The following is a 230,686-nucleotide window of genomic DNA, read 5'->3' on the forward strand; positions in this document are numbered from 1 at the left end:
TCCAGCTGGGCTATGTCCGCCGGGATCAACAGCTGTGAGTCATAGCCCTGTACGCTGCTCCAGTCGGCGGCCAGTTGGGCTGCCGCGGACATCCCCCGCGAGCAGTCTTCACGCAAGACCGCTGCGCCGTAACTGCGGGCCAACTGAGCGATGGTGTCGCACGCCGTGACTACCAACACATCCTGCTCCGGCATCCGCTCACGGAAAAACGTCAGGGTGCGTTCACATAACCACCGGGCCAGGGTTGCCCGCCGGCTGGCGCCAAGCAAGGGCTCCAGGCGGGACTTGGCATCCGCGAAATCCCTTACCGGGATCACCACCAGCGTTTTCATCAGCATGCCAGCCTCTCCTCAGTAAGCTGACCCTGGGCGAACTGCAGCAGCTCGCGGGCCAGACGTGTCTTGTCGGCATCATTCAGCATCAGGGTATTGGTCGTCATGACGTGGAGCCCGCGCTCTTGCAGGGCTCTGGCGTCGGGCTGGTCTCGCTGGTCGATGATCAGGCCGTCAATCAGGTCGCTATAGCAATCAGCGATGCCGAGGTTGTTGCAGCGGTAGCCCGATGCGCTCAGCATGCGGTCGGCCGGACCCTTGACGGTGGCGCCACCGATCAGGGGTGAAACGGCGACTTTCACGACATTGGCCAGGGCAAACGCCTGACCCAGCCCAGGCACAGCCAGGATCGGACCGATACTGACAATCGGATTGCTCGGCGCGATGACCAGCAGGTCCGCTTCGCGAATCGCCGCCAGTGCCTCCGGCGTGGCTGTTGCGCGCTCGACACCGTCAAGCTGTATGTCGAGGATCTCGGGCCGGCACTGCTCGCGGACAAAATATTCCTGGAATGACAGCCAGCCCTCGGGCGTTCTGATCCGGGTCTGCAGGCGGTCATCGGTAGGCAGGATGATGTTGCTCTGCACACCAAGGGACTCGGCAATCCGCTGGGCGATAACGCTGGGTCGAATACCCTGGCCGCGCAGCTGGGTCCGCAGGATATGGGTAGCCAGATCCTGGTCGCCCAGATACATCCAGCTGTCGCAACCCAGGCGCTTCAAACTGTCGAGCACGCGGTTGCTTTCATCGGCCAGCCCCCAGCCTTTTGCGCTGTCGATCCGGCCGGCCAGGGTATAGGTCAGGGTGTCGATATCCGGGGAGACCCACAGGCCGTGAAACTCCTGATCATCCGCGACGTTACCGATGATGCTGAGCTGCCCGGGTTCACAAATGGCCGCCAGGCCAACCGCGAGCTTGGCGCCGCCGACCCCGCCGGCAAGCAAGGTGATACGAGGGTGTCGGTTCATTATAGCCCTCCGGCGACCTGGGACAGCTGCGCGACGGGCACGATCTGGGGGCTGTCATACACGGTCACATGCTGATACAGCGTATTGCGTCTGACCGGCTGCCGGCCCATGTTGCGCATGATGTGCAGGAACGTGTCCGGATGCATTTCCTGGCCATGCTCAGCCCCTGCCGCGCGGGAAATGCTCTCGTTCATCAGCGTGCCGCCCAGATCATTCACGCCGGCGGTAAGCATCTGTTGGGCCAGTTCGGGCCCCAGCTTGACCCAGGACGCCTGGATGTTATCGATCCAGCCGTTGAGCATGAGCCGGGCGACAGCATGCATGCGGATATGCTCCAGCCGCGTGGGGCCCGGCCTGACGCCCGCCTGCTCCAGATACAGCGGGGTTTTATGGTGGATGAAGCCCAGGGGCACGAACTCGGTGAAGCCACCGGTTTCCTTCTGGATGTCACGCAGCAAGGCCAGGTGCGCCGCCCAGTGCTCCGGGCCGTCAATGTGGCCATACATGATGGTGGAGGTGGTGGGCAGGCCCAACTGGTGCGCGGTCTTGACGATCTCCACCCATTCCTCGGTGGTCAGCTTGTCGCGTGTCAGCTGCTTGCGGATGGTGGTATCGAGGATTTCTGCCGCGGTGCCCGGCATCGAGCCCAGGCCGTGATCAATCAGATCCTGGATAAACTCGGCATAGGACATCTTGCTTTTGCGCGCGCCGAACCAGATTTCAAAGGGCGAAAACGCATGGATATGCATGTCCGGCAGCTTGGCCTTGATCGCCTTGAGCATGTCCCGGTAGAAGTGGCCGGGAATATCCGGGTGCAAACCGCCCTGAATACACACTTCGGTTGCGCCGCGTGCCCAGGCTTCTTCCGCGCGGAGACAATTTCATCGAGATCGAAGAACTCGGCATCCGCATCGCCCTTGCGTTTGGCGAAACTGCAGAAGCGACACCCCATGTAGCAAACATTGGTGTAGTTGATATTGCGGTTGATGACGAAGGTAACGGTATCGCCGACGCTGGCGCGCCGTAGTTGGTCAGCGCAGGCAGCTAGGGCATCCAGCTCGGCACCCTCAGTGCCAAATAAACTAATGGCATCCGCTTCATTAAGTTCCTGGCCTGCTAATACACTTTCCAGAATATCCCGTACGACTGTGCTCACGCCCGGTTGGTAAAGTTCTTTTACGGGTTCATGCAAGGCAATCTTTCCTGACACTTGTACATTCATTGCGGAACTCCTCATGACAGGCACTGGTGTAACGCCAGACCATCGGCGCGGGCGATAGCGGATAACCGGGGGGCAATGTCGCCGGCGAAGAAGTGCTGCGGGCGCTCAAGATAATGGGGGTAGACCGCGAGGCGTTCTTGCAGTCCGTACCCGCAGTCTGCCGTGGCGCGGCGCAGTGATTCTATTTGTGGCCAGGCGCGTTCCGGGTTGATGTGGTCGATGGTCAGTGGCGAAACGCCGCCCCAGTCATTGATGCCGGCCGCAATATAGGATGCAAAGCGGGACTCCAGATTCGGTGGCGCTTGCAGGCTGATGGACGGCGCGAGCAGCAGGCGGGCCAGCACCAGCGTGCGGACCATATCGTCGAGGTCGGGCTCAGGGTGGCCGGCCATGGCGGTGCCTGCCTTGGCCCGGAAATTCTGCACGATGACTTCCTGAATATGGCCATGCTCGAGATGCAGATTGTTGATCGTCATCAGGCTGTCGACGCGCTCGGCCCAGGTTTCCCCTATGCCGATCAGGATGCCGGTGGTGAAGGGCACGCCCAGTCGGCCAGCCCGGTCGAGGGTGCGGATGCGCTGCACCGGCACTTTATCCGGGCAGGCATAATGGGCGCCGCCCTTGGCGATCAGGCGGCGACTGACGTTCTCCAACATCATGCCCATGCTCACGCTGTAAGGCTTGAGGAGTCTGATATCCGCTTCCGACAGCGTGCCGGCATTGACGTGGGGCAGCATGCTGCTTTCGCTCAGCACCATGGCGCAGACCTCGGCCAGGTAGCTGATCATGCTGGTATGACCTTGGCGGGCCAGGGCCGCCCGAGCTTCGGGGTAACGCAGCTCGGGCTTTTCGCCGAGGCTGAACAACACTTCCTTGCAGCCCATACGTTCACCGTCATGGACGATCTGCATGACCTCAGCAGGAGTCATCAAGCGCGCATTGGGAGAGTCTGGTTTCTGAACGAAGGTGCAATAACCGCAGTCGTCACGGCACATGTTGGTAAGGGGAACAAAAACGGCGCGCGAGTAACTGAGACTCTTGCCCCAGTAAGTATCTCGAATACCTGCCGCTTGGCGGGCCAGTTCCGTGAATTCACTCTTGGGCGCTTTCTCAAGCGCTAATGCCTGTGAACGGGTCAACATAATGACCGCTGCCTCCGTTATTTTTTTTGTGGAGTCTTATGCATGACCGGACATGCTTGTTTTACCAGTCGGTAAAAGAAGAGTAGGCCATATTTTCCCAAGTGGTCAAACTTTTATTGGCATCGCGGCTTATTTATATTTGGCAGAAAGTTGGGAGGCGTCTGGAATGCAGTTTTGCGCAGCAGTGTTGATTATTCGGCAACCGCGAAAGTGCCATAAACGTAACGGCAATGGTTTCCCGGTAAAGCGCGGTCAACTATTTTTCGGCGTTAATAGCTAGCCTGTCGGCCCCGCGATATGGGGTTCGAGCATCTCGAGAATGACACTGGTCGGCTGGACCCCTGAGAATCCATCCACCGGCTGGCCGTGCCGGAACAGGACGACCGTCGGCAGGGTGCGAATGCCGAAACGCTCGACCAGTGCGGGCTGTTCATCACAGTTGACCTTGGCCAGTTGCAGGTGGCCGGCGTGGCTGTCAGTGATGGATATCAGCATGGGCAGGAGCGCCTTGCATGGCGCGCACGCAGGTGCCCAGAAGTCCACCAGCACTGCCTTGTCATGAGAGCTATCGAGCACCAGGCGATCAAAGGTCTCGGTGGTGACATCGAACATGCGGGGCTGGCTCATGGCGTTTCCGGATCGGGCTGGCATGGGTCTTATATGGGGCGGGGCAGGCGCGTTATCAAGGTGTCGAACGGTACAGCGCGACCCGGCGAAAATCGACCGGTTCGCCCAGGTCGGGCCAGGTCTGACCGCTGAAGGTGTCTATTCGTTGATAGCCGGGGTGCTGCAGGTCGCGCACCCTCGAGTCGGCCACCAGCACCTGATCGGCACGATCGAGGAACAGGTCGAGAAAGCCGTGGTTGTCGCGGTCATAGAGCACATCGGCGGCGAGTATCAGGTCCAGTTCGCCGGTGACGGCAAAGTAGTCGGCAGCCAGCTCGACATGCTGCCCATTGAGCTCGGCATTCAGGCCGCTGGCCAGCCGTGCCGGCTGGTCCAGGTCACAGGCGATGCTCTGTTTGGCACCGGCAGCGCTGCACGCCAGGGCGACGATGCCCGAGCCTGCGCCGAAATCCAGTACCCGCTTGCCCCGTACCTGCTCCGGGTGGTCGAGAATCCAGCGTGCCAATGCCAATCCGCTGCCCCAGCAGAACCCCCAATAGGGCGGCTCTTCGAGCAGGCGGCGGGTTTCTTCGCTGGAAAAGGCGCGCTGCAGGTTGGCAGGGTCGAGTAGCCACAGTTGCAGCTCGGGTAGACCGGGCAGGGCACTGGCCAGCAAGCGTGCTTCCGGCAGGGTGTCCTGCAGGAGGTGATGCAGATCGTCAAGCGGGCCGGGTGCAGACATGATGGGTACCGTGGCAGAGGGCGGCCGCATTCTAGCCGTATCCGTGGCAATGATGGAACCACATGCCCGGCGTTACATGGGCTTACTTTAATAACATTGTGCCAGCGAGTATGCTATGGGGCTTTTGAACAATCTACCCAGCGAGCCTGCGCACGGCCGCTGTTCAGACCTGCTACGGATCCGAACATGTATTGTCCTTTTTGCGGCGCTAATGACACCAAGGTAATCGATTCCAGGCTGGTCGCCGATGGCGGTCAGGTGCGTCGTCGGCGCGAATGCCTGGCCTGCCAGGAGCGTTTCACTACCTTCGAAACGGCTGAGCTGGTGTTGCCGCGCATCATCAAGCAGGACGGTCGTCGCCAGCCTTTCGATGAGGACAAACTGCGCGCCGGCCTGCTGCGTGCGCTGGAAAAACGTCCGGTCAGCGTCGAGCAGATCGAAGCCGCCCTGGGCCGCATCAAGCATCGGTTACGCGCTACCGGTGAGCGCGAGATCAAGGCGATGGTGGTCGGTGAAATGGTGATGGCCGAGCTCAAGCAACTGGACGAGGTGGCTTACATCCGCTTTGCTTCGGTATACCGGCGTTTCCAGGATCTCAACCAGTTCCGCGAGGAGATTGATCGCCTGTCCCGTGGCGAGCCGGTTGAACCCGATGCCTGAGGATGCAATCGATCATCGGCTGATGGCCCGGGCCATTCAATTGGCGGCCCGAGGTCTGTACACCACCGAACCGAATCCCCGGGTGGGCTGTGTAGTGGCGCGCGACGGCGAGATTGTCGGTGAGGGCTGGCACGTGCGTGCCGGCGAGGGCCATGCCGAGGTCAACGCTCTGGCCCAGGCCGGCGAACGCGCTCGCGGCGCTACGGCCTATGTCACCCTGGAGCCCTGCAGCCACTTCGGCAAGACCCCGCCCTGCGCCAATGCCCTGATCGATGCGGGCGTCAGCCGCGTGGTGGCGGCCATGCAGGACCCGAATCCCCAAGTGGCAGGCCAGGGGCTGGCGCGGCTGCGCGCCGCCGGCATCGAGGTCGACTGCGGCCTGCTGGAAAGCGAAGCGCGGGATCTCAACCCCGGTTTCATCAAGCGCATGCAGCAGGAATTACCCTGGGTGCGGTTGAAACTGGCCATGAGTCTGGATGGTCGCACCGCCATGGCCAGTGGTGAAAGCCAGTGGATCACCGGGCCGCAGGCTCGCGCCGATGTACAGCGCCTGCGGGCGCGCAGTGGTGCGGTGATCAGCGGGGCGGATAGCGTGCTGCTGGATGATTCGGCGCTGACGGTGCGCGCCGCCGAGCTCGGCCTGGATGCCGACCTGGCAACCGCAGCCGCCGCCATCCAGCCCCTGCGAGTGTTGATCGATGGGCGCCTGCGAGTACCGCTGCAGCAGCGGCTGTTCCGCGAAGCCGGTCCGGTGCTGGTGGCCTGTGCCGACACGCAGCAGCGCGAGGCGGAGTACCGGCATCACGGAGCCGAGTTGCTGGCGCTGCCCGGCGAGCAGGGCAGGGTCGATCTCGCCGGCCTGCTGCAGGAGCTCGGCCGGCGTGGCTGCAACGAGGTGCTGGTAGAGTCCGGTGCCGATCTGGCGGGTGCCTTCTGGCGCGCGGCCTTGGTAGATGAGTTGATTGTTTATATGGCGCCAAGGCTGCTGGGTAGCCGGGCGCGACCGCTGTTGGAACTGCCCTTCGACAGGATGGCCGAGGCCATGGATCTCGATGTGACCGACATGCGGGTTATCGGCCGTGATTGGCGGATTACGGCGCGACCGGTGTCTTCCTTCCGAGAGTAACCACCCCATGAGCGTAGTAGAAGTAGCCCTGCTGCTGATGGCCATTCTGGCCATCCTCGGCGTCATATTTGAAGAAGTGACCCACATCAGCAAGTCCATCGTCGTGCTGTTCTTCGGTACGCTGGCCTGGATGCTGTTGTTCATCAGCGCGCCGGACGAGGCATTCCGGCTGCGGGTGCAGGAAGCCTTCAACCATAATATTCTCGATATCGCCGGGCTGTGGCTGTTCCTGATGGCGACCATGACCTTCGTCGCCTATCTGAACAAGAAGGGCTTGATCGACAGTGTCATCTTCAAGATCCTGCCCCGGCAGATCAGCGAGCGTAAACTGCTGTTTCTGACGGCGCTGTTCTGCTTCGCCTTTTCATCCTTCGCTGACAATATCACCGCAACCCTGGTGTCCATGGCGCTGGTGCTGAGCCTCAAGCTGGAGCTGCGCAAGGCCCTGCGCTTCGCCACGCTGGTGGTGTTCTCGGTCAACTCCGGTGGGGTGGCAATGATCACCGGCGACGTCACCACGCTGATGATCTTCCTTGCCGGCAAGGTGGAGATCACCCAGCTGCTGTTGCTCAGCCTGCCGGCACTGGCGGCAGTCATGCTGCTGGCCGGGATGCTGTCGATCGGCATGAACGGTGTGGTGACCATTGACCGCAGCAATCGGGTGCACTCGCAGCGCACCGGGCGGATGGTCGCATGGGTCTTCTTCCTGACCATCTTCGCCACCATCCTGCTCAGCCTGCTGTTCGATATTCCCCCGACCCTGACGTTCCTGGCGGGCCTGTCGGTCATGTTCCTGCTGGCGCACCAGATGGAGGAGAAGGTCATCAATGACCCTATCCTCGAATACATCCGCGCCATCGAATTCGAGACCCTGCTGTTCTTCCTCGGTATTCTGCTGGTGGTCGGCATGCTGCAGTTCATTGGTGTACTTGGCAGCCTGACCGCGTTATACGACATGATGCCGACGCTGCTGGCCAACTTCCTGATGGGCTTGCTGTCGGCCTTGATCGACAACGTACCGCTGACCGCCGCGCTGCTCAAATCCGATCTGGAAATGAGTGTCGCTGAATGGATGGGGCTGACTTATGCTGTCGGTGTGGGGGGTTCCCTGCTTATAATTGGCTCCGCCGCCGGGATCGTGGCCATGAGCAAGTTGCCGGGGTTGACCTTCATGTCCTACTTCCGCAGCTTCGGGTTGTTGTTCTTCGCCTTCGTTGTCGGCTTCCTGGCGGTTTACGGCGTGGGCGTGTTGATCACGCCCTGACCATGCATCTGTAACCGAGGCAATCATGTTTACCGGGATAATCGAAGCAGTTGGACAGATCCACAGCCTGCAGCCACGCAGCGGCGATGTGCGGGCTTATGTGAAGACCGGCAAGCTGGACCTGGCCGACGTCAAGTTGGGTGACAGCATCGCCGTCAACGGCGTGTGTCTGACGGTCGTGGAACTGCCCGGCGATGGTTTCTGGGCGGATGTCAGCCAGGAAACCATGCGCCGCAGCGCCTTTACCGAACTGAAGGTGGGCAGCCGGGTGAATCTGGAGAAGGCGTTAACCGCCTCCACCCGGCTGGGCGGACATCTGGTCAGCGGCCACGTCGATGGCGTCGGCAAGGTCCTGTCACGGGAAGAGGAGGCGCGCTCGGTGCGCTTTCGCATCGAAGCGCCGGCGGCGCTGGCCCGCTATATCGCCGAGAAGGGTTCGATTACCGTGGATGGCACCAGCCTCACGGTCAACGGGGTTGATGGTGCGATCTTCGACCTGAACATCGTCCCGCACACCCTGCAGGAAACCGTGATGGGCGATTACCAGCCCGGCCGTCCGGTGAACCTGGAGGTAGATGTGATCGCCCGTTATCTGGAACGTCTGCTGCTGGGTGACAAGGCTGCCGAAGCGGGCGCCGCCCCCGGTATCAACATGGCGTTTCTTGCCGAGAACGGCTTTCTGAAGTCCTGACAACGTGCCCGGGAGGGCCGTATGAAACTGAATACTATTGAAGAACTGATTGAAGATATCCGCGCCGGCAAGATGGTCATCCTGATGGATGATGAGGACCGCGAGAATGAAGGCGACCTGATCATGGCCGCCGAAGCCTGCAAGGCCGAAGACATCAACTTCATGGCGCGTTATGGTCGTGGCCTGATCTGCATGCCCATGAGCCTGGAGCGCTGCGAACGGCTCAAGCTGCCGCTGATGGTGCAGCGCAATGGCTCGGGGTTCGGCACCAAGTTCACCGTTTCCATTGAAGCAGCCGAAGGTGTCACCACCGGCATTTCCGCTGCCGACCGGGCGCGCACCGTGGAAGCGGCCGCCGCTCCCGATGCTGTCGCCGAAGATATCGTCAGCCCCGGTCATATCTTCCCGTTGATGGCCCAGCCCGGCGGTGTACTGGCGCGGGCCGGCCATACCGAAGCCGCCTGTGATCTGGCGCGCATGGGTGGTTTCGGTGAGTCCGGCGTCATCTGCGAGATCATGAACGAGGATGGCAGCATGGCGCGGCGTCCCGAACTGGAAGCCTTTGCCGAAGAGCACGACCTGAAGATCGGTACCATTGCCGACCTGATCCACTACCGCCTGCTCAATGAGCGCACCGTGCAGCGGGTTTCCGAGCAGCCGCTGGATACCGAGCTGGGCACCTTCAACCTGGTGACCTACAAGGACAGCCTGGAAAACGCCGTACACCTGGCCTTGACCCTGGGCGAGATCGAACCGGAACAGCCGACCCTGGTGCGGGTGCACAACATGGACCCGCTGCGCGACCTGTTCATGGTCAAGCAGCCGGGCCGCTGGAGCCTGCGCGCGGCCATGGCCAAGCTGGCCGAGCAGGGCAATGGCGTGGTGTTGTTGCTGGGCAACCAGATGGAAGGCGACGAATTGCTGCACCATGTGCAACAGCTGAGCGGCGATGAGCCGGCAGTGCGCCGTCCCACCACCTACAATACCGTAGGGGCCGGCTCGCAGATCCTGCGCGATCTGGGTGTACGCAAGATGCGGCTGCTATCGTTGCCGATGCGCTTCAACGCCATATCCGGGTTCGACCTGGAAGTAGTAGAATACCTGCCCTGCGAATAAACGCATTTGGATTCACGGCGGCGCCTGGCGCGCCGCCGGTTCTTTAAGAGAGATTGACATGACTGCTATCCGTACCATCGAAGGCGACTTCGTCGCTGCACAGGGTCGTTACGCCCTGGTTGTCGGCCGCTTCAACAGCTTTGTGGTTGAAAGCCTGGTCGACGGCGCCGTTGACACCCTCAAGCGCCATGGGGTCAAGGAAGCCGACATCACCATCGTTCGCGTCCCCGGTGCCTTTGAAATTCCGCTGATGGTGCGCAAGGTTGCTGATCTCAAGCAATACGACGCCATCATCACTCTGGGGGCAGTCATTCGTGGTGGCACCCCGCACTTCGAATACGTCGCCGGCGAATGCGTCAAGGGCGTGGGCGCGGTGTCGCTGGAAACCGGTATTCCGGTAGCCTTCGGCGTACTGACTGTCGACAGCATCGAGCAGGCCATCGAGCGTTCCGGTACCAAGGCAGGTAACAAGGGCGCGGAAGCCGCCCTCTCGGCAATCGAAATGGTCAGCGTGATCAAGCAGCTGGAGGCCTAAGTGGCTGATCACGACGCGAAACCCAAGCGTTCCGGCGGGCAATCCCGCAACGCCATGCGCCGCAAGGCTCGCAGCCTTGCGCTGCAGGCCCTGTACTCCTGGCATATGGCTGGCCAGTCACTGACGGACATCGAGGCGCAACTGCGCAGCGATCCCGAGTATGACTTCGACAGTGCGGACGGTGCCTACTTCCGTGAGCTGTTGCTGGGCGTGCCGCAGAATCTCCATGAGATCGATGGCCACCTGGAGCAGGTGCTTGATCGGGGGATCGCTGAAGTTGATCCCATCGAGCTGGCCATCCTGCGCATCGGCGTGTTCGAAATGACCCGCCGTGTGGACGTGCCCTACAAGGTGGTGATCAACGAAGGCATCGAGATGGCCAAGACCTTCGGCGCCACCGATGGTCACAAATACGTCAACGGCATCCTCGACAAGCTGGCACCCCGCCTGCGCAGTGTCGAGGTGAATGCGTCCCGTCGGGGGCGCTGAGCCACGGCAGGAGCAGCAGCCATGCCGCTGGGCGAATTCGGACTGATCGGCCGCTACTTTCAGCGCGCGGCGCTGGAACAGGCGGGCGGGCATACCAAGGTCGCACTCGGCATCGGTGATGACGCTGCCCTGTTGACGCCGACACCGGGCTGCCAGTGGGTCATATCCACTGACAGTCTGGTGCAGGGCGTACACTTCCCCGAACACTATTCCCCCCAGGATCTCGGCTATCGCGCGTTGGCGGTGGCGGTCAGCGATCTGGCGGCCATGGCCGCCACGCCGGTGGGCTTCACCCTGGCGTTGACCCTGCCCGCGGTGGATGAACACTGGCTGCAGGCATTCTCCACGGGCCTGGCCGCTTGTGCCACGGATCACCACATCAGCCTGATTGGCGGCGACACTACCCGTGGCCCCCTGAATATCGGCGTCAGTGTCTTTGGCGAGGCGCCGCAGGGGCAGGCCTTGCGCCGTGCCGGCGCCCGGCCGGGAGACCTGCTGTGTGTGGGTGGCCCCCTCGGTGATGGCGCCGCTGGTCTTGCTGTGGTGCTGGAGCAGGGGCTGCCGGATAACCTGGCCGCGCCTGCCCGGGAGTATCTCGCTGCGCGTTTCTGGCGGCCACGGGCCCAGTGTGAATTGGGCGTCGCGCTGGCGGGGATAGCGTCCGCCGGGCTGGACGTCTCGGATGGCCTGCTGCAGGATGCGGGACACCTGGCCGGTGCCAGCGGCGTGGCGCTGCATATACATGGCGCCGATCTGCCCTGTTCCGCGGCCCTGCGCGCCTGGCCGGCTGCTCAGCAGCGGGAATGGATGCTGCGCGGCGGAGATGATTATGTCCTGTTGTTCACCTTGCCGCCGGAGCACGCCGCGCTGGTCGCGCAATGGGCCGGGCAGGGCTGGCCGGTCAGGGTGATCGGCGAAGCGGCGGCGGGCAGTGGGGTCTGGCTGGACGGTCAGGCGACCGGCGGCGCCGGTGGTTATCAACACTTCAAGGAATCCAAGCATGGCTGAATCCCATGAGCCAACGCCGGCCTCGGTATGGCGCAACCCCATCCACTTTCTGGCGTTCGGCTTTGGTAGCGGCGCGCTGCCCAAGGCGCCGGGCACTTGGGGCTCGCTGGTGGCATTGCCTTTCGTGCTGCTGTGGCAGCAGTTGCCGCCCGGCGGTTATGCGCTGGTGCTGGTGCTGAGTACGCTGCTGGGCATCTGGCTGTGCCATCGCACCGCCGCCGATCTGGGTGTGCACGACCATGGTGGCATCGTCTGGGACGAGTTCGTCGGCGTGTGGATCACCCTGTGGCTGGCGCCGCCCGGCTGGCTGTGGTTGATCATCGGCTTTCTGCTGTTTCGCCTGTTCGACATCTGGAAGCCCTGGCCAATCGGCTGGGTGGATCGGCAGGTCAGCGGCGGGTTGGGCATCATGCTCGACGATATACTCGCCGGCATCATGGCCTTGCTGGTATTGCTGGCACTGGCCGCGATCCCCGGCCTGGCATGAGAGGGCACATCGGCGCTGACTGCGGTGCCCATGTGCTGTTAAGATAACGGCCCTCTAATCAGCGTGGTCGTACAGGAGACAGCGTGCCAGTCACCTTTGTTGCGTCATCCCAATTGCCCACCCAGTGGGGCACTTTTACCATGCACGGCTTCCTTGAGCCCGGTACCGGCAAGGAGCACGTGGTGTTGACCATGGGCGACGTAAGCGACGGTCAGCCGGTGCTGGGGCGCTTGCATTCCGAATGTCTGACCGGCGACGCGCTGTTCAGCCTGCGTTGCGACTGCGGTTTCCAGCTGGAAGCGGCCCTGAAGGCGATAGCCGAAGAAGGCCGTGGCGCGCTGCTGTATCTGCGTCAGGAAGGCCGTGGCATTGGTCTGATGAACAAGATCCGCGCCTATCATCTGCAGGACGGCGGCGCCGATACCGTCGAGGCCAACGAGCTGCTCGGTTTCGGCGCGGATCAGCGTGACTACGGCATCTGCAAGCCGATGCTGGCGCATCTGGGGATTACCAGCCTCAAGCTGCTGACCAACAACCCGCGCAAGGTCAAGGCGCTGGAAGACTTCGGCATCACGGTGGCCGAGCGCATCCCGCTGAAGACCGGTCTCAATCCGTTCAATCGCAACTACCTGGCCACCAAGGCCGGCAAGCTCGGTCATTTGCTGGGCACCATTCACCAGGCCGAGGCAGAATGATGCTTGATACCCGTCCCCACTGGCAGGCGATGCGCCGCAACTGGCGCATGCAATGTCTGGCTTCGCTGATTTTGCCGATTGCCGTGGTCTGGTTCTTCCATGATCGCCAGGGCGCTTACCCGGAAGTGGCGCTGCCGCTGTTCATTGCCGGGCTGTTGACCCTGCTGCTGAGTGTCTGGCGCTACCGTCACTTCCGCCAGGCAGTGATCGATGCCGACGCCCAGCAGGATAGCGCCGAGGCCGAATCGGCCTGGACTCGCCTGCACCATCAGCAACTGCTGGGTCTGACGCATGCCAAACTGCCCGGCTGGCTGGGCATGTTGCATTACGTCTGCACGCTGGAAATGACCCCGTTGATCCTGCTGGTGCTCGCCAGTCAGGGCGCCATGTTGCTGTATCGGCCGCCGGCACAGCGTTTCGGTTGATTGCACCGCCCAGGCGTTTTCTGTACCGACCTCGATAGTATCAACCAGTACGCCGCCCCAACTGTGGGGGCGGCGTTACCCGTCGTCTACACCATCTCCATGAAATCCAGCGCCCCCTGCTGACGAATCACCCGGCGGTGGTTGGCCCACAGCTCGGTGATGCGCTCGCGGTTGAGCTGCTGGCGATCGAGCAGCACGCGGGTGTTGAGCTCACCCACCGCGCGGGGGCTGGGCACCTTGCTGAACACGAACTGGTTGCTGATCAGCTCCAGGAAGGGGCCGGCCTTGCTGGTCGGCATGATGAAGATCAGCTGCAGGCCGAGGGTTTCGGTCAGGTAATTGATCACTTCCCGTGAGCGGGTTTCATCCATGTGCATGAAGGCCTCGTCCACAATCACCATGCGCAGGTGGCTGTCGCCTTCATTGAAGCGGAAGGCGCTGGTCACCGCCGCGGCGCGGATGATGTAGGCCGGGGTCTCCAGCTGACCACCGGAGCCGGTGCCGTATTCGCTGAGCCGGATCGGCGCCTTGCCTTCGGGGTGCTTGAGGATGTCGTAACGGCGGTAGCGACGGTAATCGCTGATCCGTTCGAGCTCGCGCAGGGCCTGCTGTTCATCACCGTCGAGCAGCAATCCGAGCAGCTGATCACGCACCGCCGCGCCCTTGCCGGACAGGTGGGCATCGAAGAGGCTGGCACCGTCACCGAGGTTCGGCATCTGCGTGACTTCGCGGAAGAACTCCCAGTATTCCTTGTATTCCGGCACCCAGCTCCACTCGAACTGGAAGCTCTCGCGGTCGGCGCCGAAGCGGTGATGCTGCAGCTCGGTGTTGAGCCCTTCCAGGGTACGACCACCATCGTTGATCGCCTGGTGGATCTCGTGACACAGGTCGGTGATGAAGGTGCTGTTGAAGCTGTCACGCAGCTTGATCAACTGCTCCTGCTTTTCCAGCAGCACGTTGTTGCGCAGCCGATTATGCAGATTGTCCAGTTGCTGGCGCAGGCCACAGACATGCTCGAAGAACGCCAGGCTGTGCACCTCGGCGGCGGTGTCATGGATCAGGTTGTCCGCCGGCTGCGCCTGCTGGTTGTACTCCTTGAGGCCGCGATCAAGCGCGACCGCCAGCTGATAGAGGCTGTCGGTGAGGCTCTTGCTGTCGGCGGCAAAATCGAAATCATCGCCGGTGCGGGTCAGCATCTCGTCGATCTGGGTCAACCGCTGCTGGGGATCAAGGCCGGTGACGCGGGCGGCGGCTTCGAGCAGATACTGCTCGGCCTCTTCACGTTGCTCCTGCAGTGCATCGCCCTGGTCGGACAGCGTACGGATACGCTGGTTGATCTGGGTCAGCTGCACGTTCAAGCCCCCCAGTTCCTTCTGCAGCTCGCTCTGACGGGCTACCAGCTCGGCGTGGCGTTCATTGACCCGGTCCAGCTCCTGCTCCACATCGTGGAAGGCGCTCAGGTCCAGGCTGGCCAGTTGCTGCTCGATGTCCTGCAGCTGCTGGCGCTGTTCCAGCAACTGGCTGGCCTGGCTCAGGTAGTCCAGCGGCTTGATACGTTGCAGCGCCGCGGCCAGATGTTTCAGCTGTTCCACGAACTGACGCAGTGCGTGGCGTTGCAGTTGCAGTTCTTCCAGCTGTTTTTGCTGGGCGCGCAGGTTGCGCTCGCGGGCGGCGACGCCGAACACCAACTGGCTGTCATCGATATCACAGCGGAACATGGAGTAGTTGCCCGAACCCATGCCCTCGCGGGTAATGCCGCGACGAGCCTGGCGCAGGCCCGCAGCATCGTTGACCCGTACCAGCGAGGCGTAGGAGGCGCGCACATAATGCTCGGCCACGCGGTGGCTGAAACGCAATACGTGGACCACCGAGTCCTTGGGCAGGCTGAGGCGCTCGGCGTCCTGACGGGCCTTGTCGCCCTGGATCACCCGGGCGCGGTTGCGATCCCGGGCGCTGAGCTGGCGCACGATGCGGATGGCCTCGGCTTCATGGGCCGGCTCGACCAGAATGCCGAAGCGCGAACCGCCGAGATAGCCTTCGATGGACATCTGCCAGTCGGGGTCGGTGACTTCCACGTGGTCGCAGAGCACCCGCGGATCGGCTTCTGGGCATTGCTGGCGGATAGCGGCCAGGGCGTCCTCAACATAGATGGGATAGATCACCCGGCTTTGCTGCAGCGTCTTGATCTGCCGCTCGCTGATGGTGATCTGGCGTTCCAGGTTGGCGAGGGTGCCGGCCCGCTCCTGACTCAGCCGGTCCACCCGTTGCAGCAGGCTGATGCCGTCGGTGCCGGGCTGGGCAAGCAATGTCGCCAGCCGGTTGTGGGTCTGTTGCTGCTGGCGCACATTGTCCAGGCCGTGGTGCAGCGGACTCAGGTCGATCCAGTCGTTGGACAGCAACTGGTGCAGCTCGGCCACCGGTTGCTGCTCGGCAGCCAGTATTTCATCGGCCAGGCTCTTCCAGTTGCGGGTCGTCAGTTCGGGAATTTCCACCCCCACGCCGGTGCTCACCAGATGCTGTACGGTACGTACCGCCTCTAGGTTGAGATCACGCTGGTGGGCCTGCTCCAGCAGCGGTGCCACGCCCTGCTGCAGCCGCGTGGTGAGTAGCTGCTGGCGGTTCTCCAGATCATCCTTGCCCTGCAGCGCGGGAATGCCTTGGCGGCGGGCCTCCAGTTGCACCAGGTCGCGGTGGGCCTGCTGGGTGCGCTCATCATTGAGCTGCTGCTCGTCGGTGAGGTCATCGATGCGGGCGCTGATTTCCTGCTGTTTGTCCTTGGCAGCCACGTACTGCTTGCGATTGTGGCTCCAGTTCTGCGCGGCGGCGGCATAATCCAGGCCGACACGCTCCAGCCAGCTGTTCTGATAGTCCTCGGTCAGTTGCCGCGACTGCTCCAGCAGGCCGACGGCGCCGCGCACGCGCGCGGCTTCCTGTTCCATCCCGTGCACGGTACGCAGCAGATCGCGGATGCGCTTGATGGTATCGCCGAATTCGCGGGCTTCGAGCACTTCGCCGGCGACGAACTGGTCGATCGAGCGCACCGGCTTGTAGGCCATGAAGTTGGCGAAGGTGCGGGCAGCATTCTTTGCCTCGCGGATGGACACCGCATCGCCCTTGCCGCGCAGCGCGCCATACAGGCGGGCCAGGTAGGCACTCTTGCGGTCATAGGTTTCCACCCCCTGCTTGCCGAACTGCTTGCGCAGCAGATTGGGCAGTTCGGTGAGCGAAATGACATGGCGGCCGTCGTCGGTGTCCCTAACGAAGTCACTGAGCGCCAGCATTTCACCGGGTACGATCATCAGCAACAGTTCATCCTGACGCGCCTGGCGGCTGCTACCGGCGGTATCCAGGTGGGCGCGTACGCCGATCACCGCGGTGAACGGCTCGGCGGTTTCGCCCTGGGTCGGATGGAACACGCCGGCGATGTAACCGTCGGTGGTCCAGGGCCGGGCGAAGGCGCCATCGTCACAACCCAGGACATAGGAGGCGAGGGTACGTACCTGCTTGCCGCCGCGCCCGCGCTGGGTGGTTTCGTCCTGCCCGGGGTTGTAGTTGAACAGGTTGTCGTGGGCTGCGGTCATCAGTGTCTGCAGGGCATCGGCGGCGGTGGTCTTGCCGGAGCCGTTGCCGCCGGAGAACAGATTGATCGGGCCGTATTCCATTTCCTCGACCGGCAGGTTGCCCCAGTTGGCGGTAATCGAGCGTTTCAGATACATGCTCAGTTGGCTCCTTCGGCAAGGTCAGCGGGTTCGTCGATTGGGTCTTCGTCATCCAGTACCACGCCGCCAGCCAGTTGGCTCAGGGCGGTGTCGGTCACCAGGCTGATGATGCCGGGGCGGATGATCAGCCAGCTTTCGCCATCTTCCATGGAACCGTCGCCAGGGCTGCGCAGCAAGCGCAGCTGGCGCATGCGCCGCAGCAGCGCCTGACGCTCGCTGGCCTGTTCCGGCAAGGGCCGGCCGAGCAGGTTGCGGTGGCTCAGGCTGAGGGCTTCGAGCGAGAGCATTACCTGCCCCAGCTCGTCTACCTGGCCGTCACGCAGGGCCTTGTCGTATTCGGCACGCAGTACCAGCACCAGCGACACTTCCTGCTGGTTGAGGCGTTCGCGCAGGCCGTTGTTGAAGCTGTCTTCGCTGTCGGCCAGGCCGGGTACTTCCGCACCCGGCGGGAAGATGCGGACCATGTTGAAGCGTGATTCATGGAGCAGGCGAATACGCAGGACCCACAGGTAGTCCTCGACCAGCGGCTGCACCTGCAGGAAGCGGTCATAGAGCTCGGCTTCGCGCTTGCTTTCGTCACGGCACAGCACGCCGCGATCGAGGAGCCGGATCATCAGGTCGGAAAAATCATCGGCGCTGATGCCGTGTTGCTGCAGTTGTTCTTCCAGGGCGTCACGCATGGGTATCTTGTTCCAGTTCGATGATGAAACCGTCACGGCGGTTGAAGTAGGTGTCGCCGGTAACCGGCTGGCCGGTCGGCTCGATCTTTACGCGAAAGCCTGCCGCGGCCTGGTCGGCACTGCCCAGGGCGATGACATGGCTGACCGCCAGCAGGTCGCTGGCATCGCGGATGGGCAGGTCGCCGCTGTTGATGCGGCGACCATCGCCCAGGGCGCTACGCAGGTAATCGCGCATGCCGCTGGCATTGATATGGAAGGCACGCTCCAGCAGTTGGCTGACGGCCAGTGAGCGTAGGGTCTGGTCGTCCGGCAGGCCGGGGTCGTCCATCTGGCTTTGCACCGGCTGGCGGTTCTGGCGCTCGCGCAGGCGCACCTGGGCTGGGTCGATCAGTTCCACGCGCAGGCGCGCCATGGCGTCGCCGGCGGCGTTCATGCGTTGTTCGTAGCTGGCCGGGTCGAGGGCGCTGAGTTCGCGGCACAGGCCGACGATGTCGTTGTGCTGCTGGGTCTGCAGGTAGCTCAGTTGGCGGATGAGGATGTCGGCCCGTTTGGTGAAGCTCTGCAGGGTGCGGCGCAGGGCTGGCAGCATGATCTCCGAGGCGTTGCGCAGGCGGTTGTCGATGGTGTCGAGCAGTTGCCAGAGTACCGAGGCGCTGTCGTCGACAATCAGATCCGGGGCCAGGCGGCGCAGTTCCCGTTCGGCGTTGGCTTTCCATTCCCGGGGCTTGTGGCGGATGCGCCGGAGCACGTCGTGAATGCGGTCGCGGTGTTTTTCCACGCTGTCGGCGGACAGGCGAATGGAGACGTCGGGCTGGAAGCGGCGCTCCATGAAGTCGAAGAACTGGTCGCTGGCCTGTTGCACCAGTTGCTGGGCTTCGACTTCGCGCACCAGTTGGCGTTTGCGCTCTTCGAGCTCGGCGATGATGTCGGTGAAGTCGGCGATGATGCGTTCGGAGTATTCGTAGGCGTCGAGCAGGTCGTAGACTTCGCCGCGCTCGGCGAAGGCGGACAGGGCGTTGAGCGTGTTGCGGGTGTTGCGGTGCCGGGTGCGCACGCTGTGGCCGACGGCTTCGACCAGCGATTGGGTGAACAGGCGGCCGAGGCGGCTGAAGGGGTAGGTGGACTGGAAAGTGGCCTGGTCTACCTGGCGTTCGAGCCAGCCGTGGTCGACCAGGCTGTTGAGGACCCAGCCGGCCTGTTCGCGGTTGTTGCGGAAGCGGCCCTGGTCGTCATCGTCGCCCTCGAGCAGGGGCGCGCGTTCCAGTGCTTCGCTGAAGATGTCCAGCACCTGTTCGCGCTTGAGCGACTCGCCGTAGTCGGCGCTGGCGCTGTACAGGCGGTCGTGCAGCAGGCGCAGGCATTCGACGATCTGTTCGCGGTACTTGCTGGTCAGTGGTTTGAAGAACTGCAGGCGCTGGTCGGCGAAGAACATAGGGCGTCCGGAGCTGGTGAGTCAGCCGCGTATTATGCCGCATGCGGCCAGGGATTTGAGCTTTACCTGGTCGGGGATGGGCGGTTTTTGTGGATGGGGTTGTGGTTTGGGGCTGGCTGCAGGTGTTGCCTGGTGTCGCTATACGCTGCGCGCGGCTGGTGGATTGGCGTTGCGGCACGGCTGACTACCCGCCCCGCCCGGACGCGCACCCCGCCATCCATGGCGCTCGTCTACGTCCGTCCCTGGACGCAGACGGTCCGGGCGGGGCGGGTAGTCAGCCATGCCGAATTAGATTGGTGTGTCATGGGGCACTGGGCGCACGGGTGCGCCCAGGAGGGTTAGTGCAAGTCTTTCGTTATTGGGCCGACAACCGCTGGCGGATGGCCTGTTCGATGCCCGCTGCGTCCAGGCTACATTCGGCCAGCATGTTGTTGGGCTTGTCATGTTCGACGTAGATATCCGGCAGGCCGAGATTGAGGACCGGAACCTGGATACCTTCGGCCAGCAGCCATTCGTTCACGGCGCTGCCGGCTCCGCCCATGACGGCGTTCTCTTCAAGGGTGACCAGCAGGCCGTGACTGTCAGCCAGTTGCTGCAACAGCTCGGTATCCAGCGGTTTGACGAAGCGCATGTTGGCGACGGTGGCGTTCAGCGTCTCGGCGGCGGCCATGGCGTTGGCATGCAGGGTGCCGAAATTGAGAATGGCAACCTTCTGACCCTGGCGGCTGATTACTCCTTTGCCGATGGGTAATGGTTCCAGCGCCGGGTCGACCGGTACACCCGGTCCGGTGCCGCGGGGATAGCGCACGGCGGCGGGGCCGTTGTGCAGGAAGCCGGTGGTGAGCATCTGCCGGGTTTCGTTTTCATCGGCTGGCGCCATGATCAGCATATTGGGGATGCAGCGCAGGTAGCTGAGGTCGAAGCTGCCGGCGTGGGTCGGACCGTCTTCGCCGACCAGGCCGGCGCGGTCGATGGCGAAGAGTACGTCCAGGTCCTGTACGGCGACATCATGGATCAGTTGATCGTAGGCGCGTTGCAGAAAGGTCGAGTAGATCGCTACTACCGGCTTCGCCCCTTCGCAGGCCATGCCGGCGGCGAGGGTAACGGCATGCTGTTCGGCGATGGCCACATCGAAGTAGCGCCGCGGGAAGCGTTCGCTGAAGGCGATCAGGTCGGAGCCTTCCTTCATGGCTGGGGTGATGCCGACCAGCCGCGCGTCGGCTTCAGCCATGTCGCACAGCCATTGGCCGAAGACATTGGAATACTTCAGCTTGCTCGCGCCGTTGCTGCTGGGCTTGGGTTCGAGCTTGGTGATGGCGTGGTAGCCGATGGGATCGGCTTCGGCTGGAGAGAAGCCCTTGCCTTTCTTGGTGACCACATGCAGGAATTGCGGGCCTTTGAGCTGGCGCATGTTGCGCAGCGTGGTGACCAGCGTCGGCAGGTCATGACCATCGATGGGGCCGATATAGTTCCAGCCCAGCTCTTCGAACAAGACGCCCGGGGCAAGCATGGCCTTGGCGGTTTCTTCGGTCTTGCGGGCCAGTTCCCAGGCCGGTGGGATCTTCGACAGCACTTTCTTGCTACCTTCGCGCATATGCGAGTAGGTGCGGCTGGAGAGAATCTTGGCCAGGTAATTGGACAGTCCGCCGACGTTATGGGAGATCGACATGTCATTGTCGTTCAGCACTACCAGCATGTCGGCGTCGACTTCGCCGGCATGGTTGAGTGCTTCGAAGGCCATCCCGGCAGTCATGGCACCGTCGCCGATGACGGCCACCGTGCGGCGGTCCAGGCCCTGCAGGCGGGAGGCGATGGCCATGCCCAGGCCGGCGCTGATCGAGGTGCTGGAATGACCGACGCCGAAGGTATCGAAGGGGCTTTCGCTGCGCCGGGGGAAGGCGGAGAGGCCGCCTTTCTGCCGCAAGGTGGCCATTTCTTCGCGGCGACCGGTAAGGATCTTGTGCGGATAGGCCTGGTGGCCCACATCCCACAGCAGCCGATCTTCGGGCGTCTGGTAGATGTAATGCAGGGCTATCGTCAGCTCGATGACCCCGAGCCCGGCACCGAAGTGACCACCGGTCTGGCCGACTGTCCACAGCAGAAACAGGCGCAACTCATCCGCCAGTTCCGGCAGCTGCGCTTCGTCGAGTTCGCGCAGCTTGTCGATGGTGTCAAGGCTGTCCAATAGCGGAGTGCTCGGACGGTCGCGGGGTATGTCGTGGAAAGTGCTAGGCATCAAACAAGGCTCTGATTGCCGCAGAGGTGCAGCAGGAAACAAGCGCGCAGTTTAACCGATGAGGGTCGATAGCCCAACTCCGGCGGCACTGCGCGATGGGAACGGGTGCTCAGAACTGGCGTTCCACAATGTAACGGGCGACCTGGCGCAGGCGCTCGGCATTGCTGCCGAAGGGCTCCAGCGTGCTGATCGCCTGGTCACACAGGGAGCGGGCCAGGGCATGGGCGCCGTCGAGCCCGAGCATGGCCGGGTAGGTCGGTTTGTCCCGGGCGCTGTCTGCGCCCTGTTGCTTGCCCGAGATGCTGGTGTCGATCTCGACATCGATAATGTCGTCCTGCACCTGGAAGGCCAGACCGATGCAACGGGCATACTGGTCAAGGGTCGCCAGCTGGGCTTCATCGGCGCGCTCGGACGCCAGTGCGCCGAGCTGGACGCTGGCGCGGATCAGCGCGCCGGTCTTGTGCTGATGCATGTCTTCCAGGGCGTTCTGATCCAGTTGCGTGCCTACGGCGGCCAGATCGATGGCCTGGCCGCCGACCATGCCCTGGGGGCCGGCTGCGCGGGCCAGCAGGCTGGTCATACGCAGCCGGGTGTCAGCCTGCCAGCTGCCCTCACGGCTGATCCATTCGAAAGCCAGAGCCTGCAGCGCGTCGCCGGCGAGAATCGCAGTGGCTTCATCGAAGGCGCGGTGACAGGTCGGCCGGCCGCGGCGCAGGTCGTCGTCATCCATTGCTGGCAGATCGTCATGGATCAGCGAATAGGCGTGGATCAGCTCTACCGCGCCGGCAACCACATCCACCGCCACTGCGGTGGTTCCGAAGGCTTCGCAACTGGCGTAGGTCAGAATTGGCCGCACGCGCTTGCCGCCACCGGTGACGCTGTAGCGCATGGCGGCGTAAAGCCGGTCGAGACCCGGATGGTTATTGTCGAACTGCTGTTCGAGATAGCCGTCGATGCGCTGCTGACAGGTCTTGAGATAGTCTTCAAAACGCGTCATTGCGCATCCTCGGCAAAGGGCGCGGTGGTCAGTTGACCGTCCTGTTCCAGCAGTTGGGAAACCTTCTGCTCGGCCTGGGTCAGGGCCTGCTGGCATTCGCGGGTCAGGGCTACGCCCTGTTCGAAGGCGCTGAGCGATTCTTCCAGGCTGAGGTCACCGCTTTCCAGCCGTTCAACCAGGGTTTGCAAGGCGCCCAGCGATTGCTCGAAATCGACAGCAGTTTTTTTTCGGGCCATGGGCAGCTACCTCGGTTGCGATGGTGATGGGAAAACCGCTGAACATTACCCAAGCCGGCGGGTGCGGTCAATTGCAGCTCGGCGGTGGCTCAGAGATCGCCCCACAGTTGCTGGACGATGCTCAGTGCTACCACGGGGGCGGTTTCGGTACGCAGTACCCGCGGACCGAAGCGCGTGGCGTGGAAGCCGGTGGTTTCGGCCTGGCTGATTTCCGTGGCGCTGAGCCCGCCTTCCGGGCCGATGAGCAAGCCCAGGGTCCGGGGTGGCGTCAGGCTGGCCAGGCTCTGGCTGGTGCGGTGATGCAGTACCAGTTTCAGCTCGGTATTCAATGTTGCGAGCCAGTCTGCTAGCGCCATGGGTGGATTGACGGTGGGCACCACGCTGCGCCCGCACTGCTCGCAGGCGCTGATCGCAACCTGCTGCCAGTGCTGTTGGCGCTTGTCCGCCCGCTCGCCCTGCAGCCGCACCTCGCAGCGTTCGGTGAACAGCGGGGTGATCTGCGCGACGCCCAGCTCGACGGCCTTCTGAATTGCCCAGTCCATACGCTCGCCACGGGACATGGCCTGGCCCAGATGCACCTGCAGCGGCGATTCGGCCAAGCCGTCCAGCGGTGCAGCAAGGTTGATGCGCACCTGGCGTTTGCCGGCTTCCAGCACTGTGCCGGGCCATTCCTGGCCACTGCCGTTGAATATCTGCACCGGCGCACCGGGGCCGAGGCGCAAGACCCGGCTGATGTAATGAGCCAGGTCGCCCTCCAGCAATTGTTCGCCCTGGCTCAGCGGTGCGTCCAGATAGAAGCGGGAAACGCGCACGGTCAGTTCCTGGTGGCCAGTTCGATACCTTCCCAGGCGACGCTGGCCAGGTGGTCGATCTGGTCGGGAGTGATGACATAGGGCGGCATGAAATACACCACGCTGCCCAGTGGGCGCAGCAGGGATTCGTGCTTGAGCCCATGCTCGTAGACGCGGATGCCGCGGCGTTCCTGCCAGGGGTAGGGCGTGCGATTGGCCTTGTCCTGCACCATCTCGATGGCCAGCACCATGCCGGTCTGGCGCACCTCGGCCACATGGGGGTGATCGGCGAAATGCGCGGTAGCCTTGGCCATATGGGCGGCCAGGATCTTGTTGTTTTCGATCACGTTGTCCCGCTCGAACAGGTCGAGGGTAGCCAGTGCCGCGGCGCAGGCCAGCGGATTGCCGGTATAGCTGTGCGAGTGCAGGAAGGCGCGCATGGTTTCGTAGTCGTCGTAGAACGCTTCGTAGATCTTGTCGGTGGTCAGGCAGACCGACATGGGCAGGTAGCCGCCAGTCAGTGCCTTGGACAGACACAGAAAATCCGGGCTGATATCGGCCTGTTCACAGGCGAACATGCTGCCGGTGCGGCCGAAGCCCACGGCGATCTCGTCATGGATCAGGTGCACGCCATAGCGATCGCAGGCTTCGCGCAATAGCTTGAGGTAGACCGGGTGATACATGCGCATGCCGCCGGCGCACTGGATCAGCGGTTCGATGATGACCGCAGCAACCTGCTCATGGTTATCTGCCAGGGTGCGTTCCATGTGCTCGAACATGAGCCGGCTGTGCTCTTCCCAGGTGCTGCCCGGCTCGCGGTCGTAGCAGTCCGGTGAGGGCACGGTGATGACGTCCATCAGCAACGGTTCATAGGTTTCCTTGTACAGCGCTACATCGCCCACCGCCAGCGCCGCGAGGGTTTCGCCGTGGTAACTGTTGGACAGGGTGATGAAGCGCTTCTTCTCCGGCTTGCCGGTGTTGAGCCAGTAGTGGAAGCTCATCTTCAACGCCACCTCGATGCACGACGAACCGTTGTCGGCATAGAAGCAACGGGTCAGCGGCGCCGGGGTGATGGCCACCAGGCGCTCGGACAACTCGATGACCGGGGGATGGGAGAAGCCGGCCAGGATGACGTGCTCCAGGGTATCGAGCTGCTGCTTGATGCGCTGATTGATGTAGGGATTGGCGTGGCCGAAGGCATTGACCCACCAGGAGCTCACGGCATCCAGATAGCGGTTGCCGTCGAAATCGTACAACCACACGCCTTCGCCCCGCTGAACCGGGATGATGGGCATGTGCTCGTGGTCTTTCATCTGGGTGCAGGGATGCCAGAGTACTGAAATGTCCCGCTGCATCCATTCGTTGTTCAAGCTCATGATGGCCTCGCCGGATGGGAAATATCCGGCGATTGTACCTCAGGCACTGGCTCTTCTGCAGGCGCTGCTAGCGGGTCCCGTACACCACCATGGTCTTGCCCTTGACGCTGATCAGCCCTTGCTCTTCGAGGATCTTCAGCACGCGCCCGACCATTTCCCGCGAACAACCGACAATGCGACCGATCTCCTGGCGGGTAATCCTGATCTGCATGCCATCGGGGTGGGTCATGGCATCGGGCTGCTTGCACAGGTCCAGCAGGGTAGCGGCCACGCGGCCAGTCACGTCGAGAAAAGCCAGATTGCCTACCTTGGCGGTGGTGCGCCGCAGGCGATCAGCCATCTGCCGCCCAACCGCATAGAGCAGTTCCGGGTCTTGGGCGGAAATGGCGCGGAATTCGGCATAGGGCAGCTCAGCGACTTCGCATTCGGTTCGGGCCTTGACCCAGGCGCTGCGATCCTGCTCAGCGCGCTCTTCATCGAACAATCCCATCTCGCCAAAGAAGTCGCCCTGGTTGAGGTAGGCGAGGATCATGTCCCGCCCCGGGGCGTCCTGCAGCAGGATGGTGACCGAGCCCTTGACGATATAAAAGAGGCTGTCGGACACGTCGCCGGCGTGAATGATAGTGCTGCGCGGGGCGAAATGGCGACGGGTACAATGTTCGAGAAACGCATCGAAGTTTTTTGTTTTGGCTATCAGCGATCGAGCATCCATTGTTGTCATCCTGTCAGATATGATCGAGCAGACCATGGCGAACATGGGCGTCCTTGCAGCCTCGAGTCGAGACCAAATCGGATTATGTCCAGTTTTGATTGCAATGGCCAGCCGTAGCGTCAGCTTTTAGGTGCTGTGCTATTCTCCGCCGCCAGCAGATCAAAACCATTGCGGCGGGAGAGCCAGATGAAAGCACATATCAAGTGGGTCGACGGTGCCATGTTCCTCGGTGAGTCAGGCAGCGGTCACACGGTAGTCATGGACGGACCGGCGGAATCGGGTGGGCGCAACATGGGGGTGCGGCCCATGGAAACGCTGTTGATCGGTCTGGGTGGCTGTGCCAGTTACGACGTGGTGAGCATTCTGAAGAAAGGCCGCCAGGATATTCGCGATGTTCATACCTTGCTGGAAGCGGAGCGTGCCGACAGCGAGCCCAAGGTCTTCACCCGCATCCATGTGCGTTTTGTGGTGACCGGCAAGCAGTTGAAGGAAGCGCAGGTCAAGCGGGCCGTTGAACTGTCGGCAGAGAAGTATTGCTCGGCCTCGATCATGCTCGGCCGTGCCGGTGTGGTGATCACCCACGATTACGAGATTATCGAAGTAGAGTGAGGTGGCGGCCCATCGGGTCGGACCGCCCCTGGTTCAGACTCGATAGGTGGCAGCAGTCATCACCTTGGACATCAGCTTCATGACGCCCTTGACCGGCCGCGGGAACACCACGCCGCCGGCCTGCAGGGCCTGGCTGCCATGTTCTATCTCATCCTCGCGCATCTGTTCGAGAATCGCCCGTGACTTGAGGTCATCCTCTGGCAGCTGGCGCAGATGGTCATCCAGATGCCGCTCCACCAACTGCTCGGTAGCGGCAACGAAGCCCAGGCTGATGCGGTCACTGATCTTGCCAGCGGCTGCGCCAATCCCGAAGGACAGGCCGTAGAACAGCGGATTGAGCACGCTGGTGCGGCTGTCCAGTTCACGCAGGCGCTGTTCGCACCAGGCCAGATGATCCACTTCCTCGGCAGCGGCATGCTCCATCTTGCCGCGCACCTCGGGCAGCTTGGCGGTCAATGCCTGGCCCTGATACAGCGCCTGGGCGCAGACTTCGCCGGTATGGTTGATGCGCATCAGTCCGGCGATATGCCGCCGCTGCTGCTCGGTCACCGCATCGGTGCGCAGGTGTTGCGCAGGCGAAGGGCGGGCAGCCAGGGCGGCGCCGGGCACCAGGGTGCGCATGGCCTGATCGGACTGGTTCAACAGGCGATCAAGCAGGCTGTATTGACGTGTACTCATGATTTGTCTCCTGAACAACCCGCAGTATAGCGGCTGAGGCCGCCGCTGACGTTGTTGCAGATCAACCCGGAGGCCAACCCATCTGCCGCTGCCCCAGCACATGCAGGTGAATGTGGTAGACCGTCTGGCTGCCCATTTCCTTGCAATTGAACACGGTGCGGAAGCCTCCCTCGCAGCCCAGCTCCAGGGCCAGCCGCTGAGCGACATAGGTCATGTGGCCAACCAGTTCGCAATCATCCTCTGTCATGTCATTGAGAGTAGCGATATGCTTTTTCGGGATCACCAGAAAATGCACCGGCGCCTGGGGGTTGATGTCATGGAAGGCCAGTACGCGGTCATCCTCGAAGATTTTCTTTGACGGGATCTTGCCTTCGGCAATTTTGCAGAACAAACAATCCACGGCATGCTCCTGGTTGGACTGGAAATACCGCCAGTGTAACCAACCGCCGGCAGAATGTAACAGCGAGGGATGCGCAATGAAGAATGATATCCATGATCTGGGACTGGTACTGGACTCCCGGGTGCGGCTGGTGGTCATCCAATCCTGGGAAGAGCTGCGTGTGCTCGAAGCCATCGGCACGCTGGCGGTGAAACGGGGGCTGACCTGGTATACCTGGAATCAGGTCGAAGGACTGCGGCGGCTGGGGTTCGGTAGTGCGTTGGAGGAGGCCGATGATCTGACCGATCCGGAGGTGGCCCTGGAGCACATCCGCCAGCAGCGCGAGCCGGCGTTGTATGTGTTCTGCGACCTGCATCCTTTTCTGCAGTCATCCCGGCTGATCCGCCTGCTCAAGATGATCGCCATGGATCCGGCGGATGCCGCGCCGACGCTACTGCTGGTCAGCCACGAGTTGACCCTGGCACCGGAGCTGCGGCGATTGGCGGCGCACATCAGCCTGAGCATGCCCTCGGATGAGCAGCTGGCGGCCATCATCCGCGACGAGGCCGCGCGCTGGACCGAGCGCAACCAGGGCCGCCGGGTGCGCACCGACAACCGCACATTGCAGCAGGTGGTACGCAATCTCCGTGGGGTGACTCTTGGCGAGGCCAGGTTGCTGGCGCGCAAACTGATCGTGGACGACGGTGCCATTACCCAGGAGGATCTGCCGGTTCTTAATCGCGCCAAGTTCAGCCTGCTGGACATGCAGGGGGTGCTGAGCTTCGAGCAGGACACCGCCCGGTTTGCCGACGTCGGCGGTCTGGCCCAGTTCAAACGCTGGCTGGGCGACCGGCAAGCGGCCTTCCAGCAGCCGCAAGCCAATGGCGATAGCCCCAAGGGTGTTTTGCTGGCTGGGGTGCAGGGCTCGGGCAAGAGCCTGGCTGCGCGAGCGGTAGCCGGGCTGTGGGGGTTGCCGCTGCTGCGGCTGGACTTCGGCGCGCTGTACAACAAGTACATCGGCGAAACCGAGAAGAACCTGCGGGATGCGCTGGCGATGGCCGATGCCATGGAGCCGTGCGTGCTCTGGATCGATGAGATCGAAAAGGGGCTGGGTGAAGACAGCGCTGATCAGGGCGTCTCGCGGCGAATCCTCGGCACTCTGCTGACCTGGATGGCCGAGCGCCGGAGCCGGGTATTTCTGGTGGCCACCGCCAATAACGTCATGCAGTTGCCGCCGGAACTGATCCGCAAGGGCAGGCTGGATGAATTGTTCTTTGTCGATCTGCCCGACGCCCGGGTGCGCGAGGATATCTTCCGGATCCACCTGGGGAGCCGCGAATTGGTCGTCGAGCGGTTCGATCTGCCGCTGTTGGCCGAGGCCAGCGCCGGTTTTGCCGGCGCGGAGATCGAACAAGCGGTGGTTTCCGCAGTCTATTGCGCCGCGGCCCGTCAGGAGGAAGTCGAGAATGCACACCTGCTCGATGCGCTGAACGAAACCTCGCCGCTGTCGGTGGTCATGGCCGAACGCATCCAGGCGCTGCGCGACTGGGCCCGGGACCGGGCGGTGATGGCCGACTGATCAGAACGGCTTGAGCACCACCAGCAATACGGCGCCGACCAACACCAGTACCGGTGCCTCGTTGAACCAGCGGTAGAACACATGGGAGCGGCTGTTATTGTCGCTGGCGAAGCGCTTGAGCTGCGCGCCGCAGATGAAATGGTAGATGATCAGCAAGGCTACCAGCGTCAGCTTGGCATGCAGCCAGCCCTGTTGCAGCCACTGCGGCGCGAGGACCAGCATCCAGACACCAAGGCCGACAGCGATCACCATCGAAGGTGTCATGATGCCGCGGTACAGCTTGCGCTCCATGATCTTGAAGCGATCACGGCTGGTCTGATCTTCGCTCATGGCGTGGTAGACGAACAGGCGCGGCAGGTAGAACAGGCCGGCGAACCAGGTGACAACGGCCATGATATGAAAGGCTTTGATCCACAGATACACGGGTGACTCCTCAAATCGGCAATAGCGAGGCGGGGTTGTGCTGGTAATTTCCCTCAGCGCTTTTATCATAGGGGGCTTGTGGCCATGTTAATCGATTCGAGGCGTAAGATGATCAAGATAGGCATTGTGGGAGGGACCGGGTATACCGGTGTCGAATTGCTGCGGTTGCTGGCAACGCACCCGGAGGCGCATGTCGAGATCATCACGTCCCGATCAGAAGAAGGCGTGCGGGTAGCGGATATGTATCCCAACCTGCGTGGCCACTATGATGATCTGGCTTTCAGTGTCCCGGATACCGCTGCCCTCGGCCGCTGCGACGTGGTGTTCTTCGCAACACCGCACGGTGTCGCTCATTCGCTCGCTGCCGAGCTGCTGGCCACCGGCACCCGCATCATCGACCTGTCCGCGGACTTCCGGCTGCGTGATGCCGATGTCTGGGCCAAGTGGTATGGCCAGCCCCATGGCGCGCCGGAACTGCTCGGCGAGGCGGTGTACGGGCTGCCGGAAGCCAATCGCGAGGCCATCCGCGGTGCCCGGCTGATCGCTGTGCCTGGTTGTTATCCGACCTCGGTGCAGCTGGGGCTTATCCCGCTGCTCGAAGCAGGGCTGGCGCGTACCGACAACCTGATTGCCGACTGCAAATCCGGCGTCAGCGGCGCGGGCCGGGGTGCCAAGGTGTCTTCCCTGTTCGGTGAAACGACCGAAAGCATGAAGGCCTACGGCGTCGCGGGCCATCGTCATCTGCCGGAAATCAGTCAGGGGTTGCAGCGCGCGGCTGGCGCAGAGGTTGGTCTGACCTTCGTGCCGCACCTGACACCGATGATCCGCGGCATTCACTCCACGCTGTATGCCCAGGTGCCGGATCACAGTGTCGACCTGCAAAAACTGTTCGCCGAGCGCTACGCCAACGAGCCCTTCGTTGATGTGATGCCCGCTGGCAGCCATCCGGAAACCCGCAGCGTCCGTGGCGCCAACGTCTGTCGCCTGGCCGTGCATCGGCCCCAGGGCGGTGACTTGGTGGTGGTGCTGTCGGTGATCGATAACCTGGTCAAGGGGGCTTCCGGTCAGGCCATCCAGAACATGAATATCGCCCTGGGGCTGGATGAACGCATGGGGCTGGCGCATCCGGCGCTCATGCCCTGATGGATAGTGACCAGACGAACCGACCCGCGGACGAGCCCAGTCTCAGTTTGCTCCCCGCCGCTCCGGCATCGGGCCCGCGTCGCTGGCTGATCTGGGGTCTGCTGGCCGGCTTGCCGTTGTGCGGCTGGCTGGGCTGGACCGCGGCGATGCATTCTGCCGGGATGCAGGATTACCAGCGATTGCGCGATGAGCGCAGTGGCATACAGGCCGAACTTGAAGAAACGCGCCACCGTCATCAGCAGCTTGAGGTAGATCTGCTGGTGGCGCGCCAATCGGCCGAGGATGGCCAGGAAACCATCGCAGACCTGGAGCAGCAGCTGTTCAAGCTGCAACAGGATCTGGTGCAATATCAGGGCGCCCTGGTCCCGAACGCCACCACACCCGGCGTTCGGTTTCAGGCATTCGAGGTGCAGCGCACCGAGGTGCCGGGGGTGTTCCGCTACAAGATCATGGTCAGTCGCGTCGGCAACGAGAGCGATACTGTGCAGGCGGAGCTGAGTATTGCGATCGACGGTTTGCTGAATGACAAACAGACCCGGGTATCACTCGCCGAGCTGACCGGTGGCAAGACCAGCAGCTTGACGTTGAACTTTCGTTATTTTCAGGTAGTGCCGGAAAACGGCAACGAGGCCGAATTGATGTTGCCGGTGGGCTTTGTGCCGCAAACCGTGCATCTGCGGGCCGAGCAGGATGGCAAGCTATTGCTTGAACAGACAATGGAATGGACAGAAACGGGAGTGGGATCCTGATGTTGAAATTCGATAAGCGCAAGAAAGCGAGCATCAATCAGCCCGCGGGCAAGACCACCTTTGTCGCGGGTGACACGGAGTTACGTGGCAATCTGCGGTTTAGTGGGGCGGTAAAGATCGAGGGGCGGGTCATTGGCAACATCGACGCGGATGACGGTGTCGTCAACGTCGGCAAGGAAGGCTATGTCGAGGGCATCATCAAGGCGCCGAGTGTGCTGATCAACGGGGTGGTGGTTGGTGATGTGCATGCTTTCGAGCACCTGCAGCTGGATACCGAGGCGCGGATCGATGGTGATCTTTATTACCGGTTCATGGAAATGGTGTCCGGTGCGCAGATCAACGGCCAGTTGCATTACCTTGGCGAAGGGCATGGCGCCGGGGCCGATAGCGGGTTGCCGTCGCGCGAATTCAAGAGTAGTTGACCAAAAGAGTCGGATAAACGGATAATAGCCGGCTTGTTGTGCTGCGGCACCGCCGCCGGAGGTTGTATGTCTAGTGCTGAAGTGTTCACCCCTGCCGCGATGCAGTTTTCCGATAGCGCTGTAGCGAAGGTACGCGCGCTGATCGATGAAGAAGGCAATGAAAGCCTGAGCCTGCGCGTATTCGTGACTGGCGGAGGCTGCTCCGGTTTCCAATACGGCTTCACCTTCGATGATGAATTAGCTGAAGACGACACCGTGATCGAGCGTGGTGGTGTCCGGCTGGTGGTCGACCCTATGAGTTTCCAGTATCTGGCGGGCTCGGAAGTGGACTATCAGGAAGGGCTGGAAGGTTCCCGTTTCGTCATCAACAACCCTAACGCAGCCACCACCTGTGGTTGCGGTTCGTCCTTTTCCATCTGATCGGCCTGCGGTCCTGCTGCTGCGTTAGACCGCCCAGGTGATTGAGTCGGCGCTGCCGACTCAGGCCGGATAAATCGCCCCCAGAATACGTTCGCCGCGGGCGCCGGTGACTGCCGGCAGGTTGCCGCTCTGGCGGGTCTGGCAGCGCCAGGCCAGCCAGGCGAAAGCGATCGCTTCCATCCAGTCCGGATCTACTCCCAGAGACGCTGTGCTGTGCACCGGCCTGGGCGCGAGCAACTGCTGCAGGCGCTCCATCAATGCGCCGTTGCGCGCGCCGCCACCGCAGATATAGATCTCTCGGGCCTGCGGCTGGCAACTGTCGAGGGCGTCGACAATGGTTCGGGCTGTCAATTCAAGCAAGGTAGCCTGTACGTCAGCGGGATTGTCCTGGCGACTATGCAGCTGGTGCGCCAGCCACGCCGGGTGAAAGTATTCCCGACCGGTGCTCTTCGGTGCGCTGCGCGCGAAATACGGGTCTGCCAGCATGGCTGCCAGCAATTCGGGGATCACTTGGCCACCGCGCGCCCAGGCACCGTCGGCGTCGAAGAATTTGCCGGTGTGCTGATGGATCCAGTGATCCAGTAGTACGTTGCCGGGACCACTATCGAAGCCGCTGACGCATGCGCCATCCAGCAGGGTCAGGTTGGCAAAACCGCCGATATTCACTACCGCCCGGGTCTGCGGAGCTGCCAGCAGCCAGGCATGGAAAGCTGGTACCAGTGGGGCGCCTTCGCCGCCGGCCGCCAGGTCGCGGTTGCGAAAATCACAGATTACGTCGATCCCGCTGAACTCTGCCAGCAACGCGGGTGCGCCGATCTGCACGCTGAAACCGGATTCGGGATGGTGGCGAATGGTCTGGCCGTGGCTGCCAATGGCCGATACCTGATCCGGATGGACACTCTGCTGCTGCAGTAGCTCATCGACGCCCTGAGCTGCCAATCGAGCCCACTGCTGACCGGCAACGCCGGCACGGTGAATTTCATCCGCTCCGGGTTGGCAGAGTGCGAGCAGATCGTGACGTAATGCGGGGGGGAAGGGCATGCACGTAGCGCCAAGCAGTGTGGCGCGCGGTGCGGAAGGGGAGAATGAGGTCAGGGCGATGTCGATACCATCCAGGCTGGTGCCTGACATGATACCGACATACAAATGCTTCACTCAGTCGTCCAGCTGGGCCAGCTGCGTGGCGCCCTGCTGATCCAGGCTGGCCATCATCTGCTCGCTCAGCGCCATGAACTTGGTGCGCTCGCTCTTGGCAATGGGGTCCGAAGCTGGCAGCTTGACGCTGAGCGGATCCACATGGCGACCGTTGACCTGGAACTCATAATGCAGGTGCGGGCCGGTGGCCAGTCCGGTCGCGCCGACATAACCGATAACCTGGCCTTGGGCGACGTTGCTGCCTGTGCGAATGCCGTTGGCGTATCGGCTCATGTGTGCATAAAGAGTCTGATAGGTCTGGCCGTGCTTGATAACCACTGTGTTGCCATAGCCGCCCTTGCGCCCGACGTGTACTACGCGGCCATCGCCGGTTGCCTTGATCGGAGTGCCGGTGGCTGCAGCATAATCCACGCCTTTGTGGGCGCGAATCTTGTTCAGTACCGGGTGTCGGCGGCCGGGATTGAAGCGCGAGCTGATGCGGGCGAACTCAACCGGCGTACGGATGAAGGCCTTGCGCATGCTGGTGCCGTCGGCGCGATAGTAACTGCTGTTGCCGCCGCTGTCGGTATAGCGCACGGCAGTAAAGGTGCGGCCGCGGTTGGTGAAGCGGGCTGCGAGGATGCTGCCGGTGCCAACGCGCTGACCATCGACGTGCTTTTCTTCAAACAGCACTTCAAAATTATCACCCTGACGAATTTCGCGGGCGAAATCCACGTCATAGCCGAAGATGTTCGCCATCTGCATGGTCAGATTGTGAGACAGGCCGGCATTCTGGGCGGCAACGAACAGCGAGCTGTCAATGCTGCCATTGGCGAAGCGGGTGCTGATTTCGGGCTCGAGGACGTCCTTGGTGAACGCGTAACTATCGCCATCCCGGTCAATCTGGATGGTCTCGAGTTTATTGAGCTGGGAGCGCATGCCGAGCAGTTCGCCATTGTCGCCCAGCTTGAACTCCACTTGCTGTCCTGCGCGCAGGCGGGAGAACGCCTTGGCGTCCTTGTTGCTGTTGAGCACCGCATGCAGCGTATTGGCCGACAACCCGACACCCTGGAACAGGGTCGACAGGGTGTCGCCGGAGGCAACGGTCACGCTGGTCCATTCGGGCGTGACGGCCTGTTGCTCGTCAACCTGCTCTGTCAAAGGCTGCAGGCTGATGCCAGCTTGTACAATTTCAGGGGAAGCGGCAGTGTTCAGCGACTCGGAGGTGCTGGTCAGCTGCAGAGGCGAGCTGATTGTGACTGTTTCGCTGATCAGTGCATCCAACTCTTCAGAGAGCGCGGGTTTCGAGTTGTCCAGCTGCATGTCCTGCAGCTCGAGTTGGACCAGGGTTTTCTTGGCTTCGACTTCGGTTGTGGGGATGACGAGCAGGAAAATGCTCAGCGCGGCGGCGATACCACTGGCAGCCATCAAGTGGCTTTTCGGGTAGCGCGGTGACTTTGACTTGTGATGACCCATAAGCGCTCTTCTGGTTGATTCTGTGAAATGTGAAGTAACTTGCTAAATTATAACCGAAAGTGCCTTTAGGCAAGTATTTGCGTGCCCGTCCGTCAGGTTTTCGACGTCACTTTTCTGCTTGTGCTATGTACTGACCCTGCTCGCAGGCCGCGGGCGTGTTTGATCTTGATCATCAATGTTGTATCGTTGACCCCCTTTCTCCTTTGACCTTAATCAATCTTCACCAAACAGGAATCATGCATGAAACCGGTTGACGAGCAGTTGGCGCTGATCAAGCGCGGGGCGGACGAAATATTGGTAGAAGCCGAGCTGCGGGCCAAGCTGGAACGCGGAATTCCGCTGCGCATCAAGGCCGGTTTTGATCCGACCGCACCCGATCTGCACCTCGGTCACACCGTGCTTATCAACAAGTTGCGCCAGTTCCAGGAGCTGGGCCACCAAGTGCTGTTCCTGATTGGCGACTTCACCGGCATGATTGGCGATCCCAGTGGCAAGAACAGCACGCGCCCGCCGCTGACCCGTGAGCAGGTGCTGGCCAATGCCGAAACCTATAAAGAGCAGGTTTTCAAGATTCTTGATCCGCAGCTCACTCAGGTGGTGTTCAATTCCGAGTGGATGGATAAGTTCTCCGCCGCAGAAATGATTCAGTTGGCCGGCAAGTACACCGTGGCGCGGATGCTGGAGCGGGATGATTTTGACAAGCGTTATAAAGGTGGTCAGTCGATCGCCGTCCATGAGTTCCTCTATCCGTTGATCCAGGGCTACGACTCCGTCGCCATGCGTGCCGACATCGAGCTCGGTGGCACTGATCAGAAGTTCAACCTGCTGATGGGGCGTGAATTGCAGCGCCAGTATGGGCAGGAGCCGCAGATCACGCTGACCATGCCGCTGCTTGTGGGGCTGGATGGCGAGATGAAGATGTCCAAGTCGCTCGGCAACTATGTGGGTATCAATGACCAGCCGGGCGTCATGTACAACAAAATCGTCTCCATGCCGGATTCGCTCATGTGGCGCTATTTCGAATTGCTTAGCTTCCGCAGCATGCAAGAGATCGATGACCTGCGTGCCGATGTCGAGGCTGGTGCCAATCCGCGAGACATCAAGATAAAGCTGGCGGAAGAGCTGGTGGCGCGCTTCCATGGCGAAGAGGCAGCAGCCAGTGCTCATCGCTCTGCAGGAAACCGTCTGAAGGAGGGTGAGCTGCCTGAAGATCTGCCTGAGGTGATACTAGAGGCGGAGGCGGGCTTGCCCATATCGGCAGTACTCAACCGGGCCGGTATGGCCAAGAACGCGGCGGCTGCGCGGGACCTTCTTGGGGCTGGCTCGGTGAAGGTGGATGGTGAGGTCGTTGACCGGGATTTCGTGTTCCAGGTGGGGTCGGTGCATGTGTGTCAGGCGGGCAAGAAGAAATTTGCCCGAATCACCGTAAAAACCCCTTGACGGTTTCTCTGAGGGGCCTATAATGCGCCCCTCGCAAGTCGCTGAGCTTTTCCAAAAGCCCAGGCCAATCAATAGGTTAGCGATAACTTGAGGGTTGACAGACAAGCGAAACGGCGTAGAATGCGCCGCTCACTGAAGAGGCCGGCAACATCGCTTTTTCAGGGTGAGAAAGGATTTTCAGGAAGGCGTTGACACGGGGTATGACTCCTGTAGAATGCGCCTCCCTGGCCCGGAACAGCAGCAGTGTTCCAGGTCGATGTGTCAAGTGGTGCAGCGCTGCAAAGCCTCACAAAAAAAGCTTGACAGATCATGAGGTTGGCGTAGAATGCGCGGCCTTGGTTAAGCGGAAACGCGGACCGAATCGCTCTTTAACAAATTGGAATCAAGTAATTCGTGTGGGTGCTTGTGGATGTCGTGATGATCGCAAGATTATCAGCCTACAAGTAACTCGTGAATTCATGAGTTTAGTAAGCTGAGCCAAGTTTAGGGTTTTCTCAAAACCCATGCAGTTTTTAACTGAAGAGTTTGATCATGGCTCAGATTGAACGCTGGCGGCAGGCCTAACACATGCAAGTCGAGCGGAAGAAGGGAGCTTGCTCCCGGATTTAGCGGCGGACGGGTGAGTAACACCTGGGAATCTGCCTGATAGTGGGGGATAACGTCCGGAAACGGGCGCTAATACCGCGTACGTCCTACGGGAGAAAGCAGGGGATCTTCGGACCTTGCGCTATCAGATGAGCCCAGGTCGGATTAGCTTGTTGGTGAGGTAATGGCTCACCAAGGCGACGATCCGTAACTGGTCTGAGAGGATGATCAGTCACACTGGAACTGAGACACGGTCCAGACTCCTACGGGAGGCAGCAGTGGGGAATATTGGACAATGGGGGCAACCCTGATCCAGCCATGCCGCGTGTGTGAAGAAGGTCTTCGGATTGTAAAGCACTTTAAGTTGGGAGGAAGGGCTTTAGGCTAATACCCTGAAGTTTTGACGTTACCGACAGAATAAGCACCGGCTAACTCTGTGCCAGCAGCCGCGGTAATACAGAGGGTGCAAGCGTTAATCGGAATTACTGGGCGTAAAGCGCGCGTAGGTGGTTCAGTAAGATGGGTGTGAAATCCCCGGGCTCAACCTGGGAACTGCATCCATAACTGCTGGGCTAGAGTACGGTAGAGGGTAGTGGAATTTCCTGTGTAGCGGTGAAATGCGTAGATATAGGAAGGAACACCAGTGGCGAAGGCGACTACCTGGACTGATACTGACACTGAGGTGCGAAAGCGTGGGGAGCAAACAGGATTAGATACCCTGGTAGTCCACGCCGTAAACGATGTCAACTAGCCGTTGGGAACCTTGAGTTCTTAGTGGCGCAGCTAACGCACTAAGTTGACCGCCTGGGGAGTACGGTCGCAAGATTAAAACTCAAATGAATTGACGGGGGCCCGCACAAGCGGTGGAGCATGTGGTTTAATTCGAAGCAACGCGAAGAACCTTACCTGGCCTTGACATGCAGAGAACTTTCCAGAGATGGATTGGTGCCTTCGGGAACTCTGACACAGGTGCTGCATGGCTGTCGTCAGCTCGTGTCGTGAGATGTTGGGTTAAGTCCCGTAACGAGCGCAACCCTTGTCCTTAGTTACCAGCACGTTATGGTGGGCACTCTAAGGAGACTGCCGGTGACAAACCGGAGGAAGGTGGGGATGACGTCAAGTCATCATGGCCCTTACGGCCAGGGCTACACACGTGCTACAATGGGGGATACAAAGGGTTGCCAAGCCGCGAGGTGGAGCTAATCCCATAAAGTCTCTCGTAGTCCGGATTGGAGTCTGCAACTCGACTCCATGAAGTCGGAATCGCTAGTAATCGTGGATCAGAATGCCACGGTGAATACGTTCCCGGGCCTTGTACACACCGCCCGTCACACCATGGGAGTGGGTTGCACCAGAAGTAGCTAGTCTAACCTTCGGGAGGACGGTTACCACGGTGTGATTCATGACTGGGGTGAAGTCGTAACAAGGTAGCCGTAGGGGAACCTGCGGCTGGATCACCTCCTTAATCGAAAGATCACGCGCTTTTTCAAGCACTCACACGAATTACTTGATTCCGAAAGAAAGGCGATTAGGTCTGTAGCTTTAACGCAACAGGTAGCAGGCCGAGATAATTGGGTCTGTAGCTCAGTTGGTTAGAGCGCACCCCTGATAAGGGTGAGGTCGGCAGTTCGAATCTGCCCAGACCCACCAATTGTCGAGGTGTCAGGTCTGAACGGGGCCATAGCTCAGCTGGGAGAGCGCCTGCCTTGCACGCAGGAGGTCAGCGGTTCGATCCCGCTTGGCTCCACCAGGTCAGCAGCATGCCATCGCCGGTACTCGATAAGAGTTCATACATGAATGATCCCGCAGGTTTATGACGGGATGATTGATGTCTGATCTTTGATCAGTCGCTCTTTAACAATGTGGAAAAGTGATAGAAGTAAGACAAGACATAACGGGTGTTTCACTGCACACGTTATGGCTAAGGTAACTTGTAATCTCAAGTGCAAGTTCCGGATTGTCGTGAAATCATGTCAAGACATAGGCTTTGAGCAATCGGCGCAAGCAGATTGTTTGGGGTTATATGGTCAAGTGAATAAGCGCATACGGTGGATGCCTTGGCAGTCAGAGGCGATGAAAGACGTGGTAGCCTGCGAAAAGCTTCGGGGAGGTGGCAAACGACCTTTGATCCGGAGATCTCTGAATGGGGAAACCCACCCAACATAAGTTGGGTATCACACACTGAATACATAGGTGTGTGAGGCGAACCCGGGGAACTGAAACATCTAAGTACCCGGAGGAAAAGAAATCAACCGAGATTCCCCAAGTAGTGGCGAGCGAACGGGGAGCAGCCCTTAAGCGGTATTGAGTCTAGTGGAACGCTGTGGAAAAGGCGGCCATAGTGGGTGATAGCCCCGTACACGAAAGACTCTTTGCCGTGAAATCGAGTAGGTCGGCGCACGTGAAACGTTGACTGAACATGGGGGGACCATCCTCCAAGGCTAAATACTCCTGACTGACCGATAGTGAACCAGTACCGTGAGGGAAAGGCGAAAAGAACCCCTGTGAGGGGAGTGAAATAGATCCTGAAACCGTATGCGTACAAGCAGTGGGAGCGGACTTGTTCCGTGACTGCGTACCTTTTGTATAATGGGTCAGCGACTTATATTCAGTGGCGAGCTTAACCGTCTAGGGGAGGCGTAGGGAAACCGAGTCTTAATAGGGCGTTTAGTCGCTGGGTATAGACCCGAAACCGGGCGATCTATCCATGGGCAGGTTGAAGGTGCCGTAACAGGCACTGGAGGACCGAACCGACTACCGTTGAAAAGTTAGCGGATGACTTGTGGATAGGAGTGAAAGGCTAATCAAGCTCGGAGATAGCTGGTTCTCCTCGAAAGCTATTTAGGTAGCGCCTCGTGTATCACCACTGGGGGTAGAGCACTGTTTGGGCTAGGGGGTCATCCCGACTTACCAACCCCATGCAAACTCCGAATACCAGTGAGTGCAGAGCACGGGAGACACACGGCGGGTGCTAACGTCCGTCGTGAAAAGGGAAACAACCCAGACCGTCAGCTAAGGTCCCAAAGTTATGGTTAAGTGGGAAACGATGTGGGAAGGCTTAGACAGCTAGGAGGTTGGCTTAGAAGCAGCCATCCTTTAAAGAAAGCGTAATAGCTCACTAGTCGAGTCGGCCTGCGCGGAAGATGTAACGGGGCTCAAACCATACACCGAAGCTACGGGTGCATCTTAGGATGTGCGGTAGAGGAGCGTTCTGTAAGCCTGTGAAGGTCAATTGAGAAGTTGGCTGGAGGTATCAGAAGTGCGAATGCTGACATGAGTAACGACAATGGGAGTGAAAAACTCCCACGCCGGAAGACCAAGGGTTCCTGCGCAACGTTAATCGACGCAGGGTGAGTCGACCCCTAAGGCGAGACCGAAAGGTGTAGTCGATGGGAAACGGGTTAATATTCCCGTACTTCTGGTTACTGCGATGGGGGGACGGAGAAGGCTAGGCCAGCACGGCGTTGGTTGTCCGTGTTTAAGGTGGTAGGCTGAGATCTCAGGTAAATCCGGGATCTCAAGGCCGAGAACTGATGACGAGTGTTCTTTTAGAACACGAAGTGGTTGATGCCATGCTTCCAGGAAAAGCCTCTAAGCTTCAGGTAACTAGAAATCGTACCCCAAACCGACACAGGTGGTCAGGTAGAGAATACCAAGGCGCTTGAGAGAACTCGGGTGAAGGAACTAGGCAAAATGGCACCGTAACTTCGGGAGAAGGTGCGCCGGCTAGGGTGAAGGACTTGCTCCGTAAGCTCTGGCTGGTCGAAGATACCAGGCCGCTGCAACTGTTTATTAAAAACATAGCACTCTGCAAACACGAAAGTGGACGTATAGGGTGTGACGCCTGCCCGGTGCCGGAAGGTTAATTGATGGGGTTAGCTTCGGCGAAGCTCTTGATCGAAGCCCCGGTAAACGGCGGCCGTAACTATAACGGTCCTAAGGTAGCGAAATTCCTTGTCGGGTAAGTTCCGACCTGCACGAATGGCGTAATGATGGCGGCGCTGTCTCCACCCGAGACTCAGTGAAATTGAAATCGCTGTGAAGATGCAGTGTATCCGCGGCTAGACGGAAAGACCCCGTGAACCTTTACTATAGCTTTGCACTGGACTTTGAATTTGCTTGTGTAGGATAGGTGGGAGGCTGTGAAGCGTGGACGCCAGTTCGCGTGGAGCCAACCTTGAAATACCACCCTGGCAACTTTGAGGTTCTAACTCTGGTCCGTTATCCGGATCGAGGACAGTGTATGGTGGGTAGTTTGACTGGGGCGGTCTCCTCCTAAAGAGTAACGGAGGAGTACGAAGGTGCGCTCAGCACGGTCGGAAATCGTGCGTAGAGTATAAAGGCAAAAGCGCGCTTGACTGCGAGACCAACACGTCGAGCAGGTACGAAAGTAGGTCTTAGTGATCCGGTGGTTCTGTATGGAAGGGCCATCGCTCAACGGATAAAAGGTACTCCGGGGATAACAGGCTGATACCGCCCAAGAGTTCATATCGACGGCGGTGTTTGGCACCTCGATGTCGGCTCATCACATCCTGGGGCTGAAGCCGGTCCCAAGGGTATGGCTGTTCGCCATTTAAAGTGGTACGCGAGCTGGGTTTAGAACGTCGTGAGACAGTTCGGTCCCTATCTGCCGTGGACGTTTGAGATTTGAGAGGGGCTGCTCCTAGTACGAGAGGACCGGAGTGGACGAACCTCTGGTGTTCCGGTTGTCACGCCAGTGGCATTGCCGGGTAGCTACGTTCGGAAAAGATAACCGCTGAAAGCATCTAAGCGGGAAACTTGCCTCAAGATGAGATCTCACCGGGGACTTGATCCCCCTGAAGGGCCGTCGAAGACTACGACGTTGATAGGCTGGGTGTGTAAGCGTTGTGAGGCGTTGAGCTAACCAGTACTAATTGCCCGTGTGGCTTGACCATATAACGCCCAAACAATTTGGGCCATGGCCTGACACATTGATTGAACGACAAGCTGGAACGGCACGAGATTACAGTAACCTCCTTGTTAAATGACTATCACTTTTCCCACCCTTTCGTTGTGTGGACTCAACACCCACGCGACAACCGAATTGCTTGACGACCATAGAGCATTGGAACCACCTGATCCCATTCCGAACTCAGCAGTGAAACGATGCATCGCCGATGGTAGTGTGGGGACTCCCCATGTGAGAGTAGGTCATCGTCAAGCTTCAAATAAGAAACCCCGCCAGCTGGCGGGGTTTTTTTATGCCTGAATCGCCACCTGTCTGCGCACCTTGTGCCTTGTGCTACGAGTTCGGCCCTGGTGATGGGAGCGGCCCTGGCCGCGAAGAGCTGGCCGACAAGCTCACATAATGCTCTTATGCCTTATTGTTTTATGTGCTAAGTAAAACGGTCTAATTGAAATATTGTTATATAGAACTAGCTTGGTTATTCTCTTTGGCCTGATTAATGACAGCAGTAATTGCCTGGAGGATGTATGGCCACTCACCGTTCCCTGTTCAAACGAGCCAGCCGTTGGGGTGGCGCCTTGGTGATGAGTGCCGGTTTGTCCATGGGGCACGTCCAGGCGGCGGATCAGACTCTGCTCAACTCCTCCTACGATATTGCTCGAGAGCTGTTCTCTGCTTACAACGAGCTGTTCGCCGAGCAATGGGAGAAGGAGACCGGCAAGACTGTGGAGGTCAGACAGTCGCATGCGGGCTCTTCACGCCAGGCTCAAGCGATCATCCAGGGCCTGCGGGCAGATGTGGTGACCTACAACCAGGTAACCGATGTCGATATCCTGCATGAGCGCGGCAATCTGATTCCGGAGGATTGGCGGGATCGTCTGCCCAATGCCAGCTCGCCGTATTACTCGACCATGGCGTTCCTGGTGCGCAAGGGAAACCCGAAGAACATTCAGAACTGGGATGACCTGACCAGAGAGGATGTCAGTTCCGTGCTGCCCAACCCGAAAACGTCGGGTAATGGCCGTTACACCTATCTGGCGGCGCTGGGTTATGCACAGAAAACCTATGGCGATGATCAAGCTGCTATCGACAACTTCCTGCGTACGTTCCTGGGTAACGTGGCAGTATTCGACACCGGCGGACGTGGCGCGACTACCACCTTCGTGGAGCGTGGTATCGGCGACGTTCTGCTGACCTTCGAGTCCGAAGTCAACAATATTGCTGCACAGAACGACGGATACGAAGTCGTGGTGCCGAAAATCAGTTTCCTGGCCGAGTTCCCCGTGACCTGGATCGACAAGAGCGTCAAGCACAACGGTACCGAAGACCTGGCAAAAGCCTATCTGGAAGGGCTGTATTCTGAAGATGCGCAGCGCCTGATCGCCGGCTTCTACAACCGGGTGCACAACGAGAAGGTGAAAGCCGAGTTCGCTGACCAATTCCCGGAAGTTGAACTGTTGCCCGTCGAAGAGATTGGCGGCAGCTGGGAAAATGTGATGAAGGAACATTTCGCCAGTGGTGGTAAACTGGATCAACTCCAGCGTCGGTAAAACAATCTTCACATGAATCGATCTCTCTCCGGCCTGTTGCCGGGTCGTTCCAGCCAACCCGGCAAGCGTGTCTTGCCGGGTTTTGCTTTGAGCCTTGGCGTTTCGCTGTTCTTCATCAGTATCGTCCTGCTGCTGCCACTCACCGGTCTGATCATGCAGACCGCCGATATGGGCTGGGAGCGGTACTGGGCGGTGGTGACTGATGAGCGGGTAATCGCCTCCTATAAGGTCACTCTCTGGGCCGCTGCCTTGGCATCGATAATCAATGGTCTGGTCGGCTTGCTGCTGGCCTGGGTGTTGGTGCGCTACGACTTCCCCGGCAAACGCATCATGGATGCGCTCATCGATCTGCCGTTCGCGTTACCGACGGCGGTGGCGGGGATTACCCTGACTGCGCTTTTCGCCGCAGATGGTTGGTACGGTCAGATTTTCTCCCTATTCGATATCAAGGTCGCCTTTACCCCGTTGGGTATCATCGTGGCGATGTCTTTCACCAGCCTGCCGTTCGTGGTGCGCACGGTGCAGCCGGTGCTGGAAGATCTGGCTCCGGAGGATGAGGAGGCTGCGGTCAGTTTGGGGGCAACGGACTGGACGGTGTTTCGCCGGATTCTGTTTCCCGCCATGTGGCCGGCGCTGATGACCGGGGTGGCGCTTTCGTTTACCCGTAGTCTTGGAGAGTTCGGCGCGGTGATCTTCATTGCCGGTAACATGCCCTATGTCAGTGAGATCATCAGCTTGATGATCTTCGTACGGCTGCAGGAGTTCGATCACGCGGCCGCCAGCGCCATTGCCTCGGTAGTGCTCATAGCCTCGCTGATCCTGTTGCTGGGCATCAACCTTTGGCAGGCGCGCTATCTGCGCCGGCTGCACGGACGGTGAGCGCCATGCACGAACGCAAGACAATGCGCGCTGGTGATCAGCCCTGGGTGAAGTGGTCGTTGATCGCCATGGCTTTCGCGGTAACCATGCTGATGCTGGTGATCCCGTTGGTGATCATCTTCAAGCAGGCCTTCGCCGCCGGTGGGGCAAACTACTGGGCCAACCTGACTGACACCTATACGATGCACGCGATCGGACTGACGTTGCTGGTGGCTGCGCTGACAGTCCCGATCAACCTGGTCTTTGGCGTCATGCTGGCCTGGCTGGTGACACGCTTCGATTTTCCCGGCCGCAAGGTGTTGATCACCTTGATCGATATACCCTTCGCAGTGTCACCGGTGGTGGCCGGTCTGCTGTACCTGTTGCTGTATGGCAGCAACGGTTGGCTGGGTAGTTGGCTGATGGATCAGGATGTGCAGTTGATGTTTTCCTGGCCAGGCATCGTGATGGTAACGGTCTTCGTGACCTGTCCCTTCGTGGCCAGGGAGCTGATCCCGCTCATGCAGCAGCAGGGTCGCGAGGAAGAAGAGGCCGGCGTGGTGTTGGGTGCCACCGGCTGGCAGCTGTTTCGCCGAATCACGTTGCCGAATATCCAATGGGCACTGCTCTACGGGGTGGTGTTGACCAATGCCCGGGCGGTGGGTGAATTTGGTGCGGTCTCGGTCGTGTCGGGCAACATTCGCGGCGAGACCAACACCCTGTCGCTGCATGTCGAGCTGCTATACCAGGATTACAACGTGACCGGTGCTTTCGCCAGTGCGTCGCTGCTGGCAGGTATCGCGCTGATCACCATAGTCGTGAAAAGTTTTGTGGAGTGGCGTCAGGCCCGGCAGCGCGCCCCTCTCGATGATCAATCGGATAATCGCTGATGAGTATTTCCATCGAAGGTATTACCAAGCATTTTGGCTCCTTTCAGGCGCTGAAGGATGTGTCGCTGGATATCCCGGATGGCCAGTTGGTCGGGCTGCTCGGGCCGTCCGGCTCGGGCAAGACGACGCTGCTGCGGATCATTGCCGGTCTGGAAACAGCCGATGGCGGGCGGATCCTGTTTCATGGTGAAGACGTTACCGGCTTGCATGTGCGCGAACGCAAGGTTGGTTTCGTGTTCCAGCACTATGCCTTGTTTCGGCACATGACGGTGGCCCAGAACGTAGCGTTCGGGCTTGAAGTGATGCCTGCGAAGGAAAGACCGCCGGCGGCGGAGATTCGCAAACGCGTCGATATGCTGCTGGAAATGGTTCAACTAGGGCAGCTGGCGGACCGGTTCCCGGCCCAGCTGTCCGGTGGGCAGAAACAGCGGATCGCGCTGGCCCGTGCGCTGTCGATGAAGCCGCAGATCTTGCTGTTGGATGAGCCCTTCGGTGCGTTGGATGCCAAGGTTCGCAAGGATCTGCGCCGCTGGTTGCGCGCCCTGCATTCGGAGTTTCATTTCACCAGTGTCTTCGTTACCCATGACCAGGAGGAAGCGCTGGAGCTATCCGATCAGGTCGCGGTAATGAGCGCCGGGCGCATCGAGCAGGTGGATCGGCCGCAGCAGTTATATGCCGAGCCGAGCAGCCAGTTCGTATTCGATTTTCTCGGTCATGTGAATGTGTTCGCCGGCCAGCAAAACGGTACTCTGCTTAATCAGGATGACGCCTGGGTTCGGCTGCCTGTCGGCGCGGCGGAGCGGGTGGGGCAGACGGCGCAGCTGTACATGCGGCCGCACGAATTAACCCTCCAGAGTGCACCGGCAGCCCATGCCCATCTTCCGCTGTGCATCGAGTCGATCAGCCTGGTGGGCGCCGAAGTGCGCTTGGAGTTGTCTGCACGCGGTTGGGCGACGGCGGAGCATTGGGAAGTCGGCATAACCCACACCCAGTTCAATAGCTGGCAACCGGCCCGGGGCGACCACTGCTTCGCTGTGCCGCGGGTGGCCCATGTCTTCCAGGCTGAAGGGCAGGCGCCGGAAACGATCCGCTGGCAAAGCGGGGAGCTGGATGATCCTGCGGCGATGATCTGATATCGGCGTGACATTAAGCGAAGCGGTGATTTATTATCCCGAAGCTACAGGAATGTAGACAAAGGGAACGGCTGCCATGCAGGCGGCTATATAAGAACAGTAGGGAGTTAGTTCATGTTGCGTAAATCATTGCTTGCCGTATTGGTATCCGGTGTCATGGTGTCAGACCTTCAGGCTGCAGAGAGTCAATCTAATGGCTATCTGTTTGGCAATATTGGCCAAGCGGATGCAGACACACCCGATTTTGTTCGCGGCTTGGATAGTGAGCTCGGTGCTATCGCTAACGACGCTGGTCTGATCTTCGGTTCGGATTATGACGGGAAAGACTCGGCCTTCAAAATAGGCGCGGGTATTCAATTGAACCGCTATGTCGGTCTGGAATTTCAATATATTGATCTCGGTACAGCCAGCTATAAAGCGGAGCTCAGCGACGGGTTCGATACATTGAGCGCCAAGATCGATGGCGACACCGATGGCTTTGGTGCCAACGTTGTTGGCACGTTGCCTCTGGACCGCTTCAAGCTGTTCGGCAAGGTGGGCTACCACCAGCTGAAAACGGAAGCTAAGCAAAAGGTTTCAATGGCAGGCGTTGGTTCCCTGACGGAAAGCGATTCGACTACCGAGTGGGTTACTTCCTTCGGTGTAGGCGCATCCTACGCCTTCACTCCCCAAATCGAACTGGTTGCGGAATACGAGCAGTATCGTGATGTTGCCGATGAATATGATGTCGACTTCGGCTCCATCGGGCTACGCTACAATTTCTGATCCCACCAGCCCGGGCCGCTCTGGCCCGGGCTGCTTTCGCAACAAGCAGTAGCGACCCTGATCGATCCCCAGCCAAATTTTCTCGAAGCACTGTCCCCTTTGCACTATAATCGCCCGTTTGCGTAATTGCCTGGTTCGACCGGGCGGATTTGAGGGCCATGACACCGTGATCAAGACGCCGTATTACCTGATCGACAAGATCAAGCTGCAGCGCAACATGGAAAAGATCGCCTATGTGCGCGAACACTCTGGAGCCAAGGCATTGTTGGCGCTCAAGTGCTTCGCTACCTGGTCGGTTTTCGACCTGATGCAGGAGTACATGGACGGCACGACCTCCTCTTCGCTGTATGAAGTCAAGCTGGGCAAGCTCAAGTTCGCCGGTGAGACCCATGCCTACAGCGTGGCCTACGCCGATGATGAGATTGCCGAGGTCCTGGCCCATTCAGACAAGATCATCTTCAATTCCATCAGCCAGTTGCAGCGTTTCGCCGATGCTTCGGCCAGCCACACCCGTGGTTTGCGGCTCAATCCGCAGGTCAGCAGTTCCGACTGGTTGATTGCCGACCCGGCGCGGCCTTTCAGCCGATTGGGCGAGTGGGATGCGCAGAAAGTGGAGCAGGTAATCGACCAGATCTCTGGCTTCATGATCCACAACAATTGCGAAAACAGTGACTTCGACCTGTTCGACAGCATGTTGCGGCAGATCGAGGAGCGCTTCGGTGATCTGTTGAAGCGAGTTCAGTGGGTCAGCCTGGGTGGTGGTATCCACTTCACTGGCGAAGGCTATCCCTTGGACAAGTTCTGCGCCCGTCTGAAACAGTTCGCCGAGCAATATGGGGTTCAGGTCTATCTGGAGCCGGGCGAGGCTGCCATTACCATGAGCACCTCGCTGGAAGTTTCGGTGCTGGACACCCTGTATAACGGCAAGCAACTGGCGGTGGTCGACAGCTCGATCGAAGCGCACATGCTGGACCTGCTGATCTACCGTCAGTCGGCGCGCATGGAGCCCTGTGACGGCCCCCATGAGTACATGGTCTGCGGCAAGTCCTGTCTGGCCGGCGATATCTTCGGTGAGTTCCGGTTCGACAAGCCGCTGCAGATCGGTGATCGCCTGTCCTTTATCGATGCAGCCGGTTACACAATGGTAAAGAAGAATTGGTTCAATGGCGTGAAAATGCCATCCATCGCCGTTCGCCAACTGAATGGTGAGGTTGAACTGGTACGTGAGTTTGGATTCGAAGATTTTGCGAGTGCCCTCTCCTGAGGTCATGAATTAGCCCAAGGAGGCGTTCAGAGGAAGAGAAATGAAGAGAAACGTTCTGATTATTGGTGCCGGAGGGGTGGCCCAGGTCGTCGCGCATAAATGTGCGCAGCATAATGACGTGCTGGGAGACATCCACATCGCCTCGCGTACTGTCGAGAAGTGTCAGCAGATCGTCGACAGTGTGCGAGAAAAGGGCAGCCTCAAAACTGCCGGTGAATTGCAAGCCCATGCCCTGGATGCGCTCGATATCGAGGCAACCAAGGCACTGATTGCCAAGACACAGTCGCAACTGGTCATCAATGTTGGATCGGCCTTCATCAACATGTCGGTGCTGCAGGCCTGCATCGAGACGGGTGCCGCCTATCTGGACACCGCGATCCATGAAGATCCGGAAAAAATCTGTGAGACGCCGCCGTGGTATGCCAACTATGAATGGAAACGTCGCGAGCTGTGCGAAGCGAATAACGTGACCGCCATTCTCGGCGTCGGCTTTGATCCAGGTGTGGTCAACGCCTACGCGGCTATTGCGGTGAACGAGTATTTCGACAGCGTCAGCGATATCGATATCATCGACATCAACGCCGGTAGCCACGGACATTATTTCGCGACCAACTTCGATCCCGAGATCAACTTCCGTGAATTTACCGGGCAGGTCTGGTCATGGCAGAACAGCCAGTGGACCAGCAACCAGATGTTCGAGGTCAAGCGTACGGATGACCTGCCGGTGGTCGGCGAGCAGACCAGCTACATGACCGGTCATGACGAGCTGCACTCGCTGTCGAAGAACCTCGACGTGCCCAACATCCGCTTCTGGATGGGGTTTGGCGAGCACTACATCAATGTTTTCACCGTACTGAAGAACCTCGGTCTGCTGTCCGAGCAGCCCGTTACCACCGCTGAAGGTCTGGAAGTGGTGCCGCTGAAGGTGGTCAAGGCGGTATTGCCTGATCCGTCTTCCCTGGCGCCGAACTACCAGGGCAAGACCTGCATTGGCGATCTGGTCAAAGGCAAGAAGGACGGCGCTGACAAGGAAGTGTTCATCTACAACGTCGCCGACCATGCCGAGGCGTACCAGGAAGTGGGCAGCCAGGGTATTTCCTACACTGCCGGTGTGCCGCCGGTGGCTGCTGCCATCCTGATCGCCCAGGGTAAGTGGGATGTGCAGAAGATGGTCAACGTCGAAGAGCTGGACTGCAAGCCCTTCATCAACCTGCTCAACGAGATGGGTCTGCCGACCCGCATCAAGGACGAGCAGGGCGATCGCGCGCTGAGCTTCTGAGTTCACCGCCAATAAAAACCCCGGTCTGACCGGGGTTTTTTTATGTCATTCCATTCCCCAGCGCGCCTGCTGGATCTCCATCAGGCTGCCATCCAGATCCTTGGCGATGCCAACGATCTCGCCCTCAAGTCCCGGGTCGTCCGTCACGTCGGGCGCCTGCAACAGCTCCCCGCCAGCGCGCTCCACGGCCTCGGCAAAAGCCACCGGGGCGATGCTGCGGATCTCCATTTTCACCGGATTGTCCCGGTAGTTGTGCGCGCCGCCATTGGTCCAGTTCATCAGCACCAGCGCCGAGCCGCCGTACCCCTGCAATATGTACTCGTTGTACATGCCCGGGATCGGTAGATACAGCAGTTGGCGAAAGCCCAGCTCATCTACATAGAAGGCCCGAGCCGCTTCCAGGTCGCTGACACCGATGCCGAAGGCGCCGAAGTAGGAATGCTCCGCTGCGGGGTCGGCAACCAGTTCGATCAGGTTATTGTGCAGATCGCGACCGAAGCCGACGGTCACGCCCAGGGCCGGGTCGCGGGTAGGTGGCAGGGTGATACGTCCACCCGCTGCCTGGAATGATGCCACATAACTCTCCATATCCCTGGTGTAGAACACCAGCTTGCCCGGATTCTGCCGGAGGTTGCGTGGCACGCCGTCAGTGAAAGCCATCAGCACCAGGTTCGAGCCGGTCGCATCGGCAGACTCCATTACGGTTTCTTCCCGATTCTCCCGGGTGCGCCGAGCCACCACGCGCATTCCCAATCCGTTGCTGAAGAAGTCCTCCGCTGCCTGCAGATCCTCGACACCGATGGCCGCTGCGCCCAGGTAGGAGCGGAGCGATTGGCGGATTTCGATCAGGGTACCGTCATGATCGGTGGCGTAGCCGACCAGAGCCTGGTTCAGATCCGGCTCGGTGGAGGCCGCCGGCTCATGCAGGATATCGGCATCAGCTTCTGCCAGCCGATCAGCCAGCAACCTCGGGTCGGCGGTCGCGAGCTGCAGTTTCACCGGATTGTCCTGATAATTCGGGTCGCTACCGTTGGTCCAGTGCATCAACACCAATGCCGAGCCGCCTGGTACCGGCGAGAGCAGGGTGTATTCATCATAAAGGCCGGGTACCTGCAGGAACGCCTGTTCCTGAAAGCTGATGGCATCGGTATAGAGCGCGAGGGCCTGCTGCAGATCACTGACACCAATACCGACAGCCGCCAGGAAGGAGTCGGTGACGCTGGGCACACCCACTATTTCAATCAGATTGTTATCCGGGTCGCGGCCGAAGCCGACCAGGGTGCCGTCATATTCCGGCAGTGCCGCAGGCGGAGCGGTTATACGGCCACCGGCACTCTCGAAGCGGCTGGCAAAGGCAGTGGCATCATGCGCGTAGAACACCAGCTTGCCGGGGTTCTGTTGGTAGTTCCGGCCGACCCCGTCAGTGAACTCCATCAACAGAATATGGGAGCCGCGGCGATCGGCCGATTCCATGACCACTTCGATACGGTCATCGCGCGTCAGTCTCTGGACTTCGCGCATGCCCAGGCCGTTGCGATAGAAATCGACCGCGGCATCCAGATCGCTTACACCGATACCTATCGCTTCCAGATATGTCGCCGTGGATGTTGGCGGCGGGGGCTCTGCTGGATGGGTGGGTGAGGCGTCGTTATCTGATCCGCCACCACCCAGACAGGCTGTCAGCAGCAATGGCAACAGCAGGGCAGTCAGCCATCTGCAAGGGTTGGGTTGGTGCATGTTGATTCCTTGTTGTTGTTTTAAAAATGAACATTCATTCATTGGTTGCGCACGATAGCTCAATATGAGCTATGCGCCAATACCAGCGGACGGGAAATTATTCAGCGCCCGGCCGATGCGGTAATATCGTCCTCTTTCCGGGCAGGCCGCTGTCGCAACAGGGTATTTTTCATGACATCACTTTCCGCAGATCCTTCACTCGTCGAGCGCCTGGATGGCATCGGGGAAGTCGAATGCGTGATCCCGGACATGAACGGCATACCGCGCGGCAAAGTGATCCATGCCCGTAACTTCATGCAGGGGCGCCGGGTGCAGATGGCCCATGGTGTGCTGGTGCAGTGCCTGACCGGCGAATATCCCGATCCGCGGTATTACGGCTACGATGACAGCGACTTCATTCTGCGTCCGATACCGGGACAGCTGCACATCACTCCCTGGACCCTGGCACCGCGGGCACTGGCCCTGTGTGAAGCCGTGGAAATGGATGGGACGCCGTCGCGACTGTCCTCACGGAGCATGCTGCAGCGGGTAGTGGACCGCTATCAGGCCCGTGGCTGGTCACCCAAGGTCGCCACCGAGATGGAGTTCTATCTGTTCGAGCACAACGCCGATGTGCAGCAGCCGTTTCGCCCGCCGGTGGGGTTGGATGGGCGGCGTGAAGCGGGCAGCCAGGCCTTCGCCGTGGGCTCGGTGACCGGGCTGCAGCCGTTCTTTGCCGAGCTCAAGGCCAGCATGACCGCGGTAGGTATTCCCTGCGAGGCGGTGATGCACGAAATGGGGCTGAGTCAGTATGAAGTCAATTTCACCCATGACGATCCATTGCTGATTGCCGACCAGACCTTTCTGTTCAAGCATCTGCTGCATGAGGTCGCCCTCAAGCATGGCCTGATCGCGGTCTGCATGGCCAAGCCGTTGTCGAAGATGCCCGGCTCGTCGATGCATATTCATCAGAGCGTGGTCGACCAGGAGGGGCAGAACGTCTTTACTGATCCTGGCAGCCAACAAGCCACAGCGCAGTTCCGGCATTTTCTCGGCGGCCTGCAGGCGCACCTGGGTGACCTGATCCTGCTGATGGCGCCCAATATCAACTCTTATCAGCGTTATTGCCACGTCTACGCGTCGCCCAATAACCTGTGTTGGTCGAACGACAATCGCCGCACTGGTCTGCGCGTACCGGCCAGTGAGCCGGATGCGCGGCGGGTAGAAAACCGCATACCCGGCGCCGATGCCAATCCCTATCTGGCGCTGGCGGCCACGTTGGCGGCGGGGCTCTACGGTATCGAGCATCAACTCGAACCGGATCTGCCAGCCCAGGGCGAGTTCGAGGTGCCGGACGAGCTGCGCCTGAGCTGCACCCTGCATCGTGCCATGCGCCGGCTGGAGCGCAGTCGGATGGCGCGCGAGGTGTTTACCGAGGAATTCATCGAAGGTTACCTGGCCTGTAAACACATGGAACTGGAAAGCTTCATGGATGAAATCACCCCCTGGGAACGGCGCGTTCTGGGCAGCGTGATCTGAGCGCTTGTTCACGGTTGCGCCGCCAGGGCATTCCCGCGACACGTAAAGTGGCAGCGGGCTGGTAGTATCTGCAGGTCGGGCCGGCAGACTCTGCCGGCCACCTCATAGCTGCACAGGAGTTGGCATGTCGGACGCAGAATCACTCGCACCGGGTTTCATGATCATCCATGGCAACCGTTTGGAGAGCCTGCGCCAACTGGTGGTCAACTGGGTCGCCCGATACCCGCTCAAACCACTGGAAAACGACGTGATCCTAGTGCAGAGCAACGGTATTGCCCAGTGGCTCAAGCAGGCGCTGGCCGCCGATGTGACCGCCGACGAAACCAGTGGTTGCGGGATCGCCGCCGCCTTCGATGTGAAACTGCCGGCGCGGTTTCTCTGGGACGCCTATCGCGGCGTGCTCGGAGCGGATACCGTGCCGGTCAGCTCACCACTGGACAAGGCGCCGCTGACCTGGCGGCTGATGCGACTGCTGCCGGCGGTCATGCATGAGCCGGTCTTCGAGCCGCTGCAGCGATTTCTCGCGGATGACCAGGATTGCCGCAAGCGTTATCAACTGGCCGAGCGCCTGGCCGATCTGTTCGACCAATATCAGGTATACCGCGCCGATTGGCTGGGTGATTGGGCCGAAGGGCGTGATCAGATCCGCCATGCGCGTGATGGTATCCAGCCGCTGGAGCCGGCCGATTGCTGGCAACCGGCGCTCTGGCGAGCCTTGTTACAGGACGTGGGACAGGCGCGGCTGGCGGACAGTCGCGCCGGGATTCACCCGCGCTTCGTCAGCCGGCTGGCCGAACTGGAATCTCGTCCCGCCGGCTTGCCGCGTCGGGTCATCGTGTTCGGGATTTCATCATTGCCGGCGCAGACACTGGAGGCGCTGGCCGCCATCGGCCGGTTCAGTCAGGTGCTGCTCTGCGTGCTCAATCCCTGCCAGCACCACTGGGGCAATATCGTCGGCGATCAGGATCTGCTGCGTCATCAGTACCAGCGGCAACAACGCCGCCCCGGCTCGCCGCTGGAGCTCGACGAGCACAGTCTGCATCAGCATGCCCATCCATTGCTGGCAGCTTGGGGCAAGCAGGGCCGCGACTATATCAACCTGCTCGACAGCCATGATGACCGCGCCAGTTACGAAGCCCAGTTCCAGGCCATCAATGGCGGCCGCATCGACCTGTTCGACGAACCGGACACAACCCACCTGCTCGGGCAGTTGCAATCGGACATCCTGGATCTGCGGCCCCTGGCGGAGACCCGCGAGCAGTGGCCAGCGGTCGCTGTCGAGGATGAGTCGATACGCTTTCATCTGGCTCACAGCCCCCAGCGCGAAGTGGAAATCCTTCACGACCAGTTGCTCGCCTGGTTCAACGCCGATCCCAGTCTGAAACCGCGGGACATCATCGTCATGGTGCCGGATGTGAACACCTATGCGCCTTCGGTGCAGGCGGTGTTCGGTCAGTACACGCCGGAGGACCTGCGCTACATTCCTTTCACCCTGGCCGACCAGGGCCAGCGCGGTATCGAGCCGCTGCTGATCGCCCTGGAATCGCTGCTGCGTCTGCCAGACAGCCGGCTGCCGGTGAGCGAGGTGCTCAGTCTGCTGGATGTGCCGGCACTGCGCGCCCGCTTCGGTATTCAGGAGAGCGAGTTACCAACGCTGCGCCGCTGGATCGAAGGTGCCGGTATCCGTTGGGGCATGAACGCCGAACGACGGGCCACGCTCGGGCTACCCGACGGGCTGGAAGCCAACACCTGGCGCTTTGGCTTGCGGCGCATGCTGCTCGGATATGCGGTGGGCGCGGGCGATCCCTGCTCCGGTATCGAGCCCTATGATGAAATCGGCGGGCTGGATGCGGCGCTGATCGGTCCGCTGGTGGCCTTGCTGGAAGCATTGGACGAGGCCTGTGATCTGCTGGACGAACCCGCTCCGGCGCCGGTCTGGGGCGAGCGGCTGCGCCGGTTGCTGGATGACTTCCTGCTGCCCGCCGGTGAGCGCGACGAGCGTCTGCTGGGCCAGTTGGATGAGGCCATGGACCAGTGGCTGGAGCTCTGTGCTGGCGTGGAGCTGAATGATGCGCTGCCGCTCAATGTGGTGCGCGAAGCCTGGCTGTCCGGCGTCGAGCAGAGCCAGTTGGGCCAGCGCTTTCTGGCCGGTGCGGTGAACGTCTGCACGCTGATGCCCATGCGGGCCATTCCGTTCCGGCGGATCTGCCTGCTGGGCATGAACGATGGTGATTACCCGCGGGCGCAGCCGCCGCTGGACTTCGATCTCATGGCCCGCGACTATCGTCCCGGTGATCGCTCGCGCCGGGAAGATGACCGCTATTTGCTGCTGGAGGCGCTGCTGTCGGCGCGCGAGCGGCTGTATATCAGTTGGGTGGGACGCAGCATCCGGGATAACAGCGAGCGACCAGCCTCGGTGCTGGTCGGGCAATTGCGTGATCACCTGACCAGCGGCTGGCGCGCCGAGCACGGCGAACTGCTGCCCATGCTGACCCAGGAGCATCCGTTGCAGCCCTTCAGCAAGGCGTATTTCAAGGAGGGCGGCGCGCTGTTCAGCTATGCCCGCGAGTGGTTGCCCATGCATGGGGCAACCGCGGGCGGGGCCAGCGCAGCGCGGCTGCCTGACCTGTTGCCCGATGCGCCGATCGAAGTGGAGCAACTGCAACGCTTCCTGCGTAATCCGGCGGCGCATTTCTTCACCGGCCGGCTCAAGGTCTATCTCGATGAGCGTAACGACAGTCTGGATGACCATGAGCCCTTCGCCCTGGATGCGCTGCAGAACCACCAGCTCAGCCAGACGCTGCTGGAAGCCTGCCTGCCATTGCCGGCGGAGCAGGATATCGACGAGGCGCTGAGCCAGCTGGCTTCCCGGTTGCAGGGGCAGGGCCATTTCCCTCTGGCCGGTTTTGGCGAGTTGAGCCGCAGCCAGCTCATCCTGCCGCTGGGTGATCAGCTGCGCCGCTTTCAGGCCCTGGTGGCAGACTGGCCGCAGGTCATGGAGCATCCGCTGGCGCTGGAGGCTGGACACCACCAGGTGCAACTGGTGAGCTGGCTGAGTGGGGTGCGCCAGGCATCCGGCAGTGATGCCCTGGCACGGATCAACCTGGTGCCGGGCAAGCGGCGTGGCAAGAAGGATGCTCTGCGCTGGCGCCCGCTGCTGGCCGACTGGGTTACCCACGTGCTGGCCGCCGCCAGCGGTCATGCATTGCACACCTGGGTGGTGGCCGGAGATGCCACCTTGCATTTCGCACCGCTGCCCGCGCCCGAGGCGCAGAACCTGATGGAAGTCTGGTTGGCCGCCTGGTTGGAAGGGCTGAACCGGCCGCTACCCTGCGCCCCGGAAACCGCCTTCGCCTGGCTGGAGGCCATGCTGGCAGGCAAGGAGGGCAAGGCTGATATGGCGGCGCAGACCGTATATGAAGGTGGTTTCAAGTTGACTGGTGAGGTGGAAAAAAGCGCGGCATTGCGTCGGCAATATCCGGATTTTGCCAGCCTGAGTGCTTCGGGTGAGTTTGCCGAACTGAGTCAGCAGTTGTACGCACCGCTGGTCGACGCGTACCGCAGTCAACTACTGACCTTGGTCGATACCGGGGAGGACGCATGAGTCAGCAGAACCTGCCCCTGGCGCTGCGGTTTCCGCTACGCGGCAGTCGCCTGATCGAGGCCAGCGCCGGAACCGGCAAGACCTTCACCATTTCCGCACTGTATCTGCGCCTGGTATTGGGTCATGGCGATGATGAAACCCGCTTCGACCGCGAGCTGTTGCCGCCAGAAATCCTCGTGGTCACCTTTACCGATGCCGCCACCCGGGAGCTGCGGGATCGCATTCGCGCGCGGCTGGTGGAAGCCGCCCAGGCGTTCCGGGGTGAACTGGATGCCCCTGATCCGATCCTGCAGGCGCTGCTGGCCGATTACTCCGAACAGCAGCATGCCGCCTGCGCCAGACGCCTGGATATCGCTGCCCAGTGGATGGACCAGGCGGCAGTCTCGACCATTCACAGCTGGTGCCAGCGCATGTTGCGCGAGCATGCCTTCGACAGCGGCAGCCTGTTCGCCCAGCAGCTGGAAACCGATCACAGTGAGCTGCTGGCCGATGTCGCGCGCGATTACTGGCGCGAGCAGTGCTACAGCCTGCAGGGACCGGCGCTGCGCTGGGTGGTGGAGCAGTGGCAGCAGCCGGATAACCTGCTGGCGCGCGTGCGGGTGTTGTTTCGCGAGCCGTCGAACGAGACGGGGCAGGGGCTGCAGGAACTGATCGAGCCGGTGCTGGAGCAATCTACCCAGCGGCTGGCCGAACTGAAACAGCCCTGGCTGAGCTGGGCCGACGAGCTGGAGCAATTGCTGGACCAAGCCTTCGAGGCGGGCCAGGTCAACAAACAGAAGATTCACAGCCGCTATTACCGCAACTGGTTCGAGACGCTGCGCAGCTGGGCGGCGGATGAGCTGCTGATAGAGTTGAAGCTGCCGGATGCTGCCTGGAACCGCCTGAGTCCCGATGGCCTGGCCGAAGGGTGGAAATCCGGCGTGGTGCCGGCCCACCCCGCACTGGACGCGCTGACCCAGTTGCGCGAGCAGTTGCGGTCATTGCCCGATCCGGGTCAGCAGGCGCTGCGCCATGCCGCCTGCTGGATCCGCCAGCGCTTCGAGCAGGAAAAGCGCCGGCGTGCGGAAATGGGTTTCGATGACATGCTCGAGCGACTCGACATGGCCCTGCAGGGCGTGAACGGTGAGCGCCTGGCCGAGGTTATCCGGCGCCAGTTTCCGGTAGCCATGATTGATGAATTCCAGGACACCGACCCACTGCAATACCGCATCTATGATCGCATCTACCGGGTCGAGGCCAACGATCCGGAGCATGGCCTGTTTCTCATCGGCGACCCCAAGCAGGCGATCTATGCCTTCCGCGGTGCGGATATATTCACCTACCTGCAGGCCCGCCAAGCCACCGCCGGGCGGCACGACAACCTGGACACCAACTTTCGCTCCAGCGAGCAGATGGTGGCGGCGGTCAACCATGTATTCCAGCTGGCCGAAGAGCGTCCGGGCGGACAGGGCGCCTTCCTGTTCGCCCGCGGCGGGGATAATCCGCTGCCTTTCATTGCGGTGGGCGCGCGCGGGCGGGCCGAGCAATGGACTGTCGCCGGAGAATCGCCGGCTGCCTTGACTGCCTGGCAATTGCCGACCGACAAGCCGCTGGCCAGCGGCAATTACCGGAGCGAAATGGCCGCGCGCTGCGCCAGCGAGATGGTGCGACTGCTCAATCTTGGCCAGCGCGGTGAGGCGGGGTTCCTGCATCCGGATAAGGGCATGCTGCCGGTGTGTCCGGCAGACATGGCGGTGCTGGTACGGGATTTTCGCGAGGCCCAGGCCATCCGCGATGAGCTGGCCGCACGGGGCGTACGCAGTGTCTATCTGTCGGACAAGGACTCGGTGTTCGCCAGTGCCGAGGCCGCCGATGTGCTGCGCTGGCTGCGCGCCTGTGCCGAGCCGGACAACGATCGGTTGCTGCGCGCGGCGCTGGCCAGCCCGACGCTGGACCTGGAGTGGCAACTGCTGGATGCATTGAACCAGGATGAGCGCATCTGGGAGCACCGCGTGTTCCAGTTCCGTGATTACCGGCGCATCTGGCTGCGCCAGGGCGTGCTGCCGATGCTGCACCGATTGCTGCACGACTTCGACCTGCCGGCCCAGCTGCTGGCCGGCAGTGATGGCGAGCGGCGGTTGACCAATCTGCTGCATCTGGCCGAGCTGCTGCAGCAGAGCGCCCGCGAACTGGATGGCGAGCAGGCACTGATTCGCCATTTCGAGGACTTGATGCTCAGCCCCGGCGACAATACCCAGGATGAACAGGTCTTGCGGCTGGAAAGCGATGCCGCGCTGGTCAAGGTGGTTACCATCCATAAATCCAAGGGGTTGGAATACCCGCTGGTGTTCCTGCCGTTCATCTGCAATACCCGCCTGACCCAGGGCGACAAGCCATTGGTCACCCATGGCGATAACGGCACCCGGATCGTACTGCAACCGACCGAGGACGATGTGCTGCGAGCTGATGCCGAGCGGCTGGCGGAGGACGTGCGCCTGCTATACGTCGCCCTGACCCGCGCACGGCATGCCTGCTGGCTGGGCATGGCTGATCTCAAATACGGCAATAATGCCTCCTCGGTGCTGCACCGCTCGGCGATCGGGCAACTGCTCGGCGGCGGCGAGCCGCTGTCCTCTTCCGCCGACCTGGCGGCTTGGCTGGCACGCTGGAATGCCGCGGCGATTGCTTTGGTGCAAGCTCCTGAAGTTGATGAGGCGCACTATGCCCCGCCCCAGGCTGAGCAGGATGTCCTGAGCACGCGCCAGCCGCAGCGCCGTGCTGCGGAGCATTGGTGGATCGCCTCCTACAGTGCGCTGCGTCCCGGCGAGGTCGCCGTTCCGCGCACCCGCAGCGACGATGCCTCGCCGGACAATCCGGCGGCGCAAAAGGCCGCTGATGATGACCGCCGCACGGTATTTCAGCCGCTACGCCCGGGCGAGACGCCGACCATTCACCGGTTCCCCCGTGGGCCCAATCCCGGCACCTTCCTGCATGGCTTGCTGGAGCTGGCGGGCAATGAAGGCTTCGCTGGCCTGGCGTCACCCGAGGCTTGTGCGCAATGGCTCAGACCCCGTTGCGTACGGCGTGGGCTGACCGAATGGATTGTACCCCTGAGCGAATGGCTCAGCGGGTTGTTGAATCGTCCGGTACCGCTGGATGCCGGGCCGTTCAGCCTGGCGCAACTGGGGCGGGAGCAATACCAGCCGGAAATGGAGTTCCTGTTTGCCGCCAGTCGGGTCGATGTCAGCGCGCTGGATCAACTGGTGCAGGCGGCCATCGCTCCCGGTGTGCCGCGCCCCGAGCTGCCGGCCGAGCGCCTGAACGGGCTGTTCAAGGGGTATATGGATCTGGTGCTGGAGCATGACGGCCGCTATTACGTAGTCGACTACAAATCCAACTGGCTGGGCGCCGATGCCAGCGCCTATACCCCCCAGGCCATGCAGGCGGCGGTGCTGGAGCATCGCTACGACTTGCAGTATGTATTTTACGTGCTGGCGCTGCACCGCCAGCTGCGAGCCCGTCTACCCGGCTACGATTATGGTCGGCATGTGGGCGGCGCCTTGTACTGGTTCATCCGGGGCAGCGAAGCGGACAACGCCGGCGTCTGGCATGACAAGCCGCCGCGGGCCCTGATCGAATCGCTGGATGCCCTGTTCGCGGGTGCGGCAACGGGCGACGATGCCGAGGAGATGCCCCATGAGCATTGAGCAACTGGATCTGCTGGCGCCCAGCGAAGCGCCGCCAGCACTGAATACCGACGTGCTGCACCAACTGGAGCAGTGGGTCGAGGTGGGCTGGTTGCGGGCGCTGGACCGGGCGCTCGCGGTATTCCTGCTGGATCTGGCGCCCGACAGCGATCCCCTGGTACTGCTGGCTGCGGCGCTCGCCAGTCACCAGCTCGGGCATGGGCATGTCTGTCTGGATCTGGGTGCCACCCTGCAGGCGCCGGACCTGAGTCTGTCGTTGCCCCCGGAAGGGCAGGAGGCCGGACGGGATATCCTGCTGCCGTCGCAACTGCTCGGCGGTGTTACCACGCAAGCCTGGTGCGACGCCCTGGCTGCCAGCCCGATGGTGGACAACCAGCCTGGCGGTGAATATTGCGAACGCCCCCTGGTGCTGCATGGCCAACGGCTGTATCTGCGGCGCTACTGGCGTTACGAGCGGCAGGTGGTCGCGGCGCTCGGGCGCCGGCTACAGGCACGGCCAGCCTTGCCTGCCGGGTTGGAACAGGGATTGGAACGGTTATTTGCCGACAGCCGCCAACACCCGGACTGGCAGAAGCTGGCCTGTGCCCTGGCGGCGCGGGGTGCGTTCAGCATCATTACCGGCGGGCCCGGTACCGGCAAGACCACCACCGTGGTGCGACTGCTGGCGCTACTGCAGGAACCCGCGGTCACGGCCGGTCAGCCGCTGCGTATCCGCCTGGCAGCCCCTACCGGCAAGGCCGCCGCACGGCTGACCGAGTCCATCGGCCGGCAGGTCGGCAGCCTGCAGGTCAGCGCCCCGGTGCGGGAACATATCCCCACCCAGGTCGCCACCTTGCATCGGCTGCTGGGCAGCCGGCCGGACACCCGGCACTTCCGCCACCATGCGGGCAATCCGTTGGCGCTGGACGTGCTGGTGGTGGATGAAGCCTCGATGATCGACCTGGAAATGATGGCCAGCCTGCTGGCGGCGTTGCCGCCCCATGCACGGTTGGTGCTGCTGGGGGACAAGGATCAGCTGGCCTCGGTGGAAGCGGGCGCGGTGCTCGGCGATCTGTGCCGGGATGCCGAGGCTGGGCGCTACAGTGAGGATACCCGGCAGTGGCTGGAGCAGGTTGGCGGGCAATCGATCGCGGCAGCCGGGCTGCAGCCGGGCGATGTGGATCGGCATCCACTGGCCCAGCAGACGGTGATGCTGCGCCACTCCCACCGTTTCGGCGCTGACAGTGGCATTGGCGAACTGGCGCGCACGGTCAATCGGGCCGATGCCCAGGCCGCACGGCAGGTGCTGGGGCAGCGGCAATACCGTGACCTGCACAGCCACCTGGCCTCCGGCTTGGAAGATCCGCGGCTGGCGACCATGATACTGGGCAATGCGGCCGCGGCAGATCCCTTGCCGGGCTACGGTGATTATCTGACCTTGCTGGCGCAACAACGCCCCGCGCCAGATCTGCCCGCCGATGATCCGGCATGGGAAGCCTGGGCCAAGTCGGTGCTGGAGGCCTTCGACCGTTTCCAGGTGCTGTGCGCCGTGCGCAAGGGGCCTTGGGGCGTGGAGTCATTGAACCGTCACCTGGCCGGCCTGCTGCAGCGCCGGGGTTTCTTGCCAGCGGCGCAGGGCTGGTACGAAGGGCGTCCGGTGCTGGTCACGCGCAACGATTACGGGCTGGGGCTGATGAACGGCGATATCGGGATTGCCCTGACCATCCGGGAACGGCCGCTGCACGCCGGTGAGCCGGAGCGGATGGTGCTGCGCGTAGCCTTTCCGCGCAACGACGGCAGCGGGCGGCTGCGCTTCGTCCTGCCCAGCCGGCTGAGCGAGGTGGAAACCGTATTCGCCATGACCGTGCACAAGTCCCAGGGCTCGGAGTTCGCCCATGCCATGCTGGTGCTGCCGGAAACCCGCAGCCCGCTGCTGACCAAGGAACTGGTCTACACCGCCATCACCCGCGCCAGCCGCGACTTCACGCTATTGGAAACCCGCCCCGGGATATTCGAAGCGGCGGTGGCCCAGCCGGTACGGCGGCTGAGTGGGCTGGATCTGAGTGGCGGGGTCAACTCTCCTGATTGAAATAGAATGCCAGAGCCGCAAGAGTGAATGCATCCTCTATCTCGCCGGCCCGGAGCATCTGGCGCAGACGTGGCAGACTGATGCACTCGATGTTTCGGGCCTCTTCGTCGCGCTCGCCGGGCTGACTGTTGCTGTCGATGCGGGCGAAATACAGATCCACGGCGGAAGCCAGTATGGCGGAGTTAGGCTTGAGCCGGCCTAGCAGGCTCAATTGCTCCTCCGCGATCAGATAACCAGTCTCCTCGGCCAGCTCGCGCCGCGCACACGCCAGACTGTTCTCGCCAGGCTCGCCGTAGCCGCGGGGTATCTCCAGTTGCAGCCCGGTATGGGCCTGGCGCTTGACCCGTAGCAACAGAAAGTCGCCGTCGGCAATCTGTGCCAGCACGGCAGCGCCATTGCTGGCATTATCTTCCACTACATAATGGAAGCGGCCATCCTGGACTACGCGAAACCACGGATTCTCATATAGCGTCTTCATTTAATCTCCAGCCCCATGAACCGGCGCATGCGGGGATACATGCCGAACCAGTTCCTGCGGGTCATATAGCTCTTGCCGCTGTCGACCATCTTGTCTTCGATATAACCGATAGCCTCGTCGGTCAGATAGCGCACGATTTCCCCTGCGCCTAAGCTGGAAATAAACTCGAACACCTTTAATGGATATTGAATCAGCTCAATCTCCCGGCGCAGCGATTTGATGCCGATGCTGGTATCCAGGATAACCTCGGGAATGCCGGTCAGATAGCGGATGCCATCCTGCAGAAAGCCCTCGTTGGCAACGGCGAATAACGAATTGTAGGCGGGGTCAATAACTTCCGCGCGAAAGCGCGGAAAATCAGCCAGTCCCCGCGAACGGAAGAACGCCTGCGAATGGCTGTACCATTCCGAGCGGGAAATAACGTCGGCTGCGCCCAGCAGGAATAGCCGGTAATCGCCGTCATTCTCGAAATAATGCTCTGCACAGGCGGGCTCTTGCAGGCGGGTGAAAACTTCGTTGCGCAGGCTTTCCCGAGCCAGCGTCAGGCTCTCCGTTGCCGGGTGAACTTCACGCAGAGCTTTTTGCAGCGTGTCTACCCGATCATGCATCAGGCGCTGTTGATATCTATCCAGCGCATCCTTGCGCGGTGCGCCCGGCAAGCTCGATAGAATGAAACTGCCGGGCAGAGCATGGTAATACTCCGCCAGACTGGCATGCTGGGCCATGCCGAACCCGCGGATCACCAACTTGCCGCTGCCTTCCTCGTTGAGATACTTGATTACATTGGACTGGCCAATGACCTGAGCGACATCGAGATTATCGATCAGCGCATTGGGTGATAGCACCACGCCGTCGGCAAAGGCCAGACCGGTGAGAAAGCGTTTGCGCAGCTCGTTGCCATCCAGAGCGCGGACCGAGTCGCAATTGGACAGCAACAGTTTTTCCTTGAACAACATGCCGGTTCGAACTCCTTTCCATGATGGCAGCCATGATATGGTCTGACCCGCGGTTTGGCGATACGGACAACATCAGACGCGCTTGCTTGCCGCCACAATCAACGCCTGAAACAGCCGTCGCTGGCGGCGTATCAGCAACAGGAATTCCGGGTGCCATTGCACGCCGAGCAGGAAGGGGTGGTCCGGGTCTTCGATCGCCTGGATGATGCCATCCAGGTCGCGGCCGCTGACCTGCAGTTGTTGACCGAGCTGGTTGATAGCCTGATTGTGCAGGCTGTTGATCTGCGCCCGCTCGCTGCCGAGCAGGTCGGCGAGCCGGCTGTTGGGGACGATATCCAGTGTCTTGAGCGGCAGTACGGTGCGCCGGTGTGAGGTCTTGTGGCGCCGGGAGCGCAGCTCCTGATACAGATTGCCACCGCGACGTGCGTTGAGCAGTTGGGCGCCCCGGCAAATCCCCAGCAGCGGCAGCCGGTGGGCTAGCGCATCATCGATGATTGCCGCTTCCAGTGCGTCCCGCTCGGGGTCGTATTTGGGCACCACTTCCGGTTCGGCGGTATACAGGACCGGGTCTATATCATGGCCACCGGTAATGACCACGCCGTCATAGCGGTGCTGTTGCCAGGGGTCGCCGGGGCGCAGTTGGAGCGGTTTGCCGCCGTACCAGCGGATGGCGCACGCTACCAGAAAGCGCGGGCCGAAAGCACCGCGCGATGGCCCGGTTACCGCAATGATCGGCGCCTTGTTCAGATCCCGCTCAGCCATTGGCGCTCCAGCTGTGCTTTCCAACTATCCAGTAACCGGCCCAGCCCCTGTTCCAGGTGCTGCCCATAGGCGTTGCAGCAGGCATCGAGACGGGGCCGGTCTGCGGCCAGTGCCTCCACCTGCAACCAGTCACTCCACGCGCCGCCGAGACCCCAGCCGGGTTGATCGATCAGGCTATCCGGCAGACGGTAATGCAGGGCAGGGCGAGCCTTGATCAAGGGGTCGGCTGTAGCCGCCTGAACCTGCTCGGCACTCAGGTACTTGAACAGCGGAAGCATATCCAGAGCGCGGTTACGGGTCGGGTTGGCCAGCAGGTAGTCGGCTATCAGCTGGGTCTGCTCTGGCCAGTAATGCGGGTTGATCAGTTGCTTGACATAGACCGGTGGAAACGGGCCGGCGAATGCAGTCAGGCGGCGGGTCAGGTTCATTCGCGCGCGTTGCGCCAGCCAGTCATACAGGCAGGTGAAGGCTTTGAGATAGGCAGTGATGGTATCGGTTTGCAGGTCCGGCAGATCGAGGTTGAATTGCATGCCGAAGGCGCTCATGACGCTGCTGGAGGTACCCTGTGCGCCGGCAATCCGCAGCAGATCGATCAGCCCTTCGAACTCACCCAGACGGTTCATGGGCAAGGGTGGGCTGATCAGTTCCAACGGCACGACATCGTTGGTGACCCACTTGAGCAGTTCTTCCACCGAGGTGCGCAGTTCGTCCCCCAGGTCGTTTTCCGCACGTTGTTCGCGGCCCATGTCCCGCAGCAGGGTGAAATCCAGTTCGACTCGCCAGTCGCCGGCCGGGTCGCCTCGCAGGGTGCGCTCATAGCGGCTGGTGGCCTGGCTGGGCAATTGCAGATAGCGGCTGCAGATGGTGGCCAGCCGGTCGATATCCAGTCCGCTCATTTCCAGTTCCACACCGACGCGGCGCAGCTCGCCGGTGCCGGTATGGATGCGTGCCGGTAAGGCGAACGATGGTGGGCAATGGGTCATGTACAGCTCCGCGTCCGGCCATTGGGTAACGTTCTGCTCGATTCTGGCATCCGCATATCCAAGGGGTGGTCTCAGACCAGGTTCAGCATGATAGAATCCATTGGCTCCGCTCCGGGTGTCTCGCCCGGGACTCATTCGGTCGTGTTGTCTGCCGCCCCCATGGCAGGTTTTCTCAGACAATGTCGATCAAACGACAGCCGCTTCGCCAATTCCATCTGTCGTTGGGCACGGAGTCAAAGGGATAACTTCTGGTCAGGGCATCTGCCTCCATGATCGGTAGGTTCTTCCCGCAAGCATTGACCTGCATGACTCAAGGCTAGCCGCTGACAGCGGCATCGTCCATTTGCTGCCGCTCGGCAAGCGACAGGGCTGAAACTAACTTCCTGATAGGTTAACTATGAGCAAGAACGCGACGTTTCGGGAAATCGAACGCAAACTGGCGGAAAGTCTGGCGCAACTTGAAGCCAAGAAAGAAGCAGAACACATTTGTGAAGAACAGGCGTTCAGCGATGAACTCAAGACACTGATGAAAACCTATCGCCTGTCCGCAACGGATGTACTGGCAATCATCGAGTCCGCACCCCAGGCGCACTGAATACGCGATGCGCGGTAATACAGCGTAATCATGGACGATATGACAAAACACTCGACAACTCCCGCCTATTCGCCAGGCAAACAAGCCTTATTGGATGCCGCCCTGCGTTTGGCGGCGGATGGGCGGACACTCAATAGTCTGGGGTTGCGGGAACTGGCTCGGGAAGCGGGACTGAATCCAAACACCTTCTATCGCCACTTCCGTGAAATGGACGATCTGGGTCTGACGCTGTTGCGTAGTATCGTCGAGCAGGTGCGTGGGCCCATACGCGTATTACGTCACGACGCCACCGCGCGCGCCGAGCGGCAGATACGGCAGCAGAACCCGGCGATTGATCAGGTGCAATTGGAGTTGCGGCGTGGGCGGCTGGTCTGCGCAGAAACCGTCCGCCTGTTCCTCGACTATGTGTTGGCGAATGCTGAAGTGGTGATGGTGGCCATGCGCGAGATGCATGGACCGTCGGAATTGTTGCGCAGGGAAGTGCGCAACATGATGCGCCTGTTCGCTGATGATCTGGCGCAGGATATCGTCGAATTGAAACTGGTCTCCGAGCAGGTCGCACCAATGCAGGTGCGGCAGATAGCCGAGATGGTCAGTCTCAACCTGTTCTTTCAATCGCTGGATTACATCGCTCAGCCACAGCGCCGCGATCAACTGCGCCGGTTGGTCGAAGAGCAGATCATGATGCTGTTTACCGGTGCTGCCTTCCTACAGGCGGTGGGTGCGTTGTGCTTGCCGGAAGGAGAGGTATAGGCGAAGCGGTTCTTTGGCGGCCGCCGTTGGGTTATCATTGGCAGCAGACTTTCATCTAAGCGACTAAGGTTAAGCCTGAGTCAGCGTATCTATGCCTGCGGGCATCTTCCGGCAAGATCTTTTTTGCCGCTCTTCAGTGTGCTGCTGAATACGACATGCAAGGAGTAATTCCATGGGAACCCAGCCCACGAATGAAACCGACCCCAATGATATCAACCCCAGTGACGATGGGATCCCGGCGCCTTCCGGCGACGCCAATCTGATCGATACGGACTATGTGGTCGGGCAGGACAACTTTGCCGGCAAATTGACCATCAACCTGGACATACACAGCAAGGTCTTTCTGATCTCGGCAGGGACCATCCTGTTGTTCGTGTTGTTGACCCTGGCATTACAGGACCAGGCGGCGGAGGTCTTTACCGGCCTGCGGGGCTGGCTGACCAGCAATATGGCCTGGTTCTTCATCAGCGCTGCGAATATCTTCGTGGTGCTGTGCCTGGCGCTGATCGTCTCGCCGTTGGGCAAGGTACGTATCGGTGGGCGGGATGCGACACCGGACTATACCTACCTGGGCTGGTTCTCGATGCTGTTTGCCGCCGGCATGGGTATCGGATTGATGTTCTATGGCGTGGCCGAACCCATGTCGCACTTCACCGCGGCATTCGATGGCGTCGTGGTTGGCGAGGATGGGGTACGCACTGACTGGGCGCCGCTGGGCGGCGCTGCCGGTAATGCCGAAGAGGCGGTGCGTCTGGGCATGGCCGCGACCATCTTCCATTGGGGTCTGCATCCCTGGGCCATCTACGCCATCGTTGCGTTGTCCCTGGCCATCTTTTCCTTTAACAAGGGCCTGCCGCTGAGTGTGCGTTCGATATTCTACCCGTTGCTGGGTGAGCGCATCTGGGGCTGGCCCGGGCACGTGATCGATATTCTCGCGGTATTCGCCACCATGTTCGGGCTGGTCACCTCGCTGGGCCTCGGAGCCCAACAGGCCAGCGCGGGCATGGAGCATCTATTTGGTATTCCGACCGGCAACCTGACCATGGTGCTATTGATCATCGCCATCACTCTGGTGGCGATGTGGTCGGTAGTGGCCGGGGTGGACAAGGGCGTCCAGCAATTGTCCAAGATCAACCTGCTGCTTGCGGTGCTACTGCTATTCTTCGTGATCGTTTTCGGGCCCACGCTGGAAATCTTCAAAGGCTTTTTCGAGAACCTGGGCGCCTATGTCAGCTACCTGCCGGCGCTGTCCAATCCGATAGGCCGCGATGATGCCAACTTCAGTCAGGGCTGGACCGGCTTCTACTGGGCCTGGTGGATCAGCTGGTCGCCCTTCGTTGGCATGTTCATCGCTCGGGTCAGCCGGGGGCGCAGCGTGCGGGAATTTCTGATCGCGGTGCTGCTGGTACCATCGCTGGTCTCGGTACTGTGGATGACTTCCTTCGGCGGAGTGGCCATCGACCAGGTACTGGCCGACAATTTCACCGGGGTTCAGGAGGCAGCGCTGGAGTTGCAACTGTTCACCATGTTGGGCCAGCTACCGCTGTCGGCCATTACCTCGTTCCTCGGCATCATTCTGGTCATCATGTTCTTCATCACCTCTTCGGATTCCGGCTCACTGGTGATCGATGCCATCACTGCCGGTGGCAAGATCAATGCGCCGGTATCCCAGCGGATCTTCTGGGCGGTGATCGAGGGTGTGCTGGCCATCGCGTTGCTGATCGGGGGCGGCCTGGTGGCCCTGCAGGCCATGGCCGTATCCACCGGCTTGCCGTTCACTGTGGTATTGCTGGTCGGGTGTGTAGCGGTGGTGAAGGGGTTGATGAGCGAGCCGCGCTAGCGGCTCAGCACCACAGGTCACCCAGGCGTTGCCGTGGCGAGAGGTGTGTCGCCACCTGCGCCTGCAGCAATTCGGCGGTGCCCAGGGCGTCAGTCAGCGCATGATGCGCCTGATACAGCGGCAGGTTGTAGCGGGTACGGCTGTCGGCCAAACGAATGGAAAGCGGCTTTCTGCCCAGCAGCCGTAGCAGCCAGCCGGGCTGGCGCTGCGGATGCAGGTCGGCCTCGATCTGCATGGTATCGACCATGGGAAACAACAGGCTTTCGCCGAATGCCTGGCGTACCGCCTGATCGATGAAGTTGCGCTCGATATTGCGGTAGTGCACTACCGCCACCCTGCCTGCCAACTGATCTACCAGACTGTCCATGATCTGCGCAAAGCGCGGCGCCTGCCGGATGTCCGAGTGAGTAATGCGATGGAATACCACCGACTCCGGAATCAAGTCGCTATGGGGCCGCACCAGTTGCTGCCAGGCCTGGTTGCTGCGGATACGGCCCAGAGTGAAAGGGACGGCGCCGATGCTCAGGATCGAGTGGCGCTTGGGATTGAGACCAGTGGTCTCGATATCCAGCGCGATGAACTCAACCTCGCTCAGGGGCGTATCCGCCGCGGGCCATTCGGCTTTATAGAAACGCTGCAGGGAGGGCTGCCGGGTACTGGCGGCCATATTGGCCAGATAGGCTGGCCAGTCACTCGCGTGGTTGGCTACGGTTGGCTTCATGGTCTGCCATCACCTGTGGTATGGGGATAGCGATAGCGCAGGAATTTCTGCGCATTGCTGAGGATCTGGAAAGCATCCTTCAGTCCGTGCCGTTCTGCTGCCGAAACGTTCTCCGGCTCGATGTAATTGTCCGGCTCGCGCTTCTCGCGAATATCCAGCGCCTGGTGACGGATGCGCGCAAGCGACAGGAACTCCAGAGCGTAGCGCAGCCGGTCCACTGATTCGGGGGGCATCAGGCGGGTCTTGGCAATATCGTCCAGCCGGTCGACCGAGCTTTGGGCGGTGGAGCCGCAGGCGAGCGCGTGCACCCGGATCAGATCAGTCAACGGGGCGGTACCGCGGCCCTTGATGTTGATGATGTTCTTCTGCCGGCCATCCTGCTCCATGACGAAGGTGCGGAAGATGCCCAGTGGTGGTGTGCGGTTCAACGAGTTGCGCGCCAGCAGCGCGAGAAAGCGCTGATTGCCGCTGGCCCGGGTAGCGATCAGCTCATGCAGCTGTTCGACAAAGTCCGTCTGACCACTGACCGCTTCCAGATCGAAGAAGATATTGCTGTTGAGCAGGGTCTGGGGATTGGGGCGCTCGATCCAGTCATTGAAATAGTTCTTCCATACCGCCAGTGGCTGCCGCCAGCGCTGGTTGGTAGCCATGATGTCACCCTTGCAGTAGGTGTAGCCGCAGGCGGCCAGGCCGTCGCTGACAAAGGTTGCCAGCCGCAGGAAATAGTCATCGTGTTCGGCTGGGTCGAAGCGGTCATCGAGCACCAGGGCATTGTCCTGGTCGGTCACTATCAGTTGTTCATCCCGCGCCATCGAGCCCATCACCATGAAGCAGTACGGGACTGGCGGCGGGCCCAACTGCGCCTCGGCCAGATCCACCAGCCGCTGGATGAAGCTGCGACCGATGCTGGACATGGCGCTGCCGATCATATGCGCACTGGCATCATCTTCGACCATGCGCACGAAGGTGGCGCGCACATCGGGTACTAGCCCCTGTAGCTCGGCGATGGACTGGCGGTTGAAGATGTCATTGACCAGATACAGACTGCTCTGGGACTGATAGCGGATCACATCGGCCAGGTTGATCAGGCCCACCGGGCGGCGCCGGTTGAGGATCGGCAGGTGATGGATATTGTGCCGCAGCATGCACAGGATCGCCTCGAATACCGAGTCGTTGGATTGCAGGGTAATCGGGTCGGCCGACATGATGTGCTGCAGTGGCGTCTCCGGCGGCAACGCCTCGGATACCACGCGAGTGCGGAAGTCGCGATCAGTGATGATGCCGACCACGCGCCGCTGTTGGGGATCATCCGCCATCGGTTCGGTAATCAGCAAGGCCGATACGCTCTGGTCGGTCATCACCGTCGCTGCCTGGTGCACGCTCGCTTGTGCATCCAGCATCACCGGTGGTCGGCTGATCAGCTTGTTGACCCGGACCTTCATCAACTCGTTGGCCCGGCCCTGAAGCTCGATCGCGGACCGTAAACGACCGGACCCTTCGGTATCGACGAAGTCGGCGAAATTGTCGAAGCTTTCGTTCAACTGGCTGAAGAGCACCCCGGGGATGAAGTAGATCAAGGTATCTTCAAGCGCCCGCGCCGGGAACCGCACTCGGCTGTCGCGGCGCAGGCTGGCCTGGCCGAAAATGTCCCCCTCGCCCAGCCGGTTGAACAGCTCACCGTTGCGCCGCAGTATCTCCACCGCACCGCTGCGGATGTAATGCAGATCGGTGATGTCCTGACCGGCCTCGAGAATCAGCGTGCCGGCCTTGTAATACTGCACCTGCACCTGGCTGGCAGTCTCGTCCAGTGTCTCTTCGGGCAATTCATCGAAGGGGGCGAAGCGACTCAGATGGTCACGTATTTCGATCAGTTCAACTTGCATGGCAGTTTCCAGCGGTGGCCTTACGGGACAGTGTAATACCTGTGCGGTGCAGATGCGCTAGGTGAAGCCCTTGTTGGAATGCGAAGGGTCTGTCCCTAAACTGGCGTCTTTGCGCAAATGGATCTACGCGATGCTCTCCGTCCTATCCGTCACCTTGCCGGTCTTCGCTCTGATCCTGACCGGCTGGCTGGTGCGCCGAGCCGGGGTGCTCGGTCCCCATGCGGCGAGCGAGCTGACCCGTTTCGTCATCTATCTGGCCCTGCCGGCGCTCTTGTTCGAGGTGGTTGCCAACGCCGAATGGCAGGTGCTCTGGCAGCCCGGCTTTATCGGCGCATTCGGCCTGGGGGTGGCGGTGGTCTTCATCGGCGCGGTTGTGGTGCAGCTGATTCGGCGCAGACCGCTGGTCGATTCGGCTATTGATGGACTGAACGCCGCTTATGCCAATACCGGCTTTCTGGGTATTCCATTGCTACTGGCGATTCTGGGTCGGGACTCGCTGATACCGGCGATGATCGCCACCGTCATCACCGTCTGTATTTTATTTGCCGTGGCACTGATCATGCTCGAGCTGGCGCTGCAGCGCAGCGCCAGCTCGGCGTCCGGGCCGATGTTGGGCACGGTGGGATTGCAACTGCTGCGCAACCCTTTGCTGGTCGCGCCGGCTCTTGGGCTGCTGGTATTGCTGCTCGGCCTGCGTCTTCCGGCCCCCATGAATGATTTTCTGCAGTTATTGGGCGCTGCGGCATCGCCCTGTGCGCTGGTGGCGCTGGGACTGTTTCTGGCAGAGGATCGGCCTCGCCCGCAACGCGTTGCCGGTACCGTGGCGTTGCTGGTCGGGCTCAAGCTGGTGCTGCAGCCGCTGGTGACCTGGTGGCTCGCTGCCCAGATCTTTGGGCTATCCGCGGTGCTGGTGCACAGCGCGGTATTGCTGGCTGCGCTACCTACCGGTACTGGCCCCTTCATGGCAGCGCAGCTTTACCGGCGCGATGGTGCGGTGACCTCCAGTGTCATTCTGATCTCCACGGTGGTCTCATTGCTGACGATTTCCGGTTTGCTCGGGCTCCTCCAGTAACACATCGCTGGGCAGGCTTCGCCGCTGAGCATTGGCGCAACTGAACCGGCTGTGCCAGCATGAACCACTGGTTTTGTCTGTGAGGTAGTCATGCAAAAGATTTTCATCATCGGTGGGGCGGGCAAGGTAGGGCGTTATCTCGCCCGGCAACTGGCACAGCGAGGCCATGAGGCCCGAACCCTGCATCGCAATGCCCAGCAGACTGATGAGTTGCAGGCGCTGGGTGCGGTTCCAGTGCAGGGTAATCTGCTCGAACTGGACGCTGATGGGCTCGCGGCATTGATCGGCGACAGCGACGCGGTGGTGTTTACTGCTGGCGCCGGCGGCAAGGGAGGGCCGCAGATGACCGACGCTATCGATGGCCAGGGGCTGGAGCTAGCGGTGGCTGCGGCGCAACAGGCGGGGGTGCAGCGCTTCCTGCTGGTATCGGCGTTCCCCGAGGCGGGACGCAACAAGGTCGTCTCCGATACCTTCGAAAACTATATGGCGGTAAAAAAGTGTGCCGATGTGCATCTGGCTGAGTCCGATCTGGACTGGGTCATCCTGCGGCCCGGCACGCTGCTGGATTCGCCGGGTACTGGCAAGGTACGGGCGGGATTGGCCATCCCCTATGGAGATGTGCCGCGGGAGGATGTGGCGGCCACGCTGTTGGCGTTGATCGAGCAACCGGCAGTCAACCGGATGATTGTCGAGCTGACCGGGGGTGATACCCCGGTGGCTGACGCCATTCAGTCGCTTGTGTCGGGCTGAAGAGGCCGCTGCAGCAGCTTGGGAGAGGAGCCAGCAACGAGATGCTGGCTCCGATCGCATCACTGCTGGGGTGTCAGTTTGAGTAATGCGCCTTCGCCCCCACGCATGCCGTCCTCCAGCAGCCAGATCGCGCCGTCCGGACCTTGCTCCACCTCGCGGATGCGCTTCTGCATATCGAAGCGTTCCGCTTCACGCGCCTCTTCGCCGTCGAACTCGACCCGCACCAGTGACAGCGACGACATGCCGCCGATGAAACCATCGCCCTGCCAATCGGAGAACAGCTCGCCGTTGTAGATGATGAAGCCCGCCGGTGAGATCACTGGCGTCCAGGTGATGGCGGGCGCATTGAATTCCGGACGGGTATCATGGTTAGGGATCGGCTTGCCGTCATAGTGTTCGCCATTGGAAACCAGCGGATAACCGTAGTTGGCCCCTTTCTCGATCAGATTGAGTTCGTCGCCGTCCTTGGGGCCCATCTCATGCGCCCAGAGCTTGCCGTCGGCAGCGAATGCCATTCCCAGAATGTTGCGATGGCCGAGCGACCAGACCTGCGCCGCTACCTCACCCTGATCAGCGAAGGGGTTGTCCTCGGGCACACTGCCATCGTCGTTCAACCGCACCATCTTGCCCAGATTGCTGTTCATATCCTGGGCAGGGTCAAACTTCTGCCGCTCACTGGAGCTGATCCACAGCATGCCGTCGCTATCGAACGCGAGACGATGGCCGAAATGGCCGTTGCCGGATACCTTCGGCGTCTGCCGCCAGATCACCTGCAGGTCCTCGAGCGCGCCCCCACCATCTTCATCCAGCACCAGACGGGCCCGCGCCACCGCAGCGCCGGAGCCGCCATCGCCAGCCTCGGCATAACTGATGTAAATCTGCTGGTTGTCTGCGAACTGCGGATGCAGCAACACATCGCCCAGCCCACCCTGGCCGGCATGGACCACCTCCGGTACACCGCTGATGGTTTCAGAACTATCTGTTCCCAGGTCGTGCAGGCGCAGCGTACCCGCCATCTCGGTGACCAGCAGCCGGCCGTCCGGCAGGAAGGTCATGGCCCAGGGAGCATCGAACTGAGTCACTTCGGTCACGCTGAAGGGTAACTCATCGGTTCCCGGGTCTGCGGTCGGCTGTCCGTCCGCCGCCTGTTCGGCAGCCGCTTCCTCCGCATCGCTATTGGCTTCGGCGGTGCTTTCCTCCGGGCCGACGGGTGCGGTGGCCTGCTCGGTAGCGGCTGGCGCTGGGCTGGCGGCCTGGTTGTCGGTATCTGCCGAATTATCGCAGGCAGCCAGCCAGCCGAGGGTGGCGAGAAAGATCATTGAATGCCGAAAAGGAATCATGACAGCTCCTGTGTCGTGGGGCGGAGAAGTTGATCCGTTAATAGTAGGTGGGGAAGGGAGTTTCGCAAGCTGGGAGCAGCAGCCGGTTAAATCCGACCGTCATGGTTTGCGAGCGCTACACTAGGCTTCATGCAGGGTGATCGGCTCGGGAGAGAGTATGGACTGGCGGGGAAGGCGGCAGAGCCGCAACATCGAAGACCGGCGCGGGCAGCCGCTGCAGGGGAGTGGTGGCGGGGTCGGATTGTTATTGCTGCTGCGTCTGCTGCCGTGGCTGTTGCGTAGCTGGCCGGGTCGCATCGTGCTGCTGCTGGGGGGCGTGGCCTTTGTCGGTGCCCGTATGCTCGGCATTGATTTGTTGCAATTGAGCGGCCCGGCACCTCAGCAGACCGCGACTTTCTCCGCCGAAGAGCAGCAATTGGCCGAATTCGTTTCCGTGGTGTTGGCTGATACGGAGCAGACCTGGCAGGGTATCTTCAGCGAAGCGGGCAGCCGCTACGAAGAGCCCACGCTGGTGCTGTTCAGCCAGCGGGTCGCCTCGGCCTGCGGCACGGCCAGCTCCGCCGTCGGCCCCTTCTATTGTCCGGCGGATCGCAAGGTCTATCTTGACCTGAGCTTTTTCCGCGACCTGGATCGCCAACTCGGCGCGCCAGGCGACTTCGCCCAGGCCTACGTGGTCGCCCATGAAGTGGGGCATCACATTCAGACCCTGCTGGGTATCAGCCAGAAGGTTCGCGCCACCGGGCAGGGCAAGTCCGCTGCGGTGGTCAATGCCCTGTCGGTGCGTCAGGAACTGCAGGCCGATTGCCTGGCCGGCGTCTGGGGCCATGCCGCGCACAATTACAGCCAACTGCTCGAGCCGGGGGATCTGGAAGAGGCGTTGCAGGCCGCCGCTGCCATCGGTGACGACCGCCTGCAACGGCGCAGCGGCGGGGAAGTGGTGCCCGACAGCTTTACCCACGGCACTTCGGCCCAGCGGGTGGAGTGGTTCCGACGCGGGTTCGAGAGTGGGGATATGGGGCAGTGCGATACGTTTTCGGCGAGTCTATAAAGCATGTATGAATGACATGCTGGCGCAGTTCTGGAGAGGGGCGCCGGACTGGGTAAAGAGGGCGCAATGCGCCCTCTGGGTGGTGATATTACGGCGTGGCCGGCTTTGCCACTTCTCTGTCCACCATATCCTTGCCCAATCGGGTCCAGGTCAACAGGAAGCACAGGGCGCTGGCAGCGTACAGGCAAGCCATTATGATCATGGAGGTTTGCAGGCTTTGTGCGTAGACCTGTCCACAGACGTCCTGCAGGTTCTGGGTCAGTTCACCGATTACTTTGGGGTGACATTGACTGCGCGCCAGGTCGCCAGCCGCAACCCCGAGCTCGGCGACGCCGGAATTGAAGAAGATGTCGGAGATTGCGCCAATGAACAGCGGGCCGAAACCGTAGCCAAGCAGGTTGACGAGAAGCAGCATCACGGCCGTAGCCATTGCGCGCACACGCATGCTCACCACGCCCTGGCCGATCGTGTACTGAGCGGCCAGGTAGCCGTACTTCACAAAGCCGCCGATGACCAGGCCGATTGCAGCGTAGAGCAGGTTATCGGTGGTGAAGGCGAAGATATAAAAGGGGATCGACAGTGCCAGGCCTATCGCTGGTACCCAGGCGATGGCGCCCGGATGCTTCTTGTACATCCTGGTTGCCAGCCAACCGGTGGCGAAGGTGCCAACGGCGGCGGACAGGGCGACCGGCGTGTTGATCCAGATCGCTGCCTGACCGGCAGTAATTTCGTAGGTGCGGACCAGAAAGAGCGACTGGAACGAGGAGATACCGTAACCGCAGAACGCGGCAATGGTGGAGCCGGCGGTCATCAGCCAGAAAGCAGGCTTGCCCATCAGCTCGTGGATAGCCTCGCCCAGGCTGGCTCGCTCCTTTTTCGCGGCTTCCGGCGGATCGGTGTAGCCACGCGGCGGCTCTTTGACTGTGAATTTGAAAACAAGGGCGACCAGCAAGCCCGGCAAACCGACGACGAAGAAGGCGGTGCGCCAGTCGAACGCGTCGGTAACCCAGCCGCCGATGATGTTGGCGAACATGGTGCCGAGCGTAACGCCCATGGCGTAGAAGCCCAGGGCCTGGGAGCGTTCACGCGGAATGAAATAGTCCGCGATCAGGGAGTTGGCTGGCGGCGTGCAGCCGGCCTCGCCAATACCCACACCGACGCGGCACATCAGCAGGATCCAGAACGCGCCTATGGTGACCGAGCCGATGGTGACTTCCGTCGCCAGGCCGCAAAGCGCTGTCATCAGCGACCACAAGGCCACGCAGACGGTCATGATCCAAACGCGATTGGCGACATCGGCAAAGCGCGCCAGCGGGACGCCCACGGCGGTGTAGAGCAAGGCGAAACCGAAGCCAGTGAGAAGCCCGAACTGGGTGTCTGTAATCCCGAGATCCGGTACCAGATCGGGGCCGACGACCGCTAGCAAGGCGCGGTCGACGAAATTCAGGATGTAGATAAATGTCAGCGCGAAGAGCACATAATTGCGGTATGCCTTGGAGCCATAGCCGGTCAAGTGGCTTTGGGCTCCCCCCTCTCTCGCAGTGATAGATCTCATGGACAATACGCCTTCTAGGTTGTTGTTATACGTCGATGTGGGCTGTAATCGCGCTGATATTCACCCACTCCTAGCGGTGTCTGCCTGGCCTTAAGAACAGTTTGCAGCCCTAAGCCGACTAGACGAACCCTGCCACTATATCGACATAGTGGGGTACGGTGGCGCGCAGAATCGTTGAGATTTGTAGCGAGTGATATTCAGCCGCGAGCGAATGCCAGGACTCAGGGCTCATACGAGTCACCGCGACGCGTAACATAGCAGCGTAGCAGCGGGACGGTCTGGCATGGTCGAGCCAAACAGCCTTTTTGAATACCAACACATAAAAACGGCATAGGTGGAACAGCACATAGCTGAAGCTCGGCCTCGCGATGCTCTTTGGGGTCCTTGCCTGTGGCAATGAGCTCCCGGACTTCAAAGCGCGGCTAGCGGTGAACCTCTGTGGACGCTAATAGACCTGAAAGCCCCGTATTTACTGGATTTCAGGCACAAAAAAAGACGTCCGAAGACGTCTTTAGATGCTTGTTTGGTGGAGCCGGGGGGATTTGAACCCCCGTCCGCCAGTCCGCCACTATCGGTTCTACATGCTTAGCCATCTCTATTGAGTTAACTCCTCACCGCCCGAGTGGCAGGGTGTTTGGAGCGAGCTGTATGAGTTTTAGCCGTTACGTCTACAGCGAACTTGGCGGCGATTCTGTTCTATATGACAATCATTTCGAGTTTACAGACATCCTCTGATGATTGCTGGAGCCGAAGCTACCAGAAGTGCTACTTGGCTGCTTACGCAGCTAGTTGTGCACCATAATTGTCGTCATTGGCAATTATATAGGTTTGCAACAGTGTATTTACGAGTTCTGTTACCAACTCGGCATGCCCCTCAAGCTTTGTAACCGTCGTCGAATCCTGATCGGCCCCAAAACCCTGGTGCTATTACATCAGAGGCTATTCTACGCCAAAGGTTCTCCAGCGTACAGCAGCGACATCTTTGGCAACAGATTGGTCAGCGGTTGCTTTCGCGGACCAGTCGCTGTTTCTCACGGTCCCAGTCGCGATTCTTTTCCGTCTCGCGCTTGTCGTATTCCTTCTTGCCCTTGACCAAGGCAATCTCGCACTTGACCAGGTGCTTCTTCCAATACAACGCCATGGCTACGCAGCTGTAACCCTTCTGCTCGACACCGGAGATGATCTTGTCGAGTTCCTTGGTGTGCAACAGCAGTTTGCGGGTGCGGATCGGGTCGGCAATGACGTGGGTGCTGGCGGTCTGCAGCGGGGTGATATGTGCGCCGAACAGGTAAGCTTCGCCGTCCTTCAGCAACACGTAGCTATCAACCAGCTGTGCCTTTCCGGCGCGCAGGCTTTTCACTTCCCAGCCAGCAAGGGAGATGCCCGCTTCAAAGCGTTGCTCGACAAAATATTCGTGCTTGGCCCGTTTGTTCAGCGCGATGGTGCCGCCGTTGGCCTGGGGTTTCTTTTGCTTGCTCATAGGCGGCGTATTATAGGGGTTGCCGCTGCCTTCTGCTATCTCTGATGCTGGGCTGGCAATCCCTATCGTGGCCGAAGCGCCGAATCGATGCGCCGTGGGTGTGGCCGGAGCGGGTAAATCGCGCCTGTTCCCGGTGGGCCGTTCACTGGTACGCTATATTCTTGATGATTCATAACCGAACTGTTCAAGTGAATAACCTATGACGACGCACATCAAGCGTTCGGCTCTGCTGCCTTTCCCGGCGGAGCGCCTGTTCGACCTGGTGAATCGGGTCGAGCACTACCCCGAATTTCTGCCCTGGTGCACCAAGGCGGAGGTCATCAGTGAAACCGACGAGTCCATGCAGGCCCGGCTGACGGTGGGCAAGGCTGGATTGCACCAGTCCTTTACCACCCACAATCAGTTGGTACCCGGTGAGCGCATCGAGATGCGCCTGGAAGACGGTCCTTTCACTGAACTCAATGGCGTCTGGACTTTCCAGGCGCTGAACGAGCAAGCCTGCAAGATTACTCTGGACATGCAATTCAACTATTCTGGAGCCCTGGTGCGCGCCACCCTGGGCCCCCTGTTCAATCATGCGGCCAATACCATGGTTGAGGCGTTTTCCAAGCGGGCCCAGGAGTTATACGGGTGAGTGAGCCGGCCATCACTGTGGAAGTGGCCTATGCGCTGCCCGATCAGCAGCGCATCATTCGCCTGACCGTGCCGGCAGGAACCACGGTTCTGCAGGCGGCGCGGCTGTCGGGAATTACCGAACATTTCCCGGGAGTGGATCTGGAGGCGTGCGATATGGGTGTTTTCGGCAAGCTGGTGGCCAAGCCGGCAGAGCGGGAGCTGAGAGAAGGGGAGCGCGTGGAACTGTACCGCCCGCTGATTGCCGACCCCAAGGAGGTGCGCAAGCAGCGGGCGGCCAGAAACAAGGAGGCAGCCAGAGCGGATTGAATCTGGGCGGCGCCAGCGCCGCCCGTCGGTTTATTCGCCAGTGCCCAGCGGTGCGCCGAGATCGATCGGATAGGGGGTGGCCGCAGGCTCTGTGGCGCTATCGCCGCTCATGATTTCTTCATCCCGGCTGGTGCCTGGAACGAAATCGCCGGCGAGGCCAACCAGCAGGTCGTCCTCGAACATCAGGCTGATGCGTTCCTGCTCGCGGGGGCTGTGCCCGGCCTGCAGGCTATACAGGTAATCCCAGCGGTTGGGCTCGAAGGTATCCTGCAGCAGGGGCGTGCCCATGATGAAACGTACTTGCCGTTGGGTCATGCCGGGACGCAGTTGGTCTACCATTTCCTGGGTGACGACGTTGCCCTGTTGGACATCGATCTTATATACACCCGGAAAACCGCAACCGGAAAGACCAGCGCCCGCGGCGCAAAACAGCAGGATACAAATGAGACGGTTCAGACTATTTGGCATCGCGTGGTAACATCCACTATCGAAAGTTGGCTGAATGGCCCTGAATCATACCCGACTGATCCAGCGCTGCGAAGCGTTGAGAGAGAAACTGACCATGGTTGAAAATCACGAACTGCGCAAAGCGGGCCTCAAGGTCACCTTACCGCGCGTCAAGATCCTGCAGATGCTGGACAACACAGAAGACCGCCACATGAGTGCCGAGGACGTCTACAAGGCTCTGATGGAAGCGGGTGAAGACGTTGGTCTGGCTACCGTTTATCGGGTACTCACCCAGTTCGAGACGGCCGGTCTGGTGGTGCGCCACAATTTCGATGGCGGCCATGCGGTATTCGAACTGGCAGATGGCGAGCATCACGACCATATGGTGTGCGTGGACACCGGCGAAGTGATCGAATTCTTCGATGAGGAGATCGAGCGTCGCCAGAAGGAAATCGTCAAGGAACACGGCTACGAGATGGTGGATCACAACCTCGTGCTGTATGTGAAGAAGAAAGGTTGATGCATCGGCAGGTCAGGCACTCGCCTGACCTGCACTGGCTGACGGGCAAGCCGTCAGCCAGTCATGGCTGATTGCCCGCCAATTGTTTGCGGGCATGGGCCAGGGACTCCTCGGTAAGATCCACTCCACCCAGCATGCGCGCCACTTCCTGCACGCGGCCTTCCTGATCCAGGCGGTCGATACAGGTGCGGGTCGAGTCGCGCTTCTGCTCCTTGCGTACGAACAGATGTTGATGCCCCTGCGCGGCCACCTGCGGCAGATGGGTCACCGTCAGTACCTGGCCGCGTTCGCCCAGTTGGCGCAGCAACTTGCCGACGATTTCGGCGGTTGGCCCGCCAATACCCACGTCTACTTCATCGAATACCAGCGTCGAGACTCGCGAGGTCTGGGCGGTAATGACCTGGATGCCCAGGCTGATACGTGACAGTTCGCCGCCCGAGGCCACCTTGGCCAGGGGCTTGGCCGGCTGGCCGGGATTGGCACTGACCAGAAATTCGACATTCTCCAGGCCCTGCAGTGGAGTCTGTTCAGCTTTGAGCGGATGCAGCTCCACCTTGACCTGGCCGCCGGGCATACCCAGTTGCTGGATCTCGCCGGTAACGGCTTTGGCCAGGCGGGTGGCGGCCTTGCGGCGGGTGTCCGAGAGGCGGCTGGCCAGGCTCTGGAAGTGCTCGCGGTAGGCTACCAATTCCTCAGATAGTCGTTCCCGGTCGGCGTCCTGCTGCTGGATGCCTTCCAGCTCGTCGATCAGGCGTTGCTGCAAGGCGGGCAATTCATCGGCGTTGACCCGATGTTTGCGGGCCAGGTCATGAATCACGCCGAGCCGCTCTTCGACCTGCTGCTGGCGCTGCGGGTCGGCCTCGAAGTGGTCCAGATAGCGGGTCAGCTCGCCAACCGCTTCTTCCACCTGAATCTGCGCGCCGGACAGCAGGTTGTGCGCCTCATCAAGGCTGCGGCCATGCTCCTTCAGACCGCTCAGCCGGTTGAGGCTTGAGGTTAGTGCCTGCAGCACACTGCCGCTGTCGCTTTCGCTGCAGATATTGATGATCTGCTGGCAGGACTGCATGATCAGCTCGGCGTTGGCCAACTGCCGCTGTTCCGCTTCCAGTTGTTCCAGTTCGCCATCTTGCAGGCTCAGATTGTCGAGTTCTTCCAATTGATAGCTGAGCAACTGAATGCGCGCGTTCTGCTCATCGTTGGTGTCACTGGCCTGCTGCAACGCCTGCTCGGTCTGCCGACAACGCTGCGCAGCGAGCTGGACCTGGCGGGCCAGGTCGCTGGCGCCGGCATAGTCATCCAGCAGTCGGCGGTGGGTATCAGCTTTCAATAACGACTGGTGTTCATGCTGGCTGTGAATATCGATGAGCATTTCGCCCAGGGCGCGGAGATCCTGCTGCGGACAGGGGCTGCCGTTGATGTAGGCGCGTGAGCGGCCTTCGGCGGTGACCACCCGGCGCAGGATGACCTGTGATTCGTCGCTGCTCAGGTCGCGCTGGCTGAGCCATTGGACCGCTTCGGGGATCTCGCTGATATCGAAGGTGGCAAGAATGTCTGCCTTGTCGGCACCCGGGCGTACGGCGCCACTGTCGGCGCGGTCGCCCAGGGTCAGCGCCAGTGCGTCGAGCATGATGGATTTGCCGGCGCCGGTTTCACCGGTGATCACGGTCATGCCCCGATCGAGTTCCAGCTCGAGATGATCGACAATTGCGTAGTTGTTCACCGCCAGATGCACCAACATGGAGTCGCTCTCCGAAGATTGTTGTTCTGGTTATTTATACAGTAGTGCTGTGGGGTTCCTCAACCCCTTGTTCACCCGCTGTGAAAAACTGCCCTTGAACCTGGGAAGGCGATCCCCATATAGGGTGCAGTGAAGTTCAATCCGGCCGCTGGGCCGTGTCGCCTTATTTTGTCAGACAGGAGATATACATGGTGGACGAACCGAGACAGGAGCTGCAGGACGAGGAGTCTGTAGCCGATCAGGGGCAGGAGACCGTTGCTGTGGAAGAGGACCTGGTAGCCCGGATCGCCAGCCTGGAAGAGCAGCTGGCCACGGCCCAGGATCAGGCTCTGCGTGCCGCTGCCGATGTGCAGAATGCCCGTCGTCGCGCTGAACAGGAAGTGGAAAAGGCGCACAAGTTCGCTCTGGAACGTTTTGCCAATGATCTGCTGGCGGTGGTTGATAGCCTGGAGCGCGGCCTGGAGCTGTCCAGTGACGAAGATGCCGCCATCAAGCCGATGCGTGATGGCATGGAGCTCACCCTGAAGCTGTTCAGCGATACCCTGGCCCGACATCAGATCGTCGCGGTCGACCCCCATGGTGAACCCTTCAACCCCGAACTGCACCAGGCGATGACCATGGAAGAGCGCGACAATGTCGAGCCCAATACCGTGATCAAGGTATTCCAGAAGGGTTATACCCTCAGCGGCCGCCTGCTGCGCCCGGCGATGGTGGTGGTGAGCAAGGCGGGTGCCGGTGGGGCGGCAGGTTCGATCAACGAGCAGGCTTGAAAAAGATTTTCCGTGACCCCATCTAGGGTCCATACACAGATCAAACAGCGCCGCTGCACCAGCAGCGGCCAGCATATTCGGAGACACAGCACATGGGTAAAATCATCGGTATCGACCTGGGGACTACCAACTCCTGCGTCGCTGTCATGGAAAATGGTGTGGCCAAGGTGATCGAGAACGCCGAGGGTGGTCGTACCACGCCGTCGATCGTCGCCTATACCAACGACGGAGAAACGCTGGTCGGCCAGTCCGCCAAGCGCCAATCGGTCACCAACCCGCAGAACACCCTGAACGCCGTCAAACGTCTGATCGGTCGTCGCTTCGACGAAGACGTCGTGCAGAAGGACATCAAGCTGGTGCCCTACAAGATCATCAAGGCCGACAACGGTGACGCCTGGGTCGAGGCCAAGGGTGAGAAGATGGCGCCGCCGCAGATTTCTGCGGAAGTGCTGAAGAAGATGAAGAAGACCGCCGAGGACTATCTGGGCGAGGCCGTCACCGAGGCGGTGATCACCGTACCGGCTTACTTCAATGACAGCCAGCGTCAGGCCACCAAGGATGCCGGTCGCATCGCTGGCCTGGACGTCAAGCGCATCATCAACGAGCCGACAGCGGCTGCGCTGGCCTACGGGATGGACAAGGCCCGTGGCGATTCCACCGTGGTGGTATATGACCTGGGTGGCGGTACCTTCGACGTATCGGTGATCGAGATTGCCGAAGTTGACGGTGAGCATCAGTTCGAAGTGCTGGCCACCAACGGCGACACTTTCCTTGGTGGTGAAGACTTCGACATGCGTCTGATCGACTATCTGGCGGATGAGTTCAAGCGGGAAAACGGCGTTGATCTACACAACGACCCGCTGGCCCTGCAGCGCCTGAAAGAAGCCGCTGAGAAAGCCAAGATCGAGCTGTCCTCGAGCCAGCAGACCGATGTCAACCTGCCGTACATCACCGCCGATGCCTCCGGTCCCAAGCACCTGCAGGTAAAAGTGACCCGTGCCAAGCTGGAGTCGCTGGTTGAAGAGCTGATCAAGCGCAGCATCGAGCCGTGCCGTGTGGCCATGAAGGACGCCGGTCTGGATGTTTCCGACATCAACGAAGTGATCCTGGTGGGCGGTCAGACCCGTATGCCGCTGGTGCAGAAGACCGTTGCCGAGTTCTTCGGCAAGGAGCCGCGCAAGGACGTCAACCCCGATGAGGCGGTTGCCGTGGGTGCAGCTATCCAGGGCGCGGTACTGGCCGGTGACGTGAAAGACGTATTGCTGCTGGACGTATCCCCGCTGTCGCTGGGTATCGAAACCATGGGCGGCGTGATGACCACGCTGATCGAGAAAAACACCACCATTCCGACCAAGAAGTCGCAGGTGTTCTCGACCGCGGACGACAACCAGACTGCAGTGACCATTCACGTACTGCAGGGTGAGCGTAAGCAAGCGCAGCAGAACAAATCGCTGGGTCGCTTCGACCTGGCCGACATCCCGCCGGCGCAGCGTGGCGTACCGCAGATCGAGGTCAGCTTCGACATCGATGCCAACGGTATCCTCAATGTGTCCGCCAAGGACAAGGCCACCGGCAAGCAGCAGTCGATCGTGATCAAGGCCAACTCCGGTCTGAGCGATGAAGAAATCGAGCAGATGGTGCGTGATGCCGAGGCCAACGCCGATGAAGATCGCAAGTTCGAAGAGCTGGTGACCGTGCGCAACCAGGGTGACCAGCTGGTGCATGCCACTCGCAAGACCCTGACCGAGGCGGGCGACAAGGCCACCGAGGAAGAGAAGGCCGCTATCGAGAAGGCGCTGGCCGATCTGGAAGAGGCGATCAAGGGCGACGACAAGGCCGAGATCGAAGCCAAGATCAACGCATTGTCCGAAGCGTCCGGCCCGATGGTACAGAAGATGTACGCCGAGCAGGCGCAGTCGGCTCAGGCGGAAGGCCAGGCGGACGCCGGTGATGCCAATGCCGATGACGTGGTGGATGCCGAGTTCGAAGAGGTCAAGGACAACAACAAGTAGTCCTTGCGTGACCGGGTGTCGGGCTTTGCCTGAGGCCCGGTACACATCGCGGCAGGGCAACGCGGGAGCTATTCCCGCGTTGCTGTTTGTGCCGTAAGGCTTTCTAAAGGAAACAGGATATATGGCCAAGCGTGACTATTATGAGGTGCTGGGCGTGGAGCGCGGCGCCAGTGAAGCCGAGCTGAAAAAGGCCTATCGCCGGTTGGCAATGAAATATCACCCGGACCGCAATCCGGATGACAAGGAAGCGGAAGAGAAATTCAAGGAGGCCAACGAGGCCTACGAAGTTCTTACCGATGCCAACAAGCGGGCGGCTTATGATCAGTATGGCCACGCGGGCGTCGACCCGAATATGGGGGCCGGTGCCGGCGGCTTTGGCGGCGGCAACTTCTCCGACATCTTCGGCGATGTATTCGGCGATATCTTCGGTGGTGGTGGCGGCGGGCGTGGTCGCTCCAGCGTGCAGCGGGGCAGTGATCTGCGCTACACCCTGGAACTCGATTTGGAAGAGGCTGTGCGCGGCACGTCTGTAACCATCCGGGTGCCGACCCTGGTGGGCTGCAATACCTGCGATGGCAGCGGTGCCAAGAAGGGCACCAGTCCGGTGACCTGTACCACCTGCGGTGGCCACGGCCAGGTGCGCATGCAGCAGGGTTTCTTCTCTGTGCAGCAGACCTGTCCCCGTTGTCATGGCACCGGTCAGATGATCAGCGATCCCTGCAGGGATTGTCACGGCCAGGGCCGGGTCGAAGAGCACAAGACTCTGTCGGTCAAGGTGCCGGCTGGTGTCGATACCGGTGATCGCATCCGGCTGGGCGGTGAAGGCGAGGCGGGTGTCAACGGCGGTCCTTCGGGCGACCTGTACGTGGTGGTCTCGGTACGCGAGCACAAGATCTTCCAGCGTGACGGCAAGAATCTGTACTGCGAAGTGCCGATCAGCTTTGCCGATGCTGCCCTGGGTGGTGAGCTGGAAGTGCCGACTCTGGACGGCCGAGTCAAGCTGAAGATTCCCGACGGTACCCAGACTGGCAAGCTGTTCCGGTTGCGTGGCAAGGGCGTGGTGCCGGTGCGCGGTGGCTCGGCCGGTGACCTGCTGTGTCGGGTGGTGGTCGAGACGCCAGTGAACCTGACCAAACGTCAGCGCGAGCTGCTCGACGAACTGCGTGATACGCTGCAGGCCGAGGGCAGCAATCAGTCGCCGCGGGCCAAGAGCTGGTTCGAAGGTGTGAAGAATTTTTTTGAAGACATGAAGTTCTGACCGGGGCAAGCATGAGAAGAATAGCGGTAATCGGCGCAGCCGGACGGATGGGCAAGACCCTGATCGAGGCCATCCAGCAAGCAGAAGGAGCCAGCCTGACGGCGGCGATCGAGCGGCCGCAGAGCAGTCTGATCGGTGCCGATGCCGGTGAGCTGGCCGGCGTCGGCAAGCTCGGCGTGAATATCGTTGGTGATCTGAATCAGGTGCTCAGCGAATTCGATGTGCTGATCGACTTTACTCATCCGACCAGCACCCTGGTCAATCTCGATATCTGTCGTGCGGCGGGCAAGGCCCTGGTAATCGGCACCACCGGCTTCTCCGACGCGGAAAAGCAGCAGATTGCCGATGCGGCTCAGCAGGTACCGGTGGTGTTCGCGCCGAACTTCAGCGTGGGTGTCAACCTGACCCTCAAGCTGCTGGATATGGCGGCCCGGGTCATGGGTGACGAGGCGGACATTGAAATCATCGAGGCGCACCACCGGCACAAGGTCGATGCGCCGTCCGGCACTGCGCTGCGCATGGGGGAAGTGGTTGCCGATGCGCTGGGTCGCAACCTCCAGGACGTGGCGGTGTATGGCCGTGAAGGCCAGACCGGCGCACGCGACCGCAACACCATCGGTTTTGCCACCGTGCGCGCCGGTGATGTGGTCGGTGACCACACCGTACTGTTTGCCACCGAAGGCGAGCGGGTCGAGATTACCCATAAGGCGTCGAGCCGCATGACCTTCGCCAAGGGCGCGGTGCGTTCAGCGATCTGGCTGGGTGGGCGCACCAGTGGTCTGTACGACATGCAGGATGTGCTGGCGCTGCGTGACTGAATTATGCGTGACAACAAAAAAACCGGCCCTTCGAGGCCGGGTTTTTTGTGCCCGCCGGCTCAGCTGGCCTTGTTCTGGCGCACCTGTTCGCGTGCCAGGTCGTTCAGGGTCTCGGTATTGCGCTGCAGGTAGAAGGCCGCAATGGTCGGTACCCAGTCGGCCCGGTGGTTGAGCAGGCGCGGCTGGATGAAGCTGTACTGCTTGTCCAGGTCGTTCAGTGTGCCGGACAGCTCGGGCAAAAGGGTTTTCAGGGTGGCTGAGCGCTGGACAATGCTGGCATCGATATTCTGAAACACGGTTTCGCCGGGTTCGATGAAGTAGATGCCGATCGAGCTGAACATGCTGTTCTGGTAGAGCAGCAGGATCTGGCTCGTCTCCAGGCTCTGCTGATGCAGCGCGTGAAGATGTTCGCTGATGGTGCCAGCGAGGCCGGAATACTGTGCCCCGGCGGCTTTGTCCAGCTTGCCATGGGCCATCATGATGCGGTTGACCGTGGCCAGGTGGTAATGGGCCTCTTCCAGGCTCTGGTTCTCCAGTTCGCGAATCAGGCCGACAAATTCGTTGAACGGGGTGCGCAGATCCTGAGGGTTGTCCATCAGGCGCAGCAGTTTTTCCATGTTGCCCAGGGCGTCGTTGTAGGTCTCCCGGTTGCCGGGCTCCCGTACACGTTCGAACAGGTTGTTATCGATCAACAGGTAGGTGGCGGCCCGGTAGCCTTCGCTGCGCAGTTCATGGATGTTCTGCGCCAATTGCGCGTCGGTGTCGGCTGGGGTCTGGCCGGCGAAGCCGAGCAGCAGCAGAACCAAGAGGTATTTCAGATGCATCTTCATTGTCTGGAGTCCCTGTTTTTTGTTTTTTGATCCTGATCCGGTCGCGACAGGCGCGTACCGGCAGAACTTCCCAGGCTCTGCGGCCAAGGATTTCATCCCCTGCAGTTTTAGCATGTTCATCGCGATTATGAAACAGAGCCCGAAATCGTCCCGTTCAATGGTCGTGGGCGAGATGGTCGGTGTGGATATTTACTGATCAAACCGGTAAACTATCGCGCTAATCAGTCTATATCAGCGCGTATCTGACCAATGCCTTTGCAGTGGAATGAAGTGGTAAACACATCATTCCCGCTTTTGTGCAGCCCGCGTTTGGCAAAAACGTGTCAGTCTTTCGGAGGTTTTCTTGTCCAAGCCCGCCATTCTCGCCCTTGCCGACGGCAGCATTTTCCGCGGTGAGGCCATCGGCGCCGACGGCCACAGTGTCGGCGAGGTCGTGTTCAACACAGCCATGACCGGTTATCAGGAGATCCTTACCGATCCTTCCTATGCACGGCAGATCGTCACGTTGACCTATCCCCACATCGGCAATACCGGTACCACGCCGCAAGATGCCGAGTCCTGGAAGGTCTGGGCGGCGGGCCTGGTGATCCGAGACCTGCCGTTGGTCGCCAGTAACTGGCGCAACAAGCAATCGCTGCCGGATTACCTCAAGGAAAATGGCACTGTGGCCATTGCCGGCATCGATACCCGTCGCCTGACGCGCATTCTGCGCGAGAAAGGTGCGCAGAATGGCTGCATCATGGCGGGTGAGGACGCGACTGAAGAAAAAGCGCTGGAGCTGGCGCGCGGCTTCCCTGGTCTGAAGGGCATGGACCTGGCGAAGGAGGTCAGTGTCAAAGAAGCCTACGAATGGCGTTCCGCTCCCTGGAATCTGGCCACTGATAGCCACCCTGAGATTGACGCGGCCGATCTGCCCTACCATGTGGTGGTCTATGATTTCGGCGTCAAGTACAACATCTTGCGCATGCTGGTCGGCCGCGGTTGCCGGTTGACTGTCGTACCCGCCCAGACCACGGCAGCGGAAGTGTTGGCGCTGAATCCCGATGGTGTGCTGCTGGCCAACGGTCCGGGCGACCCGGAGCCTTGCGATTACGCAATCAAGGCCATCCAGGAGTTGCTGGAATCCGATACCCCGATCCTCGGCATCTGTCTGGGTCACCAACTGCTCGCCCTGGCTTCCGGTGCGCGCACGGTAAAAATGCCCAGCGGCCACCATGGTGCCAACCACCCGGTTCAGGATCTGGATAGCGGTGTGGTGATGATCACCAGCCAGAACCACGGCTTCGCGGTGGACGAGGCCAGTTTGCCGGCCAACGTCCGCGCTACCTATAAATCCCTGTTCGACGGCACTCTGCAGGGCATCGAGCGCACCGACAAGGCGGCCTTCAGCTTCCAGGGACACCCTGAGGCGAGCCCCGGTCCGGGCGACGTGGCACCGCTGTTCGAGCGGTTCATCGCAGCCATGAACAAGAGCGCCTGAGTCGTCGGTCTATCCCAAGGATTAAAAGCACACTATGCCAAAACGTACTGATATCAAAAGTATTCTGATCCTCGGCGCCGGTCCCATCGTGATCGGCCAGGCCTGCGAGTTCGACTACTCCGGTGCCCAGGCCTGCAAGGCGCTGCGTGAAGAGGGGTTCCGGGTGATCCTGGTGAACTCCAACCCGGCCACCATCATGACCGATCCGGCCATGGCTGATGCCACCTATATCGAGCCGATCAAGTGGCAGACGGTAGCGCGCATCATCGAGAAGGAGCGCCCGGACGCGCTGCTGCCGACCATGGGCGGTCAGACTGCGCTGAACTGCGCGCTGGATCTGGAAAAGCACGGCGTGCTGGAGAAGTTCGGCGTGGAGATGATCGGTGCCAATGCCGATACCATCGACAAGGCCGAAGACCGTTCGCGGTTCGACAAGGCCATGCGTGATATCGGCCTGGAATGCCCGCGTTCCGGCATCGCTCACAACATGGATGAAGCCTACGGCGTCCTCGACAAGGTCGGCTTTCCTTGCATCATTCGCCCATCCTTCACCATGGGTGGTACCGGTGGCGGGATTGCCTATAACCGCGAAGAGTTCGAGGAAATCTGCAACCGCGGTCTGGATCTTTCTCCGACCAAGGAACTGCTGATCGACGAATCGCTGATCGGTTGGAAGGAATACGAGATGGAGGTGGTCCGCGACAAGAAGGACAACTGCATCATCGTCTGCTCGATCGAGAACTTCGATCCCATGGGCGTGCATACCGGTGACTCCATCACCGTGGCTCCGGCCCAGACCCTGACCGACAAGGAATACCAGATCATGCGCAACGCCTCGCTGGCGGTGCTGCGTGAAATCGGTGTGGAAACCGGCGGCTCCAACGTGCAGTTCGGTATCGACCCGAAGGATGGCCGCATGGTCGTCATCGAAATGAACCCGCGGGTGTCGCGTTCTTCCGCGCTGGCCTCCAAGGCCACTGGTTTTCCGATTGCCAAGATCGCCGCCAAGCTGGCGGTGGGTTATACCCTTGATGAGCTGCAGAACGACATTACCGGTGGCCGTACCCCGGCGTCCTTCGAGCCATCGATCGACTACGTCGTTACCAAGATTCCGCGTTTTGCCTTCGAGAAATTCCCCAATGCCGATGCGCGCCTGACCACCCAGATGAAATCCGTGGGTGAGGTCATGGCCATTGGCCGGACTTTCCAGGAATCGCTGCAAAAAGCGCTGCGTGGCCTGGAAGTGGGCTCCTGCGGCTTCGACCCGCAGCTGGATCTGAGTGCCGCGGATGCGGCCACCGACCTGACCCGCGAGCTGACGGTGCCGGGCGCCGAGCGTATCTGGTACATCGGTGATGCCTTCCGCGCCGGTATGAGTGTCGAGCGCATCTTCGATCTGACCAAGATCGATCCCTGGTTCCTGGTACAGATCGAGGATCTGATCAAGGACGAGGAACGTGTCAGCAAACTGGGCCTGGCCGATCTCGACAAGAACCTGATGTTCCGCCTCAAGCGCAAGGGATTCTCCGATACCCGCCTGGCGCAGCTGCTGGGCGTGAGCGAGAAGAACCTGCGTTCGCAGCGCCAGAAGCTCGGCGTGTTTCCGGTGTACAAGCGGGTGGATACCTGCGCCGCCGAGTTCGCCACCGATACCGCTTACATGTACTCCACCTATGAGGAAGAGTGCGAGGCCAACCCGTCGACCCGTGACAAGATCATGGTGCTGGGTGGCGGCCCGAACCGCATCGGTCAGGGTATCGAGTTCGACTACTGCTGCGTGCACGCGGCTCTGGCCATGCGTGAAGACGGGTACGAGACCATCATGGTCAACTGCAACCCGGAAACCGTATCCACCGATTATGACACGTCCGATCGTCTGTATTTCGAGCCGGTGACCCTGGAAGATGTGCTGGAAATCGTCCGTGTCGAACAGCCCAAGGGTGTGATCGTGCAGTACGGCGGGCAGACTCCGCTGAAGCTGGCTCGTGCCCTGGAAGAGGCCGGCGTGCCGATCATCGGTACCAGCCCCGAGGCCATTGACCGTGCCGAGGACCGCGAGCGCTTCCAGCAGATGGTCGAGCGCCTGAACCTGCGTCAGCCGCCGAACGCCACTGTGCGCAGCGAAGACGAGGCCATCACGGCCGCGAACAAGATCGGCTACCCGCTGGTCGTGCGCCCATCCTACGTACTGGGCGGTCGCGCCATGGAGATCGTCTACCAGGAAGACGAGCTCAAGCGCTACCTGCGTGACGCGGTGAAGGTTTCCAATGACAGCCCGGTGCTGCTGGACCACTTCCTCAACTGTGCGATCGAGATTGACGTGGATGCGGTGTCCGACGGCACTGATGTGGTCATCGGTGCGATCATGCAGCACATCGAGCAGGCGGGCGTACACTCCGGTGACTCGGCCTGCTCGCTGCCGCCGTACTCGCTGTCTGCCGAGGTACAGGACCAGATGCGCGACCAGGTCAAGCGCATGGCGCTGGAGCTGGGTGTGGTCGGTCTGATGAACGTGCAGCTGGCGCTGCAGGGCGACACCATCTACGTAATCGAAGTGAATCCGCGGGCTTCGCGTACCGTGCCCTTCGTCTCCAAGTGCATTGGCCGCTCCCTGGCGCAGATCGCTGCGCGGGTGATGGCTGGCAAGACGTTGAAGGAGCTGGGCTTCACCGAAGAGGTGATTCCGCCGTTCTTCTCGGTAAAGGAAGCGGTCTTCCCGTTCGCCAAGTTCCCGGGTGTGGATCCCATCCTTGGGCCGGAAATGAAATCCACCGGCGAGGTGATGGGCATTGGCGACAGTTTCGCCGAGGCTTTTGCCAAGTCGCAGCTGGGCGCCAGCGAGGTGCTGCCGACCTCGGGTACCGTGTTCATCAGCGTGCGTGAGGACGACAAGCCCTTCGTCGCCGACGTGGCCCGTGATCTGACTGAGCTCGGTTTCGAAGTGGTGGCCACCGCCGGTACCGCCAAGGTCATCGAGGCGGCTGGTTTGCCGGTGCGCCGTGTGAACAAGGTCACCGAAGGTCGCCCGCATATCGTCGATATGATCAAGAACGACCAGATCCGGCTGGTAATCAATACCACCGAAGGCCGGCAGTCCATCGCCGACTCCTATTCCATTCGTCGCAATGCCTTGCAGCACAAGGTGTACTCCACCACCACTCTGGCCGGCGGTCAGGCGGTATGCATGGCATTGAAATTCGGCCCTGAGCGCGCAGTGCGCCGCCTTCAGGAACTGCACGAGGGAATCTGACATGAAATATCCGATGACCAAGCAGGGCGCACTGGCCCTGGAAGAAGAGCTCAAGCACCTGAAAACAGTGCTGCGTCCGCAGATCACCGAGGCCATTGCCGAGGCGCGTGAGCTGGGCGATCTCAAGGAGAATGCCGAGTACCATGCCGCGCGCGAGCAGCAAGGTATGGTCGAGGCGCGTATCCGTGATATCGAAGGCCGTCTGTCCAATGCCCAGGTGATCGATGTCACCGCCATTGCCCGTACGGGCAAGGTGATCTTCGGCACCACGGTGACCATTGCCAATGTGGATACCGACGAGGAAGTGCGTTACCAGATCGTCGGTGAGGACGAGGCGGAGATCAAGGAAGGCAAGATCTCCGTCACCTCGCCCATTGCCCGGGCGCTGGTCGGTAAGGAGGAAGGCGAGATCGTGGCAGTCAAAACCCCCGCTGGCGTCGTCGAGTATGAAATCGTCGAGGTTCAACACCTGTGAGCCAGTCTGCTGCTCTGCCGGCAATGCGTAGCGGCAGGGTAGCCTGGCAGCTGGCCCAGACGTTGTGGGTCGGCGGCGTGTGGATGCTGCACTTCGTCATGCTGCCGGCGCTGGAGCGGTTCGGTCTGGCGCCGTTGCTGATCGATGAGATCGGCGGCTTCATGCGACCGCTGCTGGTCGGTTTTGCCGCAGTATGCGCACTATTGCAGTGTCTGGTGGCTGGTTTGGTGTTGGGATGGACCGTCTGGCGGGATCTGCGCGGGCAATTGCTGTTGGTGGTGCTGCTGGCTGCGGCGGTGTTCTTCCTGGTTGGTAGCTTGCCGCGCGGCGAGTACTGGCAGATGTTCAGCTATCTGGTGGTGGCATTCGCCGGCTTGGTGCTGATACTGCAGCCGCGGCCGGATGAGATTACCGGGCGCTGATCAGGTTTGTTGGTGGGAAGTCTGTGGGAGCGGCTTTGGGCGCCTCCACAGAAATCCCGGTCAGGGCTGGCAGGACGTCAGAAGTCCTTGAAGCGGGCCAGGTTCGACAGATTGGGGTTGGCTTTCTTGTTGCGACGCAACAGGATGACCATCTTGCCGATGACCTGAACCAATTCTGCGCCACTGGCCTGACACAGCTCGTCGATCAGTGCCTGCTTGGTGTCGCGATCACCGACGGTGATGCGAATCTTGATCAGCTCGTGATCATTCAGGGCGCGATCGAGTTCCGCCAGCACACCTTCGCTGGCACCCTGCTCGCTGACTATTACCACCGGCTTGAGATGGTGGCCAATGCGTTTGTAGGCTTTCTTCTGTTCAGAGCTGAGCGCCATAATGATCCGTGTGAGTTCCTGTATTCGATGAATGTCGAGAAAGGAAACTAGTATAACCGGCGGCGCGATCCGCTGCATGAGGTATTCCGTGGCAAGATCAAAGACCAGCAAAGGTTGGCTGAAAGAACATTTTGATGACCCCTATGTCAAACTGGCGCAGAAGGACGGCTACCGTTCCCGTGCCAGTTACAAACTACTGGAAATCCAGGAAAAGGATCGTCTGCTGCGACCCGGCATGACCGTACTGGATCTCGGCTCCGCCCCGGGCGGGTGGTCGCAGGTGGTCAGCCGGGTGATCGGCGAGAAAGGCCGGATCATTGCCTCCGACATCCTGCCGATGGACAGCATTCCGGATGTGAACTTCATCCAGGGCGACTTTACCGAGGACGCGGTATTCGAAGCGATCCTGGCGGCCATCGGTGACGGACAGGTTGATCTTGTTATTTCCGATATGGCCCCCAATATGAGTGGTACGCCCGCTGTTGATCAGCCGCGCGCCATGTATTTGTGCGAGCTGGCGCTGGACATGGCCACGCGGGTACTGCGTCCGGGCGGCGATTTTCTGATCAAGGTGTTTCATGGCGAAGGATTCGACGAATACTTCAAGGACATGCGTAGCCGTTTCGACAAGATGGTGACGCGCAAGCCGGGAGCGTCGAGGGACAGGTCGCGGGAGACCTACCTGCTGGCGCGGGGCTTCAAGGGCTGACGGCGGAGCCGGCGACACAGGGCGTTACACTGGCATAACTGCCGCCGCGCCGGATTCTGGTGTAAGGTAGGCAGGCCGGATAAACAGACGAATACAGCCAGGCCCGGACCACCTGTTGGCGGGCAAGAGGATAGCAATTTGAACGATATGGCGAAAAACCTCATTCTGTGGTTGATCATCGCTGCAGTGCTGGTGACTGTGATGAATAATTTCAGCAGTCCTACCGAACCGCGAGCACTGAATTACACCGAATTCCTCGAGCTGGTGAATGATCGCCAGGTTGAGCGCGTCACCGTGGATGGCTTCGTGATTACCGGTAAGCGCCGGGATGGTGAAGTATTCAAGACCGTACGCCCGGCGATCCAGGACAACGGCCTGATCGGCGACCTGCTGGAAAATGATGTGGTGGTTGAAGGCAAGCAGCCGGAGCGCCAGAGCATCTGGACTCAGCTGTTGATTGCCAGCTTCCCGATCCTGATCATCATTGCCATCTTCATGTTCTTCATGCGTCAGATGCAGGGCGGTGGCGGTGGCCGCGGCGGGCCGATGAGCTTCGGCAAGAGCAAGGCGCGCATGCTGTCCGAAGATCAGGTCAAGACCACCTTTGCTGATGTCGCCGGTTGCGACGAGGCCAAGGAAGAAGTCGGCGAACTGGTTGAATTCCTGCGCGACCCGGGCAAGTTCCAGCGTCTGGGTGGGCATATCCCGCGCGGCGTACTGATGGTCGGTCAGCCCGGTACCGGTAAGACATTGCTGGCCAAGGCGGTTGCCGGCGAGGCCAAGGTGCCGTTCTTCACTATCTCCGGCTCCGACTTCGTGGAAATGTTCGTCGGTGTCGGCGCCAGCCGGGTGCGCGACATGTTCGAGCAGGCCAAGAAGCATGCGCCCTGCATCATCTTCATCGACGAGATCGATGCGGTGGGTCGTCATCGTGGCGCAGGCCTGGGCGGCGGTCATGACGAGCGCGAGCAGACCCTGAACCAATTGCTGGTGGAGATGGACGGCTTCGAAGCCAACGACGGTATTATCGTGGTTGCCGCGACCAACCGTCCGGACGTGCTCGACCCGGCGCTGCTGCGCCCGGGCCGCTTCGACCGTCAGGTGGTCGTTGGCCTGCCGGATATCCGTGGTCGCGAGCAGATTCTCAAGGTGCACATGCGCAAGGTTCCGCTGGGTGATGATGTGGTGCCTTCTGCCATCGCCCGTGGTACGCCCGGCTTCTCCGGCGCCGACCTGGCCAACCTGGTGAATGAGGCGTCCTTGTTCGCCGCCCGCGCCGGCAAGCGCCTGGTCGAGATGAACGAATTCGAGATGGCCAAGGACAAGATCATGATGGGCGCCGAGCGCAAATCCATGGTCATGTCCGACAAGGAAAAACTCAACACTGCCTACCACGAATCCGGCCACGCCATCGTTGGTCGTCTGGTGCCCGAGCACGATCCGGTCTACAAGGTATCGATCATCCCCCGCGGCCGCGCTCTGGGCGTGACCATGTTCCTGCCGGAGGAGGATCGTTACAGTCTTTCCAAGCGCGCTCTGACCAGTCAGATCTGCTCGCTGTTTGGCGGCCGTATCGCCGAGGAAATGACCCTGGGCTTCGATGGTGTGACCACTGGTGCTTCCAATGACATCATGCGCGCCACCCAGTTGGCGCGGAACATGGTGACCAAGTGGGGCTTGTCCGAGAAGCTCGGCCCGCTGATGTATGCCGAGGAAGAGGGCGAAGTGTTCCTGGGCCGCAGTGCCGGTAGCCAGCACACCAACGTTTCCGGTGAAACCGCACGGCTGATCGATGAAGAAGTACGCAGCATCATCGATGGCTGCTATGCCACCGCCAAGCGCTTGCTGGAAGAGAATCGTGACAAGCTGGACCTGATGGCCGAAGCGCTGATGAAGTACGAAACCATCGATGTCGAGCAGATCAACGACATCATGCTCGGCAAGCCTGCCCGTGAGCCCAAGGGTTGGACCGACGATGATCGTCGTGGCCCCGGCGCGGCAGCATCCGATCCGGATGCTTCGCCCGACCCGCAGGATGCGCCCCGTGACGATGGCATCATCGGCGGACCGGCAGGCGAACACTGAGACCAGCATGACGGAAGCACGTAATAACACCCGGTTGCCATGTGGCGACCGGGTGCTTGACCTTTCCTGTACCCATGTCATGGGTATTCTCAATATCACCCCGGACTCCTTTTCCGATGGCGGTCGCTACAACGACCGCGATGCGGCATTGGCTCGAGTTGAGCAAATGCTGGCCGCAGGGGCGACCCTGATCGATATCGGTGGCGAGTCAACTCGCCCCGGTGCCGCGCTGGTCGGAGTTCAGGAAGAGCTCGACCGGGTGGTGCCGATGGTCGAAGCGGTGAAGGCGCGCTTCGATACGGTGGTCTCCGTCGACACCAGTACTCCAGAAGTTATCAGTGGTTCGGCGGCGGCGGGTGCCGGGCTGATCAATGATATCCGTGCGCTGACGCGTCCCGGTGCCATGCAGGCAGCGGTGGACTCGGGATTGGCGGTCTGTCTGATGCATATGCAGGGTGAGCCCCAGAGTATGCAGCAGGCGCCGGCGTACGAATCAGTGCTGGAGCAGGTGAACTCTTTTCTCGAAGCGCGGGTCCAAGCGTGCCTGGAAGCGGGTATTGAGCGCAGCAAGCTGGTGCTTGATCCCGGTTTTGGTTTTGGCAAGACCCTGCAGCACAACCTTGAGCTGTTTGCCCGCATGGAGCGTCTGCGACCGCTGGATCTGCCGATTCTGATCGGCGTATCGCGCAAGAGTATGATTGGTCAGGCATTGAATCGGCCAGTCGATCAGCGCCTGTCTGGCAGCCTGGCGCTGGCAGCATTGGCGGTGGCCAAGGGCGCGCGTATCATCCGTGTACATGATGTGGCGGAAACCGCCGACGTGGTACGTATGGTGGACGCGGTCGTTGCCGCAGGAATTTCGGCGATCTAATTTCAGGATACCCCTACATGGAAAAGCGCTACTTCGGCACCGACGGCATTCGCGGTCACGTTGGCACTCACCCGATCACCCCCGAATTCATGCTCAAGCTGGGCTGGGCAACCGGCATGGCCTTCAAGCATAACGGCCAGTGTAGCGTGGTGATCGGCAAGGACACCCGCATCTCCGGGTACATGTTCGAGTCAGCGCTGGAGGCCGGGTTGTCTGCCGCTGGCGCCAAGGTGCGCCTGCTGGGTCCCATGCCCACTCCGGCCATTGCGTATCTCACGCGAACCTTCCAGGCGGATGCCGGTATCGTCATCAGCGCCTCGCACAATCCCTATTTCGATAATGGCATCAAGTTCTTCTCTGCTCAGGGCACCAAACTGCCCGACACGTTGGAGCATGAGATCGAGCGGTTGGTGGATACCCCCATGCAGGTGGTTGAGTCCGGCGAATTGGGCAAGGTGGCGCGGGTTGAAGATGCCTCGGGTCGCTATATTGAATTCTGCAAAAGCAGCGTGCCGACGAGCACCAGCTTCAAGGGGCTGAAGATCGTGCTGGATTGCGCCAACGGCGCAACCTACAAGGTCGCGCCCAGCGTATTCGCCGAGCTGGGTGCGGACGTCAGCCTGGTAGGCGTGACGCCGGACGGGCTGAATATCAACGCTGGCGTCGGCTCTACCGATCTGGCGGCGCTGAGTCGGGCGGTGGTTGAGCGTCAGGCTGATCTGGGCATCGCCTTTGATGGCGACGGCGACCGGGTGATGATGGTCGACGCGCAGGGCAGCCCGGTCGACGGTGACGAGCTGTTGTACATCATGACGCTGGATCTGTACGAACGTGGCCTGCTGGAAGGGGGCGTGGCCGGTACCTTGATGACCAACCTGGGGCTGGAGCTGGCATTGCGCGAGCGTGATATTCCCTTCGTCCGTGCCAAGGTTGGTGATCGCTACGTCATGGCCGAGCTGCAGCAGCGCGGCTGGTACCTGGGTGGTGAGTCCTCGGGGCATCTCGTTTGCCTGCGGCACACCACCACCGGCGATGGCATCATTGCCGCGCTGCAGGTGCTGCGCGCGTTGCGCATGTCGGGCAAGACCCTGGCGCAAGCTTGTGAGGGCATGAGCAAGTGCCCACAAAAACTGATCAATGTGCGTTACCAGAGTAATGGCAGCTCGCCCCTGGAAGCGCCAGCGCTGCAATCTGCCGTCGCTGAAGCCGAGGCGCGGCTGGGTGATACCGGCCGCGTGCTGCTGCGCCTTTCCGGTACCGAGCCGGTGATCCGGGTGATGGTTGAAGGGCAGGATGCAGAACAGGTTGTGAAGGAAGCTGAAGCGCTGGCGGCACAGGTGCAAAAAATGTTCGGTACGGACTGAAAAGGCGGTTGTGTCGGTTGGGCAACTTGGTTAACATTGGCGCCCGCTTGAGCTGAGAGGTTAGGCATGCGTCGTCCGCTGGTCGCCGGAAATTGGAAAATGTACGGTACTCGGCAGTCCGTTGATGAGTTGCTGATCGGATTGAATGAGCAGCAGTGGCCGGACGAAGTCGACCTGTTGATTGCGCCGCCGGCGTTATATATCCAGCAGTGCCGCGAAGCCCTTGAGGGTTCGCCGCTGCGGTTGGCCGGTCAGAGTTGTGCGTTCCAGGCTGAGTCTGGGGCATTGACTGGCGAGATTTCTCCAGCTCAGTTGCGTGATGTGGGTTGTGAATTTGTACTCGTGGGGCATTCCGAGCGGCGTAGCCTGTTCGGTGAAACCGACGAGGTTGTCTGTCGCAAGTTTGCCGCGGCGCTGGCTTGCGGTCTTCGCCCCATTCTCTGTGTCGGTGAGACGCGCGAGCAGTATGACTCGGGTGAAACGGCGGATGTGGTTGGTCGGCAGTTGCAGGCCGTGCTGGATACCTTTGGTGTTGGTGGTCTGGCCCAGGGTGTAGTGGCTTACGAGCCGGTTTGGGCCATTGGCACCGGTTTGACAGCCACGCCGGAGCAGGCCCAGGACGTGCATGCGATGATTCGCGCACGACTGGCCGTACTGGATGATGAACAGGCTCAATGCGTGCAGATCGTCTATGGCGGCAGCGTCAAGGCGGAGAATGCGCATGCGCTGTTCGAGATGCCGGATATCGATGGGGGGCTGGTGGGTGGAGCCTCTCTCAATGCGAATGAATTTGGTGCGATCGCTCGTGCCGCGGGACAAGCTCAATGATTGAAACCGTAGTTGTGGTAGTACATCTCCTGGTCGCCATAGGCTTGGTTGGATTGATTCTGATCCAGCAAGGCAAGGGTGCGGAGACGGGCGCGTCCTTCGGTTCCGGTGCGTCCGGTACGGTTTTCGGCAGCCAGGGTTCGGCAACTTTCCTCAGCCGCTTGACAGCTGTGCTGGCCACTGTATTCTTTCTGACCTCCTTGGGCCTGGCTTTCTATGCCAGTCACAAGGCGACCGAGATTCGTGATGCAGGTCTGCCTGCTCCGGTCCTGGAAAGCGTGCCGGTGGCACCGATCAGTGAAGATGTTCCTGTACTTGAAGAGCAGGTCCCTCAGGCTCCTGCGGCAGATGATGTTCCTGTCGTAGAGTAAGCCAACAGTTTTGCGGAAGTGGTGGAATTGGTAGACACGCTATCTTGAGGGGGTAGTGCCTTAGGGTGTATGGGTTCGAGTCCCATCTTCCGCACCATTCAAACAGGGCCTGCAGCACGCAGGCCCTTGTTTTTTTCGGGCACAATATGCCAGGTTGTCTTGTTTGATGGCCGCGCGTATAATTCATGCCCTAGATTCGACGCGGGGTGGAGCAGTCTGGTAGCTCGTCGGGCTCATAACCCGAAGGTCGTAGGTTCAAATCCTGCCCCCGCAACCAGTCAAAGGCCCCTTTTCAGGGGCTTTTTGTTAACTCCGGACTTCATCTGAAGTGGCCGGAACCAAGGATGGGCTTAAGGCCCATTTTTTATTCATCAAAGATAGGCGGTGAAATTGTCCGGCAAAGTTACCGAATTGGAGAGCCTGTTGGTCCCGATTGTCGAAGCTCTGGGCTATCGTTGTTGGGGGATCGAGTTTTTGTCGCAGGGGCGTCATAGCCTGCTGCGCGTCTATATCGATCATCCCGATGGCGTCAGCGTGGAAGCCTGTGCGACGATCAGCCGGCAAGCCAGTGCGGTGCTGGACGTGGAAGACCCTATCAGTGGTGATTACACGCTGGAAGTGTCTTCTCCGGGAATGGACCGGCCCCTGTTCACGCTTGAGCAGTTCGCCGCCTATGTCGGCGAGCAGGCCAAGATCAGGTTGCGCGTGCCCTATGAAGGCCGGCGGAATTTTCAAGGTGTCATCCGCGGTGTGGAAGGTGATGAGGTTGTGCTGCAGGTGGAAGACCACGAGTACCTGCTGCCCATCGATAGCATCGATAAAAGTAACATCATCCCGCGGTTTTGAGCATTTTTCGGGCTCCAGTGGCCCCAATGGACGGCGTTAGGCGAGGCATACGATGAGCAAAGAAGTGCTGCTGGTTGTGGAATCCGTTTCCAATGAGAAGGGCGTGCCGCCCGGAGTCATTTTCGAGGCGCTGGAGATGGCCTTGGCAACGGCCACGAAAAAGCGCTATGAAGACGAGGTGGATGTGCGGGTGGCGATTAATCGCCAGACGGGCAACTATGACACCTTCCGCCGCTGGACTGTGGTGGTCGACGACAACTTCGAAGAGCCAGGCATGCAGCTGGCCCTGGATCAGGCCCACGCCCGCGATCCGGCCCTGAATGAGGGTGACGTGGTCGAGGAGAAGATCGAGTCGGTCGAGTTCGGTCGTATCGCCGCGCAGATCGCCAAGCAGGTTATTGTCCAGAAGGTTCGCGAAGCCGAACGTGCCCAGGTGGTAGACGCATATCGCGACCGTCTGGGCGAAATCATCAGCGGCACCGTAAAAAAGGTCACCCGTGACAGCGTCATCGTTGACCTGGGCAACAATGCCGAGGCGGTGCTGCCGCGCGAGGAAATGATTCCGCGTGAAACGTTCCGTACCGGAACGCGCATCCGCGCCTTGCTCAAGGATATCCGCACCGAAAATCGCGGCCCGCAGCTGGTGCTGTCGCGCAGCTGCCCGGAAATGATCATCGAGCTGTTCCGCATCGAAGTTCCAGAGATCGCCGAGGAACTGATCGAGGTGATGGGTGCGGCCCGTGATCCGGGCTCCCGTGCCAAGATTGCGGTGCGCTCGAAAGACAAGCGTATCGATCCGCAAGGCGCCTGTATCGGCATGCGCGGTTCGCGAGTCCAGGCCGTATCCGGTGAACTGGGCGGTGAGCGCGTCGACATCGTGCTGTGGGACGACAACCTGGCTCAGTTCGTGATCAACGCCATGGCGCCAGCCGAAGTGGCCTCGATCATTCTGGATGAGGACACCCACGCCATCGACATCGCCGTGGCCGAGGACAACCTCGCCCAGGCAATCGGTCGCAGCGGCCAGAACGTCCGGTTGGCCAGTCAGCTGACTGGGTGGACGCTCAATGTCATGACCGAGGACGACATCCGCGCCAAGCAGGAAGCCGAAACCGGTGACGTGCTGCGCAACTTCCTCGAAGAGCTGGATGTGGATGAGGAGCTGGCTCAGATTCTGGTCGACGAAGGTTTCACCTCGCTGGAGGAGATTGCCTACGTGCCCATGGAAGAAATGCTGGAGATTGATGGTTTTGACGAGGATATCGTCAATGAACTGCGGTCCCGGGCCAAGGATCGCCTGCTGACGAAGGCGATCGCCAACGAGGAAAAACTGGACGAAGCTCAGCCTGCGGATGATCTGCTGAACATGGAGGGCATGGATCGCGCCCTGGCATTCCAGCTGGCGGCCCAAGGTATCATCAGCATGGAAGACCTGGCCGAACAGTCCGTGGACGACCTGCTGAACATTGATGGAATCGACGAAGCCCGTGCCGGCGCCTTGATCATGGCAGCTCGGGCGCCCTGGTTTGAATAAACCGGTCGGCTGGCAGTATCACCCTGCAGCGATGCAGGGTACCGACTGAGGAGAAAGTGAATGGCGGAAGTGACGGTCAAAGAATTGGCTCAGGTAACAGGGACGCCGGTAGAGCGCCTGTTGCAACAGATGCAGGAAGCCGGGTTGTCGCACACCAGTGCGGAGCAGCAGGTATCGGACGACGAGAAGCAGCGCCTGCTGACTTTCCTGAAGAGCACCCATGGCGACTCCAGCTCGGAGCCGCGCAAGATTACCCTCAAGCGTAAAACCGTAAGCACTCTGAAAGTGGCGGGCAGCAAGACTGTCAACGTGGAAGTGCGCAAGAAGCGGACCTACGTCAAGCGCGACGAAGTGGATGTGGAAGCCGAGCGTCAGCGGGAGCTGGAAGAGCTGCGTGCTGCCGAAGAGGCGCGTCAGGCAGCCGCGGAAGCGGAAGCCCAGCGCAAGGCTGAGGAAGAACAGGCACGGCAGGCTGAAGAAGCGGCCCGTCAGGCTGCCGCAGCTGAGACTGCCAAGGCCCAGCCGGACACTCCGGCAGCTCCGGCTGCAGCGGAGCCGGTAGCGGCGCCCCAGGCCCCTCAGGCCGCCGCAGTTGCTCAAGCCGATGTCGAGGCTGCACCTTCACCGGCCGCGGCCGCGAAGAAGAAGGACGAGCAGCGTCGCAAGGCCCGCGCCGAGGAAGACGAACGCAGCCGCAAGCGCGCTGGCGGTCCCGGCAAGGGACGTGGTGCGCCACGCGGTGGCGATGACGAGGACGCAGTGTCGCGTCGTCGCGGTGGTGCCGGCAAGCTCAAGGCGCAGAAGAAACGCAATCAGCACGGCTTCGAGAAGCCGACAGGACCCATAGTGCGTGAAGTGGTAATTGGTGAAACCATCACCGTAGCCGAACTGGCTCAGAAAATGTCGGTGAAGGCTGCCGAAGTTATCAAGTACATGTTCAAGAACGGCAACATGGTGACCATCAACCAGGTGCTGGATCAGGACACCGCCACCATCCTGGCTGAAGACATGGGCCACAAGGTCAAGCAGGTCAAGGAAAGCGATCTGGAAGATCGTCTGGTCATGGCCATGCACCACGAAGGTGAAGAAGTCAGCCGCGCGCCGGTCGTGACCGTCATGGGTCACGTTGACCACGGCAAGACCTCGCTGCTGGACTATATCCGTCGTGCCAAGGTGGCTTCCGGCGAAGCCGGTGGTATCACCCAGCATATCGGTGCCTACCACGTGCAGACTGACCGTGGCATGGTGACCTTCCTGGATACCCCCGGTCACGCTGCGTTTACCGCGATGCGTGCCCGTGGTGCCCAGTCCACGGATATCGTCATCCTGGTAGTGGCGGCCGATGACGGCGTCATGCCGCAGACCGAAGAAGCTGTTCAGCATGCCAAGGCCGCCGGTGTTCCGCTGGTTGTGGCAGTGAACAAGATCGACAAGGAAGACGCTGATCCGGACCGTATCAAGAATGATCTGGCCGCGCGTGATGTCATTCCGGAAGAGTGGGGTGGTGACACCCAGTTCGTGCATGTATCGGCCAAGGTCGGTACTGGCATCGACGAGCTGCTCGAAGCAGTCCTGTTGCAGGCTGAAGTACTCGAACTCACCGCCCAGCCCACGGCTCCGGCACGTGGTGTGGTCATCGAATCGCGCCTCGACAAGGGCCGCGGCCCGATCGCCACCGTACTCGTGCAGAACGGTACCCTGCGTCAGGGCGACGTGGTGCTGGCCGGTCTCAACCATGGCCGGGTTCGCGCCATGCTCGACGAGAACGGCAACATGGTGAAGGAAGCCGGCCCGTCCATTCCGGTCGCTATCCTGGGTCTCGATGGTACGCCGGAAGCCGGCGACGAGATGACTGTGGTCGCCGACGAGAAGAAGGCCCGCGAAGTGGCACTGTTCCGTCAGGGCAAGTTCCGCGAGATCAAACTGGCTCGCCAGCAATCCGCGAAGCTGGAAAACATGTTCGAGAACATGGGCCAGGGCGAGAAGAAGACACTCAACATCGTCATCAAGGCCGACGTGCGCGGCTCGCTCGAAGCCCTGCAGAGCTCGCTCAACGAGCTGGGCAACGACGAGGTTCAGGTCAAGATCGTTTCCGGTGGCGTGGGTGGTATCACCGAAACCGACGCCAACCTGGCGCTGGCTTCGAACGCGGTGATCTTCGGCTTCAACGTCCGTGCCGATGCCTCGGCGCGCAAGGTGATCGAAGGCGAAGGCCTGGATCTGCGCTACTACAGCGTGATCTACGAGATCATCGAAGACGTCAAGAAGGCCCTGTCGGGTATGCTGGGCAGCGATGTCCGCGAGCAGATCCTGGGCGTTGCCGAAGTGCGCGATGTGTTCCGTTCGCCGAAGTTCGGCGCGGTGGCCGGTTGTATGGTCATCGAGGGTACCGTGTACCGCAACCGGCCGATTCGCGTGCTGCGTGAAGACGTGGTCATCTACGAGGGTGAGCTGGAATCCCTGCGTCGCTTCAAGGATGACGTCGGCGAAGTGCGTAACGGCATGGAGTGCGGCATCGGCGTGAAGAACTACAACGACGTGCGTGTCGGTGACCGCATCGAAGTGTTCGAGCGGGTGCAGGTCGCACGGACGCTGTAATCCAGCGACAAGCGCCAGGCGGTAGTGACAAGCGGTCCGAAAGGGCCGTTTGTCGTCTGTCCAGCCAGGCATGAACATATCGCCGCAAGCGAACAGCTATGCGCTTGCAGCCAACAGCTGGTAGCGTGCAGCCAGAGGTATATATGGCCAAAGAATATAGTCGTACCCAGCGGGTCGCCGATCAGATGCAGCGCGAGCTGGCTGTGTTGATCCAGCGTGAGGTGCGTGACCCGCGGGTCGGCATGATCACCGTCACTGCTGCCGAAGTCAGTCGCGATCTGGCTCACGCCAAGATCTTCATCACCCTGATGGGCGACGCCAGTGATGAAGATATCGCGCTCAATCTGGCGGCATTGAAGGATGCTGCGGGCTTCCTGCGAGTGCATCTCGGGCGGGTGATGAAGCTGCGCAGCATTCCGCAGCTGCATTTCCATTACGATGAGAGTGTGCGCCGCGGGGTGCATTTGTCTTCTCTCATCGAGCGCGCCGTAGCGCAGGATCGTCAGCGTTCCGAGGATGGTGAGGAGTAGACGTGTCGGCACCACGTAGCAAGCGCCGTGATATCGACGGCGTACTGATTTTCGACAAGCCGCTGGGCATGACCTCCAACGCCGCATTGCAGAAGGTGCGTTGGCTGTTCAATGCCAGCAAGGGCGGCCATACCGGCAGTCTCGACCCCCTGGCCAGCGGCGTGTTGCCCCTGTGCCTGGGTGAGGCGACCAAGTTCTCCCAGTATCTGCTCGACGCGGACAAGGTGTACGTCACCGAAGCGCGGCTGGGGATGACCACCACCACCGGCGATGCCGAGGGTGATGTGCTGGAGATGAAGCCCTGTCAGGTTACCCTGGCCGAGGTAGAATCTCTGCTGCCACGCTTCACCGGGGAGATCGAGCAGATCCCGCCCATGTATTCGGCACTCAAGCATGAAGGTCAGCCGCTGTACAAGCTGGCCCGGGCCGGGGAAACGGTGGAGCGCAAGGCGCGATCTGTTACCATAAGCCGACTTGAATTGCTGGGGCTGGAGGGTGATCGGCTGCGGCTGGAAGTGCACTGCAGCAAGGGCACCTATATTCGCACCCTGGTCGAGGATCTGGGCGCCGCACTGGGTTGCGGCGCGCATGTGTCTGAACTGCGCCGCATCGGTGCTGGCCCGTTTGACCTGAGTCAGGCGGTCACGCTGGAGACCCTCGAGGCGATGCATGCCGAGGGCGGTGCCGGAGCGCTGGATCAGTTGTTGCTGCCGATCGACAGCGGGCTGGAGGACTGGCCGGTGGTGAGTCTTACCGAGCAGACCGCCTTCTACCTCAATCACGGTCAGGCGGTGCGGGTTCCCGGCAGTCCGGCGTTCGGTATGGTCCGGCTGCGCGACCACGAAGGCCGGTTCATCGGTATCGGTGAGATGACTGATGATGCACGGGTAGCACCCAAGCGTCTGATGCGTTTCAATGGTTGAATGATTTTGCGGGCGTGATGTATCACGCCCGCTTGGAAGTTGACCCATGAGGGTCGCAACGAGGGTGGCTGTCAACAGGCACGGTCATTGCTCGATTCAAAACACGGAACCCCGGTTCCGGCCTGTTACCTCAGAGGAAAAGCTGTCATGGCACTGAGCGTTGAAGAAAAAGCTGCAATCGTATCCGAGTATGCCCGCGGTGAAGGTGATACCGGTTCTCCTGAAGTCCAAGTAGCTCTGTTGACTGCTAACATCAACAAGCTGCAGGGTCACTTCAAGGACAACAAGAAGGACCACCACTCCCGTCGTGGCCTGATCCGCATGGTCAACCAGCGTCGTAAGCTGCTGGATTACCTGAAGTCCAAGGATCTCGGCCGCTACAGCAGCTTGATCAGCAGTCTGGGTCTGCGTCGCTAAGACCAGCCCCGTTTGGACATGGCCGGGTCCGAAACCCGGCTGTGCCCAGAGTTTCCCCCAAGGCAAAAAACAGAGAGAGAAGACACCGTGAAACCGGTTATCAAACAGTTCAAATTGGGCAACAACACCGTTACCCTGGAAACCGGCCGCATCGCGCGCCAGGCTTCCGGTGCGGTTCTGGTCAGCATTGATGATGCAGTCAGCGTTCTGGTCACCGTGGTGGGCGCAAAAAACGCCGACGCCGGCCGCGACTTCTTCCCTCTATCTGTGCACTATATCGAGAAGACCTATGCTGCGGGCCGTATTCCCGGTGGCTTCTTCAAGCGTGAAGGCCGTCCCACCGAGAAGGAGACCCTCACCTCCCGTCTGATCGACCGCCCGATCCGCCCGCTGTTTGCCGAAGGCTTCATGAACGAAGTTCAGGTCGTCTGCACCGTGGTGTCCACCGACAAGACCACCGATCCGGATGTTGCGGCGATGATCGGTACCTCCGCGGCGCTGGCCATTTCCGGTATTCCGTTCGACGGCCCGATCGCCGGTGCCCGGGTTGGTTTCGATGACGTGCAAGGCTACGTGCTGAACCCGACCTACGAGCAGCTGAAGACCTCGCGCCTGGACATGGTGGTTGCCGGTACCGAAGACGCCGTGCTGATGGTTGAGTCCGAAGCGCAGGAACTGACTGAAGACCAGATGCTGGGCGCGGTCCTGTTTGCCCACATGGAATTCCAGCCGGCCATCGAGGCCATCAAGGAATTGGCTGCTGAGGCTGGCAAGCCGGCCTGGGACTGGCAGCCTGCTCCGGAAAACACCGTGCTGCTGGACGCCATCAAGTCCCAGTTCGGCGCTGGTATCAGCGAAGCCTACACCATCACCCACAAGCAATCGCGCTACACCCGCCTGGGCGAGCTGCGTGATGCGGCCATCGCTGCCCTGGCTGGTGACGAAGAGGGCAAGCCTGCCGCTGCTGAAGTGAAGGACGCTTTCGGTGAGATCGAATACCGCACCGTGCGTGAGAGCATCGTCAACGGCAATCCGCGCATCGACGGTCGTGACACCAAGACCGTGCGCCCGCTGAACATCGAAGTCGGCGTGCTGGATCGCACCCACGGCTCCTCGCTGTTCACCCGTGGCGAAACCCAGGCGCTGGTCGTGACCACGCTGGGTACCGCCCGTGACGCGCAGCTGCTGGATACCCTGGAAGGCGAGAAGAAAGACCCCTTCATGTTCCACTACAACTTCCCTCCCTATTCGGTAGGTGAGTGTGGTCGCATGGGTGGCACCGGCCGCCGTGAAATCGGCCACGGTCGTCTGGCCCGCCGTGGTATCCAGGCGGTCATGCCCGATATGGATCAGTTCCCTTACAGCATCCGTGTGGTCTCGGAAATCACTGAATCCAACGGTTCCAGCTCCATGGCTTCGGTCTGTGGTGCGTCCCTGGCGCTGATGGATGCCGGTGTGCCGCTGAAGGCGCCGGTTGCCGGTATCGCCATGGGTCTGGTCAAGGAAGGCGGCAAGTTTGCCGTCCTGACCGACATCCTGGGTGACGAAGATCACCTGGGCGACATGGACTTCAAGGTTGCCGGTACCGAGAAGGGTGTTACCGCGCTGCAGATGGACATCAAGATCAAGGGCATCACCGAAGAGATCATGGAACTGGCTCTGCACCAGGCTCACGATGCTCGTCTGAATATCCTCGGTCAGATGAACCAGGTGCTGCCGGCCTCGCGCAAGGAACTGTCCGCCAACGCGCCGACCATGATCAGCATGAAGATCGATTCCGACAAGATCCGTGACGTGATCGGCAAGGGTGGCGCGACCATCCGCGGTATCTGCGAAGAAACCGGCGCCTCCATCGACATCACCGATGACGGTACCGTGAAGATCTTCGCTGCCAGCAAAGATGCTGCCAATGCTGCCAAGGCACGGGTTGACGGTATTACTGCTGAAGCGGAAATCGGCAAGGTCTACACTGGCAAGGTCGAGCGTATCGTTGATTTCGGTGCCTTCGTCAGCATCCTGCCCGGCAAGGACGGCCTGGTACACATCTCGCAGATCGCCAATCAGCGTATCGAGAAAGTTACCGACGTACTGCAGGAAGGTCAGGAAGTGAAGGTACTGGTACTGGACGTGGACAACCGCGGCCGGATCAAGCTGTCCATGAAGGATGTCGAAGCGGCTGAAAACAGCGGCGTCTGAGTCCTGTCGTACCGTCCTTGCGGCGGTGCAATGAAGAACCCCGGCCTTGAGCCGGGGTTTTTTTATGCGCCGCAGTTGCTCAGGTCCGATCGGGCTCGCTGTTGGGATCGGCCGTGAGGTTACGGTCGGTAGCGGTTTCCGGCTCCAGAGGCTCGTTGGGATCACCATCCCAGGGCTTGCCGTCCAGCGGCTTGGCCCGGCCCAGCTCCGCTTCATCCAGGCCGTAGCGGCCACCTGCGCCAGCCTTGCCGACATCGGTGAGTTCGGTGTCGGCAGGCGTGGCCGCCGTTCCCGCTTCCTCGGCCGAGCGAGAGCCATCATCAGGATTGAGCGTTTCCGGGGTGGCCTCGTCAGCGGTCGGGCCCTGGCCTGGCATGGACGCTTCGGTCAACCCGGCTTCGCCAGCCCGCTCCACGGACTCGGCGCGGGAAGGAGTATTGCCAATTGGGCCCATGGGCCGGTCATCGGGGGCCTCGCGGTTGTCCTCTTCCGCCTGTCGTCTGGCGGCGTCGGTCAGCGCCTGCTCGTCGGGTTCGTGTTGATCATCACTCATCATTCACCTCCGCATCTCTGTCTTAGCAATGGACGCCGGGCGCGGGCAAAAGATTCCATGTTTGATCATCAGCAGCCGGGATCGATGAGTTGTCTATACTGATGGGCACACGGGCAGGCAGAGGAGATACCCATGTTTCAGGTAATGCGTATCGGCAATGACCGGCTGGAGATGGATATCGCCGGGCGAGTTGACAGCGATGGCATGCGCAGTGGCTTGCGCGCGCTCTTCACCCAGGCGCAGGGCATTCAGCATGGCCAGTTGCTGATGCGTATCGGTGAGCTGCAAATGCCTACTGCAGGCGCGATTGGTGTGGAGCTGTCGAACCTGCCGGAGCTGTTTCGGCTGACACGACAGTTCGATCGATGCGCGGTCATCAGCAGCAAGGACTGGATCAGGAAGATGGGAGAGATCGAAGGCGCCATCATTCCGGGGCTGGAAGTCAGATCCTTCCGGCCCGAGCGGGAAGCCGATGCATTGGCCTGGCTGGTTGGCTAGTCATACACACTGCACTACAGCATGGGGGTCGAAGTCCTTCCATTGGCCATCGCGCAGTTCGCCCTGGGCGTGTTCGATGTCCTCTGCGCCAGTGGCTCTGAAAGTATCTATTGCCTGTTGCCGTGAGTGGTCATCGACCCGCACCGCCACCAGCACGCCTGGTTCCCGTTCGGTGACCTTGGGCTGTACCTCGGCGGGTTGGCCGGTCTGTTCATCCACATCCGACTCCTGGTCGGTGCTGCTGACTGCCCCGATCAGTGAGCCGGTATAAGCGCCGATGCCGGCGCCGATAGCGATGCCGACCGGACCGATGACGGGGGCCGTTGCCGCACCGGCAGCCGCGCCGACCACTGCGCCGACGGCGCCAGCCTTCGCAGCCCCGGTACCGGAGTGGCGGGCACCGGGTGAGCTTTCATCATCTCCGCCAATGGGGTAGATGGCATGCTGGCCGTTGGGGTTGAGATAGAAGGCCGCCAACGCGTCCCGCCGGAAGCCGGCCTGCTGTAGCGCCGCCACAGCGGCATCTGCCTGGTCCTGGAGTTCATATCGTCCCGCAATGATGGTATGCATGAGCTTGACCTGCGGATTGCCTGTGTCCCCACAGAATAGCAATCCAGGCGCGGCTAAACCAAGCGGCTGCCGGCGGTGGGTACGCTGGCGATCTCCTCGGGGGTCAGTAATCGGTACTGGCCGGGACGCAGTGCCGGGTCAAGATCGATGATGCCCATGCTTTCGCGATGCAATGACGTCACCCGATTACCCACGGCGTGAAACATGCGCTTCACCTGATGGTGACGGCCCTCATGGATGGTCAGTCGGGCCTGGCAGGGAGCGAGCAATTGCAACTGCGCAGGGGAGGTATCAACACCCTCGCGGGCCAGATGAATGCCCTGTGCAAAACATTCAGCGGCATGCGCGGCGATCGGCTCGGCAGTGCCCACCAGATACACCTTGGGGATGCGCCGGCCGGGCTCGGTCAGGCGGCGGGACCAGAGGCCGTCATTGGTGAGAATCAGCAGGCCGGTGGTGCTGCGGTCCAGTCGCCCGGCCAGATGCAACTGCTGGCGCAGCGGCTCCGCAAGCAGCTCCATCACGGTGGGATGAACCGGGTCGCAGGTGGCGCTGAGATAGCCGCCTGGCTTGTAGAGCATCAAATACAGCGCGTTGTGCTGTTGCAGCACAGCGTCATCCAGCTGCACCCTGGTAAAGCGGTCGATGCGCTGTTGTCCATCCCGCACGATCCGTTCATTGACTGACACCCGGCCAGCGGCAATCAGCAGTCGGGCAGTCTGCTGGCTGTGTTGGGTATGCAGGGCTAGGAATCGATCGAGTCGCATCGGGCTATTATAAGCCTATCGACGGTTTGTCATGAGGTGTTCATGTTGCGGCTCTTTGTTGGCATCGAATTGCCGGAAGCGGTCAGGCAGGCGCTGGCCGAGGTGCGGGAGGCGCATCCCGCGGCGCGCTGGCATGAGCCGGAGCATCTGCATCTGACTTTGAGCTTCATCGGCCAGGTAGAGCAAGAGGCTGCCCGCAATATTGCACAGGTGCTGGCAGACGTGCCCGGCCCGTCATTCGAGCTGGCAGTACAGGGGGTGGGCTACTTCGGCAGTCCTGAGCGGCCACGGATATTCTGGGCTGGGGTGACCGAGTCTCCGCCGTTGAACCGATTGCAGCAGCGCGTGGAAGCGCGACTGCTGCCGCTCGGGCTGCGGCTGGACGACAGGCCCTACACGCCGCACATCACCCTGGCGCGGGTCCGGCAAGGGCTACCGCTGCAGGCGCTCCTGCAGCGGCATGCGAGGCTGTCGCTACCGACTTTTACGGTAGACCACATTTGCCTGTTTCTCAGCGGTGGCGCAGAGCAGGGTGTGCGCTACGAGGTGCTCGAACGTTTCCAGCTGGTCTGAGCTGCCCGCATCAGTCGCGCGCGAGTGCCAGGGCAACACCCTGACCACCACCGATGCACAGCGTGGCCAGGCCCTTGCGTGCATCGCGGCGCTGCATCTCATGCAGCAAGGTCACCAGGACCCGACAGCCCGACCCGCCAATGGGGTGTCCCAAGGCGATGGCGCCACCATTGACGTTGACCTTGTCCAGATCCCAGCGCAGCTCGCTGGCGACGGCCAGCGCCTGGGCGGCGAAAGCTTCGTTGGCTTCGATCAAGTCCAGTTCCTCGACCTTCCAGCCGGCCTTGCTCAGGCAGCGCTGGGTCGCGCTGACCGGACCGATGCCCATGACCGCCGGGTCCACGCCGGAGCTGGCATAGGCGGTGATCCGTGCCAGTACCGGCAAGCCCAGCTCGCGGGCCTTGTCCGCGCTCATCAACATGACCGCTGCCGCGCCGTCGTTCAGGCTGGAGGCGTTGCCAGCGGTGACGGTGCCATCGTTCTTGAAGGCCGGGCGTAGCTTGCCCAGGGACTCCAGGGTGGTGGAGGCCCGGGGCTGCTCGTCCTGGCTGATGGTTAGTGGTTCGCCCTTGCGCTGGGGAATGACAACGGGGGTAATTTCCGTCTCGAAGCGGCCGGCGGCCTGCGCTGCTACGGCTTTCTGTTGTGACGCGAGGGCGAAGGCATCCTGCTGTTGGCGGCTGAGATCGTAGCGCTCGGCCAGATTCTCCGCCGTAATGCCCATGTGGTAGTCATTGAAGGCATCCCACAGGCCATCATGAATCATGCTGTCGATCAGCTTGCTGTCGCCCATGCGCTGCCCGGTGCGGGACGTCGGCAAGAGGTGCGGCGAGCGGCTCATGGACTCCTGACCGCCGGCGATCATGATATCGGCATCGCCACAGCGGATGGCCTGGGCTGCCAGATGGACCGCCTTGAGTCCGGAGCCGCAGACCTTGTTGATGTTCAGCGCGGGCACGCTGTGCGGTAGTCCGGCGTGCACAGCGGCCTGGCGAGCGGGGTTCTGGCCGCAGCCGGCGGTCAGTACCTGGCCCAGAATCACTTCATCGATGCTGGCCGGGTCGACACCGGTCTGCTCGAGCAGGGCGCGAATAACCGTCGCGCCGAGCTGATGAGCAGGCACATTGGCAAACTGGCCACCGAAACTGCCAATGGCGGTTCGGGTGGCTGCAACAATCACGACCTCTTGCATGCTTACTTCCTCAGCTTTTATCTGGAACAGCGGGAAGAATAGAGGTCCGCGCCACATTCAACAACCGCCATTGTGCCGCTAGGCTCGGTTCAGACGGTGCTCTATCAGCTCCTCGACCACCGCTGGATCGGCAAGGGTTGAGGTGTCGCCCAGGGTATCCAGCTCGTCACAGGCGATCTTGCGCAGAATCCGGCGCATGATCTTGCCCGAGCGCGTCTTCGGCAATCCCGGCGTCCACTGGATGAAGTCCGGTCTGGCGAAGGCGCCAACCTGCTCGCTGACATAGGCCTTGAGCTCGACCAGCAGCTCGTCAGACGGCGTTACACCACGCATCGGCATGACGTAGGCATAGATGGCTTGGCCTTTGATGTCATGGGGGCAGCCGACCACTGCCGCTTCGGCGACAGCATCATGCAGCACCAGCGCACTTTCCACCTCGGCGGTGCCGATACGGTGGCCGGAGATGTTCAACACATCATCCACCCGGCCGGTGATCCAGTAATACCCGTCCTCATCGCGGCGTGCGCCATCACCGGTAAAATAGACACCTTTGTAGGTACTGAAGTAGGTATCAATCAGACGCTGATGATCGCCGTAGACGGTGCGAATCTGGCTGGGCCAGGAGCGCTTGATCACCAGATTGCCATCACCGACACCATGCACTTCGTTGCCGTCATTGTCGAACAGCGCCGGTTCGACGCCGAAGAACGGGCGGGTGGCCGAACCTGGCTTGAGGTTGGTGGCGCCGGGAAGCGGGGCGATCATGATCGAGCCGGTCTCGGTCTGCCACCAGGTATCGACGACCGGGCAGCGGCTATCGCCGACGACATGGTAGTACCACTCCCAGGCCTCTGGATTGATCGGTTCGCCGACGCTGCCAAGCAGCCGCAGGCTGGCCCGGGACGAGGATTTTACCGGCTCGTTACCCAGGGCCATCAGCGCGCGGATGGCAGTGGGCGCGGTATAGAAGACGTTCACCTGGTGCTTGTCGATAACCTGCCAGCAGCGCGAGGCGTCCGGATAGGTCGGCACGCCTTCGAACATCAGCGTGGTCGCGCCGTTGCACAGCGGGCCATAGACGATGTAGGAGTGACCGGTTACCCAACCGACGTCGGCAGTACACCAGTAGACCTCTCCGTCGTGATAATCGAATACATAATGGTGGGTCAGCGCGGCGCTAAGCAGATAACCGCCAGTGGTATGCAGTACGCCCTTGGGTTTGCCGGTGGAGCCGGAGGTGTAGAGAATGAACAGCGGGTCCTCACTGTCCATGGGCTCCGGCTCGCAGTCGGCGCTGACTGCGGCGCAAGCCTCGTGATACCAGACGTCACGGTGTTCATGCCAGGCGATGTCCGCGCCGGTGCGCTTGACGGTAACCACGGTATGTACGTCGGGGCAGTCGTTCAGGGCCTTTTCGACGTTCTTTTTCAGCGCCACGTTCTTGCCGCCGCGTACGCCTTCATCGGCGGTGATGACCACCCGGCAATCGGCATTGAGAATGCGGTCGCGCAGGGCATCGGGCGAAAAGCCACCGAATACCACCGAATGCACCGCGCCGATGCGGGCGCAGGCCAGCATGGCGAAAGCGGCTTCGGGAATCATCGGCATGTACAGGCAGACGCGGTCGCCTTTCTTCACGCCGCGCGTTTTCAGGACGTTGGCCAGGCGGCAGACTTGTTCGTGCAGTTCGCGGTAGCTGATGCGCCGGTCCTGGCCCGGGTCATCGCCTTCCCAGATGATTGCGGTCTGGTCGCCACGCTTGGCCAGATGCCGGTCTATACAGTTGGCACTGACATTCAATTTGCCATCGATGAACCACGCCGCCTCGCCGCGCGCCATGTTGCTTTCCTGAACCTTGCTCCAGGGCTGCATCCACTCGACGAAGCGATTGGCCTGCTCGGCCCAGAAAGTATCCGGCTGCTCGATGGACTGGCGATAGAGTCGTTCGTAGCCGTCGGCATCAAGATGGGTATTGCGCCGGGCGGCCTCAGAAACCTGATGTTGCTCAGTCTTGTACATGGCGTGGTCCTCTGTTGTTATTGTCGACTTTAGAAATACCGCGCGCGAGCACGCGGTTTCTACTTGTTCTGTTTGTGTCAAGCGTTGATCAGAACGAAGGGCAATTCAACCCTTCTTTGGTCTATGTCGGACAGACACCAATCGGCTAGGGACCGGCTGGGGGAAGCGTCAGGCGAGGCTGACGCGGAGGTTGTCGATCAGGCGAGTGGCACCAAGGAAGGCGGCAGCGAGGATGACGATATCCTGGCTTGCTGAGGTGACCGGTTGCAGGGTTTCGGCCTCGCGCAGGTCCAGGTAATCAGGCTGGAAGCCGGCCTCGATCAGCGCGAGGCGCGCTTCTTCGATGATGGCCGGGAAATCGCGGCGCCCGCTTTCCAGCTGCTGCTGGATCTGCTGCAGGGTCTGATACAGGCGCGGTGCGATGCGGCGCTGCTCGTCTCCCAGATAACCATTGCGCGACGACAGTGCCAGGCCATCCTCGGCACGTACGATAGGCGCGCCCATGATCTGCACCGGCAGGCACAGATCGTGGGCCATCTTGCGGATTACCGCCAGCTGCTGGAAATCCTTCTCACCGAAGACGGCCAGGTCCGGCTGGACGATATTCAGCAATTTGCCCACCACCGTCGATACCCCGTTGAAATGGCCAGGACGGCTGGCGCCGCACAAGCCTTCGGAGACGACGGGCACGCTGATCAGGGTGTGTCCATCCATCCCTTCGGGATAAATTTCGCTGACATTCGGTGCGAAGATCAGATGGGCGCCGGCGTCCAGCAGTTTGCGCTGGTCTTCCGCCAGGGTACGCGGATAGCTGTCCAGATCTTCGTTGGCGCCGAATTGCAGCGGGTTGACGAAGATGCTTACCACCACATAGTCGGTACGCTGCAGGGCTTTCGCCACCAGGGCAATGTGCCCGTCATGCAGATTGCCCATGGTCGGTACCAGGCCGATGCGTTTGTTCTCCTGGCGCGCGCGCGCCAGGGCAGCGCGCAGCTGGGCAATGGAATGCAATGTGTTCATGGTGTCAGAACTCGTGCTCGGCCGCGGGGAATTCGGCAGCTTTCACCGCGCTGACATACGCGGTGATGGCCGAGGCGATATCTGCCTGGCCAGCCATGAAGTTCTTCACGAAGCGCGGCAGGCGACCGCTGATCGACAGGCCGAGCATGTCGTGCACCACCAGCACCTGACCATCAGTACCGCTGCCGGCGCCAATGCCGATGACCGGAATGCTCACGGCACGGGTAATGGCATTGGCGAGCTCGCTGGGTACACATTCGAGCAGCAGCATGGCGGCGCCGGCTGCCTCCAGGGCAATGGCATCCTGAAGCATGGCTTCGGCCTGATCCTGCTGGCGGCCCTGTACCTTATAGCCACCCAGTACGTTGACGGTCTGTGGGGTCAGGCCCATATGCACGCAAACCGGAATCCCATTACGGGTGAGGGTGGTGGTGATATCCGCCAGCCAGCCGCCGCCTTCCAGCTTGAGAATGTGCGCTCCGGCTTGCATCAACCGCGCGCTGTTGGCCATGGCCTGCTCCAGGGTGGCGTAGGACATGAACGGCAGGTCAGCCATGATCAGGGCGCCACGATTGCCGCGCTTGACGGATGCGGTGTGGTAGGCCATCTCCTCGACAGTCACCGGCAGGGTGCTGTCGTGTCCCTGAAGAACCATTCCCAGGGAGTCACCAATCAACAGCACTTCCACCCCGGCGGTACTTTCCAGATGGGCGAAGGTGGCGTCATACGCTGTCAGGCAGGCAAATTTCTCGCCGTTCTGCTTGAGCTTGTTCAGCGTGGTCAGGGTAATGTCAGGCATGGCAGATTCCAGTAGTTCGGCCTCGCAAGAGGCAACATGGCTGTGATCGGCAGGCAGGCGGACTGTCTGTCGCTCCGATTGCTCAGGTTGATAACAGCCTCAGCAGTATAGTCTTCCTGACTTGAACGATGATGCTCCAGAAAATACATATCTCAACCTTGTGCAGCGTTGCCCGGCAGGCGTTCCAGGTCCGTCGGCGGACAGGCCGCCAGCAGCTGTTGTAGCGATGTGTCATCGGGCAGGGTCAGATCCGCTGCCAATTCTGCCAGCGGATACAGCACAAAGGAACGGGCATGCATATGATAATGCGGCACCTGCAGGCGCGGCGTGTCGATTATCCGGTCGCCGTATAGCAGTAGATCAAGATCCAGAATGCGCGGTCCCCAGCGTTCGGCTTTGCGTACCCGGCCTCGACGGTGCTCGATATCCTGCAGGGCATCCAGCAGCATCTCCGGCTCCAGGCTGGTGTCGAGCATGGCCACGGCATTAACGAAGGCCGGTTGATCCTGTGGCCCCAGGGGGGCGCTGCGGTATAACGAGGAGCACGCCTGCAAGTGCGACTGCGGCAACCTCTCCAGCTCGGTGAAGGCGTGGGTGACCTGCGCGGCGGGATCAGCCTGGTTGCTGCCCAGAGCGATGAAACAGCGTTGCATCAATTGTCTGACCCGCCCTGGGGCTTGCGCTTGCGCCGGGGGCGGCCACGCTTGCCGGCCGGATCACGGCTGCTCAATTGCTGGATCATGCGGCGCCGTTCATCCGCACCTACATCCTGATAGCGGGTCCACCACTGGCCCAGGCCGCCAGTATCCTCGCCGGCCTCTTCACGCAGCAGCAGGAAGTCGTAGGCGGCCCGAAAACGCGGGTGCTCCAGCATCTGGTCGGCGCGGCGGCCGTTGCGCCGCTCCAGCCGTGGCTGCATATCCCAGATCTCCCGCAGCGGAATGCTGAAACGCTTGGGAATGGCAGTGTGACGGCACTGTTCGGCCAGCAGCTCGTGGGTCGCCTGCTGCTGGGCAGGAATCAACGGAATACCCTGTTCCTCCAGCTCGCGGGTACGCTGGGGTAATGCCGGCCAGAGCAGCGCGGCAAACAGGAACGCCGGCGTGACCGGGCGCCTGGTGAATACGGTCATCGGTGTTGCGCAGGGCCTGGCGAACCAGCTTGAGGGTATAGCCGGGGTTATCTTCGATGGCGTCGTCAGTGTCCGGGAACAGCGGCGCGAACAGGTCGTACTCCAGCAGCAGATCGAAGGTGCGTTCGCCCTGGCCGTTGAGCAGCAGCTTGAGCACCTCGTCGAACAACCGCGCCGCGGGAATGTCGTACAGCAGCTCGGCCAGCTCGGCGATGGGTGCGGCGCTGTGTGGCTCGATCTCGAAATCCAGCTTGGCGGCGAAGCGCACCGCGCGCAGCATGCGCACCGGGTCTTCCTGATAACGCTGCACCGGATCGCCGATCAAGCGTACCCGGGCATTGCGAATGTCCTGCAGCCCATTGGCGTAATCATGGATATTGCCGGTACAGACATCGTAATACAGGGCGTTGATGGTGAAATCACGGCGCTGGGCATCCTGCTCCAGGGTGCCGTAGACGTTGTCCCGCAACAACCGACCCGACTCGCTCTGCAGCGACTGCTCGCGTCCCAGGTCGCCTTCGTCGTCATCGGCATGGCCGGCGCGGAAGGTTGCCACCTCGATGATCTCGCGACCAAAGTAGACGTGGGCGAGCTTGAATCGCCGGCCGATCAGTCGGCAATTGCGGAAGGTGGCACGGACCTGCTCTGGCGTGGCGCTGGTGGCGACGTCGTAATCCTTGGGGTCCATTTCCAGCAGCAGATCGCGAACGCAGCCGCCCACCGCAAAGGCCTGATAGCCGGCTTGCTGGAGGCGCTCGACCACCGTCACCGCGTTGCGGCTGATCTGGCGGCGCTGCAACGCGTGCTGGCTGGGCGGAATAATAGCGGGCGTGGTACGCCTATGGGCGGGTCGCCCGAAGGGAGAGGGTATCTTTTTCAGTAGCTTGCGAATCATATGAGTGGGTAGTCCACCGGCGTCTCCAACCCAGACCTCGAATCCTGTGAAAAACGGCGGCGCTGGATGTCCCTGGCAGCTACATTTTACAGAGGCTTCAAAAAGCCCGAAGTCAACATGAATGTCATGGGCAAGGCACTGGATAGACGTAAGGTCGGTTTCGAATACAGTGTTGCCTGTATCAACAGACACCCATTCTAGCTTGAATAGCGGGGAAATTGTAGGGAAGCGATGCGGGAAGATACTGCTGGGAGTATTGCAGGAAAGCTCAAGGGGAGTATTCACTCCCCCTAATGGTTTTTTGTTGTTGTTATTTGAGCTGTTTCTTGTTTTTTTGGGCTGGGCGACAGTGTCACCCCGTTTAAACCCATCCCGGGTTGCCTAAAGCAAGCGGATTGCTTTGGATGCTCGGGAAGCTGCTTTGGCCAAGCTTGGCATCGGTACCGGTCGGTTGCTCAGGCAACTTTTATTCTTCTCGGTTTCCAATCGAACATTACGTTCGCCAGCGGTGCTTCCTATTCTCCAAAAAAATCAGTTTGCTACACTCGCACGTTTTGTTTTTGTTAGGTGTGGAGCTGAATCTTGTTTTTGTTATGGGGTCTTGCCTGGTTTTTATTCTTGTTGTGTCTGTAATAAAGCATTTGCCGTGCCATGTTTTTAAATGTCTTTAAAAACAGGTGGTTAGCTTTTTCAGTGAAAAGTGAAACGGGAGTGGGGGAGGGATTCGTTACCTTATGTCCCGTTAAAGTGTTACCCCTTGCGGGTGAGGGGTAACAGTTTCTCGAAGGTAACAGGTAACACTTTGCACTGGCCAAGCTGTTGGGGAATCCTCCATATGGAGGAGGGCCGTCGCAAATTCAGGAATTGGCGGTTTTCTTGCGTGGGATTCCCAGGCGCTGACGCCGTTCCCACAGGCATTTGCGACTGATGCCCAGCTTATTGGCCAGTTCGGTCTCGGTCATGTGCTCTTGATGCTCAAGCACGAAATGCTGGAAATAATCCTCCAGCGACAGGTCTTCAGCCGGCTCGGTGCTCTGTGAGCTGGGTGAGCGCATGGATTCCAGGGCGCTGGTGGCCTGGGAGGTGCGTTCCTGCTCGAGGTCTGGCTCGATGCCCAGCAAGTCAGTGGAAATCTCGTCTTCGTCGCAGAGAATGGCTGCCCGCTCGATGGCATTTTCCAGTTCGCGCACGTTGCCGGGCCACTGATAATGGCGGATGGAGTTGGTCGCCTCCTTGCTGAAATGCAGGGCGGGCGTGCCCATGTTGCGACCGATCCGGGCGAGTAACGCCTCGGCGATCAGCATGACATCGTCACCACGCTCCCGCAGCGGTGGCAGGCGCAGCTCGATGACGTTCAGGCGGTAGTACAGGTCTTCACGGAACAGGCCCTGGCGGGCCAGGGTCTTGAGGTCACGGTGGGTGGCCGCGACCAGGCGCACATCGACCTTCTGCGACTGCACGGAGCCGACCCGGCGAATTTCGCTCTCCTGCAGTACCCGCAACAGGCGGGCCTGGGCTTCCAGCGGCAATTCGCCGATTTCGTCGAGAAACAGGGTGCCGCCGTCCGCGGCTTCGACCAGCCCGGTACGCCCGGCCACTGCGCCGGTGAAGGCACCTTTTTCATGGCCGAACAGTTCGGATTCGATCAGGGTCTCGGGAATCGCCGCGCAGTTGACCGAGATCATCGGGGCGCGGGCCCGTGGTGAGTTTTCATGCAGGGCCCGGGCGACCAGTTCCTTGCCGGTACCGGATTCACCCTGGATCAGCACCGTGGACATGGTCGGGGCGACCTTGCGGATACGCTTGAACAGGGTGAGCATCGCCGGGCTGGCACCGATGATGCCCATGGACTGGGTATCGTCGCTGGCGGTATCGGCGGCTGGCGCCGGATCAGCGACACCCGCTGCGGCGCGCGATTGCTGGCTGGCTTCGATGATGCGGGCCACGGCCTGCAACATCTCTTCATGATCGAAGGGCTTGGCAATGTAGTCCACGGCGCCGAGTTTCATCGAGTCCACTGCCGAGCGCAGACTGGCGTAGCTGGTCATGATCAATACGGGGGTATTGGGAGCGCGACGAATCAGTTCTGTGCCGGGCTCGCCAGGCAGACGCAGGTCGCTGATGATCAGCGCGAAGTCGTCCAGATTGTGGTTCTCGACGGCTTCATGTACAGCGCCAGCCTCACTGACCTGGTATTGGTGGCGTTCCAGCAGCCGCCGCAGTGCGGTGCGAATGATGGGTTCGTCTTCAACAACCAGAATATGCGACATATCTACCTCTATGCGACAGCGTCCGACGAAGTCAGGCGCTGCCGTAACTAAAAGACGCCATAGCGGGGTAACGTAATGGTGAACCGGGTTCCCCGCTGAGTTACATCATCGATGGGGCTGTCTACCGTAATCTGACCATAATGCTCTTCGATGATTGAGTACACCAGCGCCAGTCCGAGTCCGGTACCTGCACCTGGCTCCTTGGTCGTGAAAAAGGGTTCGAACAACCGATCCTTGAGCTCATGTTCGATGCCGCTGCCCTGGTCCTCAACCATCAGCAATATCTGGTGTTCATCCGCGGCGGTGTGGATGGTGACGCTGTCACCGCTGCGGCTGGCATCGCGGGCATTGCCTAGCAGGTTGATCAGAACCTGTACCAGACGCTGGCTATCACCGGCTACCCGGTGAGCGGTATCGCACAGGTTAACATAATTGACCTCGGGGCCCTTGCGGTTCAGTGACAGGAGGTGAATGGCCTCGTTGGTGCAGGCGACCAGATCGACTTCATCGTTGGCATTGTTGTGCCGGCTGCCGACATGGGCGAAATTGACCATGGACTGCACGATGCGCGATACCCGGCGGGTCTGCTCGATAATCTGCTCCGCTGCTTCCAGGGTTTCGGCCTGGGCAGACTCTTCGCGCAGGTTTTGCGCCAGGCAGGCGATGCCGGTGATTGGATTGCCGATTTCATGGGCCACCCCAGCGGCCAGACGGCCGATTGAGGCCAGGCGCTCGGAGTGGATCAGCTCTTCCTCGAGCATCTGGGTTTCGGTCTGGTCCTCGATCAGCAAGACCAGGCCGCCGCGAGCATTACCGGGTTCGTCAATCGCTGCCTTGTGCAGGTTAAGCCACTGGGTCTGACCACGGTTGACCAGCTTCTGCTTGTGCAGGTGCGCCGATTCATCGCTGACAAAGCGCTCCAGCAGTTCATTCCAGGGCGCCGGCAGGTTCTCCAGGCGCGAGCCGATCACGCTCTCGGCATTGATGCCGGTGAGTGTCTGCAATGCCCGGTTCCACATCAATACTTCATTGTCCTCGGCCAGCGAGCATACGCCCATGGGCAGATCCTGCAGGGTCTGGCGATGGTAGCGGCGCAGGGCATCCAGTTCCGCGGCCAGTCCGGTCAGCCGCGAGTGGTAGTCCTCCAGGCGGTTTTCGATGAAGTGGATGTCTTCGGTGACGTAGCCGTTGCGCGCCAGCTTGAATGGCAGGAAGGTCTCGATCATCTCCTGCGCCACTGCCGGGCCCATCAGGCCTGACAGGTTGGCCTCCAGGCGGTCACGCAGGCGGCGCAGGGCGTAGGGGCGGCGCTCATCGAAGGGCAGTTTGAGATCGCGCAGAGCCTGCTCGACTTCCTGCTGGGCGGCCTTGTTACCCAGCGGCTTGGCCATCTGCTGGGCGAATTCCTGGGGCGACCTGGCAATCAGTTCCATGCGCTGGGGGCGCCTGACGTTATCGACCAGGCAGGCTTCGGCGGCACTGACCTCATCGGGCGAGCGCCGGGTGAACAGCGAGACCAGGGTGAATACCACAATGTTGGCGGTCAGCGAGGCGATCGCGGCGATATGCCAGGACTCCGAATCCAGGGTCACCTGCAGACCCAGAATGTGCAGCGTGTCGATACCGGTGACCATGACCAGCAGCATGGTGCAGGCCCAGATGCTCATGCCGGCGATCAAACCACAGATGAAGCCGCGATGGTTGGCCTGCGGCCAGTACAGCACCGAAAGCGCACCGGGCAGAAACTGCACGGTGGCGACGAAGGAAGTGATGCCCAGGTTGGTCAGCGGCTGGTCCGAGTCCAGCAGGTGGTAGAAGCCATAGCTGGCCATGATAATGGCGGCGATCAGGCTGCGCCGGGTCCATAACAACCAGCGGTAGATATTGACGTTGTTATCGGCGCTTGGCTGGTATACCGGCAGTACCAGATGGTTGAGCACCATACCGGACAGCGCCAGGGTAACCACGATGATCAGCCCGCTGGCGGCAGAGATCCCGCCGATGAAGGCGACCAGGGTCAGCCAGTCGGCGCCAGCGGCGACGCCCAGGCCGAGGGTGTAGTACTCGGCGCTGGTGGGCACCTGCAGGTAGAGGCCGGCCCAGAGAATGGGCGGGATGGCCAGGCTCATCAGCAGCAGGAACAGCGGCAACCCCCAACTGGCCGCGCTAAGGGCACGGGGGTTGAGGTTCTCGGTGAAGGCCATGTGGTACATGTGCGGCATGACGATGGCCGCGGCGAAGAACACCAGCAGCAAGGTGCGCCAGGGGCCTTCCTGCAGCGGGCTATGCAGGGTTTTCAGTGCTTCCTGGTTGTGGCTCAGCCACAGCTCCAGGCCAGAAGGACCCTCGAACACCACGAACAGTGCGTACAGGCCGACCGCGGACAGACACAGCAGCTTGACCAGCGACTCGAAGGCGATGGCGATCACCAGCCCTTCGTGTTTCTCCCGTGCCGAGATATGCCGGGCGCCGAACAGGATGGCGAACAGCACAATCAGCAGACAGAAGCCCAGCGCCACCGGCCGCTGGCGCGGATCGTGGGTTAGGATCTGCACCGAGTCGGTGACGGCCTGGATCTGCAGCGCCAGTAGCGGCAGCATGCTCAACAGCATGAAGATGGTGGTCAGGGTGCCGGCCCAGGTGCTGCGAAAGCGGAAGGCGAACAGGTCAGCGAGGGATGACAGCTGGTAGGTGCGGGTAATACGCAGAATCGGGTTGAGCAGCACCGGTGCCAGCAGGAAGGCGCCGCAGATACCCAGATAATAGGTGAGGAAGCCGTAGCCGTACTGATAGGCCAGGCCAACGGTACCGTAGAACGCCCAGGCGCTGGCGTATACACCGATGGACAGGGTGTAAATCGCTGGATGGCGGACCACGGCGCTTGGCAGCAATCCCCGTTCGGTGGCCCAGGCCACGCTGAACAGGATGACCAGGTAGGCGACGCTGAGCAGGATCAGCAGGCTGAGTTCAAAGCTCATCGGTATCCCTTGGGCTCTGCAACAGCATGCCGGCGATGATCAGAATGAGCCATAGGACGTAGGGGCGATACCAGGCGCCCATAGGCTCGATCCACCAGTCCATGATGGCTGGTGAGAACAGGTAGATGCCGATGACCAGCAGCAATACCAGGCGGTAGATGTACATGGTTTATGTCCTTGGCTCCGGGATCTGCCGTTTTGCCGGTAGTCTCTGCGGTTGCCAGTGTGCCACAGCCCAGGCGAGTTGTTCATCGACCGGGGCGTCGGCCAGTTCTGGCGGCGGCTCCTGGGCCAGTACCGTGAGCGCCCGGTGCAGAGTGGCGGTCGCCAGCCTGGGCTCCAGCGGAGTCGAGCCCAGTCGTTTGCTGAGTTTCTCGCCGTCCTCGCGCATCACCAGGGGCACATGCAGATAGCGCGGCGCTGGTTGCTGCAGCAATTGGTATAGCCACAATTGGCGGGGCGTGGAATCCAGCAGGTCGGCGCCACGTACGATATCAGTCACCCGCTGGGCGATATCATCAACCACCACCGCCAACTGGTAGGCAATGATGCCATCGCGCCGGCGAATGATGAAATCACCGGACAACCCATCGGCGGTTTGCTGAAACTCTCCCTGCAGGCGGTCCCGGAATACCACCGGCTGATCGGCGACTCGCACCCGTACCGCATGATCAGGCGCAGCGGGCAGGTGACGCTCACGACAGGTTCCCGGGTAGGCACCGCCATGCTGGAGAAGGGTCCGGCGTGAACAGTCGCAGTGATAAGCCTGGCCGGTTTCCAGCCAGTGATCAATTACCTGCTGATACAGCGGTAGTCGCTCGCTCTGATAGGTGATCTCGCCATCCCAGTGCAGACCGTAAGCGTCCAGGGTGCGCAGGATATGTTCGCTGGCGCCGGGCAGATTGCGCGGGGTGTCCAGATCCTCGATCCGGATCAACCACTGGCCTTGATGCTGACGTGCGTCCAGATAGCTGGCGACCGCAGCCAACAGCGAGCCGAAATGCAGGTAACCGCTGGGGGTGGGGGCGAAACGCCCGACATACGGGGAGAGCATGGCGACAGGGCCTTGCGAGTGAATCGGACTGTGGCAGACAGGGTGCTGTCTGCCACCGGGTCGCTGACAGGTCAGCCGCCGATCTGCTTTTCCTTGATTTCGGCCAGCGTTTTGCAATCGATGCAAAGGGTGGCCGTGGGACGGGCTTCGAGGCGGCGGATGCCGATTTCGACACCGCAGGAATCGCAGAAACCGTAGTCTTCATCCTCGATGCGCTGCAGAGTCTGATCGATCTTCTTGATCAGCTTGCGTTCGCGATCGCGGGTACGCAGTTCCAGGCTGAATTCCTCTTCCTGACTGGCCCGGTCGGCCGGGTCGGGGAAGTTGGCTGCCTCGTCCTGCATATAGGATACGGTGCGATCCACTTCTTCCATCAGTTCGCGTTTCCAGCCATTGAGGATGTTGGCGAAATGCTCGAGCTGACGCTCGTTCATATACTCCTCGCCTTTCTCTTCCTTATAGGGAACGAAGCCGCGAATCAACAATGCATTCTTTTCTTTGGTATTGCTGGGCATGAGAACAGCCTCACTTTTAGCTCAATCATCCTGTGCCAGGTCGACACCACTACTGACCGGCGGGGGTGCAGCCTGTGGCCTGCAAGCGGGCAAAACTACCAGAACCCGATCTGCGAAGCTACTTTTTGCCAACTTAAGATATTTCTACTTCGACAGCATAGCTGGGAATTGGTTGGCCGAGCATCCGTCGCCACAGGTATCATGGCGGTTTTTTGTCTGCGGTGGCAGCGGAGGAAATCATGGTGGGGCAGCGTTGGGCACAGCGGATCGGGGAGATCGAACCCTTCCATGTCATGGCCGTGCTGGAGCGGGCCAAGGCGCTGGAAGCGCAGGGGCGCGACGTCATTCACATGGAAATCGGCGAGCCGGATTTCGGTACGCCCGACCCCATCATACGTGCCGGCCAGGCCGCACTGGCGGCAGGCTTTACCGAGTACACGCCAGCGCTGGGACTGCCGGCATTGCGCGAGGCCGTAGCGGGTTCCTATCAACAGCGCTACGGTATCGATCTGGACCCGCGCCGCGTGGTGATCACCCCCGGTGGCTCGGGGGCCTTGCTGCTGATCAGCGCCCTGCTGGTGAACCCCGGTAGCAAGGTGCTGATGGCTGACCCGGCCTACCCGTGCAACCGGCATTTCCTGCGGCTGGTCGAAGGCCAGGCGACATTGATCCCGGCGGATGCGCAGAGCGGCTATCAGCTGACGCCAGAGCTGGTCGAGCAGCACTGGGATAGTGCTAGCGCCGCCGTACTCTGCGCCTCACCGGCCAACCCCTCCGGTAGCGTGCTGAGCCGCGCACAGCTCACGGCACTGGCCGATACTACCCGACGGCTGGGCGGACAACTGATTGTCGACGAGATCTACCATGGTTTGACCTATGGCTGCGATGCCACTTCGGTGCTGGAGGTGGCCCCGGATGCCTGGGTGTTGAATAGTTTTTCCAAATATTTCGGCATGACCGGTTGGCGTCTGGGTTGGTTGATTGCGCCCGAGGCCGCAGTACCTGAGCTGGAAAAACTGGCGCAGAATCTCTACATCTGCGCCCCACATCTGTCGCAGCGGGCGGCGCTGGCTGCTTTCAGCGAGGAGAGCCTGGCCATCTGTGAAGCGCGCCGCGACGCTTTCCACCGGCGTCGGGACTTTCTGTTGCCGGCGCTGCGTGAACTGGGCTTCGGCATTCCGCATACGCCTGATGGCGCGTTCTATTTGTATGCCGATGCCACGGCGTTCACTACCGACAGCCAGCGGTTGTGTCAGCACCTGATCGAAACCGAGCATGTGGCGATCACCCCGGGGCTGGACTTCGGCCACCACCGCGCCACTGAACATGTGCGATTTGCCTATGCCAACTCCCTGGAGCGCCTCGAACAGGCAGTGGAGCGTATCGCTCGCGGTCTGGACCGCTGGCCGGGATGCTGATTCCTTACGAGCCGGCACTGGTCGCCGGCACGCTGGTGCAGCGCTACAAGCGGTTTCTTGCCGATATCCGCCTGGCTGACGGGCGCGAACTGACACTGCATTGCCCGAACACCGGTTCGATGAAGAACTGCGGTGAGCCGGGTAGCCGAGTCTGGGTTAAACTGGAGCAGCGGCCGGGGCGCAAGCTGCCCGGCACCTGGGAACTGGTGGAAACCCTTCCTGGTGAGCTGGCCTGCATTCACAGCGCCCGCGCCAACAGCGTCATTGCCGCCGCGCTGGCGGCCGGGTTGATTGCGCCGTTGACGGGTTATCCGGTGGTGCGCCGTGAGGTCACCCTGACGCCGGGTGGCAGCCGTTTCGACTTTCTACTCGAGGGCGCCCCGGGCAGTTGTGTGCTGGAGGTCAAGAGTGTGACCCTGGCGCTGGGTGGTGGGGTGGGTGCGTTCCCGGATGCGGTCAGCCTGCGCGGCCAGAAGCATCTGCGGGAGCTGACGCAGTTGGCGCAGGCGGGGCAGCGAGCCTGTCTGCTGTTCTGTGTCATGCACAGCGGTATCGCCTGCGTGCGACCTGCCGATCACATCGATCCGGTGTACGGGCAATTGTTGCGTGAAGCTGTGGCGGCCGGAGTGCAGGTGCTGGCCTGGTCGATAATACCGACGCCGGCGGGGCTGGAGGTGGCCGGGCAGTTGCCGGTGCTGCTTCAGGGTGAGGGGAGCAGCCAGACCTGACCCTCTTCGATGCGGCAGGGCAGAGGCAATAGACGGTCGCCGCTGCAGGGGCCGGCGACGCATTCCCCGGTCTCGGGCAGGAATAGCGCGCCATGGCTGGCGCACTGGATCAGGCGTCCGGAGCTGTCGAGAAACTGGTCCGGCACCCATTCGAGGGGAATGCCCCGGTGGGGGCAACTGTTGAGATAAGCAAATACCCGCTGCCCCTGACGCACCGCAAAGATGCGCCGCCCCTGCACCACGAAACCCTGACTGCCGGGGTCGGCGAGGTCATCCAGTTGGCATAGTGCAACAGGCAGTTTGTCGGTTGGCTGATTCGACATCTTTATCTCCAGGCGCATTTTCCGGGCGCCGCTGATGCTGGCGCGCAGAGAGGGCAGGGCGCAAGCGGATTCAGTCGACTGGTTATGCTGACCCAGCCGACAAAGCGGTGCCGTTTTTCAGCATGTCGATGACCGCGCTGGCAAGCTGGTCGGCGCGCTCGCTCAAAGAAAAATCCTCTGGGCGCAATAGCCAGAGATCAAGCATGCCGGCGACAAAGGCATGCAGGCAGCGGGCGGCGATAAGTACATCCAGTTGCGGCGGCAACTGTCCTTTCGAAATCGCATTGCGCAGCGCAGTTTCCAGTTTCAGGTCGGACTGCAACCGCAGCTGGCGCATATGTTCACGCAGATCGCACATTTGATCGGTATATTCACACTTGTGAAATATGATCTCGTTGATGCGTCGCGTGGAGGGATCGCGTTCGGCCTGGCGGAACACTTCCGCTACCATGGTCTGCAGACGCCCCAGCGGATCGGGTTCATCATCGGCCCGGCTGGCTTCATCCAGGTGCTGGATGGGCGTTTTTGCGCGCAGCAACAGTGCATCCAGCACTTCGCCTTTGTTTTCGAAGTGCCAGTAGATGGCGCCGCGGGTCACTCCGGCAGTCTTGGCTATCTCGGCCAGTGAGGTGTGCGAAACCCCTTTTTTGAAGAAGCACAGCTCTGCCGCATCGATGATCTGCGTACGTGTTTCCTGGGCTTCCTGCTTGGTGCGTCTGGCCATTTAGCCCTCTGAATAACTGGAAATATGCTTGACAAGGGAGGTCCGCTGATGCGCAAAGCCGGCAAGCGCGAAGATGTTAGCCAATGTGAAAACAACTTACAAACATTCGTGGATGTAAGTATTATTGTGCGTTATTCAAATGAGTCGGTTTCTTGTTCAGTCATCGTCTTTTCTATTGATCCCATTGTTCCGTAGAGGTGCCCCGCCCATGCCTGTCAAGTCAGTTCGCGCTGCCCTGATCCCCTTGTTCACGGTAACGGCGCTGCTCAGTGCCTGCGGTGATTCGGCTGAACCCACTGCACAGGCGCCCAAGATCCCCCAGGTGGGCGTGGTTACCATCAGTGCGCAGGACTTTCTGCTGACCACTGAGCTGCCGGGGCGTACCAAGGCCTTCCGGGTGGCGGAAGTGCGGCCCCAGGTCAATGGCATCATCCAGAAGCGTCTGTTCGAAGAAGGCTCCGAGGTCAAGGCCGGCGCGCAGTTGTACCAGATCGATGCGTCGGTCTACGAGGCTGCTCTGAAAAGTGCCGAGGCCACGCGGTTGTCCGCCGGCACCCTGGCCGACCGCTATGAGATTCTGGTCAAGGATCGCGCGGTCAGCCAGCAGGCCTACGACGAGGCGCGGGCGGCTCGGCTGCAAGCGGAGGCGGCGCTGGAGCGGGCCAAGATCGATTTGCGCTACACCCGCGTGCTGGCGCCGATTTCCGGGCGCATCGGCCGGTCTGCGGTGACCGAAGGGGCTCTGGTGAGCAGTGGTCAGGCACAGGCGATGGCCACCATCCAGCAACTGGACCCGATCTATGTCGACGTGACCCAGCCGTCGCGTGATCTGCTGGCATTGCGCCGGGATCTGGATGCCGGTCGGTTGCAGCGCGCGGGCGACAACGCCGCCAAGGTCACCCTGCAGCTGGAAGACGGTTCCGAGTACGAACATGAAGGCCGCCTGGAGTTCTCCGAGGTGTCCGTTGATTCGAGCACCGGCTCGGTGACCCTGCGCGCCGTATTCCCCAACCCTGACCGGATTCTGCTGCCCGGCATGTTCGTGCATGCGCAACTGGTTGCCGGCTCGCGCAGCGACGCGATCCTGGCGCCGCAGCAGGGTGTGACCCGCAATCCGCGCGGGCTAGCGGTGGCGATGCTGGTCACGGATGACAACAAGGTCGAGCAGCGCATCATCCAGACCGAACGTACCGTCGGCAATCGTTGGCTGGTCAGCGAGGGATTGAATGTGGGTGATCGGCTGATCACCGAAGGACTGCACATGGTGCAACCGGGCATGCAGGTTGAGCCGGTACCGGCGGCCAATGTCGATAATGCCGGTGCGGCCAATACTGCCGAACAGGAAGGATAAGCCCCCATGCCACACTATTTCATCGATCGCCCGATCTTTGCCTGGGTGCTGGCCATCCTGGTGATGCTGATGGGCGGGTTGGCCGTTCTCGGCCTGCCGGTCAACCAGTACCCCAGCATCGCGCCGCCGGCGATCAACATCGCGGTCAACTACCCCGGTGCCTCGGCCCAGACCGTGCAGGACACCGTCGCGCAGGTCATCGAGCAGCAGATGAACGGCATCGACGGTCTGCGCTACATGAGGTCAGAAAGTGGCTCCGACGGCAGCATGCGGATCACTGTGACCTTCGACCAGGGCGTTGATCCGGATATCGCTCAGGTGCAGGTGCAGAACAAGCTGCAGCTGGCCACGCCGATGCTGCCGCAGGAAGTGCAGCAGCAGGGTATCCGGGTGACCAAGGCTTCCTCCAACTTCCTGATGGTTGTCGGTCTGATCTCAGCTGACGACAGCATGAGCAACGAGGACCTGTCCGACTTCATCATTTCCACTATCCAGGACCCGATCTCCCGTACCAGCGGGGTGGGCGATTTCCAGGTATTCGGTTCGGCCTACTCCATGCGGATCTGGCTGGATCCGGCCAAACTGAACAAGTTCCAGCTTACGCCGATCGACGTGCGCAACGCCATTTCGGCGCAGAACGTGCAGGTATCCGGTGGCCAGCTGGGCGGTGCGCCTGCCGTGCCTGGTCAGCAGCTCAATGCGACCATCATCGGCAAGACCCGTTTCGAGACACCTGAGCAGTTCCGCAACATCCTGATGAAGGTGGACAACAACGGCTCGCAGGTGCGTCTGGGTGACGTGGCGCGGGTCGAGCTCGGCGCGCAGAATTCCGCTTTCCGGGCGCTGTACAACGGCCAGCCGGCCACCGGCATGGCGATCCAGCTGGCTACCGGCGCCAATGCGCTGGATACCACTGAGGCGGTCAAGCAGACCATCGCCGACTTGCGGCCCTATTTCCCGCAGGGTGTGGAAGTGGTGTATCCGTTCGAGACTGCTCCGGTGGTATCCGAATCCATCACCGGGGTGGTGCACACCCTGATGGAAGCCATCGTGCTGGTTTTCCTGGTGATGTACCTGTTCCTGCAGAACTTCCGTGCCACGCTGATTCCGACGCTGGCTGTACCGGTGGTACTGCTGGGTACCTTCGGCGTGCTCTCGGCGTTCGGATTCAGTATCAACATCCTGACCATGTTCGCCATGGTGCTGGCTATTGGCTTGTTGGTGGATGATGCCATCGTGGTGGTGGAGAACGTCGAGCGGGTAATGGCCGAGGATGGCCTGCCGCCGGTGGAGGCGACGCGTAAATCCATGGATCAGATCCAGGGTGCGCTGATCGGTATCGGCCTGGTACTGTCCGCGGTATTTGTGCCGATGGCCTTCTTCGGTGGTTCCACCGGTGTGATCTATCGCCAGTTCGCCATCACCATCGCCTCGGCCATGACCTTGTCGGTACTGGTGGCGCTGATTTTCACGCCGGCCCTGTGCGCCACCATTCTCAAGCCGATTCCCAAAGGGCATAAGCACGAGAAGCGCGGTTTCTTCGGGTGGTTCAACCGCACCTTCGAGCGTGGTGTCAACCGCTATGAAAAAGGGGTGGCAGCGGTTCTCAAGCGCAAGGCACCGTATCTGCTGCTGTACGTGGTGATCGTCGGCGCTATGGTCATGCTGTTTGGCAAACTGCCGAGCTCCTTCTTGCCGGATGAGGATCAAGGGGTGATGTACGTTCAGGTTCTGGGGCCGGCGGCTCGACCATGGAGCGTACCCAGCAGACCGTGGACGGCATGCGTGAGAAGCTGCTAACCGAGGAAAGCGATATCGTCCAGTCGGTGTTCACGGTGACCGGTTTCAGCTTTGCTGGCCGTGGCCAGAACGCGGCCATTGCTTTCGTTGGTCTCAAGCCGTGGGGCGAGCGCAGCGAGGCAGGTATGAGCGTCTTCGACCTGGTCGAGCGGACCGAGCAGCATTTTGCCGGCTTCCGTGACGCGGCGGTCATGGCTTTTGCCCCGCCGGCAGTCATGGCGCTGGGTAACGCCACCGGGTTCAACTTCTTCCTGCAGGACAATGCAGGCGTGGGGCACGAAGCGCTGATGCAAGCGCGCAATCAGTTGTTGGGCATGGCCGCACAGAGCGAAGTGCTGACTGGCGTGCGCCCCAATGGCCTGAATGACGAGCCGCAATACCGCCTGATCATTGATGATGAGAAAGCCCAGGTGCTGGGGGTCGCGCTCAGCGATGTCAACAGCACCCAGTCGATCGCCTGGGGGTCGAGCTATGTCAACGACTTCATCGATCGAGGCCGGGTCAAGCGGGTTTACCTGCAAGCCGAAGCCGATGCGCGGATGAACCCCGAGGATATGGACAAATGGTTCGTACGTAACAACCAGGGCGAAATGGTGCCGTTCAGTGCCTTCGCCTCCGGCGAGTGGGTTTACGGTCCGCCGAAACTGGCCCGTTACAACGGTGTACTGGCCATGGAGATTCAGGGCGAGGCTGCGCCGGGCTACAGTACCGGGCATGCAATGGCGGAAATCGAGCGCCTGGCCCAGCAACTGCCAGCCGGTATCGGTGTGGACTGGACCGGGCTGTCCTACGAGGAGCGCCTGTCCGGCGACCAGGCGCCAGCGTTGTACGCGTTGTCGCTGCTGGTCGTGTTCCTGTGTCTGGCGGCGTTGTATGAAAGCTGGTCGATTCCGTTTGCGGTGATGCTGGTGGTACCGCTGGGTGTGATCGGTGCGCTGTTGACGACCATGGGCCGCGGCCTGTCCAACGACGTGTTCTTCCAGGTTGGTCTGCTGACGACCATCGGGTTGACGGCGAAGAACGCGATTCTGATCGTCGAATTCGCCAAGGACCTGCACGAGCAGGGCATGTCCCGGGTCGATGCCGCAATCCAGGCCTGTCGCATGCGTCTGCGGCCGATCATCATGACCTCGCTGGCCTTCACCCTGGGCGTGGTCCCGCTGGCGCTCGCCAGTGGCGCTGGCGCCGGTAGTTCGCATGCCATTGGTACCGGTGTGATCGGCGGCATGCTCACGGCCACCGTGCTGGTGATCTTCTGGGTACCGTTATTCTACGTAATGGTATCTTCGCTGTTCTCGCGCAAGATCAGTTACGACAATAAGGAGGAAGCACAGTGAAACGTTCATTGATGTGTCTGGCTGTGCTGGGAGTCTTGAGCGGTTGCTCGATGATTCCCGATTATGAGCGCCCGGCATCGCCGGTGGCCGATGTCTGGCCGACCGGTGAAGCCTATGGCCCGCTGAACTCGGAAACCCAGGCGATGGAGCTGGGCTGGCGGGACTTCTTCCGCGACCCAGCGCTGCAGCGCCTGGTCGGTATTGCGCTGGAAAACAACCGTGATCTGCGCATCGCCGCGTTGAATGTGGAAGCCTACCAGGCGCTGTATGGTATCCAGCGCGCCGCGCTGTTTCCGGATATCACTGCCGATGGCAGCGGCAACCGCACGCGCACCCCCGAAGGGCTGAGCCCGACCGGTGAGGCGACCACGGGTGGCCAGTATTCCGCGACCTTGGGCGTAGCCTGGGAGCTGGATCTGTTTGGCCGCCTCGACAGCCTGAGCGAACAGGCGTTGGAAGAGTTCCTGGCTAGCGAAGCGACCCAACGCAGTGTGCGGATCAGCCTGATCGCCAGCGTCGCCAACAGCTATATGACCTGGCAGGCAGACCGCGAACTGCTCGCCGTTACCGCGCAGACGCTGAAGGCTTATGAAGACAGTCTGGCGCTGGTGCAGCGCAGCTATGATGTCGGTGTGGCCTCGACGCTGGAATTGACCCAGGCGCGTACAGCGGTGGAAACCGCGCGCTCGGCATTGGCGCAATATCGCCGACTGGTGGCGCAGGATCGCAATGCCCTGACCCAGCTGCTGGGCCAAAGCATACCGCTGGAAGACGTGGAGATGGGCGGGCTGGATATGGAGCTGCTGGCCGATCTGCCGGTCGGCTTGCCGTCCGAGCTGCTGTTCATGCGCCCCGACGTGATTGCCGCCGAGCACCAGTTGCGCGCTGCCAATGCCAGTATCGGCGCGGCGCGGGCGGCTTTCTTCCCGAGCATCCGGTTGACCGGCGCGGCGGGCAGCGCGAGCAATGACCTGTCGGAGCTATTTGACGGTGGTACGGGCTACTGGAATTTCATGCCCAGCATCAGCGTTCCGATCTTCAATGCCGGACGGCTGCGGGCGAATCTGGACTACTCGGAAATCTCCCGGGATATTCGCGTCGCCCAATACGAACAGACGATCCAGGACGCGTTCCGCGACGTCGCGGATGGTTTGGCGGCCCACGAGACCTATGCCGACCAGGTACAGGCGCAGCGCAATCTGCTGGAAGTCAGCGAAAGCTATTACCAGATAGCCGAGCAGCGCTACCGGACCGGAGTGGACAGTCACCTTATTTTGCTCGATGCGCAGCGGCAATTGCTGATGGCTCAGCAGCAGTTGGTGAATGATCGACGCAATCAGCTGATCAGCGAAGTCAATCTGTTCAAGGCGCTGGGCGGTGGTTGGCAGGTGGGTGATACGGCAGCGGCTTCGGCGGTGCCGGAGGCCTGACCGGCCGTCTCGCATCAGGCCGGCGGTTGCGGTCTGATGCGCAGTGGCAGGCTGACAGGCAAAAAAAGGGCCCGCTCAGAGAGCGGGCCTAAATCCGTGATTAGCCTGATGAGGAGATAACCGTCCGTCTCACGACGTTCTGTTATCCAAGCCACCTTGCGGCGACTTGTGGTTAATAATAATCGTTATCATTTGCATGTCAAGCAAATTGACTAAATTTAATTCACTGCCAGCTGTTTGTAGTAGGTCAGTTCCCGGTTCATCAGGTCGATCCGTCGCGCCATGCTTTCAATCAGGCTATGGGCGATGCGCGGATTGCTCTGCATCAACGCCAGAAATTGCTCCTTGGGAATCATCATCACCGTGGTCGGCGCACTGGCGATAACCGTCGCTGAGCGTTTCTCCCGGGTGAACAGCGCCATCGCGCCGAATATCTCGTCCTGCTGCACATCACCTACCTTGATCCCCTCGACAAACGCCTCGGCATGCCCTTCGGTGATGATGAACACATGGCCGGCCTCATCGCCCTGGCGGATCAGTTCATCGCCCGGAGCGAAGTGCTGGAAGCCGGTGACCGGTCGTACTTCCAGCGGCTTGCTACGCGCGAGCGCGTCGGACATCAATGCGGCCTGGCCGAGAATGTACTGGGTAAACTGTTCCTGGCGGGTATTGCTGGCGTGGATGTGACGAAACAGCGCTTCGCGATCATAGGGCACCAGTTCCAGCGGCTCTTCGCTCATGTAGACGCAGGGTGCGGTATTGAGCCCCTGACGCAATCCGATGAGATCGCCTTCCTGGATATAGAACAACGGCTTGCCATCGATCAGGGCGTGCAGCAGGCCGCTTTTCAACAGGTACAGGTTCTTGCTGCCTACATGGCTGTAGAGGTCATCGATCGCGCCCAGACGAATCGGCGCAGCGCAGGGGGCAAGCCCGTCGAGCAGCTGTGCCGGGATGCGTTGCAGCGTGCTGATCAGCTTTTCTGCATAGGGGGGCTGGTCGCCGATGAGGTACATGACTAATTCCTTTTTTCGCGAGTCCTGAATTGTCGTTACCATACTGCAATTCCTTTTGCTTCTGCCAATGGAAAACGCGCAGCCGTTGGCAAATTCGGCGGTTGGCTGATCCTCGCGTGGCTATCACTTCTGCTGCTCTTCCAGTTGTTGCAACAACTGTTGTTTATAGGTGGGGTCGAGCTGGTTCCAGTGCACATCCTGCAGGGCGCCGGCGATGGCGAACAGCAATGTCCTGGAGGCGCCGAAGCCGCGCGAGCGGACCGCGCAATAGGCGGCGACCGGGCCACGCCGGCGTAGCTCCTCGGTAGTGTGGATACCGGTGGCGCGCAACCATTGAACGGAGGTTTTGCCCAGGTTGCGCAAGCTGAGAAGTTCATTATCGGTCATGACCACCTCCCGATACGCCGGGACGCGGAGGGCATGATGAGCACAATACGGGTGCCGGCTGGTGTGGCCGGCATCGGTCTGGTTTCTGGCATGGCTTCGGGCTTCTTTTTATTGGTTCCCGAAAATCAGTGTAGTGGGCGCCAGCTGATCCGTACAGCCGGCGTCAGGGTCATATGCGAGCGCGGAGCTGTTCTGTGAGCTGATCGATGCTGTCGCGCTGTTCGGTATTGACGGTCAGGGTAATCTGCAGCTCGTCTTCCTCCAGTGCTTCCAGTTGTTGCAGCTGCTGGCGCACGACATGAATGTCGGCATCGGACGGATCGCCACCCTTGCGCTGCCGTTCGTTCAGCCAGATCTCGATGGTATCCAGCGATGCCTGGCAATGCAGGATCAGGCAGGGCGCGCCCTGTTCCTCGATTGCCTGGCGCACCTGCTGGCGCTGTGCCCGCTGCAGATGCGTGGCGTCGACCACCACCGAATAGCCTGCTGCCAGGATCTGCGCAGCCAGCTGGGCCAGACGGGTGTAGGTTTGCTGGCCCAACTCGGTGGAGTACAGGTCCGTATCGGAGCGGTCGCTGCCGAACAGCCGCTTGCGTTCGACATCGGAGCGCACGCGGATCACACCGAGACGGCTGACCAACTGCTGACTCAAGGTACTTTTGCCGGAGCCGGACAGACCGTGGGTGAGCAACCCGAAGCGGCGTGGGATTTCGGTGTAGCTTTCGGCCAGGGCGGTATAACTCCGGTAGCGCGCCATGACGTCGGCGCGCTGCTGGTCGCTGAGGTCGGGGTTGAGGCCCAGCAATGCCACCTTGGCCCGTACCATGGCGCGGTAGGCCTTGTAATAACTGAGCACGGGGAGGCCGGCATAATCACCGGTGTGTTCCAGCCAGCCGTTGACGAAGCGCTGGGACAGCTCGGCTAGGCCACGGTCTTCCAGATCCATGGCCATGAAGGCGACGTCGGCCATGACATCGGTCCAGCGGAAGGCGTCATTGAACTCTATGCAGTCGAAGAGGGTCACTTGTCCGGCGAATATAGTGACGTTGTCCAGGTAGATGTCGCCGTGACACTCGCGAATCATGCCGTCGGCCTTGCGTTGTGCCAGTTGGGGAATCAGCCGTTGGAAGGTAGTATGCGCCCATTGTTCCAGTTGTTCGAGTTGCGCCAGATCGGCCGGTTCGCTCAATAATGGCCGGATCTGCTCGAAATTCTGGGCCACCGGGGCATGCACCTGATCCGGCTGACCCCAGGCAGACTCCAGGGGCGCGTGCTCGATCTGCCCATGGAAGGTGGCGAGCGTCGTCGCCAGGGAGTCGATGTGCGATGGAGCCAGCTCACCGGCACGCTGCATATTCCCGAGCAGGTCCTGCTGGCGAAACTGACGGGTCTTGACCATGTATTCAATGATCGGGCCGTCACCATCGAGGCGGGGTGCAGCTTCGCTGCCCCGGACGGCAACGACGTCCAGGTAGAGTTCCGGGGCGAGGCGCCGGTTCAAGCGCAGCTCTTCAGCGCAGAAATGCGCGCGCTTATCGAGGGTGGAATAATCGAGGAAACCGAAATTGACCGGTTTCTTGATCTTGTAAACGAAGTCGCCGGTGAGAATTACCCAGGAAATGTGGGTTTCCATCAGCGTGAAACCGGTAACCGGATGGTCGTACAAGGCCGGGTTTTGCAGGGCGGTCAGCAGTGTCTGGCTCACATTGGGTCCTGTAGTGGCTTGGCAATGCGGGCATTATGCGGGTTGGTCGCAGCGAGGCCAACCATCGCCGCCGTTCGCTGGAGCGGGCGCGGCTAAGCGAGACGTGGAGTGATCAGGGAATTATGGGTAGAAAACGCAGTAAACGAGCTGTGCGCAAGGTTGGCTTCTGGAAACGCTGGTCGGGCCTGCTGTGGAAGTTGGCGATAGTCGGACTGGTACTGTTTGCCGGGTTGGCCGTTTATCTGGACGCCGTGGTGCAGGAGAAATTCTCCGGCAAGCGCTGGGCGGTCCCGGCCAAGGTCTTTGCCCGGCCGCTGGAGCTGTATGCCGGGCAGAAGCTCAGTCGCGATGATTTCGTGACCGAGCTGTCGGCGTTGGGCTATCGCTCGGTATCGGCGGTCAAGCAACCGGGGCAGATGTCCGTGGCCGGCAGCCGGGTGGATGTATATACCCGCGGTTTCCAGTCCTTTGAAGGGTCGGAGCCGGCACAGCGCATCAGCGTCCGTTTCAGCGGTCAGCAGGTCACGGGATTGTCGGGCAATGGCGAGGTGGTGATGGCCCGGATCGAGCCGCTGATGATCGGCGGCATCTACCCTGCGCACAACGAAGACCGTATTCTCATTCGCCTGGACCAGGCGCCGCCCTATCTGGTGGAGGCGCTGGTGGCGGTCGAGGATCGGGAGTTCTTCCAGCATTTCGGTGTTTCGCCAAAGGGCATTGCCCGGGCAGCCTATGTCAACGTCAGCGCCGGTGGTGTGGTGCAGGGCGGCAGCACATTGACCCAGCAGTTGGTAAAGAACTTCTACCTGAACAGCGACCGCAGTCTGATTCGCAAGGGCACCGAGGCGATCATGGCGGTGCTGCTCGAGCTGCATTACTCCAAAGAAGCGATTCTTGAAGCTTATCTGAACGAGGTGTTCCTCGGTCAGGATGGCCGGCGCGCGGTGCACGGCTTCGGCCTGGCGAGTCAGTACTACTTTGCCCAGCCGTTGCACGAACTGGAATTGCACCAGGTGGCACTGCTGGTCGGCATGGTCAAGGGGCCGTCGCTCTTCAACCCGCGGCGCCAGCCGGAGCGGGCCAAGAAGCGCCGTGATCTGGTCATCCAGATGCTGGAAGAGCAGGGCGTGATCACCGAGGAGCAGGCGGGTCTGAACATCGCCAAGCCACTGGATGTCACGGTACGGGGAACCATGGCGGATACCAGCTACCCGGCCTTCATGGACCTGATCAAGCGCCAGTTGCGTGCAGACTATCAGGATGAGGATCTGACCAGCGAGGGGCTGCGCATCTTCACCAGCTTCGATCCGTTGCTGCAGCTCAAGGCGGAACAGGCGGTGGAAACGGCCTTCAAGCGGCTGGGTGATCGCGCCGGCAAGGAAATGGAGGCCGCCATGGTGGTCACCGGCGCGCAGACCGGTGAGGTATTGGCGCTGGTCGGTGGCCGCAATCCGCGTTTCTCCGGTTTCAACCGGGCGTTGGATGCGTCACGGCAAATTGGCTCGCTGATCAAGCCGGCGGTATTCCTCACCGCGCTGGAGCAGCCGCAGCGCTATTCGCTAATTACCCCGGTGGACGACTCGCCCATTACCTTGCCAGCGGAGCAGGGCAAAACCTGGTCGCCGCAGAACTACAGCCGTGTAAGCCATGGACTGGTGCCCCTGCATGAGGCCCTGTCGCGTTCCTACAACCAGGCCACGGTGCGTCTCGGTGTCGACGTTGGCGTCGACAAGGTGCTGCAGACCGTTGAACGCATGGGCGTGCAGCATAACTGGCCAGCGTACCCGGCCATGCTGCTGGGCTCGGGGGCGATGACGCCGCTGCAGGTCACTGACATGTACCAGACCCTGGCCAGCGGTGGCTTCAATACGCCGCTGCGGGCGATTCGCAACGTGTTGACCGCCGAGGGTGAGCAGCTCAGCCGCTACCCGTTCAAGGTGCAGCAGCGCTTCGACTCGGCAACTATTTTCCTCATGCAGGAAGGAATGTCGCGGGTCATGGCGGAAGGAACCGGGCGCTCGGCCTATAATCAGATACCGTCCGACATCCGGTTGGCGGGCAAGACGGGTACAACCAACGATCTGCGCGATAGCTGGTTCGCCGGCTTCTCGGATGATCTGCTGGCAGTGGCCTGGCTGGGCCGTGATGATAACGGCCAGACGCGTCTTACCGGCGCCACGGGGGCGCTGCAGATATGGAGCGCCTTCATGGCCGAGGCGCATCCGAACAGTCTGTCCGAGGTGCCACCGGGTGATATCGGTTATGCCTGGGTCAACCGCTTGACGGGCGAGGGCAGTGACCCAAGCTGCCCGGATACGGTACAGATGCCCTTCCGCGCCGGCTACGAGCCGCTGCCGGGCCCTGGCTGCCGGCCGCTGATTGACACCGCGCCAGTGAAAGAGGGGGCTGGTCGAGTGATGGATGTCATCCGTGGATGGCTGCAATGAACATGAGGAGCAAGGCAATGGATAGTAAGCGAATTGGACTGCTGGCTGGTTGCATCATGGTATTGGCAGGCTGTGCCGGTTCGGGAGGCTCCATTCCGGTGGTGGACTCGGGGCGGCCGGTGTCCAATGAGGATATGCAGAGCGGCGCCGGCATGCCGGCGCCAACGCAGCAGCAAACGCAGCCGCAGCAAACGGATGGCGGTGTGGTGGTATTGGTGCCAGACGGTGAGGGTGGCTCCAGCGCGGTCGAATCTTATCCGCTGGACAGTGCGCCGATAAGCAGTCAGCCGTCCACGCAGACTCCCGCATCGAGCGGGGGGCTGCAGGAGGACGAGCAACTGGCCGGTCCGGTGCTGGCGCTGTTGACCTCGGCCCGGCAACAGGAAAGCGGTGGTGACCTGAGCAGCGCCTCCGCCAGCCTGGAGCGGGCACTGCGCATCGCTCCGCGCGAGCCCCAGGTGCTTTTCCGCCTCGCCCAGGTGCGTCTGGAGCAGGGTGATGCGGCGCAGGCCGAGCAATTGGCCCAGCGCGGTTTGTCTTATGCTTCGGGGCGCCCCGCGTTGCAAGCCAGCCTGTGGGGGCTGGTGGCCGATGCGCGTGAGCGTCAGGGTAACAGTGCGGGTGCAGCCCAGGCGCGTGAGCGGGCCAAGGTGGCGCTGTGATGCATCAATGGCATGCGTTGGCGGACGCCTTGCTGGAACTCGAGCAGGAGCTGCGCGCACTGAGCCGGTGGTCGGCGCAGGCACCTTCGGCTGCTGCGCTATCCAGTCAGCAGCCCTTCTGTGTCGATACGCTGGATTTCGAGATGTGGCTGCAGTGGATCTTCATTCCCCGCATGCTGAGCATTATCGAGAACAACGGACCCATGCCGGCGGGATGCAACATCCTGCCGATGGGTGAAGAAGCTTTCGCTCCGCTCGGCCGTCGCGGTCACGGTTTGCGGGCGACCCTGGGGCGCATCGATCAGTTGGCCGTTGAGCTTGCCGCTCAGGGCTGACGGCTGCAGTTTTCCTGCAGGTCTTCCTGCGCCTGGCTGATCAGCTGCTGGCGCTCATCTTCACCGATTCGCTCTACTTCGCCGGCCTCATTGGTCCGGCGCAGACGCGGATTGTTGAGCAGGGTCTCGAGATTGCTGCGTACCTTCTCGCAGGCGGCAGTACGTTGTTCAGCGCGGGCGCGTTCTTGCCGGCGCTGTTCGGCTGTCGCATCCGCGGCGCTGGTATCGGCTTTCAGGGGCAATGGCGCGGGCGCGCGCAGCTGGCCGCCTGGTGGTGGCGAGGGTTGTATCCTGATCTGCTGGTAATTACTGCCGGTCGGCGGCAACTGGCCGTACTGCATCACTCCGCGTTCATCCTGCCATTGATACATCTGCTGGGCCATGGTGCTGGTGGCCAGCAATCCCAGTGTCAGGGCCGTCAATAATCTCTGCATGTCATTGTCATCCTTGTTATGTGCATCCACCGGTCAGCGGCCTGGCTACTATAGCCAATCACCGGGCGGGCGATACAGCCCATCTGTGAAGATGCGGGCGAGTCAGACTTTTGTACAACTTGGCTTGACTTGTCGCCGCTGAGTGTAAACAATTCGGGGTTCTCATAAGCGCGCTGTTATCGGAGCCTACTCGGCATTCGGGGCGGCACGCTTTGTTGCTCAATCCGGGAGGCGGAATCCCGCATGCTCCTGGCCTGGCCCCGCACGCGCTACCTCGCGCTGGGTGAGACCGTCCGGCTACCTGCAGGGATGTGTCTCCATTGCACGCAGTCAAGCTGTTGCATGACAACCACCGTTGCCAATGCACTGCCGAGCAGTAAAACAGGTATCCTGCCGCTCGCCTGGGGTGAACGGCATGCTAGAGGTGATTCAAAAGTGGAACTTTTATCCGGCGCTGAGATGGTCGTCCGCTCCTTGCGTGACGAGGGTGTGAAATTTATCTATGGGTACCCCGGCGGTGCCCTGTTGCATGTATATGACGCGATCTTCCGCCAGGATGATGTAACGCATGTGCTGGTGCGCCATGAGCAGGCCGCCGCGCACATGGCTGACGGTTACGCGCGCGCCACCGGCAAGCCCGGCGTGGTGCTGGTGACCTCGGGTCCCGGCGCAACCAATACCATCACCGGTATTGCCACCGCCTACATGGACTCCATTCCGATGGTGGTCATTTCCGGTCAGGTGGCCAGCCACATGGTCGGCACTGACGCGTTCCAGGAAACCGACATGGTCGGTATTTCCCGGCCGATCGTGAAGCACAGCTTCATCGTCAAGGACCCGCGCGAGATTCCGGAGATCGTCAAGAAGGCCTTTTATCTGGCCCAGACTGGCCGTCCCGGTCCGGTGGTCATCGATATTCCCAAAGACATGACCAACCCGGCCGAGAAGTTCGAATACAGCTACCCGAAGAAGGTCAAGCTGCGTTCCTACAATCCGGCGGTCCGCGGTCATTCCGGACAGATCCGCAAGGCGCTGGAACTGATGGTTGAGGCCCGTCGCCCGATCATCTATGCCGGTGGCGGCGTGATCATGGGCGGTGCGGCCAAGCAATTGACCGACCTGGGCAAGGAACTGGGCGTGCCGGTCACCAATACCTTGATGGGGTTGGGTGGCTTCCCAGGCAGTGATCGTCAGTGTCTGGGCATGCTCGGTATGCATGGCAGCTACGTGGCCAACGTCGCCATGCACCATGCCGACGTGGTGATGTGTATTGGTGCCCGCTTTGATGACCGGGTCATCAACGGCGCCACCAAGTTCTGTCCGAACGCCAAGATCATTCATATCGATATTGACCCGGCGTCCATTTCCAAGACCATCAAGGCGGACATTCCGATCGTTGGTCCGGTCGACAGCGTGCTGACCGAGATGCTGGCCATCTCCCGCGAGCACAAGCTGCGCCCGAATGCCGATGTGCTGGCCGCCTGGTGGAAGCAGGTCGATGAATGGCGTGGTGACGGCAAGCTGTTCCCCTACGACATGGGTGACGGTTCCATCATCAAGCCGCAGACGGTCATCGAGACCATGTGGGATGTCACCAAGGGCGATGCCTACGTGACTTCCGATGTGGGTCAGCACCAGATGTTCGCGGCCCAGTATTATCCGTTCAACAAGCCTAATCGCTGGATCAACTCCGGTGGCCTGGGCACCATGGGCTTCGGCTTGCCGGCGGCCATGGGTGTGCAGCTGCATCACCCTGATGCCACGGTTGCCTGCGTCACTGGCGAAGGCAGTATCCAGATGAACATTCAGGAGCTGTCGACCTGCCTGCAGTACGACCTGCCGGTCAAGATCATCACCCTGAACAACCAGGCGTTGGGCATGGTGCGTCAGTGGCAGGACATGCAGTACAACAGCCGCTACTCGCATTCCTATATGGAGTCGCTGCCTGACTTCATCAAGCTGACGGAGTCCTACGGCCACGTCGGTATCCGGGTTGATAAGCTGGATGATCTCAAGCCGGCGATGGAAGAAGCATTCGCCCAGACCAAGCGGCTGGTATTCATGGATATCCGCGTGGACAATGCCGAGCACGTCTATCCGATGCAGATTGCAGGCGGATCCATGCGTGACATGTGGTTGAGCAAGACGGAGCGTACCTGACATGAGACACATCATTTCCGTACTGCTGGAAAACGAGCCCGGTGCACTGTCTCGCGTGGTCGGTCTGTTTTCCCAGCGCAACTACAATATCGAGACGCTGACCGTGGCGGCGACGGAAGACCCGACGTTGTCGCGTCTGACGCTGACCACCATCGGTCAGGAAGATGTCATCGAGCAGATCACCAAGAACCTCAACAAGCTGATTGAGGTGGTGAAGCTGGTCAATCTGTCCGAAGGGGCGCATATCGAGCGTGAGCTGATGCTGGTCAAGATCAAGGCCACCGGTGCTCAGCGCGCCGAAATCAAGCGCACCACCGATATTTTCCGCGGCCAGATTGTCGATGTGACCAGTAGTGTGTATACCGTTCAGCTGGCAGGTACGTCTGATAAGCTGGATAGTTTTATCGAAGCGGTTGGCCCGGCGACAGTACTGGAAGTCGTGCGCACCGGAGTGTCCGGCATTGCGCGCGGTGAAAAGGTTCTGAGCATTTAAACAATTGAGCAGTGGTCCGGCGGGACCCGCATAGAAAGGGGATTTACATGCACGTTTTTTATGACAAAGATTGCGACCTGAGCATCATCCAAGGCAAGAAGGTTGCCATCATCGGTTACGGCTCGCAGGGCCATGCCCACGCCTGCAACCTCCAGGATTCCGGCGTTGACGTAACTGTGGGCCTGCGCCCGGGTTCGTCCTCGATTGCCAAGGCCGAGGCCCATGGTCTGAAAGTCACCGACGTACCGGCTGCCGTCGCTGCTGCCGACGTGGTCATGATCCTGACCCCCGACGAGTTCCAATCCCAGCTGTACCGTGACGAGATCGAGCCGAACCTGAAGCAGGGCGCCACCCTGGCCTTCGCCCACGGTTTTGCCGTTCACTACAACCAGGTCGTGCCGCGCAAGGATCTGGACGTGATCATGGTTGCTCCCAAGGCGCCGGGTCACACCGTACGCTCCGAGTTCGTCAAGGGTGGCGGTATCCCTGACCTGATCGCGATCTTCCAGGACGCTTCCGGCAACGCCAAGAACGTCGCGCTGTCCTACGCCAGCGGCGTGGGCGGTGGTCGTACCGGTATCATCGAAACCACCTTCAAGGACGAGACCGAAACCGACCTGTTCGGTGAGCAGGCAGTTCTGTGCGGTGGCGCGGTTGAGCTGGTCAAGGCTGGCTTCGAGGTGCTGACCGAAGCGGGTTACGCGCCGGAAATGGCTTACTTCGAGTGCCTGCACGAACTGAAGCTGATCGTTGACCTCATGTACGAAGGCGGTATCGCCAACATGAACTACTCCATCTCCAACAACGCGGAGTACGGTGAGTACGTGACTGGTCCTGAAGTCATCAACGATGAGTCCCGCGCTGCCATGCGCAACGCTCTGAAGCGCATCCAGTCCGGTGAGTACGCGAAGATGTTCATCGCTGAAGGCGCGCACAACTACCCGTCGATGACAGCTGCCCGTCGCAACAACGCGGCGCATCCCATCGAGCAGGTTGGTGAGCAGCTGCGCGGCATGATGCCGTGGATCTCTGCCAACAAGATCGTTGATAAGAGCAAGAACTGATTTCAGTTCTTTGAAAAACGCGGCCAAGGCCGCGTTTTTTTATGGGCGGGCCTGGCCGGGACTGGTTATTTGGCGATCAAGTTGCCACACTGTGCAGTCCGGCAAAGTGTCAAGGTAAGCATATGAAAGACGAGCAGCAGCACGATCCACATTTCGATGGCGACAGCCCGCATACCCTGTTGCCGATTGATGAGCATATCGAGGAAATGCCAGGACCGGACGGCAAGAAGGTGCGCCATCGCGGTATCTACCTATTGCCCAATCTGTTTACGACAGCAGCCCTGTTTTCCGGCTTTTACGCCATCGTCAGTGCCATGAATGGCAATTTCTCCCACGCCGCCATTGCCATCTTCGTGGCCATGGTGCTGGACGGGCTGGACGGCCGGGTGGCCCGCCTGACCAATACCCAGAGTGCGTTCGGGGCTGAATATGACTCCCTGTCGGACATGGTCGCCTTCGGCGTCGCGCCAGCGCTGGTTGCTTTCACCTGGGCGCTGGACGATATGGGCAAGGTCGGCTGGGTTTTCGCATTCATCTATGTGGCGGGTGCGGCATTGCGTCTGGCGCGCTTCAATACCCATATCGGCTCGGAGGACAAACGCTACTTCACCGGTCTGGCCAGTCCGTCGGCTGCGGGTCTGGTGGCCGGGATGGTGTGGGCGCTCAACGACTTCGGTATTGATGGCGGCGATATCTCGTTCCTGGTGGGCGTGCTGACTGCGCTTGGCGGTTTGCTGATGGTGAGTAATGTACGTTACTACAGCTTCAAGGATCTCGACATGCGCGGCCGAGTGCCGTTCTTCGTCATCCTGCTGGTAGTCCTGGTATTTGCCATTATCTCTACCGACCCGTCGCGAATCTTGTGGTTCATCTTCATTGCCTACAGCGTTTCCGGCCCCATTCAGGCCGTCTGGCGCTGGCGGCGTCGGGAAGCCTCGGCAACTGAATCCGAGAAAGTTGATAAACCCTCTTGACGGCATCGCTGAGGGGCCTATAATGCGCCCCTCGCAAGTCGCTGAGCTTTTCCAAAAGCCCAGGCCAATCAATAAGTTAGCGATAACTTGAGGGTTGACAGACAAGCGAAACGGCGTAGAATACGCCGCTCACTGAAGAGGCTGGCAGCATCGCTTTTTCAGGGTGAGAAAGGATTTTCAGGAAGGCGTTGACACGGGGTATGACTCCTGTAGAATGCGCCTCCCTGGCCCGGAACAGCAGCAGCGTTCCAGGCCGATGTGTCAAGCGGTGCAGCGCTGCAAAGCCTCACAAAAAAAGCTTGACAGATCATGAGGTTGGCGTAGAATGCGCGGCCTTGGTTAAGCGGAAACGCGGACCGAATCGCTCTTTAACAAATTGGAATCAAGTAATTCGTGTGGGTGCTTGTGGATGTCGTGATGATCGCAAGATTATCAGCCTACAAGTAACTCGTGAATTCATGAGTTTAGTAAGCTGAGCCAAGTTTAGGGTTTTCTCAAAACCCATGCAGTTTTTAACTGAAGAGTTTGATCATGGCTCAGATTGAACGCTGGCGGCAGGCCTAACACATGCAAGTCGAGCGGAAGAAGGGAGCTTGCTCCCGGATTTAGCGGCGGACGGGTGAGTAACACCTGGGAATCTGCCTGATAGTGGGGGATAACGTCCGGAAACGGGCGCTAATACCGCGTACGTCCTACGGGAGAAAGCAGGGGATCTTCGGACCTTGCGCTATCAGATGAGCCCAGGTCGGATTAGCTTGTTGGTGAGGTAATGGCTCACCAAGGCGACGATCCGTAACTGGTCTGAGAGGATGATCAGTCACACTGGAACTGAGACACGGTCCAGACTCCTACGGGAGGCAGCAGTGGGGAATATTGGACAATGGGGGCAACCCTGATCCAGCCATGCCGCGTGTGTGAAGAAGGTCTTCGGATTGTAAAGCACTTTAAGTTGGGAGGAAGGGCTTTAGGCTAATACCCTGAAGTTTTGACGTTACCGACAGAATAAGCACCGGCTAACTCTGTGCCAGCAGCCGCGGTAATACAGAGGGTGCAAGCGTTAATCGGAATTACTGGGCGTAAAGCGCGCGTAGGTGGTTCAGTAAGATGGGTGTGAAATCCCCGGGCTCAACCTGGGAACTGCATCCATAACTGCTGGGCTAGAGTACGGTAGAGGGTAGTGGAATTTCCTGTGTAGCGGTGAAATGCGTAGATATAGGAAGGAACACCAGTGGCGAAGGCGACTACCTGGACTGATACTGACACTGAGGTGCGAAAGCGTGGGGAGCAAACAGGATTAGATACCCTGGTAGTCCACGCCGTAAACGATGTCAACTAGCCGTTGGGAACCTTGAGTTCTTAGTGGCGCAGCTAACGCACTAAGTTGACCGCCTGGGGAGTACGGTCGCAAGATTAAAACTCAAATGAATTGACGGGGGCCCGCACAAGCGGTGGAGCATGTGGTTTAATTCGAAGCAACGCGAAGAACCTTACCTGGCCTTGACATGCAGAGAACTTTCCAGAGATGGATTGGTGCCTTCGGGAACTCTGACACAGGTGCTGCATGGCTGTCGTCAGCTCGTGTCGTGAGATGTTGGGTTAAGTCCCGTAACGAGCGCAACCCTTGTCCTTAGTTACCAGCACGTTATGGTGGGCACTCTAAGGAGACTGCCGGTGACAAACCGGAGGAAGGTGGGGATGACGTCAAGTCATCATGGCCCTTACGGCCAGGGCTACACACGTGCTACAATGGGGGATACAAAGGGTTGCCAAGCCGCGAGGTGGAGCTAATCCCATAAAGTCTCTCGTAGTCCGGATTGGAGTCTGCAACTCGACTCCATGAAGTCGGAATCGCTAGTAATCGTGGATCAGAATGCCACGGTGAATACGTTCCCGGGCCTTGTACACACCGCCCGTCACACCATGGGAGTGGGTTGCACCAGAAGTAGCTAGTCTAACCTTCGGGAGGACGGTTACCACGGTGTGATTCATGACTGGGGTGAAGTCGTAACAAGGTAGCCGTAGGGGAACCTGCGGCTGGATCACCTCCTTAATCGAAAGATCACGCGCTTTTTCAAGCACTCACACGAATTACTTGATTCCGAAAGAAAGGCGATTAGGTCTGTAGCTTTAACGCAACAGGTAGCAGGCCGAGATAATTGGGTCTGTAGCTCAGTTGGTTAGAGCGCACCCCTGATAAGGGTGAGGTCGGCAGTTCGAATCTGCCCAGACCCACCAATTGTCGAGGTGTCAGGTCTGAACGGGGCCATAGCTCAGCTGGGAGAGCGCCTGCCTTGCACGCAGGAGGTCAGCGGTTCGATCCCGCTTGGCTCCACCAGGTCAGCAGCATGCCATCGCCGGTACTCGATAAGAGTTCATACATGAATGATCCCGCAGGTTTATGACGGGATGATTGATGTCTGATCTTTGATCAGTCGCTCTTTAACAATGTGGAAAAGTGATAGAAGTAAGACAAGACATAACGGGTGTTTCACTGCACACGTTATGGCTAAGGTAACTTGTAATCTCAAGTGCAAGTTCCGGATTGTCGTGAAATCATGTCAAGACATAGGCTTTGAGCAATCGGCGCAAGCAGATTGTTTGGGGTTATATGGTCAAGTGAATAAGCGCATACGGTGGATGCCTTGGCAGTCAGAGGCGATGAAAGACGTGGTAGCCTGCGAAAAGCTTCGGGGAGGTGGCAAACGACCTTTGATCCGGAGATCTCTGAATGGGGAAACCCACCCAACATAAGTTGGGTATCACACACTGAATACATAGGTGTGTGAGGCGAACCCGGGGAACTGAAACATCTAAGTACCCGGAGGAAAAGAAATCAACCGAGATTCCCCAAGTAGTGGCGAGCGAACGGGGAGCAGCCCTTAAGCGGTATTGAGTCTAGTGGAACGCTGTGGAAAAGGCGGCCATAGTGGGTGATAGCCCCGTACACGAAAGACTCTTTGCCGTGAAATCGAGTAGGTCGGCGCACGTGAAACGTTGACTGAACATGGGGGGACCATCCTCCAAGGCTAAATACTCCTGACTGACCGATAGTGAACCAGTACCGTGAGGGAAAGGCGAAAAGAACCCCTGTGAGGGGAGTGAAATAGATCCTGAAACCGTATGCGTACAAGCAGTGGGAGCGGACTTGTTCCGTGACTGCGTACCTTTTGTATAATGGGTCAGCGACTTATATTCAGTGGCGAGCTTAACCGTCTAGGGGAGGCGTAGGGAAACCGAGTCTTAATAGGGCGTTTAGTCGCTGGGTATAGACCCGAAACCGGGCGATCTATCCATGGGCAGGTTGAAGGTGCCGTAACAGGCACTGGAGGACCGAACCGACTACCGTTGAAAAGTTAGCGGATGACTTGTGGATAGGAGTGAAAGGCTAATCAAGCTCGGAGATAGCTGGTTCTCCTCGAAAGCTATTTAGGTAGCGCCTCGTGTATCACCACTGGGGGTAGAGCACTGTTTGGGCTAGGGGGTCATCCCGACTTACCAACCCCATGCAAACTCCGAATACCAGTGAGTGCAGAGCACGGGAGACACACGGCGGGTGCTAACGTCCGTCGTGAAAAGGGAAACAACCCAGACCGTCAGCTAAGGTCCCAAAGTTATGGTTAAGTGGGAAACGATGTGGGAAGGCTTAGACAGCTAGGAGGTTGGCTTAGAAGCAGCCATCCTTTAAAGAAAGCGTAATAGCTCACTAGTCGAGTCGGCCTGCGCGGAAGATGTAACGGGGCTCAAACCATACACCGAAGCTACGGGTGCATCTTAGGATGTGCGGTAGAGGAGCGTTCTGTAAGCCTGTGAAGGTCAATTGAGAAGTTGGCTGGAGGTATCAGAAGTGCGAATGCTGACATGAGTAACGACAATGGGAGTGAAAAACTCCCACGCCGGAAGACCAAGGGTTCCTGCGCAACGTTAATCGACGCAGGGTGAGTCGACCCCTAAGGCGAGACCGAAAGGTGTAGTCGATGGGAAACGGGTTAATATTCCCGTACTTCTGGTTACTGCGATGGGGGGACGGAGAAGGCTAGGCCAGCACGGCGTTGGTTGTCCGTGTTTAAGGTGGTAGGCTGAGATCTCAGGTAAATCCGGGATCTCAAGGCCGAGAACTGATGACGAGTGTTCTTTTAGAACACGAAGTGGTTGATGCCATGCTTCCAGGAAAAGCCTCTAAGCTTCAGGTAACTAGAAATCGTACCCCAAACCGACACAGGTGGTCAGGTAGAGAATACCAAGGCGCTTGAGAGAACTCGGGTGAAGGAACTAGGCAAAATGGCACCGTAACTTCGGGAGAAGGTGCGCCGGCTAGGGTGAAGGACTTGCTCCGTAAGCTCTGGCTGGTCGAAGATACCAGGCCGCTGCAACTGTTTATTAAAAACATAGCACTCTGCAAACACGAAAGTGGACGTATAGGGTGTGACGCCTGCCCGGTGCCGGAAGGTTAATTGATGGGGTTAGCTTCGGCGAAGCTCTTGATCGAAGCCCCGGTAAACGGCGGCCGTAACTATAACGGTCCTAAGGTAGCGAAATTCCTTGTCGGGTAAGTTCCGACCTGCACGAATGGCGTAATGATGGCGGCGCTGTCTCCACCCGAGACTCAGTGAAATTGAAATCGCTGTGAAGATGCAGTGTATCCGCGGCTAGACGGAAAGACCCCGTGAACCTTTACTATAGCTTTGCACTGGACTTTGAATTTGCTTGTGTAGGATAGGTGGGAGGCTGTGAAGCGTGGACGCCAGTTCGCGTGGAGCCAACCTTGAAATACCACCCTGGCAACTTTGAGGTTCTAACTCTGGTCCGTTATCCGGATCGAGGACAGTGTATGGTGGGTAGTTTGACTGGGGCGGTCTCCTCCTAAAGAGTAACGGAGGAGTACGAAGGTGCGCTCAGCACGGTCGGAAATCGTGCGTAGAGTATAAAGGCAAAAGCGCGCTTGACTGCGAGACCAACACGTCGAGCAGGTACGAAAGTAGGTCTTAGTGATCCGGTGGTTCTGTATGGAAGGGCCATCGCTCAACGGATAAAAGGTACTCCGGGGATAACAGGCTGATACCGCCCAAGAGTTCATATCGACGGCGGTGTTTGGCACCTCGATGTCGGCTCATCACATCCTGGGGCTGAAGCCGGTCCCAAGGGTATGGCTGTTCGCCATTTAAAGTGGTACGCGAGCTGGGTTTAGAACGTCGTGAGACAGTTCGGTCCCTATCTGCCGTGGACGTTTGAGATTTGAGAGGGGCTGCTCCTAGTACGAGAGGACCGGAGTGGACGAACCTCTGGTGTTCCGGTTGTCACGCCAGTGGCATTGCCGGGTAGCTACGTTCGGAAAAGATAACCGCTGAAAGCATCTAAGCGGGAAACTTGCCTCAAGATGAGATCTCACCGGGGACTTGATCCCCCTGAAGGGCCGTCGAAGACTACGACGTTGATAGGCTGGGTGTGTAAGCGTTGTGAGGCGTTGAGCTAACCAGTACTAATTGCCCGTGTGGCTTGACCATATAACGCCCAAACAATTTGGGCCATGGCCTGACACATTGATTGAACGACAAGCTGGAACGGCACGAGATTACAGTAACCTCCTTGTTAAATGACTATCACTTTTCCCACCCTTTCGTTGTGTGGACTCAACACCCACGCGACAACCGAATTGCTTGACGACCATAGAGCATTGGAACCACCTGATCCCATTCCGAACTCAGCAGTGAAACGATGCATCGCCGATGGTAGTGTGGGGACTCCCCATGTGAGAGTAGGTCATCGTCAAGCTTCAAATAAGAAACCCCGCCAGCTGGCGGGGTTTTTTTATGCCTGAATCGCCACCTGTCTGCGCACCTTGTGCCTTGTGCTACGAGTTCGGCCCTGGTGATGGGAGCGGCCCTGGCCGCGAGTGACTGCGTACCTTTTGTATAATGGGTCAGCGACTTATATTCAGTGGCGAGCTTAACCGTCTAGGGGAGGCGTAGGGAAACCGAGTCTTAATAGGGCGTTTAGTCGCTGGGTATAGACCCGAAACCGGGCGATCTATCCATGGGCAGGTTGAAGGTGCCGTAACAGGCACTGGAGGACCGAACCGACTACCGTTGAAAAGTTAGCGGATGACTTGTGGATAGGAGTGAAAGGCTAATCAAGCTCGGAGATAGCTGGTTCTCCTCGAAAGCTATTTAGGTAGCGCCTCGTGTATCACCACTGGGGGTAGAGCACTGTTTGGGCTAGGGGGTCATCCCGACTTACCAACCCCATGCAAACTCCGAATACCAGTGAGTGCAGAGCACGGGAGACACACGGCGGGTGCTAACGTCCGTCGTGAAAAGGGAAACAACCCAGACCGTCAGCTAAGGTCCCAAAGTTATGGTTAAGTGGGAAACGATGTGGGAAGGCTTAGACAGCTAGGAGGTTGGCTTAGAAGCAGCCATCCTTTAAAGAAAGCGTAATAGCTCACTAGTCGAGTCGGCCTGCGCGGAAGATGTAACGGGGCTCAAACCATACACCGAAGCTACGGGTGCATCTTAGGATGTGCGGTAGAGGAGCGTTCTGTAAGCCTGTGAAGGTCAATTGAGAAGTTGGCTGGAGGTATCAGAAGTGCGAATGCTGACATGAGTAACGACAATGGGAGTGAAAAACTCCCACGCCGGAAGACCAAGGGTTCCTGCGCAACGTTAATCGACGCAGGGTGAGTCGACCCCTAAGGCGAGACCGAAAGGTGTAGTCGATGGGAAACGGGTTAATATTCCCGTACTTCTGGTTACTGCGATGGGGGGACGGAGAAGGCTAGGCCAGCACGGCGTTGGTTGTCCGTGTTTAAGGTGGTAGGCTGAGATCTCAGGTAAATCCGGGATCTCAAGGCCGAGAACTGATGACGAGTGTTCTTTTAGAACACGAAGTGGTTGATGCCATGCTTCCAGGAAAAGCCTCTAAGCTTCAGGTAACTAGAAATCGTACCCCAAACCGACACAGGTGGTCAGGTAGAGAATACCAAGGCGCTTGAGAGAACTCGGGTGAAGGAACTAGGCAAAATGGCACCGTAACTTCGGGAGAAGGTGCGCCGGCTAGGGTGAAGGACTTGCTCCGTAAGCTCTGGCTGGTCGAAGATACCAGGCCGCTGCAACTGTTTATTAAAAACATAGCACTCTGCAAACACGAAAGTGGACGTATAGGGTGTGACGCCTGCCCGGTGCCGGAAGGTTAATTGATGGGGTTAGCTTCGGCGAAGCTCTTGATCGAAGCCCCGGTAAACGGCGGCCGTAACTATAACGGTCCTAAGGTAGCGAAATTCCTTGTCGGGTAAGTTCCGACCTGCACGAATGGCGTAATGATGGCGGCGCTGTCTCCACCCGAGACTCAGTGAAATTGAAATCGCTGTGAAGATGCAGTGTATCCGCGGCTAGACGGAAAGACCCCGTGAACCTTTACTATAGCTTTGCACTGGACTTTGAATTTGCTTGTGTAGGATAGGTGGGAGGCTGTGAAGCGTGGACGCCAGTTCGCGTGGAGCCAACCTTGAAATACCACCCTGGCAACTTTGAGGTTCTAACTCTGGTCCGTTATCCGGATCGAGGACAGTGTATGGTGGGTAGTTTGACTGGGGCGGTCTCCTCCTAAAGAGTAACGGAGGAGTACGAAGGTGCGCTCAGCACGGTCGGAAATCGTGCGTAGAGTATAAAGGCAAAAGCGCGCTTGACTGCGAGACCAACACGTCGAGCAGGTACGAAAGTAGGTCTTAGTGATCCGGTGGTTCTGTATGGAAGGGCCATCGCTCAACGGATAAAAGGTACTCCGGGGATAACAGGCTGATACCGCCCAAGAGTTCATATCGACGGCGGTGTTTGGCACCTCGATGTCGGCTCATCACATCCTGGGGCTGAAGCCGGTCCCAAGGGTATGGCTGTTCGCCATTTAAAGTGGTACGCGAGCTGGGTTTAGAACGTCGTGAGACAGTTCGGTCCCTATCTGCCGTGGACGTTTGAGATTTGAGAGGGGCTGCTCCTAGTACGAGAGGACCGGAGTGGACGAACCTCTGGTGTTCCGGTTGTCACGCCAGTGGCATTGCCGGGTAGCTACGTTCGGAAAAGATAACCGCTGAAAGCATCTAAGCGGGAAACTTGCCTCAAGATGAGATCTCACCGGGGACTTGATCCCCCTGAAGGGCCGTCGAAGACTACGACGTTGATAGGCTGGGTGTGTAAGCGTTGTGAGGCGTTGAGCTAACCAGTACTAATTGCCCGTGTGGCTTGACCATATAACGCCCAAACAATTTGGGCCATGGCCTGACACATTGATTGAACGACAAGCTGGAACGGCACGAGATTACAGTAACCTCCTTGTTAAATGACTATCACTTTTCCCACCCTTTCGTTGTGTGGACTCAACACCCACGCGACAACCGAATTGCTTGACGACCATAGAGCATTGGAACCACCTGATCCCATTCCGAACTCAGCAGTGAAACGATGCATCGCCGATGGTAGTGTGGGGACTCCCCATGTGAGAGTAGGTCATCGTCAAGCTTCAAATAAGAAACCCCGCCAGCTGGCGGGGTTTTTTTATGCCTGAATCGCCACCTGTCTGCGCACCTTGTGCCTTGTGCTACGAGTTCGGCCCTGGTGATGGGAGCGGCCCTGGCCGCGATGGGCTGGCCGACACACACAAATGCCCGGCAGGCATGCGGTATACTTCTCCGTTACGGCTTGTGTTACCGAGGAGATAGGCAGATGAGTCAGGATCGCGTCATCATTTTCGACACCACCCTGCGTGACGGGGAGCAGAGTCCTGGTGCGTCCATGACCCGGGAAGAGAAACTGCGTATCGCCAAGGCGCTGGAAAAGCTGCGCGTAGATGTCATCGAGGCTGGCTTTGCAATCGCCAGCCCGGGTGATTTCGAAGCGGTGAAAGGCATTGCCGATACCATCCAGGACAGCACCATCTGTAGCCTGGCTCGTGCGGTAGATGCGGATATCGATCGGGCGGCCGAGGCGCTGGTCAATGCCAATTCCGGTCGCATTCACACCTTCATCGCCACCAGCCCTATCCATATGGAGCACAAGCTGCGCCTGCACCCGGATCAGGTCATCGAGCAGGCGGTGCGCGCCATCAAGCGCGCGCGTAACCTCTGTGCTGATGTGGAGTTTTCCTGTGAGGATGGTGGACGCTCCGAGATCGATTTTCTCTGTCGCATCATCGAGCAGGCAATCGACGCCGGCGCGCGTACCATCAATATCCCCGACACCGTGGGTTATGCGATCCCGCATCAGTTTGCCGAGACCATCCGCCAGGTCATCGAGCGGGTACCCAATGCGGACAAGGCCATCTTCTCGGTACATTGCCACAACGACCTCGGGCTTGCGGTAGCGAATTCGCTGGCTGCGGTAACTGCCGGAGCGCGGCAGGTAGAGTGCACCATCAACGGCCTGGGTGAGCGTGCTGGTAACGCCTCGCTGGAAGAAATCGTCATGGCGATCAAGACCCGGCAGGATGTCCTTGGCGTCCACACGGGTATCGTTACCGAGCATATCCTCAGTACCTCGCGGCTGGTGTCCAGCATCACGGGTTTTCCGGTGCAGCCGAACAAGGCGATTGTCGGCGCGAACGCCTTTGCCCATGAGTCTGGTATCCACCAGGACGGCGTGCTCAAGCACCGCGAGACCTACGAGATCATGAGTGCTCAGTCGGTCGGCTGGCATGCCAACAAACTGTCGCTGGGCAAGCTGTCTGGCCGTAATGCGTTCCGTACCCGCCTGCAGGAGCTGGGTATCGAGCTGAGCGATCAGGATGAGCTGAACGCCGCCTTTGCGCGCTTCAAGGAACTGGCCGACAAGAAGCACGAGATATTTGACGAGGATCTGCAGGCACTGGTGTCCGATACCGTGACCGATATGGTGGAGCGGATGCGGCTGGTGTTTCTGGATGTCCGCTCGCGCACCGGTGAAACGCCTATGGCGACGCTCACGCTGGAGGTTGATGGCGTGGAGCAACAGGCGACCGCGTCTGGCTCCGGTCCGGTGGACGCCGCCTTCCGTGCGGTGGAGCAGATCGCCAACTCCGGCGCCAACTTGCAGCTCTATTCGGTCAATGCGATCACCGAGGGCACTGACTCCCAGGGAGAGGTGACTGTCCGCCTGGAAAAAGCCGGACGCATTGTCAACGGTAATGGCGCCGACACCGATATCGTCATTGCCTCGGCCAAGGCCTATATCAATGCGTTGAACCTGATGCACTCGGGAGCACTCAAGGCGCATCCACAAGTGGAAGGCATCTGATGCAGGAATCGACGCGTCTTGATTATCTGGCGGCCATGGGGGTGGTCGGCTGGGTGCCTCGTCAGGCGTTACCCCATGCAGCCTTTCGCGTTCCACCGGAGTTGCCTGAGCCGGTAGAAGACTCCCTGCCGGCAGCGGCAGTCGAGACCGCTGCTCCGGTGGTCAGTATCAGCTCATCCAGCGGGGCGGGACCGGCCCGGGCGAAGATCATTGTGCGTCCGAGTAAGCCGGACCCAGAGCCTGCTGCGTCCGTCACCCAGCCGGTTGCCGAGCCTCAGCCCCCAGCAGTTCCGCTCGCGCCGTTCTATCTGCAGCTGTGGATGGCCGGTCCCTGCGCATTGTTGATTGAGGTCCCCGAGCCGGGACTGGAAAGCGCCTCACCAGGTTTGCGCCTGCTCCAGGATATTTTACGCGCGGTGCGCCTGCCGCAGATGCCGCACCTGTATGCCGACTTCCACTGGCCATTGAATAGAAACCCGCAATTCGACCGCAGCGCCAAGGCCGCCAGCCTGGCGTTGCAGGCCTTTATGCAGGGGCGATTGGAAAGTGAGCCGGTGGTCTCCATTGGCTGTTTTGGTACCCATCCTCGTTTGTTGATAGGCCCGGAGCTGGATGAGGAGACCCTCCCTCATGACCGGGAGGAGGCGCTGGAGCAATTGCCTCCGGCCTGGTTCGCCCCCGACCTGGATACCCTGATGCAGGATTCCGCAAGCAAGGCGCAGCTGTGGCAACAGCTCAAGCGTGTCATGTCCCGTTGGCAGAGTGAAGAATGATAGAACCGGTATTTCGCCCGATGACCGAGGCGGACGTAGAGGCTGTGCTCGCTATTGAGTTCGCGGCCTTCAGTCATCCCTGGACCCGAGGCATATTTCTCGATTGCGTGACTTCCGGTCACGAATGTTGGCTGATGTTTCTCGGTGACCAGCAGGTCGGTCACGGTGTGTTGTCGGCAGCAGGGGACGAATCCCACTTACTGAATCTGACGGTCAAGCCGGCAAACCAGTCCAATGGGCTAGGCGGCAAGCTGCTTGCGCATCTGATGCAAAGGGGCAAGGAGCGGGGGGCAGAAACCGCCTTTCTGGAAGTCAGAGAATCCAATCACCCGGCCATATATCTGTACGAACGCTTCGGATTTAATGAAATCGGGCGGCGCCGGGACTACTATCCTGCTGTAGGGGGGCGCGAGGATGCTCTGGTTATGGCCTATTCACTAATCGACTGAGTCAGCGCTCAGCTTACATCCGAGTTGTTTATGTCTGCGCGTCACTGGGCCGTCGTCGGCCTGTTGCTCACTGCCCTGGCCTGGGCTGGAAACGCTCTCATTGCCCGCGCCAGTGCGGGTACGCTGCCACCGATAAGTTTATCGTTCTGGCGTTGGACTCTGGCCCTGCTATTGTTGCTGCCCTTCACCATCAGGGGGCTCTGGCAGTACCGTGGACTGTTGCTCGACAACGGGTTGAGGGTAGTTGTGCTGGCCGCGCTCAGTATTTCTTCCTACAACACCTTGTTGTATCAGGCGGCGCAGAGCACCAGCGCCATCAACCTCACCCTGGTAGGGACCGGATTGCCGGTGACCGCGTTCTTCTGGTCTATCGTTCTGCTGCGTCAGTGGCCGGCCCGCGCGACGATAGCGGGCGCGTCGCTCGGGCTCTGCGGGTTGCTGCTTATCCTGACGGGAGGACAGCCAACGCGGCTGCTTGGCCTGCACTTCAATGACGGTGACCTGATCATGCTGGTGGCGGTGCTGTCCTGGGGGCTGTACACGGTGCTGTTGCAGCGCTGGGTAATGCCGGTACCGGGACTGGTGCTGATGGCCGCAATGCTGCTCTGTGGCGTGCCGCTGCTCGTCCCCTTCTTCCTATGGGAGCTGATGCATCGCGGCTCGATGCCGATCACCTGGGAGGCTGCCGGTGCGGTGGGTTATACCGCGGTATTTGCTTCTCTGGTGGCTTATGTGGCCTGGAACAATGGCGTCAAGGTGCTGGGGCCGGCGACGGCCTCGCTGTTCAGCTACCTGGTTCCGGCGTTTACCGCCTTGTTGGGGATCATGCTGCTGGGTGAGCAGTTGCACTGGTATCACTTGGCTGGCGGCGCACTGACCTTCACGGGACTGCTAGTGGCGACACGCTGGCGTTAGCCTGCCGCGGCGCCGGGAAAGAGGGGGCCGGTCATATTCCGAAAAGCAGAAACAAAAAAAGGCCTAGCCGAAGCTAAGCCTTTGAAAAGGTTGGTGGCTACACCTGGACTTGAACCAGGGACCCCAGCATTATGAATGCTGTGCTCTAACCAACTGAGCTATGTAGCCATCCGAGGCGCGCATTATTCCCAGAACCCGGATTGTTGTCAAGGGGTGGTGCGCTTAATTGGTAAAATTTTCAACCGCTTAGCCTGGCCCTTGGCCCGCCGGCAGCTTACGGCTGCTGCCGGCTATTGGAGACGGCTGGATGCTGCTCAGCGGACACCCAACTGCAGTTGGGTAGCGACCTTACCGCTACCGTCGGCTGTCCCTTCGCTGGCGTCCAGCAGGTGGATGCGCTCGGCTTCCAGGCCGCCCTGGTCCACCAACCAGTCCTTGATGGCGGAAGCGCGTTGCTGCGCCAGTCGCCGCAGTGGCAGGGAATTGTCGCTCCAGCTGTCGATCAAGGCCTGGCGCATGGCGCGGTCCCGCTCTTCCCGGGGTAGTTCCAGCACCTGCTCAGGCAGCGATAGCTGACGCTGTTCATGCAGTTTGCGGATCAGTTTGATCTGGTCCCGGTCATCCAATTCCAGTTCTGCCGGGTTATCCGGTGGGCGACGCATCGTGCTGGCGGCCAGTAGGCGCATTTCCCGTTCCAGGCGTTGGGTTGCCAGAGGCGGACCATCTGCGCTGGTCGCGCTGATACCCTCGACCTCCAGTATCAGTTGCGGACGCTCCTGCAGGGCGCTGGACAGCGTGCCCAGAACTTTCGTGGCCTGATCGTCCAGCTCAGCACTACCGGCAGCGAAGCTCAGCTCGCTGAGATCTGCTTCGCCGGCACCGGCAAGCCCGGCGATGAATTTGAAGGGCGCCTGGGTGGCGCGCAACATCAGGTTGCGTAGCGTCTGCCAGACAATGGGCATGACGCTGAACTCGGGGTTATTCAGATCGCCGGCGACAGGCAACTCGATATCAATATTGCCCTTGGTGTCCTTCAGTAGCGCCACTGCCAGACGTATAGGCAGATCCACCGCGTCGGGACTGTCGACCCGCTCGCCCAGCTGCAGGTCTTCCAGCAACACCCGGTTGTCGGCCTTCAGCTGGCCCTCATCGATCTGGTAATGCAGGTCCAGGTTGAGCCGGCCCTTGCGGATGCGATAACCGGCGAATTTCCCGGAATAGGGGGTGAGCGTCGTCAGCTCGACATTCTTGAAGCTGGTGGCGATATCCAGGCTGTTGAGCGGATCGAAGGGAGTCAGGCGGCCCTTGATGGTCACCGGCGCATAGCGATCCACCTTGCCGTTGAGATCGACCGCGGCGGCTTTTTTGCTCTGATTATCGAGCGTGCCAATACTGCCGTTCAGCTGTTCAATGCCGGTGGCAAAGTTGGGCGTCAGGCTGAAGTCGGCAAAGTTGGCTGAGCCGTTATTGATACTGACACCGCCGATGCGGATGCCGAAGGGGTCGCTACTGTCACTGGCGGCGCTGCCCGGGGCAGCGGGCTGCGGCACCATCAGGTCACTGAAGTTGGTGCTCATGTCCCGGTTGATGATAAAGCGCACATAGGGTTGCTGGAGGCTGACCTTGTTGATGCTCAGGCTGTTGCCAGCGTAGTTGAGGTCATCCAGTTGCAGACTCTGCCATTTCAACAGGTCACGCTTGGCTGGGCCGTCTACCACATGCAATTGCTGCACACCTGCCTGGCCGGTCACGCTCAGTTGCAGTGGCTCCAGTTGTTCAAGTTGCACCTGTACGTTGCTGTCCAGCAAGCCAGACCTGAGTTCCAGGCGCATCAGGGGCTCGATATAAGCTTGCGCCACGGTCAGGTCGATCTGCCGGGTTTCCACCTGCAGATCCGCGGTGATCGGGTTGATGCCGACTTCACCCGAGACAGCCAGCTGGCCTTCCTGGTTCAGGGCGGTATCGATGCTCAGTTTGAAGGGCGACTCGGACTGACTGTCGAACTCGCTGAGATCGAGATTCAGCGGGCCGATGTCCAGTTCGACCGGTGTGGTCGGCTGGTGATCGGTCAACTGCAACCGGTAATCGCGCAACTGCGCCTGGTTCAGCAGGATGCGCCAGGGCTGTTCAGGCTCGCTGCTGGTGTCCGTTGCTGCAACGGACGGTACATCCTCTTCTGCAGGCGCTGTTGTGGCAGGAGGCTCGACGGATTGGTCGGTGGTTGAGCTGGTTGGCGTTAATAATGCCAGCCAGTCGATCTGGCCGTCCTTCAGGCGGGCGGCTTGGGCATTCAGTCCCTCGCTGTGGATAGCGCCCAGGCGCACTTCACGTTTGGCCAGATCCATGGAGGCATCGCTGATCGCAAGACTGTTCAGACGCAGCAGCGGTTTGTCTTCGGCTGCCAGATCAAGATCGCTTAATTGCAGGCGGATATCGGAAAGCTGCAGTTCGGTGCTTTCAACCAGGCTGAGCTGGTAGGTACTGGTGACGTTCAGTGATCCCTGGTTCAGTGTCAGCGGCAATTGCTCCTGGACATAGGGCCAGAAGGTGCTCAATTGCGCTTCGTTGATTGCCAGTGTTCCGCTGGAGGTCAGCGGGCTGATACTGAGCTGGCCTTCCCAGTCGATGCGGGCACCATAGGGGCCACTGGCGCTGATCTGCATCAGGGTATTGTCATCTGGCAGCGTGCTGAGATGGGTCAGTTCGATATCCACCGCGTCGTACCCGAACTCGACTGGTTCGGCGGGGCGCAGATCCTGGAACTGCAGACTGTTGCCAATCAACGCCAGGCGGTCGATGCGTAGCGGGAAAGGACCGGAGTCATTGTCGTCAGCCGGTTCACTTGCTTCTGGCAGGATAAACAACTCAGTCAGGTTGAGCGTGCCATCTTCAGCGAACTGCACGCGGGTGCTGGCTTGCTCCAGCTCGACGTCGCGCAGGTGTACGGCCCGGGTCCACAGACTGTCTATCTGCAGGTTGGCGTACAGTCGGGCGAAGGACACCTGGGGCTGCTCGGGCTCGCCGATATGCAGGCCGGCGAGGGTCAGCTCCAGGGTAAAAGGGTTGAGCTTGATACTCTCGAGCCGGGCGGGAACCGTCGCCCGTTGCTCGAATTGCTTGTTGACCAGGTGCAGGGCGACGGCCGGTATTATCAGAAAGCCCAGCAGGGCATACAAGGTGATCGCCGTGGTCAGACTGATCAACAGGGTTTTTGGTCTCATGCGCATGGTCATCACCGGCTCGCTTCAAATAGTCGGAAGTATGGCATGCTCCAGGACAAAGCTGGACCACTGATGTGGTTGCGGTGTCAGGATGGGACTGCGCGGGCCGAGTCAGAGCAACCATTCAATCGGGAGGATCGACATCAACCATATGCCGCTGCGCTTCAGCAGTCCGGTATTGGGCTCGCGATCATGACGTACTTCACGCGTGCCGATACGCTCGATCCAGTACAGCCTATCATCGTTGTCCAGCTGTACCTCATAGGCATTGTCCGGAATAACGCTGTCGAAAGCCTGGTGAACAGCCTGGGCCAGAGCGGGGCTATCGATGACGAAGCCGAGTTCGGTATTCAGGTGCATCGACCGGGGATCGAAGTTGAACGAGCCGACGAACACCCGCTCGCCATCCACGGCAAAGGTCTTGGCATGCAGGCTGGAGCCGGAGCTGCCAAAGGGGCCGGCACTTTCGTTGCGTTCCAGGTGAGGGGAGAGGCGGCGCATTTCAAACAACTGGACGCCGCCCTTGAGCAGATCCCGGCGGCGCTTGGCGTAGCCGGCATGCACCGCAGCCACATCAGTGGCATCCAGCGAGTTGGTCAGGATGCGTACATCAATGCCTTGGTCCGTAAGAGCGGTAAAGGCATCCACACCGGCGGCGGTTGGTACGAAGTAGGGCGAGACCAACGCCACCGCGCTGCGCGGCTGCTCCAGGATCTGCCCCAGCTGGTGGGTCAACAGTCCCTCTGGTTTCGCCTTGCCCAGCCCCTTGGCGGGGTCGTCGGTTACCATGCGGGTAACCGCCCACTCCAGCGGCAGGTCGCCTGCCAGCAACCGACGGCTGAAGTCGGAGCGGGACACGGCAGTGACATACTTGGCCGCGTCGGCACTCACTTCCACCAGGGCAGCGGCCTGACTCAGTTGGTCCAGATTCTGCGCTGACACTGCCGGCAGAACCTGCTCCACGGGGTAGACGGAGCCGCTGGACCAATAGCGGTCGAAATCCGTCGAGACCTGCCCGACGATCGGGCCGACGGAAAGCACATCCAGGTCGGCGAACAGGATACCTTCGGTGGCCCCGAAATATTCATCGCCGATATTGCGCCCACCGATGATGGTGGCCTGGTTGTCGGCGGTGAAGGACTTGTTGTGCATGCGCCGGTTGGCTCGAGAGAAGTCGGTGATATAACCCAGCCACTTGGGCTTGCGCACGATGAACGGATTGAACAGGCGCACTTCGATCTGCGGATGCAGGGCCAGCGCTGCCAGTTCGGTATCCAACCCGGCGGTGCCATTGTCATCCAGCAGCAGCCGGACCCGCACGCCCCGGTCCGCCGCCGCGTGCAGTTCTTCCAGCAGCAGGGTGCCGGTCATGTCCCCATGCCAGATGTAATACTGCACATCCAGGGTGCGCTCGGCAGTTCGGGCCAGTAGTACTCGTGCGGCAAAGGCAGCATGCGGATCGGATAGCGCATGGATGCCGCTCTGGCCAGGGTGCGCCGCCACATCGGCGGCAAGGGCCTGACCGAGGCGGGTGGCGCGGGCAGACTCGGGACTCAGCGCGAAGGATTCGGTCAGGTTCTGGGCCGGCAGGCTGCAGCCGGTCAGCAGGCTGGTGCAGAGCAGCAGGACGGGCAGCCAGCTGCGTGCCGGTATGGGTGAGTCGAGGTGCAGCATGGCGGTTATGCTCCTTAACGTGATTGCCGGAGGGAGGCGATATATCCGGCAAGCTCCTGGGGAAAAAGAAAAACCCCTTGAGACGGTAATCATCAAGGGGTTTTTCATTCGCGGGACTGCCTCAGACGTTGAATCTGAAGTGCATTACATCCCCGTCCTTGATGATGTATTCCTTGCCTTCCAGGCGCCACTTGCCGGCTTCCTTGGCGCCGGCTTCGCCGTTGTACTGGATGAAGTCATCATAGGCGACCACTTCGGCGCGAATGAAGCCTTTCTCGAAATCAGTATGAATCACGCCAGCGCCCTGGGGAGCGGTGGCGCCGACCTTGACGGTCCAGGCGCGGACTTCCTTGACCCCGGCGGTGAAGTAGGTCTGCAGATTGAGCAGCTCGTAGCCGGCGCGGATCACGCGGTTCAGGCCCGGCTCTTCCATGCCGATGGCTTCAAGGAACATATCCTTCTCTTCACCGTCATCCAGCTCGGCGATTTCCGCTTCGATCTTGTTGCATACCGGTACCACCACAGCACCTTCGGCGTCGGCGATCTCACGCACGATATCGAGGTAGGGATTGTTCTCGAAGCCTTCTTCGGAGACGTTGGCGATGTACATCACCGGCTTGCTGGTCAGCAGGTGAAAGCCCTTGACCAACTTCTTCTCGTCGTCAGCCAGATCCTTGATCAGAGTACGGGCCGGCTTGCCTTCGCTGAAGTGGGGGATGAGCTTTTCCAGCAGAGCCTTTTGCGCTACGGCTTCCTTGTCGCCACCCTTGGTATTGCGCGCGACGCGCTGCAGTTGCTTCTCGCAGCTGTCGAGGTCGGCGAAGATCAGTTCCAGGTCGATGATTTCGATATCGCGCTTGGGGTCGACACTGTTGGAGACGTGGATCACGTTTTCATCATCGAAGCAGCGCACGACGTGGGCGATGGCATCGGTTTCGCGAATATTGGCCAGGAATTTGTTGCCCAGGCCCTCGCCCTTTGAGGCACCCTCAACCAGCCCGGCGATATCGACGAACTCCATGGTGGTCGGCAGTACGCGCTCGGGCTTGACGATGGCCGCCAGGGCGTCCAGACGCGGGTCCGGCATGGGGACGACACCGCTATTGGGCTCGATGGTGCAGAACGGGAAGTTCTCGGCACCGATGCCGGCTTTGGTCAGTGCGTTGAACAGGGTGGATTTGCCGACGTTGGGCAGTCCGACGATACCGCAATTGAATCCCATACTGGTGTCCTCTGCCGTTTTCGGCGGCGAAAATGATCAGGCCTTGAAGCTGTGCAGGCGTTGCATGACGCGAGTCCAGTCACCGGCAACCATACCGGGTACTTCGCGCAGTGCTTCGTCGATGCAGGCATCCAGTGCTTGCTGCTCGGTTTTGGGCGCGCGGCCCAGCACAAAGCCTGTGACCTGCGAGCTATGGCCGGGGTGGCCGATACCGAGCCGCAGGCGGTGGAAAACATTCTGATTACCCAGGCTGGCGATAATGTCGCGCAGCCCGTTATGGCCGCCGTGGCCGCCACCTTGCTTGCATTTCACCACACCTGGGGGCAGGTCGAGCTCATCATGGGCGACCAGGGTTTCCTCGGGAGTGATGCGATAGAACCCGGCAAGGGCGGCAACAGCCTGACCGCTGCGGTTCATGAAGGTGGTGGGGATCAACAGGCGAACATCCTGACCGTCTATGGTCAGGCGGCCGGTGAGGCCGAAAAACTGTTTTTCCTGGCGCAGGGCCAGGTTGTGCCCGGAGGCGAGACGCTCAACAAAAAGGGCGCCCGCGTTATGCCGGGTCATGTCATATTCCGGTCCCGGATTACCGAGACCGACGATCAACTTGATTCCGTGCGTCACAACGGGCGCCCTCTGGGGTTTCAGCAGGAAATTACTCCGCTGATTCCTCACCTTCACCAGCGTCTGCATCGGCAGCAGCAGCGGTACGCTGAGCCATGATGTTGACTACCGGCAGGTTGTGGTCGTCGCCCAGCGCCAGACTAGGGATGACAACGCCTTTCGGCAGCTTCAGATCAGCCAGGTGCAGCGACTGGCCAACTTTCAGGTCCGCCAGGTCAACTTCGATGAAGTCGGGCAGGTCCTTCGGCAGGCAGCTTACTTCCAGTTCCGGCAGGTTGCGGAAGACCATGCCGCCTTCCTGCTTCACACCCACGCAGCTGTCTTCGTTGATGAAGTGCAGGGGTACGTGAACGGTAACCTTCTGGCCGGCGACGATGCGCTGGAAGTCGGCATGCATGACGCGCGGCTTGGCCGGGTGACGCTGCAGTGCCTTGAGCAGTACTTCTTCTTTCTTGCCATCAATGGACAGGCCGATGATGGAGGAGTAGAAAGCTTCGTTCTCCAGAGCCTTGTTCAGCTCGCGTGCTGCCACGGAGATGCTCTGCGGCTCCTTGTTGCCACCGTAAACGATAGCTGGAACCAGATCAGCGTTACGACGCAGGCGGCGGCTCGCACCTTTCCCCAGGTCATCACGCGCATTCGCATTCAAAGTGAAGTCGACCATGTGTAGTCTCCTTGCTGTGCGTCCGGGCACTTGCGACCAGCGCGTCGGACGATTGATAAAACCCGGCGATATTGCCGGGCTGTTTGATCAGTGCCGGTTCCTAGCGGAACATGGCGCTGATGGATTCTTCATTGCTGATCCGGCGCATCGCTTCGGCGATGATCGGTGCCATATCCAGCTGGCGAATGCGCTCGCAATGATCTGCGGCGGCCGACAGCGGAATGGTGTTGGTGACCACCAGCTCGTCGAGTACCGAACCGTTGATATTGTCGATCGCCTTGCCCGACAGGATCGGGTGGGTGCAATAAGCGGAGACCCGGGTGGCACCAAAATCCTTGAGCGCCTTGGCTGCGGCGCACAGGGTGCCGGCAGTATCGACCATATCGTCGACCAGGATGCAGTTGCGGTTTTCCACGTCACCGATGATGTGCATGACTTCCGACTGGTTGGCCTTGGGCCGACGCTTGTCGATGATCGCCAGGTCTGCACCCAGGGACTTTGCCACGGCACGGGCGCGAACCACGCCACCGATATCCGGGGAAACGATCAACAGGTTGTCCAGGCGCTGATCCTGGATGTCATCAATGAGTACCGGCGAGCCGTAGATGTTATCCACCGGGATATCGAAGAAGCCCTGGATCTGGTCGGCGTGCAGGTCAACAGTCAGTACGCGATCGACACCGACCACGTCCAGCATGTCGGCCACCACCTTGGCGCTGATGGGCACACGGGCCGAACGCGGGCGACGATCCTGACGGGCATAACCGAAGTAGGGGATCACGGCGGTGATGCGGGAGGCCGAAGAGCGGCGCAGTGCATCGGTCATGACAACCAATTCCATCAGATTGTCATTAGTGGGCGCGCAGGTGGGCTGGATGACGAACACGTCCTTGCCACGCACATTTTCATTCAATTCAACGCTGACTTCGCCGTCGCTGAAACGACTAACCAACGCGTCACCAAGGGGGATATGCAATTGACGCACGACACGTCGCGCCAGATCGGGGTTCGCATTCCCGGTAAAAACCATCATCTTGGACACGCTGCAATACCTTTCTGGGTAGTGGTCTATGCGATGAGTCAGTGAGAGAGCCGGGCGAGCAGAAACACGCCTGGCCGGTCAAGCCGGACTCAAGATGTCATGAATTATTGCTGCCGGAGAAAATGGCAGGGGCGGCTGGATTCGAACCAACGCATGGCAGGATCAAAACCTGCTGCCTTACCGCTTGGCTACGCCCCTGTAACTGTCCGGATGCTAAGGTTGCATCCTTCTTACGTCGCTTTGTCGAGTAAAGCATGTAACGGTGAAACGTTACACCCCTTCGCAACAAAGGCTTGCAGAGTGGCTGGCAACCGGGCGCGAACTTTATCAGCTTCGCGTTCGTTTGGGAAGGCCCCAAACAAGCAACTGCCAGTTCCGGTCATCTTAGCTTCACAAAATTTGTTTAGCAAGATCAACGTGTTACGAATTTCAGTGTAACGCGCTGTGACTACCGGCAAGCAGTCGTTCCGACCACCGTGCTCTCGAAAGGCCGCTAATGTAATCGCCGGCGTGTCCCGAGTCAACCTTTCATCGGAGAAAATTTCCGCAGTGCTGACCTGGCAGGGCGGCACCACCACCAGATACCAGGGTTCATCGAGCTCGACCGGGGTCAGTTGTTCGCCAACGCCTTCGGCCCAGGCCGCGCGGCCTCGGACGAATACCGGCACATCAGCGCCGAGGGTCAACCCCAGTTCGGCCAGCTGGTCGAGGGACAGGCCGGTCTGCCACAGGTGATTGAGGCCGACCAGGGTGGTGGCAGCATCCGAACTGCCGCCGCCGATCCCGCCACCCATCGGCAGGCGCTTGTCCAGCTGGATATCCGCACCCTGCCTGGTGCCGCTGGCCTGTTGCAGCAAGCGGGCGGCACGGATGATCAGGTTGTCTTCGGTGGCCACGCCGGGCAGCTCAGGTTGCAGGTGCAACTGGCCATCTGCGCGCGGCGTGAAATGCAGGGTGTCGCCATGGTCGAGAAACTGAAACAAGGTCTGCAGCAGATGATAACCATCGGCGCGGCGGCCGGTGATGTGCAGGAACAGATTCAGCTTGGCCGGGGCGGGCAGGCTCAGGGTCGCGGTTGTCATTCGGGTAAATGGGGTTCCCAGCGGGTGATGACCAGGGTCAATAGCACATCGTGTCCGGACAGCTGCAGGCGCTGGGGCAGCGTCAGGCCATCGACCTGCTGATAGCGACTGTATTCCACGGTCCAGCCGGCCTGCGCCAGGCGGGCCAATTGACTGTCGGGGTTGAGTTGCAAGCGGCTCGGGCTGTCGGGTGCGGGCAGGCCACGCACCCACCACAACAGATGCTCGACCGGCAGCCGCCAGCCGATCTGTTGTTCGAGCAGAATTTCAGCCGACTCGGCGGTGGCCGGCGGCTGACCGGCTACTTCCAGGGTTACCCCGGCATCACTGCCTTCGATGCGGGTGGCGCCCCGGCCAAGCGGGCCGGAGAGGCGGATATCATAATGGTCCTGTTGTTGCAGCCACGACAGGGTGCCGCTGCCGGACTCCCGTGGCGCCTTCACGCCCAGCTTGCCCTGCAGCGTCCAGTTGGTGAGCGGTGCGACGGCGCTGCGATGTGCCTGCCAGGCGGCCGGGTCGCCGCCGAACTCCAGGGTTTCACGTTGATGCAGATTGCTGCACGCGGCCAGCGTCATGGTCAGTGCCAGCAGGCAGCAAAGTCGTAGCGTTGCCTTCATCAGTCAGCCTTCAGTCGTTTGCGGGTGGCGTCGATCAATGGGGCGTCCTCCGCCGCCTCTGCCGCCTGGTCCCAGACGTCGCGGGCTTCGCGGCGCTTGCCCTGCTGCCATAGCACTTCGCCCAGATGGGCGCCGACCTCCTCATCGGGGAAGGCTGCGAAGGCGTCGCGCAGCAATTGTTCGGCGCGTTGCAAGTTGCCCAGGCGGTAATGGACCCAGCCGAGACTATCGAGGATCGCCGGATCGTCCGGCTTCAGTTCATGGGCCCGTTCGATCAGTTGCAGCGCTTCATCAAGCCGTTCATTGCGGTCGGCAAGTGTATAGCCCAAGGCGTTGAGAGCCATGGCATTATCCGGCTCGCGCTGGATGATCTGGCGCAGGTCGGCTTCCAGTCCGGCCGGGTTGCCCAGGCGTTCGGAAAGAATGGCGCGGGTATAGAGCAGGCGGCTGTCGGTGGGCAGCTGCTGGACGGCTTGATTGGCGCGCTGCATGGCCCGTTGCGGCTCAGCCTCCGCCAGGGCTTCGATTTCCAATAGATAGAGCTCCGGCGCCAGCTGAGGTTGCCGGGCGCGTTCACTGTCCATGATCTCGCCAAGCTGGTCGGGGCGCTCGCGGGCCATCAACAGCTGGGTGATGCGCAGGCGCGAGGGCAGATAGTGCTCGCCGGCACCGATGCTTCGCCAGGTGCTGATGGCCGCATCCCAGTGTTCGGCTTGTTGATGGGCGGCGCCAAGGTGAAAGCGCGCCGCCTCGTTCTCGGGGTCGAGTTCAAGCAGCGCTTCCAGCTCGCCGATGGCGGCCTCGGTTTCGCCGCCTTCCAGTTCCACCAGGGCCAGGGCCAGACGGACGTCGTCATCGTCCGGATGTTGCCGGACCAGTTCCTGGAAATGGACAATCGCTGCCGGATGGTCCTCATTGCTGACCAGCATTCTGGCCAGCAGCAGGCGCATGCGGCCGTCATCGGGGAACTCGCGTACGCCTTGTTGCAGCACCTCGATGGCTTCATCGGTTTTGCCCAGGCCGGCATGCAGGCGGCTCTGCAGCATGATGGAGGCGGCAGTTCGGTTCTGCTGGGTATGCTTGTCGAGCAATTCCAGGGCTTCTTCGCTACGTTGCTCTTCCTGTAACAGCAGGGCGGCAGCAAAGCTCAGCTGGGGATTATTGGGGTGGCGCTGCAGTAGCCGCTGCAGATTCTCCAGCATGGCGGCACGGGTGACGCTGTCGGCTTGCAGTGCAGTGAGAGCCAGCAGATCGAAATGGGTGTCGTCCTGCAGCAGCAGGACCTGCTCCATCATCTGCATGGCCTGATCGTGCTCGCCGGCTCGGGCCAGTTGCAGAGCGGCGGCGCGCAACGCTTCGGGGTTGTCCGGCTCCACCTCGCTCCAGAGCAGGGCCATATCCATGGCCTGGCGGTGGGCGCCAAGGAACTCGGAGATTTCCATGGCGCGCTCAATGATGCCGGCATCGCGGGTGCGCTCGGCCTGTTGGAGATAGTTGCTCAGGGCGATATCGAAGCGGTTGCGTTGCCCGGCAATCTCGGCGGTCAGCAGCGCGAACAGGGTATCAGCCGGGAACTGGCCATAGACTGCCGGCTCCTCTTTCTGCTCAGGAGTGACAGGCGCCGGCGGCGCCAGGGGCTGCTCGGGTGCGGGCTCGTTGACTGCGCAACCGGCAATCAGCAGGCTGATTGTCAGAGCCAGGAGCGAGTGGTGAAATCGTGCCGTCATGGATACTCTCTTTGCTGCGCCGGTCTGCCAGATGAGGCTGGCAACTGATGATACAGGATGAGTTGCAAACCCACAGCGCGCAAGTGCAAAGCGGCCTGGCTGCGGCTGCAGGAGCCGGCTGTGGTGGGTTTTATACGGCTTTCCATGGAAGGAATTGATCGCCATCGTTATAAATAGGACAATTAGCTGTTTTTACCCCGTGCTTTCGGGCGACTATTGAGGTGCCATGGGCTTTCTCGCATTCGGGATCAATCACAGGACGGCGACGGTTGACGTGCGTGAGCGGGTCGCTTTCGCCCCGGATCAGCTGGCCGACGCGCTGCAGCAGCTACGTGATGAGACGCTTTCCCGGGAAGTTGCCATCCTCTCTACCTGCAACCGCACGGAAATCTACTGCACCCAGGACCAACCCGATCCTGCGGCGCTGGCTGACTGGGTGGCGCGCTATCACGGTCTGGAGCCCGGTGCGATCCGGGGCAGCAGCTATGCGCACAAAGATGCCGGCGCGGTGAAGCACATGATGCGCGTGGCTGCCGGACTGGATTCCATGGTACTGGGCGAACCGCAGATCCTCGGGCAGATGAAGGACGCCTGGCAGTACGCGCGTACCGCCGGCACCCTGGGACCATCCCTGGATCGGCTGTTTCAGAGCACCTTCAACACCGCCAAGCAGGTCCGCACCGACACCGCCATTGGCGCCAACCCGGTTTCCGTGGCCTTTGCCGCGGTCAGTCTGGCGCGGCAGATATTCTCCGATCTGAGCCGCAGCACGGCGTTGCTGATCGGCGCCGGCGAGACCATCGAACTGGTGGCGCGGCACCTCAACGAGCAGGGCATCAGCCAGATCATCATCGCCAACCGTACCCTGGAGCGGGCCGAGGCGGTGAGTACGCCGCTGGGTGGCCGGGCGATTACCCTCAATCAGATCCCCGACGTGCTGGCGCAGTGCGAGATTATCATCGCCTCGACAGCCAGCCCGCTGCCGATTCTCGGCAAGGGGGCGGTCGAGCGCGCGCTGAAGCAGCGTCGGCACCAGCCGATGTTCATGGTCGATATTGCCGTACCGCGGGATATCGAGCCGGAGGTTGGTGACCTGGCGGATGTATACCTGTACAGCGTCGATGACCTGCAGGAAGTCATCCAGGAGAACATGCGCTCCCGGCAGGACGCCGCCGAGGCCGCGGAGCGGTTGATCGAGATGGGTACCGACGAATTCATGCAGCGTCTGCGTTCGCGGGCGGCTGTGGATGTACTCAAGCGCTATCGGCAACAGGCGGAACAGCAGCGCGATCAGGAGCTGGACAAGGCGCTGGCGCGCCTGGAACGGGGTGGCGATCCGGCCGCGGTGATGGCGGAAATGGCGCGGGCGCTGACCAACAAGCTGCTGCACGAGCCCAGCGTGCAGCTCAAGCGCATGAGCGCCGAGGGCCGCAGCGAGTCCCTGTCGCTGGCCATGGAGCTGTTCGCTCTGGATGATGAAACGAATACTGCACAGGGCAAATCATGAAAGCGTCACTACTCAATCGCCTGGACACGCTGCGCGAACGCTTCGAGGAGCTTTCCGCGTTGCTCAGCGATGCAGAAGTCATTCAGGAGCAGAGCCGGTTTCGGGCCTACTCCCGCGAATATGCGGAGCTGGAGCCGACCGTCCAGTGTTACGGCCAGTGGCTCAAGACCAGTGCTGATCTGGCGGAAGCGCGCAGTCTGCTCAAGGACGCCGACCCGGATATCCGGGCCATGGCCGAGGATGACGCCGAGGCCTGCAGCGGCATCCTGGCCGACCTGGAAGCACAGTTGAACCTGCTGTTGCTGCCCAAGGACCCCAACGATGAACGCAACGTTTTTCTGGAAATTCGCGCCGGCACTGGCGGTGACGAGGCGGCCATCTTCGCCGGTAACCTGTTCCGGATGTACTCGCGCTATGCCGAGCGGCAGGGTTGGCGCATCGAGATCCTGTCGGAAAACGCCGGCGAGCACGGCGGTTTCCGTGAGGTGATAGCCCGCGTCGAAGGCCAGAGCGTCTATGCCAAGCTGAAATTCGAATCCGGCGCCCACCGCGTGCAGCGCGTGCCGGAGACCGAGTCCCAGGGCCGCATCCATACCTCCGCCTGCACCGTGGCGGTGATGCCCGAGCCCGATGAACAGGCAGTGGTGGAAATCAACCCGGCGGATCTGCGGGTGGATACCTATCGCTCCTCCGGCGCTGGGGGGCAGCACGTCAACAAGACCGACTCGGCCATCCGCCTGACCCACCTGCCTACCGGCATCGTGGTGGAATGTCAGGAAGAGCGCTCGCAGCACAAGAACCGCGCCCGGGCGATGGCCTTGCTGCAGGCGAAGCTGGCCAACCGGCAGCGCGAAGCCCATGAGAAGGAAATCTCCGATACGCGGCGTTCGCTGGTGGGCTCGGGTGACCGTTCCGAGCGCATCCGCACCTACAATTTTCCCCAGGGGCGGGTCACCGATCACCGTATCAACCTCACCCTGTACAGTCTGGACCAGGTGATTGAAGGCGAGCTGGACGGTATCGTCGAACCGTTGCGCCGGGAATACCAGGCCGATCAGTTGGCTGCCCTGGACCAGGCATGAAGCGCAACATTGCAGCGTTGCTGGCAGAGGCCGAGGTGCCCGGATCGGATAGCCCCGGGCTGGATGCCGAGTTGCTGCTGGCCCATGTGCTGGGCAAATCCCGCAGCTATCTCTTTACTTGGCCGCAGAAAGAGGTATCGGAGCCGGAAATCGAACGCTTTTTCACGCTGTTGGCGCGCCGCCAGTGCGGTGAGCCGGTGGCCTATCTGCTAGGCGAGCAGGGCTTCTGGACGCTGGACCTGCAGGTCAGCCCGGACACGCTGATACCCCGCCCGGATACCGAACGGCTGGTAGAAGTGGCCCTGGAACTGGGCCCACGGCAGCCGGCACAGGTGCTGGATCTGGGCACCGGCACTGGTGCCATCGCCCTGGCGCTGGCCAGCGAGCGACCCCACTGGCAGCTGACGGGCTGCGACCGCATGTCCGGCGCCGTGGTGCTGGCCGAGCAGAACCGCGCGCGTCTGGGGTTGGGGAATGTGCGCTTTCTGCAGAGCGACTGGTTTGCCGCCCTGGGCCGCGACCGGTATGACCTGATCGTCTCCAATCCGCCCTATATCGCCGCCGATGACCCGCACCTTACCGAGGGTGATGTGCGTTTCGAGCCCGCCAGCGCCCTGGTCAGCGGTGCCGACGGGCTGGATGATATCCGGCAGATCATTGCCAGCGCACCAGCTTATCTGAACGACGCTGGCTGGCTGCTGCTGGAACATGGCTGGCAGCAGGCCGAGGCCGTGCGCAGCTTGCTCGAGGAGCGCGGCTTTCACGTTGTGCAGTCCTGGCAGGATCTGGGCGGGCACCAGCGGGTCAGCGGAGGGCAGTGGCATGGATGACCAGCAGCTGCTGCGCTACAGCCGGCAGATACTGTTGCCGCAGATTGATATCGATGGCCAGCAGCGTCTACTCGACAGCCGGGTCTTGATTGTCGGGCTGGGCGGGCTGGGTGGACCGGTGGCGCTCTATCTGGCCGGGGCCGGGGTCGGTACGCTGGTGCTGGCGGACGACGATCATGTCGACCTGACCAACCTGCAGCGCCAGATTATCCACGGCTGTGCTGATCTCGATCGGTCCAAGACCGAGTCGGCCCGCGACCGACTCGCCGCGCTCAACCCCGATATCCAGCTGCGTCAGCTGCAGCAGCGGCTGGTCGGTGAGCAACTGTTGGCGGCGGTAACCGAAGTGGATCTGGTGCTCGACTGTACGGACAATTTCACCACCCGCCAGGCGCTGAATCAGGCCTGCGTGGCGTTACGGCGACCGCTGGTGTCCGGCGCTGCCATCGGCTTGCAGGGCCAGGTCAGCGTGTTCGACGCGCGCCGCGCAGAAAGTCCCTGCTACCAGTGTCTGTATGGCGACGGTGATGATGTGGCGCCCAGTTGCAGCGAGGCTGGGGTGATCGGGCCGCTGGTCGGCATGGTGGGCAGCCTGCAGGCGCTGGAAGCGCTGAAATTGCTGGCCGGGTTCGGTGAGCCACTGGTGGGGCGACTGTTGCTGATCGATGCGCTGCGCAGCGGGTTTCGTGAGCTGCGTATCAAGCGCGATCCGGGTTGTGGCTGCTGCGGGACTGGAGCTGGTAATGAATGACGCACCCATAGGCGTGTTCGATTCCGGCGTCGGTGGCCTGTCGGTGCTGCGCGAGATCCGCCAGTTGCTGCCGGCTGAGTCCCTGTTATACGTGGCTGATAGCGGCTTCGTGCCCTATGGCGAGAAGTCGCCGGAAACCATCTGCCAGCGCAGTCGAGCGATTGCCGAGTTTCTGCAGGCGCAGGGGGCCAAGGCGCTGGTGCTGGCCTGCAATACGGCCACCGTGGCGGCGGTGGCTGACCTGCGGGCCCGTTACCCGCTGCCGATCATTGGCATGGAGCCGGCCGTCAAGCCGGCTACTCTGGCTACCCGCAGCGGGGTGGTTGGCGTGCTGGCCACTACCGGAACCCTGCGCAGCGCCCGGTTCGCCGCGTTGCTGGACCGCTTCGCCGGTTCGGTGACGGTCATCACGCAGCCCTGTCCGGGGCTGGTCGAATGCGTCGAACGCGGCGACCTGAACGGGCCGCAGGTGATTGCGTTGCTGACCCGCTATACTCAGCCCCTGCTGGAAGCCGGGTGCGATACCCTGATTCTCGGTTGTACGCATTACCCGTTTCTGCGTCCGGCCCTGGAGCAATTGTTGCCCGATCACATTCGCCTGGTGGATACCGGAGCCGCTGTAGCCCGCCAGTTGCGGACGCGGCTGACCGAGCATAATCTGCTTGCCGCTGGCCCGGCTGCGCCGGCGCGGCTATGGACCAGCGGCGATGTGGCGGCCCTGGAGGGTGTGCTGCCGCTGTTATGGGAAAGGAACGCAACGGCTGAGCCGTTGTCGGTTTAAATCGAAGACTGCCTCTGAATCGACCGCGCTTCAGAGGCAGTCTTCGACTACGGTGAAATCAACCATCGCAAGGAAAATACGAGATGAAGAAAACTGCCTTGGCACTATCCTGCGCTCTGTCTGCGCTGTGCAGCGTTCCCGCTGCCCATGCCTTGGACGGTATCACGCTGCAGATCGGTGAGTCTTCCGAGAACACCACCACCTACCGGATCGGAGCGGAGTTCGAATTCGGCCGAACCCTATGGCAAAGCCAGTCGGGCGGTGTGCAGCTGGATGGTTACTGGGATGCCGGAGTGACTCGCTGGAGCAGCCTGGATGCGACCAGTCTGACCCTCACTCCCATGTTTCGACTGAGTTTCGGTGCCAGTGACGGCGGCGTGACGCCTTTCCTGGAAGGCGGCATTGGCGCCTCCTATTTCACCGACACCAACCTGGGTGATCAGGACCTGGGCGGCAAGTTCCAGTTCGAAGATCGTCTGGGCGCAGGCTTGAAGTTTGCCAGCGGCTCGGAAGTGGGCGTGCGCTACTACCACTACTCCAACGCCGGCCTCAAGCAGCCGAACGACGGTATCGACATGGCTGCGCTGTACTATCGCCTGGGGTTCTGACCCGGAGAGGGCATGGATGCCCGCCAGTCCCTTTCACCAGCTCTTCCGGCTTCCTCAGTTTCTCGACCGCGTCACACCGTATTGCTCCCGGTACAACTGGGCAAAGCCATGCAGCAGCGGCAGCATGATCGCCCAGGCCAGCGCGATGAGTAACAACCCCGGTATCAAGCTGAGGGTCAGGGAGACATCCTCCCGTTGCACAATTACCCCGTACAGCAAGGGCCCGGCGACCGCGCCCAACAGGCTGGCGCGCCACCAGGGGCGGGCGCTCCAACGTAAAGCATGATTGAGCGTGGTGCCTATCAAGGCCCAGCCGAGCACCAGCCACAAAGGGGCCAGAACCTCATGGCCGCGAATTGCCAGCCAGCCCATTTGCAGCATCAGTGAATCCAGTACCGCACCGGCCAACAGGCAGGACACCACCAATTTTCCTTCGGCGGCCCAGTTGCTGATATGGAAAAAATGCACCAGCAGCGCCGCCCCGGGAATCAATAACCAGGCGCTGTTACCGCCCAGCACGCAGGCCAGCCAGCCGCTAACGAACAGCAGAGCATTGAACAGGTTCTTTGCTGGCATGGGTGAACATTCTCCATTGGCTGGTTATCCGGTTCGGCGATCGTCCCGGAATCGACGTTCGGCTGCAAGGGGCGCGGGCGATATGTTCAGGCAATGATGTCCATAGCCATGGCGACAGGGTAAAACCCGCGCCGGCAGGGTACAATCCGGGTTTTCCACCCACCTGCAGATATTGATGTCACAAGGGGAAAGCCTGATGTCCGACCGAGGGATCCTGTTACTGAATCTGGGTTCACCCGCCAGCACCGAGGTGGCGGATGTGCGTCGTTATCTCAATCAGTTTCTGATGGACCCTTGTGTGGTGGATCTACCCTGGCCGGCGCGTCGGCTGCTGGTCAGCCTGATCCTGCTGCGACGTCCGCGTGAGTCCGCGGCGGCTTATGCGTCGATCTGGTGGGAAGAAGGCTCGCCGCTGATCGTCATCAGCCGCCGGGTGCGCGATCAGTTGCGCGCCCGGTTGGATATGCCGGTAGAGTTGGCCATGCGTTACGGTGAGCCATCGGTGGAGCAGGGCATCCTGGCGCTGGCCGGGCAGGGCGTGGGCGAGATCCTGTTGATGCACCAGTATCCGCAGTTCGCCGACAGCACCATCACCACCTCCATCCGCGAAGCACAGCGGGTCATCCGCAAGCACGACCTCAAGGTGCGGCTGACGGTACTGCCGGCTTTTCATGGCCGGCAGGATTACCTGGACAGCCTGGTCGCCAGTGCCCAGCCCCATTTGCAGCAGGGCTTCGATCACTTGCTGTTCAGCTACCACGGTCTGCCGGAACGCCACCTGCGCAAGGCCGATCCCACCGGCAACCATTGCCTGTCCAGCGCCGATTGCTGCGCTCGCCCGTCGCCGGCGCATGCCACCTGCTACCGCGCCCAGTGCCGGGCGGTCAGCCATGCCTTTGCCGAGCAGATGGGCTTGCAGCCTGACCAGTGGAGCATGGCGTTCCAGTCCCGGCTGGGGCGTGACAAGTGGATCGAGCCCTACACCGAGGAAACGCTGGACGAACTGGCGGCCCGGGGCGTGAAGCGGCTGCTGGTGATGTGCCCGGCCTTTACCGCCGATTGCATCGAGACGCTGGAGGAGATCGGTGACCGTGGCCGCGAGCAATTCATCGAGGCGGGCGGGGAAGAGCTGGTGCTGGTGCCATGCCTTAACGATCACCCGCAATGGATGGACACGCTGGCTCACTGGGCGCGCACCGAGCCGGTCAGCGCCTGATCGTACCGGTGGGGTGGCTCAGGCGCGCTTGAGCCACTCCGACAGGGCCAGATGCAGCCCCAGCGCCACCAGCACCGCGCCCATCAACCGATCGAACCAGTGGCCCATACGCGCAAAGCTGCTGCGCACGCGCGGTTGGCTGAACAGCAGCGCTACCAGGCAGAACCACAACCCCGTGGCCGCCGCCAGATAAATTCCGTAGCCCGCCTGGACCAGTAGTGGCGTCTGGGGGCTGATGACCAGCGTGAATACCGACAGAAAGAACAGCGTCGCCTTGGGATTCAGGCCATTGGTGATGAAACCATTGACGAAGGCCTTGCGCGCCGGCATCGCTACTGTTGCCAACGCCACCTCACCCGTGCTGCTGGCTTGCGGGCGGGCGCGCAGCGCCTTGATGCCGATATACAGCAAATAGGCCCCGGCAAGCAGCTTCAGCGCATTGAACAGCCATACCGACTGCGACACGATGATGCCAATGCCCAGTAGTGAATAAGCGACATGCAGGAAAATGCCTGCGCCGATCCCCGCCGCGGTGATCAACCCGGTCTTGCGTCCCGCGCTCACACTGTTGCGGATGACCACGGCAAAATCCGGCCCCGGACTGATTACCGCCAGCAGGTGGATCATTGCCACCACCAGAAACTCGTTCAGATACAATGGACTGCTCCGGTCAAAACCGCCATTCTAAACCAGCCTCAGTCGAAACGGGTTCCGAGATGAATAAACTGTCAGTGGTATTTTTGGATCAGGCGTCATTGGATCAGGGTGATCTGGATATGCAGGCGCTGCACGACGCCGCAGCGACCTTGACGCTGTACCCCGCCACCATGGCGGAGCAGGTGGCTGAACGTATCGCCGACCATCAGGTAGTGATCACCAACAAGGTGATGATCGACGAGCAGGCCATGCAGGCCTGTCCGCAGTTGCAACTTATCCTGGTATCCGCCACCGGAACCAATAATGTCGATCTGGAAGCGGCCCGCAAACGGGGTATCACGGTCTGCAACTGCCAGGCCTATGGCACCCCGTCGGTGGCGCAGCATGCGCTGATGCTCATGTTGGTACTCATTACCCGCTTTGAATCCTACCGTCAGGCCGTGCGTGACGGTGCCTGGCAGCGCAGCAATCAGTTCTGCCTGCTGGATTACCCCATCGGTGAGTTGTCTGGCCGCACCCTGGGCATTCTCGGTTATGGGGAGCTGGGACAGGAAGTCGGTCGACTGGCCAGTGCCTTCGGGATGAACATCCTGGTCGGCTCGTTGCCGGGCCGCGAACACCCCGACCGTCCGCCCCTGGCCGAGCTGCTGCCCCAAGTCGATGTGCTCAGTCTGCATTGCCCGCTCACCGAGCAGACCCGGCACCTGATCGGTGCCGAGCAACTGGCACTGATGAAGCCAGGCAGTCTGCTGATCAACGCCGGGCGCGGTGGGCTGGTGGACGAGCAGGCGCTGGTCGACAGTCTGCGCAGCGGCCATCTGGGTGGGGCTGGATTCGATGTGCTGACCACCGAACCGCCGGTCAATGGCAACCCGCTGCTCGACGACTCCGTACCCAACCTGGTGGTGACGCCGCACAGTGCCTGGGGCAGCCGGGAAGCGCGCCAGCGGATTGTCGGTCAGTTGGTGGGCAGCCTGGTGGATGAGGTCCAGCGGGAACAGCGCCGCATTGTCTGAGTGAACCGGTCCACAGATTCGCCATGACGGGTTTCACAGATTGATCAGGTCCACTCCTTTGGGTGGTGCGCGAAGCGGCGGGCATCGATAATTTTCCAGCCTCGATCAGGAGCAGGCTTTCCCTGAGCCATAGTCTGCTTCTGATGAGGACCTGTCATGGACAAGGAACGACCGACGCCGCGTCGGGTAGCCCGTCTGTGGAGTGCGGCCACCGCCCAGCGCGGCGTCAGCCTGCTGGAAGTGCTGGTAGCGGTGTTGGTGCTGGCCATCGGCGTGTTAGGTGCCGTCTCCCTGCAGATCAATGCGCTACGCTACAACGCTAGTGCCGCCTACAACACCCAAGCCAGCTTTCTCGCCTACGACATGCTCGATCGCATGCGGGCGAATGCCGATAACCTTTCCAGCTATACCATCAACATCAATTCGGCTTGTGCGGACAGCAGCCCCGGCGCATCGATCCTGGCAACTGATCGACAGGACTTCGCCCACGCGGTGAGTTGTCTGCTGCCAGGCGGCTACGGTAGCGTCGCCGTCAATGGCAACCTCGCCACCGTCACCATCGGCTGGTCGGAAGAGCGGATCGTCGCCGCCGCCGGCAACACGGAATTCGTCATTTCCTCGATGATTCGGGGTGATCTGTGAGTCGCCGCCTGTCAGGCCGCCCAGCCAGCGGGTTTGGCCTGGTCGAGTTGATGATCGCGATGACGCTCGGGCTGATTCTGATTCTCGGGGTGTCGCACATATTCATCGCTGGCAAGCAGAGCTTCGTGCTCCAGCAGCACACCGCCGCGCTGCAGGAAAACGCTCGCTTTGTACTCAGTCGGATCAGCCGCGACCTGCGCCAGGCTGGCATGTTCGGCTGCCTGGATATGTCCCGCCTACCGGCGGCCACCCGCAGCCAGTTGCCGGTGGAGTTCGCCGCGCCCGTCAGTTTTTCCAGTAGCGTGCTCAAGGTGATCAGCGCCGTGCCGGTACACGACCGGATAACGGCCAGCGGCACCCGCCAGGCTACCGATTACGGCGCCCAGTGGCTGCTGGCAACCAACTGCCTGGATGAGCTGCGTATCGCATCGGGTAATACCAGCCTGGCGGTCGAACCAGGCGACTTGCTCATTCCCATCCGCCAGATCGAGTACCGCCTGGATCAGCACCGGCTGCAGACCCGACTCAACGACAGCGGCAACTTCGAAGTGCTGATCGACGAGGTCGCCGGGTTCGATCTGCAATTCGGGCTGGCGGCCACGGCGGCGGACCGGACGGTGGACGGCAACTATGTAACCACGGTAGCTGCGGCGGACAGCGAGCGTATCCGCAGTATCCGCATTGCCCTCAACTTCAGCGACAACCCGGCCAATACCAGCGCTGGTCAGGTTCGGCTCCAGCAATACACGCTGGTGACCGCGCTGCGCAACCGACTGGACTGAACGGAGGCAAGCATGACATCCGGTAATTCACATGCGGCTCAGGCCGGCTCTGCCTTGGTCATCAGCATGGTGCTTCTGTTGCTGACCACGCTGACCGCCTTGGCAGGCATCAGAACCTCCACTGGTCAGGAACGCATGGCCCACAACGTCAAGCTCAAGAACGACAGCTTCCAGGCGGCGGAAAGCGGTATGCGCCATGTCGAACAGCAGGTTCGCAGCAATACCTTGCTGCTGCCCCTGGCCATCTGCAGTCAGGCCGCCTGCGAGCTGCCTGCACCGGCGCTTGATCCCGATCATCGGACAGCACCGGGCGCGGATTGGGTCGCGATACCGTCCTCGGTGGCGGGCAACGGTATGACCGCCTGGTATCGCATCGTGCGCCTCGGCGACAGCGCCATTCCCGCCAATGTGACCGCGGCTGCGCCTAGCACGCTGTACCGCATTTCGGTAGTCAGCCACAAGGGCGCCACACGGACAGTACTGGAGAGTATCTATGCCTTCACACGGATTTGAAGCCCGGCGCCTGCGCGGTGTGGCTATAGGGCTGGCGCTGGGGTTGCTAACAGCCTTGCCAGCGCAGGCCTTCAGCCCGCTGAGCGGGCCGGTGTTATCCGCCTCGGCGGTGGCGCCCAACGTGCTGGTGTTGTTCGACAACTCCTCCAGCATGGTGCTGAACTCAATCGGTGGCGAGACCCGCTTGGATATCGCCCGGGAGGTAACCAAGGACGTCATCGCTGCCAACCGGGAACTGCGTTTCGGACTGTTCACCTTTCGTCAGGCGACTGGCAACGACCGGGCTCCAGGTGGTCTGTTGCGCGTGGAAGCGGGGAATATCGCAGCAGGCTTGGGTGATGCTCGCTTCAATCAGCTCAATCAGGCGCTGGACGCGTTGGCCCCGAATACTCGCAACGATCTGACCTGGACGCCGCTCGCAGAAACCTACTACGAAATGACCCGCTACCTGCGGGGCATGCGCGCCTTTTATCCGCAGAGCCAACCCGAGTCCCAGCGCGAGCAGTTCCGAAGCCCCATTCAGTACCGCTGCCAGAAGAACTTTGGTCTGGTAGTGACTGACGGCCTGCCCACTTATGATGCCGAGTTCCCTACCACCCTGGCGCAGGAGCCAGACGGCAATAATCCCACGCTGAGCGGTGCGTTCAACCTGCCAGACTGGGATGGAGACGGTGCTGATATTACTGGCTCCGAAAGCAGTGAGGGCGGCACCTTCTACCTGGATGATATCGCCCGCTTTGCCTACGAGATCGACATGCGAACCACGGGCACCGACCAGGCCGGGCAAAGCTGGAATGATGCCCAGTTTCCCCGGCAGAGCCTGCAGACCTATACCGTGGGGTTTGCCCTGGACGATCCCCGGCTCAGGCAAACCGCCACCGCGGGAAACGGCCGCTACTTCACGGCCACCAATCGCCAGCAACTCAAGGAAGCGCTCAGCAGCGCACTGCAGGAAATCATCGCCTCGGCGGGCTCGGGTGGTGGCGCGGTTACCGACAGTCAGCAGCTCAGTGCCGGGGTCAGCCGCTATTATCAGACCCGGTTCGACCCCCAGGATTGGAGCGGCAGCCTGCATGCCTACAGCATGAATGGTACGGGTGAGCCGGATACCTTGTTGTGGTCCACCGACCAGACCTTTACTCCCGGTACGCAGGCCGGTGCATTCCAGACCTGGCGCAGTGCGCAGGGCAACTCACCGGCGGGCCCGGTGACCTTGGGTGCCAATACCTGGGCCATGCTGCCTGTTTCACAGCAGGCAGTGCTGGACGCCGAGGCGTTGCTGGCCGGCCTGACCGGCAACAATGCCGCGCAGCGTTTGCTCAATTGGGCGCGGGGGAGTGCAGATGCCGACCTGCGCCAGCGCAGCCGATTGCTGGGCGATATCATCAACTCGGCACCGGTGCTGGTGGGTGCGGGTCATCATGCTGGACGCGATCAAAGTGCCGCTTATCGTAACTACCTGCAGGACCGGCGCAACCGCATGCCCGAGGCCCTGGTGTTCGGGGCCAATGACGGCTTCCTGCGCCTGTTCGATACCAACGGTGCGCATCTGTACTCCTACCTGCCTGCGGCCTTGCATCACACCCTGGGTACCCGCGCTCGCAGTGATTATGGTGCCGGCAATCATCACCGCTCCGGAGTGGATGGGCGGGTGGTGGTAGCTGATGCCAAGCTCGGCGCGCACTGGAGCACGCTCGCCGCCAGTGGTCTGGGCGCCGGTGGCAAGGGGCTGTTCGTCGTCCGCTTGTTCGACGCTGCCCAGGGCAGCAGCGCACGTGGCGCACTCTGGGAAGCCGACGCCAGCCAGATAGCGGCCATCGGGCATATCTATGGGCGGCCGGTCATGGCTCAATTGCACGGTCGCAGCGTGCTCATTACCGGTAACGGTTACGGCAGCGCGGCGGGGGGCGGGGCGTTGCTGATTTTCGATATGCTCACCGGTGACCTGCTCAGCCAACTGGATGTGACCGCGCGCGCAGGCTCGACGAACGGCAACGGGCTATCCGCCCCGGCGCTGCAATTCGATGCGGCTGGCGAGGTCCGTGCGGTCTTTGCCGGCGACCTGCATGGGCAGCTGTGGAAGTTCGATCTGACTGATCCGGCCCCGGCCAACTGGACGGTAGCTCATAACGGCACGCCTTTATTCACTGCAGCGGCAGGCCAACCGATTACGGTACAGCCCCAGCTTCATCCCGGCATGATTGGTGGTGCAGATCTGGTTCTGTTCGGCACTGGTGCCTTTATGCAGGCCGCCGACCTGATCGACACCACGGCCCAGGCATTCTATGCGGTGCTCGATATACCGACCGTACCGAGCGGCGGTCTGACACCAGCGCTGTTGCAGCAACAGCAGATCGACAGCATGTCCACCGACCCCACCAGTGGCCAGGCCGTGCGCACGGTCAGCCGCCATGCGGTGGACTGGAACTCGCGCTACGGCTGGTATCTGCCGCTGCTGCACAACGGCCAGGCTGAAGGCGAACGGGTTACCCGCGATTTCGTCATCAAGAATGGGCGCGTGCTGTTCACTACCGGGTTTATCAAGAGTGGTACCCTGGATCCCTGCATGACCCAGGCCGGCGGCTGGTTGATGGCGGTAGATCTGGGTACCGGCGGTATGCCGACCCGCGAGGTGCTGGACACCGATGGTGATGGACGGATCGATGACAACGACCTGCCGGCGGCGGGGTTGGAGCTGAACATCGGCCTGCCAGGAGATCTGAATGTTCTGGACCAAGATGAAGATGGCATGCAGACAGGCTGCAGCGGCGAGGTTTATCTGGTGCAGGGATCGAGTGACGTTGCCGTGGTGGCCGGTCGGCCCCACTGCCAGTTCAATCGCATCATGTGGCGACAACTGCAATAGGAGCGGGAAATGCAGTCCGAAACACAACAGGGGTTCACGCTGATTGAAGTAATGATCGTGGTAGTGATCATCGGCATCTTGGCGGCGATTGCCCTGCCGTCATATCAGGAGCATGTTCGCCAGACCCGGCGGGCCGAGGTCTCGGCGGTATTGTTGGAAAATGCCCAGTTGCTGGAGCGTCACTACACCCGCAACGGCGGCTATGACACCGGTACGGTCAACGGGTTGATCGGCCAGAGCCCAGCCAGTGGTACGGCCGTATACACCATAGTGCCGACCCTCACACCGGAAAGCTTCATTCTGACTGCGACAGCGGTATCCGGTGGCATCATGGCGGGGGACCCCTGCGCTACCTATACCCTCAATCAGGTGGGACAGCGCACGCCAGCGGCTAGCAAATGCTGGCGGCGCTGAGCGCTCACTCGGCAGTGGGCGTGACGGGGGCCGGTTTTTCCGCCGGCAACAGCAGATTCAGCAAGATGGCCACCACTCCACAGAGGCTGATGCCCTGTAGGGTAAAGTCCTGGTAACCGATGGCCATACCGCCGATGCCGAATACCAGTGTCACCGAGACGATGCACAGATTGCGCGCCTGACTCAGGTCCACCTGATTGCGGATCAGGGTATTCATACCGACCACGGCAATGGAGCCGAACAGCAGGCAGAGAATGCCTCCCATCACCGGTACCGGCATGGTCAGCAGTACGGCGCCGAACTTCTCGACGAATGCCAGGCCGATGGCGAACACCGCGGCCCAGGTCATCACTGCGGGATTGAAATTGCGCGTCAGCATGACCGCGCCGGTCACTTCCGAGTAAGTGGTATTGGGCGGGCCACCGAGGAAGGCGGCGGTGGAGGTGGCCAAGCCATCTCCCAGCAGGGTGCGTTGCAGGCCCGGCTTGCGAATATAGTCCTTGCCGGTCACCGAGCCGATCGCCAGGACGTCACCGATATGCTCGATGGCCGGGGCGATAGCGACGGGGAGCATGAACAGGATGGCCGGCAGATAGAATTCGGGGAAGACGAAGCCAGGTGTTGCGACCCACTCGGCATTGTCGACAGCGGTAAAGTCCACGACACCCAGAAACCAGGACAGGCCGTAGCCCACGGCAACGCCGGCCATGATCGGAACCAGGCGCAGCACCCCGCGGGCGTACACGGCTACGGCCAGGGTGGTGGCCAGCGACGCCATGGAGATGATCAATGCGGTGGAGTGATCCACCAATTGGATGCTGCCATCCCCGCTCTTGCCGGTAGCCATGTTCACTGCGGTGGCGGCCAGGCCCAGGCCGATGACCATGATGACCGGGCCGACCACGACCGGTGGCAGCAGCCGCTGAATGAAGCCCGGGCCGCGCAGGTGCACCAGCAGGCTCAGCAGGATGTAGGCCAGCCCGGCTACCGCCAGGCCACCCAGGGTCGCCGGTAGCCCCCAGGTCTGGTTGCTATATAGGATGGGTGCGATGAAGGCGAAGCTGGAGGCCAGAAACACTGGCACCTGACGTTGGGTGACGAACTGGAAAATCAGCGTACCGATACCGGCAGTGAACAGCGCTACGCTCGGGCTCATGCCGGTGATCAATGGCATCAACACCAACGCGCCGAATGCCACGAACAACATCTGCGAGCCGGCCAGCACACTGCGCCAGCCGGTCGTGTCCATGTTCTGCATCAATGCACGTCCTTTTGCCGAGTGCCGAAGATCTTGTCGCCCGCGTCGCCCAGACCGGGAATGATATAACCATGTTCGTTCAGGCGCTCATCCACCGAGGCGGTGAAGATCTCCACATCCGGGTGGGCGGCATTGACCCGGAGGATGCCCTCGGGAGCGGCAACCAGCACCAGGGCGCGGATCTCCTGCGCGCCCGCGCGCTTGAGCAGGTCAATGGTGGCAATCATCGAGCTGCCGGTAGCCAGCATCGGGTCGATGATCAGCGCCCGGCGCTGATGCAGTTCGCTGACCAGCTTCTCCAGATAGGTGTCCGCTTCGAGGGTCTGTTCATTGCGCACCATGCCGATCACGCTGACCTTGGCACTGGGGATCAGACTGAGCACGCCGTCGAGCATGCCGAGGCCGGCACGTAGAATAGGCACCACGGTGATCTTCTTGCCCGCCAGCTTCTCCACGCTGACCTCGCCGCACCAGCCATTGATGGTCTGCGGCTCGACAGGCATGTCCTTGGTCGCTTCGTAGGTCAGCAGCGCGGCGACTTCCTGGGCCAGTTCACGAAAATTCTTGGTGCTGATATCGGCGCGGCGCATCAGGCCGAGTTTATGGCGGATGAGGGGGTGGCGGATTTCTTGAATCTTCATCGACAGGTTCCAGGCGGCGGCTAAATGGCATTCAACATGTTCGAAAAGGCGCAAGTGCGACTATTTTCGAAATTGCGTAAAGGGTAAACGAATGTTTTATGCTGGTCATCCGATTCTCTGCGGTCATTCGGCAGATTGCTTGCGTTGCTGGCACCGCTGCAGTATTTTCGCTCCCTTTTTCAAGCCGCCCCCGGAGGTTTTGCATGCCCATCGATCTTGACCACGTCAAGCAGGTCATGAAAGAAGCAGATTGTCTGTACAACCAGCAGCAGATCGAAGCCGCTATGGATAGCATGGCCGCCGATATCACCCAGACCCTGCAGGACAGCAACCCGATCGTCTATAGCGTGATGAATGGTGGGCTGATCATCGCCGGACAACTGCTGACTCGCCTCAATTTTCCGATGGAAGTCGGCTACCTGCACGCGACCCGTTACCGCAACAAGCTGTCCGGTGGCGAGCTGTTCTGGAAGGCGCGTGCCGAGCATTCCCTGGTCGGGCGCAGTGTGCTGATCATCGATGACATTCTTGATGAAGGCCATACCCTGGCGGCAATCGTCGAATATTGCCGCGATGCTGGTGCTGAACAGGTATTGACCTGCGTATTGCTGGACAAGCGCCATGACCGCAAGGCCTATGAAGGCATGCGTGCCGACTTCACCGGCCTGGATGTCGAGGATCGTTATCTGTTCGGCTTCGGCCTCGACTATAAGGGTTACTGGCGCAACGCCGCAGGGATCTACGCGCTGAAGGATCACTGATCAGCCCGGCGCAGCCGCCGCCAATCGTTGCCGGATCATTTGCGCTGCCCGTTGCGGGGTGGCTGCAAAGGTACGCAGACCCCGGCTGGCGCTGAGTCCGGCGCGTTTTAGCTTGAGCCGGATCGGTGCCCGAACGCCCACCAGATAGACTGCTATGCCCCGGTCGGTGAGTCCTTGCACCGCCTTCTCGAACAGTACCAGGGCACTCATATCCATACTTGGCACGCTGCGCATATCGATTACCACATAGCGGGTCTGCGGATCGAAGCGACTGATGGCGTCGAGCGCCTTGTCGGCGGCGGCGAAGAACAGCGGGCCATGAATGCGGTACAGCACAACACTATCCGGCAGATCGGCTAATGCCTGATCATGGGCGCGGGGTTGTGCGCCGCCTTCGCTCAGATCCGCCATGCGCTTGATGAACAGCGCCGCAGCCAGCAACAATCCCACACCGACCGCCAGCACCATATCGAACAGTACAGTCAGCAGCAGGCAGATGACCAGCACCAGCACGTCCTGGCGCGGACCGGTGCGCAGCAGGTGCAGCACCCGCGGCGCCTCGCTCATGTTCCAGGCGACGATCAACAGCATGGCTGCCAGCGACGCCATGGGTAGCCAGGCAAAGAGTTTGCCCAGCAACACCACCGCCAGCAGGATGACCAGCGCATGCACCACCCCGGCGATGGGAGAAAAGGCGCCGTTGCGTACGCTGGTGGCGGTGCGGGCAATCGCTGCAGTGGCGGTGATGCCACCGAAAAAGGGCACAACCAGGTTACCCAGGCCCTGGCCTACCAGTTCCGCGTTTGGATCGTGCCGGGTATTGGCCATGCCATCGGCAACCAGCGCGCACAACAGCGACTCGATGGCACCCAGCATGGCCACCGCCAGGGCCGAAGGCAGCAGTTGCTGCAGCAGAGCGAAGTTCACTACCAGCGGTTGACCATCGGCCCCGGGCAGTTGCCAGGGCAGCACCCACTGTGGCGCAAAGGGCGGAATGCCTGCATGGATAACGCCATCGAGCTCATAGCTGAATCGCGCCCCGAGGGTGGCCACCGGCACATCCATGGCCAGCAGCAGCGCACCCAGCAGGCTGCCGACGAGCAGGGCGACCAGGTGGCCGGGAATGCGCCGGGTCAGCCGTGGCCAGAAGATCAGCACCAGCAGGGTCGCGACGCCGACCAAGGTGTCGCCCGGTTGCAGCGAGGGCAGGGCGGTGATCAGCAGTTGCCACTGTTCAAGATAATGGCTGGGTTGTGCCGCCAGCTGCAGGCCGAAGAAATCCTTGATCTGCAAGGTGGCAATCACCACCCCGATCCCGGCGGTAAACCCCATGACCACCGGATAGGGCACGAATTGAATCAAGCTGCCCAGGCGTGCCAGCCCCAGTATCAGCAGAATCAGCCCGGCCATCAGCGTTACCAGCAGCAAACCACCCAAGCCGTACTGTTGGGTGATCGGCAGCAGGATTACCACGAAGGCGGCGGTCGGCCCGGAAATATTGAAACGCGAGCCGCCGCACAGCGCGATGAGCAGGCCGCCGACAATACCGGTATACAAACCATGTTGCGGCGCCACCCCTACCGCAATGGCCAATGCCATCGCCAGGGGGATTGCGATGATGCCGACGGTGATGCCGGCCAATACATCGCTGCGAAAACGAGCAAGAGAATACCCTTGCCGGAAGCTGTCGCGTAGCGCGACAAACAGCGGCAATCTGAACGAACGGCTGGTCATGATCTTTCCCATGTTGACAACGCGGGGGGCGGCTGCCACAACAGATCTTTCTGTCTGCTCGGGAAGCTGTCCCATGAAAATCGGCACCAAGGTATTGACCAGCATACTCCTCGGCACCCTCGCAAGTGTAGTGGCGGCCGCTTCGTCGCCTCTGCCCCATGAAGACTTCATGCCGCCGGATCGCTATGCCGCACGGCAGGACCGTCCAGAGCAGATGTTGCTGGAAGTGGACAACTACCGGCTGACCATCGCCAGCGAATCCCGTCAGGCCGGTACCGGCCGCACGCAGGAAAGCAGCCTCTGGCTGTTTATCGCAGGTCGTTCATTGTTGCGTGGCAGCCAACTGGACAGTGTGCGGGTCGGCTTTATCGACGGCCCCGGCTCACTGCCCCCGGCGCGGCACGAGGCGGCGACTCAGACCCTGACGATGTATTATCCGTTGAGCTACCTGGATACGGTGCGCGGTCTGCTTGAGGGCCCCGGTCCGCATTTCGTGCAGGTCCGCTTTTATGGCAATGGAACGGTATGGGCGGATATCCACGCCGGACCGATCACTGTCAGATGAAAAAGGGCCGGGGAGGCTGCGGTGCTGGTGGCCGCGCGGCCGGATGGTTACAATTCGGGCTTTCCGGATCAGATTGAGGAACTATCGTGCGCAAAGACAAGAAAAAGGTGGTTGGCGAGCCCATGAGTGATGAGCAGGTCGCCGTCTTCATGACCTTTCGTCCCCGTGATGCTGGCGAGTCCGTCGACCTGTACATGTTGACGCGCGCCTATCGTGGCTTGCGTGCCCATGACTTCGCGCGCTTTTTAGAGATGTTCCAGGCCGCTGGCCATGACGTGAATGCCGTTGATGCCGACGGTCGCACCATGCTGCAGATCCTGCGCGAACATGCCCAGGCCGAGGAATACGTCGCGGCACTGGAAGCTGTCGGGGCACGCGCCATTGACTGATGCCATGCGCATTGGATCGGCAAGTCAGGTTCATTCATCTCAGATCTATCCATCCCTCGCTGAAGGAGTGCAAGCATGTTGAAACGTCTGGGTTTCCTGGCGGTAGCGGGACTGGCCGTGGTGTTATCCGGCTGTGCCCATAGTCCGCAGCAATTGAACGTCACGCCGAGCGTGACCATCCCCCTGAGCCAAGTGGCCCGACAGCAGCCGGTGGTGGTCACGGTAAAGGACGGCCGATCTTCACCGGTATTGGGTACGCGCGGCGGCCTGTATCCGGACTCCAGCAATCTGACTATCAGCGAGCAGACGATGCCGCATGTGCGTCAGCAGGTGGAGCAGGCGCTCGGTAAGCTGGGTTTTCAGGTGGTAGCCGAAGGCACGCCCAATGCCAACAGCATGATGGTGAGCCTGGCGGATCTGTCCTACGTGTCGCCGAAGGAAGGGGTGTACGTGACCCAGGCGGATATCGGCGCGGCATTTGCCGTTGAAGTCCGTTCGATGAACCAGCGCTATAACGGCCGTTACAGCGCGTCAGCTCAGCACCGCTTCGGTTATGCGCCGAATCAGGCGACCAATACCCGGCTGGTTACCGAAGTGATGAGCGATGCCCTGTCGCGCATCTTCAAGGATCCGGAAGTCATCCGCATCCTGCAGCAGTAATCCCGCCGTTTACAGCGGGCCGTTATGACGGCCCGCTGTCACCTTCTTACTCTTCCTTGGAATCGTGCGGCGTCTGCAGCATCTCGTCATGCTCTGCCATGTTCCAGGGCAGCACGCCCGGCGTCAGGTGCAGGAAATGCAGGTACTTCTCGAAGTGATCGAGAATGTCACCGATGAGTTCCTGTTGATCGTAGCCATAGACGTCATAGGCCTGGCCACCGCGGCGCAGAAACACCTCAGCCCGGTAGTAATAGCTGTCATCCGCCGCGGTTTCCTCGACCTCTGGATGGGCGAAGGCCGGGCGCAGATAGTCGCGCAGCCGGATCTCATAGAGGAAGTCCAGTTGCTCCGGCACAATCACTTCCAGATATGCGCGCCGATGCTCTTCGTCATAGTGCACCTCCGCCGGCCAGGATTGGGCCTGCAATCCTTTGGCGACACGGATCATCGCCGTCAGGGCGGTGTCCTTGATGAACAGCTCGACTGCATCCTTTTCCGGGTAATTGACGATACCGGCCAGGCGCTTCTTCCATAGCGATGTGTTGCTGCCAGTACTGCTGCGGCCTGGCTGCATGCCGGCGCTGACAGTCTGATGGTGGCTTTCGATCACCAGTGCCCGCCACATGCCCAAAGCCGAGATCAGCATGATGATGGCGAAGGGCAGGGCGCTGGCTACTGCCATGCTCTGCAAGGCCTTGAGCCCGCCGGCCACCAGCAGTACCGAAGCCAGAACGCCACTGAGAATTGCCCAGAAACCGCGCTGCCATGCTGGTGTGGCCAGCGCCCCGCCGGAGGCCAGCGAGTCGACCACCAGTGCACCGGAGTCGGCCGAGGTGACGAAGAACAGCGTGATCAGCACCACGGTGATGGTGGAAATGATAGCGGTCAGCGGCAATTGCTCGAACAGTTTGAACAGGGCAATGGCGTTATCCGCCTGTACCTGGTCGATCAGCTCGGAATAGCCCTGGTTGATGATCAGGTGCAGCGCAGTATCGCCGAATACAGAGAACCAGAAGAAGGTGAAGATGGTGGGTACCAGCATCACCCCGAAGACAAATTGGCGAATGGTCCGCCCGCGGCTGATCTTGGCGATGAACAACCCGACGAAGGGGGCCCAGGCGATGGTCCAGCCGAAGATGAACAGCGTCCAGTTGCCGATCCAGTCACTGCGCGAATAGGCCTGCAGATTGAAGGTCCGTTCGACGATGTTGTTCAGATAGCTGCCGGTGTTCTGCAGGAAGGTTTCCAGAATGAAGATGGTCGGCCCGACGAAAAACACGAACAGCATCAACCCGGTGGCCGTTACCATGTTGACCAGGGCCAGGTTCTTGATGCCACGGTCCATGCCAGCGACCACCGAGCCCATGGTCAGCACGGTGATGCCCGCGATGCAGGCGACCTGAACGCCGGTGCTCACGGGAATCGCCGGCCACAGATAATTGAGCCCGGCGTTGATCTGCGCTACCGACAGCCCGAGAGTGGTGGCAATGCCGAACATGGTGCCGAGAATCGCGAAGGTATCCACCGCATGGCCAATCGGTCCATGGATGCGCTCGCCGATCAGCGGATACAGCGCTGAGCGGATCGACAGCGGCAGACCATGACGGAAGGAAAAGTACGCCAGCACCAGTCCGGTCAGCCCATAGATCGCCCAGATATGAAAACCCCAGTGGAAGAATGCGATCTGCATTGCCTGTTTGGCTGCATCTACGGTGAGCCCTTCGGCACCTTCCGGCGGCTCGGCGTAATGCAGCACCGGCTCGGCCACGCCGAAGAACAGCAGGGCAATACCATAGCCGGCGGAAAACAGCATGGCGAACCACGCCGGGAAGCTGTATTGCGGCTCGGCATGATCCGGCCCGAGCTTGATATGTCCCCATTTGCTCATCGCCACGATCACGATGAACACCAGGAAGATCGCTACCGACAGCATGTAGAACCAGCCGAAGGTATTGGTGATGTAGCCCAGCACCGAAGAAAACAGCTCTCCTGCCAGTTCGGGTTGGCTGGCAGTACCGATGACCAGTAGCAGGATGAAGAAGAACGCCGGAATGAAGACCGGCAACAGGATGGTGGTATTCCAGAGGCGGGGTCTGGTTGTTTCCGGCATGTGGGGAAGGCTCCTCTGCCTGGATGCGCAGCTTGTGCCGCGGTGTCTTAGGAGACGGCTTGCCGAAGTATAGCAGCCGCTCTGGAGGTCAGGATTCGAGGGTGTCGCAGGTCTCCACCCGGACGCGGGCGATGCCGGCGCGCAGCATGCCCAGTTCCTTGGCGGCGGCGAGCGACACATCGATGATGCGGCTGCCCACGAAGGGGCCACGATCATTGACACGTACAGCGGTGCTACGGCCATTGAACAGGTTGGTGATGCACAGCTGGGTGTCGAACGGCAGGCTGGGGTGCGCTGCCGTCATCGATGTTTCATCGTAGGGTTCGCCGCTGGCGGTGCGCCGACCATGCAAGCGGGAGGAATAGTAGGATGCGCGGCCCTCGGCGCTGTAGCTCAGGCCGCCATCCTCATCGTTGAGACTGTCGCCGACGGCGGCGTAGCCGGACATCGACAGCAGGGCCGCCAGCGCCATCTGGCTCAGCCACACCGACTTGTTGCCGGTGCGGCCGGGGCGGGCACGACCTGAGCGCTGGCTAGCCATCGGGTCAGCCATCCAGCTTCTGCTTCAACAACTGGTTGACCTGCTGCGGGTTGGCCTTGCCTTTCGAGGCCTTCATCGCCTGACCGACGAAGAAACCGAACATCTTGCCGCGTTTGGCTTCATCGCTGGCGCGATACTGCTCGACCTGGTCGGCATTGGCCGCCAGCACGTCATCCAGCATGGCCTCGATAGCACCGCTGTCGGTGACCTGTTTCAGGCCTTTGGCTTCGATGATCTGGTCGGCATCACCTTCGCCATCGGCCATGGCTTCGAACACCATCTTGGCGATCTTGCCGGAGATGGTGTTGTCCTTGATCCGCAGGATCATGCCCCCCAACTGGCTGGCGCTGACCGGCGACTGATCGATCTCGATGTCGGATTTGTTGAGCAGGCTGGACAGCTCGCCCATCACCCAGTTGGCGGCCAGCTTGGCATCGCCACAGACGCGCTGCACTTCCTCGAAGTAGTCAGCCAGCTCGCGGCTGGCGGCCAGGACACTGGCATCGTAGGCCGACAGGCCGAATTCGCTCTGGAAACGCTCGCGCTTCTGCTGCGGCAGTTCTGGCAGCTCGCCGCGCACGGTCTCGATGAAGGCCGGCTCGATGACCACCGGCAGCAGGTCCGGATCGGGGAAGTAGCGGTAATCGTTGGCTTCTTCCTTGCTGCGCATGGAGCGCGTCTCGTCCTTGTTCGGGTCGTACAGACGGGTTTCCTGAATCACCGTGCCGCCGTCCTCGATCAGCTCGATCTGCCGCTGTACCTCGGTATTGATCGCCTTCTCGATGAAGCGGAAGGAGTTGACGTTCTTGATCTCGCAGCGGGTACCGAACTCGGCCTGACCCTTGGGCCGTACCGATACGTTGCAGTCGCAGCGCAGCGAGCCTTCGGCCATGTTGCCATCACAGATGCCCAGATAACGCACCAGCGAGTGAATGGTCTTGGCGTAGGCGACCGCTTCCTTGGCGCTGCGCATGTCCGGTTCGGAGACGATTTCCAGCAGCGGGGTGCCGGCGCGGTTCAGGTCGATGCCGCTCATGCCCTGGAAGTCTTCATGCAGGCTTTTGCCGGCATCTTCCTCCAGGTGCGCGCGGGTCACGCCCACGCGCTTGACGGTGCCGTCGTCCAGGGTGATGTCGAGAAAGCCCTTGCCGACGATGGGCAGGTCCATCTGGCTGATCTGGTAGCCCTTGGGCAGGTCGGGATAGAAGTAGTTCTTGCGCGCGAAGACGTTGGTCATGCCGATCTCGGCATCGATCGCCAGGCCGAACTTGACCGCATTGCGCACCGCCTGGGCGTTGAGCACTGGCAGGGTACCGGGCATGCCCAGATCAATCAGGCTGGCCTGGGTGTTGGGTTCGGCGCCGAAGCTGGTGGCGCTGCCCGAGAAGATCTTCGAGGCGGTGGTGAGCTGGGCATGAATTTCCAGCCCGATAACGATTTCCCATTGCATGATCTGTCCTCAATCCTCTCAGATGCCGGCCGGAGCGCGGGTGTGCCAGTCGGTGTGCTGCTGGTACTGGTGCGCGACGTTCAGCAGGCGGGCCTCGCTGAAATAAGGGCCCAGCAGCTGCATGCCGATCGGCAGGTCGCCAGCGAAGCCGGCCGGCAGGGCGATGCCCGGTACGCCGGCGAGGTTGGCGGTGATGGTATAGATATCGGTCAGATACAGACTCACCGGATCGTCGATCTTCTCGCCAATACGAAACGCCGGAGTGGGCGAGGTCGGGCACAGGATGACATCCACCTGCTCGTAGGCGGCCATGAAGTCGTTCTTGATCAGCCGCCGAACCTTCTGCGCCTGCAGATAGTAGGCGTCGTAGTAACCCGCAGACAGCGCATAGGCGCCGACCATGATGCGGCGCTTGACCTCGTCACCGAAGCCCTCGGCGCGCGAACGCTTGTACAGGTCGGTCAGATCCGCCGGGTTCTCGCAGCGGTAGCCGAAACGCACGCCATCGAAACGCGACAGGTTGGAGGAAGCTTCCGCCGGGGCAATGATGTAGTAGGCCGGGATGGCCAGCTCGGCATTGGGCAGACTGATGTCCTTGATCTCGGCGCCCAGGGCCTGGAACTGCTTGACCGCGGCGGCAATGGCGTCGGCGGTGGCGGTATCCAGTCCACTGGCGAAGTATTCCTTCGGCAGACCGATGCGCAGCCCGCTGAGGGGCTGGTTGAGCTCGGCGCTGTAATCCGGCACGGGCTCGTCGACACTGGTGGAGTCCCGCTCATCGAAGCCGGCCATGGCTTGCAGCAGCAGGGCGCAGTCTTCGGCGGTGCGGGCCATCGGGCCGGCCTGATCCAGGCTGGACGCATAGGCGATCATGCCCCAGCGCGAAATCCGACCATAGGTCGGCTTGAGACCGGTCAGTGCGGTGTAGCCCGCCGGCTGGCGGATCGAGCCGCCGGTATCGGTGCCGGTCGCCGCCGCACACAGCCGCGCCGCCACGGCAGCGGCCGAGCCGCCGGAGGAGCCGCCGGGTACATGTTCGGTATTCCACGGGTTGCGTACTGCACCGTAATAGCTGGATTCGTTGGACGAACCCATGGCGAATTCGTCCATATTGGTCTTGCCCAGGGTTACGGTGCCGGCGGCCAGCAGCCGGGCGGTGACGGTGGACTCATACGGTGCGATGAAGTTGTCGAGCATCTTCGAGCCGCAGCTGGTGCGTATGCCCTGGGTACAGAACAGATCCTTGTGCGCCAGCGGGATGCCGGTCAGCGGACCGGCGTCACCGGCCGCCAGGCGTGCATCGGCGACACGCGCCTGCTCCAGCGCCAGTTCCGGGGTGACAGTGATGTAGCTGTTGAGCGCACCGTCGAACTGCTCGATGCGCTTGAGGTAATGTTCGGTCAGCTCGACGCTGGAAATCGCCTTGCTGTGCAGGGCTTGGGACAAGCCGGCGAGGGTTTTCTCATGCATGTAATTTGTCTCGTTTCAATGCGCGGCAGCAGGGTTCGATGTCACTCGATGACCCGGGGTACCAGATACAGGCCCTGTTCGGTGGCCGGCGCAATGGCTTGCAGCGCGTCGCGCTGATTGATTTCGGTAACCGCATCGGTGCGCAGCCGCTGGGTGGTTTCCAGTGGATGGGCGAGCGGCTCGACGCCGCTGGTGTCAACGGCCTGCAATTGATCGATCAAGCCCATGATGCCGGCCAGCTTGTCAGTGGTGGCGGTAATGTCGTCGCCGTGGAGGGCAATGCGCGCAAGATGGGCAATCTGTTCCACGTCAGAGCGGTCTAGGGCCATGTGTTTTCTCCATGAAGCCGGACGATCCGGTGTTATATGCCGATGTTGCCGGGCAAAGGGACGAATTTACCACATCCGCGCCTTGCCCAAAAACCCCGCCATTGTTAGAGTTGCGACACTTCGGGAAGTACCGATCAGTTGCCTGTGTTGGAGTCGTTCCGCCACTCTTCATTTGTGTGTGTCAGTGGCTATTTGCCAGGCAACCTGCATATCAGTGTTTCTTTCATTCAACCCACGTGCCCTCGGGGTATATTCAACGCATGTTCAAAAAAATTCGCGGCATGTTTTCCAGTGACCTGTCCATTGACCTGGGGACTGCCAATACTCTGATTTACGTTCGCGAGCGGGGCATTGTACTGGATGAACCGTCCGTCGTAGCCATTCGCACCCATGGCAACCAGAAAAGCGTGGTGGCGGTCGGTACCGAAGCCAAGCGCATGCTCGGTCGCACGCCCGGCAACATCCAGGCCATTCGTCCGATGAAGGACGGCGTCATCGCTGACTTCAGCGTGTGCGAGAAGATGCTGCAGTACTTCATCAACAAGGTCCACGAGAACAGTTTCATCCAGCCCAGCCCGCGCGTCCTGATCTGCGTGCCCTGCAAGTCGACCCAGGTCGAGCGCCGGGCCATTCGCGAATCGGCGCTGGGTGCCGGTGCCCGTGAAGTCTATCTGATCGAAGAGCCCATGGCGGCGGCCATCGGTGCCGGCCTGCCGGTCGAGGAAGCCCACGGCTCCATGGTCGTGGATATCGGTGGTGGTACCACTGAAATCGCGCTGATCTCGCTCAACGGCGTGGTCTACGCCGAGTCGGTGCGGGTCGGTGGCGACCGGTTCGACGAAGCCATCATCACCTATGTACGCCGCAACTACGGTAGTCTGATTGGTGAATCCACCGCCGAGCGCATCAAGCAGGAAATCGGTGTGGCCTTCCCCGGCGGCGAAGTGCTGGAAGTGGACGTGCGTGGCCGCAATCTGGCCGAGGGCGTGCCGCGGGCCTTCACCCTGAACTCCAACGAGGTGCTGGAAGCGCTGCAGGAGTCGCTGGCGACCATCGTTCAGGCGGTCAAGAGCGCCCTGGAGCAATCACCGCCGGAGCTGGCCTCGGATATCGCCGAGCGCGGCCTGATCCTGACGGGTGGCGGCGCGCTGCTGCGCGATCTGGACAAACTGCTGAGTCAGGAAACCGGCTTGCCGGTGATCGTCGCCGAAGAGCCCCTGACCTGCGTTGCCCGTGGCGGTGGTCGTGCGCTGGAGATGATGGACCAGCACGCAATGGATCTGCTGTCCACCGAGTGATCGGTGCCATGGCGGCAGGCTTGAGCCTGCCGCAACAGCCTATCCTGCTGCCGCAAGGAGCCCACCCATCAAACCGCTTTTCATCAAGGGCCCGTCACTTGGGGTCCGCTTCCTGGCGCTCACGGTGCTGTCGATTGCGCTGATGGTGGTCGACGCCCGTTTTTCCGCATTGAAACCCCTGCGCTCGCAACTGGGTATGGCGCTCATGCCGCTGTATTACGTGGCCGAGCTGCCGGTGCGCGCCTGGGATACCATCTATCTGCAGTTGACCAGCCGTGCCGATCTGATCGCGGAGAACGAAAGCCTGCGCGCCGAAGCGTTGCTGACCAAACGCAAACTGCAGAAGCTGGCGGCGCTGACCGAGCAGAACGTGCGTCTGCGTGAACTGCTCAACTCCTCCGAACTGGTGGATGAGCGGGTATTGGTTGCCGAGCTGATCGGCGTCGACCCCAACGCGTTCACCCAGCGCATTCTGATCGACAAGGGCGAGCGCGACGGCGTGTTTCTCGGCCAGCCGGTGCTGGATGCGACCGGCCTGATGGGCCAGGTAGTAGAAGTGTTGCCGTTCAGCGCCCGGGTGCTGTTGATCACCGATTCGTCCCACAGCCTGCCGGTGCAGATCAACCGGAACGGCCTGCGCGCCATTGCCAGCGGTACCGGCAGCAGCGATTGGCTGGAGCTGCGCCATGTAGGCGATACCGCTGACATCCGCGTGAATGACATTGTGGTCAGTTCCGGTCTGGGGCAGCGTTTTCCCGCTGGCTACCCAGTCGGTCGGGTAGCGGCGGTGGACCGCGACTCATCGCAACCCTTTGCCGAGGTGCGGGTCGAACCCACCGCGCAGCTCAACCGCAGTCGCTATCTGCTGCTGGTATTCAGTGCGGAAAGTGGTTACGGCGATGTTCTGCCGGCATTGAGCCTCGATAGCGAGGCGGTGGAAGCGGACGCTGGTGACGACGTGGCCCCGACCGACGCGCCGCCGCCGAGCGAGACCCCGCCAGCGGCGCCGGCCGCAGAGGAGCAGAACGATGCGCAGTAGCCTGATCGTGGGACTGACCTTCCTCGCTGCGCTGATCCTCAGCGTGGTACCCATGCCGGCGCCCTTCGATACCGCTCGGCCCATGTGGCTGGCCATGGTTGTGGCCTATTGGGTGATGGCGCTGCCGCATCGGGTCGGCCTGCTGACTGCCTGGGTGGCCGGGTTGGCGATCGATGTGCTGGCCGGAGAACTATTCGGTCAGAACGCGCTGGTAATGGTCTTGGTAGCCTGGTTGATGCTGCTGCTGTACCAGCGTATCCGGCGTTTTCCGTTATGGCAGCAGAGTCTGGTAATGCTGCCGGTGCTGGGTATCGCGCAGATGGTAGCGCTGTGGTTGAGCAGTCTGGTCGGTAATCGGCCACCAACGTTGTTGTACTTGCTCCCGGCAGTGATCAGTGCGGTGCTCTGGCCCTGGGTGTTTTCCGTGCTGCGGGGCGTAAGGCGGCGTTTCCATGTGCTCTGAGTCCACCTTGCCAGTCCATCTGGCTTCGGCATCGCCGCGCCGCCGGGAGTTGCTGGAGCAGATTGGCGTGCCGGTGCAGCGGGTGATATGCGCGGTGGATGAGCAGGTGTTGCCCGGGGAAGCGGCGGCAGACTATGTACAACGGGTGACCCGGGACAAGGTGCGCGCTGGCGTAGCGGTGGCACCGGCCGGGGCGGTGGTGCTGGCCGCGGATACCGCCGTGGTACTCAACGGGCGGATCCTCGGCAAGCCGACTGACCAGGAACATGCCCTGGCCATGCTGCGGGCGCTATCCGCCCGGGAACACCAGGTGATGACCGCCGTGGCGGTGGCCCGTGGCGAAGAATTGCGCCTGCAGTTGGTCACCACCCTGGTTCGCTTCCGGCCGTTGAGCGACGCGCAGATGCTGGCCTACTGGCAGACCGGCGAGCCGGCGGACAAGGCGGGCGGCTACGGTATCCAGGGGCTGGGCGCTATTTTCATCGAGCATATCGAGGGCAGTTACAGCGCCGTGGTCGGCCTGCCCCTGGCCGAAACCGCAGAGCTCCTCGGAGAATTTTCCATCCCCTGTTGGCAGTTGCGCTGACAGAGCGCGGGCGGGCCGGTATCCTGACTGTCTGACACAGAGGAAGAGGGCTCCATGAGCGAAGAAATCCTGATCAATATCACGCCAATGGAGACCCGGGTCGCGCTGGTGGAAAATGGCGTCCTCCAGGAAGTCCACATCGAGCGGACCCAGCGCCGCGGCATCGTCGGCAATATCTATAAGGGCAAGGTGGTGCGGGTGCTGCCGGGCATGCAGGCGGCCTTCGTGGACATCGGCCTGGAGCGGGCAGCCTTCATTCATGCGTCGGAAATCTCCGAACGTGAAGGCGCTGCGGTCGAGCCGATCAGCGCGCTGGTGCACGATGGCAAGGCGCTGGTGGTGCAGGTTACCAAGGACCCCATCGGCACCAAGGGTGCACGGCTGACCACCCATCTGTCGGTACCCTCGCGCTACCTGGTGTACATGCCGCGCACCCCCCATGTCGGCATCTCCCTGAAGATCGATGAAGAAGCCGAGCGCGATCGGCTGCGTGACATCGTCACTCGCTCCGTCGAGCAGGAGGGGGGTGAAGAGCGCGGCGGTTTCATCTTGCGTACCGCCGCTGAAGCCGCCCGCGAAGAAGATATCCTCATCGATATCCGTTATGTGCGCCGCCTGTGGCAGCAGATTCAGCAGCAGATGAATACCGCGCCGGCACCCTCGGTGCTGTATGAGGACCTGCCGCTGGCGCTGCGCACCCTGCGTGATCTGGCCAACCCGCGGTTGGAAAAAATTCGCATCGACTCGCGGGAAACCTTCCAGAAGGTGGAGCAGTTCGTCCATGAGCTGATGCCGGGAGTCGAAGACCTGCTGGAGCATTATCCCGGTGAGCGCCCGATCTTCGATCTGTACGGGATTGAAGATGAGATCCAGAAGGCGCTGGATCGCAAGGTCTTGCTCAAGTCTGGCGGCTATCTGGTGATCGACCAGACCGAGGCGATGACCACCATCGACGTGAATACCGGTGCCTTTGTCGGTCATCGCAACCTGGAAGAGACCATCTTCAAGACCAACCTGGAGGCGGCGACCTCGATTGCCCGGCAACTACGGCTGCGCAACCTGGGCGGCATCATCATCATCGACTTCATCGACATGGAGGATGAGGAGCACCGCCGGCAGGTGTTGCGCACGCTGGAGCGTCAGCTGGAGCGTGATCACGCCAAGACCAACATCATCGGCATCACCGAGCTGGGGCTGGTGCAGATGACCCGCAAGCGCACCCGCGAAAGCCTGGAGCAGATTCTCTGCGAGCCCTGTCCATGCTGCTCGGGGCGCGGCATCCAGCGCACTGCGGAAAGCGTCTGCTACGAGATATTCCGCGAGATCATGCGCGAAGCCCGGGCCTATCAGGCCGGCGGCTATATGGTGCTGGCATCCCAGGCGGTGATCGACCGGCTGCTCGATGAGGAGTCGGGCAATGTGGCTGACCTGGAGCTGTTCATCCAGCGGCCGATCAAGTTCCAGGTGGAAACCATGTATACCCAGGAACAATACGACGTGGTGCTGACCTGATCCACCCTGACCGGAGTGACTGACTTTCCATGAGCTGGCAGCGCTGGTTGCGGCGTTTTCTCGACGGGCTGATCCTGCTGCTGGTGGGCTGGATGCTGCTGTCCGCGGCTTACATCAGCCTCGGTCGTCAGTTCGTGCCAGCGGTGGCGGATTATCAGGTTGAACTGGTCGAGTGGGTAGAGCAACAGACCGGGCGCGCCATAGAGCTCCAGGACCTGCGCGGGGAAATGCAGGGCGCACATCCAGTATTCACCTTGCGTGGGCTGCGGGTTCACGAAGCGGCCGACCCCGCCAGCCCGGTACTGTTCGATCTGCAGCATGTCACCGCCCGGGTCGATGTGTTCGCCAGCCTGTGGCACCGCCAACCGGTGATGGACGCGTTGCAGCTCGAAGGTCTGTCGCTGGAGGTTATCGAAGATGCCGACAGCCATTGGCGACTTGAAGGGTTGGGGCAGAATGAGACGACCGGAGACGGCCTCGACCGCGCGCTGGAGCAACTATTCGATCAGCGCCGCATTACCCTGCTGGATACCCGTATCCGCATCAGCCCCTGGGCGCAACCCGACTGGGTGTTCACCGACGGTGATCTGACGCTGGTGAATGAGGGTGCCCGCCACCGCCTGGATGCTCAGGTGCGGTTGCCGGATGAGCAGCAAGTCCGGCTGCAACTCAACGGCCGTATGCCGGACCGGGACTGGCGGCGGGCCGAGCTGGATTTCTTCGCCGCGTTACCGGCCAGTGACTGGAGCGATTGGCTACCAGCCGAGGTATTGCGCGCGGCCCGCATCGAGCGGCTGGTGGCCGGCGGCGAGCTGTGGGGGCGCTGGCAGGATAACCGCATGCAGCAGCTCCGTGGGTTGCTGCAGGCTCCGGCGCTCGAGTTGGATCTGCTGCGGCCGGCGCCGTCGGTGCAGGATCTGAGCATGGGCTTCGAGCTGCAGCTATCCGATGAGCAGCAGCGGCTGAATATCGACGATCTGCGCCTGCGCCTGGACGAACAGAGCTGGCCTGCCACGCGGGCGCAACTGCAACGCCAGCCAGCGGATGGGCACTGGCAGGCCCGTATCGATCAGTTGCCGCTGGATCTGCTTGGCCGGTGGCTGGGCGGTGTGTTGCCGGACGAGCAGAGCGCCGACATCCTCGACACCCTGGCGCCGGAAGGTACCTTGCGGGATGTATCGCTGAGCGGCAGTGACTGGTCCGATTTCCTCGACTGGTCGCTGCTGGCGCGGCTGGAGAACGTCGGTGTGCAGGCCTGGGAAGGCGTGCCGGCATTTGCAGGCATCAGCGGCGTGGTTTCCGGCACGCCATCCGCTGGCGAACTGCGGGTCGACAGCCGCGACTGGAGCATGCATCTGCCGCGGCTGTTTCCCGAGCGCTGGGAATACGACAGCCTGGTCGGCGCACTGAACTGGAATTGGTCGAATGAAGAAGGGCTGAAACTGGCGGTGCCAGGCGCGGCGGTAAGGGGCGTTGAAGGCGCTGGTGCCGCCACCCTGGAGCTGCATTTGCCGCGGCCTGGTGGCATACCGACCATGAACCTGCGTGTAGCCCTGCGTGACAGCCGTGCCGAATACCACAGCCGCTATCTGCCTACCCTGTCCTCGGCGATGAGCCCGGCACTGGCCGAATGGCTTGCCGCCTCGCAGCTCGCTGGCACGGTGCCGCTGGCGATCTTTGCCTACGAAGGGTCGCTGCTCAAGGCGGCGACCAGTGACGAGCGGCAAATCAGCCTGTTCGGTCGGCTGGAGCAGGGCCGCCTGCTGTTCCAGGACGGGTGGCCAGCCTTGGAGCAGGTCAATGGCTCGCTGCATCTGCATAACACCGACCTGACCGTCGATCAGGCGCAAGGGCAGCTGCTGCAAACCCAGCTTGACGATATCGAGGTGACTCTCGGGCGTGACGCGGAGCAGAACCTGCAATTGCTGATCGGCGGCGACTTTGCCGGGCCATTGCAGGACGGTCTGCAGCTGATGCAGCAAACCCCATTGGCCAGACTCACCGGTGATCCATTGCAGGGCTGGAGCGGGGCGGGGGAAGTGCAGGGTGACTTGCAGCTGGGTATTCCGCTGGGAGCTGGCCGGCAACCCGCTGTCCTGTTGCGGATGCAGGCCCGGGCGCAGCAACTGAATATTCCACAACTGCAGGCGCCGCTGAAGGAACTGGCTGGTAGTTTCAGTTATGAGCACGGCAAAGGGCTTCTCAGTGAGGCGGTCAGTGCGCGGTTTCTGGGCCAGCCGGTCACCGGCCGTCTCGATCTGCGCGGTGCCGATCAGCGCCTGCGCCTGCAAGGCCGTCATAAGGTAGCGAATCTGCACGATTGGCCGCTGCTGGCGGCGTTGCCGGAGCAATTGGCCGAAGGCAGCTTCGGCTGGAACGCCGAGCTGTTGCTGGGCGACGATCTGCGCCGCTTGCTGGTGCGCAGTGACCTCAAGGGCGTGCAACTCAACCTGCCAGGCCCCCTGGCCAAGGCTGCCGATACCAGCCTGCCGAGTGAGCTGCAGCTGGACATGGGGCCAGCGCTGCGCTGGCAATGGCGGCTCGGTGACGACCTGCACGGCCTGTTGGTCGACCGCGATGGTGCGCTATCAGGTGACATCCGCTACCGCCAGGGCACGGCTCGCCTGACAGCGAGGCAGGGCGTCTCGGTCAGCGCCCGGTTCGACGAATTCGACTGGAGCCAATGGCAGAACTGGTTCAATTCCGGGGTATTGCCGCAGGAGGGGTTAGCCGAAGCGCTTGAGCAGCAGGATCAGGGGCCCATGCAGTGGTTGAGCGGAGTGCATGTAGAAACCGGGCGCTTCACCGGGTTCGGGCTGGAGTTGAGTGATCTGGCTGTGGTTGCCAGGCCGTTGCAAGGGGGCTGGGAGCTGAACACCAGCCATCCTGATCTGCAGGGCAGTATTACTCTGCCCACGGCGAAGGATGGCGTGATCGCCGTGAAGCTGCAGCGCCTGGGCTTCCCCAAGGCCAATGATCTGCCAGCGCAAACCGATGGTTTCATCGAACCGCTGGTCAGCGAAGATCCGCTCAAGGATATCAATCCGGCCAACCTGCCGGCGATGGATATTGCCATTGATCAGCTGTACTGGGGCGAAGACCTGGTCGGCGCCACCTACCTCAAGTTGCGCCCAGACGCCTCGGCGCTGGCAATCCGCGATATCGATGTGGCCCTGCGGGGTGGCTTGCAGCTCAACGGCAACATGCACTGGAATGCGCAGCGCACCCGGTTCGATGGCAGCCTGGCGGCGGGCGATATCGGCAAGGTGCTGAGCGCCTGGCGTTACGCTCCCACATTGACCAGCAAACGATTCTCCGCCAGCGCGGGGCTGGAATGGCCCGGTTCACCCGCCTGGTTCGCGCTCAAGCGCGGCACGGGCTCACTCGCCGTGCAGGCCGAAGATGGCATGTTGCAGAGCGGAGAAAGCTCTGCCGACGCGCTGCGGGTCTTCGGTCTGCTCAACTTCAACGCCCTGGCGCGGCGGCTGCGGCTGGATTTCTCCGATCTGTTCGGCAAGGGTACGGCCTATGATACCTTCACTGGTGAAGTCGCCCTGACCAACGGCCTGATGCACACCATGTCCCCCCTGGTGATGGATGGCCCCAGCGCCAAGTTGCAACTCGATGGCACGGTGGACCTGCCGGCGGACCGGATCGACATGGGCCTGTTGGTGACCCTGCCGGTGACCAACAATTTGCCGCTGGCAGCGATCATCGCCGGCGCGCCGCACATCGGTGGCGTCCTGTTTCTGGTGGACCGCATCCTGGGAGACCGTGTGGCGCGTTTTGCCTCGGTCAAATACCGCATCAGCGGTGACTGGACCCAGCCGCTGGTCGAATTCGACCGGGCGTTCGACGACAAGGCCGCATTGGAGGATTGAAATGCCGCAGGTAGCCGCCATACAGATGATCAGTGGCGCGGATATCCAGGCCAACCTGGATGCCGCTGCCCGTTTGATTGCCGAGGCCGCTCAGCAGGGCGCGCAACTGGTGTTGTTGCCGGAGTGCTTCGCTGCCTTCGGTAACCGCGCCCTCGCGGATATCGCCGCTGCCGAGTACGCCGGTACCGGGCCGATCCGTCCGTTCCTTGCCGAGCAGGCACGCCAACACGGCATCTGGCTGGTGGCCGGCAGTATCCCGCTGCCCGCCGAACCCGGTGGCAAGGCCATGGCCTGCTGCCTGGTGCTGGACGAACAGGGCAATGAAGTGGTGCGCTACGACAAACTGCACCTGTTCGATGTGGAGGTGGCGGACAGTCAGCGCAGCTACCGCGAGTCGAAGGATTACGCTTACGGCGACCGCTTCGTCTGTATCGATACGCCGGTGGGGCGGCTCGGTCTGAGCATCTGTTACGATGTGCGCTTTGCTGAACTGTACGCCGCGTTGCGGCGTGCCGGTGCCGAATTGATCGTGGTGCCTTCGGCCTTCACTGCGGTGACCGGAGCGGCGCACTGGGAAGTACTGCTGCGCGCCCGGGCGATCGAGACGCAGTGCTACATTCTTGCCGCCAACCAGGGCGGCACCCATGCCAACGGCCGCGAGACGTTCGGCCACAGTTGTCTGATCGATCCCTGGGGTGAGATCACCGCCTGCTTGCCGCAAGGCGAAGGTGTGGTGACCGGTGCGATTGATTTGCAGCACCTCAATACCATTCGCGGACGCATGCCGGTAGCCGGGCATCGCCGCTTCGAGCCGGTCGACGCCATCGTCCCGGCCTCAACGGAGTTCTGACTATATGAGTAATGTGCTGAGCCAGGTCGAAAGTCGCCTGCTGCTGCCCTCCGAACTGAGCCCCGACAGCCTTGCCAGCGTGTTGGGGCAATTGGTATCCGCCCCCGGGGTGGACGCTGCGGACCTGTATTTCCAGCACCAGATCAGCGAGTCCTGGGTGCTGGAAGACGGGATCGTCAAGGACGGCAGCTTCAATGTCGATCAGGGCGTGGGCGTGCGCGCCCAGGCCGGTGAGAAAACTGGTTTTGCCTACAGCAACGATCTGCGCCTGGCTGCCCTGAGCCAGGCTGCCGGCGCGGCGCGCTCGATTGCCCGCAGTGGGCAGAGCGGTGCGGTGCAGGCCTGGCAGCGCAGTGACAACACCGCCCTGTATGCGGCGGACAATCCATTGGATGTCATGCCCCAGGCCGACAAGGTAGCCCTGCTGCAGCGGCTGGACGCCTACACCCGCAGTCTCGATCCGCGCATCACCCAGGTCTCGGTCAGCCTCGGCGGTGTGCATGACACCGTGCTGGTCGCCGCCAGCGATGGCACCTGGGCTGGCGATATCCGGCCGCTGGTACGCCTGAACATCAGCGTCATCATCGAGCACAACGGCCGCCGTGAGCGCGGTAGCTTTGGCGGCGGTGGGCGCACCGATTACCGCTTCTTCGAGGCCGAGGAACGGGCCATGGCCTACGCCCGCGAGGCGGTGCGCCAGGCTACTGTCAATCTTGATGCCATTGCCGCTCCGGCCGGCAGCATGCCGGTGGTGATGGGGCCGGGCTGGTCGGGCGTGCTGCTGCACGAGGCGGTCGGCCATGGCCTGGAAGGTGATTTCAACCGCAAGGGCAGCTCGGCCTACAGTGGCCGGGTGGGCGAGAAGGTCGCTTCCAGCCTGTGCACCATCGTTGATGACGGCACCCTGCCGGGCCGTCGCGGTTCGCTGAGTGTGGATGACGAAGGCAACCGCACCAACTGCACCACCCTGATCGAGAACGGCATTCTCAAGGGCTACATCCAGGACAAGCTGAACGCCCGGCTGATGGGTGTGGCGCCGACTGGCAACGGCCGTCGCGAGTCCTACGCCCATCTGCCGATGCCGCGCATGACCAATACCTACATGCTGGCCGGGGAGAGCGATCCGGAAGAGATCATCCGTTCGGTGAAGAAGGGCATCTATTGCGCCAATCTCGGCGGCGGTCAGGTGGATATCACCAGCGGCAAGTTCGTGTTCTCCACCAGCGAGGCCTATCTCATCGAGGACGGCAAGATCACCGCCCCGGTAAAAGGCGCGACCCTGATCGGCAACGGCCCGGAAGTGATGAACCGCGTTTCCATGGTCGGCCACGATCTTGAGCTGGACAGCGGCGTGGGCACCTGCGGCAAGGATGGGCAGTCGGTGCCGGTGGGAGTGGGGCAGCCAACGCTGAAGATCGACCAGATCACCGTGGGTGGCACGGGCGCCTGAGACTGGATGGTGTTTCGGAGTCAGTGCTGCTGCGGTTCTCGTGACAGGCAGCACAGCCCGACAGGGCCGCGCCGACACGCCGTAGATACGTCCCTGTAGGCTCGCGGTCGCCATCCCTGGCGACCGACGGTCGGCGCAACCCTGTCGGGCTGCGCCGCCGGAGAGTTTTGTGTTTCCGGGCTGTTTTAAAAAACCTGATCAAACCCCTTCAAACCTTCCGGCCAGCCGGTTCTTGCGCACTCCATCTGCCGGAAACACCTTTCCGCTCATCGCGATATAAACTCCTGGCTGGCATACATTCAGCGCGCCGACGGCCAGCCCCAGATTGAACAGGGCATCCGAATCGCGAAAGCGTGCCGGTTGCATGGCGCCGGTCAGTACGATCACCTTGTCGTCGATATTGGCCAATGCCGCAGCGGTGACCGTCATGGTATCGGTGCCATGGGTAATGAGGATATGGTCATGGGGGCAGGTGGCGACTTTGGCGTGGATCAGTGCGCGGTCGGCATCGTCCAGTTCGAGACTGTCCTTTTTTACCAGCGACTCGATGGCATAATCGAACCCGACCCGGGCCTGCTGCAACAGTTCGCCGGCCATGGGTTCACCGATCTGATATTCACTGAGCGCGTCGAAATACAACTTGTCGAGGGTACCGCCGGTGCTGAAGATCTGTATGAACATGACTTTCTCCCAGGATGATTGCCGCCAGTATGCCGTCTGATATCGCCGAACACAGCCCCACCATTGCCGTTACCGAGACGCTCTGGTGGGTATACATGGTGCGTGCCGAGAATGGCCATCTGTATACCGGCATCAGTACTGATCCCGAGCGGCGGTTCCGGGAACATGTCAGTGGCAAGCGCGGCGCGCGCTTCTTCAATCGTAGCCCGGCCAGCGCGCTGGTGTGGCGCGAGCGTTGCGCGGATCGTTCCGCTGCGCTGCGCCGCGAGTTGGCGGTGAAGGCGCTGCGCAAGTCGGCCAAGGAGCGTTTGATCCGCCAGCAGCCGACGCAGGAAGGCTGAATGACCGGCATCGTCAATGATCTTTGATTGACGATGCAGTGCCCGTTGGCACAGGCTAAGCTGACTTTCATCATTTGATCGGAGATTGTCATGAGCGAACTGATTCTGCACCACTATCCCCAGTCACCTTTCGCTGAAAAAGCCCGCCTGATGCTCGGTTTGAAGGGGCTGTCGTGGCATTCGGTGTTGATTCCGCCGGTCATGCCCAAGCCCGATCTGACCGCCCTGACCGGTGGTTATCGGCGCACGCCGGTGTTGCAGGTAGGAGCGGATATCTACTGTGACACGGCGTTGATTGCCCGCCGCCTGGAGCGGGAAAAGGCAGTGCCGGCACTGTTTCCCGAAGGCCGTGAGGCGATTGCCGCGGCGCTGGCGCAGTACGGCGATCAGGTGCTGTTTCACCACTCCATCGCGATCAACTTTCAGCCCGAGGCGGTGGCGGCGCGCTTTGCCGAGTTGCCGGAAGAGGTCATGAAGGGGTTTGTGCGCGACCGTCAGGCGATGTTCGAGAAAGGCAAGGTCAGCCGGCCGTCGGCGGAGGAAGCCCTGGCCCAGTGGCCGGTACTGATGCGTCGCCTGGAAACCCAGTTGGAGCGTGACGGCGAGTTTCTGCTTGGGGATGAGCCGAGCATCGCCGACCTGGCCTGGTATCACCCGCTGTGGTTCATGGCGGCCAATGCCGTGGTTTCTGTCCTGCTGGATGATTATCCGATGATCCGCGCCTGGATGGCGCGCATTGCCGATCTCGGCCAGGGCGCATCGGCGAAGATGGACGCCGCGGAGGCTATCCGCATCGCCCATGACGCTACGCCGGAAGAGTTGCCCGAGCACGGCTTTGTCAGTACCAAGGGCTTGACGCTGGGCCAGTCGGTGACGATCAGCCCGGTGGATTACGGCTGTGATCCGGTGGCTGGCAGCCTGGTGCATGAGGCGTCGGAAGAAGTCGTCATTGCCCGTGAAGATGAGCGCGCCGGGCTGGTCCATGTGCATTTTCCGCGCATCGGCTACCGGGTTGATGCAGCCTGATGTCAACCAGTGAAACCGTCATCGCCGTCAGCGGGCTGGGCAAAGTCTATCAGTCGGGTTTTCAGGCCCTGAAGTCGGTTGATTTGCAGATCCGGCGAGGCGAGATTCTGGCCCTGCTCGGGCCCAACGGGGCGGGCAAGACCACGCTGATCAGTATCATCTGCGGCATCGTCAACCCGAGCTCCGGCAAGGTCACGGTGGATGGCTACGACATTACCCGCGACTACCGCCGGGCCCGTAGCCTGATCGGGCTGGTGCCCCAGGAACTGACCAATAACCTGTTCGATACCGTCTGGGCGACGGTGACGCTCAGCCGTGGGTTGTTCGGCAAGCCGCCGAACCGCGCCTATCTGGAGTCGCTGCTGCGCGACCTGTCGCTGTGGGACAAGCGTAACGAGAAGATGATGGCGCTGTCCGGCGGCATGAAGCGCCGGGTGCTGATTGCCAAGGCTCTGGCCCATGAGCCGCAGATCCTGTTTCTGGATGAGCCCACCGCCGGGGTTGATGTGGAATTGCGCCGGGACATGTGGGCCATGGTGCGGACGCTGCGGGACAAGGGCGTGACTATCATCCTCACCACCCATTACATCGAAGAGGCCGAGGAAATGGCCGATCGCATCGGCGTCATCAACCGCGGTGAGCTGTTGCTCGTGGAGGACAAGACAGTATTGATGCGCCAGTTGGGCAAGCGTCAATTGATCATCCAGCTGCAACAGCCGCTGACCTCGCTGCCGGCTGCGGTAGCGGGCAAGACGGTGGAGCTGACAGATAACGGCAGCACGCTGGTCTACACCTTCGATGCCCAGTGCGAGCAGACCGGCGTGGGCGACCTGCTGCGGGCGCTGGCGCGTGAGGGTGTCGAGTTCAAGGATGTGAATTCCAGCCAGAGCTCCCTGGAGGAGATCTTCGTCGGGCTGGTGCATGACAGCAATCAACAGCGGAGTAGGGCATGAACCTGTATGGCATGTGGGCGATCTACTATTCCGAGCTGTCGCGCATGTGGCGCACCCTGTTCCAGAGCATTGCCTCACCGGTGATATCCACCTCGCTGTACTTCATCGTGTTTGGCGCGGCGATCGGCGCGCGGATGGAGGAGATCGATGGGGTCAGCTATGGCGCCTTCATCATCCCCGGGCTGATCATGCTGATGCTGCTCAACGAGAGCATTTCCAACGCTTCCTTCGGTATCTACATGCCCAAGTTCACCGGCACTCTCTACGAGGTGCTGTCTGCACCGGTCTCGCCGATTGAAATCGTGGTGGGCTATGTGGGCGCGGCGGCGACCAAGTCGGTGCTGCTGGGGCTGCTGATCCTGATTACTGCGCGCTTGTTCGTGACCTACGAAATCGCCCATCCGGTGTGGATGATGTCCTTCCTGATCCTGACGGCCGTTACCTTCAGCCTGTTCGGCTTCATCATCGGGGTCTGGGCCGATGGCTTCGAGAAGCTGCAGATCATCCCACTGATGATTGTCACGCCGCTGGCCTTTCTCGGCGGCAGTTTCTATTCGATCAGCATGCTGCCGCCGGTGTGGCAGACCATCACGCTATTCAATCCGGTGGTTTACCTGATCAGCGGTTTTCGCTGGAGTTTCTATGGGCAGGCCGATGTGCATATTGCCACCAGCCTGGCCATGACCTTTGTCTTCCTGGCGATCTGCCTGACGCTGGTGTGGTGGATTTTCCGCACTGGCTACAAGCTCAAGCCCTGAGTCGCTGCCAGCAAAAGGGTTGAACAGTCTGAGTCCGGGTCGGTCCCTGTAGAAAGGGCAATAACAGGCGGATGACGATGATTTTCGCTGATCGCAAGCAGGCCGGCCAGGCGCTGGCCCAGTCACTCAGTGAATACGCGGGCCGTGCGGATACGGTGCTGCTGGCGCTGCCGCGTGGTGGCGTGCCGGTGGCGGCGGAGATTGCCGCTGCACTGCGATTGCCGCTGGATATCCTGCTGGTGCGCAAGCTCGGCGTGCCTGAGCATGAAGAGTACGCCATGGGTGCGATCGCCGAGGGCGGCAGCTGCTATCTGGATCATGCGCTGATCCATTCACTGGGCATCACTGACGAGCAGGTCGCGGCGATCCGGCGTCGGGAAGAATCCGAGCTGCAGCGTCGCGGCCAGGCCTACCGGGGTGCGGCTGCCATGCCCAACCTGTCCGGGCGCACCGCCATTCTGGTCGATGACGGTCTGGCCACTGGCGCCACCATGCTGGCGGCCATCAGCGCGGCGCGTGACATGGGCGCCGCGGCGGTGGTGGTCGCCGTACCAGTGGCCGCCGCCGAAACCGGACACCGCCTCGAAGCGCTGGTCGATGCGCTGATCTGCCCTCACCTGATCGAGCCGCTCCGAGGCGTCGGCCTGTGGTATGAGGACTTCAGTCAGGTGCCCGATGAGGTTGTCACCCGTTTGCTCAGCCAATATCGCCCGGGAGGTGATCATGACCGAAGCTGATTCCATTCTGGTGCGGACCATGGAAAAAGCAGCCGTGCCACTGACCGGCCAGCCGGGGGATTTCGATGCGATCATCGAGGCGGCGCGGGGCAAGTCGCTGGTCATGATTGGCGAGGCGACCCATGGCACCCGCGAGTTCTATCACACTCGTGCGCAGATCACCCGCCGGCTGGTGACGGAGCTGGGTTTTGTCGGTGTGGCGGTGGAGGCCGACTGGCCTGATGCTTATGCAATCAACCGCCACGTCTGGAATCTGGATCCGGGCCTGCCCGCTGAAGCAGTCATGCGCACCTTCGAACGCTTTCCGACCTGGATGTGGGCCAACACCGAGGTGCTGGATTTCGTGCGCTGGCTGGCGGGGTTCAATGCGATGCCCTCCCGGGCGGAGGCGGGGCTGCGCCCGGTTGGTTTCTATGGGCTGGACCTGTACAGCATGAGCAGCTCAGCGCAGGCGGTCATAGCCTATCTGGACAAGCATGATCCACCCGCGGCGGTGCGCGCGCGGGAGCGTTATGCCTGCCTGGACCAATATCTCGACGAGCCGCATCTCTATGGCCAATCGGTCGAGTTCGGCCTCAGTGCGTCCTGTGAACAGGCGATTACCGAACAGCTGCAGGAAATGCAGACCCGCGCGTTCCGCCGACTGGAAGGCTTGGGGCTGGTATCTGATGAGCAGCGCTTCTGCGCCGAACAGAACGCCCGCCTGGTGAGTAACGCCGAGGAATATTATCGGGCAATGTTCCGCGGTCGGCCGAATTCCTGGAACGTGCGCGACAGCCATATGTTCGAAACCCTGGAGGCGTTGTGCGGCCACCTGGGGCATCAATTGGGTGAGCCGGCGGGAGTAGTGGTGTGGGCGCATAATTCCCACGTCGGTAATGCCGCTGCTACCGAGATGGGCGCCCGGGGCGAGCTCAATATCGGCCAGCTGGCGCGGGAAAAGTATGGCGATGATGTACTGCTGATTGGTTTTTCCACCGCCACCGGGGAAGTGACGGCGGCATCGGACTGGGACGGTCCGGCGGAGCGCAAACAGGTCCGCCAGCCGCTACCCGGCAGCTATGAGGCGCTGTTCCAGGCGGTGGCGCGGGAACGTTTTCTGCTTGATCTGCGTGGCGCGAGTCCGCTGACGTCGCAGTTGGCTGAAGCGAGGTTGCAGAGGGCGATTGGCGTGATCTATCGGCCGCAGACGGAGCGTCACAGTCATTACTATTACGCGCGGCTGGCCGAGCAGTTCGACTTCATGCTGCATTACGACCGGACTCACGCCCTGCAGTCGCTGGTCAGCGAGCCGGTTCCCGGTGAAGACGTTGCCGAAACCTGGCCCAGCGGCCTTTAGATCACCGGTTTGTAGGAGTGGCGTTCAGGTTCGCCACCGTGGTGAACCTGCTCGCAGGCCTGGAGCAAATAGGCACTCTTGACCAAGGCCAGATGGGACAGGGCCTGGGGGAAATTGCCGATCAGGCCATAGCGCGGGTCATACTGTTCGGCCAATAGGCCAACATCGTTACGCAGGGCCAGCAGATGGGCGAACATGTTCTCGGCATCGCCGTCCCGGCCACTCATGACCAGGGTGTCGGCAAACCAGAAGGAGCAGGCGAGAAAGGCGCCTTCGTCCCCACTGAAACTGTCCTGCGGCGGGAAGCGATGCACCACGCCGTCGCGTAACAGGTCCTGCTCGATCCAGGCGATGGTGGCCTGTACCCGTGGATCATCGATTGGCAGGAAGCCCAGCAAGGGAATCATCAACAGGCTGGCGTCCGGGCAGGCACGCTCATAGCTCTGCTGAAATGCGCCGCGCTGCGCATTGATGCCCTTGCGGCAGATATCCGCATGGATCTCGTCGCGCACCGCACGCCACTCCTCCAGCGGAGCCTCCAGCCCATATTCCTCCGCATCACGGATACTGCGATCCAGCGCCACCCAGGCGTAGACCTTGGAATGAACATAGTGGCGGCGTTGATCGCGCAATTCCCAGATGCCTTCATCCGGTTGTTGCCAGCAGTCGATAACTTTCTCCAGCAACCGACGTTGATCCTGCCAGTCCTGCTGGCTCAGGTAGGCGCCGCTGCGCCGGGCGATATGCAACAGGTCGACCAATTGACCATACACATCCAACTGGTGCTGATCGTAGGCGCCATTGCCGACCCGGACCGGCTGCGAATCCAGATGGCCTGGCAGCCAGTCCATTTCATGCTCGCCATTCGCCGATTGGCCATCGACGCTGTAGAGCACGCGCATATCACCGTCGTTGCGCTCGATAACCCGCTGGAGCCAATTGATCCAGGCATGAACCTCGGTCAGATAATTGGAGTCGATGAGGATGTCGAGCGCCCATACCGCATCGCGGATCCAGCAGAACCGGTAGTCCCAGTTGGCACCATGCCCCGGTGCTTCTGGCAGCGAGGTGGTGGGCGCCGCCACCATGCTGCCGCTGGGCTCATGGGTCAGCGCCTTTAGAGTGATCAGCGAGCGGATCACCGCCTCACGCCAGCGGCCATGATAGGAGCACTGGCGTACCCAGTCGCGCCACCACTGTAGGCAATCATCGAGCAGTTGCTGCGGGTCGGCACCCACGCCAGGCTGCTGCTCGGGTAGCAGATGAAAGAGGGTGAACTCGTGCATCTCGCCGGCGCCCAGAGCGAAGCTGGCGCTGACGTTATCCGCGCCGATACGTAGCGGTGATTGGCTTGTGAGCAGCAAACGCTGGCCGTCGGTATCCCACAGGCTGACGCCTTGGGCGCCTTCTTCGCAGCGCGCCGCGCGCGCGCCATAGCCGAAGCGCGGGGCCAGTTGCATGTCCATCTGCACGCTGCCTTCGAGCCCCTCGACCCGGCGTACGATCAGAGCTTCACTGTTCAGCGGCATGAAATCGGTGATACGCACCCGACCGGCATCGCCACAGTCGAACTCGGTGCAGAGCACCAGGGTGTCGGATTGATAATGACGCTGGGCTTTCTGTACCGGTAGTTGCGGAGCCAGCTGCCAGAAGCCGTGCTCCTCGTTGCCGAGCAGTCGGGTGAAACAGGCGGGTGAGTCGAAACGCGGCGGGCAGAACCAGTCGATGCTGCCGTTGCGCCCGACCAGCGCCGAGCAGCGCAGATTGCCGAGCAGCGCATAATCCTTGATAGGCTGGGTCATATGGGCAAATTCCCGGTGATGGGCTTCAACGTTTCTTGCGTAACAACAGCATAGCCAACGGCAGCAGGGGCAGCAGCATGGCGGTGGCCACCGCACCCCGATGCATGGTCAGCCAGAGTTGTCGGCTGTGGTTACGGGCATCGGCGTCAAAGCGGCCATGACTGCCCATGTCGCGGTCCACTGGCTCGAACAGATTGTCGGGGCGCCCGGGCGGCAGCGGCACATCGTCCTTCTGGCCCTGATAGCCGTCGTCCTTGAGCATCTGATCGGCAATAAGCGGAAAGAACTTGTTACCCCAGATCGCCTTCACTGCGGGAAAGCCCACACATACCTCGCGCCGCCGTTGTCCGGCCGCCCAGACGATGCCCCGCGCTGCGACTTCCGGCTGGAAGATCGGTGGCATCGGCTGGGGTTTCTTGTCCAGCCGGGTACGCGCCCAGTCAAACTGGGGGGTATTGAAGGCTGCCAGATGCACGGTGGTGACATGGATGGCGCTGCGTTCATGCTCAAGCTCAACCCGCAGGGAATCGGTGAAACCGCGACAGGCAAACTTGGCTGCGCAATAGGCCGACTGCAGCGGAATGGCCCGATAGGCCAAGGCGGAGCCGACCTGCACGATCGTGCCCCGGTTGCGCGGGCGCATATGGCGCAGCGCCGCGCAGGTGCCGTGTACCGTGCCCAGATAGGTCACTTCGGTGACCCGGCGATACTCCTCGGCCTGCATCTTGCTGACCGGTGACAGCACGGTGACCATGGCGTTATTGACCCAGATATCGATCGGGCCCAATTCGGCTTCGATCTGCGCCGCGGCGTCATCCACCTGCTGCGCATCGGCCACATCCACTGTTTTGACCCAGGCGGTTGCGCCCAGGGCTTCCACCTCCGCCTTGGCGCCCGCCAGGCCGGCAGCACCGCGTGCCAGCAGGGCCACGGTGGCGCCGCTACGGGCAAATTCGATGGCGGTAGCTCTACCGACGCCGGCAGAGGCACCGGAAATCACAATAACCTTGCGCGAATGAAGCATCACAGGCTGCTCCTGAAAATGGCATTTGTATAGAGCAAATGACCCTGCCAGCGCCTGCGGTGTTCAAGTTAAAGAGAGAAGCTGTTGAGGGGGGGAAACCCGACTGATGTCTAAGCGCTATATTGATGTTATATTTTTGAGCTTATTGGAATAACGAAAGGGATTGGCGCATGAAAGATGTTTTGTTTTTTAATTCAATGCTGACACCGAAAATTCTCACGGGTGTTTATTGGTTGTTGCTGGTTATCGTCATAATCGGTGGTCTGGTCAGCATGTTTACCGTTAGCTTCTGGGCTGGCTTGGGCGCGCTGGTTGGTGGGGTGATCGGGGTTCGGATCTGGTGTGAACTGTTGATTGTGATGTTCAAGATTCACGAAAATCTGAAAAAGATTGCAGATAACCAGGCGTGATCCTGAGGCGGAGGCAAATGGCTTGCCTCCGCCTTACTTTCAGGGCTTACGCTTGTTACGCAACTGCTGGATCAGCCCTTTCGGCGGGTGTTTGATCACCAGCGAGTCATCGCTTTCGTCATACTCCACCCGGTCGCCCAAAAGGTGCGCTTCAAAGCTGATCGACAAACCGTCAGCCTTGCCATAGAACTTGAGAAAGTTGTTCAGGGTCTTCTTATCCGGAGGAATTTCCGGGTTCAGCCCGTAATCCTTGTTGCGGATGTAGTCATAGAAGGCCCGCGGCTGTTCCTCATCCATCAGCCCCGACAACTCCTCCAGCGCTACCTGCTCGCCCTGGCGGGCCTGGCCGCTGACGTAGCCGCTCATGGCCTTGGTCTTGTCCTTGAGCTGGTCGGAGGGTAGATCCGCCTCGCCGACGTAATCCTGGAACGCCTGCAGCAGGGTGGAGGTTTCCTGCTCGGGGTTGGCGCCTTCGATACAGCCGATGAAATCCCTGAAATAATCCGATACGCGCTTGCCGCTGCGCCCGCGGATGAAGGAAATGTACTGCTTGGACGCAGCGTTCTGTTTCCACTCGGTGAGGTTGATGCGTGCCGCCATGTTCAACGCCGACAGATCCAGGTGGCGGGCCGCAGCCACTTCCAGATCATCCGTCACGGTTACGCCTTCGGTGTGGTGCAGCAGCGCGATGATCAGGAAGGCGGTCATGCCCTGGCGGTAGCGAATGAACAGCACATGGCCGCCAAGCGCCAGGTTGGAGCCTTCCATCAGGGTTTTCAGGTGTTCGGCAGACTGTTTGGTAAAGCCGACAAAGTCCTGTTCCTCATCCAGCAACTGCTGCAGCCAGCCGCTGAACGGATAGGCGCCGCTTTCCTCGTGGAAATAACCCCAGGCCTTGTTCGGCTTGCTGTTATATGCCTCTATCAGTCCCGCCAACAGCTGTTCCAGCGCCTCGGAATTGCCCAGCTCGGCATCGCGCAGGGTCAGGCTGGCGGGCTGGCCGTCAGGCTTCTTGTGAATCTGATGAACAATACTGTTGTCGATGGGCATACTGGTATCCGGAGCGGTAGAACAGGTAAACAACGATCGGCTGAACCGATGCGGTCAGCTGCAGCAAGGTACTCCAGTTGCCGATATGTCGCAAATCACGATGCGCTGGGGCCGGAGTCATTTTGGTTTTTGCATGGGAGTGGATATGAAGCGGATGATGCTGAGCGGGTTGTTGTTGAGCTGGGCCGTGCTGGCGACCGCCGAGCCGCTGCCGCCGTGGCACAACACACCCATGGCGCAGGCGGAGCGAACCGGGCAGGTGTTGGATACGGCCACGGGGTTGTGGCTGTCGGCTGATGATCTGGTCGAACGTCTGGCCCAGGCCGAGCATGTACTGGTCGGCGAGCAGCATGACAATGTGGACCATCATCAACTGCAACTCTGGCTGTTGCGTCAATTGCAGCAGCAGCGGCCGCAGGCGAGCCTGTTGCTGGAAATGCTTACGCCCTCGCAACAGTCCGCCGTGGACAGCCTGCAGAACGACGATATCGAAGCGCAGCCTGAACAGCTGGCGGAGCAACTGGACTGGAGTCCCGGCTGGGATTGGAGTTTATACGGGCCCATTGTTATCTGGGCGTTGGAGGAGGGCGTCAACCTGCACGCCGCCAATCTCGATCGGGAGGAGATCACCACCCTGTACCGTACGCCGGTAGCTGTTTCGCCTCGCTATTCCGATCAGGCGTTAGCCGAACTGCGCGAAACCATCGAAGCATCCCATTGCGGGCAGATAGCCGAGCCGCAACTCAGCGCCATGCGCGGCATCCAGCAGCAACGTGATGTACGCATGGGTGAACAACTGATCGCAGCACCGGCTCCGGCGTTGTTGCTGGCTGGCAACTTCCATGTACGCAAGGACCTGGGCGTACCGCTACACCTGGACGGACCTGCGCCAGTGGTGGTCATGTTGCACGAGGCGGGCAAGTCGATGCCAGGCGCTGAGCAAGCCGATTATCTGTGGCTGACCCCGGCTGGGCCGGAAAAGGATCATTGTGCGCAGTGGCAGCAAACTGACGACTGAAGCCCCCGCCGCAATGATGGAGGACAGATTCGCTACGCCGATATCTACAGCGGAAAAATCACCGGCACCAACAACAGGGTAATGATCAGCACCAACACGGTGAAGGGCGTACCGATCTTCAGAAAGTCACTGAAGCGGTAACCGCCCGGGTCCAGCACCAGCGTGTTGACGGGAGAAGAGACCGGCGTCATGAAGGCCGCCGAGGCGGCCAGCGCCACGGTCATCACGAAGGGGTAGGGCGACGCTCCCATCGCCTGGGCAGTCGCCACCGCCACCGGTGCCATCAACACCGCAGTGGCGGTATTGGAGATAAACAGCCCGGTCACGGCAGTGGCAATGAATAGCGTGGCCAGCAGCGCACGCGGCCCGGCATCACCGAACAGGCTCAACAGCCCACCCACGGCCAGGTCGATGCCGCCGGTTTTCTGCAGCGCCAGGGCAAAGGGCAGCATGCCGACAATCAGGATCAGGCTGGGCCAGTGGATCGCCTTGTAGGCCGAATCCATGGTGATGCACTTGAAGGTGCCCATCAGCAGACAACCGATCAAGGCGGCCATCAGGTTCGACACCACACCGGATACCATCAACGCCACCATCACGCCCAGGCTGAACAGCGCATAGGGCGCCTTGCGGGCGGCGGGCACCACTTCCTTGATTTCGGTCGGCAGGCTGAGCAACACAAAATCCCGGGTCAGCAGGTGCAGCCGATCGATATCCTTCCAGCTGCCGGCGACCAGCAGCGTGTCTGCGGCCTTGAGTTTTTCATCCACCAACAGCCCCGGCAACGCCTCACCATGGCGCCGCAGGCCCACCACATTGAGCCGATGACGGCTGCGAAACTCCAGTTCCTGAATGGTCTTGCCGGGTAGGCGCGACTCCGGCGGCAGGGCGACCTCAGCCAACCCCAGCTGATGGGAATGGGTACTGTAGTAGGAGGTTTCCAGCTCCAGCGGGGTGACACCGATTTCCTGATAGGCGCCCAGCAGGGCAATCGCCGGGCTGGCCAGGTCGACCAGGAGGATATCGCCCGGTTGCGCTACCGTATTGCCGGTGGCCACCTGCAGCAGATTGCGAAAGCGTCGCTGGCGCTCGATAGCAATGACGTTGATACCGTACTCGCTGCGCAGCTCCAGTTCGTTGAGCGGGCGACCGATCAACGGCGAATCCGCATTGATACGCAGCCGGCGCTCGCGCTCCGGCAGGCGGTACAACTCCGCCAGATCATGCATGGTCTGGCGATCCGGCTCGTCCTTGCCGGCACCGGAACCACCGAGCCAGCGACGCACAAACAGCATATAGCCGATGCCACAAACCAGTATGGCCAGGCCGATGGGGGTGAAGCTGAAAAAGGAGAACCCTTCCAGCCCATTGCGTACCAGCTCGCTGTTGACCACCATGTTGGGCGGCGTGGCCACCAGTGTCAGCATGCCGCTGATCAGCCCGGCGAAGCTCAACGGCATCATCAGCCGCGAGGCGGGAATGCCCATGCGCACGCTCACGCTCATGACCACCGGAATGAAAATTGCCACCACGCCGGTAGAACTCATCACCGAACCCAGCCCCGCCACGGTCAGCATCAGCAGCAGGATCAGGCGGGTTTCGCTGCTGCCCGCCTGCCGCACCATCCAGTCGCCCAGCTGATAGGCAATCCCGGTGCGCACCAGGCCATCGCCGATTACGAACAGCGCCGCGATCAGCAGTACGCTGGGATCACTGAACCCGGCCACCGCCTCCTGCACGCTGAGCACGCCGGTCAGCGGCAACGCGACGATCACCAATAGCGCCACCACGTCCATACGCGGCTTGTTGCGGATGAAGAGCACCATGCTGCCGAGCAGCAGGGCGAGAACGATGGTCAATTCGGTATTCACGCATCCATACTCATATGCCGGTGATCAACAGATCGGGCGCGGCGGTGATGGCATCCCGAGGAGGACAGGTTCCTGGAGAAGGACGATGCGCACAGTCTATGCGCATCATGTTGTGCGGGCTAGCGTGGGCAGACATGTCGACGGGCGTCAGGGTGTCTTCCTGCGGAGCACCAGTCCGATCCCGCCGAGCACAGCGACCGAGGCCGCGACTATCCGCAGAGAGAGCGGTTCGCTCAATAGCGCGACGCCGGCGAACGTCGCGATAATAGGCACACTCAGTTGCACGGTTGAAGCTTGCACGGCATTAAGGCCGCGAAGTGCGCTATACCAGATGGCGTAACCCACGCCGGATGCCAGGACGCCAGAGAGGACGGCATAGAATGCGCCCCAGCCATCAAGCCGCAGCTCCCCCAGAAAGGGCAAACACAGCACCAGTGTGATGGGGAGGCTCCTGCGAAAGTTCGCGGCGGTCAGCGCGAGCGGATCGGCGGCTCCCCGGCCCAGCAGGGAATAGGCGCTCCAGGCGAGCCCGAGATGATCATCAGTGCAGCGCTGCCGGCTGGAGGAGCGCTGGCTCCTGGCAGCAATAGCAGCACGAGCCCCGCCAGGGCCAGCAGCAGACCCGCCACGGCCAGGGGACCAAGGCGTTCGCCACGATATATGCCATAGGTCAGCATGCCCAACTGGACCGAGCCAAACAGCAGCAGGGCGCCGACGCCCGTGTCCAGCTGGATATAGGCGAAAGTAAAGGCGACAACGTAAATGCTCAACGACAGCGCACCGGACCACGAGCCGGTACTGCGATTGCCGCGTTGGCGTAGCGCGAGCAGCAACCATAATCCCAGCGCACCGCTAATCAGGCGTATTAGAGAGAAACTTGCAGCGTCTATCTCGGTATTCTTGAGCGCCAGCCGGCAGAGTATCGAATTACCGGCAAATGCCAGCATGGCGATGCAGGTAAACAGGACGGTTCTCATCGAAACGGGTGGGCTCGGTTGCAACGTCGATTCATTCATAACGGTTCCTGCCTGGTCGGGATACAGGCGCTATCTTCATCTTATGCCTGTTTCGCTTTTTTGCTCACCAAAGGTGCCAATCATGATCACTTGCCATCAGTCGGATTACCTGGAAATTGCCTGCCTCTATCGCATCCCCATTGCCCTGACCTGGGCGGATGGCCGGCGGCTGGAAGGGACGCCGCTGGATACCGGCTATAACGAGCAGCGGGAGGAGTGCTTGTTGATGGATACTGGCGGGAATAGGGAGTGGGTGGTGGTGGAAGAGGCGCAGGGCATGACCGCTTTGGCCGAGAACCCGCACTTTCATGAGGTTCGCTTTGGTGCAGAGTCTTAGCGATCACCGCAGGAGGCACAAGGTTGAACAAAATGGCGCCGGCTCGTAGCATCCCTTGGCTTGGCGGCTCACCCCACGAATAGCCAGCCCAGCCTTGTCCCTCATCAAAAGGTGATCCCGTTGTCTGAACTGAAAACGCTCGGTCTTTTCCTGATTACCGCCCTGGCAGAAATCCTCGGTTGCTATCTGCCCTATCTCTGGCTGCGCGAGGGGAAAACCATCTGGTTGCTGGTGCCCGGGGCGCTGTGTCTGGCGGCCTTTGCCTGGCTGCTATCACTGCACCCGACGGCGGCGGGCCGGGTCTATGCGGCATACGGTGGGGTTTATATTTTCATGGCGATCATGTGGCTCTGGACCGTCGATGGGGTCCGGCCAACAGTCTGGGATCTGGTAGGCACGGCGGTCGCGTTGAGTGGCATGGCGATCATCATGTTTGCGCCGCGTAGCGTATGACATCGGCCGAGGCGTCTGAGCGCATGCGCGAAATCAATCAAAGTCCTGCTTTTCCATCCACGGAATGATGCGCTCGAAGGCCTTCTCAAGATTGTCCAGAGAGGTGGAGTAGCTGAGCCGCAGGGCGTTGTTACTGTGATTGCCGAAGGTCTCGCCAGGGATGGTGCATACGCCGGTTTCCTTGAGCAGCCGCAGTGCCACATGGGTGCCGTTGACGCCTTCGGGCAAGGACGGAAACATGTAAAAGGCACCCTCCGGCTTGTAGCCAGTGAGGTGGGGTGTGGCCTCGACCAGCTCTATCAGCCGATCCCGGCGACGGGTGTACTCCTCCCGCATATTGTCGATAAAGTCATTGTCGCCGTGCAGGGCGGCCACCCCGGCCCACTGGAACGGTGTGTTGGCTACCGTGGTGGTGAACATGTGATAGCGCCGCAACATCTTGATCGCCGCCTGGCTGGCGAATATCCAGCCGATGCGCATGCCCGCCATGCTGTAGGTTTTGGAAAAGCTGCTGATCACCATGACGTTATCGAGGTCGCTGCAGGTTTCCAGCACTGAAGGGTATTCGATACCGTCGTAAATCAGGTGGTCATAGACCTCGTCGCTGATCACCTGAATGTTGCGATAGGCCGCCTCCTGGAGAATGGCATCGAGGGTTTCCCGCGGGTAAACGGTGCCGGTCGGGTTGTTGGGGGAATTGAGTACGATGCCATAGGTGTGGGGTTCGATGGCATCGATCACCGCCTGGGGATCGAGTTGGTGGTTGTTTTCTGCATGGGTAGGTACTGCGGTGACCTCACCGCCATTCATGCGGATCAGTGGCGCATAGAGAATGAAGGACGGGTCGGGCACGATAAAATGCCGGCCGGGGGCGGACACGGCGGTAAGCGCCAGATAGATGGCCTCGGTGGCGCCCGTGGTTATCAGCACATTTTCCGGGGTCAGCGGTTTCTGGTAGCGGTGGCCATAATAGGCGGCGAGGCTTTCGAGTAACTGGGGCAGGCCGGCGTCCATGGTGTAGCCGGTCTGTCCGGCACGAAGGGCCTCGACAGCGGCGGTGACGACATTGTCCGGGGCCGGCAGATCCGGTTGACCGATGGACAGGTGGATCACGTCCGGCATCGACGCCGCCATGTTGACCATCTTGCGGATGCCCGGCATGGGCATGGCGCGCACGGACGGGTGCCACAGCGGATCTTCCGATTCGTACATCTCGATATCGATATTACTCAAAGACATGGCCTTACTCCGTCTCGATGCGGGAATCGAACAGTGCTGGTCGATGGTCAGTGAGGGGGGCTGCCTGCTGGTAAGCATGACCGGCGCGCAGCACCAGCGCGTCGTTGAACCGGGCGCCGACCAACTGCAGACCAATGGGCAGGCCGTCATTGTCAAAACCACAGGGAACCGACAATCCCGGCTGGCCGGTCATGTTGAAGGGGTAGGTGAACGGCGTCCAGGTGGGCCAGCGGGTATGGGGCCAATCCTCGGGCACTTCTCGGCCAGTCTTGAAGGCGGTGATCGGCAGGGCCGGGGTCAGCAGCAGGTCGTATTTCTGATGGAAGTGCGCCATGCGCTCGCGCAGGGCCATGGATTCATTGACCGCTCCCAGGTAATCGAGCATGGACAATTGCGCTGCCTTGTCCGCTACTGCGATCAGTTGCGGGTCCATCAGGGCGCGTTTTTTTGCCGATAGATCGCGGATGGCGTTGGCGGCGCGCCATAGAACAGGTGCCCGAAGGCGCCCAGCGGATCACCAAACCCAGGATCGACCCGCGTCACCTCTGCCCCCAGCGCGGTAAATACCGCTACCGCCTCGGCCAGTGCAGCTTCCACTGCGGGATCTACATCGACGAAGCCGAGGTTAGGACTGTAGGCGATCTTCAGCCCCTTCACTCCGCCTTCCAGCGCCGCCAGGTAGTCGATGGAGCGGCGGGGTACGGCGTTGCTGTCGCGGTGATCGGCTTCGGTCAGGACGTTCATCATCAACGCGCAGTCTTCCACGGTCCATGCCATGGGGCCGGCATGAGCCAAGGTGCCGAAGGGGCTGGCAGGCCAGTGGGGTACTTCACCGAAGGAGGGCTTGAAACCGACGATGCCGCAGAAGGCGGCGGGAATACGGATGGAGCCACCGGCATCGGTGCCCAGTGCCAGAGGCGCCATGCCCAGGGCCACCGCCACGGCGCTGCCGCCGCTCGATCCGCCAGCGGTTTTGGCTGGATTCCAGGGGTTGTTGGTGACGCCGTCAATGGGATTGTCGGTGACGCCTTTCCAGCCCAGCTCCGGGGTGGTGGTCTTACCGATCGGCACAAAACCATGGCGTGCCAGGGCAGCTACTGAAGGGGCGGCCTTGTTCAATGTGGTGTCCGGGTCGACAGTGTGCGAGCCGCGCCGCGTCGGCCACCAGGGAGTGAGAAAGACATCCTTGACGCCCACCGGCACGCCGTCCAACAGACCCTGCGGTTCGCCGCGCTGGTAGCGCGTCTCTGATTCTCGGGCGAAATCGAGGCTGGTCTTGCGGTCGACCAGGCAGAAGCCATTGGTATGGCTGTCGAGGCGCTCAATCTGATTGAGCATGGCTTCGGAGACTTCTACGGGGGAGAGCTTGCCAGTTCGATAGTAGCCGAGCAGGTCGGTGGCGGTCATGGTCAGGATATCGTTGCGCATATCGCTCCTCCAGTCATAGCCAGTGGGCCGCATTCACGTCGCACCCCCAGTGTAGTGCAGAAAAGGGAGGGCAGATCAGGGGAGGAGCTATTCCTTGAACACACCAGTGTGGCGCCGGCGATGATGTCACTGTTCAGTGTCTCGACCGGATCGTCGGTGACTACGGTGGGGCCGCGACCGACGTGGAGCAGGGGCGCAGTGCGCCCCGGTAGTCAATTTTTACATGTACATCAGTAAATACACCGCGGCCCCAGCGGTATAGCCGAGGAACGCCAGCAAGCTGACCCGCTTGATGTACCAGAAGAACCCGATCCTCTCCATGCCCATGGCCGCCACACCCGCTGCCGAGCCGATGATCAGGCTGCTGCCGCCGGTGCCGGCGCAGAAGGCCAGGAACTGCCAGAACCGGCCGTCGGTGACGAACTGGCTGAGCCATTCGGTGTCGGTGGTGGCAGAGGCAAGCATGCCATCGGTGACTGTCGGGTACATCTTCATGGCACCGGCCACCAGTGGCACGTTGTCCACCACGGCGGAGAGCAGGCCGATGGCATAGTTGATGGCAAAGATATTGCCCAGGCCATCGCGCAATGCCACAGCGATCTGGCCCAGGTGGCCCGCCGTTGCCAGGCTGGATACTGCCAGCAGAATACCGAGGAAGAACAGAATGCTCGGCGTATCCACCCGGTGCAGAACGCCGATGACTGACAGCGGATGCTTGAGCTCCGGCTTCTTGTCCCGGTGCATGATCTCGGTGGCTACCCACAACACACCCAGCCCGAACAGGATGCCCATGTATGGCGGCAGGCCGGTAACGGTCTTGAACACCGGGACGAACAACAGCGCCCCGATACCCATGGCCAGCACCGCATTGCGCTCACGATCGGTAGTGGCGTGACCGCCCTCAGCGACATGGGCACGTAAACGCGGGCGCGGCGCCTCACCTTTCAAGCGCAGGCTGAGAATGGCCAGCGGAACCAGCAGACAGACGAGACTGGGCAGGAACAACTCGACGACCACCTGTTGCGCGGTGATCTGCCCGCCAATCCAGAGCATGGTGGTGGTAACGTCGCCAATCGGCGACCAGGCACCGCCGGCGTTGGCGGCGATAATCACAACCCCTACATACAACCAGCGCTCGGGGCGGCCCCGTACCAGTTTGCGCAGCAGCGAGACCATCACGATGGTGGTCGTCAGGTTATCCAGCACGGCGGAGAGAAAGAAGGTCAGCAGGCCGATGATCCACAGCAGCGAAACACGCCGGCGCGTGGTGATGCGATCAGTGACGACCTTGAAGCCGCCATGGGCATCGATAAGCTCGACGATGGTCATCGCGCCCAGCAGGAAGAACAGGATCTCGGCGATTTCGCCCAGGTGATGACGCAGCGCACTGACCACGATAGCAGAGGAGTCGGCAGGGTCATTGCTGCCCAATGCCAGGGTTGGCAGGATCTCGTTGGCACCCAGCACCAGGACCGCCCAGGTCATGGCCGCGGTGAGGAGCGCTGATGCCGCTTTGTCGAGTTTGAGGGGGTGTTCCAGCGCGATACATAAATAGCCAACCACAAAGATGACTGCCATCAACATATACATGAACAAGACTCCGTCTCGATTTTGAAATCTGCGTGCAGGCGCGGGCCGGCCTGCGGGTCAGGGGCGAGCTGTCGCCGGTGACTGGAATGGGGTGCGCGTATTGTCCGCGTTGCGCGGGCAGGCTGACTTGTCAGAGATCAATTCTGCACGGTGATATGCACTTGCTATCAGCGTGAGCGGCCTGCGAGCGCAGGCCGCGGTATGTTTACCACTTACCCCAGCAGCAAGGCGTCATCCGCCAGCTTTTCCCCGCGCACTTTCTCGAACATGTGCAGCAGGTCAGGAACATCCAGGCCCTTGCGTTCATCGCCAGCGACATCCAGCACCACCTGGCCCTGATGCAGCATCACGGTGCGATCACCGATATCCAGCGCCTGGCGCATGCTGTGGGTGACCATCATGGTGGTCAGTTGCTTCTCGGCGACGATGCGCGCGGTCAATTGCAACACGAAGTCCGCGGTGCGCGGGTCGAGCGCCGCAGTGTGTTCGTCCAGCAGCAGAATGCGTGACGGCTGCAACGCGGCCATCAGCAAACTCACAGCCTGACGCTGGCCGCCGGAGAGCAGGCCGATGCGGTCGGTCAGGCGGTCTTCCAGGCCCAGCCCGAGGGTGGCCAGGTGGGCGCGGAACTCATCACGCATATCCACGCGCACCGCTCGGCGCAGGCCGCGGCGCTGCCCGCGCTGTTGCGCCAGGGCCATGTTCTCTTCGATGGTCAGGTCTTCGCAGGTACCCGCCATGGGGTCCTGGAATACCCGCGCCACGCGGGTAGCACGGCTCCACACCGGCAAGCGGGTGACGTCATCGCCATCGATCAGGATCGCGCCGCTATCCACCGGCAGGTCGCCGGAGACCGCATTGAGAAACGTCGATTTGCCCGCGCCGTTGGTGCCGATCACGGTGACGAACTGGCCAGTGGGAATCTCCAGCGACAGCCCCTGCAGCGCCTTGGTCTCGATCGGCGTGCCGGGGTTGAAGGTGATTTTCAGGTTCTGTGCGCTGAGCATCAGACATGCCTCCTGCGGGTCAGACGTTGCTTGATCAGCGGGATGACCAGCGCAATCACGACCAGCACCGCGGTAATCAGGTTCAGGTCCTGCGCCTGCAGGCCAATGAAGTCGCTGTTCAGCGCCAGCGCGATGAAGAAGCGATAGATCACCGCACCAATGACCACGGCCAGCGTCAGGTAGAAGATCCGCCGTGCCGGCAGGATGCTTTCACCGATGATCACCGCAGCCAGACCGATGACGATAGTACCGATACCCATGGAGATATCCGCGCCGCCCTGGGTCTGCACGAACATCGCCCCGGCCAGCCCGACCAGCGCATTGGAAATGGCCATGCCAAGAATCACCATGGCGCCAGTGTTCACGCCCTGGGAGCGGCTCATGCGCGGGTTGGAGCCGGTGGCACGAATGGCCAGGCCCTGGCGGGTGGCGAAATAGGCATCCAGCAGCAGCTTGGCAGCGATCACCACCATCACCAGGATCAGCGGCCGGGCAATGTAGTCAGCCAGCCACTGCGGCTGCAGAATGCTGAACATCGTCGGTTCCATGATCAGCGGAATGTTCGGCCGGCCCATGATGCGCAGGTTGATCGAATACAGCGCGATCATCATCAGGATACTGGCCAGCAGATCCATGATCTTCAGGTGCACGTTGAGCACCGCGGTAACCATCCCGGCCAGCGCGCCGGCCAGGGTAGCGATGATGGTCGCCAGAAAAGGGTCCATACCGTTGGCAATCAATACCGCGCAGACCGCGCCACCCAGCGGGAAGCTGCCGTCCACGGTCAGGTCGGGAAAACGCAACAGACGGAAGGAAATGAAAACACCCAGCGCCACCAGACTGAAGATCAGGCCGACTTCGAGGGCGCCAAACAGGGAAAACAATGACATGGAATGTTAGGCCTTTGGTGAACGGCTGCGCCGGCGTGGGAGCACCGGCGCAGGTTGGATCAGTCGATGATCTCGGCGGCCGAGTCGATCAGTTCCTGGGATAGGGTGACACCCTGAGCCGCAGCGGCGGAACGGTTCAGATACAGGCTCAGCTCACCACTCTTCTGCGGAGCGATGGAGCCGGGCGCTTCACCCTTGAGTACGCGCACAGCCAGTTCACCGGCTTGCACGCCATGCTTGAAGTAGTCGATACCCAGCGCAGCGATGGCGCCACGCTTGACGCTATCGGTATCGGAAGCAACCAGCGGGGTCTTGGTATCCATGCCCACCTTGACCAGCGACTCGTAGGCGGACACCACGTTGTTGTCGGTGTTGGTGTAGATCACATCGACCTTGCCGACCAGGCTGCGGGCAGCAGAGCCCACATCTACGGTACGCGGCGCAGCGGCTTCAACCAGGGTCATACCCATGGTTGGCAGCAGTTCGCGCAGACGCTCGACCACGACCACGGAGTTGGCTTCACCGGGGTTGTAGACCATCCCCACGCGGGTGGCATCGGGCACAACACGCTTGACCAGCTCCATCTGACGGTCCAGTTCCAGCTCATCGGATACGCCAGTGACGTTGGTGCCGGAAGGCTCCCAGTTACGCACCAGCTGGGCCGCGACCGGATCGGTAACGGCAGCGAATACGGTGGGCACCGACTTGGTGCTGGACACCACCGCCTGGGCGGAAGGTGTGGCGATGGCGACGATCACATCCGGGCGATCACCCACAAACTTGCGGGCGATCTGCCCGGCGGTAGCCGTGTTGCCCTGGGCCGTCTGGTACTGCCACTTGAGGTTGTCGCCGGTATAGCCGGCTTCTTCCAGGGCAGAGCGGACGCCGTCGCGTACCGAGTCCAGCGCCGGGTGCTCAACGATGGCGGTAGCCGCCACCGACTTGGTCTCAGCGACCGCGCTGGAGAACGGGGTAGCCAGGCTCACAGCCAGCGCGCCCAGGGACAGCCATTTACTGATGGGTGACTTCATTGCATTTCCTATCGGGCCGGCAGAGGCCCTGTTTGCTTGTTGTTGTGTCCGTGTTTGATGTCAGAGCCACGGGTTCCAGATTACAGATTGGCGATATGCGCCCGTTGTTCGCTGAGCTGGGCCACGGCCTTTTCGGCTTCGGCCAGCTTGGCGCGTTCCTTGTCGATCACCGCCGGCGCGCCTTGGCGACAAAGCCCTCGTTGCCGAGTTTACCGCCAATTCGCTTGACCTCGCCTTCCAGGCGACCAATTTCCTTGTCCAGACGGGCCAGTTCGGCAGTCTTGTCGATCAGGCCGGCCATCGGCACCAGCACTTCCATCTCACCCACCAGCGCGGTAGCGGACAGCGGCGCTTCGTCGCCCTCGGCCAGTACCTGGATGGACGACAGCTTGGCCAGCTTGCGCAGGAAAGCCTCGTTCTCGTTCAGACGGCGCTGGTCTTCGCTGCCAACCTTGCGCAGCAGCAGTTCCAGCTCCTTGCCCGGAGCGACGTTCATTTCACCACGGATATTACGCACGCCGAGAATCAGATTCTTCAACCACTCGATATCACCTTCGGCGGCGCTATCGACACGGCTGTCATCAGCGACCGGCCAGGGCTGCAGCATGATGGTGTCGCCCGTCTTACCGGCCAGCGGCGCGATACGCTGCCAGATCTCTTCGGTGATATAAGGCATGAACGGGTGCGCCAGGCGCAGGGCCGTTTCCAGCACGCGCACCAGGG

The 230,686-nt window shown here is 60.9% G+C and carries 197 protein-coding genes, 8 tRNA genes, 6 rRNA genes, 1 other RNA gene, 5 pseudogenes and 1 other annotated feature (2 of these 218 only partly in view); of the genes and pseudogenes, 127 read left to right on the forward strand and 90 right to left on the reverse strand.

The window, feature by feature from the left end:
• The 3 genes in view from cofC to cofH are tightly spaced (each overlapping or abutting the next) and all read right to left on the reverse strand, a layout consistent with a single transcriptional unit that may run on beyond the window.
• Positions 1 to 338, reverse strand: partial view of a 2-phospho-L-lactate guanylyltransferase gene (gene cofC / locus QAO71_RS01665; protein WP_280165089.1) — the beginning only. Its footprint begins 364 nt before the window's first position; the window shows 338 of its 702 coding nt (coding positions 1–338); its start codon is at positions 336 to 338; its stop codon lies beyond the left edge, outside the window.
• Positions 332 to 1,300, reverse strand: a complete 969-nt coding sequence (gene cofD / locus QAO71_RS01670) for a 2-phospho-L-lactate transferase (protein WP_280165090.1) — start codon at positions 1,298 to 1,300, stop codon at positions 332 to 334. The genes cofC and cofD overlap by 7 nt, the downstream gene beginning before the upstream one ends.
• On the reverse strand, positions 1,300 to 2,136 hold the full coding sequence (gene cofH / locus QAO71_RS01675; RefSeq protein WP_280165091.1) for a 5-amino-6-(D-ribitylamino)uracil--L-tyrosine 4-hydroxyphenyl transferase CofH: 837 nt from the start codon (positions 2,134 to 2,136) through the stop codon (positions 1,300 to 1,302). Before cofH ends, cofD begins: the two co-directional genes overlap by 1 nt.
• A gap of 14 nt (positions 2,137 to 2,150) precedes the next feature.
• On the opposite strand from cofH, the gene QAO71_RS01680 reads away from it, so the two are divergent.
• Positions 2,151 to 2,327: a hypothetical protein gene (locus QAO71_RS01680; protein WP_280165092.1), complete on the forward strand. Its 177-nt coding sequence runs from the start codon at positions 2,151 to 2,153 to the stop codon at positions 2,325 to 2,327.
• A 206-nt stretch (positions 2,328 to 2,533) separates the two neighbouring features.
• On the opposite strand, the gene cofG is transcribed toward QAO71_RS01680, so the two are convergent.
• The 3 genes and pseudogenes from cofG to QAO71_RS01695 all read right to left on the reverse strand — a co-directional run bounded on the left by cofG (position 2,534) and on the right by QAO71_RS01695 (position 5,012).
• A complete protein-coding gene (gene cofG, locus QAO71_RS01685; RefSeq protein WP_136869993.1) occupies positions 2,534 to 3,664 on the reverse strand; it encodes a 7,8-didemethyl-8-hydroxy-5-deazariboflavin synthase CofG in 1,131 nt (376 codons plus the stop codon).
• A 294-nt stretch (positions 3,665 to 3,958) separates the two neighbouring features.
• Positions 3,959 to 4,291 (reverse strand): annotated as a pseudogene (locus tag QAO71_RS01690) (thioredoxin domain-containing protein); the annotation flags it as partial.
• Between the two features lie 55 nt (positions 4,292 to 4,346).
• Positions 4,347 to 5,012, reverse strand: coding sequence for a 50S ribosomal protein L11 methyltransferase (locus tag QAO71_RS01695; protein ID WP_280165093.1), 666 nt, complete (start codon positions 5,010 to 5,012; stop codon positions 4,347 to 4,349).
• 186 nt (positions 5,013 to 5,198) lie between these two features.
• Between QAO71_RS01695 and nrdR the strand changes: the two genes are divergently transcribed.
• The 11 genes from nrdR to QAO71_RS01750 all read left to right on the forward strand — a co-directional run bounded on the left by nrdR (position 5,199) and on the right by QAO71_RS01750 (position 13,508).
• Positions 5,199 to 5,672: a transcriptional regulator NrdR gene (nrdR, locus tag QAO71_RS01700; RefSeq protein WP_036993630.1), complete on the forward strand. Its 474-nt coding sequence runs from the start codon at positions 5,199 to 5,201 to the stop codon at positions 5,670 to 5,672.
• Positions 5,665 to 6,798, forward strand: coding sequence for a bifunctional diaminohydroxyphosphoribosylaminopyrimidine deaminase/5-amino-6-(5-phosphoribosylamino)uracil reductase RibD (ribD, locus tag QAO71_RS01705; protein WP_136869990.1), 1,134 nt, complete (start codon positions 5,665 to 5,667; stop codon positions 6,796 to 6,798). Before nrdR ends, ribD begins: the two co-directional genes overlap by 8 nt.
• A gap of 7 nt (positions 6,799 to 6,805) precedes the next feature.
• On the forward strand, positions 6,806 to 8,062 hold the full coding sequence (nhaD, locus tag QAO71_RS01710) for a sodium:proton antiporter NhaD (protein WP_074781271.1): 1,257 nt from the start codon (positions 6,806 to 6,808) through the stop codon (positions 8,060 to 8,062).
• A gap of 25 nt (positions 8,063 to 8,087) precedes the next feature.
• A complete protein-coding gene (locus QAO71_RS01715; protein ID WP_074781270.1) occupies positions 8,088 to 8,753 on the forward strand; it encodes a riboflavin synthase in 666 nt (221 codons plus the stop codon).
• 21 nt (positions 8,754 to 8,774) lie between these two features.
• A complete protein-coding gene (gene ribBA, locus QAO71_RS01720) occupies positions 8,775 to 9,869 on the forward strand; it encodes a bifunctional 3,4-dihydroxy-2-butanone-4-phosphate synthase/GTP cyclohydrolase II (RefSeq protein ID WP_036993625.1) in 1,095 nt (364 codons plus the stop codon).
• 58 nt (positions 9,870 to 9,927) lie between these two features.
• On the forward strand, positions 9,928 to 10,404 hold the full coding sequence (gene ribE, locus QAO71_RS01725) for a 6,7-dimethyl-8-ribityllumazine synthase (RefSeq protein WP_036993624.1): 477 nt from the start codon (positions 9,928 to 9,930) through the stop codon (positions 10,402 to 10,404).
• Positions 10,405 to 10,458: 54 nt separating this feature from the next.
• Complete coding sequence (nusB, locus tag QAO71_RS01730) at positions 10,459 to 10,893, forward strand: transcription antitermination factor NusB (protein WP_136870019.1); 435 nt, start codon at positions 10,459 to 10,461, stop codon at positions 10,891 to 10,893.
• A 27-nt stretch (positions 10,894 to 10,920) separates the two neighbouring features.
• The gene (thiL, locus tag QAO71_RS01735) at positions 10,921 to 11,901 is read left to right on the forward strand and encodes a thiamine-phosphate kinase (RefSeq protein WP_348273405.1); all 981 of its coding nucleotides are present in this window, start codon (positions 10,921 to 10,923) and stop codon (positions 11,899 to 11,901) included.
• Positions 11,894 to 12,388, forward strand: a complete 495-nt coding sequence (locus tag QAO71_RS01740; protein WP_036993621.1) for a phosphatidylglycerophosphatase A — start codon at positions 11,894 to 11,896, stop codon at positions 12,386 to 12,388. The genes thiL and QAO71_RS01740 overlap by 8 nt, the downstream gene beginning before the upstream one ends.
• A gap of 83 nt (positions 12,389 to 12,471) precedes the next feature.
• Positions 12,472 to 13,083, forward strand: a complete 612-nt coding sequence (gene ribA / locus QAO71_RS01745; protein ID WP_036993620.1) for a GTP cyclohydrolase II — start codon at positions 12,472 to 12,474, stop codon at positions 13,081 to 13,083.
• Complete coding sequence (locus tag QAO71_RS01750) at positions 13,080 to 13,508, forward strand: hypothetical protein (protein ID WP_136869989.1); 429 nt, start codon at positions 13,080 to 13,082, stop codon at positions 13,506 to 13,508. The genes ribA and QAO71_RS01750 overlap by 4 nt, the downstream gene beginning before the upstream one ends.
• A gap of 86 nt (positions 13,509 to 13,594) precedes the next feature.
• On the opposite strand, the gene QAO71_RS01755 is transcribed toward QAO71_RS01750, so the two are convergent.
• The 9 genes from QAO71_RS01755 to crp all read right to left on the reverse strand — a co-directional run bounded on the left by QAO71_RS01755 (position 13,595) and on the right by crp (position 25,687).
• Complete coding sequence (locus QAO71_RS01755) at positions 13,595 to 17,224, reverse strand: SbcC/MukB-like Walker B domain-containing protein (protein ID WP_280165095.1); 3,630 nt, start codon at positions 17,222 to 17,224, stop codon at positions 13,595 to 13,597.
• A 2-nt stretch (positions 17,225 to 17,226) separates the two neighbouring features.
• Complete coding sequence (locus tag QAO71_RS01760; protein WP_074781266.1) at positions 17,227 to 17,907, reverse strand: DUF4194 domain-containing protein; 681 nt, start codon at positions 17,905 to 17,907, stop codon at positions 17,227 to 17,229.
• Positions 17,900 to 19,339 carry a Wadjet anti-phage system protein JetA family protein gene (locus tag QAO71_RS01765; protein WP_074781265.1) on the reverse strand — a complete coding sequence of 480 codons (1,440 nt, stop codon included), beginning with the start codon at positions 19,337 to 19,339 and terminating at the stop codon, positions 17,900 to 17,902. The genes QAO71_RS01760 and QAO71_RS01765 overlap by 8 nt, the downstream gene beginning before the upstream one ends.
• 355 nt (positions 19,340 to 19,694) lie before the next feature.
• Positions 19,695 to 21,575 carry a 1-deoxy-D-xylulose-5-phosphate synthase gene (dxs, locus tag QAO71_RS01770; RefSeq protein ID WP_280165096.1) on the reverse strand — a complete coding sequence of 627 codons (1,881 nt, stop codon included), beginning with the start codon at positions 21,573 to 21,575 and terminating at the stop codon, positions 19,695 to 19,697.
• Positions 21,576 to 21,684: 109 nt separating this feature from the next.
• Positions 21,685 to 22,572, reverse strand: coding sequence for a farnesyl diphosphate synthase (locus QAO71_RS01775; RefSeq protein WP_074781263.1), 888 nt, complete (start codon positions 22,570 to 22,572; stop codon positions 21,685 to 21,687).
• The gene (locus QAO71_RS01780) at positions 22,569 to 22,808 is read right to left on the reverse strand and encodes an exodeoxyribonuclease VII small subunit (protein WP_036993613.1); all 240 of its coding nucleotides are present in this window, start codon (positions 22,806 to 22,808) and stop codon (positions 22,569 to 22,571) included. Before QAO71_RS01780 ends, QAO71_RS01775 begins: the two co-directional genes overlap by 4 nt.
• A gap of 89 nt (positions 22,809 to 22,897) precedes the next feature.
• On the reverse strand, positions 22,898 to 23,620 hold the full coding sequence (locus tag QAO71_RS01785; RefSeq protein ID WP_280165097.1) for a 16S rRNA (uracil(1498)-N(3))-methyltransferase: 723 nt from the start codon (positions 23,618 to 23,620) through the stop codon (positions 22,898 to 22,900).
• Positions 23,621 to 23,622: 2 nt separating this feature from the next.
• Complete coding sequence (locus tag QAO71_RS01790) at positions 23,623 to 24,975, reverse strand: adenosylmethionine--8-amino-7-oxononanoate transaminase (protein WP_280165098.1); 1,353 nt, start codon at positions 24,973 to 24,975, stop codon at positions 23,623 to 23,625.
• A 67-nt stretch (positions 24,976 to 25,042) separates the two neighbouring features.
• Positions 25,043 to 25,687: a cAMP-activated global transcriptional regulator CRP gene (gene crp / locus QAO71_RS01795; RefSeq protein ID WP_036993611.1), complete on the reverse strand. Its 645-nt coding sequence runs from the start codon at positions 25,685 to 25,687 to the stop codon at positions 25,043 to 25,045.
• Between the two features lie 186 nt (positions 25,688 to 25,873).
• On the opposite strand from crp, the gene QAO71_RS01800 reads away from it, so the two are divergent.
• Positions 25,874 to 26,296 (forward strand): OsmC family protein, encoded by a 423-nt coding sequence (locus QAO71_RS01800; RefSeq protein ID WP_280165099.1) that lies wholly within the window; start codon positions 25,874 to 25,876, stop codon positions 26,294 to 26,296.
• Positions 26,297 to 26,329: 33 nt separating this feature from the next.
• Here QAO71_RS01800 and coq7 read toward each other — a convergent pair whose 3' ends face one another.
• Together coq7 and QAO71_RS01810 are read right to left on the reverse strand one after the other, a co-directional pair.
• Positions 26,330 to 26,977 carry a 2-polyprenyl-3-methyl-6-methoxy-1,4-benzoquinone monooxygenase gene (gene coq7 / locus QAO71_RS01805; protein WP_280165647.1) on the reverse strand — a complete coding sequence of 216 codons (648 nt, stop codon included), beginning with the start codon at positions 26,975 to 26,977 and terminating at the stop codon, positions 26,330 to 26,332.
• 58 nt (positions 26,978 to 27,035) lie between these two features.
• Positions 27,036 to 27,374 carry a histidine triad nucleotide-binding protein gene (locus tag QAO71_RS01810; RefSeq protein ID WP_036993609.1) on the reverse strand — a complete coding sequence of 113 codons (339 nt, stop codon included), beginning with the start codon at positions 27,372 to 27,374 and terminating at the stop codon, positions 27,036 to 27,038.
• A gap of 76 nt (positions 27,375 to 27,450) precedes the next feature.
• Here QAO71_RS01810 and QAO71_RS01815 point away from each other — a divergent pair, with 76 nt between their 5' ends.
• A complete protein-coding gene (locus QAO71_RS01815; RefSeq protein WP_036993607.1) occupies positions 27,451 to 28,932 on the forward strand; it encodes an AAA family ATPase in 1,482 nt (493 codons plus the stop codon).
• Here QAO71_RS01815 and hemJ read toward each other — a convergent pair whose 3' ends face one another.
• Complete coding sequence (gene hemJ, locus QAO71_RS01820; protein ID WP_074781259.1) at positions 28,933 to 29,355, reverse strand: protoporphyrinogen oxidase HemJ; 423 nt, start codon at positions 29,353 to 29,355, stop codon at positions 28,933 to 28,935. It lies immediately after the preceding gene.
• 108 nt (positions 29,356 to 29,463) lie between these two features.
• Between hemJ and argC the strand changes: the two genes are divergently transcribed.
• The 4 genes from argC (at position 29,464) to erpA (ending at position 32,089) form a co-directional block, all read left to right on the forward strand.
• Positions 29,464 to 30,498, forward strand: a complete 1,035-nt coding sequence (gene argC / locus QAO71_RS01825) for an N-acetyl-gamma-glutamyl-phosphate reductase (protein WP_280165100.1) — start codon at positions 29,464 to 29,466, stop codon at positions 30,496 to 30,498.
• The gene (locus QAO71_RS01830) at positions 30,498 to 31,247 is read left to right on the forward strand and encodes a DUF6776 family protein (protein ID WP_051611495.1); all 750 of its coding nucleotides are present in this window, start codon (positions 30,498 to 30,500) and stop codon (positions 31,245 to 31,247) included. Before argC ends, QAO71_RS01830 begins: the two co-directional genes overlap by 1 nt.
• Entirely contained in the window at positions 31,247 to 31,669 is a 423-nt protein-coding gene (locus QAO71_RS01835; RefSeq protein ID WP_051611493.1) for a polymer-forming cytoskeletal protein, read from the forward strand. Before QAO71_RS01830 ends, QAO71_RS01835 begins: the two co-directional genes overlap by 1 nt.
• Positions 31,670 to 31,735: 66 nt before the next feature.
• A complete protein-coding gene (gene erpA / locus QAO71_RS01840; RefSeq protein ID WP_074781256.1) occupies positions 31,736 to 32,089 on the forward strand; it encodes an iron-sulfur cluster insertion protein ErpA in 354 nt (117 codons plus the stop codon).
• A 60-nt stretch (positions 32,090 to 32,149) separates the two neighbouring features.
• Here the strand turns inward: erpA and QAO71_RS01845 are convergent, their stop codons facing one another.
• Positions 32,150 to 33,244 carry an anhydro-N-acetylmuramic acid kinase gene (locus tag QAO71_RS01845; RefSeq protein ID WP_280165101.1) on the reverse strand — a complete coding sequence of 365 codons (1,095 nt, stop codon included), beginning with the start codon at positions 33,242 to 33,244 and terminating at the stop codon, positions 32,150 to 32,152.
• Positions 33,245 to 34,699, reverse strand: coding sequence for a peptidoglycan DD-metalloendopeptidase family protein (locus QAO71_RS01850; RefSeq protein WP_280165102.1), 1,455 nt, complete (start codon positions 34,697 to 34,699; stop codon positions 33,245 to 33,247). It lies immediately after the preceding gene.
• A gap of 240 nt (positions 34,700 to 34,939) precedes the next feature.
• On the opposite strand from QAO71_RS01850, the gene tyrS reads away from it, so the two are divergent.
• The 13 genes from tyrS (at position 34,940) to QAO71_RS01915 (ending at position 49,390) form a co-directional block, all read left to right on the forward strand.
• Positions 34,940 to 36,139, forward strand: coding sequence for a tyrosine--tRNA ligase (tyrS, locus tag QAO71_RS01855; protein ID WP_280165103.1), 1,200 nt, complete (start codon positions 34,940 to 34,942; stop codon positions 36,137 to 36,139).
• Positions 36,140 to 36,652: 513 nt separating this feature from the next.
• A 16S ribosomal RNA gene (locus tag QAO71_RS01860) occupies positions 36,653 to 38,189 on the forward strand.
• Positions 38,190 to 38,297: 108 nt separating this feature from the next.
• Positions 38,298 to 38,374, forward strand: a tRNA-Ile gene (locus tag QAO71_RS01865).
• 24 nt (positions 38,375 to 38,398) lie between these two features.
• Positions 38,399 to 38,474 (forward strand) — tRNA-Ala (locus tag QAO71_RS01870).
• Between the two features lie 275 nt (positions 38,475 to 38,749).
• Positions 38,750 to 41,640, forward strand: a 23S ribosomal RNA gene (locus QAO71_RS01875).
• Positions 41,641 to 41,792: 152 nt separating this feature from the next.
• Positions 41,793 to 41,908, forward strand: a 5S ribosomal RNA gene (gene rrf, locus QAO71_RS01880).
• Together the 16S, 23S and 5S rRNA genes with 2 tRNA genes alongside form the textbook arrangement of a ribosomal RNA operon.
• 270 nt (positions 41,909 to 42,178) lie before the next feature.
• Positions 42,179 to 43,201, forward strand: coding sequence for a thiosulfate ABC transporter substrate-binding protein CysP (cysP, locus tag QAO71_RS01885; protein WP_280165104.1), 1,023 nt, complete (start codon positions 42,179 to 42,181; stop codon positions 43,199 to 43,201).
• Positions 43,202 to 43,213: 12 nt separating this feature from the next.
• Positions 43,214 to 44,080: a sulfate/thiosulfate ABC transporter permease CysT gene (cysT, locus tag QAO71_RS01890; RefSeq protein ID WP_036993248.1), complete on the forward strand. Its 867-nt coding sequence runs from the start codon at positions 43,214 to 43,216 to the stop codon at positions 44,078 to 44,080.
• Between the two features lie 5 nt (positions 44,081 to 44,085).
• Entirely contained in the window at positions 44,086 to 44,949 is an 864-nt protein-coding gene (gene cysW, locus QAO71_RS01895; protein ID WP_280165105.1) for a sulfate ABC transporter permease subunit CysW, read from the forward strand.
• Positions 44,949 to 46,082 carry a TOBE-like domain-containing protein gene (locus QAO71_RS01900; RefSeq protein WP_036993246.1) on the forward strand — a complete coding sequence of 378 codons (1,134 nt, stop codon included), beginning with the start codon at positions 44,949 to 44,951 and terminating at the stop codon, positions 46,080 to 46,082. Before cysW ends, QAO71_RS01900 begins: the two co-directional genes overlap by 1 nt.
• A gap of 114 nt (positions 46,083 to 46,196) precedes the next feature.
• The gene (locus QAO71_RS01905; RefSeq protein WP_280165106.1) at positions 46,197 to 46,847 is read left to right on the forward strand and encodes a porin family protein; all 651 of its coding nucleotides are present in this window, start codon (positions 46,197 to 46,199) and stop codon (positions 46,845 to 46,847) included.
• 166 nt (positions 46,848 to 47,013) lie between these two features.
• Entirely contained in the window at positions 47,014 to 48,111 is a 1,098-nt protein-coding gene (nspC, locus tag QAO71_RS01910; protein WP_036993243.1) for a carboxynorspermidine decarboxylase, read from the forward strand.
• Positions 48,112 to 48,151: 40 nt separating this feature from the next.
• On the forward strand, positions 48,152 to 49,390 hold the full coding sequence (locus QAO71_RS01915) for a saccharopine dehydrogenase family protein (protein ID WP_036993242.1): 1,239 nt from the start codon (positions 48,152 to 48,154) through the stop codon (positions 49,388 to 49,390).
• 45 nt (positions 49,391 to 49,435) lie between these two features.
• On the opposite strand, the gene QAO71_RS01920 is transcribed toward QAO71_RS01915, so the two are convergent.
• Entirely contained in the window at positions 49,436 to 51,127 is a 1,692-nt protein-coding gene (locus tag QAO71_RS01920) for a VOC family protein (protein ID WP_280165107.1), read from the reverse strand.
• Between the two features lie 171 nt (positions 51,128 to 51,298).
• Here QAO71_RS01920 and QAO71_RS01925 point away from each other — a divergent pair, with 171 nt between their 5' ends.
• The 4 genes from QAO71_RS01925 (at position 51,299) to recD (ending at position 62,003) form a co-directional block, all read left to right on the forward strand.
• Positions 51,299 to 52,645, forward strand: coding sequence for a glutamine synthetase family protein (locus QAO71_RS01925; protein WP_280165108.1), 1,347 nt, complete (start codon positions 51,299 to 51,301; stop codon positions 52,643 to 52,645).
• A gap of 124 nt (positions 52,646 to 52,769) precedes the next feature.
• On the forward strand, positions 52,770 to 56,249 hold the full coding sequence (gene recC, locus QAO71_RS01930; protein WP_280165109.1) for an exodeoxyribonuclease V subunit gamma: 3,480 nt from the start codon (positions 52,770 to 52,772) through the stop codon (positions 56,247 to 56,249).
• Positions 56,246 to 59,935 (forward strand): exodeoxyribonuclease V subunit beta, encoded by a 3,690-nt coding sequence (gene recB / locus QAO71_RS01935; protein ID WP_280165110.1) that lies wholly within the window; start codon positions 56,246 to 56,248, stop codon positions 59,933 to 59,935. The genes recC and recB overlap by 4 nt, the downstream gene beginning before the upstream one ends.
• The gene (gene recD / locus QAO71_RS01940; RefSeq protein ID WP_280165111.1) at positions 59,925 to 62,003 is read left to right on the forward strand and encodes an exodeoxyribonuclease V subunit alpha; all 2,079 of its coding nucleotides are present in this window, start codon (positions 59,925 to 59,927) and stop codon (positions 62,001 to 62,003) included. The genes recB and recD overlap by 11 nt, the downstream gene beginning before the upstream one ends.
• Here the strand turns inward: recD and QAO71_RS01945 are convergent.
• The 4 genes from QAO71_RS01945 to QAO71_RS01960 form a co-directional block, all read right to left on the reverse strand.
• Positions 61,987 to 62,481: an NUDIX hydrolase gene (locus QAO71_RS01945; protein WP_280165112.1), complete on the reverse strand. Its 495-nt coding sequence runs from the start codon at positions 62,479 to 62,481 to the stop codon at positions 61,987 to 61,989. The genes recD and QAO71_RS01945 overlap by 17 nt on opposite strands.
• Positions 62,478 to 63,437, reverse strand: coding sequence for a hypothetical protein (locus tag QAO71_RS01950; protein WP_036993233.1), 960 nt, complete (start codon positions 63,435 to 63,437; stop codon positions 62,478 to 62,480). Before QAO71_RS01950 ends, QAO71_RS01945 begins: the two co-directional genes overlap by 4 nt.
• A 72-nt stretch (positions 63,438 to 63,509) precedes the next feature.
• Positions 63,510 to 64,199 carry a gamma-glutamyl-gamma-aminobutyrate hydrolase family protein gene (locus QAO71_RS01955; protein ID WP_280165113.1) on the reverse strand — a complete coding sequence of 230 codons (690 nt, stop codon included), beginning with the start codon at positions 64,197 to 64,199 and terminating at the stop codon, positions 63,510 to 63,512.
• Complete coding sequence (locus tag QAO71_RS01960) at positions 64,181 to 65,182, reverse strand: amidoligase family protein (RefSeq protein WP_280165114.1); 1,002 nt, start codon at positions 65,180 to 65,182, stop codon at positions 64,181 to 64,183. The genes QAO71_RS01955 and QAO71_RS01960 overlap by 19 nt, the downstream gene beginning before the upstream one ends.
• A 397-nt stretch (positions 65,183 to 65,579) precedes the next feature.
• Here QAO71_RS01960 and QAO71_RS01965 point away from each other — a divergent pair, with 397 nt between their 5' ends.
• From QAO71_RS01965 to QAO71_RS01975, 3 genes are all read left to right on the forward strand, one after another.
• On the forward strand, positions 65,580 to 65,777 hold the full coding sequence (locus QAO71_RS01965) for a hypothetical protein (RefSeq protein ID WP_074777255.1): 198 nt from the start codon (positions 65,580 to 65,582) through the stop codon (positions 65,775 to 65,777).
• A gap of 30 nt (positions 65,778 to 65,807) precedes the next feature.
• Complete coding sequence (locus tag QAO71_RS01970; protein WP_280165115.1) at positions 65,808 to 66,530, forward strand: TetR family transcriptional regulator; 723 nt, start codon at positions 65,808 to 65,810, stop codon at positions 66,528 to 66,530.
• Between the two features lie 172 nt (positions 66,531 to 66,702).
• Positions 66,703 to 68,370, forward strand: coding sequence for a BCCT family transporter (locus QAO71_RS01975; protein WP_280165116.1), 1,668 nt, complete (start codon positions 66,703 to 66,705; stop codon positions 68,368 to 68,370).
• A 4-nt stretch (positions 68,371 to 68,374) separates the two neighbouring features.
• Here the strand turns inward: QAO71_RS01975 and QAO71_RS01980 are convergent, their stop codons facing one another.
• Positions 68,375 to 69,091 carry a 3'-5' exonuclease gene (locus tag QAO71_RS01980; RefSeq protein WP_136870113.1) on the reverse strand — a complete coding sequence of 239 codons (717 nt, stop codon included), beginning with the start codon at positions 69,089 to 69,091 and terminating at the stop codon, positions 68,375 to 68,377.
• Positions 69,088 to 70,974, reverse strand: coding sequence for a DUF294 nucleotidyltransferase-like domain-containing protein (locus QAO71_RS01985; RefSeq protein WP_036993225.1), 1,887 nt, complete (start codon positions 70,972 to 70,974; stop codon positions 69,088 to 69,090). Before QAO71_RS01985 ends, QAO71_RS01980 begins: the two co-directional genes overlap by 4 nt.
• A 130-nt stretch (positions 70,975 to 71,104) precedes the next feature.
• On the opposite strand from QAO71_RS01985, the gene QAO71_RS01990 reads away from it, so the two are divergent.
• Complete coding sequence (locus QAO71_RS01990) at positions 71,105 to 72,046, forward strand: AEC family transporter (RefSeq protein ID WP_280165117.1); 942 nt, start codon at positions 71,105 to 71,107, stop codon at positions 72,044 to 72,046.
• 90 nt (positions 72,047 to 72,136) lie between these two features.
• Positions 72,137 to 72,796, forward strand: a complete 660-nt coding sequence (locus tag QAO71_RS01995; RefSeq protein ID WP_280165118.1) for an NAD(P)H-binding protein — start codon at positions 72,137 to 72,139, stop codon at positions 72,794 to 72,796.
• 59 nt (positions 72,797 to 72,855) lie between these two features.
• Here the strand turns inward: QAO71_RS01995 and QAO71_RS02000 are convergent, their stop codons facing one another.
• Positions 72,856 to 74,136, reverse strand: coding sequence for a PQQ-dependent sugar dehydrogenase (locus QAO71_RS02000; protein WP_280165119.1), 1,281 nt, complete (start codon positions 74,134 to 74,136; stop codon positions 72,856 to 72,858).
• Between the two features lie 157 nt (positions 74,137 to 74,293).
• Between QAO71_RS02000 and QAO71_RS02005 the strand changes: the two genes are divergently transcribed.
• Positions 74,294 to 75,184: a neutral zinc metallopeptidase gene (locus tag QAO71_RS02005; protein ID WP_280165120.1), complete on the forward strand. Its 891-nt coding sequence runs from the start codon at positions 74,294 to 74,296 to the stop codon at positions 75,182 to 75,184.
• An 88-nt stretch (positions 75,185 to 75,272) separates the two neighbouring features.
• Here the strand turns inward: QAO71_RS02005 and QAO71_RS02010 are convergent, their stop codons facing one another.
• The 3 genes from QAO71_RS02010 to smpB form a co-directional block, all read right to left on the reverse strand.
• Complete coding sequence (locus QAO71_RS02010; RefSeq protein WP_280165121.1) at positions 75,273 to 76,697, reverse strand: MFS transporter; 1,425 nt, start codon at positions 76,695 to 76,697, stop codon at positions 75,273 to 75,275.
• A 566-nt stretch (positions 76,698 to 77,263) separates the two neighbouring features.
• Positions 77,264 to 77,651, reverse strand: a transfer-messenger RNA (tmRNA) gene (gene ssrA, locus QAO71_RS02015).
• Positions 77,652 to 77,736: 85 nt separating this feature from the next.
• Positions 77,737 to 78,219, reverse strand: a complete 483-nt coding sequence (gene smpB / locus QAO71_RS02020) for an SsrA-binding protein SmpB (RefSeq protein WP_036993150.1) — start codon at positions 78,217 to 78,219, stop codon at positions 77,737 to 77,739.
• A 199-nt stretch (positions 78,220 to 78,418) separates the two neighbouring features.
• Here smpB and QAO71_RS02025 point away from each other — a divergent pair, with 199 nt between their 5' ends.
• Together QAO71_RS02025 and QAO71_RS02030 are read left to right on the forward strand one after the other, a co-directional pair.
• Positions 78,419 to 78,853 (forward strand): type II toxin-antitoxin system RatA family toxin, encoded by a 435-nt coding sequence (locus QAO71_RS02025; RefSeq protein ID WP_036993149.1) that lies wholly within the window; start codon positions 78,419 to 78,421, stop codon positions 78,851 to 78,853.
• The gene (locus tag QAO71_RS02030) at positions 78,850 to 79,161 is read left to right on the forward strand and encodes an RnfH family protein (protein WP_036993148.1); all 312 of its coding nucleotides are present in this window, start codon (positions 78,850 to 78,852) and stop codon (positions 79,159 to 79,161) included. The genes QAO71_RS02025 and QAO71_RS02030 overlap by 4 nt, the downstream gene beginning before the upstream one ends.
• Positions 79,162 to 79,191: 30 nt before the next feature.
• On the opposite strand, the gene QAO71_RS02035 is transcribed toward QAO71_RS02030, so the two are convergent.
• Positions 79,192 to 79,629, reverse strand: a complete 438-nt coding sequence (locus QAO71_RS02035; protein WP_074779330.1) for an outer membrane protein assembly factor BamE — start codon at positions 79,627 to 79,629, stop codon at positions 79,192 to 79,194.
• A gap of 94 nt (positions 79,630 to 79,723) precedes the next feature.
• On the opposite strand from QAO71_RS02035, the gene fur reads away from it, so the two are divergent.
• On the forward strand, positions 79,724 to 80,128 hold the full coding sequence (fur, locus tag QAO71_RS02040) for a ferric iron uptake transcriptional regulator (RefSeq protein ID WP_036993260.1): 405 nt from the start codon (positions 79,724 to 79,726) through the stop codon (positions 80,126 to 80,128).
• Positions 80,129 to 80,189: 61 nt separating this feature from the next.
• Here fur and recN read toward each other — a convergent pair whose 3' ends face one another.
• Positions 80,190 to 81,866, reverse strand: a complete 1,677-nt coding sequence (gene recN / locus QAO71_RS02045) for a DNA repair protein RecN (protein WP_280165122.1) — start codon at positions 81,864 to 81,866, stop codon at positions 80,190 to 80,192.
• 188 nt (positions 81,867 to 82,054) lie between these two features.
• On the opposite strand from recN, the gene grpE reads away from it, so the two are divergent.
• The 4 genes from grpE (at position 82,055) to dapB (ending at position 86,724) form a co-directional block, all read left to right on the forward strand.
• A complete protein-coding gene (grpE, locus tag QAO71_RS02050) occupies positions 82,055 to 82,636 on the forward strand; it encodes a nucleotide exchange factor GrpE (RefSeq protein WP_036993146.1) in 582 nt (193 codons plus the stop codon).
• A gap of 53 nt (positions 82,637 to 82,689) precedes the next feature.
• Positions 82,690 to 84,648 (forward strand): molecular chaperone DnaK, encoded by a 1,959-nt coding sequence (gene dnaK, locus QAO71_RS02055; RefSeq protein ID WP_280165648.1) that lies wholly within the window; start codon positions 82,690 to 82,692, stop codon positions 84,646 to 84,648.
• A gap of 121 nt (positions 84,649 to 84,769) precedes the next feature.
• Positions 84,770 to 85,906 (forward strand): molecular chaperone DnaJ, encoded by a 1,137-nt coding sequence (gene dnaJ, locus QAO71_RS02060; protein WP_036993143.1) that lies wholly within the window; start codon positions 84,770 to 84,772, stop codon positions 85,904 to 85,906.
• Positions 85,907 to 85,917: 11 nt separating this feature from the next.
• Entirely contained in the window at positions 85,918 to 86,724 is an 807-nt protein-coding gene (dapB, locus tag QAO71_RS02065; protein ID WP_074779324.1) for a 4-hydroxy-tetrahydrodipicolinate reductase, read from the forward strand.
• A gap of 59 nt (positions 86,725 to 86,783) precedes the next feature.
• Here dapB and QAO71_RS02070 read toward each other — a convergent pair whose 3' ends face one another.
• Positions 86,784 to 87,554 carry a hypothetical protein gene (locus QAO71_RS02070; RefSeq protein ID WP_074779322.1) on the reverse strand — a complete coding sequence of 257 codons (771 nt, stop codon included), beginning with the start codon at positions 87,552 to 87,554 and terminating at the stop codon, positions 86,784 to 86,786.
• Between the two features lie 19 nt (positions 87,555 to 87,573).
• On the opposite strand from QAO71_RS02070, the gene QAO71_RS02075 reads away from it, so the two are divergent.
• The 5 genes from QAO71_RS02075 to QAO71_RS02095 all read left to right on the forward strand — a co-directional run bounded on the left by QAO71_RS02075 (position 87,574) and on the right by QAO71_RS02095 (position 93,181).
• Positions 87,574 to 87,750: a hypothetical protein gene (locus QAO71_RS02075; protein ID WP_169304636.1), complete on the forward strand. Its 177-nt coding sequence runs from the start codon at positions 87,574 to 87,576 to the stop codon at positions 87,748 to 87,750.
• A 147-nt stretch (positions 87,751 to 87,897) separates the two neighbouring features.
• A complete protein-coding gene (carA, locus tag QAO71_RS02080) occupies positions 87,898 to 89,034 on the forward strand; it encodes a glutamine-hydrolyzing carbamoyl-phosphate synthase small subunit (protein WP_280165123.1) in 1,137 nt (378 codons plus the stop codon).
• 34 nt (positions 89,035 to 89,068) lie between these two features.
• Positions 89,069 to 92,284 (forward strand): carbamoyl-phosphate synthase large subunit, encoded by a 3,216-nt coding sequence (gene carB, locus QAO71_RS02085; RefSeq protein ID WP_036993136.1) that lies wholly within the window; start codon positions 89,069 to 89,071, stop codon positions 92,282 to 92,284.
• Position 92,285: 1 nt separating this feature from the next.
• On the forward strand, positions 92,286 to 92,759 hold the full coding sequence (gene greA / locus QAO71_RS02090; RefSeq protein WP_280165124.1) for a transcription elongation factor GreA: 474 nt from the start codon (positions 92,286 to 92,288) through the stop codon (positions 92,757 to 92,759).
• Positions 92,760 to 92,782: 23 nt separating this feature from the next.
• The gene (locus QAO71_RS02095; protein ID WP_074779737.1) at positions 92,783 to 93,181 is read left to right on the forward strand and encodes a DUF4149 domain-containing protein; all 399 of its coding nucleotides are present in this window, start codon (positions 92,783 to 92,785) and stop codon (positions 93,179 to 93,181) included.
• 77 nt (positions 93,182 to 93,258) lie between these two features.
• On the opposite strand, the gene yhbY is transcribed toward QAO71_RS02095, so the two are convergent.
• On the reverse strand, positions 93,259 to 93,573 hold the full coding sequence (yhbY, locus tag QAO71_RS02100) for a ribosome assembly RNA-binding protein YhbY (protein WP_036993259.1): 315 nt from the start codon (positions 93,571 to 93,573) through the stop codon (positions 93,259 to 93,261).
• 88 nt (positions 93,574 to 93,661) lie between these two features.
• Here yhbY and rlmE point away from each other — a divergent pair, with 88 nt between their 5' ends.
• The 15 genes from rlmE to pnp all read left to right on the forward strand — a co-directional run bounded on the left by rlmE (position 93,662) and on the right by pnp (position 108,845).
• A complete protein-coding gene (rlmE, locus tag QAO71_RS02105; RefSeq protein WP_036993258.1) occupies positions 93,662 to 94,282 on the forward strand; it encodes a 23S rRNA (uridine(2552)-2'-O)-methyltransferase RlmE in 621 nt (206 codons plus the stop codon).
• A gap of 147 nt (positions 94,283 to 94,429) precedes the next feature.
• Entirely contained in the window at positions 94,430 to 96,367 is a 1,938-nt protein-coding gene (gene ftsH / locus QAO71_RS02110; protein WP_074779735.1) for an ATP-dependent zinc metalloprotease FtsH, read from the forward strand.
• Between the two features lie 7 nt (positions 96,368 to 96,374).
• Positions 96,375 to 97,238, forward strand: a complete 864-nt coding sequence (gene folP, locus QAO71_RS02115; RefSeq protein ID WP_036993256.1) for a dihydropteroate synthase — start codon at positions 96,375 to 96,377, stop codon at positions 97,236 to 97,238.
• Positions 97,239 to 97,255: 17 nt separating this feature from the next.
• Positions 97,256 to 98,602: a phosphoglucosamine mutase gene (gene glmM / locus QAO71_RS02120; protein ID WP_280165125.1), complete on the forward strand. Its 1,347-nt coding sequence runs from the start codon at positions 97,256 to 97,258 to the stop codon at positions 98,600 to 98,602.
• A 66-nt stretch (positions 98,603 to 98,668) separates the two neighbouring features.
• Positions 98,669 to 99,430: a triose-phosphate isomerase gene (gene tpiA / locus QAO71_RS02125; protein ID WP_036993130.1), complete on the forward strand. Its 762-nt coding sequence runs from the start codon at positions 98,669 to 98,671 to the stop codon at positions 99,428 to 99,430.
• Positions 99,427 to 99,801, forward strand: a complete 375-nt coding sequence (secG, locus tag QAO71_RS02130) for a preprotein translocase subunit SecG (protein ID WP_036993128.1) — start codon at positions 99,427 to 99,429, stop codon at positions 99,799 to 99,801. Before tpiA ends, secG begins: the two co-directional genes overlap by 4 nt.
• A gap of 12 nt (positions 99,802 to 99,813) precedes the next feature.
• Positions 99,814 to 99,898 (forward strand) — tRNA-Leu (locus QAO71_RS02135).
• Positions 99,899 to 100,001: 103 nt separating this feature from the next.
• Positions 100,002 to 100,078 (forward strand) — tRNA-Met (locus QAO71_RS02140).
• 113 nt (positions 100,079 to 100,191) lie between these two features.
• Positions 100,192 to 100,647 carry a ribosome maturation factor RimP gene (rimP, locus tag QAO71_RS02145; protein ID WP_036993255.1) on the forward strand — a complete coding sequence of 152 codons (456 nt, stop codon included), beginning with the start codon at positions 100,192 to 100,194 and terminating at the stop codon, positions 100,645 to 100,647.
• Positions 100,648 to 100,699: 52 nt separating this feature from the next.
• Complete coding sequence (gene nusA / locus QAO71_RS02150) at positions 100,700 to 102,181, forward strand: transcription termination factor NusA (protein ID WP_036993126.1); 1,482 nt, start codon at positions 100,700 to 100,702, stop codon at positions 102,179 to 102,181.
• A gap of 60 nt (positions 102,182 to 102,241) precedes the next feature.
• Positions 102,242 to 104,779 (forward strand): translation initiation factor IF-2, encoded by a 2,538-nt coding sequence (gene infB, locus QAO71_RS02155; protein ID WP_280165126.1) that lies wholly within the window; start codon positions 102,242 to 102,244, stop codon positions 104,777 to 104,779.
• 143 nt (positions 104,780 to 104,922) lie between these two features.
• The gene (gene rbfA, locus QAO71_RS02160) at positions 104,923 to 105,309 is read left to right on the forward strand and encodes a 30S ribosome-binding factor RbfA (protein WP_036993123.1); all 387 of its coding nucleotides are present in this window, start codon (positions 104,923 to 104,925) and stop codon (positions 105,307 to 105,309) included.
• Between the two features lie 2 nt (positions 105,310 to 105,311).
• A complete protein-coding gene (gene truB, locus QAO71_RS02165) occupies positions 105,312 to 106,232 on the forward strand; it encodes a tRNA pseudouridine(55) synthase TruB (RefSeq protein WP_280165127.1) in 921 nt (306 codons plus the stop codon).
• A 147-nt stretch (positions 106,233 to 106,379) separates the two neighbouring features.
• Positions 106,380 to 106,649, forward strand: a complete 270-nt coding sequence (rpsO, locus tag QAO71_RS02170) for a 30S ribosomal protein S15 (protein ID WP_036993120.1) — start codon at positions 106,380 to 106,382, stop codon at positions 106,647 to 106,649.
• An 87-nt stretch (positions 106,650 to 106,736) separates the two neighbouring features.
• Entirely contained in the window at positions 106,737 to 108,845 is a 2,109-nt protein-coding gene (pnp, locus tag QAO71_RS02175; protein WP_280165128.1) for a polyribonucleotide nucleotidyltransferase, read from the forward strand.
• 79 nt (positions 108,846 to 108,924) lie between these two features.
• Here pnp and QAO71_RS02180 read toward each other — a convergent pair whose 3' ends face one another.
• Positions 108,925 to 109,398 carry a hypothetical protein gene (locus QAO71_RS02180; protein ID WP_074779312.1) on the reverse strand — a complete coding sequence of 158 codons (474 nt, stop codon included), beginning with the start codon at positions 109,396 to 109,398 and terminating at the stop codon, positions 108,925 to 108,927.
• A 132-nt stretch (positions 109,399 to 109,530) separates the two neighbouring features.
• Here QAO71_RS02180 and QAO71_RS02185 point away from each other — a divergent pair, with 132 nt between their 5' ends.
• Positions 109,531 to 109,896: an STAS/SEC14 domain-containing protein gene (locus tag QAO71_RS02185; RefSeq protein WP_036993117.1), complete on the forward strand. Its 366-nt coding sequence runs from the start codon at positions 109,531 to 109,533 to the stop codon at positions 109,894 to 109,896.
• On the opposite strand, the gene QAO71_RS02190 is transcribed toward QAO71_RS02185, so the two are convergent.
• Positions 109,897 to 110,466 carry a hypothetical protein gene (locus QAO71_RS02190; RefSeq protein WP_036993116.1) on the reverse strand — a complete coding sequence of 190 codons (570 nt, stop codon included), beginning with the start codon at positions 110,464 to 110,466 and terminating at the stop codon, positions 109,897 to 109,899. It abuts the gene before it with no gap.
• Positions 110,467 to 110,519: 53 nt separating this feature from the next.
• Entirely contained in the window at positions 110,520 to 111,233 is a 714-nt protein-coding gene (locus QAO71_RS02195; protein WP_036993115.1) for a pseudouridine synthase, read from the reverse strand.
• A gap of 42 nt (positions 111,234 to 111,275) precedes the next feature.
• On the opposite strand from QAO71_RS02195, the gene thpR reads away from it, so the two are divergent.
• Positions 111,276 to 111,806, forward strand: coding sequence for an RNA 2',3'-cyclic phosphodiesterase (gene thpR, locus QAO71_RS02200; protein WP_280165129.1), 531 nt, complete (start codon positions 111,276 to 111,278; stop codon positions 111,804 to 111,806).
• A gap of 10 nt (positions 111,807 to 111,816) precedes the next feature.
• Here thpR and QAO71_RS02205 read toward each other — a convergent pair whose 3' ends face one another.
• The 11 genes and pseudogenes from QAO71_RS02205 to dksA form a co-directional block, all read right to left on the reverse strand.
• On the reverse strand, positions 111,817 to 112,998 hold the full coding sequence (locus tag QAO71_RS02205) for an acetyl-CoA C-acetyltransferase (RefSeq protein ID WP_280165130.1): 1,182 nt from the start codon (positions 112,996 to 112,998) through the stop codon (positions 111,817 to 111,819).
• A 78-nt stretch (positions 112,999 to 113,076) separates the two neighbouring features.
• The gene (gene acs / locus QAO71_RS02210) at positions 113,077 to 115,017 is read right to left on the reverse strand and encodes an acetate--CoA ligase (protein WP_280165131.1); all 1,941 of its coding nucleotides are present in this window, start codon (positions 115,015 to 115,017) and stop codon (positions 113,077 to 113,079) included.
• A gap of 168 nt (positions 115,018 to 115,185) precedes the next feature.
• A complete protein-coding gene (panC, locus tag QAO71_RS02215) occupies positions 115,186 to 116,037 on the reverse strand; it encodes a pantoate--beta-alanine ligase (RefSeq protein WP_280165132.1) in 852 nt (283 codons plus the stop codon).
• A gap of 4 nt (positions 116,038 to 116,041) precedes the next feature.
• Positions 116,042 to 116,836 (reverse strand): 3-methyl-2-oxobutanoate hydroxymethyltransferase, encoded by a 795-nt coding sequence (gene panB / locus QAO71_RS02220; protein WP_280165133.1) that lies wholly within the window; start codon positions 116,834 to 116,836, stop codon positions 116,042 to 116,044.
• A 152-nt stretch (positions 116,837 to 116,988) separates the two neighbouring features.
• Positions 116,989 to 117,489, reverse strand: coding sequence for a 2-amino-4-hydroxy-6-hydroxymethyldihydropteridine diphosphokinase (gene folK / locus QAO71_RS02225; RefSeq protein WP_280165134.1), 501 nt, complete (start codon positions 117,487 to 117,489; stop codon positions 116,989 to 116,991).
• Positions 117,489 to 118,863: pseudogene (locus QAO71_RS02230) on the reverse strand (polynucleotide adenylyltransferase PcnB). The gene folK and the pseudogene QAO71_RS02230 overlap by 1 nt, the downstream one beginning before the upstream one ends.
• An 857-nt stretch (positions 118,864 to 119,720) precedes the next feature.
• Complete coding sequence (locus QAO71_RS02235; protein WP_280165135.1) at positions 119,721 to 121,133, reverse strand: sigma-54 dependent transcriptional regulator; 1,413 nt, start codon at positions 121,131 to 121,133, stop codon at positions 119,721 to 119,723.
• Between the two features lie 47 nt (positions 121,134 to 121,180).
• On the reverse strand, positions 121,181 to 124,111 hold the full coding sequence (locus QAO71_RS02240; RefSeq protein ID WP_036993102.1) for a sensor histidine kinase: 2,931 nt from the start codon (positions 124,109 to 124,111) through the stop codon (positions 121,181 to 121,183).
• Complete coding sequence (locus QAO71_RS02245) at positions 124,101 to 124,277, reverse strand: hypothetical protein (protein WP_036993100.1); 177 nt, start codon at positions 124,275 to 124,277, stop codon at positions 124,101 to 124,103. The genes QAO71_RS02240 and QAO71_RS02245 overlap by 11 nt, the downstream gene beginning before the upstream one ends.
• A 3-nt stretch (positions 124,278 to 124,280) precedes the next feature.
• Entirely contained in the window at positions 124,281 to 125,165 is an 885-nt protein-coding gene (gene gluQRS, locus QAO71_RS02250) for a tRNA glutamyl-Q(34) synthetase GluQRS (protein WP_280165136.1), read from the reverse strand.
• Between the two features lie 71 nt (positions 125,166 to 125,236).
• On the reverse strand, positions 125,237 to 125,680 hold the full coding sequence (dksA, locus tag QAO71_RS02255) for an RNA polymerase-binding protein DksA (RefSeq protein ID WP_036993098.1): 444 nt from the start codon (positions 125,678 to 125,680) through the stop codon (positions 125,237 to 125,239).
• A 239-nt stretch (positions 125,681 to 125,919) separates the two neighbouring features.
• Here dksA and QAO71_RS02260 point away from each other — a divergent pair, with 239 nt between their 5' ends.
• Complete coding sequence (locus QAO71_RS02260) at positions 125,920 to 127,098, forward strand: pyridoxal phosphate-dependent aminotransferase (RefSeq protein ID WP_280165137.1); 1,179 nt, start codon at positions 125,920 to 125,922, stop codon at positions 127,096 to 127,098.
• Positions 127,092 to 127,826, forward strand: a complete 735-nt coding sequence (sfsA, locus tag QAO71_RS02265; protein ID WP_280165138.1) for a DNA/RNA nuclease SfsA — start codon at positions 127,092 to 127,094, stop codon at positions 127,824 to 127,826. The genes QAO71_RS02260 and sfsA overlap by 7 nt, the downstream gene beginning before the upstream one ends.
• Here the strand turns inward: sfsA and QAO71_RS02270 are convergent.
• Positions 127,799 to 128,149, reverse strand: a complete 351-nt coding sequence (locus QAO71_RS02270; RefSeq protein ID WP_036993094.1) for a Rieske (2Fe-2S) protein — start codon at positions 128,147 to 128,149, stop codon at positions 127,799 to 127,801. The genes sfsA and QAO71_RS02270 overlap by 28 nt on opposite strands.
• Positions 128,150 to 128,231: 82 nt before the next feature.
• Positions 128,232 to 128,873, reverse strand: coding sequence for a TetR family transcriptional regulator (locus QAO71_RS02275; RefSeq protein WP_074779298.1), 642 nt, complete (start codon positions 128,871 to 128,873; stop codon positions 128,232 to 128,234).
• A gap of 48 nt (positions 128,874 to 128,921) precedes the next feature.
• Here QAO71_RS02275 and QAO71_RS02280 point away from each other — a divergent pair, with 48 nt between their 5' ends.
• From QAO71_RS02280 to QAO71_RS02295, 4 genes and pseudogenes are all read left to right on the forward strand, one after another.
• Positions 128,922 to 129,068, forward strand: a complete 147-nt coding sequence (locus QAO71_RS02280; RefSeq protein ID WP_169304635.1) for a hypothetical protein — start codon at positions 128,922 to 128,924, stop codon at positions 129,066 to 129,068.
• A 13-nt stretch (positions 129,069 to 129,081) separates the two neighbouring features.
• Entirely contained in the window at positions 129,082 to 130,224 is a 1,143-nt protein-coding gene (locus QAO71_RS02285) for an efflux RND transporter periplasmic adaptor subunit (RefSeq protein WP_280165139.1), read from the forward strand.
• A 6-nt stretch (positions 130,225 to 130,230) separates the two neighbouring features.
• A pseudogene (locus QAO71_RS02290) lies at positions 130,231 to 133,361 on the forward strand (efflux RND transporter permease subunit).
• A complete protein-coding gene (locus QAO71_RS02295) occupies positions 133,358 to 134,791 on the forward strand; it encodes an efflux transporter outer membrane subunit (RefSeq protein ID WP_280165140.1) in 1,434 nt (477 codons plus the stop codon). Before QAO71_RS02290 ends, QAO71_RS02295 begins: the two are co-directional and overlap by 4 nt.
• A gap of 218 nt (positions 134,792 to 135,009) precedes the next feature.
• Here the strand turns inward: QAO71_RS02295 and QAO71_RS02300 are convergent, their stop codons facing one another.
• From QAO71_RS02300 to QAO71_RS02310, 3 genes are all read right to left on the reverse strand, one after another.
• Positions 135,010 to 135,807, reverse strand: coding sequence for a cyclic nucleotide-binding domain-containing protein (locus QAO71_RS02300; RefSeq protein ID WP_036993083.1), 798 nt, complete (start codon positions 135,805 to 135,807; stop codon positions 135,010 to 135,012).
• A 123-nt stretch (positions 135,808 to 135,930) separates the two neighbouring features.
• Positions 135,931 to 136,194 (reverse strand): TfoX/Sxy family protein, encoded by a 264-nt coding sequence (locus QAO71_RS02305; RefSeq protein ID WP_036993081.1) that lies wholly within the window; start codon positions 136,192 to 136,194, stop codon positions 135,931 to 135,933.
• 169 nt (positions 136,195 to 136,363) lie between these two features.
• A complete protein-coding gene (locus QAO71_RS02310; RefSeq protein ID WP_074779294.1) occupies positions 136,364 to 137,899 on the reverse strand; it encodes a bifunctional aminoglycoside phosphotransferase/ATP-binding protein in 1,536 nt (511 codons plus the stop codon).
• Positions 137,900 to 138,021: 122 nt separating this feature from the next.
• Between QAO71_RS02310 and mrcB the strand changes: the two genes are divergently transcribed.
• The 3 genes from mrcB to QAO71_RS02325 are packed head-to-tail and all read left to right on the forward strand — an operon-like array spanning position 138,022 to position 141,343.
• Positions 138,022 to 140,346, forward strand: a complete 2,325-nt coding sequence (gene mrcB / locus QAO71_RS02315) for a penicillin-binding protein 1B (protein ID WP_036993077.1) — start codon at positions 138,022 to 138,024, stop codon at positions 140,344 to 140,346.
• A 17-nt stretch (positions 140,347 to 140,363) separates the two neighbouring features.
• Positions 140,364 to 141,008: a tetratricopeptide repeat protein gene (locus tag QAO71_RS02320; RefSeq protein ID WP_036993075.1), complete on the forward strand. Its 645-nt coding sequence runs from the start codon at positions 140,364 to 140,366 to the stop codon at positions 141,006 to 141,008.
• The gene (locus QAO71_RS02325) at positions 141,008 to 141,343 is read left to right on the forward strand and encodes a YqcC family protein (protein WP_036993073.1); all 336 of its coding nucleotides are present in this window, start codon (positions 141,008 to 141,010) and stop codon (positions 141,341 to 141,343) included. The genes QAO71_RS02320 and QAO71_RS02325 overlap by 1 nt, the downstream gene beginning before the upstream one ends.
• On the opposite strand, the gene QAO71_RS02330 is transcribed toward QAO71_RS02325, so the two are convergent.
• A complete protein-coding gene (locus QAO71_RS02330; RefSeq protein WP_280165141.1) occupies positions 141,334 to 141,777 on the reverse strand; it encodes a DUF4124 domain-containing protein in 444 nt (147 codons plus the stop codon). The genes QAO71_RS02325 and QAO71_RS02330 overlap by 10 nt on opposite strands.
• 435 nt (positions 141,778 to 142,212) lie before the next feature.
• Here QAO71_RS02330 and QAO71_RS02335 point away from each other — a divergent pair, with 435 nt between their 5' ends.
• From QAO71_RS02335 to QAO71_RS02395, 13 genes are all read left to right on the forward strand, one after another.
• Positions 142,213 to 143,937, forward strand: a complete 1,725-nt coding sequence (locus QAO71_RS02335) for an acetolactate synthase 3 large subunit (protein WP_280165142.1) — start codon at positions 142,213 to 142,215, stop codon at positions 143,935 to 143,937.
• Between the two features lies 1 nt (position 143,938).
• Entirely contained in the window at positions 143,939 to 144,430 is a 492-nt protein-coding gene (gene ilvN, locus QAO71_RS02340; protein ID WP_036993070.1) for an acetolactate synthase small subunit, read from the forward strand.
• 47 nt (positions 144,431 to 144,477) lie between these two features.
• The gene (gene ilvC, locus QAO71_RS02345; RefSeq protein WP_036993068.1) at positions 144,478 to 145,494 is read left to right on the forward strand and encodes a ketol-acid reductoisomerase; all 1,017 of its coding nucleotides are present in this window, start codon (positions 144,478 to 144,480) and stop codon (positions 145,492 to 145,494) included.
• A gap of 122 nt (positions 145,495 to 145,616) precedes the next feature.
• Positions 145,617 to 146,468, forward strand: coding sequence for a CDP-diacylglycerol--serine O-phosphatidyltransferase (gene pssA / locus QAO71_RS02350; protein ID WP_036993067.1), 852 nt, complete (start codon positions 145,617 to 145,619; stop codon positions 146,466 to 146,468).
• A gap of 513 nt (positions 146,469 to 146,981) precedes the next feature.
• Positions 146,982 to 148,518: ribosomal RNA gene (locus QAO71_RS02355) — 16S ribosomal RNA — on the forward strand.
• A 108-nt stretch (positions 148,519 to 148,626) separates the two neighbouring features.
• Positions 148,627 to 148,703 (forward strand) — tRNA-Ile (locus tag QAO71_RS02360).
• Between the two features lie 24 nt (positions 148,704 to 148,727).
• Positions 148,728 to 148,803, forward strand: a tRNA-Ala gene (locus tag QAO71_RS02365).
• Positions 148,804 to 149,078: 275 nt separating this feature from the next.
• Positions 149,079 to 151,969, forward strand: a 23S ribosomal RNA gene (locus tag QAO71_RS02370).
• 152 nt (positions 151,970 to 152,121) lie between these two features.
• Positions 152,122 to 154,707 (forward strand) — a sequence feature (most likely nonfunctional fraction of RNA operon).
• 152 nt (positions 154,708 to 154,859) lie between these two features.
• A 5S ribosomal RNA gene (gene rrf / locus QAO71_RS02375) occupies positions 154,860 to 154,975 on the forward strand.
• A gap of 204 nt (positions 154,976 to 155,179) precedes the next feature.
• A complete protein-coding gene (locus QAO71_RS02380) occupies positions 155,180 to 156,724 on the forward strand; it encodes a 2-isopropylmalate synthase (protein ID WP_036992973.1) in 1,545 nt (514 codons plus the stop codon).
• Positions 156,724 to 157,497 (forward strand): hypothetical protein, encoded by a 774-nt coding sequence (locus QAO71_RS02385; RefSeq protein ID WP_036992972.1) that lies wholly within the window; start codon positions 156,724 to 156,726, stop codon positions 157,495 to 157,497. Before QAO71_RS02380 ends, QAO71_RS02385 begins: the two co-directional genes overlap by 1 nt.
• Complete coding sequence (rimI, locus tag QAO71_RS02390; protein ID WP_036992971.1) at positions 157,494 to 157,946, forward strand: ribosomal protein S18-alanine N-acetyltransferase; 453 nt, start codon at positions 157,494 to 157,496, stop codon at positions 157,944 to 157,946. Before QAO71_RS02385 ends, rimI begins: the two co-directional genes overlap by 4 nt.
• A 30-nt stretch (positions 157,947 to 157,976) precedes the next feature.
• Entirely contained in the window at positions 157,977 to 158,861 is an 885-nt protein-coding gene (locus QAO71_RS02395) for a DMT family transporter (RefSeq protein WP_036992970.1), read from the forward strand.
• 91 nt (positions 158,862 to 158,952) lie between these two features.
• Here QAO71_RS02395 and QAO71_RS02400 read toward each other — a convergent pair.
• From QAO71_RS02400 to QAO71_RS02450, 11 genes are all read right to left on the reverse strand, one after another.
• Positions 158,953 to 159,029 (reverse strand) — tRNA-Met (locus QAO71_RS02400).
• Positions 159,030 to 159,175: 146 nt separating this feature from the next.
• A complete protein-coding gene (locus QAO71_RS02405; RefSeq protein ID WP_036993037.1) occupies positions 159,176 to 162,088 on the reverse strand; it encodes a DUF748 domain-containing protein in 2,913 nt (970 codons plus the stop codon).
• 105 nt (positions 162,089 to 162,193) lie between these two features.
• Positions 162,194 to 163,756, reverse strand: a complete 1,563-nt coding sequence (locus QAO71_RS02410; RefSeq protein ID WP_280165143.1) for a phospholipase D family protein — start codon at positions 163,754 to 163,756, stop codon at positions 162,194 to 162,196.
• A gap of 121 nt (positions 163,757 to 163,877) precedes the next feature.
• A complete protein-coding gene (gene ychF / locus QAO71_RS02415) occupies positions 163,878 to 164,978 on the reverse strand; it encodes a redox-regulated ATPase YchF (RefSeq protein ID WP_280165144.1) in 1,101 nt (366 codons plus the stop codon).
• A gap of 36 nt (positions 164,979 to 165,014) precedes the next feature.
• Entirely contained in the window at positions 165,015 to 165,602 is a 588-nt protein-coding gene (pth, locus tag QAO71_RS02420; RefSeq protein ID WP_280165145.1) for an aminoacyl-tRNA hydrolase, read from the reverse strand.
• 31 nt (positions 165,603 to 165,633) lie between these two features.
• A complete protein-coding gene (locus QAO71_RS02425) occupies positions 165,634 to 166,266 on the reverse strand; it encodes a 50S ribosomal protein L25/general stress protein Ctc (protein ID WP_036992968.1) in 633 nt (210 codons plus the stop codon).
• Positions 166,267 to 166,366: 100 nt separating this feature from the next.
• Positions 166,367 to 167,308, reverse strand: coding sequence for a ribose-phosphate pyrophosphokinase (locus tag QAO71_RS02430; RefSeq protein WP_036992967.1), 942 nt, complete (start codon positions 167,306 to 167,308; stop codon positions 166,367 to 166,369).
• Positions 167,309 to 167,431: 123 nt separating this feature from the next.
• Positions 167,432 to 167,506: transfer RNA gene (locus QAO71_RS02435), tRNA-Gln, on the reverse strand.
• Positions 167,507 to 167,538: 32 nt separating this feature from the next.
• A complete protein-coding gene (ispE, locus tag QAO71_RS02440) occupies positions 167,539 to 168,390 on the reverse strand; it encodes a 4-(cytidine 5'-diphospho)-2-C-methyl-D-erythritol kinase (protein ID WP_280165146.1) in 852 nt (283 codons plus the stop codon).
• A complete protein-coding gene (lolB, locus tag QAO71_RS02445) occupies positions 168,387 to 169,007 on the reverse strand; it encodes a lipoprotein insertase outer membrane protein LolB (RefSeq protein WP_280165147.1) in 621 nt (206 codons plus the stop codon). The genes ispE and lolB overlap by 4 nt, the downstream gene beginning before the upstream one ends.
• Entirely contained in the window at positions 169,007 to 170,734 is a 1,728-nt protein-coding gene (locus QAO71_RS02450; RefSeq protein WP_280165148.1) for a tetratricopeptide repeat protein, read from the reverse strand. Before QAO71_RS02450 ends, lolB begins: the two co-directional genes overlap by 1 nt.
• Before the next feature lie 226 nt (positions 170,735 to 170,960).
• Between QAO71_RS02450 and hemA the strand changes: the two genes are divergently transcribed.
• From hemA to QAO71_RS02480, 6 genes are all read left to right on the forward strand, one after another.
• On the forward strand, positions 170,961 to 172,241 hold the full coding sequence (hemA, locus tag QAO71_RS02455; RefSeq protein WP_280165149.1) for a glutamyl-tRNA reductase: 1,281 nt from the start codon (positions 170,961 to 170,963) through the stop codon (positions 172,239 to 172,241).
• Complete coding sequence (prfA, locus tag QAO71_RS02460) at positions 172,238 to 173,323, forward strand: peptide chain release factor 1 (RefSeq protein ID WP_036992961.1); 1,086 nt, start codon at positions 172,238 to 172,240, stop codon at positions 173,321 to 173,323. The genes hemA and prfA overlap by 4 nt, the downstream gene beginning before the upstream one ends.
• Entirely contained in the window at positions 173,320 to 174,153 is an 834-nt protein-coding gene (gene prmC, locus QAO71_RS02465) for a peptide chain release factor N(5)-glutamine methyltransferase (RefSeq protein WP_036992960.1), read from the forward strand. The genes prfA and prmC overlap by 4 nt, the downstream gene beginning before the upstream one ends.
• On the forward strand, positions 174,146 to 174,904 hold the full coding sequence (gene moeB, locus QAO71_RS02470) for a molybdopterin-synthase adenylyltransferase MoeB (RefSeq protein WP_036992957.1): 759 nt from the start codon (positions 174,146 to 174,148) through the stop codon (positions 174,902 to 174,904). Before prmC ends, moeB begins: the two co-directional genes overlap by 8 nt.
• Positions 174,897 to 175,685 carry a glutamate racemase gene (murI, locus tag QAO71_RS02475; protein WP_036992955.1) on the forward strand — a complete coding sequence of 263 codons (789 nt, stop codon included), beginning with the start codon at positions 174,897 to 174,899 and terminating at the stop codon, positions 175,683 to 175,685. Before moeB ends, murI begins: the two co-directional genes overlap by 8 nt.
• 83 nt (positions 175,686 to 175,768) lie before the next feature.
• Positions 175,769 to 176,293: an acyloxyacyl hydrolase gene (locus QAO71_RS02480; protein ID WP_036992953.1), complete on the forward strand. Its 525-nt coding sequence runs from the start codon at positions 175,769 to 175,771 to the stop codon at positions 176,291 to 176,293.
• A 54-nt stretch (positions 176,294 to 176,347) separates the two neighbouring features.
• On the opposite strand, the gene QAO71_RS02485 is transcribed toward QAO71_RS02480, so the two are convergent.
• Complete coding sequence (locus tag QAO71_RS02485) at positions 176,348 to 176,869, reverse strand: DUF2878 domain-containing protein (protein ID WP_036992952.1); 522 nt, start codon at positions 176,867 to 176,869, stop codon at positions 176,348 to 176,350.
• Between the two features lie 196 nt (positions 176,870 to 177,065).
• On the opposite strand from QAO71_RS02485, the gene hemH reads away from it, so the two are divergent.
• Positions 177,066 to 178,085: a ferrochelatase gene (gene hemH, locus QAO71_RS02490; RefSeq protein WP_051611389.1), complete on the forward strand. Its 1,020-nt coding sequence runs from the start codon at positions 177,066 to 177,068 to the stop codon at positions 178,083 to 178,085.
• An 18-nt stretch (positions 178,086 to 178,103) separates the two neighbouring features.
• On the opposite strand, the gene QAO71_RS02495 is transcribed toward hemH, so the two are convergent.
• Positions 178,104 to 178,742, reverse strand: a complete 639-nt coding sequence (locus QAO71_RS02495) for a LysE family transporter (protein ID WP_036992950.1) — start codon at positions 178,740 to 178,742, stop codon at positions 178,104 to 178,106.
• A 59-nt stretch (positions 178,743 to 178,801) separates the two neighbouring features.
• Between QAO71_RS02495 and QAO71_RS02500 the strand changes: the two genes are divergently transcribed.
• The 6 genes from QAO71_RS02500 to QAO71_RS02525 all read left to right on the forward strand — a co-directional run bounded on the left by QAO71_RS02500 (position 178,802) and on the right by QAO71_RS02525 (position 184,975).
• Positions 178,802 to 179,758 carry a 2-hydroxyacid dehydrogenase gene (locus QAO71_RS02500; protein WP_051611387.1) on the forward strand — a complete coding sequence of 319 codons (957 nt, stop codon included), beginning with the start codon at positions 178,802 to 178,804 and terminating at the stop codon, positions 179,756 to 179,758.
• A 156-nt stretch (positions 179,759 to 179,914) separates the two neighbouring features.
• A complete protein-coding gene (pilV, locus tag QAO71_RS02505; RefSeq protein WP_051611385.1) occupies positions 179,915 to 180,400 on the forward strand; it encodes a type IV pilus modification protein PilV in 486 nt (161 codons plus the stop codon).
• Entirely contained in the window at positions 180,397 to 181,182 is a 786-nt protein-coding gene (locus QAO71_RS02510) for a prepilin-type N-terminal cleavage/methylation domain-containing protein (RefSeq protein ID WP_036992948.1), read from the forward strand. Before pilV ends, QAO71_RS02510 begins: the two co-directional genes overlap by 4 nt.
• A 12-nt stretch (positions 181,183 to 181,194) precedes the next feature.
• A complete protein-coding gene (locus QAO71_RS02515) occupies positions 181,195 to 181,695 on the forward strand; it encodes a PilX N-terminal domain-containing pilus assembly protein (protein ID WP_036992946.1) in 501 nt (166 codons plus the stop codon).
• Entirely contained in the window at positions 181,676 to 184,561 is a 2,886-nt protein-coding gene (locus QAO71_RS02520) for a PilC/PilY family type IV pilus protein (RefSeq protein WP_051611382.1), read from the forward strand. The genes QAO71_RS02515 and QAO71_RS02520 overlap by 20 nt, the downstream gene beginning before the upstream one ends.
• Before the next feature lie 9 nt (positions 184,562 to 184,570).
• Positions 184,571 to 184,975 carry a type IV pilin protein gene (locus QAO71_RS02525; RefSeq protein WP_280165150.1) on the forward strand — a complete coding sequence of 135 codons (405 nt, stop codon included), beginning with the start codon at positions 184,571 to 184,573 and terminating at the stop codon, positions 184,973 to 184,975.
• Positions 184,976 to 184,979: 4 nt separating this feature from the next.
• On the opposite strand, the gene QAO71_RS02530 is transcribed toward QAO71_RS02525, so the two are convergent.
• Together QAO71_RS02530 and upp are read right to left on the reverse strand one after the other, a co-directional pair.
• Positions 184,980 to 186,233, reverse strand: coding sequence for a uracil-xanthine permease family protein (locus QAO71_RS02530; RefSeq protein ID WP_136870152.1), 1,254 nt, complete (start codon positions 186,231 to 186,233; stop codon positions 184,980 to 184,982).
• Positions 186,233 to 186,874, reverse strand: coding sequence for a uracil phosphoribosyltransferase (upp, locus tag QAO71_RS02535; protein WP_036992942.1), 642 nt, complete (start codon positions 186,872 to 186,874; stop codon positions 186,233 to 186,235). Before upp ends, QAO71_RS02530 begins: the two co-directional genes overlap by 1 nt.
• Before the next feature lie 203 nt (positions 186,875 to 187,077).
• Here upp and QAO71_RS02540 point away from each other — a divergent pair, with 203 nt between their 5' ends.
• Entirely contained in the window at positions 187,078 to 187,635 is a 558-nt protein-coding gene (locus QAO71_RS02540; RefSeq protein WP_036992941.1) for a hypoxanthine-guanine phosphoribosyltransferase, read from the forward strand.
• Here the strand turns inward: QAO71_RS02540 and dauA are convergent, their stop codons facing one another.
• Positions 187,636 to 189,369 (reverse strand): C4-dicarboxylic acid transporter DauA, encoded by a 1,734-nt coding sequence (dauA, locus tag QAO71_RS02545; RefSeq protein ID WP_136870151.1) that lies wholly within the window; start codon positions 189,367 to 189,369, stop codon positions 187,636 to 187,638.
• 73 nt (positions 189,370 to 189,442) lie between these two features.
• Between dauA and QAO71_RS02550 the strand changes: the two genes are divergently transcribed.
• The 3 genes from QAO71_RS02550 to QAO71_RS02560 all read left to right on the forward strand — a co-directional run bounded on the left by QAO71_RS02550 (position 189,443) and on the right by QAO71_RS02560 (position 190,983).
• Entirely contained in the window at positions 189,443 to 189,934 is a 492-nt protein-coding gene (locus QAO71_RS02550; RefSeq protein WP_036992939.1) for a hypothetical protein, read from the forward strand.
• Between the two features lie 86 nt (positions 189,935 to 190,020).
• Entirely contained in the window at positions 190,021 to 190,323 is a 303-nt protein-coding gene (locus QAO71_RS02555; RefSeq protein WP_036992938.1) for a PA4642 family protein, read from the forward strand.
• 75 nt (positions 190,324 to 190,398) lie between these two features.
• The gene (locus QAO71_RS02560) at positions 190,399 to 190,983 is read left to right on the forward strand and encodes a YajG family lipoprotein (protein WP_136870150.1); all 585 of its coding nucleotides are present in this window, start codon (positions 190,399 to 190,401) and stop codon (positions 190,981 to 190,983) included.
• 46 nt (positions 190,984 to 191,029) lie between these two features.
• On the opposite strand, the gene QAO71_RS02565 is transcribed toward QAO71_RS02560, so the two are convergent.
• The 5 genes from QAO71_RS02565 to gatC form a co-directional block, all read right to left on the reverse strand.
• Positions 191,030 to 193,093 (reverse strand): BCCT family transporter, encoded by a 2,064-nt coding sequence (locus tag QAO71_RS02565; RefSeq protein WP_051611379.1) that lies wholly within the window; start codon positions 193,091 to 193,093, stop codon positions 191,030 to 191,032.
• An 88-nt stretch (positions 193,094 to 193,181) separates the two neighbouring features.
• Positions 193,182 to 193,646: a septal ring lytic transglycosylase RlpA family protein gene (locus tag QAO71_RS02570; RefSeq protein ID WP_235833999.1), complete on the reverse strand. Its 465-nt coding sequence runs from the start codon at positions 193,644 to 193,646 to the stop codon at positions 193,182 to 193,184.
• Positions 193,639 to 195,084, reverse strand: coding sequence for an Asp-tRNA(Asn)/Glu-tRNA(Gln) amidotransferase subunit GatB (gatB, locus tag QAO71_RS02575; protein WP_036992936.1), 1,446 nt, complete (start codon positions 195,082 to 195,084; stop codon positions 193,639 to 193,641). The genes QAO71_RS02570 and gatB overlap by 8 nt, the downstream gene beginning before the upstream one ends.
• Before the next feature lie 18 nt (positions 195,085 to 195,102).
• Positions 195,103 to 196,554 (reverse strand): Asp-tRNA(Asn)/Glu-tRNA(Gln) amidotransferase subunit GatA, encoded by a 1,452-nt coding sequence (gene gatA / locus QAO71_RS02580; protein ID WP_036992933.1) that lies wholly within the window; start codon positions 196,552 to 196,554, stop codon positions 195,103 to 195,105.
• 41 nt (positions 196,555 to 196,595) lie between these two features.
• The gene (gene gatC / locus QAO71_RS02585) at positions 196,596 to 196,883 is read right to left on the reverse strand and encodes an Asp-tRNA(Asn)/Glu-tRNA(Gln) amidotransferase subunit GatC (protein WP_036992930.1); all 288 of its coding nucleotides are present in this window, start codon (positions 196,881 to 196,883) and stop codon (positions 196,596 to 196,598) included.
• Positions 196,884 to 197,143: 260 nt separating this feature from the next.
• Between gatC and mreB the strand changes: the two genes are divergently transcribed.
• The 8 genes from mreB to tldD all read left to right on the forward strand — a co-directional run bounded on the left by mreB (position 197,144) and on the right by tldD (position 207,962).
• Positions 197,144 to 198,181: a rod shape-determining protein MreB gene (gene mreB / locus QAO71_RS02590; RefSeq protein WP_036992928.1), complete on the forward strand. Its 1,038-nt coding sequence runs from the start codon at positions 197,144 to 197,146 to the stop codon at positions 198,179 to 198,181.
• A 67-nt stretch (positions 198,182 to 198,248) separates the two neighbouring features.
• On the forward strand, positions 198,249 to 199,220 hold the full coding sequence (gene mreC, locus QAO71_RS02595; protein WP_074781307.1) for a rod shape-determining protein MreC: 972 nt from the start codon (positions 198,249 to 198,251) through the stop codon (positions 199,218 to 199,220).
• On the forward strand, positions 199,210 to 199,683 hold the full coding sequence (mreD, locus tag QAO71_RS02600) for a rod shape-determining protein MreD (protein WP_036992925.1): 474 nt from the start codon (positions 199,210 to 199,212) through the stop codon (positions 199,681 to 199,683). Before mreC ends, mreD begins: the two co-directional genes overlap by 11 nt.
• Positions 199,684 to 199,690: 7 nt before the next feature.
• Complete coding sequence (locus QAO71_RS02605; RefSeq protein ID WP_074781320.1) at positions 199,691 to 200,269, forward strand: Maf-like protein; 579 nt, start codon at positions 199,691 to 199,693, stop codon at positions 200,267 to 200,269.
• Between the two features lie 54 nt (positions 200,270 to 200,323).
• Positions 200,324 to 201,781, forward strand: coding sequence for a ribonuclease G (gene rng, locus QAO71_RS02610; protein WP_036992924.1), 1,458 nt, complete (start codon positions 200,324 to 200,326; stop codon positions 201,779 to 201,781).
• Between the two features lie 29 nt (positions 201,782 to 201,810).
• Positions 201,811 to 205,662, forward strand: a complete 3,852-nt coding sequence (locus tag QAO71_RS02615; protein WP_280165151.1) for a YhdP family protein — start codon at positions 201,811 to 201,813, stop codon at positions 205,660 to 205,662.
• A 1-nt stretch (position 205,663) separates the two neighbouring features.
• Positions 205,664 to 206,512: a carbon-nitrogen hydrolase family protein gene (locus tag QAO71_RS02620; protein ID WP_036992922.1), complete on the forward strand. Its 849-nt coding sequence runs from the start codon at positions 205,664 to 205,666 to the stop codon at positions 206,510 to 206,512.
• Between the two features lie 4 nt (positions 206,513 to 206,516).
• Positions 206,517 to 207,962 carry a metalloprotease TldD gene (gene tldD, locus QAO71_RS02625; RefSeq protein ID WP_036992921.1) on the forward strand — a complete coding sequence of 482 codons (1,446 nt, stop codon included), beginning with the start codon at positions 206,517 to 206,519 and terminating at the stop codon, positions 207,960 to 207,962.
• A gap of 198 nt (positions 207,963 to 208,160) precedes the next feature.
• Here the strand turns inward: tldD and QAO71_RS02630 are convergent, their stop codons facing one another.
• On the reverse strand, positions 208,161 to 208,643 hold the full coding sequence (locus tag QAO71_RS02630; RefSeq protein WP_036992920.1) for an asparaginase domain-containing protein: 483 nt from the start codon (positions 208,641 to 208,643) through the stop codon (positions 208,161 to 208,163).
• A gap of 29 nt (positions 208,644 to 208,672) precedes the next feature.
• Here QAO71_RS02630 and QAO71_RS02635 point away from each other — a divergent pair, with 29 nt between their 5' ends.
• The 6 genes from QAO71_RS02635 (at position 208,673) to QAO71_RS02660 (ending at position 213,797) form a co-directional block, all read left to right on the forward strand.
• Positions 208,673 to 208,984 (forward strand): GIY-YIG nuclease family protein, encoded by a 312-nt coding sequence (locus QAO71_RS02635; RefSeq protein WP_280165152.1) that lies wholly within the window; start codon positions 208,673 to 208,675, stop codon positions 208,982 to 208,984.
• 90 nt (positions 208,985 to 209,074) lie between these two features.
• Complete coding sequence (locus QAO71_RS02640; protein WP_036992919.1) at positions 209,075 to 210,010, forward strand: glutathione S-transferase family protein; 936 nt, start codon at positions 209,075 to 209,077, stop codon at positions 210,008 to 210,010.
• On the forward strand, positions 210,010 to 210,963 hold the full coding sequence (locus tag QAO71_RS02645; protein ID WP_280165153.1) for an ABC transporter ATP-binding protein: 954 nt from the start codon (positions 210,010 to 210,012) through the stop codon (positions 210,961 to 210,963). Before QAO71_RS02640 ends, QAO71_RS02645 begins: the two co-directional genes overlap by 1 nt.
• A complete protein-coding gene (locus tag QAO71_RS02650) occupies positions 210,960 to 211,721 on the forward strand; it encodes an ABC transporter permease (protein ID WP_036992917.1) in 762 nt (253 codons plus the stop codon). The genes QAO71_RS02645 and QAO71_RS02650 overlap by 4 nt, the downstream gene beginning before the upstream one ends.
• Positions 211,722 to 211,798: 77 nt before the next feature.
• Entirely contained in the window at positions 211,799 to 212,458 is a 660-nt protein-coding gene (locus tag QAO71_RS02655; protein WP_280165154.1) for a phosphoribosyltransferase family protein, read from the forward strand.
• Entirely contained in the window at positions 212,445 to 213,797 is a 1,353-nt protein-coding gene (locus QAO71_RS02660) for an erythromycin esterase family protein (RefSeq protein ID WP_136870141.1), read from the forward strand. Before QAO71_RS02655 ends, QAO71_RS02660 begins: the two co-directional genes overlap by 14 nt.
• Here the strand turns inward: QAO71_RS02660 and QAO71_RS02665 are convergent.
• Together QAO71_RS02665 and QAO71_RS02670 are read right to left on the reverse strand one after the other, a co-directional pair.
• The gene (locus QAO71_RS02665; RefSeq protein WP_280165155.1) at positions 213,794 to 215,599 is read right to left on the reverse strand and encodes a glycoside hydrolase family 15 protein; all 1,806 of its coding nucleotides are present in this window, start codon (positions 215,597 to 215,599) and stop codon (positions 213,794 to 213,796) included. The two genes, QAO71_RS02660 and QAO71_RS02665, sit on opposite strands and share 4 nt — an antisense overlap.
• A gap of 25 nt (positions 215,600 to 215,624) precedes the next feature.
• The gene (locus QAO71_RS02670) at positions 215,625 to 216,623 is read right to left on the reverse strand and encodes an SDR family oxidoreductase (RefSeq protein WP_280165649.1); all 999 of its coding nucleotides are present in this window, start codon (positions 216,621 to 216,623) and stop codon (positions 215,625 to 215,627) included.
• Positions 216,624 to 216,793: 170 nt separating this feature from the next.
• Here QAO71_RS02670 and QAO71_RS02675 point away from each other — a divergent pair, with 170 nt between their 5' ends.
• Entirely contained in the window at positions 216,794 to 217,033 is a 240-nt protein-coding gene (locus QAO71_RS02675; RefSeq protein WP_036992911.1) for a DUF4282 domain-containing protein, read from the forward strand.
• A 39-nt stretch (positions 217,034 to 217,072) separates the two neighbouring features.
• Here the strand turns inward: QAO71_RS02675 and yejK are convergent, their stop codons facing one another.
• Positions 217,073 to 218,083 carry a nucleoid-associated protein YejK gene (yejK, locus tag QAO71_RS02680; RefSeq protein WP_036992909.1) on the reverse strand — a complete coding sequence of 337 codons (1,011 nt, stop codon included), beginning with the start codon at positions 218,081 to 218,083 and terminating at the stop codon, positions 217,073 to 217,075.
• A gap of 145 nt (positions 218,084 to 218,228) precedes the next feature.
• Between yejK and QAO71_RS02685 the strand changes: the two genes are divergently transcribed.
• Positions 218,229 to 219,101, forward strand: a complete 873-nt coding sequence (locus tag QAO71_RS02685; protein WP_280165156.1) for a ChaN family lipoprotein — start codon at positions 218,229 to 218,231, stop codon at positions 219,099 to 219,101.
• 44 nt (positions 219,102 to 219,145) lie between these two features.
• On the opposite strand, the gene QAO71_RS02690 is transcribed toward QAO71_RS02685, so the two are convergent.
• Positions 219,146 to 220,972 carry an SLC13 family permease gene (locus QAO71_RS02690; RefSeq protein WP_036992904.1) on the reverse strand — a complete coding sequence of 609 codons (1,827 nt, stop codon included), beginning with the start codon at positions 220,970 to 220,972 and terminating at the stop codon, positions 219,146 to 219,148.
• Between the two features lie 147 nt (positions 220,973 to 221,119).
• Positions 221,120 to 221,949 (reverse strand): annotated as a pseudogene (locus tag QAO71_RS02695) (DMT family transporter).
• Positions 221,950 to 222,070: 121 nt separating this feature from the next.
• Here QAO71_RS02695 and QAO71_RS02700 point away from each other — a divergent pair.
• Both QAO71_RS02700 and QAO71_RS02705 read left to right on the forward strand, forming a co-directional pair.
• Entirely contained in the window at positions 222,071 to 222,325 is a 255-nt protein-coding gene (locus tag QAO71_RS02700) for a Rho-binding antiterminator (protein WP_280165158.1), read from the forward strand.
• Positions 222,326 to 222,445: 120 nt separating this feature from the next.
• Positions 222,446 to 222,778 (forward strand): YnfA family protein, encoded by a 333-nt coding sequence (locus QAO71_RS02705; RefSeq protein ID WP_036992902.1) that lies wholly within the window; start codon positions 222,446 to 222,448, stop codon positions 222,776 to 222,778.
• Between the two features lie 33 nt (positions 222,779 to 222,811).
• Here the strand turns inward: QAO71_RS02705 and QAO71_RS02710 are convergent, their stop codons facing one another.
• The 8 genes and pseudogenes from QAO71_RS02710 to QAO71_RS02745 all read right to left on the reverse strand — a co-directional run.
• A complete protein-coding gene (locus tag QAO71_RS02710) occupies positions 222,812 to 224,017 on the reverse strand; it encodes a pyridoxal phosphate-dependent aminotransferase (protein ID WP_036992900.1) in 1,206 nt (401 codons plus the stop codon).
• A gap of 4 nt (positions 224,018 to 224,021) precedes the next feature.
• Entirely contained in the window at positions 224,022 to 224,450 is a 429-nt protein-coding gene (locus QAO71_RS02715; RefSeq protein WP_280165159.1) for an amidase family protein, read from the reverse strand.
• Positions 224,450 to 225,445, reverse strand: coding sequence for an amidase family protein (locus QAO71_RS02720; RefSeq protein WP_280165160.1), 996 nt, complete (start codon positions 225,443 to 225,445; stop codon positions 224,450 to 224,452). The genes QAO71_RS02715 and QAO71_RS02720 overlap by 1 nt, the downstream gene beginning before the upstream one ends.
• Positions 225,446 to 225,664: 219 nt before the next feature.
• Positions 225,665 to 227,035, reverse strand: a complete 1,371-nt coding sequence (gene nhaD, locus QAO71_RS02725) for a sodium:proton antiporter NhaD (protein ID WP_280165161.1) — start codon at positions 227,033 to 227,035, stop codon at positions 225,665 to 225,667.
• A gap of 212 nt (positions 227,036 to 227,247) precedes the next feature.
• Positions 227,248 to 228,042: an ABC transporter ATP-binding protein gene (locus tag QAO71_RS02730; protein ID WP_036992897.1), complete on the reverse strand. Its 795-nt coding sequence runs from the start codon at positions 228,040 to 228,042 to the stop codon at positions 227,248 to 227,250.
• Entirely contained in the window at positions 228,042 to 228,932 is an 891-nt protein-coding gene (locus tag QAO71_RS02735) for an ABC transporter permease (protein ID WP_136870134.1), read from the reverse strand. The genes QAO71_RS02730 and QAO71_RS02735 overlap by 1 nt, the downstream gene beginning before the upstream one ends.
• 59 nt (positions 228,933 to 228,991) lie before the next feature.
• The gene (locus QAO71_RS02740; RefSeq protein ID WP_280165162.1) at positions 228,992 to 229,963 is read right to left on the reverse strand and encodes an ABC transporter substrate-binding protein; all 972 of its coding nucleotides are present in this window, start codon (positions 229,961 to 229,963) and stop codon (positions 228,992 to 228,994) included.
• A gap of 80 nt (positions 229,964 to 230,043) precedes the next feature.
• A pseudogene (locus QAO71_RS02745) lies at positions 230,044 to 230,686 on the reverse strand (valine--tRNA ligase) (it continues 2,206 nt past the right edge of the window).

The sequence above is a fragment of the Halopseudomonas sp. SMJS2 genome, from assembly GCF_029866945.1.
Lineage (GTDB): Bacteria > Pseudomonadota > Gammaproteobacteria > Pseudomonadales > Pseudomonadaceae > Halopseudomonas > Halopseudomonas bauzanensis.

Bases quoted from the DNA above. Each gene is read 5' to 3' on its own strand.
- QAO71_RS01850 (WP_280165102.1), bottom strand. From the start codon at position 34,699: ATGGGTCATCACAAGTCAAAGTCACCGCGCTACCCGAAAAGCCACTTG.
- QAO71_RS01765 (WP_074781265.1), bottom strand. From the start codon at position 19,339: ATGTTCTTCGCCGACCAGCGCCTGCAGTTCTTCAAACCACTGACCAGC.
- dnaJ (WP_036993143.1), top strand. From the start codon at position 84,770: ATGGCCAAGCGTGACTATTATGAGGTGCTGGGCGTGGAGCGCGGCGCC.
- tpiA (WP_036993130.1), top strand. From the start codon at position 98,669: ATGCGTCGTCCGCTGGTCGCCGGAAATTGGAAAATGTACGGTACTCGG.
- QAO71_RS02550 (WP_036992939.1), top strand. From the start codon at position 189,443: ATGAAAATCGGCACCAAGGTATTGACCAGCATACTCCTCGGCACCCTC.
- prmC (WP_036992960.1), top strand. From the start codon at position 173,320: ATGAAGCGCAACATTGCAGCGTTGCTGGCAGAGGCCGAGGTGCCCGGA.
- pilV (WP_051611385.1), top strand. From the start codon at position 179,915: ATGGACAAGGAACGACCGACGCCGCGTCGGGTAGCCCGTCTGTGGAGT.
- QAO71_RS01975 (WP_280165116.1), top strand. From the start codon at position 66,703: ATGGGAACCCAGCCCACGAATGAAACCGACCCCAATGATATCAACCCC.
- ribE (WP_036993624.1), top strand. From the start codon at position 9,928: ATGACTGCTATCCGTACCATCGAAGGCGACTTCGTCGCTGCACAGGGT.
- QAO71_RS02190 (WP_036993116.1), bottom strand. From the start codon at position 110,466: ATGCATACCATCATTGCGGGACGATATGAACTCCAGGACCAGGCAGAT.
- lolB (WP_280165147.1), bottom strand. From the start codon at position 169,007: ATGAAGGCAACGCTACGACTTTGCTGCCTGCTGGCACTGACCATGACG.
- QAO71_RS02005 (WP_280165120.1), top strand. From the start codon at position 74,294: ATGGACTGGCGGGGAAGGCGGCAGAGCCGCAACATCGAAGACCGGCGC.
- QAO71_RS01950 (WP_036993233.1), bottom strand. From the start codon at position 63,437: ATGTTGTTCAAGGAAAAACTGTTGCTGTCCAATTGCGACTCGGTCCGC.
- ispE (WP_280165146.1), bottom strand. From the start codon at position 168,390: ATGACAACCGCGACCCTGAGCCTGCCCGCCCCGGCCAAGCTGAATCTG.
- QAO71_RS02325 (WP_036993073.1), top strand. From the start codon at position 141,008: ATGCATCAATGGCATGCGTTGGCGGACGCCTTGCTGGAACTCGAGCAG.
- gatB (WP_036992936.1), bottom strand. From the start codon at position 195,084: ATGCAATGGGAAATCGTTATCGGGCTGGAAATTCATGCCCAGCTCACC.
- QAO71_RS02245 (WP_036993100.1), bottom strand. From the start codon at position 124,277: ATGTACATCTACCGCCTGGTATTGCTGCTGGTCATCGGCATCTACCTG.
- mreD (WP_036992925.1), top strand. From the start codon at position 199,210: ATGCGCAGTAGCCTGATCGTGGGACTGACCTTCCTCGCTGCGCTGATC.
- recD (WP_280165111.1), top strand. From the start codon at position 59,925: ATGAGCATTGAGCAACTGGATCTGCTGGCGCCCAGCGAAGCGCCGCCA.
- recC (WP_280165109.1), top strand. From the start codon at position 52,770: ATGTCGGACGCAGAATCACTCGCACCGGGTTTCATGATCATCCATGGC.
- QAO71_RS02235 (WP_280165135.1), bottom strand. From the start codon at position 121,133: ATGTCGCATATTCTGGTTGTTGAAGACGAACCCATCATTCGCACCGCA.
- QAO71_RS02520 (WP_051611382.1), top strand. From the start codon at position 181,676: ATGCCTTCACACGGATTTGAAGCCCGGCGCCTGCGCGGTGTGGCTATA.
- murI (WP_036992955.1), top strand. From the start codon at position 174,897: ATGAATGACGCACCCATAGGCGTGTTCGATTCCGGCGTCGGTGGCCTG.
- QAO71_RS02635 (WP_280165152.1), top strand. From the start codon at position 208,673: ATGCCGTCTGATATCGCCGAACACAGCCCCACCATTGCCGTTACCGAG.
- tyrS (WP_280165103.1), top strand. From the start codon at position 34,940: ATGAAACCGGTTGACGAGCAGTTGGCGCTGATCAAGCGCGGGGCGGAC.
- rbfA (WP_036993123.1), top strand. From the start codon at position 104,923: ATGGCCAAAGAATATAGTCGTACCCAGCGGGTCGCCGATCAGATGCAG.
- mrcB (WP_036993077.1), top strand. From the start codon at position 138,022: ATGGGTAGAAAACGCAGTAAACGAGCTGTGCGCAAGGTTGGCTTCTGG.
- dksA (WP_036993098.1), bottom strand. From the start codon at position 125,680: ATGCCCAGCAATACCAAAGAAAAGAATGCATTGTTGATTCGCGGCTTC.
- QAO71_RS02540 (WP_036992941.1), top strand. From the start codon at position 187,078: ATGCCCATCGATCTTGACCACGTCAAGCAGGTCATGAAAGAAGCAGAT.
- QAO71_RS02095 (WP_074779737.1), top strand. From the start codon at position 92,783: ATGCGTAGCGGCAGGGTAGCCTGGCAGCTGGCCCAGACGTTGTGGGTC.
- QAO71_RS01945 (WP_280165112.1), bottom strand. From the start codon at position 62,481: ATGAAGACGCTATATGAGAATCCGTGGTTTCGCGTAGTCCAGGATGGC.
- QAO71_RS02655 (WP_280165154.1), top strand. From the start codon at position 211,799: ATGATTTTCGCTGATCGCAAGCAGGCCGGCCAGGCGCTGGCCCAGTCA.
- QAO71_RS01835 (WP_051611493.1), top strand. From the start codon at position 31,247: ATGTTGAAATTCGATAAGCGCAAGAAAGCGAGCATCAATCAGCCCGCG.
- nusB (WP_136870019.1), top strand. From the start codon at position 10,459: ATGCGCCGCAAGGCTCGCAGCCTTGCGCTGCAGGCCCTGTACTCCTGG.
- QAO71_RS02405 (WP_036993037.1), bottom strand. From the start codon at position 162,088: ATGCGCATGAGACCAAAAACCCTGTTGATCAGTCTGACCACGGCGATC.
- QAO71_RS01990 (WP_280165117.1), top strand. From the start codon at position 71,105: ATGCTCTCCGTCCTATCCGTCACCTTGCCGGTCTTCGCTCTGATCCTG.
- QAO71_RS02500 (WP_051611387.1), top strand. From the start codon at position 178,802: ATGAATAAACTGTCAGTGGTATTTTTGGATCAGGCGTCATTGGATCAG.
- QAO71_RS02410 (WP_280165143.1), bottom strand. From the start codon at position 163,756: ATGCTGCACCTCGACTCACCCATACCGGCACGCAGCTGGCTGCCCGTC.
- QAO71_RS02560 (WP_136870150.1), top strand. From the start codon at position 190,399: ATGTTGAAACGTCTGGGTTTCCTGGCGGTAGCGGGACTGGCCGTGGTG.
- QAO71_RS02515 (WP_036992946.1), top strand. From the start codon at position 181,195: ATGACATCCGGTAATTCACATGCGGCTCAGGCCGGCTCTGCCTTGGTC.
- QAO71_RS02715 (WP_280165159.1), bottom strand. From the start codon at position 224,450: ATGGACCCGCAACTGATCGCAGTAGCGGACAAGGCAGCGCAATTGTCC.
- QAO71_RS02275 (WP_074779298.1), bottom strand. From the start codon at position 128,873: ATGGCCAGACGCACCAAGCAGGAAGCCCAGGAAACACGTACGCAGATC.
- moeB (WP_036992957.1), top strand. From the start codon at position 174,146: ATGGATGACCAGCAGCTGCTGCGCTACAGCCGGCAGATACTGTTGCCG.
- QAO71_RS01980 (WP_136870113.1), bottom strand. From the start codon at position 69,091: ATGAAGCCAACCGTAGCCAACCACGCGAGTGACTGGCCAGCCTATCTG.
- sfsA (WP_280165138.1), top strand. From the start codon at position 127,092: ATGCTGATTCCTTACGAGCCGGCACTGGTCGCCGGCACGCTGGTGCAG.
- QAO71_RS01815 (WP_036993607.1), top strand. From the start codon at position 27,451: ATGAAGAATGATATCCATGATCTGGGACTGGTACTGGACTCCCGGGTG.
- prfA (WP_036992961.1), top strand. From the start codon at position 172,238: ATGAAAGCGTCACTACTCAATCGCCTGGACACGCTGCGCGAACGCTTC.
- smpB (WP_036993150.1), bottom strand. From the start codon at position 78,219: ATGAGCAAGCAAAAGAAACCCCAGGCCAACGGCGGCACCATCGCGCTG.
- QAO71_RS02650 (WP_036992917.1), top strand. From the start codon at position 210,960: ATGAACCTGTATGGCATGTGGGCGATCTACTATTCCGAGCTGTCGCGC.
- QAO71_RS02675 (WP_036992911.1), top strand. From the start codon at position 216,794: ATGAAAGATGTTTTGTTTTTTAATTCAATGCTGACACCGAAAATTCTC.
- cysT (WP_036993248.1), top strand. From the start codon at position 43,214: ATGAATCGATCTCTCTCCGGCCTGTTGCCGGGTCGTTCCAGCCAACCC.
- QAO71_RS02740 (WP_280165162.1), bottom strand. From the start codon at position 229,963: ATGAAGTCACCCATCAGTAAATGGCTGTCCCTGGGCGCGCTGGCTGTG.
- QAO71_RS02660 (WP_136870141.1), top strand. From the start codon at position 212,445: ATGACCGAAGCTGATTCCATTCTGGTGCGGACCATGGAAAAAGCAGCC.
- QAO71_RS02305 (WP_036993081.1), bottom strand. From the start codon at position 136,194: ATGACCGATAATGAACTTCTCAGCTTGCGCAACCTGGGCAAAACCTCC.
- QAO71_RS01695 (WP_280165093.1), bottom strand. From the start codon at position 5,012: ATGTCTGCACCCGGCCCGCTTGACGATCTGCATCACCTCCTGCAGGAC.
- QAO71_RS02260 (WP_280165137.1), top strand. From the start codon at position 125,920: ATGGTGGGGCAGCGTTGGGCACAGCGGATCGGGGAGATCGAACCCTTC.
- QAO71_RS02565 (WP_051611379.1), bottom strand. From the start codon at position 193,093: ATGCCGGAAACAACCAGACCCCGCCTCTGGAATACCACCATCCTGTTG.
- QAO71_RS02425 (WP_036992968.1), bottom strand. From the start codon at position 166,266: ATGGTCGACTTCACTTTGAATGCGAATGCGCGTGATGACCTGGGGAAA.
- QAO71_RS01790 (WP_280165098.1), bottom strand. From the start codon at position 24,975: ATGAGCTTGAACAACGAATGGATGCAGCGGGACATTTCAGTACTCTGG.
- thpR (WP_280165129.1), top strand. From the start codon at position 111,276: ATGTTGCGGCTCTTTGTTGGCATCGAATTGCCGGAAGCGGTCAGGCAG.
- erpA (WP_074781256.1), top strand. From the start codon at position 31,736: ATGTCTAGTGCTGAAGTGTTCACCCCTGCCGCGATGCAGTTTTCCGAT.
- cysW (WP_280165105.1), top strand. From the start codon at position 44,086: ATGCACGAACGCAAGACAATGCGCGCTGGTGATCAGCCCTGGGTGAAG.
- QAO71_RS02270 (WP_036993094.1), bottom strand. From the start codon at position 128,149: ATGTCGAATCAGCCAACCGACAAACTGCCTGTTGCACTATGCCAACTG.
- dxs (WP_280165096.1), bottom strand. From the start codon at position 21,575: ATGCCTAGCACTTTCCACGACATACCCCGCGACCGTCCGAGCACTCCG.
- QAO71_RS01970 (WP_280165115.1), top strand. From the start codon at position 65,808: ATGGACGATATGACAAAACACTCGACAACTCCCGCCTATTCGCCAGGC.
- crp (WP_036993611.1), bottom strand. From the start codon at position 25,687: ATGGATGCTCGATCGCTGATAGCCAAAACAAAAAACTTCGATGCGTTT.
- secG (WP_036993128.1), top strand. From the start codon at position 99,427: ATGATTGAAACCGTAGTTGTGGTAGTACATCTCCTGGTCGCCATAGGC.
- ftsH (WP_074779735.1), top strand. From the start codon at position 94,430: ATGGCGAAAAACCTCATTCTGTGGTTGATCATCGCTGCAGTGCTGGTG.
- QAO71_RS01925 (WP_280165108.1), top strand. From the start codon at position 51,299: ATGACATCACTTTCCGCAGATCCTTCACTCGTCGAGCGCCTGGATGGC.
- QAO71_RS01780 (WP_036993613.1), bottom strand. From the start codon at position 22,808: ATGGCCCGAAAAAAAACTGCTGTCGATTTCGAGCAATCGCTGGGCGCC.
- QAO71_RS01750 (WP_136869989.1), top strand. From the start codon at position 13,080: ATGATGCTTGATACCCGTCCCCACTGGCAGGCGATGCGCCGCAACTGG.
- QAO71_RS02485 (WP_036992952.1), bottom strand. From the start codon at position 176,869: ATGCCAGCAAAGAACCTGTTCAATGCTCTGCTGTTCGTTAGCGGCTGG.
- QAO71_RS02670 (WP_280165649.1), bottom strand. From the start codon at position 216,623: ATGCTTCATTCGCGCAAGGTTATTGTGATTTCCGGTGCCTCTGCCGGC.
- dauA (WP_136870151.1), bottom strand. From the start codon at position 189,369: ATGACCAGCCGTTCGTTCAGATTGCCGCTGTTTGTCGCGCTACGCGAC.
- yhbY (WP_036993259.1), bottom strand. From the start codon at position 93,573: ATGGCGCTCAGCTCTGAACAGAAGAAAGCCTACAAACGCATTGGCCAC.
- greA (WP_280165124.1), top strand. From the start codon at position 92,286: ATGAAATATCCGATGACCAAGCAGGGCGCACTGGCCCTGGAAGAAGAG.
- dapB (WP_074779324.1), top strand. From the start codon at position 85,918: ATGAGAAGAATAGCGGTAATCGGCGCAGCCGGACGGATGGGCAAGACC.
- QAO71_RS02645 (WP_280165153.1), top strand. From the start codon at position 210,010: ATGTCAACCAGTGAAACCGTCATCGCCGTCAGCGGGCTGGGCAAAGTC.
- QAO71_RS01915 (WP_036993242.1), top strand. From the start codon at position 48,152: ATGAAGAGAAACGTTCTGATTATTGGTGCCGGAGGGGTGGCCCAGGTC.
- panC (WP_280165132.1), bottom strand. From the start codon at position 116,037: ATGAACACATTGCATTCCATTGCCCAGCTGCGCGCTGCCCTGGCGCGC.
- hemA (WP_280165149.1), top strand. From the start codon at position 170,961: ATGGGCTTTCTCGCATTCGGGATCAATCACAGGACGGCGACGGTTGAC.
- QAO71_RS02640 (WP_036992919.1), top strand. From the start codon at position 209,075: ATGAGCGAACTGATTCTGCACCACTATCCCCAGTCACCTTTCGCTGAA.
- QAO71_RS01715 (WP_074781270.1), top strand. From the start codon at position 8,088: ATGTTTACCGGGATAATCGAAGCAGTTGGACAGATCCACAGCCTGCAG.
- recN (WP_280165122.1), bottom strand. From the start codon at position 81,866: ATGTTGGTGCATCTGGCGGTGAACAACTACGCAATTGTCGATCATCTC.
- nhaD (WP_280165161.1), bottom strand. From the start codon at position 227,035: ATGTATATGTTGATGGCAGTCATCTTTGTGGTTGGCTATTTATGTATC.
- yejK (WP_036992909.1), bottom strand. From the start codon at position 218,083: ATGCCCATCGACAACAGTATTGTTCATCAGATTCACAAGAAGCCTGAC.
- cysP (WP_280165104.1), top strand. From the start codon at position 42,179: ATGGCCACTCACCGTTCCCTGTTCAAACGAGCCAGCCGTTGGGGTGGC.
- QAO71_RS02710 (WP_036992900.1), bottom strand. From the start codon at position 224,017: ATGTCTTTGAGTAATATCGATATCGAGATGTACGAATCGGAAGATCCG.
- QAO71_RS02185 (WP_036993117.1), top strand. From the start codon at position 109,531: ATGTTTCAGGTAATGCGTATCGGCAATGACCGGCTGGAGATGGATATC.
- QAO71_RS02685 (WP_280165156.1), top strand. From the start codon at position 218,229: ATGAAGCGGATGATGCTGAGCGGGTTGTTGTTGAGCTGGGCCGTGCTG.
- QAO71_RS02385 (WP_036992972.1), top strand. From the start codon at position 156,724: ATGCAGGAATCGACGCGTCTTGATTATCTGGCGGCCATGGGGGTGGTC.
- QAO71_RS02285 (WP_280165139.1), top strand. From the start codon at position 129,082: ATGCCTGTCAAGTCAGTTCGCGCTGCCCTGATCCCCTTGTTCACGGTA.
- ilvN (WP_036993070.1), top strand. From the start codon at position 143,939: ATGAGACACATCATTTCCGTACTGCTGGAAAACGAGCCCGGTGCACTG.
- QAO71_RS02025 (WP_036993149.1), top strand. From the start codon at position 78,419: ATGACGACGCACATCAAGCGTTCGGCTCTGCTGCCTTTCCCGGCGGAG.
- ribD (WP_136869990.1), top strand. From the start codon at position 5,665: ATGCCTGAGGATGCAATCGATCATCGGCTGATGGCCCGGGCCATTCAA.
- QAO71_RS02180 (WP_074779312.1), bottom strand. From the start codon at position 109,398: ATGAGTGATGATCAACACGAACCCGACGAGCAGGCGCTGACCGACGCC.
- panB (WP_280165133.1), bottom strand. From the start codon at position 116,836: ATGCCTGACATTACCCTGACCACGCTGAACAAGCTCAAGCAGAACGGC.
- QAO71_RS01955 (WP_280165113.1), bottom strand. From the start codon at position 64,199: ATGGCTGAGCGGGATCTGAACAAGGCGCCGATCATTGCGGTAACCGGG.
- folP (WP_036993256.1), top strand. From the start codon at position 96,375: ATGACGGAAGCACGTAATAACACCCGGTTGCCATGTGGCGACCGGGTG.
- infB (WP_280165126.1), top strand. From the start codon at position 102,242: ATGGCGGAAGTGACGGTCAAAGAATTGGCTCAGGTAACAGGGACGCCG.
- gatC (WP_036992930.1), bottom strand. From the start codon at position 196,883: ATGGCCCTAGACCGCTCTGACGTGGAACAGATTGCCCATCTTGCGCGC.
- QAO71_RS01755 (WP_280165095.1), bottom strand. From the start codon at position 17,224: ATGTATCTGAAACGCTCGATTACCGCCAACTGGGGCAACCTGCCGGTC.
- fur (WP_036993260.1), top strand. From the start codon at position 79,724: ATGGTTGAAAATCACGAACTGCGCAAAGCGGGCCTCAAGGTCACCTTA.
- QAO71_RS01760 (WP_074781266.1), bottom strand. From the start codon at position 17,907: ATGCGTGACGCCCTGGAAGAACAACTGCAGCAACACGGCATCAGCGCC.
- ilvC (WP_036993068.1), top strand. From the start codon at position 144,478: ATGCACGTTTTTTATGACAAAGATTGCGACCTGAGCATCATCCAAGGC.
- cofD (WP_280165090.1), bottom strand. From the start codon at position 1,300: ATGAACCGACACCCTCGTATCACCTTGCTTGCCGGCGGGGTCGGCGGC.
- gluQRS (WP_280165136.1), bottom strand. From the start codon at position 125,165: ATGCTCTCCCCGTATGTCGGGCGTTTCGCCCCCACCCCCAGCGGTTAC.
- QAO71_RS02380 (WP_036992973.1), top strand. From the start codon at position 155,180: ATGAGTCAGGATCGCGTCATCATTTTCGACACCACCCTGCGTGACGGG.
- QAO71_RS02620 (WP_036992922.1), top strand. From the start codon at position 205,664: ATGCCGCAGGTAGCCGCCATACAGATGATCAGTGGCGCGGATATCCAG.
- rpsO (WP_036993120.1), top strand. From the start codon at position 106,380: ATGGCACTGAGCGTTGAAGAAAAAGCTGCAATCGTATCCGAGTATGCC.
- argC (WP_280165100.1), top strand. From the start codon at position 29,464: ATGATCAAGATAGGCATTGTGGGAGGGACCGGGTATACCGGTGTCGAA.
- gatA (WP_036992933.1), bottom strand. From the start codon at position 196,554: ATGCATGAGAAAACCCTCGCCGGCTTGTCCCAAGCCCTGCACAGCAAG.
- acs (WP_280165131.1), bottom strand. From the start codon at position 115,017: ATGTACAAGACTGAGCAACATCAGGTTTCTGAGGCCGCCCGGCGCAAT.
- QAO71_RS01965 (WP_074777255.1), top strand. From the start codon at position 65,580: ATGAGCAAGAACGCGACGTTTCGGGAAATCGAACGCAAACTGGCGGAA.
- carB (WP_036993136.1), top strand. From the start codon at position 89,069: ATGCCAAAACGTACTGATATCAAAAGTATTCTGATCCTCGGCGCCGGT.
- mreB (WP_036992928.1), top strand. From the start codon at position 197,144: ATGTTCAAAAAAATTCGCGGCATGTTTTCCAGTGACCTGTCCATTGAC.
- QAO71_RS01900 (WP_036993246.1), top strand. From the start codon at position 44,949: ATGAGTATTTCCATCGAAGGTATTACCAAGCATTTTGGCTCCTTTCAG.
- upp (WP_036992942.1), bottom strand. From the start codon at position 186,874: ATGAAGATTCAAGAAATCCGCCACCCCCTCATCCGCCATAAACTCGGC.
- pssA (WP_036993067.1), top strand. From the start codon at position 145,617: ATGAAAGACGAGCAGCAGCACGATCCACATTTCGATGGCGACAGCCCG.
- grpE (WP_036993146.1), top strand. From the start codon at position 82,055: ATGGTGGACGAACCGAGACAGGAGCTGCAGGACGAGGAGTCTGTAGCC.
- folK (WP_280165134.1), bottom strand. From the start codon at position 117,489: ATGCAACGCTGTTTCATCGCTCTGGGCAGCAACCAGGCTGATCCCGCC.
- QAO71_RS02280 (WP_169304635.1), top strand. From the start codon at position 128,922: ATGCGCAAAGCCGGCAAGCGCGAAGATGTTAGCCAATGTGAAAACAAC.
- QAO71_RS02300 (WP_036993083.1), bottom strand. From the start codon at position 135,807: ATGTACCTCATCGGCGACCAGCCCCCCTATGCAGAAAAGCTGATCAGC.
- QAO71_RS02070 (WP_074779322.1), bottom strand. From the start codon at position 87,554: ATGAAGATGCATCTGAAATACCTCTTGGTTCTGCTGCTGCTCGGCTTC.
- QAO71_RS02700 (WP_280165158.1), top strand. From the start codon at position 222,071: ATGATCACTTGCCATCAGTCGGATTACCTGGAAATTGCCTGCCTCTAT.
- QAO71_RS01905 (WP_280165106.1), top strand. From the start codon at position 46,197: ATGTTGCGTAAATCATTGCTTGCCGTATTGGTATCCGGTGTCATGGTG.
- QAO71_RS02195 (WP_036993115.1), bottom strand. From the start codon at position 111,233: ATGCGACTCGATCGATTCCTAGCCCTGCATACCCAACACAGCCAGCAG.
- QAO71_RS02240 (WP_036993102.1), bottom strand. From the start codon at position 124,111: ATGAGCTTTGAACTCAGCCTGCTGATCCTGCTCAGCGTCGCCTACCTG.
- nhaD (WP_074781271.1), top strand. From the start codon at position 6,806: ATGAGCGTAGTAGAAGTAGCCCTGCTGCTGATGGCCATTCTGGCCATC.
- cofG (WP_136869993.1), bottom strand. From the start codon at position 3,664: ATGTTGACCCGTTCACAGGCATTAGCGCTTGAGAAAGCGCCCAAGAGT.
- nrdR (WP_036993630.1), top strand. From the start codon at position 5,199: ATGTATTGTCCTTTTTGCGGCGCTAATGACACCAAGGTAATCGATTCC.
- ychF (WP_280165144.1), bottom strand. From the start codon at position 164,978: ATGGGATTCAATTGCGGTATCGTCGGACTGCCCAACGTCGGCAAATCC.
- QAO71_RS01985 (WP_036993225.1), bottom strand. From the start codon at position 70,974: ATGCAAGTTGAACTGATCGAAATACGTGACCATCTGAGTCGCTTCGCC.
- QAO71_RS02615 (WP_280165151.1), top strand. From the start codon at position 201,811: ATGAGCTGGCAGCGCTGGTTGCGGCGTTTTCTCGACGGGCTGATCCTG.
- glmM (WP_280165125.1), top strand. From the start codon at position 97,256: ATGGAAAAGCGCTACTTCGGCACCGACGGCATTCGCGGTCACGTTGGC.
- QAO71_RS01740 (WP_036993621.1), top strand. From the start codon at position 11,894: ATGGCTGAATCCCATGAGCCAACGCCGGCCTCGGTATGGCGCAACCCC.
- QAO71_RS02570 (WP_235833999.1), bottom strand. From the start codon at position 193,646: ATGGCTGACCCGATGGCTAGCCAGCGCTCAGGTCGTGCCCGCCCCGGC.
- QAO71_RS01830 (WP_051611495.1), top strand. From the start codon at position 30,498: ATGGATAGTGACCAGACGAACCGACCCGCGGACGAGCCCAGTCTCAGT.
- QAO71_RS02730 (WP_036992897.1), bottom strand. From the start codon at position 228,042: ATGCTCAGCGCACAGAACCTGAAAATCACCTTCAACCCCGGCACGCCG.
- QAO71_RS02000 (WP_280165119.1), bottom strand. From the start codon at position 74,136: ATGATTCCTTTTCGGCATTCAATGATCTTTCTCGCCACCCTCGGCTGG.
- QAO71_RS02735 (WP_136870134.1), bottom strand. From the start codon at position 228,932: ATGTCATTGTTTTCCCTGTTTGGCGCCCTCGAAGTCGGCCTGATCTTC.
- QAO71_RS01800 (WP_280165099.1), top strand. From the start codon at position 25,874: ATGAAAGCACATATCAAGTGGGTCGACGGTGCCATGTTCCTCGGTGAG.
- QAO71_RS01960 (WP_280165114.1), bottom strand. From the start codon at position 65,182: ATGACCCATTGCCCACCATCGTTCGCCTTACCGGCACGCATCCATACC.
- QAO71_RS02530 (WP_136870152.1), bottom strand. From the start codon at position 186,233: ATGCAGAACATGGACACGACCGGCTGGCGCAGTGTGCTGGCCGGCTCG.
- QAO71_RS02330 (WP_280165141.1), bottom strand. From the start codon at position 141,777: ATGCAGAGATTATTGACGGCCCTGACACTGGGATTGCTGGCCACCAGC.
- QAO71_RS02720 (WP_280165160.1), bottom strand. From the start codon at position 225,445: ATGCGCAACGATATCCTGACCATGACCGCCACCGACCTGCTCGGCTAC.
- QAO71_RS01995 (WP_280165118.1), top strand. From the start codon at position 72,137: ATGCAAAAGATTTTCATCATCGGTGGGGCGGGCAAGGTAGGGCGTTAT.
- QAO71_RS02480 (WP_036992953.1), top strand. From the start codon at position 175,769: ATGAAGAAAACTGCCTTGGCACTATCCTGCGCTCTGTCTGCGCTGTGC.
- QAO71_RS02035 (WP_074779330.1), bottom strand. From the start codon at position 79,629: ATGCCAAATAGTCTGAACCGTCTCATTTGTATCCTGCTGTTTTGCGCC.
- QAO71_RS02525 (WP_280165150.1), top strand. From the start codon at position 184,571: ATGCAGTCCGAAACACAACAGGGGTTCACGCTGATTGAAGTAATGATC.
- recB (WP_280165110.1), top strand. From the start codon at position 56,246: ATGAGTCAGCAGAACCTGCCCCTGGCGCTGCGGTTTCCGCTACGCGGC.
- QAO71_RS01775 (WP_074781263.1), bottom strand. From the start codon at position 22,572: ATGACGCGTTTTGAAGACTATCTCAAGACCTGTCAGCAGCGCATCGAC.
- QAO71_RS02665 (WP_280165155.1), bottom strand. From the start codon at position 215,599: ATGACCCAGCCTATCAAGGATTATGCGCTGCTCGGCAATCTGCGCTGC.
- QAO71_RS02205 (WP_280165130.1), bottom strand. From the start codon at position 112,998: ATGCAAGAGGTCGTGATTGTTGCAGCCACCCGAACCGCCATTGGCAGT.
- rimI (WP_036992971.1), top strand. From the start codon at position 157,494: ATGATAGAACCGGTATTTCGCCCGATGACCGAGGCGGACGTAGAGGCT.
- QAO71_RS02630 (WP_036992920.1), bottom strand. From the start codon at position 208,643: ATGTTCATACAGATCTTCAGCACCGGCGGTACCCTCGACAAGTTGTAT.
- tldD (WP_036992921.1), top strand. From the start codon at position 206,517: ATGAGTAATGTGCTGAGCCAGGTCGAAAGTCGCCTGCTGCTGCCCTCC.
- QAO71_RS02395 (WP_036992970.1), top strand. From the start codon at position 157,977: ATGTCTGCGCGTCACTGGGCCGTCGTCGGCCTGTTGCTCACTGCCCTG.
- ribBA (WP_036993625.1), top strand. From the start codon at position 8,775: ATGAAACTGAATACTATTGAAGAACTGATTGAAGATATCCGCGCCGGC.
- QAO71_RS01920 (WP_280165107.1), bottom strand. From the start codon at position 51,127: ATGCACCAACCCAACCCTTGCAGATGGCTGACTGCCCTGCTGTTGCCA.
- rng (WP_036992924.1), top strand. From the start codon at position 200,324: ATGAGCGAAGAAATCCTGATCAATATCACGCCAATGGAGACCCGGGTC.
- nusA (WP_036993126.1), top strand. From the start codon at position 100,700: ATGAGCAAAGAAGTGCTGCTGGTTGTGGAATCCGTTTCCAATGAGAAG.
- QAO71_RS02320 (WP_036993075.1), top strand. From the start codon at position 140,364: ATGGATAGTAAGCGAATTGGACTGCTGGCTGGTTGCATCATGGTATTG.
- QAO71_RS02450 (WP_280165148.1), bottom strand. From the start codon at position 170,734: ATGACGGCACGATTTCACCACTCGCTCCTGGCTCTGACAATCAGCCTG.
- hemH (WP_051611389.1), top strand. From the start codon at position 177,066: ATGTCCGACCGAGGGATCCTGTTACTGAATCTGGGTTCACCCGCCAGC.